Raw genomic sequence first — 225,561 nt, forward strand, 5'->3', positions numbered from 1 at the left:
CGTTCCGCGAGTCGCTTCGTCAGGCGAGTCCTCACCCTGACCGGTACATCGCCGCTGTTCCGGCTCCCGGGCGGCGGCACCGACGCGGTGGTCTGAGCCGCCGGGTCCCGGGGCCGGCCGGTCACGCCTCCTTCTCGCTCCCGCTCCCGTTCTCGCTCTCGTTCTTGCTCTCGTTCTTGCTCTCGTTCTCGATGGCCGCGGCGATCCGGGCCAGCACCTGGGCGATGTTCTCCGCGGCGGCGGCCTTGTCGATGCCGAGGCCGCTCAGCAGGCCCGAGCCGCCCTCGTGTTCGAGGAGGGCGAGGAGGATGTGCTCGGTGCCGATGTAGTTGTGGCCCAGCCGCAGGGCCTCGCGGAAGGTGAGTTCCAGCACCTTGCGGGCGCCCGCGTCGTACGGAATGAGCTCCGGCACCTCCTCGGCGGCCGGGGGCAGCGCCTCGGTGGCCGCCTGGCGGACGGTGTCCAGCGTGACACCCTGGGCGAGGATCGCCTTCGCGGCGAGGCCGTCCGGCTCGTGGAGGAGGCCCAGGACCAGGTGCTCGGGGCGGACCTCGCCGTTGACGGCGGCGCGGGCCTCGTTCGTCGCCGCCATCACGACGTTCTTGGCCCGCGGGGTGTAGCGGCTGAAGCCCTGGCCGGGGTCGAGGTCCGACGACTCGCCGGGCGCCTTGGGGACGAAGCGCTTCTGGGCCGCCTGCCGCGTCACCCCCATGCTCTTGCCGATGTCGGTCCAGGAGGCGCCGGAGCGGCGGGCCTGGTCCACGAAGTGGCCGATGAGGTGGTCGGCCACCTCGCCGAGGTGCTCGGCGGCGATCACGGCGTCGGAGAGCTGCTCGAGGGCGTCGGTGTGGACCTTCTTGATGGCCTCGATCAGATCGTCGAGGCGCACGGAATGGGTGAGTCCGACTGGATTCGTCATGTGTCAACCATAGGTTGACACCCGCGGAGCGTCAACCCCGGGTTGACACCAGACCGTTCCATGCGGCTGTGACAGGGTGCGGGGTATGAACTCTGATGCGCCGACGGTCCGTTGCGACCGTTACCTGGAGGACTACCGGCCCGGGGAAAGCCACGACTGCGGCTCGGTCACGGTCACGGAGGAGGAGATCGTCGAGTTCGCGACGCGGTTCGATCCGCAGTTCTTCCACGTCGACCCCGAGGCGGCGGCCGACGGCCCGTTCGGCGGCCTCATCGCGAGCGGTTGGCACACCACGGCGCTGATGATGCGGCTGTACGCCGACCACTACCTCTCCCCCGTCGCGAGCCTGGGCGGTCCGGGCGTGGACGAGCTGCGCTGGACCGCCCCGGTCCGGCCGGGGGACACGCTCCGGCTGCGCGTGACCGTCCTGGAGGCCCGGCCGTCGCGGTCCAAGCCCGACCGCGGGATTCTGCGCAGCCGGGTCGAGATGACCAATCAGCGCCAGGAGACGGTGCTCCGGCTCACCGTGCTCAACATGCTGCGCGTCCGGCCGGCGGACAGCGGCTGAGCCCGCGGCCGTGGCTTCACCGCGCCGAACGGCGCCGCGGCCAGAACGTGGTCCAGGTGAACTTGTCGCCGCCCACCCACCGGACCACGTCCGGGTCGTCCAGGTCCACGTCGTCCAGGCCGACCTCGCGGGCGATCTCGATGACGTCCAGCACCGAGTGCGCCTTGCCCGCCAGCTCACCGGCGATCTCGACCAGCCGGAACGGGGGGTCGTTCGGCTGGACGCCGAGCACCACGATCGGAGGCCGGTGGATGCGCGGGGCCTGGGATTCGGTCATATGTCCCAGGTTGCGCCCCACGTCCCCGCGCCGCACCTCAGACCCGCCGGGCGGGCGGCTCGGGCGGGCACGCGTGGCTCGGAGGGGCACCGGACGGGCGGCCCGGACGCCCCGGACGCCCCGGACGGCCGGGGACACTCCGTCGGACCACCCGGCTCGCCCGCCTCCACGGTGCGGCCCACGATGGCACGGTGGACGGAGAAGATGGCCGCATAGCCGGCGGGCTGGGCCGCCGGGGCTTCCTCGGAGCCGCCGCCGCGGCGGGTGCCGGGGCCGCCGGGATGGCCGCGACGGGCTGCGACTCCTCGGCCGAACGGAACGGCGGCCACCGCGCCCGCCCGTCCCGTCGCGGCGACGCCGCGCGCCGCGCGGAGGAGGCGGAGCGGGCCCGGCCGGGCGATGCCGACTGGCGCATCCGCTCGACGGGGCCGCCCGATGCCATCGAGGGCTACGCCGACCGGGTGAGCGTCCTGCCCGGTGAGGAGTTCGGGCTGTACGTGTCGACCACGGCCCCCGCCTTCCGCGTATCGGCCTACCGGATCGGCTGGTACGACGGGGCGCAGGCACGGCTGGTGTGGCGGTCGGGCCGGGTGGCCGGCCGGAAGCAGGGCGTGCCGCTGTTCCTCGACGCCACCCGCACGGTGCGGGCCGACTGGGACCGCTCGCTCCGCGTCCGCACCCGGAACTGGCCGGAGGGCGCGTATCTGCTGCGGCTGGACGCCTCGAACCGCCATCAGCGCTATGTGCCGCTGATCGTGCGCTCACGGCAGGCGCGGGGCCGGACGGTGCTGATGCACGCACCGGCCACCTGGCAGGCGTACAACACCTGGGGCGGCTTCAGCCTCTACCAGGGCCAGGACGGTGCCTACGGGACGCGTTCGCTGGCCGTCAGCTTCGACCGGCCGTACGCGGGCAGCGGGGCGGAGAAGTTCCTGGTCTACGAGCGGGCCCTGGTCGTCCTCGCCGAACGGCTGGGCCTGCCGCTCGCGTACACCACGGGGATGGACGTCCATCTGGACCCGGCCGTGCTGCGGGGCGCCTCGGCCGTCATATCGCTCGGCCACGACGAGTACTGGACCCCTCAGCAGCGGCAGTACGTGACCCGGGCCCGGGACGACGGGACCAACCTGGCCTTCCTCGGCGCCAACACCTGCTTCCGCCGCATCCGGCTGGCCCCCGGCCCCGGGGGTGCGCCCGCGCGCACCGTGATCTGCTACAAGACCGCCTACCGTGACGATCCGTATCTGGTGTCCCACCGCGACCTGGTGACCACCGACTTCCGCCAGGCCCCCGCGCCCGATCCCGAGTCCTCGCTGACCGGCGTCCTCTACGAGGGCTATCCGACGGACGCCCCGTACGTGGTCCTGGACAGCGGCCACTGGCTGTTCGCCGGGACCGGGGTGGACGAGGGCGACTCCTTCGACCACCTGGTGGGCGTGGAGTACGACCGGGTCACCCCGGGCGACCCCACCCCGGCGCCGCTGCGGATCATCGCCCACTCCCCCGTGGTCTGCCGGGGGCGGCACAGCCACTCCGACTCCGCGTACTACACCGTGCCGAGCGGGGCGGGGGTCTTCGCCTCGGGCACGATGCGCTGGGTGGAGGCCCTGATGGCCGGGACCCGGGAGAACGGGCGCAACCACGGGATGGACGCGCGCACCGGGGCCTTCGTCACCCGCACCACGGAGAACCTGCTGCGCGCCTTCGCGGCGGGGCCCTGCGGCCGGACCAGGCCCAAGCCGAAGGACAACGTGCGCGCGGTGTACGAGGCCGGGACACGGCTGTCCTGGCCCGAGGCCGACACGGGGACGACGGAACGGACCTAGCGCAGAGCGAGAGCGGCGGGGCTCCCGGTCCGGGAGCCCCGCCGTGGTGCGGTGGTGGCCGGCTGACGACCTGCCCAGCTGATCCGACTATTCGAAGAGGTCCGCGTACGACCCCATCGCCAGCGCGATGTCCGCCTGGGCCCAGAACCGGTGGTACGTGAAGCTCGGGACCGCGCCGCCCTTCAGATACGCCTCGACCTTCGACCAGGCCGGGTCGTCCTCGTAGAAGGAGCGGATCGACGCGAAGGTCGAGCCGGCGTTGATCGTGTCACCGTTCGGCATGGTCCCGGTCCAGCCGCTGGGCACGTAGACCGGGTCGTCGAAGCGGTTGTAGTCGGCGCGGGTCTCCGGGACCGCGATGCCCAGGGCGTCCTGGTAGTTGTTCCACATGCCGTCCAGGAGCGCCTTCGCGGTGTCCCTGGCCTTGGTGTCGCCGGACTTGGCGGCGTAGTAGGACAGGGTCTTGGCGTACGCGGCCGCCACGCCGACGTCGTTGGTGTAGTCGGCGACGGTGACGTGCAGGCTCGCGTTGGCGCCGGGGCTGGCGGCGTTCCAGGTGTCGGGCTGGCCGGACCACTGGAGGGTGGACGGGAAGCGGTAGCTGCCGTCGGCGTTGACGGTGGTCTCGGACAGCGCCCACTTGACCCACTTGTCCAGGACCGTCTTGGCGGAGGCGTCACCGGTGCGGTTGTAGTACTCCGCGACGCGCTCCATGGACCACGCCTGGAAGCCGAACCACTGGTTGGACGGCGGGTCGTGGTAGACCGGCTTCTCGTCGTAGTACATCCCGTAGAAGGTGGACGTGCCCGACGGCGGCGTGGCGTAGCGGCCCTGCCAGCTGTTGGTGGCGCCGCCCGCGATGGCGCCCTCGCTGGACTGGAGCCAGCGGTAGAACTCCAGCTGGCGCTTGAGGCTGGTGGACCAGTCGCTCGCGCCCGTCGCGGACTTGGGCTTGAGGTCGGCGTACGAGCTGAGGGCCCAGGCCGCCATCGGGTTCTGGTAGCCGCCGTGGGCGTGGCTGGAGCCGATGCGCCAGGACCAGCCCGCGGAGGTGTCGGTGGCGCCGCCCCAGGCGTAGTACCAGGACAGCAGGTAGTGGGAGCTGTTCTTGCCGCTGCCGGCCGCGCAGGTGGTCTCCCCGACGCAGTTGCCGACCTTCTTGAAGTACTTGTCGTACATCGCGTAGCGCAGGTAGTCGCCCATCTTGGCGGCCTTGGCGATGTTGCCGGAGATCTGGCCGCCCTTGCCCTGCGCCTTGGCCCACTCCGAGGCCCAGTAGGCGGCCTGGACGACGCGGGCATCGGCGTCGGGGGCGTTGGTGAACTTCCACTGCTTGGAGTACGCGGCGTCGCCGGTGAACAGGTCCAGATAGCCGTTCTTGCCGCCGTACTTGAAGCTGTCGCAGGTGGGCTGGGTCACGGTCTCCCAGACCGACTCCTGCGGGCCGCGCTGGAAGGTGTTGACATAGCTCGGACCGGTGTCGCTCGGCCCCGCCTCGCACTTGCCGGGGGCGTTGCCGTAGCCGTAGACGTTGTCGACGTCCTGGATCCAGTGCATGCCGTAGATGTCATCGGTGCCGTACGCGCTCTTCAGCTCGGCGGCGATGGGGTCGTTCCCGACCGCCACATTGCCGTTGAGCTGCGAGGGGTACTGGGAGGGCTGATCCCACTCGGGCGCGTAGGTGGCCGGTTTGGACGCGTTGTAGAAGCTGTTGGTGGACTGGTCGGCGTGGGTGGGGATCATGTACTTCTCCATGATGTCCCACGCGTTGTTGAACTTGGACCAGTCGCCGCTGACCTTGCCGTACATCGCCTGGAGCCAGATCAGGTAGCTGTACGCCTCGGAGGTCGTCTCATGGCCGTGGTCGGGGGCCTCGACGATCAGGGTCTCCACCGAGTGGTACGGAACGCCCTCGGGCGAGAAGTAGCCCGCCGAGGGTGCGGTGATCTTGTTGTAGAGGTCCAGGAAGCGGGCGTCGTACACCTTGGCGGCGGCCAGCTGGGTGACGGTGACCTCGGCCTTGGTGTGGCCGGCGGCGGTCGCGGTGAAGGTGGCGGCGCCGGTGCCGCTGTCCGCGGCGGCGATGGTCACCTGCTGGGCGGTGTCCCAGTTGGCGGGGGTGAAGGTGAGGGTGGCGCCCGAGGAGATCGTCAGCCCGGTGTTGCCGGAGGTACGGGCGACGGAGACGGTGACGTTCCCGGACGGCTGGGTGGACAGCTTGACCCCGAACGTCCCGGTCTTGCCCTGCTGCACCCCGAGCTGACCGGGGCTGGCCACCAGCGCGGGCCCGGCCGCCACATGGATGCCGACGGGGGTGGACTCGGCGGAGGCGCCCTGGCTGTCGTACGCCTTGGCATAGAGCGAGTAGTCGCCGGCCGGGACGTCGGTGTAGTCGAAGGCGTACGGGGAGGTGGTGTCGGTGCCGAGGAGCTTGGTGTCGCTGTAGAACTCGACCTTGGTGATCGTGGCACCGTCGGCCGCCGCGGCCGTGGCCGTCATCGGGACGGTGCCGCCGGAGGTGAAGACGGCGCCGGGGGACGGGCTGCTCAGCACCGCGATGGGCGGCTGGTGGGCGCCCCGGCAGGCCACGCCGTTGACGGCGAAGGAGGTGGGGGCGGTGTTGGTGCCGCTGTAGCTGAACTGGGCGCCGGTGGTGACATTGCCCCCGGCCGCGATCTTGGTGTTGTGCGCGGCGTTGGTGACGGTGACGGTCTTGCCGGACTGTGACCAGTTGCCGTTCCAGCCGTTGCTCAGCTTCTGGTTGCCGGCGTAGGCGTAGGTCAGGGTCCAGCCGTCGATGGCGTCGGCGCCGGGGTTGCTGATGGTCAGCTCGGCGGTGAAGCCGGAGCCCCAGTCATTGGTCTTGTAGTCGACCCCGCACTGGACCGCGGCGGCGTGCGCCGGGGCGCCTCCGGCGGCGGTCATGGCCACGGGGAGCGAGAGGGCGGCGACCAGGGCGGTCATCAGCCGTCTCATCCGTAATCGCGTCCCTGACAAGGGCGAGCCACGCTGTGCGCGCATCGGGGGACCTCCTCGCGGTTCGTGCGGGTGGTGGGGAAGGAACCGGGTGTGCGAACCAGTGGGAGCGCTCCCAAGGTTCGTGCGCGCCTGAAAGGGTGTCAAGTCTTTGAACAACACCGGGTCGTCGAACGTCTTCGACCGATAATTCGTGAACGGGATCTGTTGACATGCGCCCGCCGAGCGCTACCTTCACTTCAACCAGTGGGAGCGGTTCCAGCAGTCTGCGCCGCATCGAGCGGCGCGTGGACCTCAAGGAGTCGCTCCATGCGAGCACCACCGCGCCTTTACGCCTTGGCGGCCGCCGCGGCCCTGGCCTTGGCGGGCACCGCCCTGGTGCCGGCCGCCGCCGCCACGGCGGCGAGCGCCCCGGCGACGACGACCGCGCCGGCGGCGGCCGGTCCGGCCGGCGCACCGTCGAAGCGACTCGCCCCCGAGGCCGCACCGCCGAAGCTGCGCGCCTCGGGCAACAAGCTCGTCGACGAGACGGGAGCCACCCGGCGGCTGCTGGGTGTCAACCGCTCCGGCGGTGAGTTCATGTGCGTCCAGGGGCGCGGCATCTTCGACGGCCCGGTGGACGACGCGTCCGTCAAGGCCATCGCGGACTGGAAGGTCAACACGGTCCGGATCCCGCTCAACGAGGAGTGCTGGCTGGGCCTTTCCCACATCAACCCGGCCTATGGAGGGGCCAACTACATCGCGGCGGTCAAGGCGCTCGTCGCCCGGCTGGAGGCCCATGGCATCACGCCCGTCGTCGAGCTCCACTGGACCCACGGCAGGTACACCGGAGGGGACAGCCACTGCCCCGACACCGAGTACGCCACCTGCCAGAAGCCGATGCCGGACGCCCAGTACACCCCGGCCTTCTGGACCTCGGTCGCCCGGACCTTCGGGAACGACCAGGCCGTGGTCTTCGACCTGTTCAACGAGCCGTTCCCGGACCGCGCCACCTCCGACCTCACGGCGGCGTGGAAGTGCTGGCGCGACGGCGGGAGCTGCCCCGGAATCGACTTCCCGGTCGCCGGGATGCAGACCCTGCTGAACGCGGTACGGGCCACCGGTGCCAAGAACCTGGTCCTGATCCCGGGGGTGGCCTACTCCAACGATCTGCGCCAGTGGCTGACGTACAAGCCGAACGACCCGGCGGGCAACCTGGCCGCCGCCTGGCACGGCTACAACTTCAACACCTGCGCCAGTGAGAGCTGTTTCGACCAGCAGCTGGCCCCGGTCATCGCCCAGGTCCCGTTCGTGGCGGGCGAGATCGGCGAGAACACCTGCTCCCACGGCTATATCGACCGGGTCATGGCCTGGCTGGACGCCAAGGGCGCCTCGTATCTGGGGTGGACCTGGAACACCTGGGACTGTTCCTCGGGCCCGTCTCTGATCAGCGATTACAACGGCACGCCGACCAACTTCGGCGTGGGACTCCGTGATCACCTGAAGGGAATGCAATGAGCCGCAGAATCCGAATGGCGGGCACCCTGCTCGCCGCCTCCGCGCTGACCATGGGGGCGCTGACCGGCGTGGCGTCCGCCCAGGGGGACAGCGGCAGGGCGGCCGCCGCGAAGGTCGACAACCCGTACTCGGGCGCCAAGGTGTACGTGAACCCCGACTGGTCGGCGAAGGCCGCCGCCGAGCCCGGCGGCAGTAAGATCTCCAACCAGCCGACCGGCATCTGGCTGGACCGGATCGCCGCGATCAACGGTGTCAACGGCGCGATGGGGCTGCGCGCCCACCTCGACGAGGCGCTGAAGCAGTCGGGTGGCAGTCCGACCGTGGTCCAGCTGGTGGTCTACGACCTGCCCGGCCGTGACTGCTCCGCGCTGGCGTCCAACGGCGAGCTCGGCCCGACCGAGATCGACAAGTACAAGACGCAGTTCATCGACCCGATCGCGGCGATCCTCTCCGAGTCCAAGTACGCCAACTCAAGTCTGCGGATCGTCAACACGATCGAGGTCGACTCGCTGCCCAACCTGGTCACCAACACCGGCGGCAAGGCCACCGCGACCCCCGAGTGCGACACGATGAAGGCGAACGGCAACTATGTGAAGGGCGTCGGCTACGCCCTGAACAAGCTGGGTGCCATCGGCAACGTCTACAACTACATCGACGCCGGGCACCACGGCTGGATCGGCTGGGACGACAACTTCAACCCCACCGCACAGGTGATCAAGCAGGCGGCGACGGCCGAGGGCAGCACGGTCGACAAGGTGGCCGGCATCATCACCAACACGGCCAACTTCAGCGCGCTGAAGGAGAACAACTTCACCATCAACGACTCGGTCAACGGCACCACCGTGCGCCAGTCGAAGTGGGTGGACTGGAACCGGTACGTCGACGAGCTGTCCTACGCCCAGGCGTTCCGCCAGGAGCTGGTCAACGTCGGCTTCCCGAGCAACATCGGCGCGCTGATCGACACCTCCCGCAACGGCTGGGGCGGCTCGGCCCGGCCCACCGGCCCCGGCGCGAAGACCAGCGTGGACACCTACGTCGACGGCGGGCGCTACGACCGCCGGATCCACATCGGCAACTGGTGCAACCAGTCCGGCGCCGGGCTCGGTGAGCGGCCCAAGGCGGCACCCGCGTCCGGGATCGACGCGTACGTCTGGATGAAGCCCCCGGGCGAGTCGGACGGCGCGAGCTCCGAGATCCCGAACGACGAGGGCAAGGGCTTCGACCGGATGTGCGACCCGACGTACACCGGCAACGCGCGCAACGGCTACAACATGTCGGGGGCGCTGGCGAACGCTCCGCTGTCGGGCCACTGGTTCTCGGCCCAGTTCCAGGAGCTGCTGAAGAACGCCTACCCGGCGCTGTAATCGTACGACCCGTCCCCTGAGGCAGGGCCGGTGGACGCACTGCGTCCACCGGCCCTGCTGCCTTTTGCACGTCAGGACGACTGAACTTCAGGACGACCGCAGGTCAGAACGGCTGGATGTCAGGACGACTGCCGGCGCACCAGCTGGGTGGGCAGGACCAGTTGGGGCCGTTTGGAGGTACGGTCCGACGGTTCCCCGATCTCCTCCAGCAGCACCCGCACCATCGCCCGGCCCATCTCCTCGGTGGCCTGCCGGACGCTGGTGAGCGGAGGGTCCATATGGCGGGCGACGGCCGAGTCCTCGAAGCCGACCAGCGCCACGTCGTCCGGGACGCGGCGCCCGTTCTCGCGCAGCACCTGACGGGCGCCCGCGGCCATCACGTCCGAGGCGGCGAAGACCCCGTCCAGGTCAGGTCGCTGGTCGAGCAGTTGGCGCATCGCCCGGCGGCCGCCCTCCTCGGTGAAGTCCGCGGTCGCCACGAGTTCGGCTTCCACTTCGCGGCCCGCCGCCCGGACCGCGGCGCTGTAGCCTTCCAGCCGGCACCGGGCGACGTACATGTCCAGCGGGCCGGTGATGGTGGCGACCTTCGAACGGCCGCGGCCGATGAGATGCTCCACGGCGGACTGGGCACCGCCGGTGTTGTCCGAGTCGACGTACGGGACCGATTCATGCGCCGAACGACGGCCGCTGAGCACCGCCGGCATCTCGATCTGCTCCAGCAGATCCGGAAGCGGATCGTCCGCGTGGACGGAGACCAGCAGCACCCCGTCGACCCGGTGTGCGGAGAGGTAGTCCGCGAGCCGCTGCCGTTCCTTGGGGGTGCGGATGAGGGTCAGCAGCAGTTGCAGGTCGGTGTCGGCGAGTTCGGCGCCGACCCCGCGGATGATGTCGGAGAAGTACGGTTCGGCGAACAGCCGGGTCTCGGGCTCGGGGATGACCAGGGCGACGGCGTCGGCACGGTTGGCGGCGAGCGCGCGGGCCACCCGGTTCGGCACATAGCCGAGCTCGGCGACGGCCTGCTCCACGGCCGTACGGGTGCGGTCGCTGACCCGGGGCGAACCGTTGATCACCCGGGAGACGGTGCCGCGGCCGACTCCGGCGCGGGCCGCGACCTCCTCCAGGGTCGGCCTTCCCCGTCCCGCGCCCCGCCCCGCGCCATGCCGCCGCGTTCCTGCCATATCGCGCCTCCAGCCGTCCGTACCCGCAGTTCCAACCCCCCGATGGGCGGCCTGCGGGGACATTCAACAGCAGTGTGGTTTCGGGAAGTTGTTTCGCGCGCTCCCTTGACACCCCAGCGGGGAGCGGCGACCCTTCAACACATCACAGCTGGGAGCGCTCCCACAGTACCTGAGCCATACACAACCCGCACGATGCCCGCCCGGCTCGATGCATCGCAAAGAACCACGTATCACTGTTTTTCGGCCGGAAGCCGTTGGGCGGGGCGCTAGGAGGACGGAATGCGCAGGAGCACTGGTAGTTACCGCAGCAGAGCGGTGGTCCTCGCGGCCGTCGCCGCCTTAGGAGCCGGGCTGCTCAGCGGCTGCGCCGACGACGGCGACGACAGCAAGAGCGGAAAGTCCGGGGGCGGGGGCGGTGGCGGGACCACCATCACCATGGGCCTCTTCGGCACCTTCGGCTTCGAGGAAGCCGGCCTTTACGACGAGTACATGAAGCTCCACCCGGACATCAAGATCGAGCAGACGGTCATCGAGCGCAATGAGAACTACTACCCGCAGCTGCTGAACCACCTCAGCACGGGCAGTGGTCTGGCCGATGTCCAGGGCATCGAGATCGCCAATATCACCGAGGTCGGCCAGACCCAGGCGGCCAAGTTCGTTGATCTTTCGAAGACAGAGGGCGTCAAGAAAGAGAACTGGCTCGACTGGAAATGGCAGCAGGGAACCACGAAGGACGGCAAGACGATCGGCCTCGGGACCGACATCGGCCCCATGGCGATCTGTTACCGCAAGGACCTGTTCCAGAAGGCGGGGCTGCCCACCGACCGTGAGAAGGTCGGCCAGCTGTGGTCCGGCGACTGGAACAAGTACCTGGAGGCCGGCGAGAAGTACATGAAGAAGGCGCCCGGCGACACCACCTTCGTCGACGCGGCCTCCGGTGTGTACAACGCGGTGATCTCCAGCAGCGCCGAGCGCTACTACGACAAGAGCGGCAAGGTCGTCTACAAGGACAGCCCGGCCGTGAAGGACGCCTGGGACATCGCCACCAAGGCGGCCACCGGGCATCTGACCGCCAAGCTCCAGCAGTTCCAGAAGACCTGGGACCAGGCGTTCGCCAACGGGAAGTTCGCCACCGTCGCGTGCCCGCCGTGGATGCTCGGCTACATCCAGGAGAAGGCCGGGGACAAGGCGAAGAACCAGTGGGACGTCGCCGCCGCCCCCAAGCCCGGCAACTGGGGCGGATCCTTCCTCGGCGTACCGGAGGCGGGCAAGCACAAGGAGGAGGCGGCCAAGCTCGTCGCCTGGCTGACCGCGCCGGAGCAGCAGGCCAAGCTGTTCGCCAAGCGGGGCAGCTGGCCGAGCGCCGTGGCCTCGTACTCCCTGCCCAAGGTGTCCACCGCCAAGCACCCCTACTTCGACAACGCGCCGATCGGCCAGATCTTCACCCAGGCCGCCAAGGGCATTCCGGTCCAGGTACTCGGCCCGAAGGACCAGATCATCGCCTCGAACATCGCGGACATCGGCCTGCTCCAGGTCGACCAGCAGGGCAAGTCCCCTGAGGAGGGCTGGAAGGCCGCGACCAAATCGATCGACAACGCGCTGGACCAGTGACCCGGATGCCGACCACTTCCGGTACCGCCGCGCCCCCCGCAGGGCAGGGGGGCGCGGCCCCGCGCCGCGCCGCCGAGACGTCGCCCCTCGATCCCCGGGAACAGCGGCGGCGCGAACGGCTCAGCCGCCGCTACCGCCGGGACATCCGGTGGAGCCCGTACGCCTTCATCGCCCCGTTCTTCCTCTTCTTCGCCGCCTTCGGGCTCTTCCCGCTGCTCTACACGGGATGGGCCGCGCTGCACCGGGTGGAGCTGACCGACCCCACCCATATGGAGTGGGCCGGGATGCACAACTTCTCCCGGCTGTGGGACGACGAGTTCTTCTGGAACGCCCTCCAGAACACCTTCACCATCGGGGTCATCTCGACCGTGCCGCAGCTGGTCATGGCGCTGGGGCTGGCCCATCTGCTCAACTACAAGCTGCGCGGCTCGATGTTCTTCCGGGTCGCCATCCTCACCCCGTACGCCACCTCGGTGGCGGCCGCGACGCTGGTGTTCGTGCTGCTCTTCGGCCGTGACTACGGAATGGTCAACTGGGCGCTGGACGCGATCGGCATCGATCCGATCGACTGGCAGAACGGCACCTGGACCTCGCAGCTCGCGGTCTCCACGATCGTGATCTGGCGCTGGACCGGCTACAACGCGCTGATCTACCTGGCCGCGATGCAGGCCGTGCCGGGCGATCTGTACGAGTCGGCGGCGCTGGACGGGGCGTCCCGCTGGCAGCAGTTCGTGCATGTCACGATCCCCTCGCTGCGCCCCACCATCCTGTTCACCGTCGTGGTGTCCACGATCGGGGCGACCCAGCTCTTCGGTGAGCCGCTGCTGTTCAACGGCAGCGCGGGCGCCACCGGCGGGGCCGACCACCAGTTCCAGACGCTCGGGCTCTACATGTACGAACAGGGCTGGGTGAATCTGCACCTGGGCCGGGCCTCGGCCATCGCCTGGACCATGTTCCTGATCCTGCTGCTGATCGCCGCCGTCAACTGGCTGGTGTCGCGACGGCTGCGGAAGAGCCAGTGAGGGAGACGAGGACCACCATGACCACCACTGTGTCTGCCACGTCTCCCCCGGCGGCCCCCGCGCCCGCCGCGCCGCCCCCGGCCCGCAAGGGCCGCAACCGGGCCGGTAAGCAGCTGCACGGCGGCTGGATCACCTATACGGTGCTCATCGTCTTCACCGTGGGTTCGCTGTTCCCGCTGGTGTGGACCGCCATCGCGGCGTCCCGCACCAACACCCGGCTGGCCGAGACGCCACCGCCCTTCTGGTTCGGCGGCAACCTCTTCAGCAACCTGGACACGGCGTGGAACGACGCCAACATGGGCGCCGCGCTGCTCAATACGGCCGTGGTGGCCGGCACCATCGCGGCCGGGACCGTGCTGTTCTCGACCATCGCGGGCTTCGCCTTCGCCAAGCTGCGCTTCCGCTTCAAGAACCTGCTGCTGATGCTCACCATCGGAACGATGATGGTGCCGCCCCAGCTGAGCGTCGTACCGCTGTACATGGTGGTCGCCAAGCTGGAGTGGACCGACCAGTTGCAGGCCGTCATCCTGCCGACGCTGGTGACCGCCTTCGGGGTGTTCTTCATGCGGCAGTACCTCAGCCAGGCGCTGCCGACGGAGCTGATCGAGGCGGCGCGGATGGACGGTGCGAGCAGTCTGCGGATCATCTGGCACGTGGTCTTCCCGGCGGCCCGCCCGGCCATGGCCGTGCTGGGGATGCTCACCTTCGTCCAGGCGTGGAACGACTTCTTCTGGCCGATCATCGCGCTCACCCAGACCGGCAACCCGACGGTCCAGGTCGCCCTGAACGGGCTGGGCCGCGGGTACATCCCGGACCAGTCGGTGATCATGGCGGGTGCGCTGCTGGGCACGTTGCCGCTGCTGATCGCCTTCGTCCTGTTCGGCAAGCAGATCGTGGGGGGCATCATGCAGGGGGCGGTCAAGGGCTAGCGGCTCGCGCCCGGCCCACCGCCCCTCCCCCCACACCCGCGACCGTCCGTCCCCCCTTCCCGTCCTTCCCGTCCTTCCCGTCCGCCGTCTCTCCCCTCCCCTCACGCCCCACCACGACCTCGAATGGGAGCGCTTCCATGACTCTTTCCTTCCCGCCCGGATTCCTGTGGGGCGCGGCCTCGGCCGCCTACCAGGTCGAGGGCGCCGCACAGGAGGACGGCCGCACCCCGTCCATCTGGGACACCTTCAGCCATACCCCGGGCAAGGTGCTCGCGGGTGACACCGGCGATGTGGCCGTCGACCACTACCACCGCTTCCGCGACGACGTCCGGCTGATGTCGGAGCTGAACCTGGGGGCGTACCGCTTCTCGGTGTCCTGGTCGCGGGTGCAGCCCACCGGCCGGGGACCGGCCGTGCAGCGCGGGCTCGACTTCTACCGCGCGCTGGTGGACGAGCTGCTGGGCGCGGGCATCCAGCCGGTGCTCACCCTCTACCACTGGGACCTCCCCCAGGAGCTGGAGAACGCGGGCGGCTGGCCGGAGCGCGAGACGGCCGAGCGGTTCGCCGAGTACGCGGGCATCGTGGCCGGGGCGCTCGGCGACCGCGTCGAGTTCTGGACCACCCTCAACGAGCCGTGGTGCAGCGCCTTCCTGGGCTACGGCTCGGGGGTGCACGCCCCGGGCCGCACCGAGCGGCTGGCCCCGCTGCGCGCCGCCCACCACCTGAACCTCGCCCATGGCCTCGGCGCCCAGGCGCTGCGCGCCGCGCTGCCCGCCCGCGCCCAGGTCGCCATCAGCCTCAACCCGGCGGTGGTCCGGCCGCTCACCGACAAGCCGGAGGACCTGGACGCCCAGCGGCGTATCGACGCGCTGGCCAACCGCGTCTTCAGCGGTCCGCTGCTGCGCGGTGCGTACCCCAGCGATCTGATCCGGGACACCGCCTCGATCACCGACTGGTCGTTCGTCCGCGACGGCGACCTGGCCGTCATCAAGCACCCCCTGGACGCGCTGGGCATCAACTACTACACCCCGTCCCTGGTATCAGCCGCCGACGACGAGGAATCGGCCGCCCGCAACGACGGCCACGGCGACAGCTCCCACTCCCCCTGGCCGGGCTCGGAGCGGGTCTCCTTCCACCAGACCCCGGGCGAGCGCACCGAGATGGGCTGGACGATCGACCCGAGCGGACTGCACGACCTGCTGATGCGCTACAGCCGTGAGGCGCCGGGCGTACCGCTGTACATCACCGAGAACGGCGCGGCGTTCGACGACAAGCCGGACGCGGAGGGCGCGGTCCACGACCCGCAGCGGATCGACTACCTCCAGGCCCATCTGGCCGCCGCCCACCAGGCCATCGCGGACGGCGCCGATCTGCGCGGCTACTTCCTGTGGTCGCTGATGGACAACTTCGAATGGGCGTACGGCTACAGCAAGCGCTTCGGCGCGGTCTACATCGACTATCCGACCCAGGCCCGGGTGCCCAAGTCCAGTGCCCACTGGTACGCCCGGGTGGCCCGCACCGGGGAGCTTCCGGCGGCGTAGCGGGCCCTCGTCCGCGGCGCCGCCCGCCGGGGGGCGGGCGGCGCCGCGGTGGCCGGACGGGGCGCGCGCACCCGGGCGCAACCGGGCCGGTGCCTTCTTCCATCAATGGGATGACGCCCTGATCCACCCGGCCGAAGAGGGCCGTCACCGGGTGGGAACGCCTGGTAAATCCATTGAGACATGAGAGCATTTCCGGAGCGTCGGCAAAGGTTCCGCGATGAGGGATCCGGACGGCGCGCGCCCGCCGGAAAAGGCGAGACCCTCGCCGGCTGGTTCGACGGCCGGGTGGGTCTCTTCACGATGGCCAAGGCCAATCTGCGCAAGGTCTTCCCCGACCACTGGTCCTTCCTGATCGGTGAGATCGCCCTCTACACATTCATCATCATCATTCTCACCGGCGTCTATCTGACCCTGTTCTTCAAACCGGCGATGAACGAGGTCGTCTACAACGGCCGGTGGACGCCGCTGAACGGCGTCCGCATGTCGCAGGCGTACGCGTCCACGCTGGACATCAGCTTCGACGTACGCGGCGGACTGCTGATGCGGCAGGTCCACCACTGGGCGGCGGTCGTCTTCATCGCCAGCATGATCGTCCATATGATGCGGACGTTCTTCAACGGCGTCTTCCGCAAACCCCGCGAGATCAACTGGCTCTCCGGCGCCGGGCTGCTGATTCTCGGGATGTTCGACGGCTTCATGGGCTATTCGCTGCCCGACGACCTGCTGTCGGGCACCGGTCTGCGCTTCATGGAGGGCGCGATCCTGTCGATCCCGGTCATCGGCACCTATCTGTCGTTCTTCCTCTTCGGCGGGCAATTCCCGGGGATGTCGATCGTGCCCCGGCTGTTCACGGTCCATGTGCTGCTGATTCCGGGCATCATGCTCGGGCTGCTGGCGCTCCATATGATTCTGCTCGTCTACCACAAGCACACACATCATCCGGGACCCGGCCGCAGGAACATGAATATCGTGGGGCCGCCCCTGTGGCCGGTCTATGTGGCCAAGTCCGGCGGTTTCTTCTTCCTGGTCTTCGCCGTCACCACCTTGATGTCGGCCATCGCCCAGATCAACCCGATCTGGGCCTATGGCCCCTACCGGCCCGACAAGGTGTCCACCGACGCCCAGCCCGACTGGTACATGGGCTATTCGGAGGGGCTGATCCGGCTGATGCCGGGCTGGGAGATCAATCTGTGGGGCCACACCCTGGTGCTCGGGGTGCTGATCCCGTTCCTGATCTTCCCCACGGTGCTGCTGGTGATCTGGCTCTATCCGTTCCTGGAGGCGTGGATCACCGGGGACAGACGCGAGCACCATTTCAACGAGCGCCCGCGCAACGCCCCGACCCGCACCGCCTTCGGCGCCGCCTGGATCGCCCTGTACGCGGTTCTGCTGGCGGGCGGTGGCAATGACCTGCTCGCCACCCACTTCCATCTGTCGATCAACGCGATCACCTGGGCCTGCCGGATCGGCTTCTTCGTGGCGCCGGTCGTGGTCTTCGTCATCACCAAGCGGATCTGCCTCGGGCTCCAGCACAAGGACCGGCAGAAGCTGCTGCACGGCCGGGAGACCGGCATGATCCAGCGGCTGCCGCACGGCGAGTTCATCGATGTGCACGAGCCGCTGTCGCCGGCCGAGAAGTACACGCTGACCTCGTTCGAGCAGTACCAGCCGCTGGCGCTGCCGCCCTCGGTCGACGAGGCCGGGGTCACCCGCAGGCTGCCCTTCAAGGACCGGCTGCGCGTCCGGCTGTCCCGGAGCTACTTCGGCACCGACGGCCAGATCGCCAAGCCCACGCGGGAGCAGGTCGAGGAGCACGAGCGGCACGAGGAGGAGGTGCGGGCCGAGGAGCCCCAGCGCCCGTAGGGCGGACGGAAACGGCGGGGCGCGGCGGGGTGGGAGTCCGTCCGCGCCCCGCCGTGTGGGGGGTGCCGTGGGGGGTGTGTTCGTGGGGCTTGTGTGGTTCAGGCGGCTGACGGGCGGTGTGGGGCCGCGCCGGGGTCAGCCGCTACGGGCGTGTCAGCCGTTGTACGCGCCGAGCGCCTTGGTGAACGCGAACTCTTCCTGGTCGATCGAGCTGCAGGTCGGCGACGCGGTGTCCTGGGGAGCGGGGCACGGCTTGTCACGGGTGGCGGACCACATGGACAGCCAGGCCAGCCCCTTGGACTTGGCGAACTCCACCAGCTGGGAGGCGTCGTCGACCTTGAATATCTCGGTCGACACGTCGTTGACGCCGATCATCGGGGTGACCGCGACGGCCTTCCACGCCTCGTCGTCGCTCAGCCCCAGGGCGTCCTTGATCTGGCCCTGGGTCGCCGTGGCGGCGTCGATCGCGTACTGGCCCATGTCGCCGTCGAAGGAGGCGCCGTAGTCCATCGCCATGATGTTGACGGCGGAGACCTTCACGCCGTTCTCCTTGGCGTTGGCGACGAGGTCGACACCGTCCTGGGTGAGACCGGTGGGGAGCACCGGCAGGGTGAAGGAGACGTCCAGGTCGGGGTTGCTCTGCTGGAGCTTGGCGATCGCCTGGGCGCGGCGGGTGTTGGCCTCCTTGTTCGGGAGCGCGCTGCCCTCGATGTCGAAGTCGACCTTGGTGAGCTTGAGGGCGTCCACGACCTTGCCGTAGGCCGCGGCCAGCTCGTCCGCCGAGGAGCAGGCCAGGCCCAGTTCGGAGCCGGAGGCGCCGCCGAAGGAGACCCGGACGTCGCCGCCGGCCGCCCGCAGCTGCTCGGTCTGCTTGGCCACCGCGTCGTCGCCGACCTCGGTGACGCCGCCCCACTTGGGGGTGCAGCCGCCGCCGGAGGTGATGAAGGCGAGGTTGAACTCCTTGACGCCGGTCTTCTCTGCGGTGCCCACCATGTCGTAGGCGGGGTAGAGCGAGGTGTCGATGTACGGGGCGAAGCCGCCGGTGGCCGCCGCGGTGGGCTTCGCCGAGACGGTGTCGGCGCTCGCCGCCCCGCTGAGCGCGAACGCCGCGCCACCGGCCACGACGGCGGCGGCGGTCGCGCCGATCACCTTGGTGGTCCGGCTCGCCTTGCGACGGTGCGTGCTGCTCATCACGTGCCTGCCTTCGCTGTGCGGATGTGGGGGGTGGTGGTGCGGGCGCCACGCTAGCGAGGGGAAGTCGGACAAACGGCAGGATCCGTGCACTGGCCATGGATCTTATGGCTGCCTTAAGGAACTCATCGGCGCCGATTAATGCTCCGCGGGCTTGGCCGGCTTCACGGGCTTGGCCTGCTTCACGGACGTGGCCGCCCTCTCGGGCCCCACCGCCCCCGCCCGGCCACGGGCCTTCTTCTTGCGCCCGCGCCGCCGCTGCCCCCGGCCCGCGGAGGCGCCGCCGGTCAGCGAGAGCCACACCCGTACCTCGGTGCCGCCCAGCACCGACCGTCCGATGCGCAGATCGCCGCCCGTGGACTCGGCGACCCGGCGCACGATGTCCAGGCCGAGGCCGGTCGAGCCGGGGCCGCCGTCGCCGTGGCCCCGGCGGAGCGCCGCGTCCGGGTCCTCGATGCCGGGTCCCGCGTCGGAGACCAGGATGATCACGCTGTCCTCGCCGGTGTGCACGTCGACCGCCAGCGCGGTCCCCTCGGGCGTGTGCCGGAAGACATTGCCGAGCAGGGCGTCCAGGGCGGCGGCGAGTTCGGCGCGGGCGACCGGCACCCGTACGGTCCGGTCGACCCCGGCCAGCCGCACCGTGCGGTCCTCGTCCTCGGCGAGGGCGGACCAGAACTCCATCCGCTCCCGGATGACCGCACAGGCGTCACAGCCGGAGCGGGTGTGCGTCTTGTGCTGGCGCGCGGTGCGGATGATCTGGTCGACCTCGCGCTCCAGCTGGGCGACGGCGGCGCGGGTCTGGTCGGCCGCCGGTCCCTCGCCCAGCGAGGCGGCGTTGAGGCGCAGCACGGTGAGCGGGGTGCGGAGCCGGTGGGAGAGGTCGGCGGCCAGTTCGCGCTCGCTGGCGAGGAGCTGGACCACCTGGTCGGCCATGGAGTTGAACGCGGCGGCGGCCGCCCTCAGTTCGGCCGGGCCGTCCTCCGGAACGCGCACCCCGAGCTCGCCCCGGCCCAGGTCGTGGGCGGCCCCGGCGAGCCGCCCGGCGGGGCGCACCAGCCGGGTGCCGAGCCGGTCGGCGATGGCGACGGCGCCGACGATCAGCGCGAGGCCGACGCCCGTGAGCACCAGCCAGGACGTGGTGACCCCGCTGGTGACCACGCCACGCGGGACGTACACCTCCACCACCGCGACCTGACCGGTGCTCAGCGCGGTCGGCTGGAGCAGCGCGTAGCCGCCGGGGGCGTCGGACACCGAGGCGCGGCCCAGCCGCCGCGCGGTGGTCAGCTCGCCCTGGGCGGCGCGGCTCTCCCCGATGTCGTAGCCGCTCCCCGGCCGGCCCGGCTCATCCGGGACGTGCACCGCCATCCGGCCGTCGCCGCCCGCCTGGGTGCTGGCGACCGCGCGTTGCAGCCGCGCCCGCTCGGTGGTGATGGCGAGCGCCGGGCCGATCGTGGCCGCCTGCCGCTCGGCGTCGGCGAACGCCCGGTCCCGGGCCAGCTCCTTGACGACGAGGCCGAGCGGTACGGCGAAGGCGACCACGACCATCGCGGTGACGGCCAGACAGACCTTGACCAGGGCCCATCTCACGCGTGCTCCGCCGGGGGCTCCAGTTTGACGCCGACCCCGCGCAGCGTGTGGAGATAGCGCGGCCGGGCGGCCGTCTCGCCGAGCTTGCGACGCAGCCAGGACAGGTGCACGTCAATCGTCTGGTCGTCTCCGTACGCCTGACGCCACACCTCGGTAAGCAGTTCCCTGCGCGGTACGACGACACCGGGCCGCCCGGCGAGATACGCCAGCAGATCGAACTCCCGGCGGGTCAGATCGAGCGCCACCCCGTCCAACTCGGCCTGCCGGCGCAGCGGATCGACGGCCAGCCCGCCGACCCGGAGCACCGCCGGGGGCGCCGCCGCACCGCCCGGTTCGCCCGCCGCGCCGCCGCGTGAGCGGCGCAGGACGGCGGTCATCCGGGCGGAGAGATGCGCCACGGAGAACGGCTTGACCAGGTAGTCGTCGGCGCCGTCGTTGAGCATCCGGACGATCTCGGCCTCGTCGTCCCGGGCGGTCGCCACGATGACCGGCACATCGGTGATGCCGCGGAGCATCTTGAGCGCCTCCGCCCCGTCCAGATCGGGCAGACCGAGGTCCAGGATGACGACGTCGAATCCGATGTGCGCGACCTCGCGTAACGCCTCCAGGGCGGTGCCGACGCTCCGCACGGCATGGCTCGCCTCGGTCAACTGCCGGATGAGGGCTGAGCGCACGAACTGGTCGTCCTCGACCACAAGCACACTTGCCATGAGCGGCACCGTACGCCATTCGGGTGAGGCAAGATGAGGAAGATGCGAAGAGGTCTGGTCCAATGCCTGGCATGGGTGCTGGCGACCGGCGCCGCGGTCACGCTGTCGTGGTACGGCGTGCGCACGGTGCTGACCGGGACGGCCTACGAGCCGCCGCGCGCCCTGCCGATCGCCGACGGCCCCCAGTCGGCCACCGGGACCTGGTCCTCCTCCACGCACCGGGCCAAACCCCCGTCCCCCTCGGCGACTTCCACATCCCCCTCGTCCTCGCCCTCGCGTCCGGCGGCGGACACGGGGGCCGAGGGGGACGCGGCCACCGGGTCGGGGCCGGCCACCCGCGGTCCGCGGCCGACCCCGACACCGTCCCGGCCGGACGCGGCGCGGCCGGAGGAGAGCGGGGAGGTGCGCGGCTATCCGGTCAAGGGCGGCCGGGCGGTCTTCGAGATGCACGCGGCATCGGCGGACCTGGTCTCGGCGACACCGGACAGCGGATGGCAGATGCGGGTGTGGAAGCAGAGCGAGTGGATCCGGGTGGACTTCGTCTCCGGGGCCGACACCACCACGATCTTCTGCACCTGGCACGACGGCCCGCCCCAGGTCCGTATCGACGGGCACTAGACGGGCACTGGAAGGCGTGCTGCCCGGTCAGGCGAAGACGGCGGGCGGCGGGGCCGGGGAGGGGGCGGCGGTCGCGTCGGTGACCGGGGTCGCGCCCCCGGTGAAGTCCGCGAGCGCGCGCCCGTGTTCGACCCGCGCGGGGTGCGGATCGCTCGCGGCCCGGCGGGTGAGCTCGGCCAGCGGCAGCGCACGGTCGGCGGCCAGCAGCACGGCGTTGCCGAAGCGGCGGCCGCGCAGCACGGCGGGGTCGGCGGTCAGACACACCTCGGCGAACGCGGCGCGGGCGGTGGCGATCTGGGCCCTCAGATGGGCCAGCGGCGGACCGTCGGCGAGATTGGCGGCGTAGTACCCGTCCGGGCGCAGGGCCCGCCGCACCTCGGCGAGGAACTCCGCACTGGTGAGATGGGCGGGGGTACGGGCCCCGCTGAAGACGTCCGCGATGATCAGGTCCGCCCAGCCGTCGGGCACCTTGGCCAGCCCCGCCCGTGCGTCGGCGCCGCGCACCCGTATCCGGTCCCCGGGGTCCAGCGGCAGCTCACGCCGGACGAACTGGACGAGCGGGGCGTCGATCTCGATGATCTGCTGGGTGGAGCGGGGCCGGGTCGCCGCGATGTAGCGGGCCAGCGTGAAGGCGCCGCCGCCCAGGTGGACCGCGTGCAGCGGACGGCCGGGAGGAGCGGCGAGGTCGGCGATATGACCGAAGCGCCGCTGGTACTCGAAGTCGAGATACGCGGGGTCGTCGAGGTCCACGTGCGACTGCGGCTTGCCGTCGAGCAGCAGCGTCCAGCCGCGCGGCCGGTCCCGGTCCGGCACGAGCTCGGCGAGCCCCCCGTCGACGGATGCGGTGACCGGCTCGGGACCGCGCCCCCGGGCCGCTCCGCGCCCGCGCGCGGCTCGCTTCTTCGTGCCTTTCGCCATGTGTCCCAGTATGCGGCGGACGACCAGGTGCCCCGGACGGTCGGGGTCGCGGACGGTCGCGGGTCGCGGACGACCGGGCGTCACAGGCGACCGGGCGTCACTGACAGCGGTCGACGGCCTCGATCGTGCGGGCCGCCTCGCCGAGCGCCGCCCGGAGCTCGGCGGGATCGGTGGCGACCGTGTACGCGGCGTCGGGCGGCACCAGCCAGCCGGTGCCGACGCCGGGCGGCGCCTCGTCCCCGGCCGCTTCCGCTTCGGCACCACCGGCGTCTCCGGCCGCACCGGCGTCACCGGGGGCGCCGGAGTCGATGTTTATCCGGATCCCGCGCCCGGACGTCTGGGTGCACGCGGAGCCCGGCAGGTCCCAGCCGTCCGCCGTGCCCGGCGGCACCAGGAAGCCGAGGGTGTCGCAGGTGTGGTCGTGCAGGACGGGACCGAGGCCGTCGCACGCGCGGCGCAGGATGTCCACCGCCTCCAGCCCCTGGCGGGCGGGCACGGTGACGAGATCGCAGTCCTGGCGCTGGGGGTGCTGTGCAGTCGTCCGTGAGCGGCTGATGTCCACTCCGGCCTCCCTCTTCATCGGGTCGCACCCCATTCAACGCGCGGGCCGTGTCAACGGCTACGGCCGAATGCCGCCGTAAAGGATGGCAGTTCATGGCAGATCGTGGGCGAGATGCCATGTTTGCCGGAATTCTCCGAGTGTCGTCGATCTCACAGCCGGTACGGTTCTCCCCCCGCCCACCTGGCATCACCAAGGGAGAGGCTCAGAATGACGCCGCTTCCAGAGCCCCCGCCGCCCCAGCCGAACACCGCGTTCCGCCGGCTGCGCGGACAGCTCTCCCCCTCCGAGTTCGCGGCGTCCGTGCGCCGCGCCGCCCGTGAGATCGGCGAGCAGGTCGCCTGCGACGCCCGCTATATCGGCCGCGTCGAGTCGGGCGCGATCCGCTGTCCCAACTACGCCTACGAACGGGTCTTCCGCCATATGTTCCCCGGCCGCACCCTTACGGATCTCGGCTTCGCCCCCCGCGAGTCGGTGCGCGGCCACGGAGCCCGCGGCCCCTCCCCCGCCCGCGCCCAGGTCCCCGGGCCGCGCCCCGGCCCCGGACTCCCCGAACTCCAGGACAAAGGCATCGGTAAGGGGATCGGCAAGGGGATCGTCGACATCTTCGAGGAGTGCGAGCTGCTGCGGCGCGCGTTCATGGCCGGCGGGGCGGCGGCCGCCGCCGTGGCCGTGGCTCCCCGGGGCGGGACGCCGCCCCGGCGGGCGGGGCGGGTGGGGGAGGCCGAGGCCGTCGCCGTGGAGGAGGCCGTGCGGCGGATCCGGGTGCTGGACGACCGGCACGGCGCCAACTCCCTCTACGCGCACACCGCCAAACCGCTGAGCGCCGCCTACGCCCTGCTCGACGCGGGCCGCTACAGCCGCTCGATCGCCGAGCGGCTCTTCGCGGGCGCCGGTGAACTGGCCATCTCGGTGGGCTGGCTGGCCCATGACTCCGGGCGGCTGTCCGACGCGCGGTCCCACTACGCCGAGGCCCTGGCCACCGCGCGCGTCTCCGGCGACGCCGCCCTGGAGGCGCACGCGTTCTGCAACACCGCCTTCCTCGCCCGCGACGCCGGCCGCCCCCGCGAGGCCGTACGGGCGGCCCAGGCGGCGCAGCGGGTCGCCGAGCGGCTCGCCTCGCCGCGGCTGCTGTCGCTGCTCGCGCTGCGCGAGGCCGGGGGGCTCGCCGGGCTGACCGACCGGGGCGGCTGCGAGCGGGCGCTGCTGCGCGCCCGGACGCTGTTCGGGCGGGGGCCCCATGACTCCGACCCCGAGTGGATGAGCTTCTTCGGGGAGGCCGAACTGGAAGGGCTGGAGGCGCAGTGCTGGTCGGCGCTCGGCGAGTGGAAGCGCGCCGTGGAGCACGCGCGCCGCGCCGTCTCCCTCCAGAACCCCCACTTCACCCGCAACATCGCGCTGTTCACCACGGAGTTGGCGAGCGATCTGGTGGCCGGTGGCGCGCCCGACGCGGCCGCCGTCACGGCCGGCCGGGCCCTGGTCCTGCTGGATCAGGTGAAGTCGTCGCGGATTCACCGGATGCTCGACGACACGGCCCGGATACTGCGTCCTTACGGTCGCGATGAGATGGTGGCCGACTTCCTCGCCCGCCATGAGTCGCATGAGACGGCCGTCGCCCGCTCCGCGGCGACCGGCCGTACCGGCCCGGCCTGACGCCCGTAGCCCGGCTCAGCCGAGATGGCCCGTGTCGTTCCAGCGCTCGATGGCGGGTTCGCCGTACGCCCAGCCGAGCACCGACAGGGACGTCGGGTCGAGCCGGATACGGGCGCCGAAGGAGGCGTCGTAACCGAGCCAACGGGCGCCCAGCGTCCGCAGGATGTGGCCGTGCGCGAAGACCAGCACATCGCGGTCGGCCGAGCGCGCCCACTCCACGACCTCATCCGCCCGCGCCGCGATCGAGGCGATGGACTCGCCCTCGGGCACCCCGTCCCGCCAGATGACCCACCCGGGCCGGGCGGCCTTGATCTCGGCGGGGGTCATCCCCTCGTACGCGCCGTAGTCCCACTCCAGGAGCGCGTCCCACTCCCGCGCCCGGTCGCCGAAGCCCGCCAGTTCACAGGTCTCCCTCGCCCGCGACAGCGGGCTGGTGCGCACCTCGGCGTCCTGGAGGGCCGCCCAGGGGCCGTGGTGCAGCCGCTCGCCGAGCAGTTTGGCGCCCCGCCGTCCCTCGTCGAGCAGCGGGATGTCCGTACGGCCGGTGTGTTTCCCGGAGAGCGACCACTGCGTCTGTCCGTGCCGGGCCAGGAGGATGCGTGGTGCCATGGGGTACTGCCTTCCTTCACCGGTTTCGCACCGCCGCGCCGCCGTGCGCCATTACACGCCGCTGCCTGCGGTTTCATGCACTCTTCGGAACCGGCACTCGACCGGCCGCCGTCCGTCCATCATCGCTCACCTGATCGGAAGGCAACCTCCGGGGCGCCCGTGGCGTCTTCCAATCCGCGCGCGGGTCGCCGGGGGATTCCGACAGGGGGCGCCGCTCGCGGATGGGGGCGGTGCGTGGATCGCCGCGCCTACACCGTACGGTTGTCCGCGCGCCTTGTTGTGGCCGCCTGAACTTTGGAGAGCGTCCGAATGCCCCACACCGTGCCCCGTGCCGGAGCAGCACAGGGCAGTCGGCCACGTTGGTGGACCGAACTGCCGCTGATAGCGGTGGTGTACGCCGCGTACTCGGCCGGTCGGCTGCTGGCCCGCGGCGATGTGTCCACCGCCGTCGATCACGGTCTGGCGATCCTCCACTTCGAACAGCGCCTGCACATCGACTTCGAGTCGCCGCTGAACGACATCTTCACGGACAACGCGGCGATCGGCATACCGGCGGACTTCGCCTACGCCTCCCTGCACTACGTGCTCACCCCGGCGATCCTGGTGTGGCTGTGGAAGCGCCACAAGGCGTCGGACTACCGCTTCCTGCGCACCTGGCTGCTGGTCTCCACGCTCATCGGGCTCATCGGCTTCACCCTGATGCCGACGTGCCCGCCGCGGCTCCTGGAGGCCGGCCACGGCTTCGTCGACACCATGGCGCAGTACGGCTCCTACGGCTGGTGGGGCGGCGAGGCCAGCGCGCCGCGCGGACTCGGCGGGCTGACCAACCAGTACGCGGCGATGCCCAGCCTCCATGTCGGATGGGCGCTGTGGTGCGGGGTCGCCCTGTGGCGGCACGGGCGCTCGGTGTGGGCCAGGATCGGCGCGGTCGCCTACCCGCTGGCGATCACGCTCGTGGTGATGGGCACCGCCAACCACTACTTCCTGGACGCGGCGGCCGGCATCGCCACCATGGGGATCGGGGCGCTGCTGGCGGGTCCCGCGCTGCGGCTCACGCACACCCTCCGCACCCGCTTCGGCCCGGCCCGCGAAACCGCTCCGGCCTCCCGACACGCCGGTGCGCCCGCGGATGTCGGTGACAAGTGCGAGACTTCGGCGCGTGAACGGGAACGGATCCCCCGACAGCAGGGCAGGGGCGCGGACAGGCAACGTACCGACGGTGCCGCGGGTGAGGGCGGCCGGGGAGCCGGTGCCGACACCGGCGACCGGGGAGCCACCGCTGCGGGCGGTGCGGCCCCCGCGACAGGCGACGGGGCTACGGCAGCGGCTCGCTGAGCTGCGCGGCCCGGCCACCGTCCCGCATCCGATGGACGCCCGTGCGCTGGCGGCGCTGGCCGCCAACCCCGGCTGCCGCCGCCGCGCGCTGCTGGACGGGGCCGGGGTCGACAAGGGCGCGCTGGCGCGGGCGCTGGGAGCGCCGGCGAACTTCGGGCAGTCGCAGTTCGCCCATCAGCGCGGCAACTCCTTCGAGGCCCGGGTCAAGGCGGACGGCGGCGCGGATCTGGTGCGGCTGCTGCACGAGCGGCTGCGCGACGGCTCGGAGCCGCCCGGCCCCGGCGAGGTCGCGACCCCGGACCTGTCCGCGCCCGGCCCGCAGGGCCGCACGGCCCGCACCGCGCTCGCGCTGCGCGAGGCCACGGAGGCGGGACGCTGGGCGCTGCTGGACCATCCGATGGTGAGCCTGGACGTCGCGGGCTCCCCCGCCTTCCTGGAGCCGGACGCGGTCGTGGTCCACCCCGACGGGTCGTGGACGATCGTCGAGATCAAGTCCTTCCCGATGGTGGACGGCTCCGCCGACCCGGCCAAGGTGGGCGCGGCGGCCCGGCAGTCGGCGGTCTACACGCTGGCGCTGGAGCGCGTGGCATCCATGATCGGCGAACCGCCGGAAGGCGGCGCCGGCACGGCGGACTCGGAAGCACCGGCGGATTCGGCGGCTCCGGCTGCTCCGACAGACCCGACGGCTCCGGCAGACCCGACAGCTCCGACACCTCCGGCAGCTTCGGCAGACCCGGAAGCTTCGGCGGGCCCGGCAACCCTGGCAGACCCGGCGGCTCCGGCAGACCCAGAAGCTCCGGCGGACCCGGCAGCTTCAATGGCTCCGGCAGCCCTGGCAGCTCCGACGCCTCTGGCGGGCCCGGCAGCCTCGACGGAATCCGCGGACTCGACGGACCCGGCCGCCTCGACCGATTCCGCGGACTCGGCGCGGAGCGCGCGCGCACCGGTGCGCGCGCGGGTGCGGCATCAGGTGTTGCTCGTCTGTCCCAAGGACTTCTCCAACCTGCCGACCGCCGAAATGGTCGACGTACGCAAGCAGCTGGCGGTCACCCGGCGGCAGCTGGACCGGCTGACCCGGATCGAGGAGATCGCCGCCGCCCTCCCCGAGGGCACCACCTTCGACCTCCGGCTCACCGACGACGGCCGGACCCCGACCCGGCCCGTCGAGGAGCTGACCGCCGCCGTCGACGCGGTGCGGGCGGCGTACGCCCCGGAGTGCCTATCCACCTGTGAGCTGGCCGCCCACTGCCGGGCGCAGGCCCGCGCGGCCGGCCGGGTCGAGGCGCTGGGCCGTGGCGTCCGGGGTGAGCTGGGCGGGCTCACCACCGTCGATGCCGTCCTCAGGGCCGCCCTGGGCGGCCCCGCCGGGGAGGCGGCCCCCACCGGCGATCCCGCCGTCGACGCCCTGCGCCGCGCGGCGGCCCTGCGCGCCGAGGCGCTCGCCTCCCGCCCCGGGGCGGTGGCATGTCGCTGATCACCACCCTGGCCCGGATGGAGGCGGTCCGGGAGGGGCGGGCCCAGCCCCTGACCACCGTGCGCCACCGCCATCTGTCGGAGCGTCCGCTGGCGTTCGTGCCGCTCACCACGGCCGGTGAGGCGGGGGCGCCGCTCGGCGCGCTGGTGGGCACCGACCGGGACGCGCCGCGGCTGCTGATCGTGGCGCAGCCGCGCGACCGCGATCTGCGGTTCGCGTTCCTCGCCGAGCTCGCCGAGGAGATCCAGCCGTATCTGGACTCGTTCGGGGACGAGGTGGAGCTGGAGGAGCGCAAGGAGACCGATCCGGAGACCGGTAAGAAGGTGCCGGTCCAGGTCGAGCTCTGTGCGGACGCGCCACAACTGCTGGTGCCGAGCAGCGCGGGCGTGGCGTTCATCCGGCTGCTGGGCCGGTCGATGCGGTTCCGGCGGACCGCGGAGCAGGACCCGGAGACGCCCTTCCCCGCGCCCGCGCGGGTACCGCTGCTCGGCCGCTGGCTGACCCACTACGGGGAGCGGTCGCGGGTGCCCGGATCGTGTCTGCTGCTGTCGCTCACCGAGCTGCTGAGCCGTCACTGGGCGACCGGGCAGAGCCATCTGGAGGACCAGCACCTGGGCTCGCTGCTGGCCTGGATCGACCCCCCGGACGGCGTGCCGGGGGCGGAGGCGGCGCTGCGGGCGGAGTCCGAGCGGGACGAGAACGGCCTGCTGCTGTGCCCGCCGGCCGGCCCGGCCACCGACCCCGCCTTCGACAACAAGCTGCTGGCCCCGGCGATGTCCCGCTACGACGCGGCGCGGACCGAGGCGGCCCAGGGCGTGGCCGGGGCCGAGGCGCGGCTGCGGCTCGCCGAGGCGGAGCTGCGCGGGCTGCTCGAGTCCCAGCTGCGGCCCACCTGGGACGCGCTGTGGCGCGGGGTGGACCTGCTGCGCGCCCTCCCGGAGGGCGCGCGGGTGGCCGAGCGCTGGAAGCGGGACCGCTGGTCCTACACCGGCCACCGGGACCGGGTCCGGGCCGGGGAGCCGCCGCAGCCCAAGCGGGACGACGCGGTGACGGCGGCGCAGAAACTGGCCGCCCGAGAGACCGCGCAGGCGCAGCTGGACGCCCATGAGGCGCTGGACGACCCGCTGGTCATGGCGGAGCGGCGGCTGGCCGGGGAGGCGTTCGCGGGCGAGGTGATCGATGTGGAGATGGCCTGGTCGGAGGCGAAGGTGCCGCGCCCGCGCCCGCTGGTCACGGTCCGCACCGAGGACCGTCCGCATCTGGCCGAGCGGGTCAAGCTGCACCGGCTCACGGCCGACGGCAGGACGCAGAGCGGGGAGTTCGCCGGTTTCGCGAATGCCGATGGGACTGCCGGGGCTGAGGGGACTTGCGGGACGGATGAGGCCGGCGCGAGCGATGGCGACGGCCCGGTCCGCGCCCTGGTGGTGCGGCTGACCGGCGGTATGGGCCGGGGCAAGCAGCCGGAGCCGGGCTCGGTGCCCGAGAAGGGCGACCTGGTGTGCTGGACGCTGTTCGAGCACGCCCCGCGCGGCGGCCCGGAGCTGCCCGATCCGGAGAGCACCCCGTGGACCCACGGCGGCCCGCCGGACGCCGCCGCGCCGGCCCAGGGCCCCGAGCCCGACCCGATGACCGAGGAGGACTATCTGTGATCGGCGCGGACCCGGCCGCCGGTGCGGCCCGCGCGGCCCGTGCCCGAGGGGGCGAGCCGTTCGACCCGTCGGCCGCGGCGGCGCGGGCGACCGAGGCGATCCTGCGGGACACGCTGCACGGCGCGGACCGCGGCGTCGTCGTGGACTCCCCGCCCGGTGCGGGCAAGTCGACGCTGGTGGTGCGGGCGGCGCGGGAGCTGGCCGCCGCCGGGCGCCCGCTGATGGTGGTCGCGCAGACCAACGCGCAGGTGGACGATCTGGTGGACCGGCTGGCCACCGCGGACCCCGAGCTTCCGGTGGGGCGGCTGCACAGCAGCGATCCGCATCCGTACGACCCGGTGCTCAACGGCCATGCGGCGGTCCGCACCTCCGCGAAGATCGCCGATCTGGCCGGGCTCGACATCGTCGTCTCCACGGCCGCCAAGTGGGCGCACATCAAACACGTCGAGCCGTGGCGGCACGCGATCGTGGACGAGGCGTACCAGATGCGCTCGGACGCGCTACTGGCGGTCGCGGGGCTGTTCGAGCGGGCGCTGTTCGTGGGCGACCCGGGGCAGCTGGACCCGTTCAGCGTGGTGGGCGCCGACCAGTGGGCGGGGCTCTCGTACGACCCGTCGGCGAGCGCGGTCACCACGCTGCTCGCCCACAACCCACGGCTGCCGCAGCACCGGCTGCCAGTGTCCTGGCGGCTGCCGGCCTCGGCCGCGCCGCTGGTCTCGGACGCGTTCTATCCGTACACGCCGTTCCGCAGCGGCACCGGCCACGGCGAGCGGCGGCTGAGCTTCGGGGTGGCCTCGGACGGCTCCGGGCCGGACCGGGTGCTGGACGAGGCGGCCGCCTCCGGCTGGGGACTGCTGGAGCTGCCCGCCCGGCGCACCCCGCGCACCGACCCGGAGGCGGTGGCGGCCGTGGCCCAGGTGGTGCGGCGGCTGCTGGACCGGGGCGCGGCGGCGGTCAGCGAGCGGTCGGACGAGCCGGTGCCGGTCACGGCGGACCGGATCGCGGTGGGCACGGCGCACCGGGACCAGGCGGCGGCGGTCCGGGCGGCGCTGACGGGGCTCGGGGTGTCCGGCGTCACCGTCGACACCGCCAACCGACTCCAGGGGCGTGAGTTCGACGTCACGGTCGTGCTGCACCCGCTGTCCGGGCGGCCGGACGCCACGGCCTTCCATCTGGAGACGGGGCGGCTGTGCGTGCTGACGTCGCGGCACCGGCAGGCGTGTGTGGTGGTGTGCCGGGCGGGGGTGGCCGAGCTGCTGGACGAGCACCCGTCCACGGAGCCGGTGCAGCTGGGGGTCACGGTGAAGTTCCCGGACGGCTGGGAGGCCAACCACGCGGTGCTGGCGCACCTGGCCGAGCACCGGGTGGCATGGCGGCCGTAAGGGCGCGACCTTGGGCGGCCGCGGGGGCGGCGGCAAGGGGGTGTCGGTCCGGCCATGGTTCAGGGGGCGGCGGGGTGGGGAGAGACCCCAGGTCGGCGGCGTGCGGCGGGGGCGCCCTTGCCGTACGCGCGACAATGGAGACCAGAAGACCACCGCGAACCGTAGGTGTCTGACGACCCAGGAGGAGAGATCACATGCCCGAGCCGGATGCGGCTCAAGGCCGGCACGGCTCCGCGCCCAGGCGGCTGAAACCGGCGCCCCTGCTCTTCGAACCGGCCGCCGCCGCCTCGGACGAGGCGCATTTCTTCGATCTGGAGTCGATCGAGGACCCGCGTGAGCTGCTGTCCCGCTCGACGGAGCTGGTGCTGGCGTTCCGCGCGGCCACGGACCGGGCCATGGAGTTCCAGGCGATGGCGGCCGCGCAGCTCGCCGACCCGAGGCGGTTCGACCGGCTGACCCCGGCCGTGATCGCCGAGCGTGCGGAGTGGACCGAGGACTACGCCAAGAAGATGATCGAGTTCGGGCGTGAGCTGATGCGGGGCGGCGAGGTGCCGGACTGAACGGCGGTCGTGAGCCCGGGGCATATGCGCGCGGAAGGTACCCGACTCCGCCCCACGATGTCCCGGTTTTGCCTCATCTCTCTACACCGTCGTCGCCGCCGGTAAAGGTGGAAAACATGAGCAGACCGCCCCAGGACTCCCTGCACACCGCCGCCTATGTCACCCCGGCCGGTGCGGACTGGCTCGCCTCGGCCAGCGCGTCCCCGCGCGGTGTGCACGCCGTGTGGGCCGGGGCCCCGACCGCGGCGGTGACGCTGCCGTGCGGCACGGCGTTCGACGTGATCAGCATGGACGCGCTCTTCGGCCGCCGGGTGGTGAGCAGGTTATGGACCGATGGCCCCGGCACCGGGCCGGTCGCGGCCCAGGGCGGCCGCGTCATGCTCTTCGCCACCCCGGGTACCGCCCAGCGGCTGCCCGCGCTGCTCGACTGGGAGGAGTGGGGCGCGGCCGCTCCCCCGCTGCTCTGCTACGGCAGGGGCGACGCGGTGACCGTACCGCCGCTGTTCCCACCGGACCCCGATCCACCGGCGCTCCCGCCCGCGCCCGGCGAACGCGGTGCCCAGCAGCCCGGCGCCCAGGCGTCCGGCGCACCGGAGTGCACCCCGGTGCCGTCGCCGCGCTGGCTCGTCGCCCCCGATGTCCGCGCCCCCTGGCTGCCCGGCCCCGAGGTGCTGCTGTGGGCCTGTGTGAGGGCGGCCCGCACGGCCGGCGCCGATCCTGACAGCACGGCCGTGACCAGCGCACCCGCCGTATTTCCGGGCTGAAAACCATCGATTTTCACTACGTGGCGTCCGGGTGCTAAGGTCTCCTACGTCAGCAGGCGCCGCTAGCTCAGTTGGTTAGAGCAGCTGACTCTTAATCAGCGGGTCCGGGGTTCGAGTCCCTGGCGGCGCACAGACAGTGAAAGGCCCCTCACTTCGGTGAGGGGCCTTTCGCGTGGTGCGCGCCGTTTCGCGCGCGAGGGCCGTCAGCCGTCACGGCCTGGGTCCGTGAGCCGGGTCACGGCCATGACCGCCTCGTCCGGGCCGGGCATCCCGAGCGTCTCCCGGCGCAGGGCGTGCGCCGCCGCGGCGTACGAGGGCTGCTCCAGCAGCGCGAAGAGATCCAGGGCCAGCCGGGCGCCCGCCGCCCGCGCCCCGCGCTGGGTACCGTCGAGGGCGTCCGCGGGCAGATACATCCCGGCGCCCACCCTGGCCAGCCGCGCCCCGTTGAGCTGGTGCTCGAGGCGGGGCGCGACGACCAACTGCGGCACCCCGGCGATGGCGGCGGCCAGCACCGCCGCACCCCCGCCCTGGTGGAGCAGGGCCCGGCAGCCCGGCAGCACCCGGTGCAGCGGCCCGGCGGGCGGCTGCCCATCGGCGGCGCTACCGACCCGGACGACCTCCACGCCCCGCGCCTCGGCGACCCGCAGCGCGGCCCGTACGGCGTCCGGCGGACCACCGGTGTCCTCCCAAGCGGCACATACCCGCACCGGCCCGGAGCGCCTGGGACCGCCCCGCGCGACGACGCGGCGCGCGGGGTGCGGCAGGGCACGGCGGCCCCCGTACGGCGACGGCGTCTCGGGCGATGACGGCGAACCGTCGTACGGCGTCGAACCGCCCCGCGACGGCGAACCGCCCCGCGACGCCGGACCGCCCCGCGACGCCGGGCCATCCTGCGGCGACGAACCGTCGTGCCAGACGAAACGCACCGGCAGCCGCCGTGCCCGCGAGGGCAGGGCGAGGCTCGGCGGGCAGGGGTCGAGCCACAGATCGGGCTCACGCTCCGGGTCGGCACCGTAGCGCCGCATCAGACGGGCGTAGCCGGGCAGCGGCGGGCCCTCCAGCCGCTGCCGGTCCAGCCGCAGGACGGCCGCGCTCCCCCACAGCTGGCCGACCGCGGGCACCCCCAGCGCCCCCGCGGCCACCGTGCCCGCGTACGCGCTCGCGTCATGCACCACCAGCTCCGGCTGCCAGCAGCGGGCGAAGGCCACCAGGCCCTGGGCCATCGCCTCGGCGATCCGCACCTGCCGATCGCCGAACGCGCGCAGCACACCGTGTTGCTCCGGGGTGAGGGCGGCGGGCCGCACCGGCCAGTCCGCCGGCCAGATGCCGCGCGGCCGCCGTGCCGCGTCCGGCGCCCTGACCACCGCGGCGGGCAGGGCGCAGATCTGCACCGGCACCAGCCCGGCCCGTGCGACGGCCGCCGCGCATTCGGACGGCACCGCGACCCGCACCTGGTGCCCCGCCCCGACCAGGGCACGCGCCAGCGGCACCATGGGGACGAGATGGGCGCCCGAGGCCCAGGTCGTGAACAGGACGCGCACGGTCACCTCCCGCAGAGGTCGAACCGGCCGGACCGACACGTCCGGCCGATGAAGCCGATGAAGCCGATGGAGCCGTTGAAGCCGATGGACAGGACGCCGAGCCGACCCACCGCGTCCCTCGGCGGGTTCAGCGGCGTCCCACGAGCGTCAGCGCTTCGCCGGTGATCGTGGCGTTGGCCGCCGAGCACAGGAAGAGCAGGGTGCGGGCGATGTCCTCGGGCGTGGCGGGCGGTCGGCCGGGCGGCGGGGGCGCCGGGCATACGGCGTTGACCAGCACTCCGTCGCCGCCTACCTCCGCCACCAGACCGCGGGCCAGACCGTGCAGCCCGGCCCTGGCCACCGCGTGGAACTCGGCCCCGCGGTCGCCGCCCGCCGCCCGCGGCGAGGCCACCAGCGCGATCCGGCCCCAGCCGCGCTTGCGCATCCCGGCGACGGCCCACTGGACGGTGCGGATCGCGGGCGCGAAGCCGTCGGCCACGAGCGGCAGCCAGTGCTCCTCCCGTACGTCCTCGAACCGGGCGTGCGGTTCGAGCCGGGGGTCCTCCCGCCGGGCGTTCGCCACCAGCACGTCCAGTCCGCCCCAGCGGTCCTCGACGGCGGCCACGACCCAGCGCGGCGACGCGGAGTCCTCCAAGGCGTACGGCACGGCGAAGGCCCGGCTCCGGTCCGGGCCGGACAGCTCGGCGGCAAGTGCCTCGGCGGCCTCGCGGCGGTGCCGGAAGGCGAGCGCGACCCGGGCGCCCTGCGCCGCGAAGGCGCGTGCGGCGGCCCGGCCGATGGCCCCGGTGGCCCCGGTGACCAGGACCGTGCGCCCCTCCAGACCGAGCTCCATCATGGGCGCTCCTCGCGGTCGTTCCCACTGAGAAGGCCATGGTCGCCGCCGTGACTCGAGCCCGCCTCGACCCGCGCCCGAGCCTGTCCGGGAGACCGCTCGGCCGCTATCCGCCGTTCCGCTGGAAGGCGGCGCGGTAGCTGTGCGGGCTGGTGCCGACGACGCGCTTGAAGCGGTCCCGGAAGGAGGTGGGCGAGCCGAATCCGACCTGGCCGGCGATGCGCTCGACCGGATGGTCGGTGACCTCCAGCAGATACTGCGCCTGACGGATCCGGGCGCGGTGCAGCCACTGGAGCGGGGTGGTTCCGGTGTGCTCCCGGAAGCGGCGGTTGAGGGTGCGGGTGCTCATGCCGACGTGGGCGGCGATCTCGGCGAGGGTGAGGTCCCGTCCGGCGTTGTCCTCCAGCCACCGCAGCAAAGGTTCGAAAAGCGACCCGCGCGGTACGGGCGGCTGGTCGTGGACGATGAACTGGGCCTGTCCGCCCTCCCGTTCCAGGGGCATCACGGACAGCCGTGCGGCGTCGGCGGCCACGGCGGAGCCGTGGTCGCGCCGGATCAGGTGCAGACACAGGTCGAGCCCGGCCGCGGCGCCCGCCGAGGTGAGGATCTGGCCGTTGTCCACATAGAGCACGTCCGGGTCGACCTCGATCTTCGGATGGAGCTCGGCGAGCAGCGGGGCGGCGGCCCAGTGCGTGGTGGCGCGGAGTCCGTCGAGCAGTCCGGTGGCGGCGAGCACGAAGGCCCCGGAGCAGATCGAGGCGATCCGGGTGCCCCGCTCGGCCGCGTCCCGCAGCGCGTCGGCCGCCTCGGCGGGGAGCGGGAGCAGGGGGTCGGCGCGGCCGGGCACGAAGACGGTGTCGGCCTCGGCGAGCGCCTCCAGCCCGTACGGCGCCTGGAGGGTGAACGCCCCCGCGTCGACGGTGGGGGTGGGGGCGCAGACCCGGATCCGGTACGGCGCCCGGCCGTCGGGCAGCCGGGTGCGGGTGAACACCTCGATCGGGGTGGCCAGATCAGGGGCGATGACCTGGTCCAGCGCCAGGATCACGATGGTGTGCATGGCCACAATCTAGGCCGCACGGCGAAAGGCGCCGCAGCCGGGTGGCGAAAAGCATGTGGACGCTCCATTCCAGCCATCCCGGTGTCAGGTCCGGCCGCACATCCCCGCGTCGGCGATGCGGATCGACGGATTGCCGTAGGCCATGCGCTGGAGAACCTTGCGATAGAGCGGCGTACGGCGCAGCGCCCGCGCGAGGCGGGGGCGCACCCGGGTGGTGAACGTGCCGCGCGAGAGGATCGCCCGGCTCTGGAGGGTCTGCATCCGCATCACCGCCGCGATGTCCGGGCCGCGCCGCCGCTCGAACTCCGCCAGCCGCTCGGCGCAGGTGTCGCCCTCGGCCAGCGCACGGACCAGCAGGGGGTGCAGCACCACCGCGTCCTGCACCGCGAGGTTGATGCCCTGGGCGCCGATCGGGCTGTGAGTGTGGGCGGCGTCGCCGATCAGCACCAGCCCGTCGGCGGCCCAGCGCTCGGCGCGTGCGGAGAAGACGTCGAGCACGCCGAGGTCGGCGGGGCCCCGGATCTGATCGCGGATCAGCGTGGCGTACTGCGGCACGGCACGCGCCAGCCGCTCCTTGACGTGGTCGGGGCCGAGGGCGGCGAGATGGCGGTAGCGCCGGTGCGGCAGCGTCCAGCCGATCTGGATGCGGTCCGGCCAGGAGCCGTAGACCAGCACCGGGCCGCCGCCGGTACGGAACACCCGCACATCGCGGACCGGCGGCTCCCCCCGGCGCGCGATGAGCGTGCACCACAGCACATCCTGGGCGAACGGCTCGGCGCGGCCCGCTCCGATGCCCGCCAGCCGCCGGATGCGCGAGCACCGGCCGTCCGCGCCGACGACGACCCGGGCCCGTACGACACAGCGGCCCTGCGGTCCTTCGGCGATCACCCCGACGACCGTCCCGTCCCGCCGCAGCAGCCCGTCGGCCCGCCGGCCGGGCAGATAGCGGAAGCCGGGCGAGCGGCGGCAGCGGGTGAGGAGCTCGTCCAGCAGATGCGGGCGCGGAACGCTCAACAGGTGGTCGTGGGGAGCCGGAAGCAGCCGGTAGTCGGCCTCCAGCAGCACCCGATCGCCTTCGATCACCAGGAACCGGTCGTGCTGATGGGCGCCGCGGGCACGTGCCCCGTCGAGCACATCGAGCGCGTCCAACAGCGCCATCGCGCCGGGCTGGAGGATTTCACCGCGGAACGCGCGCTGATGCGCGCGGGCGCGCTCCACCACGGTCACCCGAGCCCCCGAGCGCAGCATCAGCAGCGCCAGCACCAGACCTGCCGGGCCGCCCCCGACCACGCACACATCGGTGTCGATCTCGCGCATCATCGCGCCTCCTGCGGGTCGGGCTCCAGGGCATGGACATCGGGCGCTGCGACACCCCTGGAGGCGTTACGAACACGCCACGGCTCCGCTTGCCCGCGCGGGGGGATCGGGCAGCGGAGCCGTGACAAGCCCGGCTGAAGGGCGGCGCCGGGCGTTCAGGGGAGGGATTTCGCCGGACGGGGACGGCTGGTACGGGACTCCCGGCGAGGACGGTATCGGGGGGATCGGGGCTTCCGGAGATTCGGGGGATCGGGAGGATCGGGACTTTGGGGTCGGGGCTTCGGGGCTCTGCGGTATCGATGCCGGCCTGCGGGCCACCGGCTGCGGGTCGTGGGCTACCGGGCGGTGGATCTATGCGGCGAACAGGTCGAGCACCGGGCGGCGCCAGTGACCGTCCACGTCCAGGTCGAGGGCCGGGTCGGAGGCGAGCACCGCCTGCTGGAGCTTCTGGAGCCGCGGCGACGGCTCGAGGCCGAGGTCCTCGACCAGTCTGGCGCGCAGCCCCTGGTAGACCTCCAACGCCTGCCAGGGGCGGCCCGCGCGGTAGAGGGCGGCCATGCACTGGGCGTGCAGCCCCTCGTGCAGCGGATGACGGGCGGTCAGCTCGGTCAGCTCGGTGAGCAGCTCGGCATGGCGGCCCAGCCGCAGATCGGCCTCGATACGGCGCTCCAGGACCCCGAGCCGGCTCTCCTCCAGCCGGGCCAGCTCGATTTCCAGGACCGGTCCGACCTTCACGTCCACCAGCGCCGGACCGCGCCAGACGGCCAGCGCCTCGCGCAGCAGCAGGGACGCCTGGACATCGTCCCCGGCGTCCAGGGCCTCCCGCCCCGCCGCCACCAGCCGGTCGTACTCATGGATGTCCACCGCGCCCGGCTGGGCCTCCAGCACATATCCGCCGTAACGCGTGGCCAGCACGTCCTTGGAAGCCTGCGGGGCCTGCGGGCCATAGGCGGCGGCCAGCCTGCGGCGCAACTGGAGGATGTAGGTCTGCAAAGTGGTGAGCGCGCTGCGCGGCATCTGCGTGCCCCAGATTTCCTCCATAAGAGTGGGCACCGGCAGCATCTGGTTGGCGTAGACGGAAAGCAGTGCAAGGATCTGGCGCGGCTTGCCCGCGCTGGGCACGATCGACTGACCGCACGCCTCGACGCTCAGCGGCCCCAACACCTTGATGTCCATGGTCGTGTACCTCCGTCAACGGTCCGTCAAGTGCCTCCTGGCCGCGCGGCCCTGCCACCGAGGCATCTAAGAGCCTCGCTTGTGGACGACCTGTGCGGCCAGTGCCGGAATAACGAACTCGATATGAGTTCCAGAGCGCCGATCCATGACAAATTCACACCCCTGGCGATGAGAGAGTCCGCGATGATCGATACGCCCGTCCCCCATGAGCCCACGAGCCCCGCCGGTCCTGCTCGTTCCGCCGCGATCACCGGGATCACCGACATCACCGGGATCACCGGGACCGCCGAGGCCGTTCCTCCGCCCGCCGAGTACGACGACCTGGTCATCGAGGACCTCTCCGACGCCGCCTGGCCCATCGGCGCGCCCGGCATCTGCATCTGCACCGTCGGCGCCGAATGACCGGCCGATGACCGGCGAACTGGGCTTCACACCACATCTGCGGGTCGAGCCGGTGCCGGGCGAGGCCGTCTATCTCGTCTCCGAGCACGGGGTCACGGCGCTGCACGGGCGGGCGATCGCCGCGCTCGCGCCGCTGCTCGACGGGTCGAGGGATCTCGCCCACATCCTCACCGAGGCCGCCGCGCCCGCCCGCGCGGCCGACGGCCCGCCCGGCGCGGTCCCGGCCGGGCAGGCCGAGCGCGTCATCGCCCGCCTCCGCGCGGCCGGGCTGGTCTCCGAGCGGGTGCGCTCCGCCACCCCCGAGGAGGCGTACTGGGAGCTGGCCGGGCTGGGCACCGTCGGCGGCTCCGCCCCGGCCCCCGTGCCTCCGGCGTCCCGTCCCGCCGTGGCCGCCGTGGTCCTCGGCTCGGCCGACCCGGGCGAGGTGGTCCGGGCGCTGCGCGCCGCGGGGCTGAGGACCGCGGAGGCGAGGACCGCGGCGGCGGAGGGGGAGGCGGCGGACGGCGATCCGGCAACCCCGGGGGTCCCTACCCCTAGACGAGAGATATGTCAAATCGCCTCCCGTCAACATGACGCCGCAGAACTCACCCTTGTGGTGTGCGATGACTACCTCGATCCCCGGCTCGCCGCCGTGGACGCCGCGCACCGCGCCGCCGGACGTCGCTGGCTGCCCGTCAAACCGGTGGGCACCCAGGCGTGGCTGGGTCCGTTCCTCGGCGCCCCCGACGACCCGTGCTGGGCCTGTCTGGCCGACCGGCTGTGGCGCGGGCGGCAGGCCGAGGCGTATCTCCAGCGCCGGCTCGGCCGGCCCGGCCCGGTGCCGCGCCCGCCCGCCTCACTGCCCGCGAGCCGCGCCGCCGCGCTCCAGCTGGCCGCGCTGGAGGCCGCCAAGTGGCTGGCCGGGCACCGGCATCCGGGCCAGCGGGCGCTGCGCACCCTGGACAGCCTCACCGCCACCGTGGACCGCCATCCGCTGTCCCGCCGTCCGCAGTGCCCCGGCTGTGGCGACCCCGCGCTGGTCGCGGCCCGGATACGGGCGCCCCTGGCGCTGCCGTCGCGGCAGGAGCCGCTGCCCGAGACCGACACCGACATCTCGCCGCGCGAGATCATGGAGCGCTACGGACATCTGGTGGACCCCCTCACCGGGCTGATCACCGAGATCCGCCGCGATCCGCGCGGCCCCGCCGTCCTCAACTGCTTCCACGCGCGCCACCCGTCGTACGCCGCAGCGGGCCCTGTGCGCGGCCTGGACGCCGTAAGGGCCGGGCTGCGGGCGGCCGCCCATGGTAAGGGCCGCACCGCCGAACAGGCGCGGGCGAGCGCGCTGTGCGAGGCCCTGGAGCACTACAGCGGCCATTTCCAGGGGGACGAGCCGCGGCAGCGCGCCCGTTACCGCGATCTGTGCCCGGACGACGCGGTGCACCCGGACACCGTCCAGCTCTTCGACCCGCGCCAGTTCCGGGACCGGGCCCTCCCCGCGCGCCACCGGATCCACGATCCGTTCGACGAGGACGCGGAGCTCGACTGGACCCCGGTGTGGTCGCTCACCGCCGAGCGCCACCGGCTGCTGCCCACCGCGCTGCTGTATTACGGCGCTCCGCAGCCCCCCGGCCGCCGGTGCTGCCGGGCGGACTCCAATGGCGCGGCGGCCGGCGGCACGCTGGCCGCCGCCGTGGTACGCGGCTTCCTGGAGCTGGTGGAACGGGACGCGGTCGCCCTGTGGTGGTACAACCGCACCCGTCAGCCCGCCGTGGCCCTCGACGCCTTCGACGACCCGTGGCTCGCCGAAGTGCGCGCCGCCCACCGGGGCGTGCGGCGCGAGGTGTGGGCCCTTGACCTCACTACGGACTTCGGCATCCCGGTGGTCGCCGCGCTCTCCCGGCGCGTCGACAAGCCCGCCGAGGACATCACCCTCGGTTTCGGCGCCCACTTCGACCGGCACACCGCGCTGTGCCACGCCTTCGCCGAGCTCAACCAGATGCTTCCGGCGGTGGTCGAGGCCCGTGCCGACGGCGGGGGTTACGGCGCCGCCGAGCCCGAGGCGCTGCGCTGGTTCCGTACCGCGACCCTCGCCGGCCAGCCCTATCTGGCGCCCGATCCGGCCGCCTTACCGCCACCACGGATATCCGGCCCCCCTCAGGGCGGCGCACTGGCCGCCGTGAGGGAGTCGGTGCGCCGGCGCGGGATGGAGTTGCTGGTGCTGGACCAGACCCGGCCGGATGTGGGCCTGCCGGTGGTCAAGGTGCTGGTGCCCGGGATGCGCCCGCACTGGGCCCGGTTCGCGCCCGGCCGGCTCTTCGACGTCCCGGTGGCGCTCGGCCGGCTGCCGGGGCCCACGCTCTATGCGGACCTCAACCCGATTCCGTTTTTCCTGTGATCGCCCGTGATAACCGGTAACTCTGCGTACGGCATGAGCCTTTCACGCGGCCTCTCCACCCCTGCTGAAGATCGGATACTCTCGGGCAAGCCACCCAATCCGTCCCGACCATCCGGAGGACGAGTGCAGGGAAGCCTCTTGCCCGATGATGCCGGGAACCACCCACCGCGCCACCACGACGATCTGGCGCCGCGTCTGGCCGTGGTCATCACGGCCCTGGTGCTCGTGGGCTACTTCTCCGTGGCCGTCACCTATGTGGTCGACGGCAATCGTTCGGGCAAGACGGTGGACGCGGCGATGCTCGGGCTGGCGCTGCTGCCGATGACCATGCTGCTCGGTCTCCAGCTTCTGCACTCCTTCCCCGGCCTCGCGCCCCGGCTCAGCGGCGCGCGGCGCTGGACGCTGGCCCTCCAGGCGCTGCTGACCTTCGCCCCCTTCGCGGTCTTCAAGCACGCCTGGCTGGGCATGCCGGGGTTCCTGGCGGGTTCCTCGCTGCTGGTGCTGGCGCCGGCGCTGGCGTGGCCGGCGTTCGCGGCCATCCTGCTGTGCACGGATGTGCTGCTGTTCCAGGTCGGGTTCGGCTGGGGCCAGGTGGCGTACACCTCGGTCTCCACCGCGCTGACCGGACTGGTGGTCTTCGGGCTCTCGCGGCTGTCCGGGCTGGTCGCCGAGGTGTCCCGGTCCCGGGCCGAACTGGCGCGGCTGGCGGTCGCGCAGGAACGGCTGCGGTTCTCCCGGGACGTGCACGATCTGCTCGGCTACAGCCTGTCCACGATCACCCTCAAATGCGAACTGGTGCACCGGCTGGTGCCACGGCAGAACTCCCGGGCCCAGCAGGAACTTTCGGAAATCCTCCAGACGTCCCGTCAGGCCCTGGCCGACGTACGCGCGGTGGCCAGCGGCTATCGCAAGATGTCGCTGTCGGCGGAGGCGGCGACGGCCCGCTCGATGCTGGCCGCGGCGGGTATCAGCGCCACGGCCGAGATCGACTGCGGACCGCTGCCGGAGCTGGTGGACACGGTGCTGGCGAGCGTGTTGCGCGAGGGGCTGACCAATGTGCTGCGCCACAGCAAGGCCGACCACTGCGCGGTCGAGGCGCGGCGAAGCGGGCGCCGGGTGTGGCTCACCCTCGCCAACGACGGGGTCGGCCGGCCGTCCACGATCCTGCGCGCCGACAGCACGGACGGCGGCAGCGGCATCGGCAACCTCCGGGTCCGGGTGGAGAACCTCGGCGGGCGGCTGCGCGCGGGGGTGCGGACGGACGGCTGGTTCGAGTTGCGGGCGGAGCTGGAGGTGTCCGTGGACACGCCGCCGAGGAGCGGCCGGGAGCGCGGCCCGGAGGAGGAGTACGGCCCCGGGGCCGACCGTGACGGCGTGACGGCGTGAGGGCCTGATTCCTTTACAGCCGGACCTTTTAAAGCCAGCCCGCCTCGCGGGCGATCCGGATGGCGTCGACCCGGTTGCGGGCGTCCAGCTTGGTCACGGCGGAGGTCAGATAGTTGCGCACCGTCCCCACGGACAGACACAGTTTGGCCGCGATCTGCGGGGAGTCCTCCCCCTGCGCGGCGAACCGCAGCACCTCCAGCTCACGCGGGGTCAGCGGCTGCGGACCGTCGTCCAGGGCGGCCAGCGCGAGCTGTGGATCGATCACCCGCTCTCCCCTGGCGACGGCGCGGATGGCATCGCTCAGCTTGTCCGGGCTGCTGTCCTTCAGCAGGAAGCCGGAGACCTGGGCGGCCAGCGCCCGGCGCAGGTTTCCGGGGCGGCCGAGGCTGGTGAGCATCATGGTGCGGCATTCGGGGACGGCCGTGCGCAGCTCGGCCGCGGCGGTCAGCCCGTCCACGCCCGGCAGATCGATGTCGAGCACCGCGACATCGGGGCGGAGTTCACGGGCGCGCGGCAGGATGTCGGAGCCGTTGGAGAATTCGGCCACCACTTCGATATCCGGTTCGAATTCCAGCAGGGCGACCAATGCCTTGCGCAGCATAAGCATGTCTTCCGCGATCAGCACCCTGACCATCCCGCCCCCTGATGTCCGCGCCCCCGCCATCACCCCGCATGACGATTATTCCCCTGCTCTCTCGGGCATTCCATCGATTCGCGGGCAAATACGCCCGTCGCACACCTGTCCCATGGCGCGGATGCGTCAGGCGCGCGCCCGGCGGTTGACCCGGACGGTCCAGCCCCCGTCGGCGGCGCGGCCGGTCACCGTGATCCGTACGGAGTCCTCCTCGACCCACATGCTGTCGCCGACGCCGAGTGGGGCGTCGGCGAGTTCGGGGTAGACCGACTCGTTCCAGCAGGCGGAGGTGGCGGGGTGGCCGTCCAGGACCTGGACGGGGCCGTCGCCCGACGCCTTGTCGTTGTGCACGCGGTAGACCAGCACGCCCTGGGTGCAGGTGCCGGAGTCGTTGCCACGGGCGCCGCGCGCCTCGATGGCCAGCGCGGTGGTGGGTCCGGTGCGGACCACGACCAGCCGGGTGCGGGTGTCGGCACCGGACCCGCCCCGCGCCATGGGGGCGCCGATGGGCTGGAGGGTGTATCCGTGCGGGCCGGTGGCGCGGTCGCAGGCCACCTGGCGTGTGCCGAGCCAGCCGAGCTTCCACTTGTGCCAGCCGAACGGTTCGGGGGCCATGCCGAACTGGCTGCCCATCAGGTCCCAGTCGCCGACGTGGGTGTCCCATTCGGCGTTGCCGTCGGTGTCCTTCGGCCGGTGATAGAGGTCGGGCAGGTCGAAGACATGGCCGGTCTCATGGGCCAGGACATTGCGGTCCGGCGGGTGGTGTTCAAAAACAGTCACCAGGCGGCGCAGAGCGACACCGTCCGCGCGCAGTGGCTTTTCGAAGTTGACCACTTTGGTCGCGTCGGCGTCCACACCGGGGGCATCGGGGTCGGCGACCAGATAGACGAGGTCATAGCGGCCGAAGTCGAGGTGCGGATCGGCGGCCTCGATGGCGTCGCGCAGATACGCGGCGCGGCGCTTGGCGTTCCAGTCGCGCTGTATGGCGTACGCGGTGGACCGCTGGGGCATGGTGATCCAGCGCCGCAGCGGATGCACCCGCAGGCGGAACCTCCCGTAGGAGGCCCGTGCGAAGAAGTCGGGGGTCGCGGGGATGTGGTCGGCGGCCAGCCGGGCGGGGGTCACCCCGGGCCTGGCGTCCGGGAAGGACAGGAAGACCATCGCCGCGTCCAGCCCGCGCACCGGGCGCGGATAGCGGGAGTTCCAGGTGTCCAGGCCCTCCGAGTGGTGGGCTTCGGTGCGTTCCAGGTCACAGGGGCCGCCGGGGCCGGCCGCGACGGCGGGGCCCGCCACCACGGTGGTCGCGATCAACGCGCTCAACGAGGTGAGCAGGGCCCCGGTCCGACGCAGCCGAGGCTGACGGTGCACCCCCTCGGGTACCTGAGGACGCACCATGTCGACCTCCCGGGCGTAGTCGGAACACCCACTCCACCCTGAGGTGGATGGGCGGGGTACGCCCTGTTGAGATGGGCTGGTCGAGTGAAGAGGCCGCTATCCGGGTACGTAACAGACGGTCACAATCGGTCAGAGCGGCTTTTTGCCCGCGCAGAGTCGAACAGATACGACCAAACACCTTGTCAAGGCGGCGGTGAGCGCGATGACGTCGATGGAACGCCCGGAGTACGAGCCCCTATGATCGGCACATTTCCCACGGGGAATCCCCCTTCAGGCAGGCGGTTACGGTCTGCCCGGCACCCGGTGTGAGACATGCCCAAGACGTGTACGAAAGACCTGGACACAACCAACGCCACGCGGGAGCGAGCGGTGAGCGGAACCCCCGACGGGCAGGGCCGCGCGCCCGGCGCGACGCTGCCGACGATCACAGAGCGTGATGCCTTCCCCAGCGTCCCTCCCGTAGCGGAGGACGCCGGCGTACTTCCGGCCCCGGGGGCGCCCCCGGCTCCGGGCACGCCCCCCAGCGCCGGCCCCGCCCCGGGGCCCGCGCCCGGCGACTACCGCGCCGCCTTCACCGTGGCGCGCCTCGCCATGGCCGTCGTCGACCGCGCGGGCAGGGTGCTGGACGCCAATCCCGCGCTGGGCGCCCTGCTCGGCACCGACCCGGACCTGCTGACCAGCCGGGACGCGGCGGACCTGGCCGATCTGCGCGAGGACCCGCGTACCTGGGGCGAGTACCAGGACGTCCTGAGCGGCCGTCGCGAGCGGCTGCGCCGCACCCGCCGGCTGCTGCGCGCCGACGGCCACGCCCTGTGGGCCGAGATCAACCTCGAGCCCGCACCGGACAGCTGCAGCCTGCTGCTGTCCATGGCCGACATCAGCGACCAGCGGGACCTCCAGGGGCGGCTGCGCCATCTGCAGATGCACGATCCGGTGACCCGGCTGCCCAACCGCAGCCTGTTCTTCGAGCGGATGGCCTCGGCGCTGGAGGCGGCCACCTACGACCACGAGGGCACCGGCCGGATCGGGCTCTGCTATCTCGACCTGGACGGCTTCAAGGCGGTCAACGACACCCTCGGCCACCGGGTCGGCGACCGGCTGCTCGGCGCCGTCGCCCAGCGGCTCACCGACTGCGCGGCGGCCGGCGGCCATCTGGTGGCGCGGCTCGGCGGTGACGAGTTCGCCCTGCTGGTCCGCAACTCCACCGGCACCGAGCAGCTGTGCGACCTCGCCCGGTCGGTGCTGGCCGCCCTCCAGGAGCCGTTCGACGTGGGCGGACAGCGGCTGTCGGTGTCGGCGAGCATCGGTGTGGTGGAACGGCCCGCGGCCGGCACCCACACCACCTGGCTGATGCAGGCCGCGGACACCACGCTGTACTGGGCCAAGGAGGACGGCAAGGCGCGCTGGACCCTCTTCGACCCGGAGCGCAACGCGCATCGGATGACCCGGCAGGCGCTGTCCAGCACCCTACGCCCAGCGGTCGAGCGGGATGAGTTCGTGCTCGACTACCAGCCGCTGGTGGGGCTGGGCGACGGGGTGGTTCGGGGGGTGGAGGCGCTGGTGCGCTGGGACCATCCGCAGTTCGGCCGGCTGTCGCCGAACCGGTTCATCCCCCTGGCCGAGGAGAACGGCGCGATCGTGCCGCTGGGCCGGTGGGTGCTGCGCACCGCCTGTCGCCAGGCCCGCGTCTGGCAGCTGGCCCATCCGGCGCATCCGCTGGTCGTCAGCGTCAATGTGGCGGTCCGCCAGGTGTGGGACTCCGATCTGGTGGCCGATGTCGGGGCGATCCTGGCGGAGACCGGGCTGCCGCCGCGGCTGCTCCAGCTGGAGCTGACCGAGTCGGCGGTGATGGGGTCGGCGGGGCGGCCGTTGCAGGCGTTGCAGCGGCTCAGCGACATGGGGGTGGCCATCGCGATCGACGACTTCGGGACGGGCTACTCCAACCTCGCCTATCTCAGCCGGCTGCCGGTCTCCACGCTCAAGCTGGACGGTTCGTTCGTCCAGGGGTTCCGGGCGGAGGAGCATCCGAACCCGGCCGACGAGACCATCGTCGAGGCGCTGGTGCAGCTCGCGCACCGGCTGGGTCTCACGGTGACGGCCGAGTGCGTGGAGAGCGCCGAGCAGGCGGAGCGGCTGGGGCGGATCGGCTGCGATACGGGACAGGGGTGGTTCTACTCCCGTCCGGTGCCGCCGGACCGCATCCAGGCGATGATCACCGCCCGCCCGGCGTCCGGCTAGCGCTGTGCCCCGGTCCGCGCGGTGTCCTCCGTCGGGTCCGTCTGCCGCGTCCGGTCCGTCGTCGCCGTCGGGAGGTCGTAGGCGTCCGCGATCAGCTCGTACGAGTGCAGGCGGGCCGCGCGGCCGTGGGCATTGGCCGTGATCTTGATTTCGTCCACACCGGTGCGCTTGATCAGCCCGTCGAGCCCCTCGCGGACCTGGTCCGGGGTGCCGTACTCGACATTGGCGAGCCAGCTGTTAACGAAGTCGCGCTCGATCTCGCTGAACTCGTACGCCTCGGCCTCCTCGGGCGTCGGGACTAGGCCGGGGCGTCCGGTGCGCAGCCGGACCATGGACAGGGCGCCGGTGAGCACCTGGCGGTGGGCCTCCTTCTCGTCCTCGGCGGCGAAGGCCGAGACGCCGATCGAGGCGTACGGCCGGTCCAGCACGGCGGACGGCCGGAACGTCTCGCGGTAGAGGTCGAGCGCGGGGATGGTGTTGGCCGCGGAGAAGTGGTGGGCGAAGGAGAACGGCAGACCGAGCATTCCGGCCAGCCGGGCGCTGAACCCGCTCGAGCCCAGCAGCCAGATCGAGGGCCGGCCGACGGACGGCACCCCGCCGGGCACGGTGCTCTGCACCGGCCCCGGCACCGCGTGGATACGGGCGTACCGGTGGCCGTCGGGGAAGTCGTCGTCGAGGAAGCGGGTCAGCTCGGCGAGCTGCTGGGGGAAGTCGTCGGCGCCCTCGCGCAGCCGGTCGGTGCGGCGCAGCGCGGCGGCCGTGGCCCCGTCGGTGCCGGGCGCGCGGCCCAGGCCGAGGTCCACCCGGCCGGGGGCGAGCGCCTCCAGGGTGCCGAACTGCTCGGCGATGACCAGCGGGGCGTGGTTGGGGAGCATCACCCCGCCGGAACCCAGCCGGATCCGCTCGGTGTGCGCGGCGAGGTGGGCGAGGACCACTGCCGGGGAGGAGCTGGCGATCCCGGGCATGGAGTGGTGCTCGGCGACCCAGAAGCGGTGGAAGCCCCGGCGCTCGGTGAGCCGGGCGAGCTCGGTGGTGGTCCGCAGCGCCTCGGCGGCGGACACCCCGCTGCCAACGGTCGCCAGGTCCAGCACCGACAGCGGCACCGGTGCGCTGCCGAGGGGCCGGGCCCGGATGGGGTCGCGCTGGTCGTCTCGCCGGTCCTGCTCATCGGCCACGGTGGCCCGCCTCCCTGGTCGCACTGCGGTGCGCGTACGTCGGTCCGTCTGAAGTCCACGTGGCACGTCCACGTGTACCGGCGACATTCAACCGGAGAATGGCTCCGCTTATTCCCCACGTCCATTCCCCCTGCGCACCGGGGCTCCCCCTGCGCACCGGGGCGGTGTTCCGGCGGTCGTACGGCCGGGTCCGCCGTCACCCGGGGAGGAGGTGTGGCGGCGGACCCGACGGCGGTGTGCCGTGGCCCTCGGGCGGGCCAGGCCACCGGGCCTACCGGGCCTGGCCGGCGGTCCGCGCGGTGCGGCGGCGGTGGACGGCCAGCGCCGCACCGGCGCCACCGAGCACCAGCACGCCCGTGGTGAGGCCGATGGGCAGGGCCACGGAGCTGTCCTGGTCGTCGGCCAGGGCCGGGACGGGGGCGGCGTTCACGATCGGGGCATCGGCAGCCAGGGGCGAGGTCGTGTAGTGACCGGCCTTGTGCACCGACGCGACCGAACCGTCCGGCTTGAGCAGCACCTGGGTGTTGTTGGGGTGGCGGAAGTCGAACAGTCCGGAGAGGGTGTTCGCCCGGCTGTCGAAGGAGGCGTCACCGATCCGGCCGGTGTGCCAGTTGTCCTCGATGAAGCGGGTGATCGACGTCTGCTCGGTCTGGGTGTGGTCGACCTTGTTGGCCTTGCTGAACGGGGAGATCACCAGCAGCGGCTGCCGGGGGCCGGGGCCGCAGCGGTCCTGGTACCCGCCCGCGGGCTTCGGGCCGGACTGGCAGGCGGGGCTGTCGGTGGCCTTGCCGTTCGAGCCGGTGGTCCGGTCGGTCGACCCGTTGGCGGGCTTGACGTAGGCGTGGTCGTACCAGCCGTCGCTGTCGTCGTACGCGACGACGACAGCGGTGTCCTTCCACTGCGGCGACTTCTGGATCGCGTTGATCTGCTTGACCAGGAAGTGCTGCTCGTCGATCGGGTCGGAGTAGGCCGCGTGGCCGTCCTGGTACTCGGCGGCCTTCAGGAAGCTGACGGCGGGCAGATGGCCGGTCCTGAGCGCCGCGTCGAAGTCGGTGAGGTCGTAGTTGTGGTTGGCCTGACCGCTCCGGCCGATCTCCTGGACGTTCTTCGGCGGGAGGTGGTGGGGGTTGGCCGTGGACTCGTAGTACTGGAACGGGTTGTGGTGCGGGCTGTAGTCCACCGACGCGGCACCGCCGACGTTCTTGTGGGTGGTGCCCGAGCACTTGGCGTAGTGGTCCTGTGTGCCGTCCCAGGCGGTGCTGGGACGGAAGCCGCCCTGGAACCAGCCCCAGGTCACGCCTTTGGCGTTGAGCAGGTCGCCGATGTTCCTGCCCAGCATCCGGGCCAGGGCGTTGCTGCTGGTGTGGTCCTTGTTGGAGCAGTCGTCGAAGGCCGGGTCCGGGTCGTTGATCATCGTGCCGACACCCTTGGCGTCCGGTGAGGCCACCGTGTACGCGTCCGGCTTGTCGGTCTGCTCAGGGTGCTCGGTGGAGGACGTGGGGTCGGTGGAGATCACACCGTGGGTCTGTCCGGAGATCAGCTCCAGCGCTCCGGGGCTGGAGGGGCCGTAGGCCGAGCTGAAGGAGCGGTCGCTCATCGCGTAGTGCTGGGCGTAGTTCCACAGCCCGGTGACGGTGTTGCCGTCGTAGTAGTCCATCACCAGACCGGGCTCGCCGAACAGTCCGCTGCACTTGCTGACCTCGGTGTTCTCCACGAACTGATCGGCCTTGCCGCCATTGGCCGCGTACTGCTCGGGGCCGTAGGAGTGGTTCTGGTCGCAGGTCATGGCCTGGTCGCTGGTCAGCCGCTTGGGCCGGTAGAGATTGGGGTTCTTCTCCAGCAGACCCGCGTGCGCCAGGGTGTCGATGTCCTTGGGGGTGTCCTTGGCGGGCGTGAACGTCGTGCCGTCCGTGTTCGCCGCCTTCGGGTAGGTGCCGAAGTAGTGGTCGAACGAGATGTTCTCGTCGAAGATCACCACCACATGCTTCACCGGGGTCGCGGTTGAGCCGTCCTTCGTGGGCGCGGCCCATGCCGGGGCCACCCCGCCCACGGTCGCCAGGGCCGCCGCCCCGGCCAGGGCACCCCAGCGCGTGGCCCGGCCCCGCCGCCGGCCGCCTTCGGATCCTGCCGTGCCGCCCATGCCATGCCTCCACCTGAATCGCTTTGAGCCTGCGCCTGATCCTCTGCCGCGAGCGGACTCTCCGATGGAATCCATGGAGGCCACCGCGTGAATAGAGGGTCAGGAGAATCCAAGGAACTCTTGGGGCGTTCTTGACCGGATGGTGGGGCGACACTCGCCGCTGATCAGGACAGAAGGGTCCGGCCCAGCCAGTCGGTGCGGTCCTTCACCCCGGGAAGGGCGAAGAAATAGCCGCCGCCGAACGGAGAGATGTAGTCCACCAGCGGCTCGCCCGCCAGACGCTTCTGCACGGTCTCGAACTGACGCACGAGATCCTGCTGATAGCAGCAGAACAGCAGCCCCATGTCCAAGTTGCCGTTGCCGTCCACGCCCCGGTCGTAGTTGTAGGCACGGCGGAGTATGCGCTGGTCCTCGGTCCGGGCGGTCCGCGGATTGGCCAGCCGTATATGGCTGTCCAGGGGGATGACATCGCCCTTGGGATCCTGGGCGTAGCGCGGGGTGTCGAACTCGTGCTGACCGTCCAGCGGGGCGCCCGAGTCCCGGCTGCGGCCGACGATGCGCTCCTGCTCACTGATCGACACCCGGTCCCAGAACTCCACCAGCATCCGGATCAGCCGGATCACCTGATAGCTGCCGCCGGTCGTCCAGGCCGGTTCACCGGCGTGGACGCCGGTCCACACCAGGCGGTCCATCACCCGGGCGTCCTCGGTGTCCGGGTTGGCGGTGCCGTCCTTGAACCCCAGGTGGTTGCGCGGGGTGCCGGACGGGCGCGGCGGGCTGACGAAGCCGTCGACGCGCCAGCGGATCTGTAGCGCGCCCCTGGTGTGCCGGGCGATGTCGCGCAGGGCGTGCAGCACCGTGTCCGTGTTGTCGGCGCACAGTTGGAGGCTCAGGTCGCCATGGCACCAGTCGGGGTCGAGGTCGTCGTCGGGGAAGGACGGCATCGCGCGCAGCCGGCGGGGCTTGCGGTCCCGCAGTCCGTAGCGCTCGTCGAAGAGCGCGGCGCCCACGCCGACCGTGACGGTCAGCCGGTCGGCGGCCACCTGCGGGCCCAGGGTGCCGGAGTCGGCGGGCGGCGCGGTGATGCCGACCGGGTCGGGGGTGCCTCCGGCGGTGAGAAAACGGCACCGCTCGGTGAGCGTACGGAAGGCGTCGGCCAGCTCCTCGCGCCCCTCGGCCACGGCGTCGAAGGCGATGAACGCGGTGGACCGCTGGGGCGGGGTGAGGATGCCGGCCTGATGGGGGCCGTGGAAGGAGACGCGGGCGGGCCGCTTCTCCCGCTCGCCTCCCTTCGCGGCCGCCGGGCTCGCGGCCGCGCCCGCCACCGCGCCGACCGTGCCCGCGGCCGCGCCCAGCAGAAAGCCCCTGCGCAGCACCTCGCTCACCGGGTCCTCCGCACATCCATCAGCGCCGCCACCCGCGCCAGCCGCTCCACCAGCGCGCCCGCGTCCGCGTTGAGCCGCTGGCGCCCGGTGCGGCCGAGCCGGTCCAGCGGGGTCCAGCGGTCCCCATAGTGCGAGCGCTCCAGGGTCCGCTGGGTGCGGTCCAGTTCGCTCTTGAGCTCGGGCAGCCACGGGGCACGCGGCTTCAGCAGCGGCTCCAGCCGGCGCAGCACGGCCCGGGTGCCGTCGAGGTTGGCCCGCGCGGTGGCCAGATTGGTGCCGCTGCCGTAGTCGGTGCGGCCGGTCAGCTCGAACTGCACGGTGTTCTCCATGATCTCGTGCGCCCGCAGGCCCAGGTCGGCCGGGTCCACCCGCGCCTGCGGCCAGTCGTCCCGCAGCCGCCGGACGTCCTTGACGAGCCGGTCGGCGACCGGGCGCAGGGCACGCGCGGACTCGCCGTGCCACAGGCCGTACTCAAGGCGGTGGAACCCGGTGAAGTCCGCGTCGTGGACCCCGCCGGACAGCCCCGCCGTGGTGCCGTTGATCGCCGCGTCGGCATCGCCGAAGGCGCCATAGGCGGCGCCCATCCGCTCGTACACCAGGTGGGCGGGCAGCCAGTCCGCACGCGCCGCTGTCAGATCACCGCAGTGGACGGCCGAGCGCAGCGCGTCCGTGCGCCGCACCAGCTCGTCCATCCGGCCCGCCACCCACTTCTGGTAGGCGATGGTGGGCGGGATCAGATCCTGCTGGCTGACCGGAAGCGCGGCGGGTCCGCCGCCCCGCGCCGGTCCGGGGACGGTGACGGTGGGCCCGGTCACCGCGTCCGCGTCCTCGGGCAGGCAGACGAAGGCGTAGGAGCCCCCGCCGAGCGTGACGCTCAGCGGTCTGCTGGTGCCGGGGCCCAGGCCCTCCATCTCTCCGTAGACGGCGCCGCTCGACGGATCGGTGAGGTAGACCTCGGCCGGTCTGCTGGAGGTGTTCCGCAGATCGAAGACCTGTTTGCCACCGGCGGCATGGGACCAGCCGCGGCCGCAGCCGCCCTCGGACACCTCGACGGAGGTGTGCCGCAGCCCGTCCGATGCCGTCGCGCTCCGGCTCGCGGAGGGTTTCGGACGAGGACCGGAGGAGGAGTCTCCGCCGACCGCCAGCGCGCCGATCCCGACGGCCGCCGCCACCGTCACCGCACCGGCGGCCAGCAGATGACGTGCCGGTGGGACAGGAGAGAGCTGTTGGCGACGCACGGCTGCATGCTAGGCGCACTCCGGTAAGCGGAATGCACCGGTGGGGAAGGTGCACCATGCAATTCCGCCGGGGTTCAGCTCCCCTTCACCGACTCCTCGACCACTCCGCCCGCGCCCGCCCGCACCCGCACCACCGCGGCCGTCCACGGCTGCCCGCGGCCGTCCACAGCTGTCGACGGCCGTCCGCCGCTATCCGCCGCTTCGGGCGAAGAGCGTGCCCAGCCGGTCATGGACCGGATCGCGGCCCAGCAGCCGCAGCCCCTCCCAGACCGTGACCTGGTTGGCGGTGAGCACCGGCTTGCCCAGCTCCGCCTCCAGATCCGGAATCCAGGCGGCGGTGTGCAGGGCGGTGTCCGGCAGGAGCACCGCCTGGGCCTCGGGATGGTCCCCGGCGCGGGCCAGCCGCAGCACCTCCTCCCGGCCCCAGGTGCCGACCTCCGCTGCCGTGATGATCCCGCTGCCGCACATCGAGACCACCTCCGCGCCCGCCGCCTTCAAAAATGCCCTGAAGTAATCGGCGACATCCTCCGGGTAGGTGGCGGCGATGGCCACCCGCTCGGCGCCGAGCGCCTGCACCGCGTGGGCGAAGGCGAAGGAGGTGCTGGAGGCGGGCATACCGGCCGTCTCGCTCAGCTCGCGCACCTGCTCCTCGGCGCCCTCCCAGCCGAAGACGAAGCTGGCACTGGTGCAGGCCCAGACCACAGCCTGGGCACCGCGCTCGGCGAGCTCGGCGACCCCGGCCGCGAGGCGGGCCGCCGACCCCATCTCCAGCAGGGCGTCCACCCGGTGGGCGTCCTCACCGATGTCGGTATGGACCAGGGGAAGCCGGACGTCGCCGCCCAGGATGCCTTCCAGGCGCGGATATTCGTCCTCGGCGGAGTATCCGGGGTAGAGAAAGCCCACCGTGTTCGGGGTCGGCCGGGTCGAGTCCACCATGGCTGCCTCCTTAACTGGCGGCCCCCGCGAGCGCCGCCCCCTGCACTGCTGTCACTTCTCCTACACCGCGGACGCCCGGCGGGTTCCCACCCGCCGGGCGGTTCCCCTCACACCGGCGACGGACCTCCCGAATCGTCGAGGTAGGGCCCCTCACCGACGCCGGACCCGAAGCCCGGGTCGAGCCCGTCGGCCGGATCGCCGTCCGACCCCGGCGGCGCGGCCCCGGCCAGCGCCGCCTCCGGCTCCTCCACCACGGACTCCACCGCCTCCACGGCCCCGAGCACCGACCCGACGACCTGGTCCGTCACCGGGAGCGGGCCGCCCATCGGCGGCACCGACATCCCCGCCGGACCGGACCGGGCGAGCGGGTCCAGCAGCGCCTGGTACGGGCCCACGGCCTGGGCGCCGATCGCCCGCAGCGCCGCCCACATCGTGACCTGGTTCGCGGACAGCACGGGCATCCGCAACTCCGCCTCCAGCTGCGGAATCACGTCGTAGGTCGGCAGGTTGGTGCAGCTGATGAAGAGCGCGTCGGTCGCTCCGACCACCGCCTGCCGGGCCATGTCGACCACATCGCGGTACGGCACCTTCCAGATGTGCCGGGTCAGTCCGAGGTACGCCCGTCCGGTGACGGTCATCCCGGCCTCGCCGAGATACTCCTCCAGTGAGTCGGTGACCGACCGGGTGTACGGCGTCACCACCGCGATCCGCCGGGCGCCGATCTCCCGCAGCGCCTCCAGCAGCGCGCCCGAGGTGGTCAGCGACGGAACCTCACCCGCCTGGGTCATCGCCGCGCACATCGCCCGCTCACCGGCCACACCGCCGACGAAGCTGCCCGAGGTGCAGGCGTACGACACCACTTCCGGTGCGACGGCGCTCAGCGCCCGCACCGCTTCCTGCAAGGTCTCGTGCTCGCTCACGAGCCGGGCCAGGTCGAGGCTCACCTCGACGGGTACGAACGGGGTACGGGTCAGGTGCAGGGAAACCTCGTCCGGTACCCAGCGCCACAGCTCACGGTCGAGTGCGAAGTCGAATGGTGCCACCACACCCACGCCGCGCTGCGGCCGTGGGCCACCCAGAAAAGAGACGTCCAAAGCGAGCCCCAATACAGAACGGAGGGACTGGACCATTGGCCAGAGATTTCGACGGAGAGATACCGGCCTGATGCCGGGACGCCGGGACAGATGCCGTTGTTGACGACGGTAGTTTCCGCTGCCTAGCGTGGTCAATCCTCAAACTGAGGCGCCTGCCCGCTCCTTCTTCAGGCAAACCCATCCACGTTTCGAAATGGTTTCCCGCCTATGTCCGAAAGCACAGTTGTCGTCTTCGGCGACCAGCCGCCCGTCCGTCTGGACCGGGTGGCCGACCGGGCCAAGATCGTCGTCTGCGACGAGGCTTCGCTGCCCGAGGCGCTTCCTGCCGCGGATGTGCTCCTGGTCTGGGATTTCACCTCCGACGCGGTGCGCGACGCCTGGCCCGGCAAGGGCCATAGGCCCGCCTGGGTGCACACCGCGAGCGCGGGGGTGGACCGGCTGCTCTGCCCCGAACTCATCGCCTCCGACACGGTCCTGACGAACGCCCGCGGGGTGTTCGAACAGCCGATCGCCGAGTACGTTGCCGGTCTGGTGATCGCCATGGCCAAGGATTTCCACGGGAGTTGGGAGCTACAGCGGCAACGCCGATGGCAGCACCGGGAGACCATGCGGCTGGCCGGGACGCGCGCCGTGGTCGTGGGCGCGGGCCCCATCGGCCGGGCGATCGGCTCCACCCTGGCCGCACTCGGCGTGGTGGTCGACCTGGTGGGCCGCACCGCGCGGCAGGGCGTGCGCGGCGGTGACGAGCTGCCCGAGCTGCTGCCGCGGGCCGACTGGGTGGTGTGCGCGGCGCCGCTCACCGACACCACCCGCGGCATGTTCGACCGGTCCGCCTTCGACCGGATGAAGCCCACCGCCCGGTTCATCAACGTCGGCCGCGGCCCCCTGGTCGTCGAGAAGGACCTTACGGCGGCCCTGGTCGCCCGGCGGATCGGCGGCGCGGCGCTGGACGTCTTCGAACATGAGCCGCTGACCGCCGACGACCCCCTGTGGGACGTGCCGGGGCTGTTCGTCTCGCCCCATATGAGCGGCGACACGATCGGGTGGCGCGACCATCTGGCCGAGCAGTTCCAGGACAACTACGACCGCTGGTGCGCCGGCGAACCCCTGCTCAACATCGTCGACAAGCGCCTCGGGTACGTACCGGTGGACTGATCGCACGACCTGAACGGAGAGACGGATGACCGACCTTCACGACCTGACAGCCGTTCAACTCGTCGAGCGCTACGCCTCCGGCGAGCTCTCCCCGGTCGAGGCGACCCGTGCCGTCCTCCACCGGATCGAACAGGTACAGCCGGAGGTGAACGCCTTCAGCCGGGTGGACGCCGAGGGCGCGCTGCGGCAGGCGGAGGAGTCCGCCGAGCGGTGGCGGCGCGGGGCCCCGGCGGGCCTGGTGGACGGCGTACCGGTGACGGTGAAGGACATCCTGCTGCTGCGCGGCGCCCCCACGCTGCGCGGTTCGCGGACCGTACGGCCCGAGGGCCAGGCGTGGGACGAGGACGCGCCCTCGGTGGCCCGGCTGCGCGAGCACGGCGCGGTGTTCGTGGGCAAGACCACGACCCCGGAGTTCGGCTGGAAGGGCGTCACCGACAGTCCGGTCTACGGGGTCACCGGCAATCCTTACGATCCTCAGCGGACCGCGGGCGGCTCCAGCGGCGGCAGCGCGGCAGCGGTCGCGCTGGGCGCGGGCCCGCTGAGCCTGGGGACGGACGGCGGGGGTTCGGTCCGTATCCCTGCGGCCTTCTGCGGCATCTTCGCGTTGAAACCCACCTATGGGAGGGTTCCGCTCTACCCGGCGAGCGCGTTCGGCACGCTGGCCCATGTGGGGCCGATGACCCGGGACGCGGCGGACGCGGCGCTGCTGATGGATGTGATCTCCGGCCCGGACTGGCGCGACTGGTCGCAGCTGGCGCCGGCCGAGGGAAGCTTCCGGGAGGCGCTCGCCTCCGGCGGCGGGGTGGACGGGCTGCGGGTGGCCTACAGCCCCGCGCTCGGCGGGACGGCCGCGGTCGACCCGGAGGTGGCCGCGGCGGTGCGGCGGGCGGTGGATCTGCTGGCCGAGCTGGGCGCGGTGGTCGAGGAGATCGACCCGGGGTTCCAGGACCCGGTGGAGGCGTTCCACACGCTGTGGTTCAGCGGTGCGGCCCGGGTGGTGCAGCCGCTGGGGCAGGAGGAGTGGGAGCTGCTGGACCCGGGACTGCGCGAGATCTGCGCCCAGGGTGCGGCGTACAGCGCGCTGGACTATCTGGCGGCCGTGGACGTGCGGATGGCCCTCGGCCATGCCATGGGGCGTTTCCACTCCGCGTACGACCTGCTGGTCACCCCGACGTTGCCGATCACCGCGTTCGAGGCCGGGGTCGAGGTGCCCAAGGGGTCGGAGCACACCCGGTGGACCGGGTGGACGCCGTTCACCTATCCGTTCAACCTGACCCAGCAGCCCGCGGCCTCGGTGCCGTGCGGACTCAGCGGTGCCGGGCTCCCGATCGGAGTGCAGCTGGTGGGCGCGCGCCACGCGGACGCGCTGGTGCTACGGGCGGCGCACACGCTGTTCGAGGCGGGCCTGGCGGACGGGGTGCGCCCACGGACGGCCTGAGGAGTCCGGCAGCCCAGGGATTCCGGCAACCCGGGGATTCCGGCAACCCGGGGATTCCGGCAGCCCGGGGGTTCCGGCAACCCGGGGGCCCGTGGGCCGTACGTCGCGGCGCGCGGGCCATAGGCTGCGGCGCGGGCCATATGCCGCGGCGGGCCCCGACGGCCTGAAGCCCGCAGCGTTCCGCGGACCTGAGCGACCCAGGATTCGCGGCGCCCCCAGACCCGACAGCCCAGGGCCGCGACGGCCCAGGGCCGCGACGCCCCGGAACTCGCGGCTGGGCGCAGCGCGGCCCGAAGCCGACGGCCCGAAGCCCCGGCAGCCGAAGACCCCGGCGAGCGAGCCACGCTCCCCGAAGCGCCCGAACGGCCCGGAAGGCCCGGACCCCAAAGCGCCCAGCGAACCGGGGGGCCGGCCCCGCGCCAGGGCCCCGGCGGCCCGAGAGCTCCGAGGCCCCGAAGCGCCCGGAGCCCGCCGCCGGGCCGACCCCTGGGCGGAGCCGCCTACGGAGCCGCCTACGGAGCCACCTGCCGAGCCGCCCCGGGACCCGGGGCCCCGCAGCTCGGGTCCCCGCAGCCCAGGGACCGGCCCGAGTCCAGGACCCGGCCGGCTCCGGGAGCTGGCATGCCCCGGGACGGCGTGCCCAGGGGACAGCACGCCCACGGGACGGGGTGCCCCCGGGGCGGCGTACCCACGGGACAGCGCGCCCACGGGACGACGTGCCCAAGAGACAGCGTGCCCACGGGACAGCGCGCCCAGGAGCCGACGTACCCACAGGACGACATGCCCCGGGAGCCGGCGTGCCCACGGGACGCCGTACCCAGGGGAGGCGTGCCCACGGGACGGGGGTGCCCCGGGGCGACGCGCCCACGGGACGCCGTACCCAGGGACGACGTACCCCCGGGCTCCGGCCTGGTCCGGGTGCTAGGCCCGGCGGAAGTTGAGGGACTCCCCCAGCGCTCCGGCGCGCCATAGGTCCTGACAGGCTTCGGCCATGCGGTCGAGGCCGTCGACGACGGTGCCCCAGACGATCCCGGGCACCCAGCCCGCGTCGCCGTTGATCAGCAGGTTGTTCCGTTCGTAGAAGAGCGCGAGGTCGACGACCTGCCTCCGCCCCTGGTGCTTGGCGTCGGTCTCGTATCCGTAGGACCTCGTCCCGAGCTGGGTGTCCGTGAAGGTGAAGTAGCACAGGTCCCCGGGGATCGGGGTGATCGTCGGGTTCTCCAGGGGCGGCTCCTCGGGCGCGAAGGGGGGCACCAGCGCGTAGATCTCATTCCGGGCGTACTTCGCGTGATATACATCACCTCCCAGCGGCAGCGCGTTCCACACCGCCTCGCAGGTGATCGGGGCGAGATCGTCAAGGAGTTTGGCCGTGCAGCTCACTCCGCGCTTGTCGAGCGAGACCTCGATGAACCGGTCGGCTCGGTCAACCATCGACTTTCCTCCAGGTCGCTTCGGAACCAGTCCTGCCGTAGGGGCCTACCCAGGCATCACCCTCATCAAGGGCCGGAAACAGCCCGCATATCTTTCATGAAGTCGGGTAGCCGCGCGCCCATGGCTCCACCACGTGGGAAATACACCGATAGCAGAGAAATAACAAAAATGGGACCAAGTCGTCGCTCGCTTCTCGCCGGCGGAGCGGCTCTGGGTCTGCTGGGCGCGGTCGGCTGTAGCCGGGTGACCGGCTCCGACGTCAAGGACGGGGGCAACCTGCTGGAGCGCCTGCGGTCGCAGGGCACGGTCCGACTGGGAATTGCGGGGGAGATCCCATTCGGCTACATCGACAAGAACGGCGACTTCACCGGTGAGGCGCCGGAGATCGCGAAGGTCATCTTCAAGCGGCTGGGCGTGCCCAAGGTCCAGCCGGTGCCGACCGAGTTCGGCTCGCTCATTCCGGGCCTTCGCTCGCAGCAGTTCGACGTGGTCTCGGCGGGGATGTACATCAACCCCGAGCGCTGTGCTCAGGTGATCTTCTCGGACCCCGACTACCGCATGCGTGACGCGTTCATCGTGCGCAAGGGGAATCCGAAGAACCTCCACAACTACCAGGACATCGTGAAGAAGAAGGCCAAGATGGCCACCGGCACCGCGTATGCCGAGATCGGCTACGCGGAGGACGCCGGGATCAAGCAGAGCGACATGCTGATCCTCCCGGACCAGCTGGCCGGGCTGCTGGCGGTGGAGCAGGGCCGGGCCGATGTCTTCGCGGGCACGACCGTGACCGTCCACAACGTGGTGAAGCAGCGGAACAGCCGGCTGGCCGAGGCCACCGAGCCGTTCCAGCCGATGGTCGACGGCAAACCGGACATCGGCGCCGGCGGCTTCGCCTTCCGCCCGGAGGAGACCAAGCTCCGGGACGCCTTCAATGTCGAGCTGCACAAGATGAAGAAGAGCGGCGAGCTGCTGCGCATCGTGCGGCCCTTCGGTTTCACCAAGGAAGAGATGACCGATCTGACCGCCGAGGAGCTGTGCTCATGACGGCCGGACTGTGGACGAACTGGCTCCTTCCCGGTGTCTGGATCACCATTCAGCTGACCCTGTACAGCGCGGTCTTCGCGGCCGTCGTCGCGTTCGGCATCGGGATGGCCCGCACCTCCCGGCTGTGGATCGTCCGCTTCCTGACGGGCTTCTACGTGGAGGTCTTCCGCGGCACCTCGGCCCTGGTGCTGATGTTCTGGCTGTTCTTCGTGATGCCGCTGGCCTTCCACTACCAGCTGGTGCCGATGTGGGCGGCGGTGCTCGCCCTGGGCCTCACCTACGGGGCGTACGGTTCGGAGATCGTGCGGGGCGCGATCGCCGCGGTGGCCCCGGCACAGCGTGAGGCGGCCATCGCGCTGAGTTTCACCCCCGCGCAGCGGATGCGCCGGGTGATCCTGCCGCAGGCGATACCGGAGATGATTCCGCCCTTCAACAACCTCCTGATCGAGCTGTTGAAGGCGACCGCCCTGGTCTCCGCGGTGAGCGTCGCCGACATCACCTTCGCCGCCCAGCTCTCCCGGCTGGCGACCGGTGACAGCCTGCAGATCTACGCGATCATCCTGGTCCTCTACTTCGTGCTGGCCTTCGTCCTCACCCGGCTGATGCGGCTGCTGGAGCGGCGCGCCAAGGCGGGCATCGGCCAGGCTCCGGTGACGTCCGGCAAGGGCCCGCTGCTCACCCGGAAGCTGTCCGCCCGCCAGGAGACCGAGCAGTCGTCCAACACCATCACGGCGGGAGGTGCCCAGTGAACTGGAACTGGGACGTGGCCAAGGACTTCCTCCCCGAACTGGGCAAGGGGCTGCTGATCACCCTGGAGGCGACCGCGCTGGGCTCGGTCCTGGCGTTCGCGCTCGGCCTGGTGTGGGCGATGGCCTTCCGCTCGCCGACCCGCTTCGTCCGCTGGCCGGTGGCGGCGGTCGTGGAGTTCATCCGCAACACTCCGCTGCTGGTGCAGCTGTTCTTCTTCTACTACGTGCTGCCGACCTGGGACATCAAGTTCTCGGCGCTCACCACCGGTGTGATCGCGCTCGGTCTGCACTACTCGACGTACACCGCCGAGGTCTACCGGGCCGGTATCGACGGTGTGCCCAAGGGGCAGTGGGAGGCGGCGACCGCGCTCAGCCTCTCCCGCCGCCGTACCTGGACCGCGGTGATCCTGCCGCAGGCGATCCGCCGAGTGGTGCCCGCTCTGGGCAACTACGTCATCGCGATGCTGAAGGACTCCCCGATGCTCGCGCTGATCGGCGTCGTCGACATGCTGCAGAAGGCGCGCGCGGAGGGCGCGTCGTCCTTCCAGTACATCGAGCCCTACACGATGGTCGGCATCGCCTTCATCGTCATCGCCTATCCGGCTTCCCTTCTGATGCGAGCCCTGGAGCGTCGTCTTGGCCACTGAAACCGACCACACGAATCCTGCCGTGGACGGCAGTGAACTGATCCGCTTCGACCAGGTGACCAAGCGCTTCGGCAGCAATACGGTCCTGGACAACCTCGACTTCTCGGTGTCCTCCGGCAAGCACGTCACCCTGATCGGCCCCTCGGGATCGGGCAAGACCACGATCCTGCGGCTGCTGATGACGCTGATCAAGCCGGACGAGGGCACGATCAAGGTCGACGGCGACTACCTCACCCACGAGGACAAGGGCGGCGCGCTGGTCCCGGCGGGCGAGAAGCACACCCGTGAGGTGCGCAAGAAGATCGGAATGGTCTTCCAGCAGTTCAACCTGTTCCCCAATATGCGGGTGCTGCGGAACATCACCGAGGCCCCGGTGCACGTACTGGGCCTGAACAAGGACGAGGCCGAGACCCGCGCCCGGGAGTTGCTCGACCTGGTCGGGCTCGGCGACAAATGCGACGCGTACCCGACGCAGCTGTCCGGCGGACAGCAGCAGCGGGTGGCGATCGCCCGCGCGCTGGCGATGCGGCCGCAGGTGATGCTGCTGGACGAGGTGACCTCGGCGCTGGACCCGGAGCTGGTGGCCGGGGTGCTGGATGTGCTGCGTGACATCGCTCACACGACGGACATCACCATGCTCTGCGTCACCCATGAGATGAACTTCGCCCGGGACATCTCCGACGACGTGCTGATGTTCGACGCGGGCCGGGTGATCGAGTCCGGACCGCCGGAGAAGATCTTCACCGAGCCGGAGCACGAGCGGACGAGGGAGTTCCTGAGCGCCGTTCTCTAGATCGCGGTTCTCGGGATCACCCGGCCCCTGCCGGGTGCCGGCCGGCACGCCCCCGCGAGCCCCTCGCGGGGGCGTGCTCACGTCATATGCCAGGCAAATACGCCCCTGTTGAACGGGGTCGCGGCGCCTCGGCAATATCCGCAACACCCGGCCCCGGCACGGCGCTTGGCGGTTATCGTGATACAAAGCCAGGCCAACCTGCGAGGGGGAAACCGTGGCGCTCAGACCCGAGCCGACCACGCCGTTCCACTCGGTGCAGCATGCCCTCCGGATCCTGGAGGTCGTCGCCAAACGCTCGTCCGGCGTCAGCGACACCACGATCGCCCGGGAGACCCGGCTGCCGGCCCACCAGCTCGCCGATCTGCTGCGGATGCTGCGCCGCGAAGGCTATGTGGAACAGATCGCCGACGGCGCCTATGTCGGCGGCAGGTCGCTGACCCTGCTGGGCTCCGCAGGCGCCGGCCGCGGCCACGCCGTCCAGGACAAGCTCCAGCAGTCGCTCTTCGCCCTGCGCGACTCGGTGGGCGCGGCGGTCTATCTCAGCCGCTATGTGGACGGCGAGATCAGGATCACCCAGTACGCTGACGGACCCCGGACGCCCAAGGTCCACGAATGGGTGGACTTCCGCTCCGCCGCCCATGCGATGGCGCTCGGCAAATGCCTGCTCACCCAGCTCGACCACGACAGCCGCCGCGATCACCTCTCCCGCCACAAGACGGTGCGGCTCACCTCCCGGACCACCACCAACGAGAAGGTGCTGTTCCGCAAGCTGGACAGCCAGCCCGCCACCGTCCCCGTCCTCGACCTCCAGGAATACGCGGTCGGCACGGTCTGCGCGGCGGTCCCGATCAGCGCCGGCCGCTCGGTGGGCTCGCTGGCCCTCTCGCTCCCCCTGGCCCACGCCCACCGGCTGCGCCAGGCCGCCGACACCCTCAACCGGGAGGCGGCCCCGATGCTGCTCTCCCTCTCCATCTGAGCCCCGCCCCGGCCGACCGGAGGGGCCCCGGCCCTGCCCCGGAGAGCGATGGTCAAAACCACCCTCTCGGACCAGGTAGTATTTCTTGTGTCAGCAGGCGCCGCTAGCTCAGTTGGTTAGAGCAGCTGACTCTTAATCAGCGGGTCCGGGGTTCGAGTCCCTGGCGGCGCACCATGGCAGTCATCTGGGGCTTCTCGGTCTTCCGAGAAGCCCCAGATGCGTTGTGCGCTCCACCGCCAGGATCTTCACACCATGGAGTGATCAGACCACAGAACGTGCCCCCGTCGCGTCGGTGCCCGGAACACTGGCTTCATCCAGGAAAGGGGTGCAACATGACGGTTATGACCGAGCGCACGCACATGCTGGTGGAGGAGTTCGAGGAGATCGCCTCCACGGTGCCCGAAACCGTCACGTTGGAGTTCATCAACGGGCGGATCGAGGAGAAGTACGTGCCGGACGGAGATCACGACGAGATCATCAGGTGGCTGCAGAAGCGATGCATGCAGCACCGTCCCGATCTCTGGCTCTACGCGAGCGAGCGCGGCCTGAAAGCGGAGGCATACCGGAAAGGACGCGTACGCCCGGACGGCGTGCTGGCGCCTGATGGGCACTTCTCGGGCCATGGTGAGTGGTCGGACCCCGAGGGCGTCCTGATGACCGTCGAGGTCACCTCGCACGACGGAGACACCGGCCGCCGCGACCGCATCGAAAAGCCCGCCGCCTACGCGGCCGTGGGCATCCCGGTCTACCTCCTCGTGGACCGCGACGCCTGCGCGGTCATCGTGCACACCAACCCCGATCCCAAGAGCAGCTGCTACCTCGACATCCACCGGGCGCCCTTCGGGGAGCAGGTGGTGCTTCCCGAGCCGGTGGGCATCACCCTCGACACGGACACCCTGAAGAACTACGTGCGCTGACGCGCCCCGCCCCGCACCTCCAGTGCGTCCAGCAGCTCGTCCGTGGCGGCGGCGATCGCGTCGACGGCCTTGTCGAACGCCTCCGCGTTGTGCGCGGCCGGGCGGCGGAAGCCGGAGACCTTGCGGACGTATTGCAGCGCCGCGGCCCGCGTGTCGTCCTCGGTGACCGACTCGGTGTACGGCGGGCGGAGTGTCTTGATGGATCTGCACATACCGCCGACGGTACGCCGGGGGACCGACACCGCCCATGGCCTCCGGCCCGCGGACATCGGCACCACCGCTGGGGCCCAGCCACTCGGGCTCAGCCTCTCGGGCCGGCGAAACCCGTGCGCTCAGCCCAGCCGCAGACCCGCCAGGGTCACCGCCGGTCGCGCCGGGTCACCGGGCGCGGACTCGTCCCGTACGGCGACCGCCGCGTAGTAGCCGGACGGTGCGTCGAGGTCGGCGAAGGCCCAGCCGCTGGGGCCGGGCGGTGCGTCGGCGGGGGCCAGGCCGTCCGCGAGGCCGACGTGGTGGGCGGCGAGCCCGCCCGGCAGCCCGGTGCCGATGCCCTTCAGATACGCCTCCTTACGGACCCAGCAGCCGAGGAACGCCTCCTCCCGCAGCGCCTCCGGAAGCGCGCCGATCGCCGCCCGCTCCCCGGGGTGCAGCTGATCGATCAGACCCGCCAGCCGGGCCCCGGCGCGCCTGGGGTCCCGCTCCTCGATGTCCGCGCCGACGGGCACCCCGGCGACGGCGCACAGGGCGGCGTCCCCGGAGTGGGAGAGGGAGAAGTGCAGCGTGTCCTCGCCCGCCAGGGCCGGGCGGCCATGCGGTTTGTCGCAGTCCGGCATTCCGCAGGTCTCCCGGGTGAACTCGACCTCGGCCGGGTCTGTGCCGAGATAGCCGCCGAGCAGCGTCCGCAGCCCCACGTGCGAGGTCACATAGCGCTCCCGCGCCACCTCCGACCGCAGCCGGGCCGCGCGCTCGCGCTCCCGCTCGTCCAGCATGCCCTCCGCGACGGCGGTGGCAGCGGCGGCGGCGGACGGCGGGATGCGCAGCAGCCATACGGCCACCTCGCCGGGGCCGGGGCGGTCCTCGGGGCGGGGCAGGGCGTGGGCCGGAGCCCATTCTCCGGGCTCGCGTGCGGGCTCCTGACCGGGCTCGCGTCCGGATTCCGGTCCGGGCTTCCGTCCGGATTCCGGTCCGGGCTCGCGTCCGGATTCCGGTCCGGGCTCCCGTGCGGGCTGAACCGGGCTGGTGAACGACACTGTTCCGCTTCCCCCGTGCTATCGGCCGATGATGCGCTCGCTGTGGATGTACCGACGGTACAGCGGCGCGCCCGGCGCGCCGTGCGCGCCCCGCCGTCGCGGCGTGCCGTCACGACCGGTTCGCGCGCCCCCAACACCCTTTCCACGACGCGGCGTTGCCGATCGCGGACACCCGGTGACTTAGGACACGTTCGGCTCCGGGCCGACGCGGCCGCTTGCCCCTTCGCATTACGATCGCGCACGTTCGGGCACGATCGGTGATGGGGGTTTTGCGACCATGGCGACGGGATTCCTGGCGAAGGCGGCCTCGGCGGCGACCCTCCCGGTGGCGCCGCTGTACGGCGCCTTCCTCTCGTACATGATCTACCACCCGCCCCGCAGACCGCATCACAAGAAGCCCGCCGACATGGGGCTGACCAGCACCGATGTCAATGTTCCGCTGGACGGGCAGCGGGGCCGCGGACTGCACGTCTGGCTCATCCCCGGCGACACCGGGCGGGTCGTGGTCCTCGGACACGGGCTGGGGCTGAGCAAGTCCGCGAGTCTGGCGCAGGCTCGGCTGCTCAGCCAGGCGGGCTATACGGTCGCCCTGTTCGACCACCGCAACCACGGTAAGAGCGTCACGGACCGGGCGGGCTGGGGCATGAGCGACCGGCACACCGACGATGTGGTCGCCGTGGTGCGGCATATGCGGTCGATGGACGAGTACGCCACGGCGCGCATCGCCATCTACGGCTTCTCCATCTCGACCTTCCCCTCCTTCTACATGCTGGGGAGGGAGGACTGCCCGGTCGACGCGGTGGTCTGCGACAGCGGCCCGGCGCTGGAGCTTGCCCCGCTGTTCCGCAACTTCGTCGCGGCCGGTGGGGTGCCCATCCCCGGCCCGCTGGGCACCGGCCCCTCCCGCCCGGTCGTGGAGACGGTCGCCTCGTCGGCGGCGGTGGCGATGCTGCGGGTGCAGTGGCCGCCGCCGGCCGGGGGTGCGTACGAGCGCACCCCGATGCTCTTCCTGGCCGGTGAGCGCGACACCATGATCCCCGCCGCCGGGGTACGGGCACTGGCCGAGCGCTATCCGCTGGCCGAGGTGCACACCCTGCCGGACACCGAGCACCTCCAGGGGATCAAGACCCAGCCGGATGTCTACACGGACACCGTCCTGGGCTTCCTGGAGCGGACCCTGAAGGACTGACCCGGCGGCGGGCCCCCGGCCGGGGGCCCGCCGCCGTGGTGCGTTCGGACGGGTGCGGCCGGGTGGCTCAGTCCTTGAGCTCGCAGATCACCGCGCCCGCGCTGACCGAGGCGCCGACGTTCGCGTTCAGGTTCTTGACGATGCCCGCGCGGTGGGCGTTGAGGGGCTGTTCCATCTTCATGGCCTCCAGGACCACGATGAGGTCGCCCTCGGCCACGGTGTCGCCCTCCGCGACGGCGACCTTGACGATGGTGCCCTGCATCGGGGAGGCCAGGGCGTCACCGGAGGCGGCGGAGCCCGACTTCTTGGCCGCCTTGCGCTTCGGCTTCTTGGCCCCCGCGGTCTCCCCCGGCGACACCGCCAGACCGAGGACCGCCGGGAGGGAGATCTCCAGGCGTTTGCCGCCGACCTCGACCACGACGGTCTCGCGGGCGGTGGGCTCCTCCGCCTCGTCGGTCCCGGTCGGGGTGAACGGGGCGATCGTGTTGTGGAACTCGGTCTCGATCCAGCGGGTGTGGACCGTGAACGGCTCGCTGGTGAACGCCGGGTCCTTCACCACCGCCCGGTGGAACGGAATGGCGGTGGCCATGCCCTCGACCTGGAACTCCGCCAGCGCCCGAGCCGCCCGCTGAAGCGCCTGCGCACGGGTGGCACCGGTGACGATCAGCTTGGCCAGCAGCGAGTCCCACGCCGGACCGATCACACTGCCCGACTCCACCCCCGCGTCCAGCCGCACCCCCGGCCCGGCCGGCGGCACGAAGGAGGTCACGGTGCCGGGGGCGGGCAGGAAGTTGCGGCCCGGGTCCTCACCGTTGATCCGGAACTCGAACGAGTGGCCCCGCATCGGCGGGTCGTCGTAGCCGATGGCCTCGCCGTCGGCGATGCGGAACATCTCCCGCACCAGGTCGATCCCGGTGACCTCCTCGGTGACCGGATGCTCCACCTGAAGCCGGGTGTTGACCTCCAGGAAGGAGATCGTGCCGTCATTGCCGACCAGGAACTCCACCGTCCCGGCGCCCACGTAGCCGGCTTCCTTGAGGATGGCCTTCGACGCCTGGCGCAGCTGGGCGTTCTGGTCCTCGGTCAGGAAGGGGGCCGGGGCTTCCTCGACGAGCTTTTGGTGGCGGCGCTGGAGGGAGCAGTCACGGGTGGAGACCACGACCACGTTGCCGTGGGTGTCGGCCAGGCACTGGGTCTCCACGTGGCGGGGCTTGTCCAGGTAGCGCTCGACGAAGCACTCGCCGCGGCCGAAGGCGGCGACGGCCTCGCGGACGGCGGAGTCGTAGAGTTCGGGGACTTCTTCCATGGTGCGGGCGACCTTCAGGCCGCGTCCGCCGCCGCCGAAGGCGGCCTTGATGGCGATGGGCAGGCCGTGCTGCTCGGCGAAGGCCACGACCTCGTCGGCGCCGCTGACCGGGTCGGGGGTGCCGGCGACCAGGGGGGCGCCGGCGCGCTGGGCGATGTGGCGGGCGGCGACCTTGTCGCCCAGGTGGCGGATGGCCTGGGGCGGGGGGCCGATCCAGGTCAGGCCGGCGTCGAGGACGGCCTGGGCGAAGTCGGCGTTCTCGGAGAGGAATCCATAGCCGGGGTGGACGGCGTCGGCGCCGGACTCGGCGGCCGCGGCCAGGACCTTGGCCTGGTCGAGATAGCTGGCCGCCGGGGTGTCACCGCCCAGCGCGTAGGCTTCGTCGGCCGCGCGCACATGACATGCGTCCCGGTCCGGATCGGCGTAGACGGCAACGCTCGCGATCCCGGCATCCCGGCAGGCACGGGCAACACGGACAGCGATCTCGCCGCGATTGGCGATGAGCACCTTTTGCATGCTCTCTCTTCCCTCTTCTGAAAGGTTCCGTCCCGGCTGAGGACGGTCAAGGTTGCTACCCCAGGGCCCGCTCGAGGAAGTCCAGCACCACGCTCGCGTAGCCTTCAGGATCGGTCTCCAGCCCGAGCAGATGCTCGGCGCCCGGCAGGACGTGCGTCTCGGCCTGGGCATAGCGCTCGGCCAGCGCGTCCACCGAGGAGGGCGGCACGATCGCATCGTGCTCACCGGACATGAACAACAGGGGGATCTTGGCGAACTTGCCCGTCGCGGGCGGCGGCCACTCGGCCCGGAGCATGGCCGGTCCCACCGCGCACAGCGCGTGCGTCACCACCGAACGGGCCGGCTCGCCCTTCAGCGGGGCGGGCAGCGGCAGCGCCTCCGCCTCCAGGAACTTGCGCAGCAGCGGCGGGACATCGTGCCCCGGCCCGCTGTCGCACACCAGTGCGTCCAGGTCGAACCCGTCGTGCGTCAGCGCCCACATGGACGAGAAGCACGAGAACGAGAAGCCGTAGAAGGCTATCCGCGCCGAGCCGTACCCCCGCCGTTCGCGCAGATGGGACACCACGGCGGTGACGTCGTCGGCGAACCGGTCGCTGAGCCCGAACAGCGCCCGGTCGTTGCTGCTCGCCCCGTGGTTGCGATGGTCGAACAGGCAGACGGTGTACCCGGCGTCGTGCAGGAACTTCGCATGGCGCAGGCTGTGGTCCTTCGCCGTCGCCATGCTGTGCCCGAGCACCACCACCTTCTCCGGGGACCCCGGGCACAGCCAGGTGTCGAGGTACTTGCGCGCCGCGAAGGCGACCTTCAGCTCCGTGCAGGGCAGCCCGTGGTCCCGCGGGTGCTCCCGCTGCTCCCGGCGCCGCGGATGGAAGGCCAGATACGCCAGCGAGGCCCCGTACAGCGGGGCGATCGGCAGGGCCGCGACCGAGAGGACGCGGGCTCCCAAGGAGGGAGGCCGCGCCGACGTCTGGCGTGGCTCGGGCATTCGCGTCCTCCAGGAGGGGGAGTGTCCATCGGCGGTCAGGGCGGTCTCGTCCCGGTCAGGACGGGTGAGTGGAGGGGCGGAGGGACGGGCGGGTGGACGGGCGACAACGTGTGAACGAGCGGGCGGACGAAGAGTCAGCCACAGCCTCCGGCATGGCCCGGATCGGCCGAGCGGGCCGCGGCGAAGTCCGTGTCCGACGGCTCGGCAGGGGGCGTGTCCCGGGAGCGTGCGCCGGAGCCCGCGCCTGGCCGTGAGCCGGAGCGTATCGAGTCGACGAAGGCCGGGAGCCGGTCCACGCCCCAGAACTTGTCATAGCCGTGGGTGAAGAACGGCACGCCGAACGCGCCGGCCTCGCTGAGCGTGAGCAGCGCCTGGAGCCCTCGCCCAGCGCGCAGCTCCTCGTCTTCGGCCGCCGCGGCCGCCCGGTCGGCCGGCAGCCCGAGCTCTTCGGCGATGGCCGCGATGGTCGTACGGTCGCAGATGTCGCGGCCCTCCAGCCAGCGCGCACGGTAGACGCGCTCGATGTAGGCGGGGCCGAGCCCCGCGTCCAGCGCGAGGAAGTACGGCAGATGCGGCACCTCCCAGACCGGGTCGAGATCCACCGGCCAGCTGACCGAGAGCCCTCGTTCGGCCGTCAGCCGGCGCACGTCCTGGAGAATATAGAGATGTTTCTCCCGGGACATCGCCGCGTACGGAAAGTGACGGCGGTGTTCGGCCATACGGCGCTCACCGTCCGCGTCCGGCTCCCACCACGGGTGCCATTCCACCGCCTGTGCGACATCCGGATAGCGGTCCATCAGGTCACGGTAGGCGATCCAGCTGTACGGGCTGCGGAAATTGAAATAGAAGCGCGGTACTTTGCTGCGCTTGGCTGCCACGTCCGGTACCCCCCTCGCTTCCCTCAGATGACGATGCCGCCGTCGACCTGGAACACCGCGCCGGTCACGTACTCCGCGCCGACCAGGTACGCGACCATGTCGGCGACCTCCTCCGGACGGCCGAACCGGCGGAGCGGGATGCTCTCCTCCGCCGCCTTCCGGGCCCGGTCGGACAGCTCCGCCGTCATATCGGTCTCCACGAAGCCGGGCGCCACCACATTGGCCCGGATGCCGTACCGCCCGACCTCCTTGGCGAGCGACTTGGTGAAGCCGATGATCCCCGCTTTGGACGCGGCGTAATTGGTCTGGGTCGCATTGCCGTGGACCCCGGCGACCGACGAGATGTTGATGACGCATCCGGACTTGCGTTTCATCATTCCGAACACCACGGAACGGCACAGATGGTAAGTGCCGTCCAGGTTGACCTCCAGGACGCTCCGCCACTCCTCGTCCTTCATCAGCAGCAGCGGATTGTCCCGGGTGATCCCGGCGGAGGTGACCGCGACCTCGACCGGGCCGAGCGACTCCTCGGTGAAGGCGACGAGTTCGCGCACCGCGCCCGCGTCGCGCACATCCGCCTGGTGGCCGATCACCCGCCCGCCGCCGAGCCGCGCCGCCTCCTCCTCCAGCGCGCGGGCGGCGTCAGGGCCGGCGCGATGGCAGAACGCCACGTCGAAACCGTCCCGGGCCAGCCGCAGCACGGTGGCCCGGCCTATGCCGCGGGAACCGCCGGAGACCAGCGCGACGCGCGGCGCCGCCCGCTCCCTGTCACCGGATGTGCGGCCCGTGTCGTCGTCGGATATTCGGTCGGACATACGGTGAGGTCCTTCTCCCGTGGGTATCGGTCAGCGGGGTGCGGTCACAGGGGGATCGGCCGCGGACGGGTCGGTCGCAGGGCGATCGGCCGCGGGCGGGTCGGTCGCCGGCGGATCGGTCGCGGGTGTGCCGGTCAGGTCGGAGGCCGGACGCATGGTCATCGTCAGCCGGCCGATGGTGAGGGCGGTCTCGTCCCCGACCAGGCTCTCGCCCTCGAAGACGAAGGTCTCGCCGACCCGGCGGGCCAGCCGCACATGGTGCTCCACCACATCGCCGGGGATCACCGGGCGGTGGAACTCGGCATCGGTGATGCCGCCGAGCAGCATCGCCTCGCCCGTGCGCACATCGGGGTTGGGCCGGTCCCAGGTGACCAGCACCCCGGCCACATGGCACCAGGACTCGATGAGCACCGTCCACGGGTAGTGGTAGTCCTCCGCGGACGCGGTGTCCGGCAGTCCCTCGTACCAGGGCTCGTTGCAGGTGACCGCCTTCAGGCCGCGCGCCCGCTCGCCCGGCACCAGTTCGGTGACCCGGTCCACCAGCAGCATGGGGTAGCGATGCGGCAGCATCCGCCTGATCTGGTCGACGGTGATCATCCGGCGTCCGTCCTCCGGTCCTCGAAGCGCAGCCTTATCTGCGCGGCGGTCCCGCGCCCGGTGGCCGCCGAGGCCCGGCAGCGCACCGCCCCGTCCTTGCGTGACCAGACGTATTCGCTGGTCAGCTCGTCTCCGGGGTAGACCGGGCTGAGGAAGCGGGCGGACTCGACGGTCGCGAGGACCCAAGTCCCGCCCGGTTCCCGCTCCGGCAGCGTGGCGAGGGCGCCGCGCTGGACGTACTCGACGACACACACCCCGGGGAAGATGGGGAACCCGGGGAAGTGCCCGGCGAACACCTTCTCCGAGGCGCCGATCACGGTGACGCACCGGGCGGGCCGCTCACCGGGCACTCCGGGGTCCACGACCTGCACGGTGCCGTCGACCGGCCCGCACGCGGTCACCGTCATCTCATTTCTCCAGCTTCGAGGCGAGCAGGTCGTGGACCTTCCGGAGCGTGGTGATGTCCTTCATCTCCCGCTCCTCCAGCTTCACCGAGTACTTCTTCTCCAGGACGACCATCACCTCGAGGGCCATCAGGGAGTCCACGCCGAGCGTCTTGACGAAGTCGGCGTCATCGGTGACGTCCTCCTCGTCCACATCGAGCACATCCGCGACGAAGGTGCGCAGCTCGTCCATGTCCAGGGCGGTGGTGGCGTCGGCCATGCGGGGTCTCCTTCCGCTCTCAGGGGGGGTTGGGGCTCAGGGGGGGTGGGGCTCAGCGGGGTTGGGGTGGTTCAGCGGGGTTCGGGGGTGGTCAGCTTGGCGAGGGCGGCGGCCGACTCGACCGGGACGGTCCGCGCGCCGTCCACGATCCGGCGGATCATGCCGGTCAGCTGGCGTCCGGGGCCCAGCTCCACGAACCGGGCGCAGCCCAGTTCGCCGGCGAGCGTCCGTACGCACTCCTCCCAGCGCACCGGGCTGGTGAGCTGGTTCAGTTCGAGGTCCCGCCAGTGCTCGCCGGTCGCGTACGGGCGGGCGTCCGTGTTGGCGACGACCGGGGTGTGCTCGGGGGCGAACTGCACGGCGGCCAGGGCCTCGCGCAGCTCATCGGCGGCCGCGGCCATCAGCGGGCTGTGGAAGGCGCCGCCGACGGCGAGCCGGATGACCTTGCCCTCACTCTCGACGGCCCGTTCGGCGAGCCGGTCCACGGCCTCCGCAGTGCCCGAGACCACGATGGCGCCGGGTGCGTTGACGTTGGCGATCCAGACCTGGCCGCCCTCCTCCTGGCCGCCATCCCCCTGAACCTGGGCGACCAGCGTCGCCACCGTCTCGGGGTCGAGCCGCACCACGGCGGCCATGGTGCCGGGCGACCGCTCGGCGCACGCGCGCATGGCCCGGCCGCGGGCGGCGACGAGGCGGGCGGTGTCGGCGAGCGACGCGGCCCCGGCGGCGTACAGCGCGGTGTACTCGCCCAGGCTGTGTCCGGCACAGGCCACCACCTCGCCCAGCAGCCCGGCGGCCCGCGCCTCGCGGTGGGCCATGACCTCGGTGGTGAAGACGGCGATCTGGGCGAGATCGGTGCGGCGCAGCGTCTCGTCGTCGGCTTTCAGCAGGAGTTCCTCGACGTCGATCCCGGTGTGCTCGGAGATCTCGGCCACCACCGCCCACGACGCGGTGTCCTGCCACGCCTGGCCCATACCGGCCTTCTGGGCGCCCTGCCCGGGGAAGACCAGCGCGGTACGGGGCGTCTGGTCCCCGGCCGGTCCGCCCGCCGCCCCCGCGTCCGTTGTGTCTCTGTCCGCCGTATTCGCCATGTCTCTGTTCGTCATCTCAACCAGCTCCTTCAGCTCATGGGCCGGCCGGCCCGTCACCGGATCCGCAGCAGGGCCGCGCCGACCACGCCGTCCCGGTCCACGGTGGTGACCAGGGCGGTTCCGCCAGAGGCGATGTCCTGGCGCTCGGCGAGCGCCAGGACGGTGGCGATCTGGAACGCCGCCGCGGCGGCGCAGGTGTCCCCGATGATGTCGGCGGCCGTGATCCGCGGCGGCTCCTGCTCGCCGAAGACGTCGGTGAGGGCGGCGCGCTCGGCGTCCCCCTCGGCGCCGGGGGCGCCGGAGTCGGCGATGACGCTCAGCTCGCCGGGGGCCACCCCGGTGCGGTCCAGCAGCCGGCCGATCACCTTGGCGAGCACCGTACGGGCGGCCGCCGCGTCCGCGGCGCAGCCGAACTCCAAGCCCGCGACCTCGGCGAGCCCGGCCCGGCCGTGCTCGCGCGCCGAGGCGTCGGGCTCCAGCAGCCATACGGCCGCGCCCTCCCCGAGTACGGCGGCGCTGTCGGCGCTGTCCCCGTCCGCGCGGGCGTGCCACTCCAGCCAGGCGCGGGCGGAGGAGAACTCCTCGACCGCCCCGCACAGCACGGCGTCCGCCCGTCCGGCCCGCTGGAGCCGCAGCGCGTACTGGAGGGCGAGCAGTCCGGTGGCGCGGCCGCCCGCGATGGTGGTGTTGGGGCCCTTGAGCCCGTGCCAGATGGCGGACTGGCCGGCCGCGCAGTTCATCACGGTGTTGGGGAACCGGGCCGGGTCCACGTAGAAGGGCTTCTCCCCCACCAGCGAGTCCCGGGTGAAGTCCATGATGCTCTGGGCGGATCCGGTGCTGGTGCCCAGCGCGAGACCGGCCCGTTCGTCCACCCCCGGCAGCCGCTCGGCCTCGTCCTGCTCCCGCTCCCGCTCCCCGGTCAGCAGGTGGCGGATCGCGGTGACGGCCAGCCCGGTGGCCCGGTCCATGGAGCGGGTGCCCTTGCGGCCGAGGATCTGCCGGATGTGGAAGTCGGGCACCAGGCCGGCCTCGCGGAACGGCACCGACCACTCCTCGGGGTCCAGCGGCCGGCCGGCCGGGCGGCCGGACCCCAGGGCCGCGGTGAAGTCGGCCCCGCGCAGGCCCAGGGGCGATACGGCGGTCCAGGCCGAGATGACCGGGGCGGCCCCGACGGCGGCGTTGACCATGGGTTCGGGTACTCCTTCGGTTGAGGCCCGGGGGCCGTGGGAGGGGCGGATCACAGGAACCACACCTGTTCGTAGGCGGGCCACAGCGCCGCGAGGCCGTCGCCCTCGATGACGCGGACGCCGGGCAGCAGCCGTTCGGGCGCGGTGCGGCCGTACGCGGCCAGGCCGTCCTCCTCGACCAGCACGGTCACCCCGGCGGCCAGCAGCTTCGCCACGGAGGCGGACGGGTCGGGCAGGGTGTCCAGGGTGCGGGTGCCCAGGCGCAGCGAGGGCCGGAAGCCGCTGTCGAGGGCGTAGCCGGCGGCGGGGCCGCGCAGCGCCAGATCGCAGCCGCCGCTCTGCCGGTGCAGATCGGCCACCGGGTACAGGGCGTCCGCGTACTGGGTCTCGACCGAGCCCCGGTACGCCTTCTCCACGATCACCAGCCAGCGCGCCTGGTCGCCCATGGGTCAGCACACCCCCATCAGCAGGGCCTTGTCCGCCGCGTTCACATGCTCGGCGAAGACGAACGGCGCCCGCGTGCGGACCTGCGGGATCTGGTCGGCGGCGCCCCGCTCCTCGGCGCAGAAGCGGCACACGTACCAGTACAGCCGGTCGGGGTGGTCGGCGATCAGCTCGCGCACCACGCGGGCGGTGGAGGGGTGCTCGCGTCCCAGGTCGGTGTAGTCGCGGGGTTTGGTGTCGCCGAGGGCCGCGCCGGTCAGCCGGGTGGCGTCGCCGCAGGTCCAGATCTGCACCCGGGCGCCCTGGTCGAGCAGCGCGGTCGCCAGCCGCAGCGCCGAGGTGACCAGGTCGGTCTGATGGGGTGCGCCGAAGAGGTTGAGCAGCACATCGGTACGGGGAACGGGCCTGGCCATCAGTGCCACACCGGCCTGACCCGCGGTTCCAGCAGCTTGGCGGCCACGTCGGCCATCTCCACCAGCCGTGCCCGGGGCGTCAGATCGGCGGCGGGGAGGGCGCGCTGGGCGGCGGAGAAGGAGTCCACCCACAGCTCGCCGCCGTCGCCCAGAAAGGTCTCGATGCCCGGCGAGTTGCCGGGCACGGCGGCGGTCACGCCGTTCTCGACCAGGCACAGCACCACCTGGTGGCCGTCCCTGACCAGCCGCGCGGCGTCGCCGAGGAACCGCTCGCAGGCGGGTCCGGTCTGCGGCCCGCCCGTCTCGATCAGCAGATGGGCCGTCATGTCAGCAGCTCACCGCCGTCCACGCCGATCACATTGCCGGTGATCCAGGAGGAGTCGGTGCGCGAGAGCAGGGACACCGCCTCGGCGACGTCCTCGGGCCGGGTCAGCCGGTGGTGCGGGTTGAGGTCCCTGGCATGGGCGGCGAGCCGGTCGCTGCCGGGGATGCGCTCCATGGACGGCGTCGGGGTCACCCCGGCGCGCAGCGCGTTGACGGCGATGCCGGAGGGGGCGAGCTCCAGGGCGAGCTGGCGCACATGGGACTCCAGGGCGGCCTTGGCGGCGGAGACGGCGCCGTAGTTGGGCATCACCCGGGCGCCCCCGGCGCTGGTCATCGCGTACACCTTGGCGCCCTCGCGCAGCAGCCCCGCGGTGAACAGGTCCTGGGTCCAGTAGACGAGGGAGTGCGCCATCACGTCGAGCGTCATGTTCATCTGGCGGGCGGTCACGCTGTCCTCGCCGTCCGCGCCGACGTACGGCAGCAGGGTGCCGAAGGCGAGGGAGTGCACCACGATCCGGATGCCCGTGCCGCTGGTCAGCTCCTCGAACCGGGGCAGCAGCTCCTCGCGGGTGCGGGCGGAGGCGGCGTTGGCGTTGAAGAAGTGGGCCTCGACGCCGTGGCCACGCATCTCCTCCCGGGCGACGGCGGCTTTCTCCTGGCCGTCGGTGGTGTCGAAGTGGACCCCCAGGATGTGGACGCCCTCGCGGGCCAGTTCATGGGCGACGGCCAGGCCCATACCGCTGGACGCGCCCAGGACCAGGCACCAGGAACCTTCGAGTGAGGTGATCATCGGTCGCTCGCCCTCCGTGGTCGGCTCATCGGCTACCCGCTCCCGCCCCGCCGCCCCCACGGAGGCTGCCGCCGGCGACGCATGCGGTGGCGTCGGCCCCGGCCGGGGTGGCGTCGGCCCTGCCCGGGGTGGCGCTTGCCCCGCCGGGGGTGGCACCCGTCCCGCCCGGAGTGGCAGTCCCGCCGGGGGCGGTGTCGGCCCCGGCTGCGGTGGCACCCGCCGCGCTCGGGGTGGCATTGGCCCCGGTCGCGGTGGCACCCGCCACGCCCGGGGTGGCATTGGCCCCGGTCGCGGTGGCACCCACCACGCCCGGAGTGGCATTGGCCCCGGTCGCGGTGACGACCGGCACGCCCGGGGTGGCACCCGCCCCGGGCGTGGCGGTGTCGGTGACGCCCAGGGCGGCGCTTGCCCCGCCCGGGGTGGCACCCGTCCCGCCGGGCACGGTGTCGGCCCCGGCCGCGGTGGCACCCGCCCCGCCGGGGGCGGTCCCGGCCCCGGCCGCGGTGGCACCCGCCCCGCCGGGGGCGGTCCCGGCCCCGCCCAGGGAGACGCCCACCCCGCCGGGGGCGGTCTCGGCCAAGCCCAGGGTGGCGCCCGCCGCGCTGGGGGCAGCGTCAGCCTCGCCGGGGGAAACGCCCACCCCGCTGGGGGCAGCATCGGCACCGCCTGCGGTGGTACCCGCCCCGCCAGGAGTGGCATCGGCGCCGCCGAGGGCAGCGTCAGCCCCGCCCGGGGAGACGCCCGCCCCGCCCGGGGAGACGCCCGCCCCGCCCGGGGAGACGCCCGCCCCGCCGGGGGCGGCGCTTGCCCCGCCCAGGGTGGCGCCCGCCGCGCTGGGGGCAGCGTCAGCCCCGCCGGGGGAAACGCCCACCCCGCCGGGGGCAGCATCGGCGTCGCCTGCGGTGGCACCCACCCCGCCCGGAGTGGCATCGGCCCCGCCGAGGGCAGCGTCAGCCCCGCCAGGGGAGACGCCCGCCCCGCCGGGGGCAGCATCGGCGCCACCTGCGGTAGCACCCGCCGCGCCCCGGGTGGCGCTTGCCGCGCCCCGAGTGGCATCGGCCTCGTCTGCCGGAACGGCGGCCACGGCCGGGGTGGTGCCTGTTCCGGTCGGGGTGATCAGGCACACGGCGGTATTTCCCTCGGCCGCCGCGGTGACGACGGCGTGGGTGTGGCCGGCCGGTGCGGTGAGGGCGGCGGCTACTCTCGCCACCGGCTCCAGGGCGCCCGCGCCCGCCGGGATCCGCTCGGGCTTCCCGGCCGCCGGTTGCCCGCCCAGGGCCTGCCCGCCCAGGGCCTGCCCGCCCAGGGCCTGATCGTTGAGCGCCGCTGCCACGGCCTCGCCGACCGGGGAGCCGTCGAGGACGGCGGTGACGGTCAGGGGCCGGTCCGGCCGGTGGCCGAGGGCGTCCAGTGCGTACCGCAGCAGCGCCGCGGCCTGCCCGGCCCCCTCGGCGGAGGCGGCCACCCGGGGCGGCAGGAAGAACGAGCGGACGCCCACCCGGCCCAGCACCGCCGCTCCCCGGCTCCGGGCGGCCGTCTCGGGCTCCAGCACCAGAGCGACGGCTCCGGCCTCCGAGTCCCCGGCGCCCGGCTCGCCCTCGGGCAGCGCCTCCTCGGTGGCCCCGGCCAGCAGCCGCCGGGCGCGGCCGGTGAGGAGGGCGCGCTGGCCGGTCTGGAGCGCTTCCAGGCCCGCGACCCGGGGGCTGGTGAAGGTGAGGTTGAAGCCCTTGAGGTCGTGTTCGGTGGCCAGCCGGCTGCCGAAGAGGTTGATGGAGAAGTAGGGCGCGGTGGCCGGGGACAGATCACCGGCACTGGTGGCGGTGACCGTACGGTCCATCGTGTGGTGGAGGGCGACGGCCGCGCTGTTGGTGCCCACCGCCGCGCCCCGCTCCTCCGGCCCGACCGCTTCCAGGGCGTCCGGGCCCGCCTGCGCCAGCGCGCGCTTGGCGGCGGCGAGGAAGTACTGGGAGGCGGCGGGCAGGTACTTGTAGCCGCGCCGGCCGAGCGCCGTACGGAAGTCGAAGCCGTCCGCGCTCACGGTGCCGACACCCGTCACCACCAGGCCGACGGCCGGATCGTCGCTCACGCAGTCGCTCACGCGGCGGCCTCCCCGAAGACGAGCGAGATGTTGTTGCCGCCGAAGGCGTAGGCGTTGACCAGCCCGTACCCCGCGGTCATGGGCGCGGAGCCGTACGGCAGCTCCACCGCGCACTCGGGGTCCTGCTCGCCGACGGGCACGTTCGGCGGCAGCGTCTTGTGGTGCAGCACCAACATGGCGGCCAGCGCCGCGAACGCGCCCGCCGCGCCGCCGGTGTGCCCGATGAGCGCCTTGACGCTGTAGAGAGGCGTCCCGGGAGCCACGGCGCCCAGCACCTGGCTCTCCACCACGTCGTTCAGCTCGGTGCCGGTGCCGTGCGGCATCACGAACCCCAGCCCGCCGGGGCCGGTCCCGGACTCGGCTCCCGCCTCGCGCAGCGCCTCGCGCATCGCGCGCTCGATCTGCGCGCCGGAGGGCTCGGGGGCGGTCGCGTGGTGGGCGTCGCAGCTCCAGCCGGCGCCCGCCAGACGGCCGTAGACGGTGCGCGCGCCGCGCGCGCGGGCGTGCGCGGCGGATTCCAGGACGAGTACGGCGGCGCCCTCCCCGAAGACGGTGCCGCGCCGCTCGGCGGAGAAGGGGCGGCAGCGCTCGGGGTCGATGGCGCCCAGTCGGTTGAAGCAGCCGAGCGCGACCCGGGAGTACGCCTCGGCGCCGCCCGCGATGACCACGTCGGCCTCGCCGGAGCGGATCAGGTCGGCGGCCACCGAGAGGGCGTAGCCGCTGGCGGCACACGCGTTGCTGACGCAGGTGTTGACGCCCTGTGCGCCGAACCAGCCGCCGACCACCGAGGCCACCGGGAAGGCGGGTGCCCAGCGGTCGGACGCGGGGGCCTTGCCGGTCCACCAGCCCTCGTGCAGATCGGTGTCGCCCATCCCGCTGCTGAGGGCGACGGCCACCCGGCGCGGATCGACCCCGGCCGCACCGGCGCCCGTAATGCCCGTGGCGTCCGGCCCCGGCGGTCCGGCGAGCCCCGCGTCGGCGACCGCCTCGCGCGCCGCCGCGAGCGCGAACCGCGAGCCGCGCCCCAGCGGCAGCCCGTCCTGCTCCTCGGGCCCGTCCGGGATATCGGCCTCCGGCACCAGGTACATCAGCGGATGGTCCATGTGCGCGAGCGGATCGGGGACCCGCAGCGGCGCGGTGTCCGCCGCGTGCATCCCCCGCCAGAAGGCGTCGACGCCCGTACCCAGCGGGGACAGTGCGCCGAGGCCGGTGACCAGTACGTCGTCCATCAGGTGCCGCTCGGCTTCCCGCCGAGCGCGTCCAGCACCCGCCGGTCGAAGGGGACCAGCCGCCAGTCGCGGCGGTTCTCGATCTCCGCGTAGCCGTGGGTGATCCGGCCGGTGGCGGTGAGCGCGAGCGCGCCGTCGCGGATGACGTAACAGTCCATCCGCGCGGTGTAGGTGAGGTCCTTGAAGATCTCCTCGACCGTGTAGACGGTGTAGAGGTCCTCCTCCATCAGCGCCTCGTCGACGACGCGTATCGAGGACTGCGGGACGACCGGTATCCACCTGCGGTCGTCCAACAGGGTCTTGATGGAGATGCCGCGGTCGAGGACGAAGCGGTCCTTGGCCTCCTCCATCAGGCGTAGATAGCCGGACATCTGGAGCCGCTCGGTGAAGTGGCAGTACGGGTACGGGATGGTCCACTTCCAGGCGTAGGCGTTGCGGCCCTCGGTCAGCGCGGCCAGGACGGCCCGTTCATCACCGCGGCCGCCGTCCGGCAGCGGCACCCGGAGCGCCGCGGCCTCGGCCGCGCGTGCCTCGGTCCCCAGCCGGTCCACCACGAAGGGGGCCAATTCGGCGGGGGGCCCGCCGGGCTCCGGCAGATACGTGTCGGCGCGCAGCGAGACCCGTACCTTGGCGGTGACGGCCTTCAGCACCGAGCCGTCGCGGTCGACGCGGAGGGTCACCCGGAAGCCGAGGGTGGAGTCGCCGTCGGCGGTGTCCGGCACCACCTCGGCCTCGGCCACGTCGTCCATGTGGAAGGCGTGCAGGATGCGGGTCTCCAGGGAGACGATGTCCAGCCCGAGGCCGTGCTCCTCGTACAGCCGGCGGGCGGGCACCCCGGAGTCCGCGAAGTGCACCAGCACGGCTTCCTCGACGAGGTAGTTGACGTGTTTGAAGCCGATCCAGGTGCAGATGTTCGAGCCCTCGTAGCGCGGGCGCAGCCGGACGGTGGTGGCGTCCGTCAGCAGGGCTTTGGTCGACATCGGCGGGGCGGCGGCGGTCATCGGGAACACTCCATGGCTGAAAGGGGGGCACGTGCGGCGGGGGGCCGGTGGCACCGGGCGGGCGTGGGGCGCAGCAGCAGTCCGGCCACGGCGTCCGCGGTGTCGTCACCGCTGGTGATCAGCGCCTGGCGGGACGCGGGCGCGGGCGCTGACCCGGACGCCGGGTCGGAAGCCGCCACCCACGCGGGCGCTGACGCGGCCACCGGGTCCGGCGCGGCTCGGGACCCCGCGCCGAAGGCGGCTCGGTTCCCGGCGCCGGACGCGGACGCGGCCCGGCCCCCGGCCCCGGACGCGGCACCGATCCCAGCCCGGCCCTCGACACCGTCCCCGACCCCGGACGCGGCACCGTCCCCGGTCCCTGGACCGCCCCCGGCTCGCGTGCCAGTCCCGGCTCCCGGCGCGGCCACCGCTCCCGGCCCGGACACCCCTCCCATCCCATCCCCCGCCTGGGCCAGCCAGCCGACGGCTGCCGCGCACTGGAGTACGCCGAGGGCCCCGGAGGCCCGGCCCACCGCGCGGGTGACGTCGTAGCGCGGCACGCTCCGTGGCACCGGTGCGGGCTCGGCGGGTCCCTCGGCGGGTCCCTCGGCGGGTTCCTCGGTGTAGCGCTCGGGGGTGAACCAGGCGCCGGGGGCGGCGCCGCCGGGCAGCAGGGCCGCGATACAGCCGGTGAGTCCCGCCCGTCGTTCGTACGGGCCGAGGGCGGCGGCGGCGCGGGCCCCGCGGGCCTCGGCCCACCGGGCGCCCTCGACGACGAGGGCGGCCGCGCCGTCCAGCAGTTCGTCGGCGGGCCGGCCGAGCAGGTCCTCGACGACGGCGTTGTGCGTCTCCACGCCGATCACCACCGCGCGCCGGACCCGGCCCGCCGTGACCAGGGTGGCGCCCCAGTGGACGGCGTCCAGGCCGGAGGTCGCCCCGTTGCACAGCATCAGGTTGGGGCCGCGCAGCCCGTGGCGGATGGCCACCCAGGAGGCGATCACGTTGCTGGAGGCGTTGGGCAGGCTCATGGGGCTGAGGTCCATGGCCGAGCGCTCGGCGATGGCGGCGGCGGTGAGACAGGCGGTGTCGAGGTTGCCCAGGTTGGAGCTGGCGACCACGCCGACGGTGTCGCCGGGCACCGTCACCTCTTCGCCGTCGGGGGGGATCAGTCCGGCGTTGCGCAGCGCGTCGAGCGCGGCGCACAGCGCCAGCCGGGTCGCCCGGTCCTTGTAGCGGTGGCCCCGGCGGCCGATCCGGGCGGCGGGGTCGAACGGTTCCGGGGCGGGCCCGGTGGCGGGGTCGGCGGTGCGGCGCAGCAGCGCGGCGGGGGTCTCGGCGCCGGGGAGGGCCAGGCCCACGCCGGTGACGACGATGTCGCCGGGGCCATGCGCCATCGGTCGGCCCTCTCCACGTTCGCCGGGGCCATGCGCCATCCGTCGGCCCTCTCCACGTTCGCCGGGGCCATGCGCCATCCGTCGGCCCTCTCCACGTTCGCCGGGCCCATGCGTCATCGGTCGGCCCTCTCCACGATGGCGACCGCGTTGACCCCGCCGAAGCCGAACGCGTCGATCTGCGCGACCCGCAGGTCACCGCATTCGCGCGCCTCTTCCCGGACGAACCGGAACGCCTCGGCCCCGGGCAGCGGTGCGGCCAGGCCCAGGGTGGGCGGCACCCGGCCGGAGGCCAGGGACTCCAGGGCGACGATCAGGCTGAGCAGTCCGGAGCCGCCGGAGGTGTGGCCGGTCATGGACTTGATGGCGGTCATCAGGGGTCCGCGCACCTCGGTGCCGAAGACCTCGGCGATGGCGGCGGCCTCGGCCGCGTCGTTCAGCTGGGTGCCGGTGCCGTGCAGCAGCACCAGGTCGATCTCGCCCGGTTTGACGCCCGCCCGCCACTGCGCCTCGTGCACCGCCCGCGCGATGCCCTCGGGGTCGGGGGCGGTCACATGGCGGGCGTCGCAGTTCATGCTGACGGCGCGCAACCGGCCGAGCGCGCCGTCCCCCGCGCCGGGCTCCTCCCGGCGCAGCACCACGGCCGCCGCGCCGTCGCCCATCAGCACGCCGCGCCGGTCCCGGTCGAACGGCCTTACGCGGTCGGGGGGTTCGCCGTTGACCCGGTCCAGCAGCCCGTACATGGACTCGGTCACGGTGTCGACGCCGGCCACCACCACGGTGTCCTCGGCGCCCGTGGCCAGCAGGTCGGCGGCGAGGGCGAGGGCGTAGAGCGAGGCCGAGCAGGCGCCGGAGAAGGTGTGGGTGCGGACCGCGCTGAAACGTTCGCGCAGTGCGGGGCCGAAGTGCAGCCGGCCGATGTCGAAGGGCGCGTCGTCGCGCCAGGCGAGTTCGGCGGAGCGCAGTTCGCGCAGCCCGGTGCCGACGAGGACGGGCACCTGGCTCAGGTCCTCGCCGAGCCCCGCCTGGGCGGCGGCCTCGCCGACCGCGCGCAGCAGCCAGGCGGTGGCGCGGCCGGGGAGGTCGGCGCCGGGCGCGGGGCGGTCGTCGATCTCGTACGCGTGCCGGGCCCGGTACCGCTCCGGGTCGAAGCCGCGCAGTTCGCCGAGTCCGCTGGTGCCCGCGCACAGCGCCCGGAAGACCTCGTCGACGCCCTCGCCCACGCTCGCCACGGCACCGGCGCCGGTCACCAGCTGACTCATGACCCGTCCGTCTGACACTTGCCGAAGATGACGACGGCGTTGTTGCCGCCGAAGGCCAGCCCGTTGTTCTGGACGACCTTCAGGTCGGCCGGCACGGCCTGGTTGGGCACGACGTCCAGACCGCATTCGGGGTCGGTCTCGACGTGGTTGATGGTCGGCGGGATGAAGCCCTCGGTGAGCGCGAGGGCGCAGGCGATCGAGGCCAGTGCCCCGGCGGCGCCCATGGAGTGGCCGATCATCGACTTGATGGAGACCGTGCGCGGCGGGGCGGCGTCCCCGAAGACCTGGCGGATGGCGCGGGCCTCGGTGATGTCGTTGGCCTTGGTGCCGGTGCCGTGCGCGGAGATGAAGTCGACCTCGTCCGGTTTGACGCGGGCGTTCTCCAGGGCGAGCCGCATGCAGCGGACCACGCTGTCCTGGTTGGGGGCGACCGGGTGGTCCGCGTCGCAGTTGAGTCCGTAGCCGAGGACCTCGGCGTAGATACGGGCGCCCCGGGCCAGCGCCGACTCCAGGCTCTCCAGCACCAGGACGCCCGCGCCCTCGCCGGTGAGGATGCCCTTGCGGTCCTTGTCGAACGGCTGGCAGCGCTCGGGGGCGATGGTGCCCAGTCGGTAGAAGCCGGTGAAGGTCTTGCGGCACAGGGCGTCGGCCCCGCCGCACAGCGCGATGTCCACGTCCCCGCCGCGGATGGCGTCGAAGCCGTAGCCGATCGCGTAGTTCCCGGCGGCGCACGCGGTGGGGAGGGTGACCGCCTCGGCGTGGGTGAGGCCGAACTCCTGGGCGATCGCGCTCGACAGCCGTCCGGCGGGCACCCGCCGGGCGACGGTGGGGTCCATCCGCTCGGGCCCCAGGTCCACTTCCTCCTCGACGAGCCGGTCCAGGTCCCTGGACTCGCCGTCGGTCGTGCCGATGGAGATCAGACAGGGGATGTCGCGCAGCCCCTGCTCCGGTTCGGGGAATCCGGCGTCGGCCACCGCCATACGGGCCGCCGCGACCGAGAACCGGCTCGCCCGGCCCAGCGTCCGTATATCGAGATTCCGAATCCACCGGGTCGGTTCGAAATCCTTGACCTCACACGCCGTAGAACGGTCGAAGCCCTCCGTGTCGAACGCGGTGACGGGCCCCGCCGCGCTCCTCCCGGCGCGCAGTCCGGCGAGGAATTCCGCCGCGCCGATGCCGATCCCGGAGACCGCCCCGAGGCCGGTGATGACGACCCTGCGCCCCGGTTCACCACGCATTTCGCCCTGCCTTCCGCGGAGTACGCCGAACGTCGGCGGTCACCAGCCCGCCGCGTCGGAAACAACCTCGTAGACGCCCTGGAGGTTCACCATCCGGCCGAGTTCGGACTGGTCAATGACGACATTGAAGGTCTTCTCCAAGGCCGCGAGTATTTCAATGGCCCGCAGTGAATCCGCGTCGTGCTCTTCTTTGAAGAGACTGGTATCGGTGACCTCGTCGGGGTCGATCTCAAGGATATCGGTGACGATTTCCTTGATGGTTTCACGACGCTCTTCGACGATGGCGGTCATTACCGCGCACCTCCATTTTCGGGCATGGGCAAAGCGACGAAGCTTCCGCTGACGCTAGGCGCCGGTCCGGGAGGGGACAACCCCAGAGTCCACTAGCTGTCACGCGCACGGTGAACACCAGCGTTCGACTAGTTCGGGTGTCATAAAGCTGCACAGGGCAGCCGGTTACCTCGAAGTCAGAATCTTGAATCTGCAGGAAGTTGCCAGGTCGGCGGCGGACGGAAGCGTTCAGAACCCGTTCAAAACACCGGAAACCCGGCCGCCCGGCGCTCGGCTCACCCCTCCTCGGGGTCGGCCTCCATCAGTCCGGCGCGCACGGCGCGCACTCCGGCCTGGAACCGCGATTCGACCTTCAGGTCCCGCATGATGTCAGCCACATAGCGACGGTAGGTACGCACCGAAAGGCCCAGTTTGCGGGCCGCGGCGTCGTCCTTGTAGCCCTCGGCCATCAGCGTCAGCACCTCGCGCAGCACCCGGCCGCGCGCACCGCCCTCGAACGACAGGGGCCGCATCGGCCGCTGGGCCGTGTCCCACATGCCGCACAACAGCTGGTGCAGCATATCGGCCACGGTCGAGTTCTGGATCATCGAGGCGCGGGAGCCACCGGGGTCGCCCGGCGAGGTCTCGGGCGCGATGACCGCCGCGCCGTCCACGACCACCAGCTCCTGCCGCACCCCCTCGCAGACGCGCACCTCCAGCTCCGCCACCGTCCCCACCGAGCGCTGCCACGCGGCTCCCCGGATGACGCCCGGCGGGCACAGCATCCGGGTCCTGACCCCCTTGCCCGTGAGCTGGGCGAGCGTCTGCGCGACCAGCCGGGCGTGCTCGTCGCCGGCCACCTCGGGCAGGGTCCAGATCACGTCCCGCTCGGCGCGCAGCACCAGCCGCGCCACCCAGCCGGCCACGGCCTCCCCGGCCACCGGCAGTTCGGCGGATGCCGAGGCCAGCGCGGAGCGGCGGTGGTGGTGCACGGCGGACTCCAGGAGGCGTAACGCCCGGCCCAGGGTCTCCTCCAGGTTGTCCGATCCCGTGTCCGGATCCACGCGAACCGCTCCCCCCGCGCCCGCCTCTCCGTCAAATCCGTCAATAGCCACTCGCCCGTTTGGTTGAATGCCGAAATGGCTCAAAGGACACCCCCGTTCCCTTTCCGGGAACAGTAACGAGCCACCTGGCACACGGCAAGGAAGATCGTTCCTTATGGGACACTTCCCGCCGGGAAATACCCTCACGTTCCGGCCGGGACACCTCCGCGTGTCGGCAAGGGGCTGCGCCTGTGCTCGGCGGATTGGTAACTTCCTCTAAAGCCAGCACGCCATCCCCTGCCGTACGACGCGGACCCCCCACCATGCTCCGGGTCCCGAAAGGCGCCGCCCACATGGCTGCACAGAACACCGCGACCACCGACACCCCACAGGCCGGCTCCGCGCACTCCCCCACCGGCCGCCAATGGCTCGCACTTTCGGTGCTCGTCCTGTCCCAACTCGCGGTGTGGCTCGACAACACCGTGCTCAACGTCGCGCTCAAGACCCTCGCCGATCCCACCGAGGGACTCGGTGCCAGCCCCAACCAGCTCCAGTGGAGCATCAGCTCCTACACCCTGGTCTTCGCGGTCCTGCTGTTCACCGGGGGTGTGCTCGCCGACCGTTACGGCCACCGCCGGTTACTCCTGACCGGCATGGTCCTCTTCGGCGCCACCTCCGTCTGGGCCGCGTACGCCGGCTCGGCCACCGAACTCATCGTCGCCCGCGGCGCGATGGGCATCGGCAGCGCCCTGATCATGCCGGCGACCCTGGCCCTGATCGCCCAGGTCTTCGACGAACGGCACCGGGCCACCGCCATCGCCATCTGGTCGGGTTCCAGCGCCATCGCGATCGCCACCGGGCCGATGCTCAGCGGAGCGCTGCTCGACCACTTCTGGTGGGGTTCGGTCTTCCTGGTCAACGTGCCCATCGTGGTGCTGTGCGTGGCCGGCTCGTTCGCCTTCCTGCCCGGTGTCGTCACCCGCGTCCGGCAGAGGTTCGACCCGCTGGGCGTGGTGCTCTCCACCGCCGGGCTCTTCGCCATCGTCTGGGGCATCATCGAGGGCGGCCACCGCAACGACTGGACCGATCCGGCCATCGTCGCCGCCCTGGCCGGGGGCGTGCTGCTGGTCGTGGTCTTCGTCCTCGTCGAACTGCGCGTCGCCAACCCCAGCTTCGACGTCCGGCTGTTCCGCGACATCCGCTTCACCGGCGCCAGCGTCGCCATCATGTGCACGTTCTTCGGGCTCAACGGCTCGATGTACTACACCAGCTTCTACCTCCAGGGCGTCCACGGCCAGACACCGCTGGAGTGCGGTCTTTCCATCGCCCCGGTCGCCCTCGGCGTACTGCTGGGCGCCCCGCTCTCGGCCAGGCTGGTACGGGCCTACGGGGTGCGGCCGGTCGTCACCGCCGCCATGCTGATCGCCACCATCGGGTTCTTCGCCTACGTCCTCCTCGACGAGCACAGCGGCCTCCCGCTGTTCTGGGTCTTCCTCATCCTCCAGGGCCTGGGCATGGGCGCCGCCGTCGCCCCCACCACCGAGGCCATCATGGCCGTCCTCCCCGCCGACCGGACCGGCGCGGGCTCCGCCGTCAACAACTCGCTGCGCCAGATCGGCGGTGTCCTCGGGGTCGCCGTCCTCGGCTCCGTCCTGGTCAGCGTCTACCGCGACCGCGTCACGCCCCAGCTGGACGGGCTGCCGCCGGGTGCCGCCGACGCCGCCGGGGAATCGCCCGAGGCCACCCGGCTGCTCGGCGCGCGACTGCGGCTGCCCCGGCTGTCGGACATCGCCGACGAGGGGTTCGTGCACGCCATGCACGTGGCCTCCGTCGTCGGCGCGCTCGCCGCCGCGGCCGGAGCCGCGATCATCTGGTGGGCGTTCCGCCGTTCGTCCGCCGCGGCCCGATCCACCATGTGATCCTTCTTCCTTGCCACCCCTATCGCCCCCGCATAGCCGCCCGGCACAACTCCCTTGAACCGGAAGGCAGTTCCGATGCGTACAGCTGTCATCACGGCGGCAGGCCAGGTGGAGACCAGAGAGATACCGGTCCCCGACATCGGCGACTCCGAGGTGCTCGTACGCATCGCGGCCTGCGGTATCTGCACCATGGAGGCCAATCTCTACGCGGGCCGGATGACGGTCTACCCGGCCGCCGCCGGACATGAGATCTCCGGCTGGGTCGAGCGGATCGGCGCCAAGGCCGCCACGCTGGAGGACATGCCCGCCGTCGGCTCCCTCGTCGCCCTCGACGGACTGCCCCGGTGCGGGGCCTGCCGCAGCTGCCGGCGCGGCCAGACCGCCATCTGCGTCGCGCTCCAGGGGCACACCCGCGAGGACGGCGCCATCACCATGGGCGCGGGGCTCGCCGAATACATCGCCCTGCCCGCCTCCCGGGTGTGGTCGGTCGGCGACACCGACCCCGCCGTCGCCGCCATGGGCGAACCGCTGGCCTGTGTGATCCACTCGCTGCGCCGCGGCGGCTTCCGCGCCGGGGACCGGGTCACCGTCATCGGCGCCGGCTACATGGGCCATCTCCACCTCGCCGTCGCCGCCCACCTCCAGGCCCGCGGCGTCGCGGTGGTCGAACGGGACGAGCACCGGCTGGCCGCCGTCGCGGCGGCCGGCGCGGACGCGGCCGTCACACCCGATGACGTCGGCCACCTGCCCCCGGCGGACGTGGTCGTCGTGACCATCGCCTCCAAGGAGGCCATCGCCACCGCGCTCGCCGCGGTCGCCGACGGCGGCACCGTGGTCCTCTACGGCGGCGGCCCCTGCGGCCCGCCCGCCGAGCTCCCCGGCTACGAGGTGCACCGCCGCCAGCTGACCGTCACCGGCTCCTTCAGCCATGAGCCGGACGACTGGCGCGCCGCCGCCGAACTGCTGCGCGGCGGGGCGCTGTCCGGGCGGCTGGAGACACTGATCACGGCGCGCTACGGCCTGGACGAAGTCGAGCAGGCGCTCCAGCAGGCCGCCGAAACCCCCGTCTACCGCGTGGTCGTCACCCCCTGATCCGCCTCCCGGCTCATGCCCCGGCCCATGTCCCGGTTGCAATCCGGCCGGGCGCTCATGACTTGGGCAGATACGAGGTGTCGTAGGCGTCCTCAGGGGTGACGGCCTTCTCCAGAAGCCCCTGGTCGTACATGAAGTCGGCCATCCGGGTCCAGGTCTGCGGGTCGATGGCGCCCAGCTCGCCCTGGTCGTTCTTCATCAGCGGCTCGGTGGCCTTGAGCACCGCGCGGGCGTTCTTCTGCTGTTTCTCGCCGCGCAGCCCCGGTACGTACTTCTCGCTGAGCTTGATGGCCTCGTCCTGGTGGTCGATCGCATAGCGCAGACCGCGCAAAGAGGCGTCGACGAACTTCCTGATGTCGTCACCGCGCTTGTCGAGCGTCTTTTTCTTGGCGCCCAGACCCACACCCACCAGCGGGTCCCCGGCCGTGCCCGAGTCGAGGGTAATCGCCCGGACGTCCTTACCGGCCTCCTTGAACGAGACGGCGTCATTGTTCAGATAGCCCATGACGCCCTCGACCTTGTTTCCGGTCAGGGCCGCCTGCTGGGTGAATCCGATGTTCTGCACCTTGGCGTCCTTGACGGAAAGTCCGCCTTCCTTGAGGAGCGCCAGCAAACCGAAATAGGTCTCACCGAAGGGACCGGGTGTGCCGATCTTCCGGCCCTTGAGATCGGCGGGCTTCTTGATCTTGGAATCCTCGGGCACGATCAGCCCTACCGGGTATTTCTGATAGAAGGTGGCGATGTCCACCACGGGCACATTCTGGGCGCGGGCCTGGAGCATCTCGTCGCCGCCCGCGTAGATCACGTCCTCCTTGCCCGAGGAGAGGGCCCCGAAGAGATCCTCGGCCGCGCCATGATGGCGCAGCGTCACATTCAGCCCGGCGTCCTTGTAGTAGCCCTTTTCGGCCGCCACATAGAACGGGGAGAACTGGATGTTGGGGGTGTAGGTCAGCCCCACCGTGATGCTCGCACCGCTCTTGTCCCCCGCCGCCTTCGGCTCCTCGGCGCATGAGGCCAGGGTGGTCAGCGCCACCACCGACGCGAGGACCGCCCCCGTGACCCGGTGTCTGCGGGCGCTCCTCATGGACGTCTGCACGAAACGCACGTACTTCTCCTCCTGGATGAAAGTTGTCAGTCGCGCTGAACGAGCCGCTCGACCAGGCGGACCACTCCGTACAGGACGGCGGCGAGCAGGCAGAGCATGACGAGCGTCGAGAACAGTCCGATGGTGTCGGCCTCCTGGCGCTGCACGGACAGCAGTTGTCCCAGTCCGTCGCCGCCCATCACGAACTCACCGACGACCGCGCCGGTGATCGAGAGCGTGAGGCCGTTGCGCACGCCCGCGAGGATGCTGGGCAGGGCGAGCGGAAGCTCGATGTACCAGAGCATCCCCCACCATCCGACCCCGTCCACCCGCGCGGCCCCCATCACATCGGGGTCCAGCGAACGCAGTCCGAGCACGGTGTTGACGAGGATGGGGAAGAAGACCAGCAGCGCGCACAGGACCGCGATGGGCAGCAGTCCGTAGCCGATCCACAGGGCGAGCAGGGGGGCCAGCGCCACCGCGGGCATGGCCTGCGAGGCGGCCACATACGGCTGGAGGGCCGCGGCGGCGATCTCACTGCGGGCGATCAGATAGCCGAGCGGCAGCGCCACCCCGATGCCGATGCCGCTGCCCGCCATCGCCTCCCACACCGTCTCCTTGGTGTAGTCGACGAGATCGCCGTGGAACACGTCGTCGAGGAATTGCCGGGCGAGGTCGAGCGGGGCCGGAAGATAGAACTCCGCAACGGCGCCGGTCCGGGTCACAAGGTCCCAGACGACCAGCAGCAGCAGTCCGAATACGAGCGGCGGCAGCACGCTCCGGGACAGCGTTCCGCGCCGGCCGGCGGAGGGCCGTCCGGCTCTCCCTCCGGTCAATTCGCGGTTGCCATCGGCCCGCGATTTTTCACCATTTCCGCTGCCGTCGCCGGTTTTTCGCGCACCTACCGGTCGGGGGGAATCCGGCTCCGCCGCACCCGGCGCACCGTCCGCGCCCGCCGTGGCGGTCGCGCCCCTTCCGTGCCCTTCGGTCATCTCCAAATCCCCTTGCGCTACCGGCTGTTGGCAGATCGCGGGACGCCCTCAGGCAACCTATCGCCAGCACGCTCCGGATCACAATGTCGACGGGGGGAACGAAATTATCACGTGGATGTATTTCCCAGGATGCCGAGCTCGGTGGCGCGCACCCCCGCCTGGAAACGCGAGTTGGCCTCCAGCAGCTCCAGGATGCCGGTGACATAACGGCGGTATGTACGCACCGAGATCGCCAGGTCGCGGGCGGCGGCCTCGTCGGTGACCCCGTCGCGCAGCCGGGCCAGCACCCGGCGCACCATCTCGGTACGGGCGCGGTTGCCGAAGTCGAGCGGGCGGGCGGCGGGCACCGCACCGCCCCAGATGGAGTCGAACATGCCGTCCAGAGTGGCGACCACCACCTGGTCCTCGACGACCGAGGTCTGCCGCCCCTCCTCGTCCTCCACGCACACCAGCGCCGCCCGGCCGTCGGCGATCAGCGCGGTGGGCAGCGGTACGGCCGCGATCCGCACCTGCGCGGGGCACGGGGCCGGAGCGGACCCGGGCGCCTCGGCGGACGGCGCGGCCCCGGGGATGGGCCGCGGCACAAGCCCCGGCGGCGCGACGGGAGCGGACCCGGAGGCGGAACCGGGCGCGGGGCCGGAACCGGGTCCGGCGGCGGGGCCGGGCACGAGCCCGGAACCAGGTCCGGCCCCGGAGGCGGACCCCGAAGATGCTCTGCCGCGCAGCACCCGCACCCGGACCGGGTCGCCGAGGTCCTCCAGCAGCGCGCCGAGCGCGGCGTGCACCGGCGCCATCCGGGCCGAGCACTCGGGGAACACCGCGTCCACGCTCCGCCCCGCCTGGCCGATCACCTCCTCGGCGGCGGCCAGGAACGCGGCGTCCGCCACCCCCACCTCGGTGAACCGGGTGTCCCGGGCCCGCCGGGCGCGGTGCTGGACCACCGTGGCCTCGATGAGGTCCCGCACCTCCCGTAAGGTGCACTCCAGCGCGTCCCCCGCGAGCGCGGCCTCCGGTCCAGGAGCGCCTTCGCGGTCCTTCATGTCGTCATTCCCGCATTTCCCGCCTCGTGACGTGGTCAAGGTCTCGAGCGCCGTCAGCGACGGCCGGGCAGCAGCCCCATTTCCACCGCCCGCACCCCCGCCTGGAACCGGGAGCCCGCCCCCAGTTCCCGCATGACCTCCGCGACGTACCGGCGGTAGGTGCGCAGGGAGACCTGCATGGCGCGGGCCGCCACCTCGTCGGTGTGGCCGGTGCGCAGACATTCCAGGATGCGCCGTACGGACTCCGGGCACAGCCGCCCGCCCAGCCGCGGATAGTCCGCGAGCGCCACGGCGTTCCCCCAGGCCCCGGCGAACATCATCTCCAGGGCCCGCACCGTGACCGGGTCCTCGACGAGCGACGCCTGCCCCGGGCCCCGCCCCGGCTCCGACGGTCCCCTTCTGAGGTAGACCACTTCGGCGTCGATCAGCAGCGCCTCGGGTAACGCCGGCAGTCCGCCGTCACAGACCCGGACCTCGCAGCGCGGGTCGGTGCGCGCCAGCGCCCGCACCGCGCCCGAGGCCAGCGCCGGCTCCTCGCACAGCAGCCGCACCACGACGGCGCGCCGGCCACCCCTGACCGGACGGGCGAGCGCGGCGCAGACGGCCCGCACCTGCTCCTCGTTCCCCGACAGCACGACGCCGACGGTCCGCTCGGCGCAGTCGACCAATGTGTCGACGACCTCGTCCAGCGGCACCTTCCCCAGAGCCGTCCCCGCCCAGGAGTCCTGGGCCAGCTCCCGCCGGTGACGGCTGACCGTCGACTCGATCAGATCACGAGCGGCCAGCAGCGCGTGTTCGACGTAGTCGATGGCGCCTGACGAGGGAGCCTCCATGCTCATGGGAGAAGGCTCGGACATCCTCACAAGACCAACCATGACTTCCCCTGCCGGGCGACAGTGACCTGGTTATGCGAATACCGGCCTGATTTCTCGTCACTTTCCTTGCCCCGAAATGCGGAGGCAGCATGGTGCGAAAGACACGGCGACAGTAATTCGCACACAGCGACCGCGTCAACGCGGGGCGTGAGGTAAAGAGTTGACAAAAAAGCGTGCGGGGGTCCGTGGCGTCCGGTTGCGCCGTCGATGCGCCGGGCGTGCATGTCCACAAGTTACCGGTGAGTGCGCCGCCCGGACGTGGCGGGATTACGGACCGCAGTGGTTCGGCTCCGTTCGACCACGCGGAGTGGGGAGTGATGTCCGGTTGCTGCCAGCTTGTGCGTTACCCCCATTCGGGGGTGACCGCCGGTAACGGACGCAAACCGACCAGTGCGAGCCGGTTACTGCGGTCCGAAGCTGATCGGCCCGTGGAAGTCCCGGCCCTGGATGACCGGGCCGGTGATGCGGGCGTCGCCCGTGATGGAGTTGTGCACGGCGCCCTGCTCCTCGGCCGCCGCGCCGTGCGCACGCATCCAGGCGGCCAGGTCGCGGCCGAACTCCGGGTCCTGCCTGGCCCGTTCGACCAGCAGATCGGCCAACTGGCGCAGCCGGGGCCCGTCGTCGTACGGAATCGCCACCGGCTCCGGCTCACCGGCCGGTTCGCCCTCGCCCCGCCGCAGCACCCGGCGGACCAGCGTGCCGAAGGACTCCAGGGCCCGCCGCCCGGCCTCTCCGCCGGCCCCCGACGCCGCCGCGTTGACCGCCGCGACCAGCGCTCCCGTGGTCACCGGATCCATGGTCCGCCCCCTGCCCTCGATCGGGCCACCACGCTACCGGCGCCCCCGGTCACGGTTCCACCGCTTCCGCGCGGAGGGTGAACCAGACGGTCTTGCCCGTCGGGGTGAGATCCGTGCCCCATGCGTCGGCGGTCTTGCTGAGCAGGAACATCCCCCGGCCGCTCTCGGAGAGGAAATCCGGCTCCTTGACGACCGGCAGCGCGGACTCGGTGTCGCTGACCGCCGCCTGGATGCCGTCCGGAAGGTTCTCGAGGATGAGGACGCATTCGGGAGAGGACGCGTGCTTGTGGACGTTGGACAGCAGCTCGGTCACGCACATACCCGCCGCGCTGATCAGCTCCTCACGCCCCCACAGCCGAAGTCGCGCCGCCACGGCGCGGCGTACGTCGGCGAGTGTCTGCGGATGGGCGCGAAGGCGCAGTTCGTATCGCTGCGAGATGTTCTCAGCCATGTGGTCCGGGGCCCCTCCAAAGCACGGCGCGCTGCCGTGTCCCCTAGCGATCCTGGCCTATGGGGCGTCCCACTCGCAATGTTTCGACCCAGTCACCCAAGACTGGCATATGCCTGGCTGGTAGGCGTAGTTGGCAATACGACAGACTGGCGACATGTCCTACTACCCAGTGCCCACCGTTCGACGCAGGCGCCTGGGCTCCACGCTGCGGAAGCTGCGCACGGACGCGGGGATGACACTGGACGCGGCGGCCGCGGCGCTCAACGCGGCCACGAACGGGTCGGCCGACGCCCGCCACTGGACCGCGCCGAAGCTCTCCCGGATCGAGAACGCCAACGCCACGATCCGGGCCACCGAAGTCGAAACCCTGCTGAGGGCCTACGCCGTCACCGACCCCACCACCCGTATCGCCCTGGAGGGGCTGGCCAAGGACGCGGGAAAACGCGGCTGGTGGCAGACCTACCGTGGGGTTGTCGCACCCGCCTACGCCGACTACATCTCGCTGGAGAGCGACGCGGAGAGCGTCCGCGACTACGCCCCGCTGATCGTCCCCGGTCTGCTCCAGACGCCGGACTACGCCCGCGAGACCATCGCGGCGAACGCCATGGCCCGCACCGCCGCCGAGGTCGACGCCCTCGCCGAGGTCCGCCTGGCCCGCCAGGCCGTCCTCACCCGCCCGGCCCGGCCGCTGCGACTGTGGGCCGTCATCCACGAGGCGGCACTGCGCCGCCGGTTCACCGGCCGGCCCGGCATCATGACCGCCCAGCTGCGGCGGCTGCTGGACGTGGCCGAGTGGCCCACGGTCACGCTTCAGGTGATGCCGATCGACGCGGCGCCCAACCCCGGGGACTCAGGCGCGTTCACACTCGTGGCCTTCCCGGGTCCGATGCCGGATGTGGTCACCCAGGAGAACCTGCGCGGCCCCTCGTACGTCGAAGGAGTGGATGACGTCAACGTCTTCGCCGACGCCTTCGGCCATATCGTGAACTGCGCGCTGTCCACGGATGCGACGAAGGCCCTCATCGCTGATCTGGTATGAGAAAGAGGGCCCCCACATATGAACACCTCTGACATGAACGCGTTAACAATGACCGCCCACCGCCGCCCCCACTGGCGCAAGTCCTCGTACTCCGCGGGCGAGGGCCAGTGCGTCGAGGTCGCCGCCGTCGGCGGCCGGGTCCGGCTACGGGAGAGCGACGACCCCGGCACCGTCCTGACCACCGTGCCGGCGGTTCTGGCCGCCTTCGTCAGCGGCGCGAAGGCGGGCGCGTTCGACGTCTGATCGGGCGACGAGGGTGTGGTGCCGCCCTGGGGCGGCACCACACCAGCGCTGTCGGTGACCGTCAGAACTGGACGTCCGAGCAGGCGTAGAAGGCGTTCGAGGTGTCCGCGACGGTCCACACGGCGAGGATGACGTGTCTGCCGGTCTTACCGCTCGGGAGGGTGCCCGAGTGGGAGAACGTGAGCGGCGGACGCTGGCCGTTGTACGGGACGGTCAGGAAGGGCTGCGACTCCAGGTTGGCCCGGGTGATCTTGGAGCTGGGGTTCCAGCCGTTCTTGGTGATGTAGTACTTGAAGTCCGTGGTCGCGTGGGAGACCGTGAACTTCCAGTTGAAGGTGTAGTTCGCCCCGGCGGTCAGCTTGGTCGCGGGCCAGCTGCCGCCCCGCGGGTCGTCCAGCTGGGCGAACCGGCTGTTGCCGCCCGCGCAGATGGTGCCGTCCGCGGGACCGCCCGAGGGGAAGCCCTTCGGCCCCTCGACGCTCTGGGGCTCGTACTGGACCTCGCCGCAGCCCGTCACCGTGCCGTTGGCGCACAGCTTCTGGCGGCTGATGGGTGTGTCGGTGTAGCCGTGTCCGGACGCGCTGCCGCCCGTGGCGAGGACGGAGATGGCCGCGAGACCGATGCCGATGACGGCGGCGCTGATCTTCTTGCGCATGCTTCGCTCCTGAAGACGTGGGGAGTGCTTCGACGAGCCGTGCACGGCGGTCTAGACCAGCTTTGAGAGTAGCCAGGACAGAATGGTCATGTCCATACCAATGTCGCGCGGCTTGTATCCGGTCCGGGGCACCCTTCGGGGTCGGGTAGGATTTCCACGTCAGCAGGCGCCGCTAGCTCAGTTGGTTAGAGCAGCTGACTCTTAATCAGCGGGTCCGGGGTTCGAGTCCCTGGCGGCGCACTTGGTTCACGCCACTGACCGGGCTTCCCGGTTTCCGAGAAGCCCCAGTCGCTTTTCCGCGCACTTTCCCGGCCGCCCCAACGGCGGCCCGGAACGGCCGGGAGCCCCGGCGCGTCGAACGCGCCGGGGCTCCTCTTATCTCTCCGTGCTCAGTCGCAGGAGGGGCAGGGCGTGCAGGCGCGGACCGTAACGTCGTCGATGACTGGTCCGTAGGCGGTGTTCTGCGTGCTGGCGAACGCCAGCGTCGTGGAGGTGCCACGGGCCACGAAGACCACCTCCCGGGTCACATAGCCCATGTTCGTCACGGTCTTGCCCGTGACGTCGAAGCTGAAGTCCTGGAAGTTCTGCCCGTCCACCAGCACCTTCCCGGTCCGCACGGCCGGGCCGCCCCCCGGGTTGCCGGCCAGGGAGTACGTCACCACGTACCGCTTCCCCGGCACCGTCGTGAAGGTCTGCGCCACGGTGCCGGCGGTGCCGCCGTTGAGGTCCACGGACTGGTCCCCCTCGGCCGCCTGCCAGTAGCCGGCCCCGATGTGGTCCACGTTTCCGGCCGTGACCTTCCACGGCCCGATGGTCCCCCCGGTCCCCACGTTCGTGAACGTGTTGGCCGCCACCCTGGGCGTTTCGAAGCTGCCGTCGTCGAAACGGCTGAGGCTGACGGCGGCGGCCGAGGCGGCGCCGATCCCCGTACCGGCCAGCACGCCCGCGACGGCGACCGATGCGACAAAGATGCGAATAGGCGACAAGTTCCCCTCCAGTACGACACAAGCGGCAATCAACCGATGTGACTGCGCAGCCGAATCTTCCGCACCGGGAGGGCACACGCCAGAGCCCGGCCCCCGGCGTACCGGGGTGCGGATGGGGGCGGGCGCCCGCGATGCGCTGGTGGCTCGCACCGGCCGCCCCTCCCTCCCTGGTGGGGTGCGGAGGTGCGGGGTGCGGGGGTGCTCGGCTCGGTCGGGTGCGGCTTTCGTCTCGCGCCTTCGGCGCAATTGAGCAGCGGCGGCGGGGGTGGGGGGCGCGGCACCGCCGCCGGGCGCCGGGCCCGTGGATGTGGGCGCCGGTGACGGCATCCGTGCTCGGGGGCCGGGGCCGTCGCCGGGCCGCCGGGCCCGTTTCCGGGGGGGGTGGGGTACCCCTCTGGAAGACGTTTGACAAATTAGTTGCGTTAGATCAAGCGTTTTGAAGGGGGGTACCCCGAGGGGTCGCACTCCGGAGCGGTCCGGGCCCCTCACACCGCCGAGCCGCCACGACCCCGGCACCCGGCGGCCCGGCGGCCGGCGACGCGACCCGCGCCCCCCACCCCCGACCCATGCTCAAAGTCACCTCGCCTCGGTGATCCGTGCCCATACGGTCTTGCCGGGGCCCCGTCGCTCCCGGATGCCCCAGCGGTCCGCCAGCGCCTCGACCAGCAGCAGGCCCCGCCCCTCCTCGTCCTCCGACGTGGGCGCCTTCGGCACCGGGCACTTCTCGTGGGTGTCGCTCACCTCGATCTCCAGGACGCCGCGCCGCTCGTCGTACGTCAGCCGCACCGCGAAGTCCCGCCCCGGTACGCGGCCGTGCAGCACGGCGTTGGCCGCCAGCTCGGCGACGACCAGGACCGCCGCGTCATGGCCGTCGCCCCCTGGCGACAGCCCCCACGCGGTGAGCTGGTGCACGGACAGCAGCCGGGCGAGCCGGGCACCGCGCCGGGTGGCGGAGAATCGCTGCGCGAACGTACGTACGGTGACAGGCACTTGGCCCTGTGGTGCGCTCATGGCGGAAGCGTCCCGGCCACGCGGCGGCCACTGCCAGGCACGACACCCACCCAGTTTCGCTTGTACCAGTTCACGGGGTGGACTGGCCCGGTCACCGCCCGTGACGATAAGGGGATGACAAAGGACAGCGAACCGGAAACGTCGGAGAGCCTCAAGACCTTTGGCGCGGTACTGAAAGCACTACGGGACGAGGCGGGGCTGACCCAGGAGCAGTTCGCGCCACGCGTCCGGTACTCGGCGACGTACGTCGCGAAGATGGAACAGGGCAGGCGCTTCCCACCGAAGGAGTTGATCCCGCGCACGGAGGAGGTCCTGGGCGCCCCGGCCGCGAGGGTTCTGGGCGCGGCGTACCGCACGTTGACGCGGAAGGTGGGGCTCGCCTCGTGGTTCTTACGGTGGGCGGGGATCGAGGAGGAGGCGGTCACGCTCCTGACGTATGAGTGCGCGGTCATCCCGGGCCTGCTCCAGCCCGAGCCCTACATCCGCGCGGTTTTCGACCGCTACCTCCCGCACATCTCGGAGGAGCAGTACGAGCAACAGGTGGTCGCGCGCCTGGCAAGACAGCGGCTGCTCAAGGATCGACCGAACACCGCATTCTGCTTCATCGTCGAACAGGCTCTGCTGGAGCGGTACTTCGGCGGACGAGAGGTCACCGCTGCCCTGCTCGACCACCTGCTTGAGCAGCAGTGCCGCCGGAACGTGGAGATCCAGATCATGCCGCTGCGGCAGGAGGACCACTCCGGCTTCGAAGGGCCCATGTGCCTTGCGGAAACGGCTGATCACCGGTGGGTCGGCTATATCGAAGCACACGACAGCAGCGTCCTGATCACCGAGCCAAAAGCCGTCAGTGCGATGTGTCAGCGCTATGGCAAACTGCGCTCACAGGCTCTGAGCCCTCAGGACACCACGAGCCTGCTGGAGCAGATGCGAGGAGCGCTATGAGCAGCAGCACCACCGGCTTGAAGTGGTTCAAGAGCAGCTACAGCGGCGGCGGGGGCGGCAACTGCGTCGAGGTCGCGTTCACCCAGCTCGACTGGTCCAAGAGCAGCTACAGCGGCGGCGGGGGAGACAACTGCGTCGAGGTCGCATTCACCGAGCCCGGCTGGTCCAAAAGCAGCTACAGCGGAAGCGGGGGCGGCAACTGCGTCGAGGTCGCCATACGCACCACCGCCGTCCACATCCGCGACTCCAAAACTCCCCAGGGCGGTCGGCTGACCGTCACCCCCGCCGCCTGGGCCGCCTTCCTCGCGCACCTCTGATCGTCGCGCGCCGCCGCCGCTAAGCTGTTCGGATCGGAGGTGGCGGTGGCGGCGGCGCACATTCAGGAACGCATCAAGCGGCTGATCATCGACCAGCGGCTCCCCTCGGGCGCTCCGCTGCCCACCGAGACCGAGCTGATGGAGCTGCTCGGCGTCAGCCGTAACTCCGTGCGCGAGGCGCTCAAGGCGTTGCAGGCGATGGGGATCGTGGAGATCCGGCACGGCTTCGGGACGTACGTCGGGGCCATGTCGATGGCGCCGATGATCGAGGGGCTGACCTTCCGTACCGTCGCCGGGCACTACCGGGGCGAGGACAGCCTGCTCCAGCTCCTGGAGTTGCGCGAGGCCGTCGAGACGGGGCTGATCGCGCGGCTGGCCGGGCGGATACCGGAGGCGGATCTCGCCGAGCTGGAGGCGGTGGTCCGGCGGATGGAGGCGGAGGCGGCGAAGGGGGCCGTACGGGCCGAGACCGACCGGGCGTTTCACGCCGCGCTCTACGGGAGCCTGGACAACACGCTGCTGAGCGAGGTGCTGGAGGCGTTCTGGGACGCCTTCCACCGGGTGCGTACCGACCTCGTGGACGTGCCCACCGATCCGAGGGTCACCTGCGAGCAGCACCGGGAGATCCTGGAGGCGGTGCGTTCGGGGGACGCGCTGCGGGCCGAGGAGGCCGTCCGGGACCACTTCGGGAACATCCGCGAACGACTGCGTTCGGCGCATCGCGAATAGCCCGAGCCCACGCCTCGTCCCGGCCTTCTTCGGCGGGTCGCTCGCCTCTTTCTCCTGGTTCGTCCACAGTCGTCCATGGATGACCGATTCCGCAGCCGGCCCTGGGGGACGATAAGAAGTGAAGTACCGACCGAGTCGCCGCACCCGCCGCTTCGGGTTCGGTGCGGCGGCTGTCATCGTGCTGGCCGGGATGAACGGCCCGGCCGTCTACCGTTTCAGTTCGCACAAGTACCGCGCGTACAAAATCAACCAGCCGGAGTACAAGGCGAAGAACGGCCACTGGGATGTGGTGAACGTTCCCGAGGAATACCGGATCAATACGATCCATGCCGCCCTGCTGCACACCGGAAAGGTGCTGCTGCTGGCGGGGTCCGGGAACAACGCCAAGAACTTCGCGGCCAAATCCTTCCGCAGCGTCCTGTGGGACCCGGCGCGGAACACCTATACGAACATTCCCACCCCACAGGACCTCTTCTGTTCCGGGCACTCCCAGCTCCCGGACGGAAAGCTGCTGGTGGCGGGGGGTACCCAGCGTTATGAGAAGCTCAAGGGGGATGTCGAGAAGGCGGGCGGACTGATGTTCGTCCACAACGAGGACCCCGACAAGCCGAAGACGCTCCCCGCCGGGACCCGCTTCACGGGGAAGAAGAACGGCAAGACCTTCGTGTCCAAGGACCCGATCCTGGTTCCCCGCGCCAAGAAGACCACGCACCGCAAGGGGAAGGTCACCGTCACCGCGAGCACGGCGCGGGTTTATGTGGAGGCGCTGCGCAAGGGACCGAAGTACCAGACCGGGACCGAGGACTATTACCGGATCGCCGGGCTGAAGGGCAAGGACCGGCAGAACTTCTACGGCATCGCGCAGAAGCTGTCGTTCGACAAGAAGGACTTCCAGGGCATCAAGCAGGCGTATGAATTCGACCCGGTGGCCGAACGCTACATCCCGATCGACCCGATGAACGAGGCTCGCTGGTACCCGACCCTGACCGCCCTCCAGGACGGCAAGGTGCTCGCGGTCTCGGGGCTGGACGAGATCGGCCAGGTGGTGCCGGGGAAGAACGAGGTCTACGACCCCAGGACCGGCACGTGGAAGTACCTGCCCAAGCAGCGCTTCTTCCCGACGTATCCCGCGCTGTTCCTGACCGACAAGGGCCGGATCTTCTACACCGGTTCGAACGCCGGATACGGCCCGGCCGACAAGGGCCGCACCCCGGGCGTCTGGGACCTGAAGAGCAACACGTTCCGCGAGGTCCCGGGCATGAGCGACGCGGACGCCCTGGAGACGTCGATGTCCGTGCTGCTGCCGCCCGCACAGGACCAGCGGTACATGGTGCTGGGCGGGGGCGGGGTCGGCGAGGACCCCAAGTCCACGGCGAAGACCCGGATCGTCGATCTGCACGATGACGAGCCACGGTTCCGAAACGGTCCGGATCTGTATGCGAAGGTGCGCTATCCGAGCAGTGTGATCCTGCCCGATGACACCGTTCTGACCACGAACGGTTCGGGCGACTACCGGGGCCGCAGTGACACCAACGTGCTCAAGGCCGAGCTCTACGACCCGAAGACCAACACCGCGCGCAGGGTGGCCGACCCGCTGGTGGGCCGCAACTACCACTCCGGAGCGCTGCTGCTGCCGGACGGCCGGGTCATGACCTTCGGCTCGGACTCGCTCTTCGGGGACAAGGCCAACACCACCCCGGGCACGTTCCAGCAGCAGATCGACCTCTACTCCCCGCCGTACCTCTTCCACGGCTCCCGGCCGGAACTCGATGGGACCGGGCCCAAGGTCGTCAAGCTCGGCGCGAAGGCGACGTACCGGACCGCGGACGCGTCGGAGATCGTCAAGATGCGGCTGATCCGGCCCGGCTCCTTCACCCATGTGACCAATGTCGAGCAGCGGTCGATCGCGCTCGACTTCAGGCGGACGAAGGACGGGGTGACGGTGAGACTGCCGAAGGAGTCGTCGCTGGTGCCGCCGGGGTGGTACATGCTGAGCGCGGTGGACGACCGGGGCACACCGTCGAAGGCGGTGTGGGTGAAGGTGCGCGCGAAGAAGTGAGCGCGCCCGACGTCGGCCAGAAGGCTCATTGGGCGTTGCGGGCGAGATCGAGCGCGTACCGGGGCCACCACCGACCCGCGGTGGGACCGCCCTTGCAGGTGCCGTCCGACTCGCCCGGACGCTTGATCCACAGATAGGCGTCGACGCGCTTGTCCCCGGTGTCGGTGGTCGGCCTCTCGCCCAGCGCCCGGCCCTTCGGATTGCACCACGCCTGTGGGTCGTTCTTGCCGGGGGCCGGGCCATTGCCGTTACGGCTGGTGTCGATCACGAAGGGCTTGCCGCCGATCAGCGCGGACAGCCTCTTGCCGTACGCCCTGTTCGCCTGGGTCGTCTGGTAGTTGGAGGTGTTCAGCGCGAAGCCGTCGGCCTTACGGATACCGGCCCGCTTCAGCGGCTCGACCATCCGGCGCGGGTCCTTGATCCAGTGGGGGTTCCCGGCGTCCAGATAGACCGTGGTGTGCGGCAGCCCCTTGAGCTTGTCCACAGCGCTGGTCAGTAAGTCGTACCGCTCCTGGTGGAACCGCTTGGGCGTACAGCCGTCCACCACATGCGGCAGCGCGTCGGGCTCCAGGACGACGGTCGCCCGCCGGTCGCCGATCCCCCGGACCGCCTTGTCCAGCCATGCGCGATAGGCGCTGCCGTCGGCCGCGCCGCCCTTGGAGTACTGTCCGCAGTCGCGGTGCGGGATGTTGTAGAAGACCAGCAGCGCCTCCCGGTTCACCTGGTCCGCGGCCTCGGTGAAGCCCCGCGCCCGCCGCTCCGGATCGGCCGCCCCGAGCCACTCCGCCACGGGCTGCTCCGCGATCTTCTGTACCAGCCTGGCCGCGCCCTTCGCCCCCTTCTTCCGATACGCCGCCACCTGCCGCGCCGCGCTGCCGCTCGGGTTCACCCAATAGGGGATCGTCGCCTTGGGCCGCTGCTTCGCCTGCCCGGCGAGGGAGACGTGGCCGCCGTCGCGTTTCGAGGGCCCGAAGCATCCGGAGACCGCCGCGAGCGACAGCACCACCCCGGCGGCGGCGAGCGCGCGGGGGCGGGGGTGGCGGCGGAGGCACACGGTGTCGTCCTAGTGCGCGTTACGGCTGCCGGCCGACACGCGGCGAGGGGAGCCCGTGGTGCCGGTCAGGTAGGCCGAGACGACGACGTTCGCCGAGTACGTCTTGGTCGAGCGGTTGAACTTCCCGCCGCAGGTGATCAGCCGCAGCTCCGCACGGTCATGGGAGCGCGACCCGTACACCCGTCGCGCGTCGAACCGCTTCGCCGGCACGACCTCGACGTCCTCGACCGTGAACTCCGCCGTCGTACCGTCCGACCGCGCGACCCGCACCCGCTCCCCCCGCTTGAGGTCGCCCAGCCCGTGGAACACCGCCGGCTTGGACTTGGTGTCCACGTGGCCGACCAGCAGCGCCGTGCCCGGGGAGCCCGGCTCGGGACCGGCGCGGTACCAGCCGACCGCGCCGGGGCGGCTGTACGGCGGCGGCTTCACCGCCCCGTCGCGGTCGAGGCCGCTGGCGACGATCGGGGCGCGGACCCCCGCCGCCTCGATCACCACCCGCTTGGGCCGGGCGGCCGCCAGCGGCGTATGCGCCGGGGGCAGCGGATGGGAGGGCGGCCGTCCGACCGCGGCCACGTCCCCCGTCGTCGGCGCCGGAACGCCCGCGCCCTCCGTGGTGTCCCGGCCCCACATCCACAGGCCGAGCAGCAGCACCGCCCAGGCCGTCCCCATGGCCAGCCGGCCGAGGCCGGCGAAGCGCCTTCCGTTCCCGTCCATGCCGGTCAGCCCGCGGTCCCGGAGGAGGGACGGCGACGGCGGTGCACCGCGAGCCCGCCGACGGCCACGGCCGTACCGCCCGAGAGCGCCAGGCCGTACGCCTCCGCACCGCCGATGTCGTCACGCGCCCGCTCCTCCGCACCGGGCGCGGTGCCGCCCCCGCCCGCGCGGACGGGCGCGACGGGCGAGGGCGGGCGTTCCACGGCGAGGGCCCGGCCGCAGTCCACGGTGACCCGGTGCGCCCCCTTGGCCGCCGTCGAGCGGATCGTCGCCTCGCTGAAGAGCGCGTCCCCCTCGGGGGTCAGCTCCGCGTCGTCCACGAACACCGGTGACGAGGCCGTGGCCACCCGGTCCGGACAGCCGAAGGCCCAGACCTCGACCTCGGCGCCGGGGGCGAGGGCGCGCGGACTGACCCGGATCGTGGTGGTGGCGGAGTACCGGGCGTCGGCGAGGGCCGGAGCGGCGGCGGCCGTCACCGCCACGACGGCGGCGCACACTGCTGCGGTGCGGAGAGTGAGGGCGACGATGCGCATGGTGAGAACCTCCTGATACCACGAGGCTCACGCGCCCGGCAGGGGCCCGCATCCGCTGCGGGCCCCTGCTACGCCATACGGGGAGAACCCGTCGAGGTCACGCGATGCGTTCCACGAGGTCCGCGATGGAGTCGACGACCGTGGACGGGCGGTACGGGTACCGGTCCACGTCGTCCGCCTTGGTCACCCCGGTGAGCACCAGGAAGGTCGCCATACCGGCTTCGAGCCCCGCCCGCACGTCCGTGTCCATCCGGTCGCCGATCATCGCGCTGGTCTCGGAGTGGGCGCCGATGGCGTTCAGCCCTGAGCGCATCATCAGCGGATTGGGCTTGCCGACGAAGTAGGGCTCCTGGCCGGTCGCCTTGGTGATCAGCGCGGCCACGGAGCCGGTGGCGGGCAGCGCGCCTTCCATGGAGGGGCCGATCTCATCGGGGTTGGTGGCGATGAACCGCGCACCGTTGTTGATCAGCCGGATGGCCTTGGTGAGCGCCTCGAAGCTGTACGTACGGGTCTCGCCGAGCACCACATAGTCGGGCTCGACATCCGTAAGGACGTAGCCGATGTCGTGCAGCGCGGTGGTCAGCCCGGCCTCCCCGATGACGTACGCGGTGCCGCCGGGGCGCTGCTCGGCCAGGAACTGGGCGCTCGCCAGCGCCGACGTCCAGATGTTGGCCACCGGGACGTCGAGCCCGATCCGGGCCAGCCGGGCGTGGAGGTCGCGCGGGGTGTAGATGGAGTTGTTGGTGAGCACGAGGAAGGGCAGGCCGGCTTCGCGCAGCCGCTTGATGAAGGCATCGGCACCGGGCACCGGTATGCCCTCATGCATCAGCACACCGTCCATGTCGGTGAGCCATGACTCGATCGGCTTGCGCTCTGTCACTGGTTGCTCTCCGCTCGGAATCGGCCTCTGACGACCACCTCAGCCTAACCGGGGAAGGGCCGGCGAGACCGGCCGCGTCCGGGAGCGCGGATACGTTCGCGAGCCGTTCGCCGGCCGTTCCAGGGGGGCCAGCGGTTCCAGCGGTCGTGGTCGTTCCAGCGGTTCCCTCCGTTCCAGCGGTTGCGGCCGTTCCATCCGTTCCAGCGCGACAGATCCGCACAGGTGTCTGATCCTGAGGGAGGGGCGGATTCCGCCCTCCCTGGGATACCTGGCACGAGCCGGACCGTAAGGAGGCCGCGATGGGCATGATGGACAAGATCAAGGGCGCGATCAGCAAGAACCCGGACAAGACCCGGCGGGGCGCTCGTAAGGGAGCCGAGACCGCGGACAAGAGGACGGGCGGCAAGTACTCGGAGCAGATCCAAGGCGGCTCGGACAAGATCGACGACGAGCTGCGCCGCCGGGGCGAGGGGCCCCGGGGCCAGTAGCTCGGCGCTTCAGGCCCCCGAGCGCCGGGACTTCACGACGAGGACGGTGCCGCAGGTCACGAGCGCGGCGCTGATGACGCCGAGCCCCGCGAACAGGGCGGTGTGACGGCCCGTCGCGGCGAGCTCGGGCATCCGCTCCCGTTCGCGCTCGTGACCTCCGTCCTCCTCTGCTTCTTCGTCCACTCCCTCCTCCTGACGGCCGTCGGTGCCGGTGCCGGTCTCCGGGACGGTGCTGGACTCGTCGGCTTGGGGCTCCTGTCCGGGGTCGGTCTCGGTGCCGAGGTCGGTCTCGGTGCCCGGGTCCAGGTCGGATTCGGCGTTGGGGTCGGTCTCCGTGCCCAGTTCCTCGCCTAGCTCCTCGGTGTCGGTGTCGAGGCCCTCTTCGTCGAGGTCAAGGTCGAGGTCGGTACCGGCATCGGCCTCGGTTTCGGTACCGGGGTCGGTTTGGGCATCGACGTCCGCACTGGCGTCCGCGTCGGTGTCGGCCTCCACCTCCGCGTCCGTCTCCGTCTCCGTGTCGGCGTTCACGTCCGTGTCGGCGTCCGCGTCGACCTCGGTGTCCGTCTCGGGCTCGGTCCCGGTGTCCGTCTTGGCGCTGGGCTCGGCGTCGATGTCGGCCTCCGTACCGACGTCCGCGCCCGCCTCCGTGTCGGCGCCCGCCTCCGTCTCGGCGTCGGCATCGCTGTCGGCACGGGGCGGCACTGCGGCCGGACGGCTCTCCTTATGGCTTGGGCTTGGGCTGGGGCTGGGGCTCTCCGTGCCGGTGCTGGTGCCAGTGCTGGTACTCGCGCTCGGCGTCCGGCTCGGCGAAATGGACCGGGTCTTGCCGGGAGCCCGCGTCGGAGCGGCCGTAGGGGTCCTGGAAGGGGTGGCCGACCGCACGTCGGGCTGCGTTCCGGCATCCGCATCGGTGCCGGAGGCGGTAGCGGCCCCGGCGGCGACACCGGTGTCCGCCTCCGTATCGCCACCGGCATCCGTACGCGCACCCGTCGTACTCGCACCCGCGCCCGCACCCGCACCCGTGCCCACATCCGCACCCGTCGTCGCCCCGGCGATACGGAAGTCGTAGTCGTTCGACTGCCCCACCCAGTCGCCGTCGTCCGCGCGCCGCTGTACGGCGATGGCGTTGGCCGTCACCGGCCCCTCGGGCGCGTCCGCGGTGAAACGCGTGCGCACCCGGACGTCGACGGTCTTGTGCGCGGGCACGGTGAAACCCTTGAAGTGGTCGTCGAAGACCCCGATGTTCTCGTCCTCGTCCGTCGTCTGGAACGACACCGGCCGCCAGGTGGCGCCGCCGTCCGCGGACGGGTCGAGGAACTCGAAGTCGATATGGCGGGGCCGCAGTTCGCGGCCCTGGTCGATCAGGACCGCGATGGGGTGGATCGCGCGGCAGCCGGTGTCCGTGGCGTTGCGCAGTTCGAGGTGCCAGCCGTGCCAGCCGCCGCCGCGTGCGTACTGGTCCGGTCCGTCGCGCAGGCGGGCTTCGATCGGGAAGTCGGTGGCGTTCCGGTCCCCGCAGGTGGCGGGGAGGGGCGCGGCGGCGTACGCCGGAACCCCGTACAGGGCGGGGGCGCACGCGAGCGCGGCCGCCGGAAGGACGGCTCGTAGGGACAGTGCGGTGGGCAAGCGCATGAGTGACCTCTGCTGTGCTGCGGTTCATCCCCGAGCACTCCGCTACATTCCGCGTCCGCACTCCGACACACCGCACCAGGGCCGGATTGCCCCCGACTGGCCGTCCGGATCCCCCTCGATCAGCCCAGTGCGAACAGCGGTGCGAGCACCAGCCGGGCGGCGCCCTCGACAACGGCCCGCCCGCCCCGCTCCACGACGCCGACGGGCACCGTGGGGCGGCTGGTGCGCGCGGAGTCCTCGGCGAGCATCGCGGCCACGCCGCGTACGTAGGGGCCGGGGTCGGCCAGCACCACCCGGCCGCCCAGGAGCACCCGGTCGATGTCGAGCAGCCGTACCAGGTTGGCCGCGCCGACGCCGAGCAGCCGCGCGGCGCCCGTACGGTCGCCGCGTGCCACGGCGGCGAGGCACAGCGCCTCCAGACAGCCCCGGTTGCCACAGCCGCAGGGCGGCCCGTCGAGCTGGATCACCTGGTGCCCGAACTCCCCCGCGTCGGTGCGCGCCCCCCGGTACACGCCGCCGCCGAGCACCAGCCCGGCGCCCAGGCCGGTGCCCAGATGGAGATACGCGGCCGACTCGGCGGTCTCGGCGGTCGTGAGCCCGAGCGCGGCGGCGTTGGTGTCCTTGTCGAGGACGACGGGCAGGGCGAGCCGCTCGGCGAGCGCGTCGCGCAGCGGGAAGCCGTCCCACTGGGGAAAGCCGGTGACGCGGTGCAGCACGCCTGAGCCGTGGTCGAGCGGGCCGGGTGCGGCGACACCGACGCCGAGCGGTCCGCCGTCCGCCCCATCCCCGCCTCGAGCCGGCGCGGCGTCCGCGTCCGCGAGGAGCGCCCTGACCTCGGCCGTGGCCGCCCCGACCGCCTGCTCCGCCCCCGCGCCGAAGTCGAAGGGCGCGGTGCGGGCGGCGACCGGTGTGCCCGCGAGGTCGACGAGGACCGCCGTCAGCTCGTCGCGGTCGAGGTGCAGCCCGATCGCATGGCGGGCGCCGGGGACCAGGCGGAGCGCGGTGGGCGGTTTGCCGCCGGTCGAGGCGCGCTGCCCGGCCTCCGCCGCCAGGCCCTCCGCCCGCAGCCGCGCCGTGATCTTGCTGACGGCCTGGGGGGTGAGGCCGGTGCGGGCGGCCAGCTCCAGCCGGCTGACGCCGTCCTCGCCCGCGTCGCGCAGCAGGCGCAGGACGAGCGCGGCGTTATGGCTGCGCAGGGCGGACAGATTGGCTCCGGGCCCGGCCACCCCCGACATCGTGCTGTTCACCCACCCATTGTGGGCCTCGCTTGCGCTTCCGCAACACTGTTGTCAAAGTGGCCGCATGGATGCCAATGCCCTGGATGACAGCAGCACCTTCCGAGTGGGACTGATCGGCTACGGCCTGGCCGGATCCGTCTTCCACGCCCCCTTGATCGCGGCCACCGAGGGACTGGTCCTGGACACCGTCGTCACCTCCAGCCCGGAGCGGCAGCGGCAGGCCCGCGGCGAGTTCCCCGACGTCCGTCTCGCGGACTCCGCCGATGAGCTGTGGGGCCGGGCCGATGAGCTGGATCTGATCGTCATCGCGTCCCCGAACCGCACCCATGTCCCACTCGCCCGCGCCGCCCTCGAGGCGGGGCTGCCGACCGTGGTGGACAAGCCGCTGGCCGCGACGGCCGCCGAGGCCGAGGAGCTGACCGCGCTCGCCGAGGCCCGCGGGCTGCTGCTGAGCGTCTTCCAGAACCGCCGCTGGGACAACGACTTCCGCACCCTGGAGAAACTGCTCGCCGAGGGGGCGCTCGGCGAGGTGTGGCGCTTCGAGTCCCGCTTCGAGCGGTGGCGGCCGCGGCTCAAGGGCGGCTGGCGGGAGTCCGGCGACCCGGCCGAGGTCGGCGGGCTGCTGTACGACCTGGGCAGCCATCTGGTCGACCAGGCGCTCACCCTCTTCGGCCCCGCCGAATCCGTCTACGCCGAGGTCGATGTGCGCCGCCCCGGGGCACAGACCGACGACGACACCTTCATCGCCCTCACCCACGCCGGCGGGGTCCGCTCCCACCTGTGGATGAGCGCGACCACCGCCCAGCTCGGCCCGCGCTTCCGGGTGCTGGGCAGCCGGGCGGGCTATGTGAAGTACGGCCTCGACCCGCAGGAGGCCGCCCTGCGCGAGGGGCTGCGCCCCACCGCGCGCCCCGCCGCCCCGGCCGCCGAATGGGGCACCGAGCCGGAGAGCGCCTGGGGCCGGCTGGGAGCGGGCGAGTCCCCGCTGACCAGCGGCGGGACCCCGGTGCCCACCCTCCGGGGCGACTACCCCGCGTACTACGCCGCCGTCGCCGCCGCCCTCCGCGACGGCACCCCGCCGCCGGTCACCGCCGCCGAGGCCGCGGCCGCCCTGCACGTACTGGAGGCGGCCCAGGTGTCGGCCGCGGAGCGCCGTACGGTCCGGATCGAGGTCCCGGCATGAGCGAGCACACCGAGCACACCGAGCTGATCGCCCGCCTGGAGGAGCAGGAGCGCCGGCTGCGCCTGCCCCACTTCGACAACGACGACGCCTGGCGTCTGGGCTGCCTCGTCGCCGACCTGGCCCAGGAGCGCGGCGCCGCCGTCACGATCGGCATCCACCGCGCCGGTCAGCGCCTCTTCCACCGCGCCCTGCCGGGCACCTCCCCCGACAACGACGCCTGGCTGGAACGCAAGTTCCGGGTCGTGGAGCGCTACGGGGCCGCCTCCTACCTCGTCGGCACCCGCTTCCGCGCCAAGGGCACCACTTTCGAGGAGTCCTCCCGTCTCGACCCCGACCGCTACGCCGCGCACGGCGGCGCCTTCCCCCTCCATGTGACGGGCACGGGCGTCATCGGCGCGGTCGGGGTCTCGGGACTGCCACAGGCCGAGGACCACGCGCTGGTGGTGGAGGCGCTGGAGCGCTATCTGACGACGGCCTGACCCCGAGTCGGTCGAGGGCGGCCCCGGCGGGACGGCCCTCGACCGCTCACCAGTCCACTGGTCAGGCGCCCCGTCAGGCGTCCTTGAACTCCTGCCGCTGGCGGCCCAGGCCGTCGATCTCGAGCTCGACGACATCGCCGGCCCGGAGGTACGGCTTGGGCTCGGGGCGGCCCATGGCCACGCCCGCCGGGGTGCCGGTGTTGATGACATCGCCGGGGTAGAGGGTCATGAACTGGCTGAGGTAGCGCACCACCCGGGCCACCCCGAAGATCTGGTCCGCGGTGCTGCCGTCCTGCTTCAGCTCGCCGTTGACCCACAGGCGCAGCCCCAGGGCCTGCGGGTCGGGAACCTCGTCGGCGGTGACCAGCCAGGGGCCCAGGGGGTTGAACGTCTCGCAGTTCTTGCCCTTGTCCCACTGGCCGCCGCGCTCGATCTGGAAGGCGCGCTCGGAGACGTCGTGGGCGACCGCGTAGCCCGCGACCGCGTCGAGGGCGGCCTCGTCGGAGTCGAGGTAGCGGGCGGTGCGGCCGATGACGACGGCGAGTTCGACCTCCCAGTCGGTCTTCACGCTGCCGCGCGGGACGAGGACCGTGTCATCGGGGCCGACGACCGTGTCCGGGGCCTTCATGAAGATGATGGGCTCTTCGGGAACGTCGGCGCCGGTTTCGGTGGCGTGGTCGTGGTAGTTCAGCCCGATGCACACGATCTTGCCGATACGGCCGAGCGGCGGACCGATCCGCACCCCGCCGTCCTCGATCGCCGGCAACGCGTCGCCGCCCTCGGCGGCCGCCGCCTCGCGCAGCCGCGCGAGAGCGGCCTCATCGGCGAGGAGGGCGCCGTCGATGTCCGTGACCAGGGCGGACAGATCGCGCAGGATGCCGTTCTGATCGAGCAGCGCGGGGCGTTCCGCGCCCACCGGTCCGACACGCAGCAGTTTCATCCCAAGACTCCCGAGGTCGCAGGCCGGTGCGAGACGCCTACCGGCTGCTCGATCCTCCCGTCAGGGATGTCCAGCCCGCAAGACCTCGTTCACCCACTGGGACGTCGAGGAGGAGGCGGTTTCGGGCGATGCCCTAACCCCGGTGCAGCAGGGCCCGTTCCACCGCCGTCCAGGTCGTACTGGTCGCCAGGTACAGCGCCGCCGCCAGCGGAACCACGGCGGCGGTGACGAGGGTGCCGAACGACAGCAGCGGCAGCGCCCGAGCCACTCCGGGCGCCCCGGCGTGCACAGGACCCGGGAAATGGCGAGGCGGCGGGAGTTATCCGGCCCCGGCGGCGGTCCGGGGCTCGGCCGTTTTCAGGCGGGCCCAGACCACCAGGCGGTAGCGGGAGGTGAATTCGGGCGTGCAGGTCGTCAGCGTGAGGTAGTAGCCCGGTTCGGTGTAGCGGTAGCGCGGGTGGGCGGAGCTGTAGGGCACCGGGGCGATCACCGTGCCGTCGGCGGGTGAGGTGCGCGGCAGGGTGCGCTCGACGGCGTAGGTGTACCGGGCGTCGGCGGTGTCGACGCGTACCGTGTCGCCCGGACGCATCTCGTCCAGCCGGCGGAAGGGTTCGCCGTGCGTATTGCGGTGACCCGCCAGAGCGACGTTGCCCGCCTGGCCCGGCTGGGCGGTGTGCGGATAGTGGCCCACGTAGCCCTTGTTGAGCACCGCCGCCCGGCTGGTGCCCTCGGCGATGGGCACCGTAAGGCCGATGCGCGGAATCCGGAGCACGGCGTATGCCTGGTCCCGGCGCGGGCTCTGGCTCCCGTCCCCGTCCCCGCCCCCGGGCGTCCGGTCGCCGTCTCCCTGGGTGCCGTCGGAGGAGTCGGACGTACGGGAGGGCGTCGCCCCCGGCGTCGGGGCGGACTCGGCGGGCTCGTTCTCCCACTGCCGCTCCAGCACCGCCACCTCGTGCCGTGCGTCCGCCCTCGCCTGCCGGTTGGTCCACCACAGCTGGTGAACGCAGAAGAGCAGGACCACGACCCCGAGGGTGACGGCGAGCTCACCGGCCGTCCACAGCCCCCGGGCGAGCACGGCACGCCCTCGACGACGTCGCACGCGGGCACGATAGGCCAGGCCGCGCGCACCTGCCAGAGCCACGCCACGAGGACCTTCCGGAGCCGCGCCACGAGGACCCGCCAGAGGCCACACCGCGCACACCCGCCATGAGGCCGCAACGGCGCCGCACCTCCATAGCCGCACCGCTCACACCCACCAGCGGCCGCCCCTCGGCCATCCGCTATCCGCTATCCGCTATGCGCCCAGCGCCCGCGAGACCGTATAGATCGCCAGCCCGGCCAGGGCGCCCACCACCGTGCCGTTGATCCGGATGAACTGGAGGTCCCGGCCGATATGCGCCTCGATCTTCCGCGACGTGTGCTCCGCGTCCCAGCCCGCCACCGTCTCGGTGATCAGGGAGGTGATCTCGTCCCGATACGTCGTCACCACATAGACGGCGGCGTCCTCGAGCCAGCCGTCGACCTTCCCCCGCAGCCGCCGGTCCGTCACCATCCGCCCGCCCAGCGACAGAATCGCCGCCCGCGCCCGCAGCCGCAGCTCGCTGCGCTCGTCCTCGGCCGCCGCGACGATCATCGACCGGACCGAGGCCCAGGTGGAGGCGATGAGGTCCTGGACGTCGCCGCGCCCCAGCACCTCGCTCTTGAGCCGCTCCACCCGCGCCCGGGTGTCGGTGTCGGACTGGAGGTCCCCGGCGAAGTCGGTGAGGAAGCGGTCCAGGGCGCCGCGCGCCGGATGGGCGGGCATATCGCGCATCTCGGTCACGAACCGCAGCAGTTCCTTGTAGACGCGCTCGCCGACCTTGCGGTCCACGAACCGGGGCGTCCAGCCGGGGGCGCCACCGGCCACCGCCTGCATCACCGAGTCGTTGTGCTCCACCAGCCAGTCGTGGGCGCGCAGGCACACCAGGTCCACGGCGCGGTGGTGGCCGCCCTCCGCGACCACCCGCTCCAGCAGCTTGCCCAGGCCCGGTGCGATCTCCTGGGTGTCCGCCCGGCGGGTGATGGCCTCGCCCACCACCGCCTGCACATCGGAGTCGCGCAGCACCGTGAGCGCCCCGCGCAGCGCGGTGGCCAGTTCGGCCGTCACCCGGTCGGCATGCTCGGGCTCGGCCAGCCAGGCGCCGAGCCGGCTGCCGATGCCCACCGAGCGCAGTCGCATCCGTACGACGTCGCCGGACAGGAAGTTCTCCCCGACGAACTCCCCGAGGCTGATCCCGAGCTGGTCCTTCTTGGTCGGGATGATCGCCGTATGCGGAATGGGCAGCCCCATGGGCCGCCGGAACAGCGCGGTGACCGCGAACCAGTCGGCCAGGGCGCCCACCATGCCCGCCTCGGCGGCCGCGGCGACATACCCGGCCCAGCCGCCGGCACCGGCGGACCGCGCCCAGGTGGCGAGCACGTACACCAGTGCGACACCGAGCAGCATCCCGGTGGCGAGCGTCTTCATCCGGCGCACCCCGCGCCGCCGCTCCGCGTCGAGGGGGTCGTCCGCGGCGAACGGCACGGCCCCGCCGCCCCGGGGCGGCGGGGCCGCCGTCTCACCAGTCGTTCTCCGCTCCATACGCTCCACCCGGTCGAGCCGTTCCCCCATGCATTGTCTCTTTCCGGTCTCAGTCGCCCATGTGTGGAACGAACGGTGAGTTCCCGTCGTCTGTCTGGGGTAGCGACCCAGCACACTGGGGGCAGGCCGACAGGCGGAGCCGGGTCCCGCCATGGGATCATGAGAGACCGACCGGACCGCATCGGCACCGCCGGATGAACTCGCCGTTACCGTCCACTTCCGGAGCCTCGGGCTCCGTCTGCCCGAGGAGACAGACCGCCCATGAGCGTGCCCCCTATGCCCAGACGCACGGGGTATGCCGTGCTCGCTGCGCTGGCGGCAGTTGTGGTCCTCGTCTCCACCGCGATATTCATCGGGCTCCGTGGTGACCAGGGCGGTACGGACTCCCACGCGCAGGGGGCCCGCGGCTCGGCCGCCCCGGCCTCGGCCGGCTCCTGGGTGGGCTCCTGGTCCACCTCGGCCGCGGCCGCCGAGCCGAGGACGCTGCGCGGTCTGTCGGGCCTGTCGATACGGAACGTGGTGCACACCAGCATCGGCGGCAGCAGCGCCCGCATCCAGCTCTCCAACTTCTACAGCAGCCGTCCGCTGACGATCACGCATGCCTCGCTGGCGCTGGCCGCCGCCCCCAGCAACCCCACCGCGGCGGCCGGCACCATGCGCCGCCTCACGTTCGACAACCGCACCTGGGTGACCATCCCGCCGGGGAAGGCCGTCACCAGCGACCCGGCGCGGCTCAACGTCCCGGAGGCGGCCGATCTGCTGGTCACCACCTACAGCCCGCAGGCGTCCGGCTCCGTCACCTACCACCCGCACGCCCGCCAGACGTCGTACCTGGCGCACGGCGACCGTACGGAGGACACGGCGGGCGCCGCCTACACCGAGCAGAGCCCGTACTGGCGCTATCTGACCGGTGTGGACGTGTGGTCGAAGGAGGCCGAGGGCGCGGTCGCGGTGCTGGGCGACTCGATCACCGACGGCATCACCTCCACCGCCGGGGCCAACCACCGGTGGACCGACTTCCTCGCCGAGCGGCTGCGCAGCGAGCCCGGAGCGCCCCGCTTCGGCGTGCTCAACCAGGGCATCAGCGGCAACCGCGTGCTGAGCGACGGCACCCAGTTCCCGCCCAACAACCCCAGCGGACTGTCCCGTTTCGACCGCGACGTCCTGACCCGTACGGGCGTCAAGGCCGTGATCATCGAGCTGGGCGTCAACGACATACTCCGCATCCCCCACCAGACCGACCCCGACCGGATCGTCTGGGGCCTGAAGCGGCTGACCGAGCAGGCGCACGCCCGGGGCCTGCGGGTCATCGGAGCCACCCTGACGCCCTTCTACGGGCACCGCGGCTACACGCCCCAGCTGGACGCCGTGCGCGCGCAGGTCAACGCGCAGATCCGGGCCGGGAGGGTCTTCGACGAGGTCGTGGACTTCGACAAGGCGCTGCGCGACCCGATCAGCCCGCTGCGGCTGCGCCCGACGTACGACTCCGGCGACCATCTGCACCCGAGCGACAAGGGCTACCGGGCGATGGCGCGGGCGCTGGACCTGGACGACCTGCGGGGCCGTACGGCGGCCGAGCTCTGAGGCGGCCCCGGCCGGCCCCTGGGCCCCCGGCCACCTGGGCACCCCTGGTCGTCCCCGGTCTCACCCCTGGTCGTCCCTGACCTCACCTCTGGGCGTCCCCGGTCTCACCCCTGGGCACCCCTGGTCGTCCCGGATGTCCTTCTCCAGGGACAGCCGGCGCGCCTCACGGTCTTCGCGGCGCGTCTCGCGCTCCTCGCGCCGTGTGCCCCGCAGCTCCCGGCGCTCGGCGCGCAGCAGCTCCCGGCGCTCGGCCTTGAGCCGGCGCCGCTCCTGCTTGAGCCGCTTGTGCTCCTCCTTGCGCAGCTTCCGCTCGACGCTGACCCCGCCGAAGACCGCCAGGCCGGTGACGGTCACCCGCGGGCCGGTGGGGTCCCCGTCGGCCGACCCGGTGTGGTCGAAACCACCCATGAGGCCGATACCGCCGACATGCGTGTCCAGGTCCGGCGGGACGATGATCTGCACCCCGCCCATGAGGGCGAAGCAGCGGATCACCACATCGCGGTCCTCGAACCGGGCCTCGCGCAGATCGATCTCGCCGCCGCCCATGAGGGCGATGGCGGTGAAGGCGCGCGGGGCGGTCCAGGTGCCCTTGCGCTGGAAGCCGCCCATGATCGCCACGGCCCACTTGGAGGTCGGGGCGCCGCCGATCCGCCCGGCCCAGCCGCCGCGGGCGGCGGGGCCCGCGGCATCCGCGGACAGCGGGGCGGGGACGGCGGTGCCGGGCACCGGGAGGTCCCGCACCAGCGGCTCCAGCTGGCCATGGGTGCGCGCCGCGTAGGCCGCGCCCAGCCGCTCCTCGAACTCCTCCATGTCCAGGCGGCCTTCGGCGACGGCTTCCCGGAGGATCTCGGCGATCCGCTCGCGCTCGGCGTCGGAGGCCCGCATTCCGGCCGGGTCCGGGAGGTCGGGGCTCGTCCCCTGGGAAGAACCAGCGCTCGTCATACGGACAGACTAATGGCGGGCCCCGGCCCTGGCCCGCCTTACGCCCCGTGCAGCATCCGCGCGATGACGTCCTCGATCTCGGGCTCGCGCACCGAGAGGTCGACCAGCGGATAGCCGTCGGCAACCGCGGCGACGATGGGCGCCGCGCTGCTGCTCGCCGGGAACGCCAGCCACTGCCGGGGCCCTTCGACCCGCACCGTGCGGGAGCCGGGGATCTCGATGGGCGGCAGTTCCCGCTCCAGGTCGACCACGAGCGTGCGTTCGCTCTCCCCCACCGCGTGCAGCCCGTCGAGCCCGCCGTCGTAGACCAGCCGGCCGTGGTCGATGACCATCACCCGCTTGCACAGCAGTTCGATATCGGTCAGATCGTGAGTGGTGAGCAGCACGGTGGTGCCCTGCTCGGCGTTCACATCCCGCAGGAACTCCCGCACCTTCGCCTTGCTGACCACATCGAGCCCGATGGTCGGCTCATCGAGGTAGAGCACCTCCGGGTCGTGCAGCAGGGCGGCCGCGATATCGCCGCGCATCCGCTGGCCCAGGGAGAGCTGACGCACCGGCACGTCCAACAACGAGCCCAGGTTGAGCAGTTCCACACAGCGGTCCAGGTTCTCGCGGTAGCGGTGGTCCGGAATCCGGTACATCCGCCGCACCAGCGCGTACGAATCGCGCAGCGGCAGGTCCCACCACAGGGTGGTCCGCTGCCCGAAGACCACCCCGATCCGGCGGGCGAGCCTCGTCCGGTCCCTGGAGGGGTCGATTCCGGCGACCCGCAGCCGCCCGCCGCTGGGCACCAGGATGCCGGTCAGCATCTTGATGGTGGTGGACTTCCCGGCGCCGTTGGGACCGATGTAGCCCACCATCTCGCCGCGCGGCACCCGGAAGCTGATGCCGTCCACGGCGCGCACCTCACGGCGCTCCCGGCGCAGCAGTCCGGCTCTGCGCCGCACCTGGAACACCTTCTCGACGCCGTCGAGCTCGATCAGGTCGTCCATCAGACCGTCCCTCGGGTCATCCATCGGGCCGTCCACGGCACTCTCTCCACGGCGCTTACTTCCCCTCAGCTTCCCGTGCTCTGATACGCCCGCAGCCCCGCCCGCCAGGCCAGCCCCGCCACCGCACAGCAGCCGCACGCGACCAGCGGTGCCGCGAAGCCGATCCAGCCCGGCAGCCCCAGCGGGTTGGGCCGGCCCAGGATGTGCAGCGCCGGCAGCCAGTTGACGAAGGCCAGCGGGACGACGAAGGTGACGCCGCGCAGCAGCTCCTTGCCGAAGACCGTCGGCGGGTACTCCAGCAGCGTGGTCCCGCCGAAGGTGAACGCGTTCTGCACCTCGGAGGCGTCCTTGGCCCAGAACTGGAAGGCGCCGCCGAGCACGAACAGCGCCCCGAAGATGACGCCCCCGCTCAGCAGCGCCACCGGCATCAGCAGCGCCCGGTCCACCGTCCAGTCGATGTCCAGCCGGCTCAGCGACCAGCCGAGCACCAGCACCCCCTGGGTGATCCGGCCCAGCCGGCGCAGCGCGAAGCGGTCGGCGGCCACCTGGGCGAGTATCGGCACCGGCCGCACCAGCAGGGTGTCCATCGTGCCGTCGCGCACCCGGCTGCCCAGCCGGCCCATGGTGCCCAGCGTGAGATCGGCGAGGCCGAAGGCGACGCTGGTAGTCCCGTAGAGGAAGGCGACCTCGTCAAGGGTGAAGCCGCCCAGCTCACCGATGTGGGTGAACATCAGCGCGATCGCGACGAAGTCCAGCCCGGTCGCGAGGAGGTTCCCCAGCGTCATGATCAGGAACGAGGTGCGGTACGCCATCGTGGAGCGCACCCACATCCCGACGATCAGGGTGTAGGCCCGCAGCCCCTGGTACACGGCGGACTCAGCCACCCTGGACCACCACCTTCCGGGTCGCCGCCGACTGGAGCGCCCGTCCGGCCGCCAGCAGCGCCACCGCCCACCCCGCCTGGAAGACGAACGCCCGCAGCAGCCCCGGCCCCCGGTGCTCCTCCAGGAAGACGTCCGCGGGCACCTGGAGCATCGCCGCCCAGGGCAGCGCGCGGGCGATCTCGCCCAGCTGTCCGGGGAAGACGTTGAGCGGCAGGATCATCCCGGAGAAGAACAGGCACAGCAGCCCGCTCAGCATGGCCAGCCCCGTCCCGTCGAGCAGCCAGAAGGCGGCGAGCGACACCAGATAGCGCACCGCGAAGCCGACGCACACCGCGAGCACCACGGAAAGCAGGAACCACAGCCAGGTCAGGGGCGAGGCGGGCAGGCGCAGTTCGAAGACCAGCGCGCCGACGGCCATCGGCACCACGCCCCGCCCCAGCAGCTGGAACAGCGCCCGGCCGAGCTCGGTGGCCAGCCACCACAGTTGGAGGTCGACCGGACGGTAGAGGTCCACGGCGATGTCACCGGACCGGATGCGCTCCTGGAGCTCCTCCTGGAAGCCGCCGCCCATCAGCGCGACGGCCGCCAGCAGCGCCTGGCCGAGCCAGACGAAGGTCAGGGCCTGGGCAAGGTCGTAGCCGCCCAGGTGCGGCCGCTCGTCCCACAGCGCGGTGTAGGTGTAGGCGAGAATGAAGCCGAAAACGGTGTTGGTGAAGACCCCGGCCACCGTGGCGACCCGATACGTCGCGTAGCGTTTGAAGCCGCTGACCGCGACGGCCGCGTACAGCCGCATCCGCCCGTCCCTCCCTCCCCGACCGCACCGGCCGACCGGCGCCAAAAGCCGGAGCCTAGTGGGGTGGCGGGAGAGACGGCCAGCCATTATTCACCGGATGGTGTGAGCGGAATCATCTGTCCGGCCGGTCACAGACCAGTCACGGGTGCGCGCCACGTCCCCGGCCCGGAACGGATGATGCGACAGTGTTTTATCGGGCGTACGACGCGAATCGCCCGACCGTGCACGATCCTGCCGCCGCGCAACCCTCGACGGCGGCCGAGGAGTCTCAGGAGACATGAGCGACGAGCCACAGCTGATCGACGGTGGCGCGGCCGGAACGGGCGACCGACCCGGCGCCGGCGACGGCAACCACGACACGCCGCACCGCGCGGACGGCCTCCCGGCCGGCAAACCGGCCAAGGGCAGAAAGAACCGTCCCCAGCGCACCGGCTGGCGCCGTCTGCTGCCCACCTGGCGCATGGTCCTGGGGGGCCTCACCCTGATCATCCTGCTGGTCGCGGGCGGACTCGTCACCGGCTACCTGCTCGTCGAAATCCCCGCGGCCAACAAGGCCGCCATCGCCCAGAGCAACGTCTTCCTGTACTCCGACGGCTCCCAGCTGGCCCGCGAGGGCAAGGTCAACCGGGAGAAGGTCCAGCTCAGCCAGGTGCCCAAGCGGACCCAGCACGCGGTGCTGGCAGCCGAGGACCGGGACTTCTACTCGGAGTCGGCCATCAACCCCGAGGCCATGCTCCGGGCCGCCTGGAACACCGTCACCGGCAAGGGCAAGCAGTCCGGCTCCACCATCACCCAGCAGTACGTGAAGAACTACTACCTGGACCAGGAACAGACGGTCACCCGCAAGGTCAAGGAGTTCTTCATCGCGATCAAGCTGGACCGCGAGGTGAGCAAGGACGAGATCCTCGAGGGCTACCTCAACACCAGCTACTTCGGACGCAACGCCTACGGCATCCAGGCCGCCGCCCAGGCGTACTACGGCAAGGACATCGGCGAGCTCGACACCGCCCAGAGCGCCTATCTCGCGACCCTGCTGAACGCCCCCAGCGCCTACGACGTCGTCGCCCACCCGCAGAACAAGGGACGGGCCGTGGCCCGCTGGAACTACGTCCTGGACGGCATGGTCAAGAAGGGCTGGCTGAGCCGGGCCGAGCGGCAGAAGATGACCTTCCCGACGCCGTCGGAGGCCAAGGTCGCCTCGGGCATGTCCGGCCAGCGCGGCTATCTCGTCGAGGCCGTCGAGGACTACCTCACCAGCAACGGGATCATCGACGAGCAGACCCTGGCGCGCGGCGGCTACCGCATCACCACCACGATCGACAAGAAGCGGCAGGACGCCTTCGTGGCGGCCGTGCGCGACCGGCTGATGAGCAAGCTCAGCTCGGGCCGCGAGGTCGACCAGTACGTCCGCGCGGGCGGCGCCTCGATCGACCCGAAGACCGGGAAGGTGGTCGCCCTCTACGGCGGGATCGACTACACCAAGCAGTTCGTCAACAACGCGACCCGCCGTGACTACCAGGTGGGATCCACGTTCAAGCCATTCGTCTTCACCTCGGCGGTGCGCTACGGATCCACCACCCAGGACGGCCAGACGATCACCGCGGACACGCTCTACAACGGCGACAACAAACGCGAGGTCATCGGCTCGGGCGGGCCCACCGGCTACGCCCCCGCCAACGAGGACGACGTCGACTACGGCGACATCGACGTCACCACGGCCACCGACAACTCGGTGAACTCGGTGTACGCGCAGATGGCCGAGGACGTCGGCGCGGACAAGGTCAAGCAGACCGCCATCGACCTGGGCGTCCCCAAGGACACCCCCGATCTGCACGCCTCCCCCTCCATCGCGCTGGGCCCCGCCACCGCGAGCGTGCTGGACATGACCGAGGCGTATGCGACCCTCGCCAACCACGGCAAGCACGGCAACTACAGCCTGGTCTCGAAGATCACCAAGGACGGTGCGCGGATAGCGCTCCCGGAGCGGGAGGAACGACAGGCCGTCCCGCGCGCCGCCGCCGACGCCACCACCGCGATACTGCAGAGCGTGGTCGACGGCGGCACCGGCACCGCCGCCCAGGGCGCCGAGCGCCCGGCGGCGGGCAAGACCGGCACCGCGGAGGAGGACAAGGCCGCCTGGTTCGCGGGCTACACCCCGGACCTGGCGACCGTGGTCGCGGTGATGGGCCAGGACTCCAACACGGGCGTCCAGAAGTCCCTGTACGGGGCCACGGGCCTGGAGCGGATCAACGGCGGCGGCTACCCCGCCGAGATCTGGGCGCAGTACACGGCGGGCGCGCTGGACGGCCAGCCGCCGACCGACTTCGACCTGCGGCTGGAGGACGGCTCGGACTCCGCCGGCGGCCCCGAGAACACCCCGCAGTCCCCGGGCGCGCCGCCCCCGGTGGTCACCACGCCCCCGCCCGGCGTCCCGACGGACCCCACGCCCCCCACGACGCCGACCTACGAACCACCGGACCTGCCGACGTCGGATCCGACGATCGACCCGCCGACGGACTTCCCCACCGACGGGCCGTCGACCGAACCAGGACCGGGCGATCCCGGCGGGCCCGGTGACCCGGGCGGCGATCCGGGCGGGCCGGGGGACCCGGTGGACGGCTGAGACAGCGGCAGAGGGTGGTGACGGAGCCCGTCACCACCCTCTGTCACACCCGCGGCCTTCGCTCCTCAGAGATAGAGCCTCAGAGGGAAAAGCCTCGCTCCTCAGAGATAGAGCCCCGTGGAGTCCTCGGCCCCTTCCAGCCGCTCGGCGGCCACCGCGTGCAGATCGCGCTCCCGCATCAGGACGTAGGCGACCCCGCGGACCTCGACCTCGGCCCGGTCCTCCGGGTCGTAGAGCACCCGGTCGCCGGGCTCCACGGTCCGTACGTTCTGCCCGACCGCGACCACCTCGGCCCAGGCCAGCCGCCTGCCGACCGCCGCGGTGGCGGGGATAACGATGCCGCCGGACGACCGGCGCTCGCCCTCCGGAATATCGGTGCGGACCAGCACACGGTCGTGCAGCATCCGGATGGGCAGCTTGTCATGGGTCGTGTTCGCACTCACGCCATGACCGTACCTGGCCGGACGGCGCGATGACGCCTCAGGGCGCCACCCCGGCCGCCTCGCGCGGCACGCGGGCCCCACCGCTCCCCCACGACCGGCCCGCCGTACGACCGCCCCGTCCCAGGAGGACCGGCCCGTCCTTACGAGCGGCACCGCTTGCACCGCGAGGACCGGGAGGCCCTGGACGACCGGGAGGACCGCGCCGAGAGCGCGACCAGCCCCACCAGCCCCGCCACGACGAGCGCGACCGGCACGATCCGCTCCATCCGGGGCTCGCCCTCCTCCGACACCAACTGGCCCCGCACGCTCGTGACCACTCGGTTCGCGGACACGTACGCCCGCCCGGCGGTCCGGTCCACGGCCGACGCCGCCTTCGCCTTCGCGTCCCCGATGATCGTCTTCGGGTGCACCCGCACCCCGATCTCGTCGAGCGTCACGGCGAGCTGCTGCCGCCTGCGGGCGATGTCCGCCTCAATCTGCGCAGGGGTCCTGGCATCCGACACCGCGCTGCCTCCGTCAGTCTCGATGATTCGTGATGGACAGTCTGTCAGCTCCCCCTCTTCCCCGCCCCACGGCACCCCCGGACGGGAAGCTGGCTAATGTCGGGGACGTACCGCCCGATGCCACGAGGAGCACCAGACCATGAGCGAGCGACTGCAGCCCGGCGACACCGCCCCCGCCTTCACCCTCCCCGACGCGGACGGCAAGCAGGTCTCGCTCGCCGACCACGCCGGCCGCAAGGTGATCGTCTACTTCTACCCCGCCGCCCTCACCCCCGGCTGCACCAAGCAGGCGTGCGACTTCACCGACAACCTCGAACTCCTCTCCGGTCACGGCTACGACGTCATCGGCATCTCCCCCGACAAGCCGGAGAAGCTCGCCAAGTTCCGCGACCAGGAGGACCTGAAGGTCACCCTGCTCGCCGACCCCGCCAAGGAGACCCTCGAGGCATACGGCGCCTTCGGCGAGAAGAAGCTCTACGGCAAGACGGTCACGGGCGTGATCCGCTCCACCGTGATCGTCGACGAGCAGGGCAAGGTCGAGCGCGCCCTGTACAACGTGAAGGCCACCGGCCACGTAGCCAAGATCATCAAGGACCTGGGCCTCTGACCCCGGCGTTCCCCCGAGGGTCCCGCACCACGCCGGTGCGGGACCCTCGCGGATGAGACCTTGAGGAGGCGCGGAGCCGGCCCGGCCGCGCGCGAACGCGCACCTGTACTTCCGCCGTCGCCGGACCGGTAGCATGACTGTCCATTGCGGCCGTGATGGAATTGGCAGACATGCTGGGTTTAGGTCCCAGTGGGGTAACACCCGTGAGGGTTCGAATCCCTCCGGCCGCACTCATGCCAGGGGCGCCACACCGAAGCGGTGTGGCGCCCCTGGCGTTCGCTCATCCCAGAAGTTCGCGCACGATCGGGGCGATGGCGCGGAACGCCTTGCCGCGGTGGCTGATGGCGTTCTTCTCATCGGGGGTCAGTTCGGCGCAGGTGCGGGTCTCGCCGTGGGGCTGGAGGACGGGGTCGTAGCCGAAGCCGCCGCCGCCCACGGGCTCACGGCGGAGGGTGCCGGTGAGCCGACCGGAGACCACGCGTTCGGTGCCGTCGGGGAGGGCGAGGGCGGCGGCGCATTCGAAGTGGGCGCCGCGGTGTTCGTCGGGGACGTCGGCGAGCTGGGCGAGCAGCAGGTCGAGGTTGGCGCGGTCGTTGCCGTGGCCGCCCGACCAGCGGGCCGAGAAGATGCCGGGGGCGCCGCCGAGGACGTCCACGCAGAGGCCGGAGTCGTCGGCGATCGCGGGGTGGCCGGTGGCCCGCGCCAGGGCGTGGGCCTTGAGGAGGGCGTTCTCCGCGAAGGTCACGCCGGTCTCCTTGACGTCCGGGACCTCCGGATAGGCGTCGGCGCCGACGAGTTCGACGTCGAGGCCGGACTCGCCCAGGATGGCGCGCAGTTCGGTGATCTTGTAGACGTTGCGGGTCGCGAGGACCAGGCGGCGGGGGTGCGGGGGATGTCCCTCAGTGTGTTGCTGCATAGCTCTCGATTATCGAGGGGAGGCCGGGGCAGGCGGACGCCGGCGGTCAGGGCGAGCAGACGTCGGTCAGCTCGCCCGCCGCGTCCCTGACCGGGGTCAGATCGGGCTGCTCACCGCTGTCGATGGACTTCTGGACGTTGTCCACGGCCTTCTGGAGGCTGTCGACGGCCTTGCCGACGTCGGCGTTGTCGGTGCGGTCACCGGCCTTGTCGATGTCCTTGTCGAGGGCGTCCAGGACCTTGTCGGCGTCCTCCGGGTTGTCGGCGGCGCCGCTCAGGGCGTCCTGGAGGTCGTCCACGTCGTTGGATATCTCGACCGCGAGCTGGGCGCAGTCGAGGGCCTTCTCCACGGCGCCGCAGCCGGCGGTGACCGGCACCGCGAGCGCGACGGCGGCGAAAGCGGTGACGGCGGTGGTGCGGCGGTGACGGTTGCGCGGCGCCATGGCGTGGGTCCTCCCCGTGAACAGCCGGAACGATGCTGGTACCTGACTAAACGCCAGGCGCCGGGCGACGGTTGCCCGGCGCCGCCGTTCTCACGCGTCGCCGGCCAGCGCCGCGCGCTGGATACCGGCCAGGGCGTCGCAGCCCGCCACGGCGAGGTCCAGCAGGCCGTTCAGCTCGTCGCGGGCGAAGGGCTCGCCCTCCGCGGTGCCCTGCACCTCCACGAAGCGCCCGTCGCCGGTGCAGACGACGTTCATGTCGGTCTCGGCGCGCACGTCCTCCTCGTAGCAGAGGTCGAGCAGGGGGACACCGCCGACGATGCCGACGCTGACGGCGGAGACGGTGCCGGTCAGCGGCTGCCGGGTGGCCTTGATGAGCTTCTTCTCGCGGGCCCAGCCGATGGCGTCGGCCAGGGCCACATAGGCGCCGGTGATGGCGGCGGTGCGGGTGCCGCCGTCGGCCTGGAGGACATCGCAGTCGAGGACGATGGTGTTCTCGCCGAGCGCCTTGTAGTCGATCACGGCGCGCAGCGAGCGGCCGATGAGGCGGGAGATCTCATGCGTACGGCCGCCGATCTTGCCGCGGACGGACTCGCGGTCGCCTCGGGTGTTGGTGGAGCGCGGCAGCATCGCGTACTCCGCGGTGACCCAGCCCTCGCCGCTGCCCTTGCGCCAGCGCGGCACACCCTCGGTGACGCTCGCGGTGCACAGGACCCGCGTATCGCCGAAGGAGACGAGGACGGAGCCCTCGGCGTGCTTGCTCCATCCACGCTCGATGGTCACGGGGCGGAGCTGGTCAGGGGTGCGGCCGTCGATACGAGACATGGGACGAGCCTATCGGCATCGCCGAGGGCCCCGGTCCGCGTCCGGTTCGGGTACGGCACGAGTACGGCACGGCCGCGGACCGCGTCCGGCGCGCGGTACGGTCCGCGGCGGGGCGGGCTCGGACGTCAGAACCGGAAGGTCACATCAGGTCTTCGATCTCGGCGGCGATGGGGTCCGCGTCGGTGCCGATGACCACCTGGATCGCGCTGCCCATCTTCACCACTCCGTGGGCGCCCGCGGCCTTCAGGAGGGCCTCGTCGACCAGGGCGACATCCTTGACCTCGGTGCGGAGGCGGGTGATGCAGCCCTCGACCTCGACGATGTTGTCGATACCGCCGAGCCCCGCGACGATCTTCTCAGCCTTGCTGGCCATGTTCGCTCCTGTCGTCCTACTGTCCGCGTTGCGATCCACCGATCCACCGGAGTGGTCTACACCATTATGCGGGTGAGGAGGCCGACCGTCACATGGAAGGATAGATTCCTTTATCGGATCCCTACGTGTACGGGATCCCTCCGTGCTACAACAGGTCTACACCACATGTGGTGTAGACCATAACGCGGGCCGCCCCCATCCCCCGAGAGCCCGCCTCACCAGGAGGAACCGATGAGTACGGCCACCGCCCAGGCGGCGCCCGCCCAGAAGCGGGGTGCCGGTCTGTTCCAAGGGCTGCAGAAGGTCGGCCGCAGCCTTCAGCTGCCGATCGCCGTCCTGCCCGCCGCCGGAATCATGGTCCGGCTCGGGCAGCCCGATGTGTTCGGCGCCGACGGACTGGGCTGGGACAAGGTCGCCGCCGTGTTCAACAACGCCGGCGGCGCGCTCACCGGCGCCCTTCCGCTGCTCTTCTGCGTCGGCGTGGCCATCGGGTTCGCCAAGAAGTCGGACGGGTCCACCGCACTGGCCGCCGTGGTCGGCTTCCTCGTCTACAGCAAGGTGCTGGAGGCCTTCCCGGTCGCCGACGCGGTGGTCCAGAAGGGCGAGGACATACCGGCCAAGTTCAACGATCCCGGTGTGCTCGGCGGCATCGTCATGGGTCTGCTCACCGCCGTGCTGTGGCAGCGCTTCCACCGCACCCGGCTGGTGGACTGGCTCGGCTTCTTCAACGGCCGCCGGCTGGTGCCGATCATCATGGCCTTCACCGGCATCGTGGTGGGCGTCTTCTTCGGCCTGGTCTGGGAGCCCATCGGCGACGGCATCAGCAACTTCGGCGAGTGGATGACCGGACTCGGCTCCGCGGGATCGGCCCTCTTCGGCGCCGTCAACCGCGCCCTGATCCCGATCGGCATGCACCAGTTCGTGAACACGGTGGCCTGGTTCCAGCTCGGCGACTTCACCAACGCGGCCGGCGAGACGGTGCACGGCGACCTCAGCCGCTTCCTGGCGGGCGACCCGAGCGCGGGAATGTTCATGTCCGGCTTCTTCCCGATCATGATGTTCGGCCTTCCGGCCGCCGCCCTGGCCATGGCCCACGCCGCCCGCCCCGAGCGCCGCAAGGCCGTGCTGGGCATGATGCTCTCGCTGGCGCTCACCTCGTTCGTCACGGGCGTGACCGAGCCGATCGAGTTCTCGTTCATGTTCATCGCCCCGCTGCTCTACGTGATCCACGCGGTGCTCACCGCCGTGGCGATGGCGATCACCTGGGCCCTGGGCGTGCACGCGGGCTTCAACTTCTCCGCGGGCTTCATCGACTACGCCCTGAACTGGAGCCATGCCACCAAGCCATGGCTGATCATTCCGATCGGACTCGTCTTCGCGGTGATCTACTACGTGGTCTTCCGCTTCGCGATCACCAAGTTCAACCTCGCCACCCCGGGCCGTGAACCCGAGGAGGAGGTCGAGGACCTCACCAAGGCGTAGCCCGCCGTCGGCGCCGACGCGTGACGAGGCCCCGGAACCGGATCGGTTCCGGGGCCTCGTGCCGCTGCCTAGACCTCGTAGACCGCGCCCGCCTTGGCCAGCTCCACCGGGCCGCCGAAGACCTGCTGGGCGTCGCGCTGGTTGATCTGGGGGTCCGTCCACGGCGGGATGTGGGTGAGCACCAGGGTCCCGACCCCCGCCCGCAGCGCGTGCTCACCCGCCTGGCGGCCGTTGAGATGCAGCTCCGGGATGTCCTCCTTGCCGTGCGTGAAGGCCGCCTCGCACAGGAAGAGGTCCCCGCCCCGGGCCAGGTCCACCAGGGCCGCACAGGGGCCCGTGTCACCCGAGTAGACCAGCGAGCGGCCGCCGTGCTCGATCCGGAAGCCGAACGCCTCCACCGGATGGCAGACCCGCTCGGTGCGGATCGTGAAGGGGCCGAGCTCGAAGCTGCCGGGCGTCAGCGTGCGGAAGTCGAAGACCTCGCGCATCGACTTCTCATCGGGCACGTCGTCATACGCCTGGACCAGCCGCCGCTCGGTGTCCTCCGGGCCGTAGACCGGGATCGCCTCCGCGCGGCCCCCGTCGTGCCGGTAGTAGCGCGCGACGAAGTACGCGCACATGTCGATGCAGTGATCGGGGTGGAGGTGGGACAGTATGACGGCGTCGAGGTCGTAGAGACCGCAGTGGCGCTGCAACTCGCCAAGGGCGCCATTGCCCATGTCGAGGAGCAGCCGGAAGCCGTCGGCCTCTACGAGGTAGCTCGAGCAGGCCGATTCCGCGGACGGGAACGACCCTGAGCATCCGACGACGGTGAGCTTCATGAAGCAGGAACCTCCTTGAGGGGTCCCCATGCCGAGGGCCATGGGCGGGTGCGGGGGGTCATGCGGTGCCCACGAGCGTAAGGCGCGAAAGCCCAGGCAGCTCCTCCATGCGTCCGCGTTGTGGGCGGAATCACCAGGACGGAGCCGGGCGGCGCCCGGTCACGCCCCCCGCCGGCCGATCGGCCCGAGGGCTAGGCCCAGAGCTGGCCGTGCAGCGTCTCGATCGCCTCCTCGGTGGTGGCCGCCGTGTAGACGCCGGTGGAGAGGTACTTCCAGCCGCCGTCGGCGACGATGAAGACCACATCGGCGCTCTGCCCGGCCTTGACCGCCTTACGGGCGACACCGAGGGCGGCGTGCAGCGCGGCACCGGTCGAGACGCCGGCGAAGATGCCCTCCTGGGCGAGGAGTTCACGGGTGCGGGTCACCGCGTCCTCGGAGCCGACGGAGAAGCGGGTGGTGAGGACGGACTCGTCGTACAGCTCGGGGACGAAGCCCTCGTCCAGGTTGCGCAGCCCGTAGACGACGTCGTCATAGCGCGGCTCGGCGGCGACGATCTGGACGTCCGGCTTGTTCTCGCGCAGGTAGCGGCCGACGCCCATGAGGGTGCCGGTGGTGCCCAGACCGGCGACGAAGTGAGTGATGGAGGGCAGGTCGGCGAGGATCTCGGGGCCGGTGGTGGCGTAGTGGGCGCCGGCGTTGTCCGGGTTGCCGTACTGGTACAGCATCACCCAGTCCGGGTGCTCTCCGGCCAGCTCCTTGGCCACCCGGACGGCCGTGTTGGAGCCGCCGGCGGCCGGCGAGGAGATGATCTCCGCGCCCCACATGGCGAGCAGCTGGCGCCGCTCCTCGCTGGTGTTCTCCGGCATCACGCAGACGATGCGGTAGCCCTTGAGCTTGGCCGCCATCGCAAGCGAGATGCCGGTGTTGCCCGAGGTGGGCTCGAGGATGGTGCAGCCGGGGCTCAACCGGCCGTCCTTCTCGGCCTGTTCGATCATATGGAGCGCGGGGCGGTCCTTGACCGAGCCGGTCGGGTTGCGGTCCTCCAGCTTCGCCCAGATCCGTACGTCGGAGGAGGGCGAGAGCCGCGGCAGCCGGACGAGCGGCGTGTTGCCGACCGCGGCCAGCGGGCTGTCGTACCGCATCAGACCATGCCACCGGCGACGGCGGGGAGGATGGTCACGTTGTCGCCGTCCGAGAGCTTGGTGGAGATGCCGTCGAGGAAGCGGACGTCCTCGTCGTTCAGGTAGACGTTGACGAAGCGGCGCAGCTCACCGCCGTCGACCAGGCGCTCCTGGATGCCGGCGTGCCGGGTCTCCAGGTCGGCGAAGAGCTCGCCGAGCGTGGCCCCGCTGCCCTCGACCGCCTTCTGGCCGTCGGTGTAGGTGCGGAGGATGGTCGGGATGCGGACCTCGATGGCCATGTCTGGGCTCCTGTCGGAGGGCGGGGTGGATCCCGGACCGGAGGGGCCGGGAGGGCGTCGCCGAAAGGGCGTCGGGCGTCGCGAGGGCGCGCTCAGGCGGCCACGGCGGGGCGCGGACACATCGCGCTGGCGAGCCGGCACAGGTCGACGTGAAGCCGCGCCACGAGCAGCATGCCCGGCGTCTTCTCGCTCACGTCATCGAAAACCATGGACACATCGTATCGATTCCCGATCCGGACTCCGGAAGGTTGTCCCGCTATACGGACTGGTAAAGACCGCGATGCGAGATCGCTGTACGAGACGAAGGAGCTCAGTAGCTCTCGACGACCGTGACGTCCTCCTCGGTGACCTCGCCGTCCACGATCCGGAAGGACCGGAACTGCACGGGTCCCTCGTCATTGCCGCACTCGGCCGTGGAGACCAGGACGTAGTGCGCACCGGGCTCATTGGCGTAGGAGATGTCGGTGCGGGAGGGGTATGCCTCGGTGGCGGTGTGTGAGTGGTAGATGACCACCGGTTCCTCGTCCCGGTCGTCCATCTCGCGGTAGAGCTTGAGCAGGTCACCCGAGTCGAACTCGTAGAAGGTGGGCGAGCGGGCGGCGTTCAGCATCGGGATGAACCGCTCGGGGCGGCCGCTTCCGGCCGGGCCGGCGATCACGCCGCATGCCTCGTCGGGGTGGTCGGCGCGGGCGTGCGCGACGATCTGGTCGTGGAGCGCCTGGGTGATGGTCAGCATGCCAGAAGAATAGGAGGCGGGCTCCGGACCGATGTCCGGAGCCCGCCTGATGAGACGCGCCGCCCGAAAGGCGATACGGATTACTTGCCCGCGTACTCCGGCTCCGCGTCGCGGCCGGCGTCCGGCCGGCCACCGCCGCTCGACTTCAGGACGAACCAGCCGATCACCAGGACGACGGCCCAGACGGCGCCGACGTACAGACAGACCCGGGCGTCCTTGTCGGACGCGATCAGGCAGGTCACGAAGATCAGGAAGATCAGCGCCACCCAGCTGAAGACGGCCCCGCCCGGGGCGGGGAAGGACGAGGCCGGCAGGCGGCCGGAGGTCACCGCCTTGCGGTACTTGATGTGGCTGACGAGGATCATCGCCCAGGCCCAGATGCCCGCGGCCGTGGCCACCGAGGTGACGTACTCGAACGCCTTCTCCGGGACGACGTAGTTGAGGATCACGCCGATGCCCATGAGCAGCACGGAGACGGTGATGCCGACGGCCGGGGTCTTACGGGCGTTGAGCATCCCGAAGATCTTCGGGGCCTCGCTGTTGGCGGCCAGGTCGCGCAGCATCCGGCCGGTGGAGTACATCCCGGAGTTACAGGAGGACAGGGCCGCGGTGAGCACGACGAAGTTGACGATACCGGCCGCGAACGGGATGCCGATCTTGGAGAAGGCGTGCACGAAGGGGCTCTCGCCGGCCGAGAACTCGGTCCACTTGACGACCGCGAGCAGCACCAGCAGGGCACCGACGTAGAAGATGAGGATGCGCCAGGGCAGCGTGTTGATCGCCTTGGGGAGCGTCTTCTCGGGGTTCTCGGACTCGCCCGCGGTGACGCCGACCAGCTCCACGGCGAGGTAGGCGAACATCACACCCTGGAGGGTCATCAGGCTGTCGCCGATGCCGTTGGGGAAGAACCCGCCGTGGGACCAGAGGTTGGAGGCGGCGGCGGTGTCACCGGCGTCGGAGAAGCCGAGGGTGAGCACGCCCAGACCGATCACGATCATGCCGATGATCGCGGTGACCTTGACCATCGAGAACCAGAACTCGACCTCACCGAAGATCTTCACCGAGATCAGGTTGACGGCGAACAGCACCACCAGGAAGACCAGGGCGCTGACCCACTGCGGGATCGAGGGGAACCAGTAGTTGATGTAGATGGCGGCGGCCGTGAGCTCGGCCATGCCGGTCACCACCCACATCAACCAGTACGTCCACCCGGTGACGAACCCGAAGAACGGGCCGAGGAACTCACGGGCGTACTCCGCGAAGGACCCGGAGACCGGGCGATAGAGGAGCAGCTCACCGAGCGCCCGCATGATGAAGAAGATGACCACGCCCGCGAGGGCGTACATGAGGACGATGCTCGGGCCCGCCTTGGCGATATTCGCCCCGGCACCCATGAACAGGCCGACGCCGATGGCGCCGCCGATGGCGATCATCTGGACCTGGCGACTGCCCAGGCCGCGCTCATAGCCCTCTTCAGGAGCCGCTGAGGTCATATTTGCTGCGCCTTTCTCCCTGTGGCGGCTGGCGATCGTGAAGATTTATCACGTCCACACAACTGATCCAGCCGACGCGGAGTGGCGCACACCACAGGGATAAGCGGACAAAAGTTATACGGCGCAACAAAGACAACAACCGCGGTGATGCGATCGTTATCCGGAGTTGAGCATCCTCTAAACGAACACTCAGTAATCGAGGCCGGTGGCTATTCCGGCATGAGCGTTTCGACCAGGGTCTCCTGCAGCCCGCCGAGCCAGAAATACGCCATCACCATCGGCTTGCGCGGGTCGGAGTCCGGCAGCCGCAGCAGCGCGCCCCCGTCGTCCTCGTCGGTGACCTCCAGCCGGGTCCCGATGGCCAGCCGCAGATCGTTGAGAGCGCCCAGCCACTGCCGGGACTTGTCCGGCACCAGCTCCAGTACGGCCGGGGCCGGGGCGGGCGATCCGGTGGTCAGCGCGTCCAGATCGCGCACCATCGCCAGGGCGTCGTCGCGCTTGCGCGCCCGCAGGTCGTTCTCGGTGAAGCGGCGGAACTCCGCGGACGCCTCCCGCGCCTCCCGCTCCTCACGCGGCCCGAGCTCCTGGTCCGGGGGCCGGTAGGCGTCCGGGAACAACCGGGCCAGCGCCGGGTCGGCCGGCGGTTCGCTGGGGCCCTCGGCGAACAGCTCGGCCAGCGGGTCGCCGCCCTCGGCGGGCTGGTCGCCCGGCCCGATCAGCTCGGCGAGCTGCAGGGCCAGGCTGCGCAGGATGGAGACCTCGACCTCGTCCAGGGCGATGGCGGCGCCGCCGTCGGGCAGCGGCTCGAAGCGTCCCGACATCAGCGCTCCTGCTGGAGGGTCGCCCACAGGCCGTAGCCGTGCATCGCCTGCACATCGCGCTCCATCTCCTCGCGGGTGCCACTGGAGACGATCGCGCGGCCCTTGTGATGAACGTCGAGCATCAAGCGGTGCGCCTTGTCCTTGGGGTAGCCGAAGTAGCTCTGGAACACATAGGTCACATAGCTCATGAGATTGACGGGGTCGTTGTGCACCACCGTCACCCAGGGAACGTCGGGCTCCGGCACCGACATCGGTGCTTCACGGGCTTCGGGACGTTCGATCTCCACGGGTGTGACACTCACACCTCCCATGCTGCCACCCGGCACTGGTCGGCGCATAAACCGGCACCCAGATCTCGTCAGTCTGACGAGTAAGGGAGGTAGCATCGTCCACCATGGACACTGCGGACTTGGGACTGCCGGTGGACGTGCCGTCGACCGCGCTCTTCACCGACCGGTACGAACTCACCATGCTTCAGGCCGCGCTGCGGGCGGGCACCGCCGACCGCCGCTCGGTCTTCGAGGTCTTCACCAGGCGCCTCCCCGAAGGCCGCCGCTACGGCGTCGTGGCGGGCACCGGGCGGGTGCTGGACGCCGTCGAGAACTTCCGCTTCGACGGCGGCGTCCTGGACTTCCTCGCACAGCAGCGGATCGTGGACGAGGCGACGCTGTCCTGGCTCGCCGACTACCGCTTCCGCGGCGACATCTGGGGCTACCCCGAGGGCGAGGTCTACTTCCCCGGCTCGCCGATCATGCGGGTGGAGGGCACCTTCGCCGAGGCGGTGCTGCTGGAGACGGTGATCCTGTCCATCCTCAACCACGACTCGGCGGTGGCCGCCGCCGCGTCCCGGATGTCCACCGCCGCCGGCGGCCGGCCGCTGATCGAGATGGGCGCCCGCCGCACCCATGAGCTGGCCGCCGTCGCCGCCGCCCGCGCCGCCTATGTCGGCGGCTTCGCCACCACCTCCGACCTCGCGGCCGGATTCCGCTACAACATCCCCACCGTGGGCACCAGCGCCCACGCCTTCACCCTGCTGCACGACAGCGAGCGGGACGCCTTCATCGCCCAGGTCGAGTCGCACGGCAGCGACACCACCCTGCTGGTGGACACCTACGACGTCGCCGAGGCGGTGCGCACCGCCGTGGAGGTGGCCGGCAAGGACCTGGGCGCCGTACGGATCGACTCCGGGGACCTGCTGCTGCTCGCCCACCGGGTGCGCCAGCAGCTCGACGAGCTGGGCGCCAAGAACACCAGGATCGTGGTGACGAGCGATCTGGACGAGTACGCGATCGCCTCGCTGGCGGCGGCCCCCGTGGACGCGTACGGGGTCGGCACCCAGCTGGTCACCGGCAGCGGCCACCCCACCTGCTCGATGGTCTACAAGCTGGTGGCGCGGGCCGGTTCGGACGCGTCGGACGCGCCGCTGCTGCCGGTGGCCAAGAAGTCCATGGGTGCGAAGTCCTCGGTGGGCGGCCGCAAATGGGCGGCGCGCCGGGTGGACGAGCACGGTGTGGCCGAGGCCGAGGTGATCGGCACCGGTGCGGTCCCCGAGGAGCTGGCCGGCCATCAGCTGCTGGTGCGGCTGGTGCGCGGCGGCGAGATCGTGGCCCGGGAGCCGCTGGACGCGGCGCGGGACCGGCACATGGCGGCGCGCGCCGGGCTGCCGCTGTCGGCGACCCAGCTCTCGCGCGGGGAGCCGGTCATCCCCACCGAGTACCTGTCGGCCTGAGGCGGGCGGAGACAGGCGGAGACAGAAGGGGCGGACCGGGGCGTCGGCGTGCGGCGGGCCCGAGGAGATGAGGCGTACGTGGAGGAAACGCGGCCGACGCCCACTGCCGCGAGCGGCGCGGAGTGTCTACCCTCGGTGACATGCACCGGGCTCTGATCGTCGTCGACATCCAGAACGACTTCTGCGAGGGCGGAAGCCTCGCGGTGACGGGCGGCGCGGACGTCGCCGCCGCGATCACCGATCTCATCGGGGAGGCGACGCCCGGTTACCGCCATATCGTCGCCACCCGTGATCGCCACATCGATCCGGGCGATCACTTCTCGGACCGCCCGGACTACCGGCACAGCTGGCCTGCGCACTGTGTGGCGGGCACCGAGGGCGTCGGGTTCCACCCGAACTTCGCGCCCGCCGTCGCCTCCGGCGCGATCGACGCGGTCTTCGACAAGGGCGCCTACGCGGCGGCGTACAGCGGTTTCGAGGGCGTCGACGAGCACGGCGTACCGCTCGCCCAGTGGCTGCGCGCGCGCGAGGTGACCGAGGTGGACGTGGTGGGCATCGCCACCGACCACTGTGTGCGGGCCACGGCGCTGGACGCGCGCCGCGAGGGGTTCGCGGCACATGTCCTGCTGGACCTGACCGCGGGCGTCTCCGCGGGCACGACCGAGCGCGCCCTGGAGGAGCTGCGGGCGGCCGGGGTGGAGCTCAGCGGGAAGCCGGTCGTCTGACGGCGTGGGAGGCGCTCTGAGCGCCTCCCACCGCCTTCGGGGCCCCGGACCTAGGAGGCCGGGGCCGCCGGCCTGAGAAGGGCGGCGATCGGGTGCCAGAGCTCCCCTCCGCGGTCCGGCGCGGTGCGCCAGACCAGCCCGTCGGGGTGGTGCAGCACCGCCGTCACCTCGTCGGGTGTCGGCGGCGCGATGTTGCCGCGCAGGTAGACGGCGCGGAGCCCGAGATTGCGCAGCCTGGTCAGGGCGCGCTGGCGGTTCGCGGCATGTACCAGGACGCGGACGCCGCCCTCGCCCAGCGGGCGCGGCAGCGTCAGCGCCACCACGACGCTGCCGCCGGGCAGCTTGGTGAATCCTCCATCGGCCATTGCGGGTCATGTCCCCCGTGAGACGTCGTGTCAACAAGAAGGTCGTAGGGGCATCTAAACGCGAACCGGCCGCCGCCCGCTAGTGGGCGACGGCCGTTACCGCTCTGACCTGCGAAAACGCAGATTTTTGTGGATCTAGGAGGCGGACGGTCCGACCTGGACGGTCATCGTCGAGCCGGCCGGGAGCTCCTTGAGGATCTTGATCCGGGTGTTGGTGTCAGCAACCTGCACACTGCCGGTCGGGTTGCTCTCGTCCCAGTACGTCCCCTTGTGGTCATCGAAGACCGAAATGCCCGGCTTCGGCTTCACCTTGGCGGTCTTGCCGTCCTTGTGCAGCGTGAAGCCGTCCGTCGGGAGCCGGCTGAAGGGCGAGTCGTACGCCTGGATCCGGTTGCGCATCAGCGTGCCGTCCGCCCACTTCTCGGGGGTGGCGTGCGCGTCGATCGGCAGGATCTGGCCGCTGCCCGGGTGGACGCCGACGTTGTTGTCCGGCTGCGAGGTGTCCCACTGCCAGATCAGCAGACCGTTCTGGTACGGGTAGTGCTCGACCCAGTCGGGCCGGCTGGACGCCCAGCCGAAGTTGTACGGCCCGGTCTTCAGGGTCGTGTCGTACGACACGTACTGGCGGTTCTCGGCGATGTAGTACTGCGGGTAGTCCTTGCTGAAGGACGCGCCGATGCGCGAGAAGCCGTTCGCCGTCCAGCCGTTGTCGTCGCCCTCGGCACCGTCGCTGAACACCGGGGCGCCGTCCGCGGTCAGGGTGATGGCGTCGGCCGCGAAGCCCTTCTGCGCCACCCCGCCGTCGGTCTGGTAGCGGAAGCGCAGCTCGATCTTCTGGCCCGCGTAGTCGTCCAGCGGGAAGGAGAGCTTCTGGTAGGCGCCCGAGGTGCCGGTCAGCGCGGGCTTGTCACCGGCGTCGCGCGGGATGGCCTTGCCGTCCGCCGTGCCGTCCACGGGCGTCCAGTTGGCGCCGCCGTCCGTGGAGACCTCGGTGTAGAGGTAGTCGTAGTTCTCCTCGATGTCCCACCAGCCCTGGAGGTCCAGGCTCGCCTTGGACGCGCCGGTGAGGTCCACGGACCGGGTCAGGGTGTTCTTCAGGTCGTCACCCATCCCGCTCCACCACTGCTTGGCGCCCTCGGCGGGGGTGGCCACCTCGGTGGTGACGGCCTTGGCGGGCAGCTCGACCACCAGCGCCTGCTTGTTCTTGGTGTTGTACTCGGCGACCCCGAGGGTGTGGGTGGACTTGGTAGCGGCCTTGGCCGTGTCGTAGTTCAGCCACCCCAGCTGGAGCTTGTCCCAGGCGTTCATGTCGCCCGGCAGATCGCCGATGGCGTCCTTACCGGTGCCGAGCCAGGACCCCGAGGACATCAGCGACCAGAACGCGACGGACGACTCCCCCTGGCCGGTGGTGTCGTACTCGTCCGGCAGGCCCAGGTCGTGGCCGTACTCATGGGCGAAGACACCGAGGCCGCCGTTCTCCGGCTGCATCGTGTAGTCGCCGACCCAGATGCCGGTGTCGCCGATCTGGGTACCGCCCGACTTGTTCTCCGCCGGGCCGGTCTTACCCGCGTCGGTGCCGTACGCGTACCAGCGGTGCGCCCAGATGGCGTCCTCGCCCTGCACACCGCCGCCCGCGGACTCGTCCTCACCGGCGTGCACGATCTGGAAGTGGTCGATGTAGCCGTCGGGCTCGTTGAAGTTGCCGTCGCCGTCGTAGTCGTAGCGGTCCCACTGGTCGTACTGGGCCAGGTCCGCCTTGATCTGCGCGTCGGTGCGGCCGGCCGCCTTCTGGTCCTTCGCCCACTGGTTGACGCCGTCGCGGATCAGGTCCCAGGCGTTGGCGCAGTTGGTGTCGCCGCAGTAGTTGGAACCGTAGCGGGCCTCGTTCCAGTCGACCTTGACCCAGTCGGAGACCTCGCCGTCCACGGAGTAGCGGCCCGAGGACTGCTTCTCGTAGTACTTCTTCAGGGACTGCTTCTTCTTGTCCGTGGAGAAGTAGAGGTCCTGGAAGTGCTCGCGGTTGTAGTCCGCCTGCCAGGCGGTGCTGTTGTCGTCGGCGCGGTCCGGCTCGGAGATGGTGTTGTGCGCCGGGCCCGGGTCGCCGCCGTACTTCTTCACCGGCGGTTCGGGACCGTCCCCGTCCGGGTCGTACATGGTGGTGTCGTCCACCTTGTCGCCGAACTCGACCAGGATGGTGAAGATCTTGTCGGTCTTCTCCCGGGCCAGCTCGACGTACTTGCCCTTGCCGAGCTTCACCACCTTGGACGCGCCGCGCGTGGTCGCCTTGGTGTCCCCGGCGATGACCTGACGCAGCGCCTCCTGGCGCTGCGCTTCCTGCTGTTTGCTGTACGGGCCCTCGAGATCGTGCTCGACATGCGTCTTCGCGGGCGCCGGATCATGGCGCTCAACACGCGTAGACGGTGCATCTGCCTGAGCCATGCCCGTTGAGAGTGCCGCCGCGCCGAGCGCGGCCACCACCGTGGCTATGGCGGCCGATCTGGCCGTCCTCCGTTGGCTGTTCACTCGTTCAGTCCTCCCCTTTCCACACCGGGTGCCGGACATTTGACCGGAGTGGCAGGAGAAAAGACAGACCTTGACTTGGACTGGCGGGCCAAGTACGTTCTGCGGTCCCGGTGTTCCGGTAACCGGACGTCAAGGACCGTTCCGTTCCGCACTGGTGGGACCCCGCCGTGATGCGGGCCACGCGGTGATTCCGTGCGCCCCCCGTGCAACGGCACCGTGGGTGAGGTCACGCTTACTTCCGTTCCCCTCGGGCATTCAGCACCGTAGAGTCACGTCTGACGGTGCACATCAGCCTGACTCATGCCCCTCGCATATCCCCCGCATATCGCCCGTGAGGACGGATCCCGCCATGCCGCGTCCGACTCCCGCACAGCTCGCCTATGGTTCGGCCACCGTCGTTCTCTCGACCTTCGCCATGCTGCTGCTGTCCCAGACCCGGTCCGGGATCGGCATGGCGGTGGTCACCGTGGCCGGGCTGACCCTGGGGCTCCTCGTCGCCGTCACCGTGCCGGTGGCCCGGACCTCCCGCCCCAGCCGCACCGTCCGCACCAACCGCCCCCTGGCGGGGTCCGGGACGGCCGACCCGGCGCGGGCCCACGCCCCCGCCCACGCCGACTCAGTGCAGGGCTGACACCACGACGGTCCGCGCGGCCTTGTCGTGCACACAGCGCTGGAACGGCTTGTCCCACAGCAGTGAGGCCGAGTTGACCAGCCAGAAGACCGTACCGACGAGCAGCGGGACCAGCATCCCGGGCAGGACGTAGACCGCGGCGCGCACCCAGCCCTGACCGGCCGGCACATTGCCGTCGGACAGCATCGCCACCCGGATGTTCAGCGCCTTCTTGCCGAGCGTCTGTCCGCTGCGGGCCAGCATGACGCCCTCGTAGCCGAAGTAGACCGCCATCGTGATGATGAGCGCGAGGAGCACCTTCCCCATGTCCTGCTCGCCCGGGTGATCCATCGTGTACTGGAGCGCGCCGGTCGCCGTGAGCGCCACCGTCCAGATCACGCCGAGGACGACGGTGTCGATGAGCCGGGCGGCGAACCGCTGACCGGGGGTGGCCAGCGGCGCCATCCCGGCGGGGAACGCAGGCGGGGGCGAGGACAGCGGGTCGGGGGTCATGCCCCCGATTACATCAGCGCTCCCGGCGGGCCGGAAGCGCAGGGGCACCTCCGGGGCGGCAGGGGCTCGGGGGCCGGGCGCAGGGCACGGGCTCAAGGCGCGGGCCCGGGGGACGGGCGCGCGGGCTCAGGGGACGGCCGCGACCACGACGGTCTTGGCCGCCTTGTCGTGCAGACACTGCCGGTACGGCCGGTCCCAGGTGCACCACAACACATTGATCAGCCAGAAGAGGAAACCGCAGCAGGGCACGATCTCGGGGAGGGCGTACACCCCGGCGCGCACCCAGCCGGTCTGGCCGACCGGCGGCTGACCGTGCTCCAGCACCGCGACCCGGATCCTCATCGCCTTCTTGCCGACGGTCTGGCCGTCCCGGGTCAGCATCAGCCCCTCGTACAGGAAGTAGACCAGGACGTAGACCAGCGTCACGGTGGTCGACCGGGCGCTGCCGTCGACCGGGTCGTAGCCGCCGATGAGCGCGGTCATGACGAGCCCGACCGGGATGCCGATGAGCAGCGCGTCGATGATCCGGGCGATCAGACGGCGGCCGAGGTGCGCGAGCGGGGGCATCCCGGCGTACGGATCGGTTCCGGCGGTGTGGTCCCCGTACGGGGAGCCGTTCGCGCGCGGATGCCCCGCGAACGGGTCGCTGCTGTCCCGGTCCCGGTCCCGGGGCGCGTCGGACCCGGGGGGCGGCTGGTCGGTGCTCATGGCCCGAGTCGACCCCGGAGCCGGGGCCGCCGCATCCGGCGGGCACCGTTCGGGCGACCAAGATCGTCCATCCGCCTCAGCCGGGGTCAGCGGGACGGCTGAGGCGGATGGGGTGGCGGGTCAGCCGACCGTCGCGACGAAGGTGCGCGCCACCTTGTCGTGCCAGCACTGCCGCCACGGGCGGTCGAACAGGCACCACAGCACGTTCAGCACACCGATGACGAGCACCCCCAGCACCGAGTAGACCAGCCAGCGGCGCAGCGCGGCGCCGAAGGACGGGCTGTCGTGCTCCTCGATGTCCAGCACCCGCACCCCGCACAGCTTCTTGCCCAGGGTGATGCCCCACTTGGCGGTCGGCAGCGCCTCCAGGACGACGCCGAGGACGAGCAGCAGACCGAGGACGATGCCGAGATAGCCGCCGGTCGTGCCGTCCAGGAGGTAGACGGTGACGGTCTCACCGCTCTGCTTGGCCGCCTCGACCTTCCCGTCGATGTGGTCGCTCGCCTTGCCCCACAGCGGGAACGCGGCGGCGCCGACGAGGCCGAGCAGGACGACCGTGTCGATCAGCCGGGCGGCGAGGCGGCGGCCGAGCGAGGCGGGCCGGCCCAGGGCCTGGGCGGCCTGGAGGAACGGGTTGTCGACGGGCGGCTTCCAGGGGATGACGCTCTCGGGCGCGCCCGGCCCCGCGTGCGGAGCGCCCTGCGGGCTGCCCTGCGGACCGGGCTGCGGGCCGGGCTGGTGCACCTGCTGCTGCCAGACCGGGCCGCCGCCCTGGGCGGGGATACCGCCGAAGGGCTGCGGGGGCTGGGGCGGCTGCGGGGGCTGAGGCGTCGGCGGGGCCTGCGGAGGCCGCTGGGGCTGAGGCGGCTGTTGGGGCTGCTGCGGGGGCTGGGCCGGGGGTGCCGCTTCGGCGCCCTTGCGCCGGCCGCCACGGCCGATCGCCCGGATCGCCATCGTGCCGTCGTCCCGGCTGTCCCGGCTGTCCCGGCTGTCCCGGCCGGACGCCTGATCCGGCCCCTGCCCCTGCCCCTGGCCCGTCGTGGGCGCCGCACCGCCGCCGCGCCCCACCGCGCGGATCGTCATCGTCCCCTCGCCCGCCGGAGCGGACGTCTCCCCGCCGTCCGCCGGGGGCAGCTCCGGGGCCCGGCGGACGGGCGGCAGGGCCTGCGTCGAGCGGTCCGTCGTCCCTCCGCTCCCGCTCGGGCGCATGGTCAACGTGCCCTCGTCACGACCGCCGTCCTCACCCGGGCCCGCGCGCCGCGGATCGGGCACCCCGGGCCACGGCCCGGCATCGGTCTGGGCGCCGCCGGGGGCGTCCGACTCCGCGCCCCACGAGACCCGGCGGTCCTGCTCACCGCCGAACCCGCGCTGCCGGGACGCGTCCGCCTGCCATGCCGACCCGGCGTCGGGACGGGTGCCGTGCAGCCGCCGGGGGTCGTTCCAGTCGACCGAGGATGCCGTGACCCCGCCGGGCGGCACCGGCTGGGGGCCCGTGCCCCCGGCCGCCGGCTCCGGTGGCCCGCCCGCGCCCCGGACGTCCATCTCGGCGCTCCGGCGCAGCTCGGGCAGTGCGCTGCCGGTCTCCTCTGCGGCCGGCCGCGCCGGCTCCTCGTCCAGGAACATCGGGCCGGTCTCGTCCGGCGCCGGGCTGATCACCTGGGTGTGGGTGACGCCGGGCGGCGGCGCGGGCATGGCCTCCCCCTCGGCCGGGGCGGGACGGCTGGTGCCGGGCACCCAGGCCGCGCCGTTCCAGTACCGGATGTACCCAGGGATGGACGGATCGGGGTAGTACCCGACCCCGGGCATTTCTGCCGGACCCCCGCTACTAGGAGGCGTCGCCATGTCCCCTACTCCCTTCACGGCCAACACGCTTGACCTGTCCGCCGTATCCGGCATCGACGATCCAGTGATCACGCAGCTACGCGAGCGAGGCCGCACCACCACCCTCGACCTCTCTGCGGGTTACGGGCAGTACGTACCACAGCGACCGGGCGGATACCTACGTCTCTCCATGCATGACATTAACGAAGACCGACGGGCCCGGAAGGAGGCGTCCAAGAGGAAGACCGCCATCGAACAGCAGACCGAGGACATCGAGGCCATGCACGAGGCCCTCGGGTGGGGCGAGTTCGCCAGGCTGTACATAGCTGACGACACCAGCGCCTACGAGGCGAAGGGGGATCACCCGCCCTGACGGCAGCGTGGCTGGTCCTGCCGTGCTCGTCCCGGATCGGGGCGCGCCGACCACCGGCCAGTGCGGTACCTGTCGCAGGTCGGGAGACTGGACAACCCCACCCGAGCCGTAACGTCACGGCCTTGGACCTAGGGCGTGTTTCGAAAGTCCCGCCTGCCCCGCGACGCCTGGCACGCGCGCTCGCCGCGTTGTCGGGATCGTCCGAGTAGGCCCACTACGAGGACGACCCTCCGCCTTGCGATCACACGCACCAGACGCCGCGGGGCCCGCCCTCCGGGCGGACGGCGCTACTTTCGCAACACGCCCTGGACATCGTCGCGGAGTACCGGTCGCAGCGCCTCGATCACCGCGGGGTCGTCGATGGTGGAGGGCAGTTCGGGGTCCCGCCCGTCGGCGATGTCGCGCATGGTGCGACGCAGGATCTTGCCCGAACGCGTCTTGGGCAGCGCCGCGACCACGTCGACCCGGCGCAGCGCCGCCACGGGGCCGATCCTCTCCCGGACGGCGGCGACGAGTTCCGTGGCGATGTCCCGCGGATCGCGGTCGAGGCCCGCCTTGAGCACGACGAGACCGCGCGGCACCTGTCCCTTGAGCGGGTCGGTGACGCCGATGACGGCGCACTCGGCGACATCCGGGTGGGCGGCGAGCACCTCCTCCATCGCGCCGGTGGACAGCCGGTGCCCGGCCACGTTGATGACGTCGTCGATGCGGCCCATGACGTAGACGTATCCGTCCTCGTCCTTGCGTCCGCCGTCGCCGGTGAGGTAGTAGCCGCTGTGGGCGGACAAGTACGAGCGCACATATCGTGCGTCGTCCTGCCACACGGTGAGCAGCGTGCCGGGCGGCAGCGGCAGCCGGATCGCCACCGCGCCGTCGGCGCCCGGCGGCGCCTCGCGGCCCGTCGCGTCGAGGATGCGCACGTCGTAGCCAGGCATGGGCACGGTGGGCGAACCGGCCTTGAGCGGGTGCGGCTCCAGGCCCATGGGGTTGGCGACGATCGGCCAGCCGGTCTCGGTCTGCCACCAGTTGTCGACCACCGGAACGCCGAGGAGGTCGGTGGCCCAGCGATAGGTCTCCGTATCCAGGCGCTCGCCGGCCAGGAACAGGTGGCGCAGCGATCCGATGTCGTGGGCGTGCAGGAGCGCTCCGCGCGGGTCCTCCTTCTTCACCGCGCGGATCGCCGTCGGTGCGGTGAACAGCGCCGTCACACGGTGCTCGGCAATCACCCGCCACAGCGCACCGGCGTCCGGAGTGCCGACGGGCTTCCCCTCGTAGAGCACGGTGGTGCAGCCGGTGAGCAGCGGAGCGTAGACGATGTAGGAGTGGCCGACGACCCAGCCGACGTCCGAGGCCGCCCAGAAGACCTCACCGGGATGGGTGTCGTACACGTTCTCCAGGGACCAGCGCAGCGCGACCGCGTGGCCGCCGTTGTCGCGCACCACGCCCTTGGGCCGGCCGGTGGTGCCGGAGGTGTAGAGGATGTACAGCGGGTCGGTGGCGGCCACTGGGCGGCAGCCGACCGGCGCGGCGGTCGCCATGGCCTGGTCCCAGTCGAGGTCACGGCCGCTCATATCCGCCACGCACTGCGGCCGCTGGCGGATGACACAGTGCTCCGGCTGGTGTTCGGCCAGGGCGAGGGCATCGTCCAGGAGCGGCTTGTACGGCACGACGCGCGTCGGCTCGATACCGCACGAGGCGGCGATGACGACCTTGGGGCGGGCGTCGTCGACGCGCACGGCCAGCTCATGCGCGGCGAATCCCCCGAAGACGACCGAGTGGACGGCGCCGATGCGGGCGCAGGCCAGCATGGCGACGACCGCCTCGGGAATCATCGGCATGTAGATCACGACACGGTCGCCCTCGGTCACGCCGAGTCCGGCCAGCACTCCGGCGAACAGCGCGACCTCGTCCCGCAACTCCCGGTAGGTGAAAGCCGACGTGCGGCCGGTGACCGGACTGTCGTACACCAGCGCGAGTTGCTCGCCGCGCCCCGCGTCGACGTGGCGGTCCAGAGCGTTGTGGCAGGTGTTCAACCGCCCGTCCGGGAACCACCGGTACAGCGGGGCCCGCGAGTCGTCGAGGGCCCGGGCCGGCGCGACGGCCCAGTCGATGGCACGGGCGGCGTCCAGCCAGAAGCCTTCCGGGTCCTCCAGGCTGCGCCGGTACTCAGCCGCGTAGCCGTCCTGCTTCGGCGCCTGCGTCATGTCGATGCCCCTTCCCTCGTTCCGTCCGCGCCGTGCCGGGAGGTGCCTTCCGCTCGCACCCCGTCCCGTGCTCGTCCCGCGCCCGAGCGGGCGGGCGGGCGTACCTGCGTACGTGCGTGCCTGCGTGCCTGCGTGCCTGCGTGTCTACGTACCTGCGTGTCTGTGTGTGTCTGCGTGCATCACGGTCAGCCCAGCGGATGTGTCCGCCGGGCGCCAGGGTTATTTCATCAGCCATTCCGCGATGGCTTGGGCGCATGCGTCCAAGATGGCTTCGCCCTTCTCCGCGGACGCCCTCCGTGCGTCACCCGCCACCCCTGACGACGTGACCGTGTGGAACGGCCGTGGTACGTGGATCGCTTCGCTCGGATCGGACTGCAACGCGATCTCCGGGCCGACCGCCTCGGCGAGCCGTCCCTCGTCGACCAGGTCCGGCGCGATCGCCATCGCCATGGACGTCTCGCCCTCGCAGGCGTGCATCAGTGTGTCCTGGTCCTCGAGGATCTCCGCGATCCGCGCCTGCCCGGCCATGAAGTAGCTGGTGACGGCGATGGGAGCGGACAGTTCCCGGGAGATTTCACCGCTGATGGCGTTCAAGGCCGTGATATTGCCCCCATGGCCATTGACGATCAGGATCTTGCTGAAACCGGCCATGAGGATGGAGCGGCACACATCACGCAACACCGCGTGGTACGTCGCCAGGGTGAGGGTGAAGGTGCCGCCGAACGCGACGTGATGGTCCGCCAGCCCGCACCAGAGGGACGGGGCGACGACCACGGGCCTGCCCTGGGTGACCATGATCCCGGCTGCCCGTCGGCAGGCATCCGCGCTGAGGAAATCATCGATACCGGTGGGCAGGTGCGGACCGTGCTGCTCGGTGGAGCCCACGGGGAGCAGCACCGGTGCGTCCTGGGCTGCCAGCTCCTTGAGAGCGCGGGCTGTCATGCGGTTCCAGAGGATCTCTGGCATCTGAGGTGTCCCTTTCCTGGTGGTGTCCTGGCGGACCGGTGGGGGTCAGTGCGTGTTTTCGGGAATGACGGGGGCGGTGTACCCGGCGGCGGATGCGGACTCCGCGGAGGCGTCCGGCTCGGCGCCGGCGGCGTGGACCGGAGCCGAGATGGATTCCAGCCCCAGCCCCGTGGTCCGCACACCGAAGACGACCGAGACGCCCGCCAGCAGCATCGCCGCGGCGACGACGGTGAAGGCGACCGCCGCTCCGCAGGCGTCCAGGAGGGGGACCAGGTAGAAGGGGGCCGCCGCTGTCGAGAGCCGGCTCAGTGAGTACAGCCAGCCGGTGGCGGTGGTGCGCACACTCGTGGGGAACTGTTCCAGCTGGTAGATATGGCCGGAATTCGACATGACGTTGGCCACCACGGTGAAGCAGAAACCCGAAGCGATGATCGCGGCCCCCGAGCGGGCGTTCCCGTACAGGAGCCCGAACACCGCCATGCCCACCAGCGACGCGGACAGGATCCATTTCCGCTCCGCCCTCTCCATGATGAGCATGGACAGATAGGAGCCGAGCGGATAGCCGATGAACGAGAACGTCAGATACGTCAGCGACGTCCCGAGGTCGAATCCCTTGTCGGCGAGGACGAGCGTGGCGAGGTTGCCGAAACCGTAGAAGCCGACGGGCGCGAGGAGCCACAGGAGCGCCATGATCACCGTGCGACGGGCGAGGGGGCGGCGGAAGATGGCACGGATGGGCACCGGCTCCACCGCGACGTCCCGCCGCTCGGGCTCGTCGGAGACCGCGGGAGGTGTCCACCCTTCGGCCTCGGCGGCCTTCTCGAAGCGGCTGGTGACGGCGTCGGCCTCCGCCGTGCGTCCGACCGACTCCAGCCAGCGGGGTGACTCGGGCAGACCTCTGCGCACCAGGAAGGTCAGCAGGGCTCCGAGCGACCCGATGGCGAACATCCAGCGCCATCCCGCGACACCGAGCGGAGCGTCGTCCACCAGCACCAGGCCCAGGAAGCCCACGGCGGGGACGGCGAGATAGGCACCCGTGAAGGCCCATGCCACGTAGTAGCCGCGCCGGGCCGGCGGGAGGATGTCCCCCAGGAACGAGTCCGTCACCGGCAACTCCCCGCCCAGGCCGACGCCGGCCACGAAGCGGAAGATCACGAGCGTCCACAGGTCCGGGGCCAGGGCGCAGGCGAGCGTGGCCGCGGAGTACAGGGTCAGCGTGACCATGTAGGCGGTCCGCCGTCCGGCACGGTCCGCGAGCCGCCCGATCACCACGGCTCCGACGAAGGCTCCGACGAACGCCGAGGCCAGAACGAGCGACAGCTCGAAGCCGCCCAGGGCGAAGGTCGTCTTCAGCGTGGTCGCCAGGACCCCGGCGAGGAACAGCTCGTAGATCTCGAAGAAGTTGCCCAGCGCCATGACGCCGGCGAAGCGCTTGTGGAGCCTGGTGATCGGCAGCCGGTCGAGCCGTGCCGCGATGGAGGGGCCAGTCACCCCTGAAAAAGATCGCATTCTTCTCCTTCTAGGACGAACCGCATATTCACCCCGCCAAGTTAGACTGGACAGTAGAGTCCAGGTTGGGGTGTTGGCAAGAGTCCCAGCAGGTCCCGAGCAACGCGTCGCCGTACTAGACTGGCGCGTCCAGTACAGAAAGAGGTGCTTGACGGTGGTCCCCGCGCCCTCCCAGCCCATCCGGCAAGGCAAGGGCCGCTCCCGCAACCGGCTGAAGATCCTCGCGGCGGCGAAGGCACTCTTCCTGCGGGACGGCTACGACGGCGTGAACCTCGAACGGGTCGCCACACAGGCCGAGGTCGCCCGGCAGACGGTCTACAACCAGTTCGGGAGCAAGGAGGCGGTCTTCCGTGCCGTGATGGAGCACCACTGGTCCGGCCTGCCGCTCGGAGATCTGTCGACGCGCCTCGAACAGAGCCTGGGGAGCGACGGCGACCCGGCCGGATTCCTGCGCCAGTTCTCCGAGATCCTCCTGACCTTCATCGAGGACACGGACCAGGTCGCCTTCACGCGGCTGGTGATCGCCGAGTCCCGCCGGAGTCCCTGGATCGCCGAGGAGTTCTACCGGGTCGGCAAGGAGCCGTTGACCAAGGCACTCACCGACTGCCTGCGGCGGCTGCACGAGACAGGGAAGATCAACTGCCCGTCCCCGGGCCTGGCTGCACATCAATTCCTGGGACTCCTGCAGGAATTCATCATCTGGCCGCAGGTCATGGCGATCGGGCCGGACGTCATGAACATCCCGCCGTTCGACGTGGTCGTCGAAGAGGGAATCGCCATGTTCCTCGATCGCTACGGCATCCGCGACTAGTGGCTCGTCTCACATCGTTGACCGGACAATCGACGTGCCTTCCGCCGGTCAGCAGACTGGCTTCAGGACCTGATCTTGGAGGTGGTCGTGGGACGTCGAGCGAGTGTGTTCGTCCGGCCGGTGAGTATGGAGGAAGGCCGCAAGCTGCAGCGGATCAATAAGCCTCTGAGGTGATCAACCGCTTAGGCAGTCACGGCCGACATGCGGAACGCCGCCACCAGTCGGCTGCTGTCCGCGGCCCGGGTTGCCACGACGATGTGGCTCGGTTCGACGCCGTGTAGCGGGATGGTGGTGAGGTCGGGTCGGGTGCCGCCGGTGTGCAGGGCGGCCGGGATGATGGCCACGGCCTGCCCGGCGGCTATGTATTCCAGCTTGTCCTCGATGGTCTCGACCGAGGGTCCGTCGGGTGCGGGGCGGCCTCCCGGCCGCGGGTCGATGCGCCAGTACGCGTCCCATTCCGGATCCGGGAAGCGGGGGATCGGCTCGCCCTCGATGTCGTCGAGCGTGACCGACTCCTTGCCCGCCAGCCGGTGCCCGACCGGTACGAGCAGCATCTTCGGCTCGTCGTAGAGGACCGTCACGTCCAGGCCGTCGGTCTGCAGCGGCAGCCGGGTGATCGCCGCGTCGACCCGCCGGTCGAGCAGGGCCTGGCGCGGCTCGTTCCACTTCAGGTGCAGCGTGCGTACATCGGCGTCGGGGTGTTTGTGCCGCAGATTCCGCACCACCGGGGTGACGATCAGGCCCGCGGTGTAGCCGACGGTGATCCGGGTAGGCCGCGCGGCGGCCCGGGCGGCGGCCGTGGCCTGCCGGGCCGAGCGCACCAGGGCGCGTGCGTGAGGGAGGAAGGCCTCTCCCGCTTCGGTGAGCCGCGTGCCTTGTCGCGTCCGGTCGAAAAGCCGCGCACCCACCTGGGCCTCGAGCTGGCTGATCTGCCGGCTCAGCGACGGCTGCGCGATGTGCAGCTCGGCCGCGGCTCGGCCGTAGTGCAGATGTGACGCGACGGTGGTGAAGTAGCGCACCAGCCGAATGTCGAGATCTGTCATGCCTGAATGGTATGACGTGTTCCGGAACAGGTCTTTGATGACCGAGAGTCTGCGTCCCTACCGTGAGATCCATGGCAAACGACAATGAAATCGCGGTCCGGCGTTTCTACGAGGCACTCTCCACCGGTGACAGCGCGCTGGTCGATGAGGCCCTCGCCGCCGGCTGGGATGCCGACCCGGCCCTGCGCGCCGGGGGCGGCCCAGAGGGATGGAAGGCGAGCATTGCTCACCTTCGTGGTGTGTTCAGTGACCTGACCGTCGAGATCGAGCACGTCGTCGTGAACCGGGACATGGTCGCAGTGCGGGCGGTCAGCCGCGGGAAGCACACCGGCGAGCTGCTCGGCGTCGAGGGCACCGGCCGCGAGGTCGAGTTCCGGGCGGCCGACTTCCACCAGGTGGTCGACGGCCGCATCGTGCGGACCTGGCACCTGGAGGACTACTTTTCGATCGCCACCCAGATCGGACTGGAGTTCACCCGTGGCGCTTGACGGAAAGACGGCGGTGGTGACTGGGGCGGCCCGGGGCATCGGATACGCATACTGCCGGCGGCTCGCCGCGGACGGCGCGCACGTGGTCGCCGTCGACATCGACGACCCGGTGGACGCCGTGAGCGAGCTGACGGGCGGCGGCGACAAGCTGGGACTGGTGTGCGATATCAGTGAGCCGTCGCAAGTCGACGCCGTGACCCGCACGGTCCTCGACCGGTACGGGCGCTGCGACATCCTCGTCAACAATGCCGGCATCTTCCCCTTCACCGACCTGGAGCACCTGTCGATCGAGCTGTGGCGCAAGGTGCAGGCGGTCAACGTCGAGTCGATCCTGCTCTTCGCTCGGGCGTTCGCGCCGGGGATGCGGGCCGCAGGGTGGGGGCGCATCGTCAATACCGGCTCGGGCATCACCCTGACCCAGAACCGCGACCTCGCGTACATGACCAGCAAGGGCACCGTGCACGTGCTGACCCGGGCGCTCGCCAACGAACTCGGTGACAGCGGCATCACGGTGAACGCGATCGCACCCGGCCTGGTGGCGACCCAGGGCTTCCTGGGCCGGGCCCGGCCCAACGGCCCGACAACCGACGAGGTGTTCGCCCGTGTGACGGCCCTGCAGACCATCAAGCGCCAGTCGGTCGCGGCGGACCTCGGTAACGCCCTGGGCTTCCTGGTATCCGACGACGCCGACTTCATCACCGGCCAGATCCTGCACGTCGACGGCGGCATGACACGTACGGGAGCCTGACATGCTCGAAGCCATCGCCGACCGTTTCAGCACCTCGCCACGCTCGCCCGTGCTGCACTCCCCCGCCGAGCACGGGCTGGACTTCGAGGACGTCACGTTCCCCTCCGAGGACGGGGTTCCCCTCGAAGGCTGGTTCGTGCCGGCCCCCGGCTCCGACCGAATCGTGATCGTCAACCATCCGCGCTTCTTCAGCCGTTCGGGGCTGCCGTCCCATCTGGAGCCCTGGCGGTCGGTCCACGGCGAGACCGGCAATGACATCGAGGTCGACTTCGTGCCGGACATCGCGCTCCTGCACGCCGCCGGCTACCACGTCCTCGCCTACGACCTGCGCAACTTCGGCCTCAGCGGCGCCGCCAACGGTGGCGTGACCACCAGCGGCAGATTCGAGTCGCGCGACGTCGTTGGGTCCCTGCGGTATGCGCGGTCGCGTCCTGACCTGCGCGGGGCGCGGATCGCGCTGTTCAGCCGCTGCCTGGGCGCCGACGCCACGCTGTTCGCGATGCAGCGGGCCCCGCAGGAGTTCACGGACGTCTGCTGCCTGGTCGCGTGCCAGCCGCTGTCGCCGCGCGCGGTTCTGGAGCGAACGCTCGAGCGGCGCTGCATCCCGGCCGAGCGGATGGAGGAGCTGGACCGGCTGATCAGACTCCGCACCGGCTTCGGCCTCGACGAGATGTCCCCGGTCGAGACCGGCGCGGCCGGCAGCGTCCGGGTGCCGACGCTCGTCTACCAGGTCCACGACGACCTCATGACGCGGCCGGCCGATGTCCAGTCCATGTTCGACGCCATCCCCTCGGACGTGCCGAAGGAGCTGTTCTGGATCTACGGCACCACGCGCCGCTGGGACGGATACCTGCACTTCCAGAAAGACCCGGACCGCATTCTGGAGTGGCTTGCCGGCCACATAGGCTAGTGGCTTGTCACGCAGCCTTGGCCGGGTAATGGGTCCAGGTGCGGATGGGTGAGTCGGGGGCGAAGTTGGTCTTCGGTTCGGCGCGTGCGTTTCGCCAGCGGATGTAGGCGTTGATGGCGGCGTTCTGTTCGTCGTGGCTGCGGTGGTCGGTGCCGTTGAGTGCGAAGTAGCGCAGGGCCGCGAACTCGGACTCGATCCAGTTCAGCCACCTGCCTTTCCGGCCTCGGCAACGGCGAGGCACACGCCGCCCGCCTCACGCGAAGTAATTGCTCGACCACAGCCCAGCACCGACATCACGGAAATCGCCGCGTCGCGTCGCGTTGCGTGCGGGCGCCACGAAGCCGTCCGAGCGGCGACGGTCCGCCTGGTCCCGCCCGGCCTAGGTCCAGCAGACCTACTTTGGCACGCTCGGGTGCCGTTTCCGTTGCCAATACTGGAAGCCATGGACCGCAACACCGAGCTCAGTGAGTTCCTGCGGACTCGCAGGGCGCGGCTGAGCCCCGAGGACGCGGGCGTCAGCGCGAGCAGCGACAGCCCACGTCGGGTGCCGGGGCTGCGCCGCGAGGAGCTGGCGCAGCTGGCCGGGGTCAGCACGGACTACTACACGCGTCTGGAACAGGGCCGCCACCTCAATGTGTCGGAGGCGGTGCTGGACGCGGTGGCCCGTGCGCTGCGGCTGGACGAGACCGAACGCGCGTACCTCTTCGAGCTGGCCCGGCCGCGCCCCCGTCGTACGGTGCGCCGCCGGCCGCCCCGCCCCCAGCGGGTGCGGCAGGGGGTGCATGCGCTGCTGCGGACACTGGAGGGGGTCTCACCGGCCTTCGTCCTCGGACGCAGGGGCGATGTGCTCGCCTCCAACCGGCTGGCCCGCGCGCTGATCATCGACTTCGAGGCGCTCCCGTACCACGAGCGGAACATGGCCCGTTTCATGTTCCTCGACGAGGCGGCCCGCGAGCTGTGGCCGGAGTGGGAGACGGTGGCGGCGGAGATGGTGGCCTCCCTCCGGCTGGAGGCGGGGCGCCATCCCGACGACCCCCGGCTGACCGAGCTGGTGGGCGAGCTCACCATCAAGAGCCCGGAGTTCCGCAAGTGGTGGGCGGACCACAACGTGCGGGAGAAGACCCACGGCGTCAAGCTCTACCACCATCCGGTGGTCGGGGACATGACGCTGGCGTACGAGAACGTGACCGTTCCCGGCGATCCCGACCAGGCGCTGTGCATCTACACGGTCGAGCCCGGCTCTCCCTCCGAGGCGGCCCTGCGGCTGCTGGCGAGCTGGACCGCGACTCCCCCCACGAGCGCCTCCGCGCCTCCCGCCGCGCCACCCCCTTCGCAAGCGCGTCCATCGGGGGGATCGTCCCGCGACGCTTCCCCCTCCTCGCACCCTTCGTCCCCTTCATCCCGTTCCCCTCGTTCCCCCCATGGAGACAACTGATATGACCACCAGCGTCACCGCCTACGCAGCCCCCGCTCCGAAGGCCCCGCTGGAGAAGACCACCATCGAGCGCCGCGCGCTGCGCGAGCACGATGTGCTGATCGAGATCGCCTACGCCGGTATCTGTCACTCCGACATCCACCAGGCCCGCGAGGAGTGGGGCTCCGCCCTCTTCCCGATGGTGCCCGGCCACGAGATCGCCGGTGTGGTCACCGAGGTCGGCCCGGGTGTGACCAAGTACGCCGTGGGCGACCGGGTCGGCGTGGGCTGCTTCGTCGACTCCTGCCGCGAGTGCGAGAACTGCCTCGCGGGCGAGGAGCAGTACTGCCTCAAGGGGGAGGTGCAGACGTACAACGGCCAGGAGTACGACGGCTCCCCCACCTACGGCGGCTACAGCACCCACGTCGTGGTCGACGAGAACTACGTGCTGCGCATCCCCGAGGGGATCTCGCTGGACGTCGCGGCCCCGCTGCTGTGCGCCGGGATCACCCTGTACTCCCCGCTGGCCCACTGGAACGCCGGCCCCGGCAAGAAGGTCGCCATCGTCGGCCTCGGCGGTCTCGGCCACATGGGCGTGAAGATCGCCCACGCGATGGGTGCCGAGGTGACCGTGCTGAGCCAGTCGCTCCGCAAGAAGGACGACGGGCTGCGGCTGGGCGCCGACCACTTCTACGCCACCAGCGACGAGGCGACCTTCACCGAGCTGGCCGGCACGTTCGACCTGATCGTCAACACCACCTCGGCGAACCTCCCGCTGGACAACTACCTGTCGCTGCTGAAGCTGGACGGCACCCTGGTGCACGTGGGCGCGCCGGAGAACGCCAGCGCCTTCAACCAGTTCTCGCTGATCATGGGCCGCAAGTCGATGGCGGGCTCGAAGATCGGCGGCATCCGGCAGACCCAGGAGATGCTGGACTTCTGCGCCCAGCACGGTCTGGGCGCGGAGATCGAGCTGATCAACGGCGACCAGATCAACGAGGCCTACGACCGTGTCGTGGGCAGCGATGTGCGGTACCGCTTCGTGATCGACATCGCCTCGCTGAAGGCGTGATCGGCCGCTGAAGGCGACTCGGCCGCAAAGGCCGACCCCCAAGCCGAGGCCGTCCGGACCACCCCCGGGTCCGGGCGGCCTCGCCGTATCCTCACCGTCCCAGGGCGTTGTGTTGTGCGCAGAGTCCCGGTCAGCGTGAGGCACCCTCCGGCCACAGCACCCGGACGGGGACGCCGGTCCGCTCGGCGTACGCCACGACGTCCGCCGTGCCGCCGTGTCCCCATGCCGGTTTCCCGTCCCATACGGCAACCACCTCGTCAGCGAGCCCGACGAGGATTTCAGAGCCCGTCATATGCGCCTCGGCGTCGGAGGCGGTCATGCCGGTCTCGTGCACGTCGCTCGCGCGGGACATCAGCGCGTCGTACGTGGAGTGATGCCACTCCGGCAGGCTGTCGCGGTACTCGGTGGCCGGGACGACGATCTCAAGGCGCCCGCCGGCGGACAGCACGGCTTCGGCAAACCATGCGTCGGGGCCGTCCGCGATGCACGAGACCGCCACCAGCTCCGCCGCGTCGTACCCGCTCACCGCATCGGCCAGGAGCGCCCGCACGCGCTCCTCCACCTCTGTGCTCAGTCCGCGGTGACCGGTGATCCCCACCCGCATGTCCGTCCTCCTACAGATGGACCCCGTGCGACCGCTCGTCGAACTCGCGCACCACCTTGGGCGGTGAGCTGGTGGTCAGCGACCGGCGCATGGCGCGCGTCCGTTCGGTGACGCTGCGCACAACCGGCAACGACGCATACGGCTTGAGGCCGGTGCGCAGGTTCCGCAGGTGCTCATCCCCCCGCGCAGAGCTGATCATCTGGTACTCGTCGAGGAACTCGTTCCAGGTGGCACAGGCTGCCTCGACGTGCCGCATGGCCATCTGCCGTTGAGCGATCACCCCAAGGCAGTGCACTCGCCCCTGACGTTCTTGGAGGCTGCGGGCGGCGTTGGAGCGGCGCAGGGCCTTGATGCTGCCCGGCCCGTCCTTGAGTGACCACCTGACGTGCGCCTCATGGAAGTGGAAGGCGGCTTCGTCGTACCCGCCCACGGCATCCCGCCGGTTGTCCGCCTGAGCCAGCGCGGCCTCCGTCTCACGCAAGCGCGTCACAGCGGTGTTCCGGTCGCCGGTCATCGCCGCCGCGGCGGCCTGCTGTCCGCGCAGGAACGCCACCAGACGCGGCCCAGATGCGGGCGCGGCCTCCGCTGCCGCGTCCGCAAGCTCCAACGCCTTCGGCCCGTAGCCGAGGTGGGACGCCTGCAAGGACATGCCTCGCAGGGTCCGGCAGTAGGTGACGTGGTCCTCGCCACTCGCCGCGAGATCGAGCGCGCGCAGGTAGTACTTCTGCCCAAGCCCTTGCTTCATCTCGTACATCGCCATCCAGCCCGTGAGGTACACGAAGTCCGAGACGGCCGCGAGCATGGCCTTGCGCACCTTCTCCGAGGCGTCAGCGCGCAGATAGGCGCCGATGGTGTTCGTGATGAACGCCGCCGCCATCGGCCGAGCGTGACCAGCGCCGATCTCGTCCAGGATCTCGGCGACCTTGTCCGTCATCTTGGTCACGGTCTCAACGTCGCTCATACCGATACGAAGAAGGCCCCCCGCGCCGGCGTGCTTCACACGCTGGTCCGGCTCCCCGGCCAGCTCGTCGTATGTGGGGACCACCAGCGTGGCCCCGTACATAGCCGCGGTCAGCACGCTGCGGCGGGACGGGTCCATATCTGCTCGGCTCAGCGCCATCACTCCCGAAACAGCATCGCGCTCTTCGGCCGGATCGTCCCCCCAGCCGACTTCGGCGGACGTTACCGACCGCCCGGCGAGTCGGGAGAGCGCTTCGAGGATCGCGGGCCGTGCCTGCGGCTTCGGCGTACTGCCGGCGAGCCACTGCGACACGCTCGACTTGTCGTAATGCAGCGTGACCCCGAGTTCTTTTCCGACGGCGTTGGTGCGCCGCGCCAGCTGCGCGTTTCCGATCCCCTCCGTCTGCATCAGGCCCGCGAGAGCCCTGTTCGGCGTGCGTAGTCGTCGTGCCATTCCCACCCCCGAGCTGTGTTCAACCAGTTCAACCGTGCCTCCACTCTGCTCCCTTACCCCGATGCACGCACTGGAGTTGAGTGATTACCGGCCGTTCGGTGATCGAGATCGGGCGGCCGGTTGACGGTCGTACCGGTTTCTTCACCCCAATCCCCAAGAAGGACCGGCGCGGCTTTTCCCCGCCCCCTGACCAAGGCGTGATCGATGACGATGACGGCAAGCAGAGTCCGCGCGACGGGATACCAGGGCTACAGCGAGACCCACCCGCGCACGAAAGAGACGGTGTCCGTGGCGCGCGGCCTGGTCCGCGCGGCGTGCGCCGCGTGGGGTCTCGGCGACGAGACGGCGGAAACCGCCGCGCTGGCGATGTCCGAACTCGTCACCAACGCCGTGAACCACGCCCGGGGGCACAGCCTGCGCGTGATCGTGGACCGCCCGGCGGATGACCGGCTGTACCTGGCGGTCGTGGACATGGCCCCGTCCCGAGTGCCGACGCTGCGCACCCCCGGCGGTGACGACACCGACGGGCGGGGCCTGGTCCTGGTCGACGTTCTTGCCGACCGGTGGGGCTACGACCTGTTGGGCCCCGCACGGCGGCCGAACCGTAAGCGCTGCTGGGCCGAGATGAAGGCGGCCCCCCTCCACATGAACGCCCCTGCCCTGGACCGGGCCCGCCCCTACATGGCGGCCCTCTGCGACGAACTCACTCGGGCCGGCGCCATCCGCACCCGCCCATGGGCCGAAGCGTTCGCCAATGTCCCCCGTCACATGTTCGTCCCCCAGTGGTTCGAGCAGGAGACCGGCGACAAGGGCATCACCGTCTGGCGCGAGCACCGCGCCACCACCGCCGAGGACACCCTCGCCGCCGTCTACCGCGACCAGACGCTCGTGACCGCCCTCGACCCGGCCACCGCCGAGCAGGTCGACGAGACGGCATGGACCGGCGTCCCGACCTCGTCCAGCACTCTGCCAAGCCTCATGGCCGGCATGCTCGAAGATCTCAACGTCGAAGATGGACACCGGATTCTCGAAATCGGCACCGGCACCGGCTACAACGCCGCCCTGTTATGCGCACGCCTCGGGGAACACCTCGTGCACTCCGTCGACGTCGACCCCGCCCTCGTCGAGCCGCACGGCAGCGCCTCACCGACGTCGGACGCACCCCCCAGCTCATCCCGGGCGACGGAACGCAGGGCTACCCCACCGGGGACACGTTCGACCGGATCATCGCCACCTGTTCCGTGCCCGCCATCCCCCAAGCGTGGATCGACCAGAGCAAGCCCGGAACCATCCTGGTCGCCGACGTCGCCCTCGGTATCGAGGGCGGCCTCGTCCGCCTCGCCGTCGACGAGCAACAGCGCGCCCTCGGCCACTTCACCACCACCGCCGGCCGGTTCATGGCGGCCCGCACCGGCGCACGCACCTACGCCCCACCCCCGCGACCTGAGCGGGCGCCGGAAACGGAAACCCGACCCACGGTGGTCACTGCCGAGAACATTCGCGGTAACTACCCCTTCCGCCTGTTGCTCGCCTTCCACCTGCCCGAGGCGGAATTCGTCTACCACGTCGACGACACCACAGGCACCATCGCCATCCAGATTCAGCAGCCCGATGGCTCATGGGCCCGCACACCCCTGACCGGCGCCAACACCGGCACCGTCACCTACGGCGGCGACGCCGGACTCTGGCAGCAGGCCGAGACGGCTTGGCGTTGGTGGAACGACGTCGGCCGCCCGTCGCAGGACCGGTTCGGGTACGCCCGTGAAGCGGACGGAAGCGCTTACGTCTGGCACATCCCCGACGGAACCCGATGGAGTCTCCCCCGCTCAGGAGCCGGGCGAGCATGAAAGGCACCCCATGGGACACCGTCGCGCAGAGGGCTTGCCCTGAGGCGGGGACCTCCCAGGGCCGCCGTCAGAACAGCTTGCCGGGGTTGAGCAGGCCCAGTGGATCGAAGACCTGCTTGATACCGCGCTGCAACTCCACCCCCACCGGGCCCAGTTCGCGTGCCAGCCACTCCCGTTTGAGGACGCCCACGCCGTGCTCACCGGTGATGGTGCCGCCCAGCTCCAGGCCCAGCGCCATGATCTCGTCGAAGGACTCCCGGGCGCGGCGGGACTCGTCGGGGTCGCTCGCGTCGAAGCACACCGTGGGATGGGTGTTGCCGTCCCCGGCGTGGGCGACGACGCCGACGGTGAGGCCGTACTTCGCGGCGATGGCGGCCGTACCGTCGATCATCTCGGCGAGCCGGGAGCGGGGCACACAGACGTCGTCGATCATGGTGACGCCCTTGACCGCCTCCAGCGCCGGAAGCGTCATCCGGCGGGCCTGGAGCAGCATGTCGGACTCGGCGGCGTCCTCGGCCGGGACCACCTCCGTGGCGCCGGCCGCCGTGCACAGCTCGGCGACGGCGGCGAGGTCGGCGGCCGGGTCCGGGGTGTCGAAGGCCGCCATCAGCAGGGCCTCGGTGGACTCCGGGAGGCCCATGTTCCCCATCGTGTTGACCGCGCGGACGCTGGTGCGGTCCATCAGCTCCAGCAGTGCGGGGGTGTGGCCACGTTCCATGATCCGGCAGATGGCGTCGCAGGCGGACGTGGTGGAGGGGAACTCGGCGGCGAGGACCAGCTGTTCGGGCGGGGCGGGCTTGAGGGCGAGGACCGCGCCGACCACGATGCCGAGGCTGCCCTCGGAGCCGACGAAGAGCCGGGTCAGGTCGTAGCCCGCGACGCCCTTGGCGGTGCGGCGGCCGGTCCTCAGCAGCCGGCCGTCGGCGAGGACCACATCGAGCCCGAGGACGTACTCGGCGGTGACGCCGTACTTCACGCAGCACAGCCCGCCGGACGCGGTGCCGATGTTGCCCCCGATGGTGCACTGCTCCCAGCTGGAGGGGTCCGGCGGGTAGTACAGCCCCTTCTCCAGCACCGCACGGGAGAGGTCGGCGTTGATCACGCCCGGTTCGACCACCGCGATCCGGTCGACCGGGTTGATCTCCAGAATCCGGTCCATCTTGACCAGGGACAGCACGATGCAGCCGTCGGACGCGTTGGCCGCGCCCGACAGACCGGTGCGCGCGCCCTGGGGCACGACCGGGACGCGCAGCGCGGTGGCGGTGCGACAGACGTGCCGCACCTGCTCGACGGTGCGCGGGAGGACGACCACGGCGGGCGCGCCCGCCTCGCAGAAGCTCGCCATGTCGTGGGCGTAGGCCCCGGTCACATCGGGGTCGGTCAGCACCGCCTCCGCGGGGAGGCCCTCCCGCAGCAGCTCGATGAGGTCCGTCATGCCTCCAGATTCGCACCCGGGCAGCGCCCGGGGAAGATCGCTGCACCGGACGGATGACGGCGGGGATGCGCGGACCGCACGTGGCGGGCGGCACCGCGCGTGGCGGCTCGCCCGCCGACGGTGAACCTGCGCCTTGGTCACTGCGCCTTGTAGTAGACGCTGACCTTACGGTCGCCGGCGGCGCCCGAGGCGAAGCCCATGCACAGCCGGCGGGGGCTGGACAGCTGGACCGCCATGCCCTCGGGCTCGCGGTAGCCGAGCGAGTAGGCGGCCTCGGTGCGGGAGCGCTGGACGAGTTCGCCGGTGCGCAGGTCGACGCAGGAGACGTAGGTGTTGCCGTGGCCGGAGGGCGGGTTGGCGCCGTCCTCGTCGGTGTAGGCGGTGCCGGTCAGCTGGTACGCGTAGTCGCCGAGGAGCGTGAAGCCCTGGAAGACCTCGCCGTCCTCGATACCCACCTGGGGTATGTCGTACAGGGCGGTGTAGTCGCCCGCGCTGACCCCGGACAGGCTCATCAGCCGGTAGCGGACCTCGCCGTCGAGGCGGTAGCGCAGCAGCAGGCGGCGGTTGAGCATGTCGACGGCGGGCTGGTTGCTGGTGGAGCCCGCCACGGGGCGGTGTTCGACCAGCGAGGACGAACCGGACGACAGCACCGTGCCGTCGGCGAACTTGAACCGGCTGATGGCGCGGCCGTAGCCGGAGTCGGGGTTGGCGTCCGACTCGGTCCACAGATAGGCCGTGGCGCCGACCGGCTCACAGCCCATGGCGACGCCGTGCCCGAACCCCTTGAGGTACATGGAGCCGAGCTCCGCGCCGGCGAGGGACAGTTTGGTGACGCACAGATCGCCGCGGGCGGCGCGGTCGGCGCCGGAGACGGGGGCGGATTCCCCGCTGAGCCGGATACCGCCCTGCATCAGCTGGACGGTGTAGAGGTGCCCGTTGACGTCGTCGAACGCGAAGGACTGGAGCACGGTGGAGTTGTGCGGGGTCGTCTCGCGGATCAGCTGGGTGGAGGGCACCGACAGATCGAACCGGCCCCCCGCCACGGTGACGGCCCCCGCGCGGGCGGCGAAGGCCACGCCGAGTGCCCCGGCCGCGGCGGCTCCCCCGCCGATGGTGAACTTACGCCTGGTCAAACGGCCCGCGGCGTACTTGTCCATCTTGTCCGTGTGCATTGATACTCAACAACTCCCATGCGAACACGCCGTGTTGGAGTGAACGGATCGCCGAGAGTGTAGACGGTGAGAGAGCGCTCCCATTCAGGGGTTCGCCTTCTGGCACCGGTGGACGCATGCGCGGCACGGGCGGACAGGGGTACGAGCGGGTGGGCGGACCCCCACGGCCCGCCCACCCGTCGTGTTCAGAGGTTGCCGCGCGTACTCAGAGGTTGCCGCGCTTGGCCTGCTCGCGCTCGATCGCCTCGAACAGCGCCTTGAAGTTGCCCTTGCCGAAGCCCATGGAGCCGTGCCGCTCGATGAGCTCGAAGAAGACGGTCGGCCGGTCCTGGACCGGCTTGGTGAAGATCTGGAGCAGATAGCCGTCCTCGTCCCGGTCGGCGAGGATCTTCAGCTCGCGGAGGGTCTCCACCGGGACGCGGGTGTCGCCGACCCACTCCCCCAGGGTGTCGTAGTACGAGTCCGGGGTGTCCAGGAACCGCACTCCGGCCGCGCGCATCGCCCGCACCGTGGCGACGATGTCGTTGGTGGCGAGCGCGATGTGCTGGACGCCGGGCCCGCCGTAGAACTCCAGGTACTCGTCGATCTGCGACTTCTTCTTGCCGGCCGCGGGCTCGTTGAGCGGGAACTTCACCTTGCGGGTGCCGTCCGCCACGACCTTCGACATCAGCGCGGAGTACTCGGTGGCGATGTCGTCGCCCACGAACTCCTTCATGTTGGTGAAGCCCATGACGTCGTTGTAGAAGCCCACCCACTCGTCCATCCGGCCGAGCTCCACATTGCCCACGCAGTGGTCGATCGCCTGGAAGTTCCGCCGCGCCGGCGGGGCCACGATCGGCTCGGCCTCGGCGAAGCCGGGCAGGTACGGGCCGTCGTAGCCGGTGCGCTCGACGAGGGTGTGGCGGGTGTCGCCGTAGGTACGGATCGAGGCCAGCACCACCGTGCCGTGCTCGTCCTTGACCTCGTGCGGCTCCTCGATACCGGTGGCGCCGTGCTCGACGGCGTACGCGTACGCGGCCCGCGCGTCCGGCACCTCCACCGCCAGGTCGATCACCCCGTCGCCGTGCTCGGCGACATGCTCGGCCAGGAAGCGGCCCCAGGCGCTCACCGGTTTGATGACGGAGGTGAACACGAAGCGGGCGCCGCCCGAGACGAGGACGTAACTGGCCGTCTCCCGGCTGCCGTTCTCCGGTCCTGAGTAGGCGACCAGCGTCATGCCGAAGGCGGTGGAGTAGTAGTGCGCGGCCTGCTTGGCGTTGCCGACGGCGAAGACGACCGCGTCCATCCCCTTCACAGGGAACGGGTCCGCGTGCCGTGCGTCCCCCTGCTGCAGCATTTCTGTCGTCTCAGTCATACTCCGAAGCGTCCCGCCATCACTCAAGGTGCGCAACACTTCTCGAAAACGCTGGTCAGCCTGTATAGCCGGATCGCCCTTCGGCAGCGCATTCTGTGCAGAGTGACCAGCATCACAGCGATCAGGGAGACCTCATGGCGATCGACGGGCTCGACGCCCGCCTCATCGAACTGCTCGCCGAGGAGCCGCGCATCGGCGTCCTGGAGGCATCACGCCGCCTCGGCGTCGCCCGCGGCACGGCCCAGGCCCGGCTGGACCGGCTCAGGGCCCAGGGGATGATCCGCGGCTTCGGCCCCGACGTGGACCCGGCGGCGCTCGGCTATCCGGTCACCGCGTTCGCCACGCTGGAGATCAAACAGGGGCAGGGACAGGACGTACGGGCACATCTGACGACCGTCCCGGAGGTCCTGGAACTCCACACCACCACGGGCCACGGCGACATGCTCTGCCGACTGGTCGCCCGCTCCAACGCCGATCTGCAACGGGTGATCGACCTGGTCGTGGGGTTCGAGGGGATCGTCCGGGCCTCGACGACGATCGTGATGGAGAACGCGGTCCCGCTGCGGATCATCCCGCTGGTGCGACAGGCGGCGCGGGACTGAACCGGATGCAAAGATTCCGTTGCAAAGAAAGCCTTGCAACGGAATCTTTGCACGCTTACGCTGCCGCACATGGAAAAGGACGAGCAGCCCGCACCCGACGACCTCCGGGTGCTCGACCCCCGCTCCCTGCGCGGGCTCGCGCATCCGCTGCGGATGCGCCTGCTCGGCGCGCTGCGCGAGTACGGACCGGCCACCGCGTCCCAACTGGCCGACCGATTGGGCGAGTCCAGCGGCGCCACCAGCTACCATCTGCGGCAGCTGGCCACCCATGGCTTCGTCAAGGACGACCCGGAGCGGGGCAAGGGGCGGGAGCGGTGGTGGAAGGCGGTGCACAGGGGCACGCGGGTGCGCGCTGACGAGTACCTGGCCCATCCCGACCCGGCGGTACGGGGGGCGGTGAACACCCTGCTGCACGAGTGGGCCACCACCCACACGCAGGAGGTGTCCACCTTTCTGGGCACCCTGCACGGCTGGTCCGAGGAGTGGCGGGCTGCCTCGGACATCAGCGACTTCCACATGCGTCTCACCCCTGAACTCGCCCGCGAGATGCGCGACAAGCTGCACGAAGTGATCGAGAGCTACCGCGAGAAGGAAGTGGGCCGGGACACCGAGGGCTCCGCCCCGTACCGCGTCCACCTGCACGCCTTCCCGCGCGACGAGGACTGACCGATCCCTGGGGGGACCGCACATGTACGGCGACGACATATATCTGTGGCTCCACCGCATACGCGCCGAGCGCCTCCGCGACGAAGTACGCGCGGCGGGCCGGGCGCCCCGCCCCCGCAGCCGCCCCGCCCGCGCCCGGGTGCTGCGCACCCGGCTCGGCTGGACGCTGGTGGAGGTCGGGCTGCGGCTGGCCACGCCGCGGCTGCCGCGGTCCGGTCTGGCCGCCCGGTTCGACCACTGACATGGGCTCCGACGGCAGAGGTGACGTAGGCGACAGAGGCGATATAGGGGGCGGAGGCGGCGGCCGAAGACCGCTGCTCCTCGTCCTCGCCGCGAACACCGTCTCCATCGCGGGCAATTCGCTCACCCTGATCGCCGTGCCGTGGTTCGTGCTGGAGACCACGGGCAGCGCGGCCAAGGCCGGGTTCGTGTCGTTCTGCGCGACGCTGCCGGTGGTCGTCTCGGCCGTCGTCGGCGGGCCGGTCATCGACCGGATCGGCCGGCGGCGGGTCTCCGTCGCGTCCGACTCGCTGTGCGGGGTGGCCGTCGCCGCGATTCCGGTGCTGCACTTCGCCGGGCTGCTGCGGTTCTGGCAGCTGTGCGCGCTGATGGCGTTCTCCGGGCTGCTGCACGCGCCGGGCGAGACCGCCCGCCAGGTGCTGGTGCCCTCGCTCGCCGAGCGGGCGGGTACCACCCTCAGCCGCGCGGCCAGCTTCTACGACGGGGCCTCGCGCGGGGCGCGGATGCTGGGCGCGGCGCTCGGCGGGCTGCTGATCGCGCTGCTCGGCCCGCCCTCCGTACTGCTGCTGGACGCGGCGACGTTCGCGGCGTCCGCGCTGCTGATCATGGCGGGGCTGCGCGGACTGCCCGCCGCCGCGCCGCGCAGGCCCGTCGTACCGGTGTCCGCCCGCGCCTACCGCGCGGAGCTGCGCGAGGGGTACCGCTTTCTGCTGCGCCACCGGCTGCTCCTGGCCATCGTGCTGATGGTCATGGTCACCAACGGCCTCGACCAGGGCCTGTCCTCCGTACTGCTGCCCGTCCACGCCGAGCGCCACCTGGGCGGTTCGGTGCAGCTGGGGCTGCTCACGGCGCTGTTCGGCGGCGGTGCGCTGGCGGGGGCGCTGCTGTACGGGGCGGTGGGCGACCGCTTTCCGCGCCGGACGGTCTTCGCGGTGAGCTTCCTGCTGTGCGGGCTGCCGCGCTTCCTGGTCGCCGCGTGCGTCCCCGGCGTGTCCCCGCTCGCCGTGACGATGGCGGTCAGCGGGCTCGCGGCGGGGGTGCTCAACCCGATCCTGACCACGGTGACCTACGAGGCGGTCCCCGATGAGCTGCGCAGCCGGGTCTCGGGGGCGCTCACCGCGGGGGTGTGGGTGGTGATGCCGCTGGGCGGGCTCGCGGCCGGCGGGCTGGTGGAGGGGGTGGGGCTGACCGCCGCCTTCCTGGTGACCGGCGGGGCCTACTTCCTCACCACGCTCAGCCCGCTGGTCTTCCCCGCCTGGCGCGGTATGGACGAGGGGGCGGCGGTGCCGCTCAGCAGTGCGGAACCGATCCGCCCGACCGCAGCGCCCGCAGAGCCGTCACCGCACCCTTGAGGGTGGTGACGGGGATCAGCCGCAGCCCCTTGGGCAGTTCGGCCGTGGCGTCCGCGCATTCGTCCTTGGGCACCAGGAAGACCGTGGCGCCGTCTCGCCTGGCGGCCTGTGTCTTGAGCGGGACCCCGCCCACGGCCCCGACCTTGCCCTGGGCGTCGATGGTGCCGGTGCCCGCGATCGTCCGGCCGCCGGTGAGATCGCCGCCGCGGCCGTCGCCGTCCAGCTTGTCGATGATGCCGAGGGAGAAGAGCAGCCCGGCGCTCGGGCCGCCGACGTCGGCGAGGCGCAGGGTGACCTTGACATCGCGCGGCGAGCGGTGGAGGTAGCCGAGCGCGGCGCTGGTGGCCGAGGACTGGGACTCCCGCATCTCCTTCGCGTTGTGCCGCTCGATCTCCTCGGTGGTGCCGCCGACGTAGACCGCGTCCCGCGGCATGACCGCCCGGTCGGTGTCGAACCAGCCGCTGACCACGTCCTTCAGCCGCACGGTGGCGTCCGGGCCGGTCGCCAGGATCGTCACCATCCGCAGCTGCCCGGTGGTCTTGCGGGTGTCGGTCCCGGCGACGCTGATCACCTGCTTGCCCCGGTCGGCGCCGAGGACGTTCACGGTCGAACCGGGCTGGGCCACGGTGAACGGCAGCGGGGCGAACACGGCCGCCGCGAGCAGGGCGAGCACGGGTGCGGAGCAGAGCGCGAGGAGGCGGGCGCGGGGGGAGACGGCAGGCATGGTGCGAATCTAGTTGACCGCCGGGGTGGATGCGGCGCCACCCCGGCCCGTGGGCCCCTCGCGGGCGGCGGGGCCGGCTCTGCTCATGGCGCCCGGCCACCCGGTGCGGCGGCCCGACCGATCACGCGGGCACGCGGGCAGTGGGCGGGCACTCGGGCAGCGGGCGGGCATGCTCCCCCGTACGGCCCGCGCCGACCGCCGGCGCGAGGCCCCGGTGACCGCCCGCGCCGACCGCCGACGGGGGCTCCGGTGACCGCCGGCGCGGCGTCACCGCAGGGCGTCCGCGACCTCCCGGGCCGCGTCCACCACCCGCGGCCCGATCCGCTCCGGCACCGAGTCGCAGAGCATCACGACGCCGACGCTGCCCTCTATCCCCGTCACCCCGACGAGCGGGGCGGCCGCGCCGCTCGCGCCCGCCTCCAGTTCGCCGTGGGTGAGGGCGTACCCGGGGTCGTCGTGGCGGCCGGCGCGGGCGGCGAGGATCGCGTGCCCGGCGGCGCCCCGGTCGAGCGGATGCCGGAATCCGGCCCGGTAGGCGACGTGGTAGTCGGTCCAGGTCGGCTCGACGACCGCGACGGCGAGGGCCTCGTTTCCGTCGACCAGGGTGAGGTGGGCGGTCGCGCCGACGTCCTCGGCGAGGGAGCGCAGCGCGGGCAGCGCCGCCTCCCGTACGAGGGGATGCACCTGGCGGCCGAGTTGCAGTACCCCGAGCCCGACGCGGGCCCGCCCGCCGATGTCGCGGCGGACGAGGGAGTGCTGTTCGAGGGTGGCCAGCAGGCGGTAGACCACGGTGCGGTTGACGCCGAGCTTGTTGGACAGCTCGGTCACGGTCAGCCCGTGGTCGGTGTCGGCGAGTAGTTTCAGGACGCGCAGTCCCCGGTCGAGCGTCTGAGAGGTCTCCGCGGTCACGACGCCCCCTCCTCGGTGATGAGTGGCGGCTCTCCGTGAGGTGCCCCGCCGGTCCCGACGACGGCGCGCGAGGTGGCCGCCGGTCACGGTGGTTACGCACCGGCTGCGCTCCGCGGCAGCGCTGCCACGGGGCGTGTGCGTGCCCGAACGCTAGCGAGCCGGTCCGTTTAGCGGAAGGGTCCGTCCAGAATCCGAGCAGTTCTGGCAAAGGGAACGACACATGGGCAGGCCGGATCGCCCCGTTCCGTCCCGGTGTGGAATGCGAACGTGTGACCGGCTCATGAAATTTTTAGAAAGGGGGTTGCACGGGGCCGACCGCCCCGCGCCCGCTTCCCGCCTCCGGCGCGCCCGCTTCAGCGCATCCGCGTCGCCCACTCCTGGACCTTTTTGATCCGCTCGCGGATCTGCCCGGCCGTCGCCTCCGCGCTCGGCGGGCCGCCGCAGACCCGGCGCAGCTCGGTGTGGATCACGCCGTGCGGTTTACCGCTCTGGTGGACGTACGCGCCGACCAGCGAGTTGAGCTGTTTGCGCAGCTCCAGCAGCTCCTTGTGGGTGACCACCGGCCGCCGCTCCGCCGGGAGCTCCAGCAGATCCGCCTCCGTGTCCGGCTTCTTCCGGCTGTGCGCGATCTGCTTGGCCTGCCGCCGCTGGAGCAGCATCTGCACCTGATCGGGTTCCAGGAGCCCCGGGATGCCGAGGTAGTCCTGCTCCTCCTCGCTGCCCGGATGCGCCTGCATCCCGAACTCGGCACCGTCGTACAGCACCCGGTCGAAGACCGCGTCCGACTCCAGCGCCTCGAAGGGCAGCTGGTCCTGTTCTCCGGTGTCCTCGTCCTGCTGCTTCTCGGCCTCCTCGAGGAGCTTTTCCTCCTCCGCGTACGGGTTCTCCTCCTCGCCGTCCTTCTTCGGCTTGTCCAGGACGTGGTCGCGCTCGACCTCCATCTCATTGGCGAAGCCGAGCAGCATCGGGATGGTGGGCAGGAAGACGGACGCGGTCTCGCCGCGCCGCCGTGACCGTACGAAACGGCCGACGGCCTGGGCGAAGAAGAGCGGCGTGGAGATGGTGGTGGCGTACACCCCGACCGCCAGCCGGGGCACGTCCACGCCCTCCGACACCATGCGGACCGCGACCATCCAGCGGTCGTCGGACTGGCTGAAGTCCTCGATCCGCTGCGAGGCCGCGCTCTCGTCGGAGAGCACCAGGGTGGCCTTGGTGCCGGTGATCTCCCGGATCAGCTTGGCGTACGCACGGGCCGAGTCCTGGTCGGAGGCGATGACCAGGGCGCCCGCGTCCGGGATGCCCTTGCGGACCTCGGTCAGCCGCTGGTCCGCGGCGCGCAGCACGTTCGGCATCCAGTCGCCGCGCGGATCGAGCGCGGTGCGCCACGCCTGGGAGACGGCGTCCTTGGTCATCGGCTCGCCCAGCCGGGCCGCGATCTCATCGCCCGCCTTGGTACGCCAGCGCATGTTGCCGCTGTAGGAGAGGAAGATGACGGGGCGCACCACACCGTCGGCGAGCGCGTTGCCGTAGCCGTAGGTGTAGTCGGCGGAGGAGCGCCGGATGCCGTCGTTGCCCTCTTCGTAGGTGACGAAGGGGATGGGGTTGGTGTCGGACCGGAACGGGGTGCCGGTGAGCGCGAGCCGCCGGGTGGCCGGCTCGAACGCCTCCAGACACGCCTCGCCCCAGGAGCGGGAGTCACCGGCGTGGTGGATCTCGTCGAGGATGACGAGCGTCTTGCGCTGCTCGATCCGGTTGCGGTGCAGCATGGGCCGCACGCCGACACCCGCGTAGGTCACGGCCACCCCGTGGTACTCCCGGCCCAGCGGCCCCGCGCTGTACTCCGGGTCCAGCTTGATGCCGATCCGGGCGGCGGCCTCCGCCCACTGCTTCTTCAGGTGCTCGGTCGGCGCGACGACCGTCACCTGCTGGACGACGTGGTGGTGCAGCAGCCAGGAGGCGAGGGTCAGCGCGAAGGTGGTCTTTCCGGCGCCGGGGGTCGCGACCGCGAGGAAGTCGCGCGGCTGCTCCTGGATGTACTTGTCCAGTGCGCCCTGCTGCCAGGCGCGCAGCTTGCTCGCGGTACCCCAGGGGGCCCGGCCGGGGAAGGCGGGCGAGAGGTGATGGCTGGTGGAGGCGGCAGTAGTACTCACGGTCTCCGTCGGGCTGGCTCGGCGAGGTCGGTCGGGAACCGCGTCAGCCTATCGGTGCGCTCGCTGCACCTCCGGGGGACGGCCTGGTCCCACCCAAGGGTGGGACCAGGGTCACATCGCCTCGTGCAGCCTCCGCAATCCGGCCGCGATCTCCCCGACGTCCTCGATCGCGCCCGAGGCCACGCCGACCACCAGCTTGTAGGCCTCGTCCTGGTCGACGTCGAGCATCTCGGTGCCGTTGAGGTCGAGGAAGACCACCGTGCACATCCACGCCATCCGTTTGTTGCCGTCCACCAGTGGGTGGTTGACGGCGAGCGACTGGAGCAGCGCGGCGGCCTTCTCGAAGAGCTCGGCGTACGCCTCTATGCCGAACATCTGCGACTGCGGGCGATGCACCGCCGAACTCAGCAACCCCAGATCACGTACCGCGATCTGCTGCCCCCCACAGGCGATTTCCGCCAGGTCCAGCACTTCCTGGACCGTCAGGTACTTCACTTACTCCCCCAGCCTCCGCAGAAGGTCCGCGTGGCGTGCCGCGTACTTCGCCCCCAGGCGCCGGACCGACTCCCGGTCCGCCTCCTGCTCCAGATACCGGTCGATCGCCTGAAGCACTATGGCGTGCATACTGCGGCCCTCCTCCTCGGCCCGCTGCTTGAGCGCCTCTTGCTGGTCGTCGCGCAGACGGAGATTCATAGCCATACCAGAACGGTACCACTATTGGGGCCACAATGGTACTACTCGGTTACGGGTCGCAACCGCGTCGTCACCCAAGCCCCCACCACCGCCACCGCCGCCATCGCCGCGTAGACCGCGCCGAAGGCGGCCGGGTGGTGGGAGGTCGTGGGGCCGGTGGCGGTGATCGAGCCGCCGCCGAAGGACACGAAGAGCACACCGCTGAGGCCGACCAGGGCGATGTTGCCGAGCGCGTCGGAGACCTGGAGGGAGGCGGAGTTGCTGCCCGCGTCCTCCGGACGGGAGAGCTTCAGCAGCAGCACGCTCCCGCTGGAGATGACCAGCCCCATCCCGTAGCCGCCGAACACCCAGGCCACGGCCACCGCCCAGGCCGGCACGGAGTCGGCGAGGGCCAGGGGCACCGCCGCGATGGACGCGGCGATGAGGAGCATGCCGAGCCCCATCATCCGTTCCCGGTACGGCTCCAGGCGGGGGCGGCTCTGGGTCCAGGAGCCCAGGGCCCAGGTGAGCCCGCCGCCGGTGAGGGAGAGACCGGCGACGGTCGCGGACAGGCCACGCTGGGTCACCAGCATCAGCGGCACGAAGCTCTCCGCGCCCACGAAGGCCCCCGCCGCCACCCCGCGCAGCAGGATCACCGACGGCAGCCCGCGGGCGGCGCGGAAGGTGCCCGCCGGGAGCAGCCGCAGGACGCACGGGACGAGCAGGGCGAGACCGGCGGCGGCCGGGACGAGGGAGAGCCAGGAGAGGTCCTGGCCCGCGTACTGGAGCAGCCCGGCGCCGGTCGCGACGGCGAGCGCGAGGAGGATGCGGCGGCGGTTCATGCCCGGGGAACGCTCGCCCGGGGGCAGGGCGCGCAGCGCGGGCAGCATCACCGCGAGCGGCGGCAGCACCAGCACCGGGATGGCGAGGAACACCCAGCGCCAGCCGGCCTGTTCGGTGACCGTCCCGGCGGCGAGCGGGCCGACGATGACCGGCAGCACCCAGGCGGCGGAGAAGGACGCCAGCACGGCGGGCTGGAGCCGCCGCGGATAGGCCCGGCCGACCACCACGTACAGCGCGACGATCACCAGCCCGCCGCCGATACCCTGCACCGCGCGCCCGCCCACGAACATCCACATCCGCTGCGCCGAACCGGACAGCAGCAGCCCGGCGCCCAACGCCGCGATCCCGGTGAACAGCGGCGCCGACGGCCCGTTGCGGTCGCACCACTCCCCCGACAGCGTCATCGCGAACAGGCTCGCGGTGAAGTACGCGGTGAAGGCGTACGCGTAGAGCTCGACCCCGTCCAGCGCACGGGCCGCGACCGGCATCGCGGTGTTCACCGCGCTCGCCTCGAAGGCGATGAGGGAGACGACGGTGACGATGCCCAGGGTCAGGGCGCGATAGCGCCGCCCCAGGATGGTGTCGCCACCGGCCGCCGGGGGCAGGGCGGCGTCCGTGACGACGGGGTCGGCGACGACAGCGTCGGCGTCATGGGAGTCGCGAGGGGTCATGGCGTCAGGGTAAGTGGCGTTCGGGCAGGTCACACCTGTCGCGGGACGGAACCGCGCTCGGCCGTTGGCCCTAGGCACCCTGGACCCTCGGGCGGCGGGCACGGCGTCGCGGCGGGCACGGCGTCGCGGCGGGCGTGGGGCACGGCTTACCCGGTAGGCACGGCTTGCGCGGCAGGCGCGGGGCACGGCGTACGCGGCGGGCATGGGGCACGGCTTACCCGGTAGGCACGGCGTACGCCGTAGGCACCGCTTACGCGGTGAGCAGGACGCCCCCGTACGAGGCCCCCGCGATCACCACCCACGCGCACAGCCCCAGCGCCGCGACACGAGCGCCGGTGCGGGAGAGCGAGGGAAGGTGGACGGCGCTGCCCAGGCCGAAGAGGGCGGCGGCGAGGAGGAGTTCCTGGGCCGTGGCGGCGGTGTCGAGCGCCGCGGTGGGCACCAGGCCCGTACTGCGCAGGGCGGTCATCGCGAGAAAGCCGAGGACGAACAGCGGCACCAGCGGGGGCCGCCGCCGCTCCGTCTCCGGCGCCGGCGCGCCCTCGGCGCGCGCCCGCGCCCTTACGGTGGTCGCGAGCGCCGCGACCAGCGGGGCGAGCAGGGCCACCCGCACCAGCTTGACCAGCACCGCGTCGCCCAGCGCGGCCGGCCCGGCGGTCTGCGCGGCCGCCACGACCTGGCCCACGTCGTGCACGCTCGCCCCCACCCACCGGCCGAACGCCGCGTCGCCGAGCCCCAAGGGGTGCTGGAGCAGCGGCAGGACGGCGATGGCGAGCGTGCCGCACAGCGTCACCAGCGCCACGGACGTGGCCACGTCCCGTTCCTCGCTGTCCGACACCTCGCTCACCGCACCGATCGCGGACGCCCCGCAGATGGCGTACCCCGTGGCGATCAGCAGCGGCTGATCGCCGCGCAGCCCCATCCGGCGGCCGAGCCACCAGGTGCCGCAGAAGGTGGCCGCGACCACGCCCAGGACCATCGCCACGGTGGCCCAGCCGAGGCCCAGCACATCGTCCAGGCTGAGCTTGAGCCCGAGCAGCACGATGCCCAGGCGCATCAGCCGCTTCCCGGCGAGGGAGAGCCCGGCGCGGCAGACGCCCCGGACGAGTCCGCGCGTCCCCGGCAGATGCGCGGCGACGATGCCCAGCACCACGGCGGCGGTCAGCAGGGGGACGGCGGGCAGCAGCCGGTGGACGCCCCAGGCGGCCGCGACCCCGGCCACCGCGAACCCGAGTCCGTACGCCGTGGCGGGCGGCCGCCATCCGGCCGCCTGGCGTGCCCGGCCGGGCGCGGCGGTCAGCGTCACCGGCCGTCCGCCGTCGGAAGCTCGTAGACCCGCCGGACGCTGCTGCCGAGGCGGGCGATGTCCGCCCCGTAGACATGGATCGAGATCGCCTTCGTCCCACAGGCGTTCCACACCCTGTGGATATCTCCGGGCGGCGCGAACCCGCACACCGCGCCGCGCGGGTTGACCACGTCCTCCACCGCGATCAGCCGCGAGCCCGGCCCGTCGGGGACGAGGCGGTAGCGGCGTTCGTGCTCCTCGCCCTCGTGGACGCCGGTCACACACCAGGACACATGGTCATGGATCGCCGTGCGCTGGCCGGGCAGCCACACCAGCGCGACGATCGAGAAGCTGCCGTCGGGCTCGGCGTGCAGGACGTGCTGGCGGTAGCGGTCGGGGTCGCCCTCGCACTGCCCGGGGGTGAGCAGATCGGCCGCGCCCAGGTGGGGCGCGAGCCGCTCGCCCACCAGATAGGCGGTCACATCGGGCGCCAGGCCCCGTCCGACGGCCTCGCGGACATCGCCGACGAACGCGCCGAGGCGTGCGGTGAGGAGACGGGCGGGCGGATACGCGGTCGGGGTGGTCATGGCGGCAGCGTCCTGCCGCCCGCGCCATCACGTCCAACGACAGGTTGTTGACCGATCCCCAAGCTCCGCTTATGGATGGGGCGTTCGGCCCGGCGACGCGTCGCCGGCGTGCCGCGCTCAGCATCCGATCCGGTTCCCGGCCACCGTCCTCAGCTCCTCCAGCACCCGCGCTGTGGCGGGGATCTCCAGATGTTCGCGCAGTACGTACGCCGAGACCCGGCGGCGCGAGGCGGGGTCCAGGGCGCGCCCGGTGACCTTCTGGTGGCACAGGAACGAGAGCACCAGCCCCGGCATCATCGCTACGCCGAGCCCCGCCGCGACCATGCTCTGCACCACCAGGTTGTCGTCGGTGGTGAAGGCGATGTCCGGGGCGAAGCCCTGCTCCGCGCATTCGTGCAGGAAGTTGGCGCGGCACCGCAGACACCCCGCGATCCAGCGCTCCCCGCTCAGCTCGGCGAGCTTGACCGCCCGCCGTCTGGCCAGCGGATGCCCGGTCGGCAGCAGCACCGTCAGCTGGTCCTCCAGCAGCGGGATCTCCACCAGCTCGGCGGGGGTTTCCTCACGCAGCCCGGGATAGGTGAAGGCGAGGGTGATGTCGCACTCCCCGCGCACCACCCGCCCCAGCGACTCCGGCGGCTCGCCCTCCAGCAGCTCCACCCGCACCCCCGGATGGGCGGTGGCGAGCCGGGCCATGGCCTCGGGGATGAGGGTCGCGTTGGCGCTGGGGAAGGCGCAGACGCGCACCCGCCCCGAACGCAGCCGGGTGATGGCGCTCATCTGCTGCTGGGCGGTGGAGATGCTGGTCAGGATGGTGTCGGCGTGCCGGGCGAGGGTCTCCCCCGCCTCGGTGAGCCGCATCCCCCGGCCGACCCGGATGAACAGCGGGCTGCCGACGGCCCGTTCGAGCGCCTTCATCTGCTGGGTGATGGCCGGCTGGGTGTAGCCGAGGGCGCGGGCGGCCCCGGAGTAGGAGCCGGAGCGGACCACCTCATGGAACGTCTTGATGTGCCGGGAATCGAACACACTCGCATCATAGGACGATATCCATAAGCGGGATTTGGAGCGGCACAAGATCACCCCAAGCTGTGCTTTGACAGCGTGGGCACCGCCCGCACCACCGTGCCATCGCCCCCGCCCCACCCGGTGCACGACGCCACACGGTCAAGCACGGTCAGGTCGGCGATGCTGGGGCAAGCTGGCCCCATGCCGCACTACACCTCATATGACGGAACCCAGCTGGCCTACCGCGTCCTGGCGGCCCGGGACGGCTCCGCGGGGCCGCCGCTGATCTGCCTGGCGGGCGGGCCGGGGCGGAACGCCGCGTATCTGGGCGACCTCGGCGGGCTGGACGCCCATCACACCCTCGTCGTCCCCGACAGCCGCGGCACCGGGGACTCCCCGCCGGCCGCCGACCCCGGCGGCTACGCCTTCCCCGGGCTGGCCGAGGACCTCGAGGCGCTCCGCCGCCATCTGGACCTCGGCCGCTTCGCGCTGCTCGCCCATGACGCGGCCGCCGCGACCGCCCAGGCGTACGCGGCCGCCCACCCCGAGCGGCTCAGCCGGCTGATCCTGGTGAGTCCGGGCGCCCGGCTCCAGGGCCAACTCCCCGAGGACGCCCGGGAGATCTTCGAATCCCGCGCCGACGAGCCCTGGTGGCAGGAGGCGTACCGGGCGGTGCAGCTGCTGCCCGACACCACCGACCTCGCCGAGGTGCGCAGACTGCTGCTCCAGGCCGCCCCCATGGCGTACGGCCGCTGGGACGAGCCCCAGCGGGCCCACGCCCGGAGCGAGGGCGAGCAGCTGGGACCGGTGGCGAGGGCCGGCTTCTGGCAGGGCGTCGACGAAGCGGGGCGGCGCGCGGTGCTGGCCCGGCTGCGCGAGGTGCCGTGCCCGGTGCTGGTGATCACCGGCGACCGGGACGCGGTGACCGGCACGCGGGCCGGGGAGGTGGTCGCCGAGTCCTTCCCGGACGGGCGGGCGCGGGCGCTGCACGGGGTGGGCCACTATCCGTGGGTCGACGATCCGGATCTCTTCCGTCAGGCGGTCGAGGACTTCCTGGCGGACCGCCCGGCGCGACCGTGAACCGCGAACCGGGACCCGCGCACCGGGAACCGGGACCCGGACGGGAGCGCCGCGTGGCGCGCCGGACGGCGGGCGCGTCCCGGCCGACCATGAACGCGGTGTGTCAGTCGTATGGCGGCACCCGCCGATCCGTTGTGCCCGCCCCGCCCCCGCCCTATCGTCGAGAGCACAGCACGACAACGGCCGTGTGCCCGAGTGGTTTAGGGGCTCGCCTGCAAAGCGAGTTACGTGGGTTCGATTCCCGCCACGGCCTCCACACCCACCGCGCGGGCGCCTCCTTCGGCGCCCGCGCGGTCGTTTGCGTCTCGGTCAACTCCCGCACACCCCTGGACACGCGGAAACGGGAGGCGCATGCTCGGACCACGGAAATCACTACTGAAAAAGCGACAGAGTTCGTCTTTCGGGCGCCTCTGAAATGGGCTTTCACGCGGTCGCCACCGAACGCTTCCGAGTCCTCCGCAACTTGTGAAGATTTTCGGGCAATCGGTTAAGATCGCGCCAACTGCCCTGGCACGCCCGCCGCCTCGCATGGTTCCTCTCCTAAAGTCGAACAGGTGCCTGCAACCACCCCCCGTGGCCGCCAGGCATTTTTGTTTCGACCACGTTTCATGTCCCATATGGGGGAATCTTGCAGTCCGATGCCAGGGGTGCCCGCCTTCCGCTGTCGACCAGCCAGAGTGAGATCTGGCTCGGCCAGCAACTGACACCGGAGAGCACCCGCTTCCGGGTGGGCGAGTATCTGGAAATTCATGGCCCGATCGACCGAACGCTGTTCGAATCCGCACTCCGCCGGGCGGTCGCCGAAACCGAGCCGTACAACACGCGTTTCGGCGAGGACGGCGGGGTGCCGTGGCAGGTTGTTGAACCGGTAACCGAATGGGAGTTGCCGTTTTTCGATGTCAGCGGCGAGGCGAATCCCCGGGAGGCGGCCGAACGGTGGATGCGGGAGGAGATGACCCGGCCGACCGATCTCACCCGCGCTCCGCTGTTCGCCTTCGCCCTGTTCCAATTGGGGCCCGAGCGGTTCGCCTGGTACCAGGCGCCGCACCACATCGTGACGGACGCCGCCGGGGCGGCCCTCACCGCCCGTCGGGTGGCCGAACTCTACACGGCCTACGCGGCGGGGGCCGGAACCCGGACCGAGGCCGGTCAGACCCGGCACGAGGCGGCTCCGGCGACCGGCCGCGGCTCGCTGCGGGAGATGCTCGAATGGGATGAGAAATACCGCGCGTCGGAGGATTTCACCAGGGACAGAGAGTATTGGATGGAACGGTTCGGGGATTGCCCCGAACCGGCCCGGCTTTCCGGACGACCAGGCAAGAACCTGCGTGACTTCCGGCGCGAGACGGCGTATCTGTCGGAGGCGGAAGCAGCCGGACTGCGCGGTGCCGCACGAAAGGCGGGAACCCACTGGTCCGCCCTGATGATCGCGGCGACCGCGGCTTATCTGCACCGGCTGACCGGCAAGCAGGACATCGTCCTCACCCTGCCGGTATCGGCTCGTACCGACGCCGCGACGCGCGCCCACCCCGGCATGTTCGCCAACGTCGCGCCGCTGCGTCTCGACGTCACCCCGCATATGCGGGTACGGGATCTCATCCGGCAGGCGTCGAAGGAGATGCGGAAAGCGTTGCGGCATCAGCGCTACCGCCGTATCGACATGGTGCGGGATCTGCATCTTCCCGACGGGGGCAACAGTTTCCTGGGCCCCCACGTCAACATCATGTCGTTTGAATACGACTTTGACTTCGCGGGACATCGCGTCACCGCCCACAACATTTCGAACGGGCTGGTCGAGGACCTGTCGATCATGGCCTACGACCGGTCCGACGGCACCGGCATCCGTATCGACCTCAACGCCAACGCCGACCTCTACAGCGACGAGGACCTGGCCGCCCACCGGGCCCGCTTCCTGACGCTGGTGCACGCGTTCGCCGACGTCTCGGACCCCGAGCGCACCGTCGGCGGTATCGAGCTGCTGACCGCCGAGGAGCGGGCGCGGGTGCTGGCCTGGAGCGGTTACGGGGGCGGGGACCGGGGCGAGAGCCGGGGCGGGGCCCCGCGGACGCCCCTGATCCCGGACATACCTCCCGCCACACTCCCCGACCTGTTCGCCGCGCAGGCCGCCCGCACCCCCTCGGCGGTGGCGGTGAGCGACGGCGCGACCTCCCTCACCTACGCCGAGCTGAACCGCTCCGCGAACCGCCTCGCCCATCTGCTGATAACCCGGGGCGCGGGCCCGGAACGGCTCGTCGCTCTCGCCCTTCCCCGCTCGGCCGACCTGATCGTCGCCGTACTCGCCGTACTCAAGTCCGGCGCCGCCTACCTTCCGCTGGACCCCGGCTATCCGCGTGAGCGCCTGGAGCTGATGCTCCGGCAGGCCGCCCCCGCGGTCGTCGTCACCACCCGCGACCTCGCCGGAACGCTGACCGGAACGGCCTCCGACCAGCTGGCGCTGGACGATCCGGACATCCTCACCGCCCTCGCCGGACAGCCCGCGGACGACCCCACCGACGAGCAGCGCACCGCGCCGCTGTCCCCCGAGCACCCCGCCTACACCATCTTCACCTCCGGCTCCACCGGCACCCCCAAGGGCGTCGTCGTACCGCACCACAACGTGGTCCGGCTCTTCGGCGCCACCGACGGCTGGTTCCACTTCGGCGCCGACGACGTGTGGACCATGTTCCACAGCTACGCCTTCGACTTCTCGGTCTGGGAGATCTGGGGCCCGCTGCTGCACGGCGGCCGGCTCGTGGTCGTCCCGCAGGCCATCAGCCGCTCCCCCGACGCGTTCCTGCGCCTGCTGGCGGACGAGCGGGTCACCGTGCTCAGCCAGACCCCCTCCGCCTTCCAGCAGCTGATCCACGCGGACCAGGAGGACCCCGGCACCGGCGCGCGGCTCACCGCCCTGCGCGCCGTCGTCTTCGGCGGCGAGGCGCTGGACCTGCGGCGGCTGGCGGACTGGTACGAGCGGCACCCCGACACCGCCCCCGTCCTGGTGAACATGTACGGGATCACCGAGACCACCGTGCACGTCACCTACCGCGCCCTGGACCGCGAGGCCGCCGCGACCCTGCCCGGGAGCGTCGTCGGCACCGGCATCCCCGACCTGCGGGTCCATGTGCTGGACGGGGCGCTGCGCCCGGCCGTGCCGGGGACGACCGGTGAGATGTACGTGTCGGGGCCCGGCCTGGCCCGCGGCTATCTGAACCGTCCGGGCCTGACGGCGGAGCGATTTGTCGCCAATCCGTTCGGGGCCCCCGGCGAGCGGATGTACCGCACCGGCGACCTGGCCCGGTGGACCGCCGACGGGGAGCTGGAGTACCTCGGCCGCGCCGACGACCAGGTCAAGATCCGGGGCTTCCGGATCGAGCTGGGCGAGGTCGAGGAGGCGGTGCGGTCGCTGCCCGGAGTGGAACGGGCGGTGGTCGTCGCCCGCGAGACACGCCCCGGGGACAAGCAGCTCGTCGCCTACGTCGTCCCGGCCAAGGCCGAGGCAAAGGGCGATGTCCAGGCCGACGCCAAGGCCGACGCAGAGTGCGAGGCCCAGGGCGCCTCCAAGGCCGTCGCAGAGGCCGACGCCCAGGCCGAGCCCCACGGCACCGCCGGCGCCGAAGCCATGGACCCCGCCGCGGTCCGCCGCTCGGTGGCCCGACGGCTGCCCGACCACATGGTCCCGGCCGCCGTCGTCGTCCTGGACGACCTGCCGCTGACCGAGACCGGCAAGGTCGACCGCCGCGCCCTGCCCGCCCCCGACCTCACCGGCGCGGCGGCCTCGCGCGAGCCGCGCACCGCGCGCGAGCGGGTCCTGTGCCAACTGTTCGCCGAGGTGCTCGGCCTGCCCACCGTCGGCATCGACGACGGCTTCTTCGAACTCGGCGGCCACTCGATGCTCGCAGCCCAGCTCGCCGCCAAGGTCCGTACCGCGCTCGACGTGCCCATGGAGGTCCGTACCCTCTTCGAGGCATCGACCGTCGCCCAGCTCGCCGAGCGCCTCGACGAGGACCGGACGGCCAGGGACGGTGCGGTGGAGCACGGTCTGGACCCGCTGCTCCCGCTGCGTGCCCAGGGCCGGCTCGCCCCGCTGTTCTGCGTCCACCCCGGCGGCGGCCTGGGCTGGCTCTACACCGGCCTGCTGCGCCATCTCGACGAGCGGCCGGTCTACGCCCTCCAGTCGCACGGGCTCCAGGAGGACGGCATCCTGCCCTCCAGCGTGGACGAGATGGCCGCCGACTACGTGGAGCAGATCCGCGCGGTCCAGCCCAAGGGCCCGTACCACCTGCTCGGCTGGTCCTTCGGCGGTCTGGTGGCGTACGCGATGGCGACGCGGCTGCAGAGCGCGGGCGAGCGGGTCGGGGTGCTGTCGATCCTCGACGCCTACCCCGACAACCAGTGGGAGTTCGGACTGCCCGACTACAGCAAGCGCGAGTGGCTGGGCATGCTCCTGGAGAGCCTGCGGGGCGGCGACATCATCATCCCGTGGGCCGGGGAGACCCAGCCGTCCGGGGAGACCCAGCCGTCCGGCGAGATCGCCGACGCGCCGGAACGCGACGCCGACGAGCTGGCCGCGGCCCTCGTCCGGGAGTCCGGTCTGCCCGCGCGGCTGCTGGCGGGCGAGGCCACCTTCCCGCTGCTGGACATCATGCGCAGCGACATAGAGCTGACGAAGAAGTTCTCGCCGGACCCGTACACCGGCGATCTGCTGCTGTTCGCGGCGGAGTACGAGACCCCCGGCTTCCCGCGCCCGGCGCACACCCCGGAGTCCTGGCAGCCGTATGTGGACGGCACGGTGCGGGTCCATCAGGTGCCCGCGCAGCACCACCACATGATGCGCCAGGAGCATGTGGCGCTCATCGGCCCGGTCGTGGCGGCGGCGCTCGACGCGGCCGACGCCTGACGGCGCGGTGTGGCCGGGCGGAGCGTCCCGCCCGGCCGCACCACCCCTCCTGGCCGGAGGGGCGCTACATACGGTTGACGACCGCCGACTGCGGGCGGATCGGCAGGCGGTTGACCGGCCTGCCGGTGGCCGCGCGGACCGCCGCCGCGACCGCCGCCGGGGAGGTGACCACCGGCACCGCGCTGGCCGCCTTGGCGCCGAAGGGGGCCACCACGTCCCGCTCCTCGACCAGCTTGACGATGCGGATGTCGGGCACGTCCAGGGCGGTCGGCAGGGCGTAGCCGGTCAGGTCGGGGTGCCGGACCACACCGCGTGAGGTGCGCAGGTTCTCGGTGAGGGCCGCGCCGATGCCCTGGGCGACGCCCGCCTCGATACGGGCCTTGAGCTGACGCGGGTTGAGCACCCGGCCCACGTCCTGGGCCACCGTCATGTCCACGACCCGGACCGCGCCGATCTCGATGTCGACGTCCACCACGGCGCGTACCGCGCAGTAGGCGAGCCCGACGAAGGCGTCACCCTGGCCGGTCTCGTCCAGCGGCTCGGTGGGGTGCGGACGGCACTGGGCGGTGGCCCACAGCTCCTTGCCCTCCAGGGCCTCCTCGACGGTGGTGCTGAGCACCCCGTCATACGAGGTGATCTTGCCGTCGGCGATGGTGAGCAGCTCGGTCGACATGCCGAAGGTGTGCGCGAGGGGCTGTAGCAGCTGGGTGCGGACCATCTTCGCGGCGCGCTCGACCGCACCGCCCGAGACCCAGGTGTGGCGGCCGCGCGAGGCGGGCCCGGCCGGGGGCTGATCGGTGTCGATGGGCGCGACATGGACCTCCTCGATGCCGAGGACGTCCTGGACGATCTGGCGGGCCAGCGTGGTGAAGCCCTGGCCGGTCTCCACGGCCGCGCAGATCACGGTGGCCACCGGGCCGGTCACCTTGACGGTCGCGGTGGAGACCTCGTCGGCCCCCTCGGCGCCGAGCATATGGACCATGCCCAGGGCGTAGCCGACCCCGCGCCGCACCGCGGCCGGGTCGCCCGCGCCCTCGGGGCCGCCCGGCAGCAGCCACTCCTCCTCGGGGTCGTCCTCGGGGAGGGCGGGCAGCGGTGCGTCCCTTACGGCTTGAAGCAGTTCGGCGACCGGGGCCGGGCAGGTGACGGTCTGCCCGGTGGGCAGCAGATCGCCGGTCGCCATCACGTTGCGCATCCGGATCTCGGCGGGGTCGAGCCCGAGCTTGGCCGCCAGCTTGTCCATCTGGCCCTCGTACGCGGCGCACACCTGCAGCGCGCCCTCACCGCGGACATGGCCGGAGGGCGGGTTGTTGGTGCGCACGGCCCAGCCCTCGATGAAGGCGTGCGGGACGACGTACGGGCCGCAGGCGAAGGAGACGGCGGCGGCCAGCGTGTCCGCCGAGGAGTCGGCGTAGGCGCCGGCGTCCATCAGGATCTGCGCCTCGACCTTGACCAGCTTGCCCTGGGCGTCCGCGTGGTGGCGGTAACGCAGCAGGGTGGGGTGGCGGTGGGCGTGGCCGAGGAAGGACTCCTCACGGGTCGCGGCGAGCTTCACCGGATGGCCGGTGCGCAGCGCCAGCAGCCCGAGCGGCAGCTGCATCCCCGGGTCCTCGCGCTCGCCCATGGCGCCGGGCACGCCGGTGACGACGACCTTCACCCGGTCCGGCTCCAGGCCGAAGCAGGCGGCGGCCAGATCGCGGTCGGCGTGCGGATCGGTGGAGGCGGTGTAGATCTCCACCCCGCCGTCGGGGCGCGGCACGGCCAGGCCGGCCTCGGCGCCGATGGGCGCCGGGTCCTGGCGGCCGATGCGGTACAGCCCCTCGACGATGACCTCGCCGACCACCTCGGGGTCGCCGAAGGACAGCGGGATGTGGCGGACCAGATTGCCGTCCGGGTGCAGCGGCTCGGCGTGGAACGCCTGCTCGGGGTCGGTGACCGGCTCCAGCACCTCGTACTCGACGGCGATGGCGGCGGCCGCCAGCCGGGCCGTGTCGGGGTGGTCGGCGGCGACCGCGGCGATCGGCTCGCCGTGGTGCCGGACCAGGTCCTTGGCGAAGACCGGGCGGTCGGCGACCCGGCGGCCGTGGGAGGCGTCGCCGGGCACGTCGGCGTGGGTCACCACGGCCCGTACGCCCGGCATTTCGGCCGCCTGGGTGGTGTCGATGGAGACGATGCGGGCGTGCGGATGCGGGGAGCGCAGCACGGCGGCCCACAGCAGCCCCTCGGCCCACAGGTCGGCCGCGTACGGGAAGGTGCCCGAGGTCTTGGCCGCCGAGTCGGCGGGCGGCAGGGACACGCCGAGGCCCATGCGGGCCGGGGGCTGGACGGGCGTTCCGGCGGCGGGGGTGGCGGTGACGGCGCCCGCGCCGTCCGCGATTCCGGTCATGCCGATGCCCTTCCGCTGCCGCTTCCGTTGACGCTCCCGTTGCCGGTGATGCCGTGCGGTCCCGCCTGGTGCGGGATGCGGGCCGGGTCCTGGTGGGCGTCGGGTCCGCCGTCCGCGTCGGCCTCCGCCGCGGCGGCCTCGCGGCTCGCGACGACCTCGCGGACGGCGTCGAGCACCCCGCGGTAGCCGGAGCAGCGGCAGAGGTTGCCGGAGATCGCCTGCCGGGTCTGCTGGTCGGTCGGGGCGTGGTTGCCCTCGAGGAGGTCGTGCACGGTCATCGCGAGGCCGGGCACGCAGAAGCCGCACTGCACCGCCCCGCACTCGGCGAGCGCCCGCTGGACGTCGGAGGGCTGTCCGCCTGCGGCGAGGCCCTCCACGGTGCGGACCTCGCTGCCCGCGGCGGTGGCGGCGGGCACCAGGCAGGAGGCGACGAGCCGCCCGTCGACCTGGACCGAGCAGGCCCCGCACTCGCCTTGCGAGCAGCCGTCCTTGGCCCCGGCGAGACCGAGCCGCTCCCGCAGGACGTAGAGCAGCGACTCGCCGATCCAGACGTCGGTGACGGGGCGGTCGGCGCCGTTGACGTGCAGCACGTAGGAGGTGAGTGGATGCTCGCTGTGACTCGGGAACTCGTCGATGGGCGAGGCGACCGGGCCGGCCGGGGCCGCCTCGGCGGGGGCGGGGCCGGGAACGGGCTCAGCGGGGGCGTCAGCGGCCTCGGGAATCTCCGCCGGGGTCTCGGGCCGGGGCTCGGCCGGAGCGGGCCCCTCGGCGGCGTCAGCGGCCGCGGTGAACTCGCCCTCGGCCGCGGCCGGTTCGGGCCCGCCCGCGGGCTCGGCGGCCTCGGGCCCGGCGCCGTCCGGCACCGCCTCGGCGGAGGGCTCGGCGGGGGCCTCGGCGGCGTCCCGGCCGTCGGCGGGCGCGTCGGTGTGGCCCGCGCCGGCCTCGGGGCCGGGGTGCGGGGCGTGCCCATGGGCGTCACCCGCGAACCGGTCGCCGTCGAGCTGCTCACCTTCGAACGGCTCGCCGTCGAACCGCTCGCCCTCGAACCGTTCACCCTCGAACCGCTCGCCCGTGAACTCGCCCTGCCAGGCCGCGTCCTGGGGCAGTCCGGGCGCCGGGCTGCCGTGCGGCGGGGTGTGGAGCCCGGCGTGCTGACCGTCGACCGGGAACTCGCCGGAGTCCCCGGCGGCCGGACCGCCGTGCCCCCAGGCGGGGTCGTCGGCGGCGGACTGCCGCTCACCGGGCACGGGGCCGCCGTGCTGCGGGGTGTGCAGCCCCTGGTGCCCCTCGACCGCGAACTGGCCCGAGTCCCCGGCGGAGGGGCCCGGCCACGCCGGGTCCGCGGCCGGGACCGGCTCGTCGCGGTCGGGCATGCCCAGCGGACGGCGGGCCGGCGGCGGTGTGGCCGCGGCCGGCGGGGCGGCCGGGCCCGGGTGGCCCTCGACCGCGTACTCCCCGGAGTCCTCCACCCCCTCCTCGGCGGCCGGAACCGACCACTGGCCGGTGTGCCCCTGCTGCTGCCCGGGATGCGGCTGGTGGGCCTCGTGCGGCTGGCCGGGCTGGTGGGACTGATGCGGCTGGTGGGCCTCGTGCGGCTGCTGCTGGGGCGTCGCCCCGGCGATGAACGGCATCCGCAACTGGGCCGTCGTCTGCGGGTCCTGGGGGCCGTCCGGGTGATCGCCGTACGGAGGGGCGGCCGGGCCGGGGTGGTCGTCGACCCGGTACTCACCGGTCTCGTCCACCCCGTCGTCGCCCGCCACGGGGATGGTCCACTGGCTGGTGTGCACGGGCCCGTCGGCGCCGTCGGACGGGGTGGGCACCGGCCAGTCGTCCACCGGCTCCTCGGCCGCCGGGGCCGGCCAGTGGCCGGTGTGCTGCGGGTGGTGGCCCTGCTGGTCCTCGGCGGGCATCGCCCACTGGCCGGAGCCGTGCGGATCGTGGAGGCCGCCGTAGAGGTAGGCGCCGGCGGCGTCGGCCGTGGTCCAGTGCCCGGTCATGCCCTGGTCGTGGGCCGCGCCCTGGTCGTGTCCGGCCGGCTGCCACTGGCCGCCCTGGGACGGGTCGCCGTGCCCCGCGTCCATCGGCGGGGGCGCGTAGCCCGTGCCGGGCGCGGCGAGCGGGTCCCAATGGCCCGACGGATCGGCCGGGTTCGGATGCGCGTAGTCGGGCGGCAGTTGGACGAAGGCCGTCGACTCGGCGTCGTACTCCGGACCGTGCGGCATCGGCTGCCATCCGCTCACCGGCTCCTGCCGGTGCGGCTGCTGTTCGTCACTCACGCGAGTGCCCTCCCCAGTGCTCGGCGGGCCAGGGCTGCCACGGTACGCCTCAGATGGATCGCGGCGGGCGGCAGGGGGATCGGCTCGCCGCCGTCCTGCGAGGGCAGCGGATCGGGGATGCACGCGGCGGCGACGTACTCGCCGAAAGCGGTGATGACCTGCGGGTCGAGATGACCGCGGTCGCCGTCCCAGTCGATGAGCGAGGCGACCCAGCGCTCGGCCTCCAGGGGGCGCAGCGGCATCGGCGCGACCGCGCCGACCGCACAGCGCACCCCGCGCCGCGCCGGGTCGAGGACGAGGGCGACCGAGGCGGTGGCCCGGCCGGGCCCGGTGCGCCCGGTGGCCTTGAGGAAGGTCTGCGGGGCGTGCAGCAGCGGCACCCGGACGAATCCGACGAGTTCACCGGGGCGCAGCATGTCGACCCCGGCGAGCAGATGGCTGACCGGGGTCTCGCGGCGGGAGCCCTCGGGCCCGGCGATGACCACCGTGGCCTCCAGCGCGGCGAGCACCGGCAGCGCGTCGCCGGTGGGGGCGGCGGTGACGATGTTGCCGCCGAGGGTGCCGGCGTTGCGGATCTGCGGCGGTCCGGCGGCCCGCGCGGCCGCGGCCAGCGCCGGGATCAGCGCGGCGAAGTCGGGGCGGCCCATCCGGGCGTGGGTGAGTCCGGCGCCGAGGAGGGCGTGCCCGTCCAGATAGCGCCAGCCGCGGATTTCGCTGATCCGGCCGAGGCCGACGAGCGCGGCGGGCCGCAGCAGGCCGGAGTTGACCGCGGCCATCAGATCGGTACCGCCCGCCACGGGCACGGCGGCGGGCATGGCGGCCAGCGCCGCTACGGCCTCGTCGAGCGTGCCCGGCAACGTCACCGTGTGCGCCGCCTGCGGTGCGTGCGTGGTCAACCCAGCTGCCCCTTCCCCGGTATCCCGGCTGTTGCGCCGTACGGTACGTGCTGACAGCCCGGACGTGGCAACTCTGGCACATCTTCCGACCCCGCCGTCGTGTGGGTCCGCGATCCGTGGATCCGTCCCTGACCTGCGGGATGGTACGGGTTTCTGGCGACGTCTCCGCCAGGAGTGGATTGCCACGTTTCAGGGACCCTTGTGCGATTTGGGCGTGCGCCGGTGGGACTACGCTCCCAGGGGCGGCGGGCAGCGGTGCGCACCTTACGGGGTGGCTCACACGATCGGGGGCGCCCCCTCGCGCGGGCGTCCGAGAATCCCGGGGCGCCGCTGCCAGGGCAGCGGCCCGGCGGGCGGGCGGTAGCTCACGCCGAGCGCGTCCAGGCGCGCGTAGTGTGCCTCCATGCGCTCCTCGAACGCCCCGAAGTCCCGTGCGGGGGACGGTGGCAGGGCCGACCAGACGACCTCGGCGAAGGCGGCGAGCCGGGGGAAGGTCTGGTAGTCGACGCGCCGGCGGTCCTCCATCACCTCGGTCCAGACATTGGCCTGGGCGCCCAGCACCCGGTCCGCGCCCGAGCCGGTGAGCTGCGGTGGAACGGGTTCGAAACGGTAGATGTCCTCCAGGGTGCGCACATAGCCGATCGGGACCGGCTCGTCCTCGCCCGGGGCCTGCCGGTGGTCCAGGTACACCTGCTGCTCGGGGCACATGACGACGTCGTGGCCGGCCCGCGCGGCGGCGATCCCGCCCGCGTAGCCGCGCCAGGAGGAGACGGCGGCGCCCTCGGGCAGCGGGGCGCCGGGCGCGCCGCCCTCGAGGATCTCGTCCCAGCCGATCAGCCGGCGGCCGCGCTCGGCGAGCCAGCGGCCGAAGTGGCGGATGAACCAGCTCTGGAGCGCGTCCTCGTCGGCCAGGCCCAGTGCGCGGATGCGCTCCTGGGCGGCCGGGGACGCCTTCCACTGGTCCTTGGGGCACTCGTCGCCGCCGATGTGGACGAAGCTGCCGGGGAACAGCTCCAGGACCTCGGCCAGCACGTTCTCGTAGAAGCGGAGCGTGTTGTCGGTGGGGGAGAGTACGTTCGGGTTGATGCCCCAGGTGGTCCAGACTCCGAGGGAGGCGGTGTCGATGACGTCCGTGTTGCCCAGCTCCGGGTACGCGGCGATGGCGGCCTGCGAGTGTCCGGGGATGTCGATCTCCGGGACGACGGTGATATGCCGCTCGGCGGCGTAGGCGACGATCTCGCGGATGTCGTCCTGGGTGTAGTAGCCGCCGTGCGGCCGCTCGTCCCACAGCGGGGAGGCCCGGTGGCCGAGCTTGGTGCGCTCGCGCCAGGCGCCGGTTTCGGTGAGCTTCGGATAGCGGCGGATCTCGACGCGCCAGCCCTGGTCGTCGGTGAGGTGGAAGTGGAGCACGTTGAGCTTGTGGGCGGCGAGCAGGTCGATATAGGCGAAGACGCCGTCCTTGGGCATGAAGTGACGGGCCACGTCCAGCATCAGCCCGCGCCAGGCGAACCGCGGCGCGTCCTCGACCGTCCGCTCCGCAAGGTCCCAGGCGGCCCCCGCGCCCCTCAGCGGAGCGCGGCGGAAGGCGTCGGGGCCCAGCAGCTGACGGAGGGTCTGGGTGCCCCAGTGGACGCCCGCGGCCGCGCCGCCCGCGATCTCCACGCGCCCGTCGGCCACGGTGAGCCGGTAGCCCTCGGGCTCCAGCGCGGTGTCGATCCGCAGCGTGACGGTGTCCCGGCCGCCGGGTTCGCCGTCCGGCAGGGCCAGTCCGAGCGCCTGGCCGAGGCTCGCGCGCAGCAGGCGCGCCACCCCTTCGGTGCCGGGGCCGGCGGCCAGGGCGGTGCGGAGCGGGTCGATCCGCGCGCCCGCGCGGTCCGGCCGGCTCTCGTCGTGGCGGGGTGCGGGGATCAGCCCCGCGGGGTCGTGTGTCATCCGCGTCAGTCCTTCACCGCGCCGCCGAGGCCGGAGACCAGTCGGCGCTGTACGAGTACGAAGAAGATCAGCACCGGGATGGTCATCACGGTGGACGCCGCCATGATGCCGCCCCAGTCGTTGCCCTCGGCCTTGAAGAAGACCAGCAGTGCCATCGGGAGGGTGGAGTTCTCGGTCGCGCTGATGATGAAGGACTTGGCGAAGAGGAAGTCGTTCCAGGCGGAGATGAACGAGAAGACGCTCGTCGCGACGAGTCCCGGGAAGACGAGGGGGAAGAGGATCTGCCACAGGAAGCGGGAGCGGCTGGCGCCGTCGAGGTAGGCCGCCTCCTCCAGCGCCTCGGGCACGGCCTTGACGAAGCCGCGCAGCATCCAGATGGCGAACGGCAGCGAGAAGGCGATGTGCGGCAGGATCAGCGAGCCCAGGGTGTTGAGGCCGACCCCCGGCACCGACTCCCCCAGATCGCGCATCAGGAAGAACATGGGGATGGTCAGCGCCTCGACCGGCACCATCTGGGCGACGAGGAACATGACCAGCAGCGTGGTGCGGAAGCGGAACCGGAAGCGGGCGACCGCCGTCGCCGCGAGGAAGGCGATCAGCGCGGACGCGACCACCACCACCCCGGCCACGAAGAGGCTGTTGAGGAAGTAGCGCCCGAAGTCCTCCTGCTGGAAGACGCGCCGGAAGGAGTCCAGCGAGGGGGAGGTGGTCCAGGGCCGGGGCTCGGTGGACTGGATCTCCCCCGCGGGCTTGAAGGCCGAGAGCACCATCCAGTACAGCGGGAAGGCGACCACGGCCGCCACGATCAGGGCGGTGACCTCGGCGGCGAGACGCCAGGGGCGGCGGATGCGCGGCGCGACGCGCGAGTGGCTCACAGTTCTTCTCCCTGACGTCGCAGCAGCCGCAGATAGACCAGCGTGACGGCCAGCAGGATCAGCAGCATCACTACGCCGATCGCCGAGCCCAGGCTGTACTGGGAGGACGCGAACGCCTTCTGGTACGCGTACACGTTGAGCACCATGTTCTGGCGGGCGATCCCGCCGCCGTCGGTCATCACGTAGATCTGGGTGAAGACCTTGAAGTCCCAGATGATCGACTGGATGGTCACCACGACGAGGATCGGCCGCAGCATGGGCGCCATGACGGTGCGCCAGATCCGCCAGGTGGAGGCGCCGTCGAGGGCGGCGGCCTCCAGCACCTCGGTGGGGATGGCCCGGATACCCGCGTAGACCGTGACCATCACGAACGGGAACGAACACCACACGACCTCGAACAGCACCAGGGCGAAGGCGCTGTAGCGGTCGTACGTCCAGGAGTAGTCCTCGAACCCGGAGAGCCCGAACCACACCAGGACCTTGTTCACCGGTCCGAAGTCGGCGTCGAAGAGGAAGACCCAGACCGTCGAGCCGGTGATCGCAGGGGTGGCCCAGGCCCCGAGCGCGGCCAGCATCAGCGCCAGCCGCGGAATAGCCCGTACGCGCGTCAGCAGCACCGCGAGCGCACAGCCGACCGCGAGGGTGGACACCACGCACACGGCGGCGAAGAGCAGGGTGGCCACGACGACGTTCCAGAACTCGCCGTCGCCGAACAGCTCGGCGTAGTTGGCGAACCCCTGGAAGGTGGTCGGCTCACCGCCGCTGACCTGCGCCTGGGTGTACTCCAGGAAGGAGATCAGGCCGAGCTGGTAGATGGGGTAGACGAGCAGCCCGCCCAGGACCACGAGCGCCGGGGCGAGATAGAGCCAGGGAGTCCAGCTCCCCCGCCCGCGGCCCTTCGTGGCGCGGCCGCCGGCCGGGGCGGCGGGCCCCGGCCGGGACCGGCCGGCCGCGGCCGGCGCTCGCCGCGCGTGCTGTGTGGTGCCGGGGGTCACTGCTGGAACGCCTCGTCCATCTGCCGCGCGGCGTCCTTGGTGGCGGTCGCCACGCTCTTACGGCCGCTGACGATCTCCTGGAACATCGTGGGGAGGACCAGCTGCGAGTCGATGGCCGCCCAGCCGGGGGACGTGGGCACGAACTTGGCGCTGTCGTTGAGGGTCTCCACGAAGGGCTTGACGAAGGGGTCCTTGCCGGCGACGTCGCCGCGCACATCGGTGAAGGTGGGCAGGAAGCCCATGGCGTCGAAGAGGCCGCGCTGGGTCTGCTTCCCGGCGAGCGTCTTCAGCAGGTCCACGGCGAGGGTGCGGTGCGAGGTGCTCTTGAGCACCCCGATGTTGTTCCCGCCCGCGAAGGCCGGCGCTATCTCGCCCTCCTTCACGCCCGGCAGCGGCACGACCTTGTACTTGCCCTTGACCTTGCCCGCCTCGATGGCCTGGTGGTTGAAGTCGCCACCGATCGCCATGCCCGCCTTGCCCGAGGCGAACGCCTCGATGGTGTCGTTGCCGCCCCACTGGGCGCACTTGGCGGCCGGGCAGTTGTCGTCGCCGAAGAGCGAGGTGTACGCCTTGACGCCCTTCTGGGCGTCGGCGCTGTCGATGGCCGCCTCGTACTCGTTGGAGCCGAACTTGCCCTTCTCGTTGGCGAGGTCGCCGCCGTTGGCCCAGATGAACGGCATCGCGCCGTAGGTGTAGGCGCCGCCGACCGCGAGGCCGTACAGATCCGGCCGCTCCGCGCGGATCTTCTTCGCGGTCGCAATCAACTCGTCCATGGTGGCCGGCGGCTCCAGGCCGAGGTCCTTGAAGACGTCCGTCCGGTAGTACAGCGCCCGCACGCCGACGAAGAGCGGAGCGCCGTAGACCTTGCCGCCGATGGTCAGCGAGTACTTGGCGGTGGGGTCGATGTTGGTGGAGTCGTCCCAGGCGCCGAACTCCTTGCTGATGTCCAGCAGTCCGCCGTCCTTGACGTAGCCGGCGGTGTCGGTGTTGCCGAACTCCATCACGTCCGGAGCGCTCTTGGGGTCGTTGAAGGCCGCCTTGATCTTCTGCGCCCGGGTGTCGATCGGGATGTAGGTCACCTCGACCTCGGTGCCGTCGTGCTGCTTCTCGAAGCCGGCGACCGCCTCGTCGATCACCTTCTTCTTGGGCGCGTTGTTGACCTCCTGGAAGAGCCAGACACGCAGCTTGCCGCTCTTCTCGTCCTCCGTGGAGCTGTTGTCGGAGGTGGAAGGGGCACATCCGGTGGCGGTCAGCCCCGCCAGGACCAGCGCCACCACCGGTACGGTGACGCGGGACGACAACCGGGTGAACGCGGAGAGATGGGACGGCTTCATAGGGACCCTTAACCAGTTGGCGTTGCAAGGCATGCAACGCATGTTTCGCCCAGCACAACATGGGCGAGGCTAGGGAACCTTGAGCACCCCCACAAGAGGTCTCAACCACTCCGTGACAAAGGGGCTTTGGGGCTAGCGGCGCGGCAACGCCTCGCCCGGGTAGGCGGGTTCGCCATACGGCACGGCCTCGACCCGCGCCCCCGCCTCGTCCAGCCGGTCGACCACCCGGTCCCAGTCCGGCCAGGTCTTCCGGATCCGCTCCAGGACGCGGTCGCTGGCCACCAGCACCACATCACAGCCCGGGTCCGCCGCCCACTCCAGGAGTCTGGGCAGGGTCGGCTGCGCGACCGACATCACACAGCTGCCGGCGGGCCGGTAGCCCCGCTCGGCGGCCAGCCGCCCGCACTGTTCCAGCTGGGCGTCCCAGTCCTTCTCGAACTGGCAGTAGGTGCTGGCGCCTTCCGCCTCGGGCTCGTCGACCTCACGTGCCCCGAACACCAGATAGGCGGCCCGCGCCGCCCCACTCTCCGTACGCCCGCTCATGGGCCGACCCTACTGGGGTCGCCCGGCGCGCGGCAGGGCGCGCACGCACCGCAGGCACCGCACGCCCGGCCCGCGACCCCGCTCGGGGGCCGCGGGCCGGGCGTACCGTCTCCGCGCGAGGCTATCCGGTGGGGGCCGGCCGGCTACTTCTTGCCGTCGCCGTCCTTGCCCTTGTCCCCGCCGGCGCCCATGCCCTCGAAGATCTCCTTGCACATGGGGCACACCGGGTACTTCTTCGGGTCACGGCCCGGGACCCAGACCTTGCCGCAGAGTGCTACCACCGGAGATCCGGAGAGGGCGCTCTCCATGATCTTGTCTTTCTGAACGTAATGGGCATAGCGCTCGTGGTCGCCGTCACCGTGCGACACCTGAGGTGTCGGTTCAACGAGGGTCCCCGTGCCTGCCCCGCGCTCGGGCTCAAGAGTGCTCATACAGCCCTAGGGTACTCATGCCTAGTTGAGAGAAGGGTCGTCCGGATACGTGGCGACCATGGCCAGCTCACTGCGCTGGCGGCGCAGCACCGCGCGCCACAGCCGCTCGGGGGCGGGCGAGGACACATCGCCCGGTTCGGACTCCACCACGTACCACGCGCCCTCGGCGAGCTCGTCCTCCAGCTGACCGGGCCCCCAGCCCGCGTAACCGGCGAAGATGCGCAGCGACCCCACGGCCGCGGCCAGCAGCTCCGGCGGCGCCTCCAGGTCGACCAGCCCGATCGCCCCGTGCACTCTGCGCCAACCGAGTGGCCCGTCCTCGCCGCGCGCCGCGGACCGGCCCGATTCGCCGGGCACCACGGCCACGCCCAGCGCGGAGTCCAGCGAGACCGGACCGCCCTGGAAGACCACCCCCGGCTCCCCGGCGAGCGCGGCCCAGGACTCCAGGATGTCGCCCACTCCCACCGGGGTCGGACGGTTCAGGACCACGCCGAGCGAGCCCTCCTCGTCGTGGTCGAGGAGGAGCACCACCGCGCGGTCGAAGTTCGGGTCAGCAAGCGCCGGTGTCGCGACAAGCAGCCGTCCTGTGAGCGAGGACACCTCGGTCATGGCCACATGATCCCCCATATCCGGGCCGGAGGGGGAGTGGAAGACGAGTCCCGTATGAGAGCAGGTCGGGGCGTACGACAGCAGATGCGGCGCACGTGACGGTGAGCTTTCCGACCGGAACGGAACGTGTTGTGACGTGTTCCGGATGACGCAAAGGGTGCAAGAGCCTTACGGAGGCGGTCTCCGGGGCCATTACTCTTGCCCTTTGGCCCTTGTGCCCTTTGGCCCTTGCCCGTCTCAGGAACGCGAGACCCGATGACCCGCTCGAACGATGTCCTGCTCGTCCATGGCGGCACCCCGCTCGAAGGCGAGATCCGTGTCCGTGGCGCGAAGAACCTCGTGCCGAAGGCCATGGTGGCCGCCCTGCTCGGCAGTGCGCCCAGCAGGCTGCGCAACGTCCCCGACATCCGCGATGTGCGGGTGGTGCGCGGGCTGCTCCAGCTGCACGGCGTGACGGTGCGCCCCGGTGACGAGTCCGGTGAGCTGGTGCTCGACCCCACACACGTGGAGAGCGCCAATGTCGCCGACATCGACGCGCACGCCGGTTCCTCGCGGATTCCGATCCTCTTCTGCGGTCCGCTGCTGCACCGCCTCGGCCACGCCTTCATCCCCGGCCTGGGCGGCTGCGACATCGGCGGCCGGCCGATCGACTTCCACTTCGACGTCCTGCGCCAGTTCGGCGCGACGATCGAGAAGCGCGCGGACGGCCAGTACCTGGAGGCCCCGCACCGGCTGCGCGGCACCAAGATCCGGCTGCCGTACCCGTCGGTCGGCTCCACCGAGCAGGTGCTGCTGACGGCGGTGCTCGCCGAGGGTGTGACGGAACTCTCCAACGCGGCCGTCGAGCCGGAGATCGAGGACCTCATCTGCGTGCTGCAGAAGATGGGCGCCATCATCTCCATGGACACCGACCGCACGATCCGGATCACCGGTGTCGACAAGCTCGGCGGCTACAACCACCGCGCCCTCCCGGACCGCCTGGAGGCCGCCTCCTGGGCCAGCGCGGCGCTGGCGACCGAGGGCAGCATCTTCGTCCGCGGCGCCCGGCAGCGCGAGATGATGACCTTCCTGAACACCTACCGCAAGGTCGGCGGCGCCTTCGACATCGGCGACGACGGCATACGGTTCTGGCACCCGGGCGGCAAGCTCGACGCGATCGCCCTGGAGACCGATGTCCACCCCGGCTTCCAGACCGACTGGCAGCAGCCCCTGGTGGTGGCCCTGACCCAGGCGTCGGGCCTGTCCATCGTCCACGAGACGGTCTACGAGTCGCGGCTGGGCTTCACCTCCGCGCTGAACCAGATGGGCGCGCACATCCAGCTCTACCGCGAATGCCTGGGCGGCTCCGCGTGCCGCTTCGGCCAGCGCAACTTCCTGCACTCCGCCGTCGTCTCCGGCCCCACCAAGCTCCAGGGCGCCGACCTGGTCATCCCCGACCTCCGCGGCGGCTTCTCCTACCTGATCGCGGCCCTGGCGGCCCAGGGCACCTCGCGGGTCCACGGCATCGACCTGATCAACCGCGGCTACGAGAACTTCATGGAGAAGCTGGTGGAACTGGGCGCGAAGGTGGAGCTGCCCACCGGCGCCGGCCCCGCCTGACCCCCCGGGACGAGCTGTTTCTCACACCGATGCCGTCTGAGGGCGCAACCGTCCCGTAGCGGCTCGTAGCCGCTCGTAGTGGCTCGTAGCGGCGGCTTGTGCGCCGTAAAAGGCCTCGTGGACGGGTCTCAGGGGCCGTAGGAGCGCCAAAAGGGGCGGCCACCCTCCCGGGTGGCCGCCCCTCTCGTTCGCGGGGCTTACTTGCCCTTGGCGGCTTCCTTGAGCTTGGAGCCCGCGGAGACCTTCACGCTGTAGCCGGCCGGGATCTCGATCGGCTCACCGGTCTGCGGGTTGCGCGCGGTGCGAGCGGCACGGTGGGTGCGCTCGAAGGTCAGGAAGCCGGGGATGGTGACCTTCTCGTCGCCCTTCGCGACGACCTCCCCGACCACCTCGGCGAGGGCGGCCAGAACGGCGTCGGCGTCCTTTCGGGTCACCTCGGCGCGCTCGGACAGAGCGGCCACCAGCTCACTGCGGTTCATGTTGTACTCCCGTGTTCATCTTGCCAATGAGGCGTGAGATCGAAGCCGATGCTGCCAGGGCCCTCGGACAGTCCCCGGACCCGGGTCTGCTGTTCAGACCCTCGCGCCCGGAACGCATCCTGCCCGCACCTGTGGCGGGAAAGCCAATCCGAGGCCCTGGAGAGTCACACGAAAAGCGCCGTGGCGGTCGTTTTCCTGTCCGCCACCCTATGGCCGCCTCCGGGACCCCCGAGCATGCGACGCGCCGTGCCCGGCCTAGACCGCAGTGGTCCCGGTCACAGGGCGTGCCGCCTCACGTACGGCCCCGGCGACCGCCCCTGCGACCTTGTCGTTGAAGACGCTCGGAATGATGTAGTTGGCGTTGAGCTCGTCGTCGTGGACGACGTCCGCGAGTGCACCGGCAGCCGCCAGCATCATCTCGGTGTTCACCGTACGCGACTGTGCGTCCAACAGACCACGGAAAACGCCCGGGAACACCAGCACGTTGTTGATCTGGTTCGGGAAGTCCGAGCGGCCGGTGGCGACCACCGCGGCGGTCTGCCGGGCGATCGCCGGGTCCACCTCGGGGTCCGGGTTGGCCAGCGCGAAGACGATCGCGCCGTCCGCCATGGCGGCCACGTCGTCGCCGGAGAGCACGTTCGGGGCCGAGACACCGATGAAGACGTCCGCGCCCCGCACGGCGTCGCGCAGGGTGCCCGTGACGCCCTCCGGGTTGGTGTTGTCGGCGATCCAGCGCAGCGGGGACTCCGGGTCGGCGGAGACCAGGTCCTCGCGGCCGGCGTGCACCACACCGTGGATGTCGGCGACCACCGCGTGGCGCACGCCCGCGGCGATCAGCAGCCGCAGGATGGCCGTGCCGGCGGCGCCCGCGCCGGACATGACGACCCTCACGTCCTCGATCTTCTTGTCGACCACCCGCAGCGCGTTGGTGAGGGCGGCGAGCACCACGATCGCGGTGCCGTGCTGGTCGTCGTGGAAGACCGGGATGTCCACGGCCTCGCGCAGCCGCGCCTCGATCTCGAAGCAGCGGGGCGCGGAGATGTCCTCCAGGTTGATCCCCGCGAAGCCGGGGGCGATCGCCTTCACGATCGCGACGATCTCATCGGTGTCCTGGGTGTCCAGGCAGAGCGGCCAGGCGTCGATGCCCGCGAACCGCTTGAACAGAGCCGCCTTGCCCTCCATGACCGGCAGGGCGGCCTTGGGGCCGATGTTGCCGAGGCCGAGGACCGCGGAACCGTCCGTGACGACGGCCACGCTGTTGCGCTTGATGGTGAGCCGGCGGGCGTCCTCGGGGTTGTCCGCGATGGCCTGGCAGACCCGGGCGACACCCGGCGTGTAGACCATGGACAGGTCGTCACGGTTGCGGATGGGGTGCTTCGCCGACATCTCGATCTTGCCGCCGAGGTGCATCAGGAACGTACGGTCCGACACCTTGCCGAGCGAGACGCCCTCGATGCCCCGCAGCTTCTCGACGATCTCCTGGGCGTGCGCGGTCGAGGTCGCGGCGATGGTGACGTCGATCCGGAGCTTCTCGTGGCCGGAAGCGGTCACGTCAAGGCCCGTCACCGAGCCACCGGAGGACTCCACGGCCGTGGTCAGCTGGCTGACCGCGGTACCGCTCGCGGGCACCTCCAGCCGGACCGTCATCGAATACGAGACGCTGGGCGCCGTTGCCATGGCCTGCTTCCCTGCTTTCCCTTGTTCATACTGTCCGGGCCACGCGATGCCCGGCCACATCCTCAGATGGTTACACCTACCTCTCGGTATGAGGTAACCCGGCCCGACTTTCGGACATATTGTTCTGACATAGCAGAGTGGGGTCACCCGAGTGGAAAGCCCCACTCCTTCGCGGGAACGCCTGGCGAGGCGGACCGTCCGCCGCATCCGCCGCCCTAGGCTCTGGCGCGCTACAGCGTCAGCTACAGCGTCAGAGGACAGCGAAACGAGGAGCGCGGGCATGGCTCAGGGCACCGTGAAGTGGTTCAACGCCGAGAAGGGCTACGGGTTCATCGCCCAGGAGGACGGCGGACCGGACGTCTTCGTCCACTACAGCTCGATCGACGGCAGCGGCTACCGAAGCCTGGTCGACGAGCAGCGGGTCGAATTCCAGATCGTGCAGGGCCGCAAGGGCCCGCAAGCGGAAGAGGTCCGCGTCCTCGGCGGCTGACACCGCCCGGCGCGGACCTCTCACGGAAGAAAAGTGGCACCGACCCGCCATGCTCGCCTCGCGGCAAGTGGTCGCTCGAAGCGACGAAGGTTGGGCCCGGGGGCTTGGATCGGGCCGGTGCCACATCAAGGCTAACAAACAGGTCCGGGGAAGCAATTCCCTCCCGGGGGGTTGATTTCGAGGCCCCTTTCCGGCCCCCCGCTCCCGCCCGGGACTCCCTCCGATACCCCGGCGCGGCCGCCGCCGGGAACTCGCTCCGACGGCCCGGTGCCTCCGCCGGGGACTCCCTCCGATGGCCCGTCGGCGGCCGGGGCTCCCTCCTGCGGTGGGCGGGGCGCCCTCCGGCCGTGGTCGGGGGCTGCGGCGAGCCGCCGGGCACTACGAAGTGTCCGGGCGCGGACACTCGCCCTTCCTGCGGTAGCCGAGTACCCGGGGCGCCCTCCGACGGCCCCGGCGGTGGCCGGGGCTCCCTCCGGCAGTGGGCGGGGCTGCGGCGAGCCGCCGGGCGCCATGACGTGTCCGGGCGCGGGCGCTCGGGCTTCCGGTCAGGGGCACACCTCGGAGCGGAGGCCGGAGGCTCCTGCCGGTGCAGTGGCCAGGGAACCCCGGTGGAGGCCAAGCGCGCCGCCGGGCGGTGGCCGGGGCTCGTCCCGGCGCGGTGGGCGGGGGCGTCAGTCCCGTAGGAGGTCGGGGATGCCGTGGGGGTCCGGGTCGTCGCGGTCGCCCGCTACTACCGTCAGCCGCTGGGTCGCCCGGGTGAGCGCCACGTACAGCACCCGCAGGCCCGCCGGGGACTCGTCGGCGATCTCGGCGGGCGAGACCACGACGGTCGCGTCGTACTCCAGGCCCTTCGCCTCCAGGCTGCCCAGCGCCACGACCCGGTCGCTGAGGCCCGTCAGCCACTGACGGGCCTGTTCGCGCCGGTTCATCGCGACGACGACGCCGACCGTGCCGTCCACCTCGTCCAGCAGCCGGAGCGCCTCCCGGCGTGCGGCCGCGCCGAGGTCGCCGTCCGCGCCCGGGGCGAAGCGCGGTGCCACGCCCGTGGAGCGGACCGCCTCGGGCGCGGGGGTGCCGGGCATCGCGAGGGCGAGGACCTTCGTGGCCAGCTCGGCGATCTCCGCCGGGTTGCGGTAGTTGACGGTGAGGGTGAAGCGGCGGCGGGGGCGGGTGCCGAGCGCCTCGTCCCGGGCCTGCGCCGCCTCGTCCGGGTCGGACCAGGAGCTCTGGGCCGGGTCGCCGACGACCGTCCAGGTGGCGTGGCGGCCGCGCCGTCCGATCATGCGCCACTGCATGGGCGTGAGGTCCTGCGCCTCGTCGACGATGACGTGGGCGTAGTCGGTGCGCTCCTGCTCGGCCCGGTCGGCGCGGGTGCGGCGGGGGCCGGCCCGGTCGGCGTACGTGGTCAGCTCCTCCAGGCCGGTCAGCTGGTCCAGCGGGTCCGCCTCACGGGGGGCGGCGGGGCGGGCGGGGGCGCCCAGCAGAGTGTTCAGCTCGTCCAGCAGCGCCACGTCGTGGACCGACAGCGGGCCCTGCCCGTCCGGGCCGAGGCGGGCCAGCGACCGGGCCACCTGACGGACCTCGCGGGGGTTGAGCACCCGCCGGGACCAGCGGCCCAGCCGCTTCTCATCGGCCATGGCGGCGAGGACGGAACGGGGCGTGAGCTCGGGCCACCAGGCGTCGAGGAACTCCTGGAAGGCGTCCTCGGAGGAGATGTCCTCGTCGAAGCCCTCCCGTGCCTCGGCGGCCAGTTCGGGGTCGGTGTAGCGCTTGGGGGCGCCGGAGCGGGTCCACAGCGCGTCCAGGAGCAGCCGGCGGGCGCGGGGGCGCAGCAGGTTGACGGGTGCGGTGCCGCCCAGCACGTTCTGGCGGATGCGGCGCAGCTCATCGGCCTCCAGCTCGATCCGGGCGCCGAAGGCGACCACGCGCAGCCGGTCGGGCGGGCCGCCTGGTCTGGTGCCGGAGCCCGCGCCGGGCCTGCCGTCGCTGCCGTCCTGGCCCGAGGGGGCCGCGGCGGCCGGGGTCGGGGGCGAGGGCGGGGGCGGGGGCAGGGTCGGGGCGTCGAGCGCCGCGTCCAGTGTCAGTTGGCCGTTGTCGGGCGTCGGCCGGCCGTCGTCCGGTGTCGGCCCGGCGGGCGCGGCGGCGGCTCCCCGTGGTAGTTCCAGCGCGCCGCGGGCGGCCTTGCGGAGCACCTTCACCATCCGGGACGAGCCCTTGACGCGGGCCACGGCCGGGGTGTCGTACGTAGTGGCCTCGGCGCCCTCCACCAGGGAGCCCACCGCGCGGATGGCGACCTGACCCTCCTCGCCCAGCGAGGGCAGGACGCCCTCGGTGTAGGCGACCAGCAGCGGGGTGGGGCTGACCACGAGGATGCCGCCCGCGTAACGCCGCCGGTCCTGGTAGAGGAGGTACGCCGCGCGGTGCAGCGCGACCGCCGTCTTCCCGGTGCCGGGGCCGCCCTCGACCTCGGTGATGGAGGCGGCGGGGGCCCGGATCACCTGGTCCTGCTCGGCCTGGATGGAGGCGACGATGTCCCGCATGGTGTGGCCGCGGGCATGGCCGAGCGCGGCCATCAGCGCGCCGTCGCCGACCACCGGCAGCGCCCCGCCGTCGAGGGTCGCGTTGAGCTCCGGGCGCAGCAGGTCGTCCTCGACGCCGAGCACCCGGCGGCCCTTGCTGCGGATCACCCGGCGGCGGACGACCCGGCCGGGGGCGACCGGGGTGGAGCGGTAGAAGGGCGCGGCGGCGGGCGCCCGCCAGTCGATGACCAGCGGGGCGTAGTCGGCGTCGAGGACGCCGATGCGGCCGATGTGCAGGGTTTCGGCGATCTCCGCGCGGTCGCCGTCCGGGCCGGTGCGGATGGCGTCGTCGGCGGGCTCGACGGAGGTGTAGGCGCCGTCGGGGCCGCGTTCGCCGTCCTTGCCCAGCAGCAGATCGATGCGGCCGAAGAGGAAGTCCTCGAACTCGCTGTTCAGCCGGTTGAGGTGGACTCCGGCCCGGAAGACCTGGGCGTCCCGTTCGGCGAGCGCGCCGGGCGTGCCGACCTGACCGCGCTTGGCAGCGTCGTCCATGAGGAACTCCGCCTCGTGGATCTTCTCCTCGAGGCGGTCGTACACCCGGTCCAGATGCGCCTGCTCGATCCGGATCTCGCGGTCCCGGATCCCGTCCCCGCCATTGCCTTGCGGTGCCGTCCGGTTGTCATGCGTGGCGTTCTGCGCGGCCACCCAGGCCCCCTTCTGTGTTCTTAGGGCAGCCGTCAACCGTACACCTCCGTGGCGGGGCGGACTCAGAGCCTGACCTCGGCCAGCCGCCGGCCGTCCAGGGTGCGGACCTCGAAACGCGCGATCTCGTCGGTGTTCATGGCGGCGCCGCCCTGGGCGTAGAGGGGCTCCTTGCTCCAGCGGGAGCCGTCACCGTCCTTGACGCCGTAGCCGGAGGAGGGCACGGCCCAGGTGGTGACGGTCTCCTCGTGGCCGTCCTTGCCGATGGCGACCAGGTCGCAGCTCCGCGGCCCCTTGAGGTTGCCCAGCTTGAGAGCGACGGAGGTGCCCCAGCCCTTCTGCTGGAGCGAGACGGACGCGTCCACCTTGGTGACGGGGTCCACCGCGCTGTACTTGCGGCCCTGGTCGTACACCTGCTGGGAGGTGGAGACCGCGGCCTGGTCCTTGCCGCCGTCGTCGTCGGAGCTGGCGGTGAGCGCGGCGCCCGCGAGCGGGCCGCCGACGATGAGGACGGCGGCCGCGGCGACGAGGTAGAGACGCCGTCTGCCGGATGCCTTGCGGTCGGCCGCGACGTCGTCCAGGAGCCGGTCGAGCAGCTCGGGACCGGGGCGGGCGGTGAGCACGGCGGGGTCGGGGAGCGCGGTGGCGGGGGTGGGGGTGGCGGCGGTGGCTGTGGTTGGGGTTGTGGTTGCGGTTGTGGCGTCGGCGGCGTACTCGGCCAGCAGTGGCGGGATGCCCATCAGCTCGTCGAGCTCGGCGGCGCACCGCTCGCACCCGATGAGGTGGTCCTCGAAGCGCGCCGCGTCGGCGGGGTCCAGCACGCCGAGCGCGTAGGCGCCGACCGCGGTGTGCTGCTGGTCGTCCGCTGCCGGCATCATGCCGAAACCCCCCGTTCCTCGAGCGAGAGCTTCAGGGAGCGCAGCGCGTAGAAGACCCGGGACCGTACCGTCCCGGGGGGAACGCCCAGCACTTCGGCCGCCTCACTCACCGTCCGTCCCTTGAAGTATGTCTCCACGAGCGCCGCTCTATGTGCGTCGGTGAGGTCATTCAACGCGTCCGAAATGGTCATCTGGCGCAACGCGCGGTCGATGTCGTCCGCGGCGGCCATCACTTGGAGCGGTGCCGCGTCCACTTCGTGGGGACGTGCGCGGCGTTGCCGGTGTCCGTCGATGACGATGCGGCGGGCCACGGTCACCAGCCAGGGGCGTATCGACCCTCCGGAGCGCCGCAGTTGGTCGGCGTTGCGCCAGGCGCGGAGCAGGGTCTCCTGGACCACGTCCTCGGCGCGGTGCCGGTCGCCCGCGACCAGGCGCAGGACGAAGGCGAGAAGCGGGGCCGCGTGCTCCGCGTAGAGCGCGCGCATGAGCGCGTCGTCCGGTGTCGTCCTCTCGGTCACGAGGGCATCTTTGCGTACGCAAGCCATCGGGTCGAGGGGCGTACGGACCGGAAACGCCCGGCGTTCAATGGCCGTCCTGTGACGTACATCTCCTTCGCGGGCTGAACGGATGTGGGGGTGCGGTGCGTACTGGAGCGCGAGAAGGCCGACGCCGGGCGGGTGTTGGCCACCAGGAAGGGCTCCCCCCTCAATCCGCCCCGCAGGCCCCGGTCCCCCCAGCCGGGGCCTGCGTCATGGTTGAGGGTTGTTCAGGTTTGCTGGTGCTTGGATTTACTCATTCGCTCGGCGGGGGTTGAGTTCGCGCGGGGGGTTGGGTTCGCTCGGCGGGGGTTGGGTTCGCTCGGTGGGGGTTGGGTTCGCTCGGTGGGGGTGGGGTTCGCTCGGCGGCGGTGGCGGGCCACTCGTTCGCGGTTTCCGCACACCTCGCTGGAGCACCAGCGCCGCCGGCGGCCGCGCGAGGTGTCGAGGTAGACCAGCGAGCAGGTCTCCCCCTCGCACCGCCGCAACTGCCCGCGCGCCACCGGGTCGGTGAGCAGCTGCACCGCGTCCCGGGCGATCTGGGAGAGCAGCGCACCGCAGTCGGGTTTCCCGGCGAGGGTGCGGACGAGGGTGCCGTCGGGGGTCCGTACGGCCCGCGGGGCGGGCGGGGCGGTGGAGGCCAGCGCGTTCATCCGCTCCAGGTCGGCGCCTGCGGCATGGCCCTCGACCTCGGTGTGGACGATGCGGTGCAGCAGATCGCGGGCGGCCCGGAAGCGGATGAGCCAGCGGTGGTCGACGACCTCGAGCGGGGTGCCGCCGGGCACCAGGCCGGACCCCAGCAGCCAGGCCCTGAGTGCGTCTACGCCGCCGAGCCGCTCGACGGGCGCCTCGCTGAGCCGGCCGCCGACCGTGGCCACCAGGTCCAGGCAGATCCGCCCCGAGTCGAACCGCAGGTCGTAGGCCGACGCCGCCATGTTCCCGTCACCCCTTGTGAGGCCCGATCCGGTCACCCTTCAGAGTGCCCGCCCCGCCTGCCGCCCGGAACCCCCTCGGGGGCGGGGTTGCCCTGGGAGCGCGGTCGGTTGTGTGGGTGGGTGCGGGTGCGGGGCCTCCGGGGCGGGGTCCTGGACCGTATATTTACGGCGCCGACGACAGTTGAACGTGGAGTGGGCCGGAGATTGGCGCCACAAATACACGTAAGCGTCCAGGACCCCGCCCCTCCGACCCCGCCCCCTCCCGCCGTCTCGCGGCCACCCGCCGGTGACCCCGGACGCCGTCCGGCCCTGGGTACGCCCGGCGGCACGGTGCGGCCCCGTTCCCTCTTGCCTCGCCGGCAGCCGCGCCCGGTGGCACCTGACGCCTACCCGGCCCCGGGTACGCCCGGCGGCACGGGTGCTAGACCGGGGGGTGGGTGCGCCCCCGCACCCTCCCGCCCCGTCGGCGACTCCCCGCCAGTGGCCCCAGACGCCGTCCGGCCCCGGGTACGCCCGGCGGCACGTGTGCCGGGCCGGGGGTGGGTGCGCCCCCGCCCCTCCCGCCTCCTCGGCGACTCCCCGCCGGTGACCCCGGACACCTGCCCGGCCCCGGGTACGCCCGGCAGCACAGGCACCAGGCCGGGAGTGGGTGCGCCCCCGCCCCTCCCGCCCCGTCGGCGACTCCCCGCCGGTGACCCCGGACACCTACCCGGCCCCGGGTACGCCCGGCGGCACGGGTGCGGCCCCGTTCCCTCTTGCCTCGCCGGCAGCCGCGCCCGGTGGCACCTGACGCCTACCCGGCCCCGGGTACGCCCGGCGGCACGAGCGCCGGGCCGGGGGTGGGTGCGCCCCCGCCCCACCCGCCTCGTCGGCGACCGCACGGGGGCGGCGGTCCCGGGCCGAGGGCGGGCGGGATACGGCGCGCCCGGAGCCGGGGTGCCCCAGGGGCTAGGTGTCGGCGTATTTCGTTTCGGCTGAGGGGTCGAGGGCCAGTCGGTAGCCGCGTTTGACCACGGTCTGGATGAGCTTGGGCGAGCCGAGTGCCGTGCGGAGCCGGGCCATCGCCGTTTCCACCGCGTGTTCGTCGCGTCCCGCGCCCGGCAGCGCGCGCAGGAGGTCGGAGCGGGCCACGACCCAGCCGGGGCGGCGGGCCAGCGCGCGCAGGAGTGCCATGCCGGCGGGTGGCACGGTGCGCAGCTCTCCGTCGACGACGACCGCGTGGCCGCGGATCTCCAGCCGTCGTCCGGCCACCGGCAACGGCCTGACCCGGCCGGGGAGTTCGGCGGTGAGCAGCTGGACGAGCGGGCCGAGGCGGAACCGTTCGGGCTGGGCGGTGGGCACGTCGTGGGCCTCCAGCGGGAGGGCGGTGACCGGGCCGACGCAGGCGGGCAGCACGTCGTGGCGGAGCGCGTCCAGGAGTTCGGCGCGCATTCCGCGCCGTTCGGCCCGGTCCAGCAGGCTCGCGGCGGCGGGCGCGCTGGTGAAGGTGACGGCGTCCAGGGCGCGGGCGACCGTGGCGTCCAGGAGGCGGTCGACGGGCCCGATGTCCTCCGGTGGCATCCAGCGGTAGACCGGCACCCCGACCACCTCCGCTCCCCCGGCGCGCAGCGACTCGACGAAGCCGGGCAGCGGTTCGCCGTGCAGCTGGACGGCGATGCGGCGGCCCTCGACGCCCTCCTCCAGCAGCCGGTCGAGCACTTCGGCCATCGATTCGGAGGCCGGGAACCACTCCTCGGTGAGCCCGGCGGCCCGGACCGCCCCGCGCACCTTGGGCCCGCGGGCCAGCAGTCGTACCCCGCGCAGCCGGTCGAGCAGCGCGTCGCCCAGGCCCCAGCCGTCGGCGGCCTCGATCCAGCCGCGGAAGCCGATGGCGGTGGTGGCGACCACGACCTCCGGCGCGTCGTCGATCAACTGCTTGGTGGCCGCGAGGAGTTCGGAGTCGTCGGCCAGCGGCACGATCCGCAGCGCGGGAGCGTGCATCACCTCCGCGCCGCGGCGCCGCAGCAGGGCGCCGAGCTCATCGGCGCGCCGTGCCGCGGTGACGCCCACGGTGAACCCGGCGAGAGGGCCGACGGACGCCTCGTCACCCGCGGCTCCGGTCTGTTCTCGGTGCATGGCTCTGGTCCCGATCTCCCGATTCCCTCGCGTATGGGCGCCTCCGTTCCCCGCATCCTGTCGCCGTCCCGTGACGGTGGCGGTTCGCGGAGGTTTCCCAGGTGTAACGGGGGGTACGGCCGGGGGCTTCCCCGGCCGACCGTACGCCCCCGGCCGCTCAGACGTCCGCGTAGGCGGGTTGCCGCTCCGAGTGCGGATCATGCGTGTCGGGCCCGGCGGCGGACGCCGGGGCCGGGCGGGCGCCGCGGAGGTATACGGCCCAGGTGATCGCGGAGCACACGGCGTAGAAGCCGAGGAAGGAGACGAAGGCGGGGGTGCCGGAGTGGGCGTTCAGGAACGACTCCCGGAAGGCGAGGTTGATGCCGAGCCCGCCGAGTGCGCCGACCGCCCCGATCAGCCCCATCGAGGCGCCCGACAGCCGCCGCCCGTACGACGCGGCCTCCTCGCCCGTCAGGCCGCGGGCGACGGCCTTCGCCTGGAAGATGCCGGGGATCATCTTGAACGTGGAGCCGTTGCCGAGCCCGCTGAGGACGAAGAGGGCGATGAAGCCGACGAGGAAGACGGACAGCGACTTCTGGGCGGAGGCGTAGACGACCACGAGGGTCGCGGCGGCCATGGCGGCGAAGTTCCACAGGGTGATCTTCGCGCCTCCGTGGGTGTCGGCGAGCCGGCCGCCGACGGGGCGGATGAGCGAGCCGAGCAGCGGGCCGATGAAGGTGAGCGAGGCGGCCTGGAGCGGGGTGCGGTCGAACTGGTTCTGGAGCACCAGTCCGAAGGCGAAGCTGTAGCCGATGAAGGAGCCGAAGGTGCCGATGTAGAGCACCGACATGATCCAGGTGTGGGCGTCCCGCGCCGCCTCCTTGGCCGCCCCGCCGTCGTTCCGCACCGGCGCCAGGTTGTCCATGAACAGCGCGGAGAGCGCCGCCGCGACCACGATCAGCGGGATGTAGACGGCGAGCACGAGCCGCGGCTGGGCCGCCCCGGCGGTGCCGATGACCAGCAGCCCGATCAGCTGGATCACGGGCACGCCGACGTTGCCGCCGCCCGCGTTGAGCCCGAGTGCCCAGCCCTTCTTGCGCAGCGGGTAGAAGGAGTTGATGTTGGTCATGGAGGAGGCGAAGTTGCCGCCGCCGACGCCGGTGAGCGCCGCGGCCACCATGAAGGTGGTGTAGGAGGTGCCGGGCTCCATCACCACGGCGGCGACGATGGCGGGTACCAGCAGCATCCCCGCGCTGATGATCGTCCAGTTGCGCCCGCCGAACTTGGCGACGGCGAAGGTGTACGGCACCCGCAGGATGCCGCCCACCAGGGTGGGCATCGCGACCAGGAAGAACTTCCCGGCCGGATCGACGCCGTACTCCGGTCCCATGAACAGGACCATCACCGACCACAGACTCCAGATGGAGAACCCGATGTGTTCGGAGAGGATGGAGAAGGCCAGGTTCCGGGTGGCGATCCGCTCCCCCTTCTCCCTCCAGAAGGTCTCGTCCTCCGGGTCCCACTGCTCGATCCAGCGGCCCCCCTTGCGTGCGGCGGTGGTGGTCGGGGCAGTCATCACGCCTCCACAGTTCTCGGTGTCGCTGCCCGACGGTAGGGACCGGGCGTTACCGGGCTGTGGCGGCAGGTGACACGGACGAAACCTTGGTCTCACCCGGCGGAGCCGGGGGCGGTGAGGGGTGAACCCCATGCGGTGGGGGGAGGCTGATGCGCCCACTGTGTTGCGCGGTTCCCGGTACCGTACGCGGTGCACCACCCGTCCGCCCCGCCGGAGGATCGCATGAGCACCCAGCCGGATCAGCCACACGTGCCCGTCATCCCTCAGCCGCCGATGACGCGGGACGCCTTGCGGGAAGCGGTCAAACGGCTCGACCTGGCGCGCATCGCCGAGTTCGACCGCGAGCTGGGCGAGGCGTTCGACCGCGCCGTCCAGACCACATCGACCACGCCGATGCGGCTGTTCCTGGAGAAGTGGGCGACGGTCGTCGCGATCGAACGCCACCCCGGCAGATTCCACGCCCTGCGCGAGGCGGAACGCGTCACCGGCGACCCGCATGCCACGGATCAGGAGTTCCGGGCGGCGCAGCAGACCATCGCCCGCATCCTCCACGAGGCTTCCGCGGAAGCCGGGGCCGATCGGTGAACACACGTGGCGAAGGTGTCGAGGACGCCCTCGGCTGGGCCTGGGAGTACAACCCCGACGCCGAGTGGGTCGTCGGCGGCATGAAGGACGCGGATCGGTCCGCGGTCGAGGTGATCGGCAGCGCTCTGGCCGATCTCGCGGCCCAGGGGCTCGGCCCTGAGGGTCTCCTTGATGACGATCCCGAACCCCATCGCCTGCGCACGTACAGCGTCGAGACGATGCTCGTCTGGTACCAGGTGATCCCGCACCGCAAGCGCGTCTACGTCAACCGCGTCAATCTCTGAGCACCATGTCCGCCTCCGGACGCGGCAGCCAGCAGCCCGGTGGGCGGGTGAGCCAGTCGGCGGCGGCGAGCGTACGGGCCGCCGTGTGGAGGGCCTCCAGGCCGGGGTGGGTGAGTCCCTTGCGCCACAGGATGGAGACCGGTGAGAGCGGGACCGGCTCGGCGAGGGGGCGCAGCACCGTGCCGGGGAGGTGCGTGAACACCTCGCTGGCCAGCACCGACCAGCGGCGTTTGGTGACCACCCGGATGAACTCCGCGTCCCCCTCGATCTCCGGGAACGGCTCCGCCATCGCGATCCCCCGCCCCGCGAAGAGCTGGGCGGCCAGGTCCGTCCACTCGGTGGTGGCCTCGTTGCCCGCCGCCGCGTACAGGGTCTCGCCCGCGAGCGCGGACAGCGGGATGCGCGCGCACCGGGCCAGCGCGTGGTCCTCGCGCAGGACCACGGCGATGCGCTCGTAGCGGATCAGCCGGTGTTCCAGCCGGGCGAGCACGGCGGGGTCGAGGCCGTGGGCCCGGCCGAAGGAGACGTCGAGGCGGCCGGCGAGGAGTTCGACGGCGGCCCCGGCCAGTCCGCTGTGGAAGCGGGCCACCAGTTCGGTCTCCGGGCCCAGGCGGCGCCGCGCCTCCGCCAGCACCTGGCTTCCGGTGCTCACCGGGGCGCCGACGTCCACCAGCAGCGGGCGGCGCTCGGTTCCGCTGAAGGCCGCCGCCAGGTCGTCCTGGGCCGCCAGGACCCGCCGGGCGTACGGGAGCAGCCGCTCGCCCGCGGCCGTGAGGGCGACCTGGCGGGTGGTGCGGACGAAGAGCTCCGCGCCCAGTTCCCGCTCCAGGCGGCGGATGTCGCGGCTGAGGGCCTGCTGGGCGACGTAGAGGCGGGCGGCGGCACGGGTGAAGTGCAGTTCGTCGGCGACGGCGGTGAAGGCGCGCAGCAGGCGCGGTTCGAGGTCCCGGTTCACGTGGTCCATGGTCCACGGCGCCGACGCATTGACAACACGAGTGCGTGAATGGGTCCGGATCAGGTGTTGGACCGGTCCTGGGCGGGCCCGGGACCGTGGTGTGGTGATCCTCTTCCTCGCCTCCCGGCCCGTCGTCCCCCGCCGCTCCGGCCCCCGCTCCGGGGCCGCGCCCGGCCCGCCGCGCCGCCGGTCACGCCGCCGGTCGCCGTTCGCCCCGTACCGCCGGCTCTTCGCGGCGCCCGGTGCGCTCGCCTTCACGCTCGCGGCCTTCGTCGGCCGGTTGCCGGGCTCGATGCTCGGCGTCTCCACGGTGCTCATGGTCGCCACGGTGCGCGACTCGTACGCGCTCGCGGGCGCCGTCTCGGCGGCCGGGGTCGCGGTGACGGCGGTCGCGGGCCCGCTGCTGGGGCGGCTGGTCGACCGGTACGGGCAGGCCAGGGTGGCGGTCCCCGCCGCCGTCGTCTTCGTGGCCGGGTCGGCCGCCATGGTGCTGTGCGTGCGCCTGGGCGCCCCGGCCTGGACGCTGTTCTGCTGCGCGGCGGGCTCGTCCGGCGTGCCCAGCCTGGGTTCGATGACCCGCGCCCGGTGGGCCGCGCTGTACCGCGACGACCCGGCCGCCCGGCACACCGCCAACTCCTTCGAGCAGGTCGTCGACGAGGTCTGCTTCATGGCCGGGCCCGCGCTGGCCATGGTGCTGTGCACAACGGTCCGCCCCGAGGCCGGGCTGAGCACGGCGGCGGTGCTGCTGCTCGCCGGCACCCTGCTGTTCGCCGCCCAGCGCCGCACCGAACCGCCGCCGGAACCGCGTCCCGCCCGGGGCCGCGTCCTGCTCACCCCCGGTCTGCGGGTCATCCTGGTGACCTTCCTCGCGACCGGCGCCGTCTTCGGCTCGATGGAGGTGGCGACGGTCGCCGCCGTCGGCTCGTACGGGGGCTCCGCGGCGAGCAGCGCCGTCCTCGCCCTCCAGGCGGCCGGCTCCTGCGTGGCCGGGCTGGTCTTCGGCGCGCTGCCGCCGCGCGGTACGGCCGCGGGGCGCCTGGTGACGGGCGTGGCGGCGATGGCCGTGGCCGTCCTCCCCCTGCTGACCGCGCACAGCCTGGCCACCCTGGCCCCGCTGCTCTTCGTGGCGGGCATGGCCACGGCCCCCACGATGATCACCGGTATGACCCTGGTCCACCGGCTGATCCCGGCCGCCCGCCTCAACGAGGGGATGACCACCGTCTACACCGGTCTGCTCATCGGCATCTCCACGGGCGCCGCGGCGGGCGGCTGGACCGTGGACCACCTGGGCCCCGCCTCCGGCTACCTCGCTCCGGCGATCGCGGCCGCCCTCGCCTTCGCGGTGGCCTGGACGGGACGGGGCCGGCTGGGGGCCCAGCCGCCGTCGGCCTGAAGCGTCATCGCGGTACGGAGGCGTCGGCCTCCGCCAGGAAGGGCCGGAGCAGCTTGAGGAGGGGGCCCGGTTGTTCCTCGGGGAGGAAGTGGCCGCTGTCCTCGATCACGACGCCATGGGTGTGCGGGGCGGCCTGGCGGAGGCTGTCGAGGGGGGCCGGGCCACCGGCCCGGCCGCAGCCGACGGCCAGGGCGGGCATCGGCAGCGGGGTGCGGGCCAGGTCGGCGATGGCGGCGGTGTCGGCGGGCACGTTCCGGTAGTACGCGAAGCCGCCTGCCAGCCGCCCCGGCCGGGCGTAGCTGCACAGGTAGGTGTCGACGTCGGCGGGGCCGATGGCCCCGCTCTCCATGGCGTGCCCGTAGAAGTGCTCCAGGAGGATCCGCTCCCGGCCCTCCGCCAACTCCTCCGCGAGACCGGGCGCCGAGAAGAAGCCGAAGTGCCACAGCCCGGCGCGGGCGATCAGTTCGCTCAGCCCGAAGCCGTGCAGCGGCACGGCGAGCAGGGTGAAGCTGCGGACCTGGGCCGGGTGGGCGGCGGCCCATCCGTAGCCGATGGGACCGCCCAGGTCGTGCCCGACCACATGGACCCGGCCCAGGCCCAGCTCGGCGCGCCAGGCGTCGAGGAGATCGGCCGCGATCCGGACACCGGAGCCGCGCGGGGAGGGGTCCGACTCGCCCAGGCCCGGCAGGTCCACCGCGAACACCTCGTGGTGGCGGGCGAGTTCGGGGATCACCTTGCGCCAGGCGTACCAGGTCTGCGGCCAGCCGTGGAGCAGTACGACAGGGGTGCCCGACCCGGCCCGCACCCAGTGCAGCCGTACGCCGTCGATCGTCGTCCGGTGGTGCTCATACGTTTCGTCCATGCCCGTAGTGGAGTACCGGGGCGGTGGCATTTTCCTGCTCGATATATGAGAGATAAACGGGTTATTCGCGATCACGTATAGGCTGGACTCATGGAGCTGCGCCACCTCCGCTATGCGCTCACCCTCTCCGAGCACGCCCACTTCGGCCGCGCCGCCGCCGCGCTGGGCATCCGGCAGCCCCCGCTGTCCCAGCAGATCAAGGCGCTGGAGACCGAGCTGGGCGTGCGGCTCTTCGACCGCACCGGGCACGGGGTGCGGCCCACCGCCGCGGGCGAGGCGTTCCTGGCGCGGGCCCGGCAGGTGCTGGACCATCTCGATCTCGCCGTACGGGACGCGGCCGACGCCGGCCGGGGCGAGACCGGTTCGCTCGCCATCGGCTTCCTCGGCACCGCGCTGGCCGCCGTGCTGCCCGAGGTGCTCACCGCGTTCCGGGCCCGCCGCCCGCAGGTCCGGCTGGAGCTGCGGGAACTCCCCAGCGCCCGGCAGATCGAGGCGCTGCTGGACGGCAGCCTGGACGCCGGCGTCATCTGCGGCCCGCCGCCCGCGTCCGCCCGCCGGCGGCTGAGCAGCCTTCCGCTGGGCCGGGAGAGCCTGGTGGCGGCGGTGCCGTCGGGGCATCCGCTGACCGGGGCCACGTCCGTGCCCGTACGGGCACTGGACAGCGAGCCGCTGATCCTCTCCTCCCGGCAGGCCGAGCCGGCCGCCGCCGATGTGGCGCTCGCCGTGTGCCGGGCCGCCGGGGTCGAGCCGAGGATCGCCCATGAGGCGCACAATCTGCACACCCTGCTGGGGCTGGTCGCCTGCGGGCTGGGGATCGGGATCGGACCGGCGGGGATGCGCCGCTTCCGGCATGTGGGGGTGACCCTGCTGCCGCTGGAGCCGGCCGCCGCCGGGCTGGAGTTCCACCTGGCCCACCGGTTCGGCCCGGTGCCGAGCGTTCTGGGCGCCTTCCTCCGCACGGTGCGCCAGGTCCACAAGGGCTGAGCCGGGAGCCCGGCTCCGGCCCCGCGACCGGTCGCCCGTGCCCGTTCCCGCCCGTTTTGTCAACGCCATTGACATATCTCGACCACCCCTCGTATACCTCTCCCCATCGAAGCGCTTCGACGAACGTTGCACGTGCGCCATTCCTTCCAACCCTCCCGGAGGCAGCGGATGTTGACGGCACGGAAACGAACGAAACGAACGGTGGCCGTCATCGCGGCCGCACTCGCGAGTGCCCTGGTCATGACGGGTTGCGGGAGCGGCGGGGACGAGGCCGGGGACGGCAGGACGCTCAAGCTGTGGCATTACGAGGCGCCCAACAGCGCCATGGGCGTCGCCTGGAAGCAGGCGATCGAGGAGTTCAAGAAGAGCCATCCGGGCGTCACGGTGAAGGTCGAGGAGAAGGGCTTCGAACAGATCCAGAAGACCGCCTCGATGGTCCTCAACTCCGGTGACGCACCCGATCTGATGGAGTACAACAAGGGCAACGCCACCGCCGGACTGCTCTCCAAACAGGGCCTGCTCACCGACCTCACCCCCGAGGTCACCAAGCGCGGCTGGGACAAGCCGCTCAGCGAAGGGGTGCGCACCACCAGCCGCTACGACGCCCAGGGTGTGATGGGCTCCGGCAACTGGTACGGGATCCCCAACTACGCCGAGTACACGATGGTCTTCTACAACAAGGCCCTCTTCGACAAGCACAAGGTGAAGGTCCCGACCACCTTCGACGAGTTCACCGCCGCCCTGAAGGCGTTCCGGGCCAAGGGCGTCACCCCGCTCGCCAGCGCGGGCGCCGAGTACCCCGCCCACCAGTACGTCTACCAGCTCGCGCTGTCCAAGGCCGACCGCTCCTGGGTGGACGCCTACGAGCGGTACAAGAGCGACCCCGACTTCCACGACGCCGCCTGGACCTACGGCGCCACCACCTTCGCCGACTGGGTGAAGAAGGGCTATATCGCCAAGAGTTCGAGCGGCGCCAAGGCCGAGGACGCGGGCGCGTCCTTCATCGCGGGCAAATACCCGATGTTCTTCTCCGGCAGCTGGTGGTTCGGCCGCTTCAAGTCCGAGATGAAGGACGAGTGGGGCACCTTCCGCTGGCCCGGCTCCCAGCTGACGCTCGGCTCCGGCGGCAACCTCTGGGTCGTCCCCAAAGGCGCCAAGAACAAGGAGCTCGCCTACGACTTCATCGACATCACGATGAAGAAGGGCATCCAGAACACCCTCGGCAACAACGGCGGAGTGCCCGTGGCCGCCGACGCGTCCGCGATCACCGACCCGAAGTCCAAGGCCCTGATCCAGGACTTCACCGCCTACTCCGAGGGCGACGGCCTGGCCTTCTACCCCGACTGGCCGGTCCCCGGCTTCTACGACACCCTCGTCTCCGAGACCCAGAAGCTGATCAGCGGCAGCGCGAAGCCCGACGCCTATCTGGACGCGCTGGAGAAGGCGTACGACGAGGGCGCGCCGAAGGGATGAGTTCCCACGGCCACGGCGTGCGACGGCGCCGCGAGTATCCGTACGCCCTGTTCCTGATCCCCGGCGCGCTGGCCTTCCTCGCCGTCATCGTCGTCCCGTTCCTGATGAACACGGGGATCAGCCTCACCCACTGGCAGGGGGTGGGCAGCCCGCAGTGGGCCGGACTGGACAACTACCGCGACCTGCTGGACGACTCCGCCTTCTGGGAGTCCTTCCGGCACAGCCTGGCGATGGTGGTGGCGATGGCGGTCATCCCCACCGCCCTCGGCCTGGTGCTGGCCGCCGCGCTCTTCGACTACATCGCCCAGCACATCGGCACCCGTACCGCGAGCGTGCTGCGCGCCTGCTTCTACCTGCCGCAGGTGCTGCCGATCGCGGTGGCCGGGATCGTCTGGAGCTGGATCCTCGCCCCGGAGAACGGCGCGCTCAACGAGGCGCTGGACGCGGTCGGCCTCGGCTCGCTGCGCCACGACTGGCTGGGCGATCCGGACTTCGCGCTCTACAGCGTGATGGCCGTGATGGTGTGGGTGCAGCTCGGCTTTCCGCTGGTGATCTTCATGGCGGGGCTCCAGCGCGCGGACCCGTCCCTGCACGAGGCGGCCGAGCTGGACGGGGCCTCGTGGTGGCGGCGGTTCTGGCATGTGACGCTGCCGCAGATCCGCCCGGAGATCACCGTGGTGCTGCTGTGGTGCACCATCGCGGCGCTCAAGGTCTTCGGCGCGGTGTACGTGCTCACCAAGGGCGGGCCCGGCGGGGCGACCAATGTCCCCTCGTACTTCTCCTTCCAGTCCTTCTTCGAGAAGACGCAGGTCGGCTACGGCTCCGCGGTCTCCACCGCGCTCACCGTGATCATCCTGGCGCTGGCCCTGGTGGCCCTGCGCCTCCAGACCCGGGCGGAGGACCAGCAGTGAACGCCCTCAAACGACACCACGCCCCGGCCCGCTACCCGGTGCTGGCCGCGCTGATCGTGGCAGCCGTGCTGATGGTGCTGCCGTTTCTCGTGGTGGTCCTCAACGCGGTCAAATCGCCCGCCGAGTACTCCGCGAACGGCCCGCTGAGCCTGCCCGAAGGGATGCATCTGGACGGGCTGCGGGACTTCTGGGAGCGGGTCGACTTCGGCCGGAAGCTGGTCAACTCCGTGCTGATCTCGGGCTCGGTCGCGGTGCTCGCCGCGGTGCTGTCCGTGCTCAACGCGTATGCGATCGGCATCGGGCGGATCAAGGGCCGCCCCTGGGTGCTGGCCTTCTTCGTCCTGGCCAACATGCTGCCGCAGGAGGCCCTGGTCTATCCCGTCTACTACCTGTCCAAGCAGGCGGGGCTGTACGACACCCGGCTCAGCGTGATCATCGTCTTCACCGTGATCCAGTCCGCCTTCGGCACCTATCTGCTCTCCTCCGTGCTCGGCGCCTTCCCCAAAGAGGTCATCGAGGCGGCCCGGATCGACGGCGCCAACAAGTGGCAGGTGCTGTGGCGGGTCGTGGTGCCGGTCAGCCGGCCCACCATCGGGGTGCTGCTGGTCTTCTTCTTCATCTGGACCTGGAACGAGTTCCTGCTGCCCCTGGTGATGCTGATCTCCAACGACAACCAGACCGTCTCGGTGGCGCTCGGTGTCCTCCAGGGCCAGCGGCTGATGGACGCCACCATGACCAACGCGGCCGCCCTGCTGGGGGTGCTCCCCGCGTTCTGCTTCTTCCTGATCTTCCAGCGGACCCTGACCCGTGGCATCGCCATGGGCGCGGTCAAATGACGAGGAGGGCCGCATGAAGTTCAGCGACGGCTACTGGATGCTGCGCGAGGGCGTGCGCGCCGCGTACCCCTCCGGGGTGCTCGATGTGGAGACCGGCCCCGGCACCCTCACCGTGCACGCCCCCACCCATCCCGTCCGCCACCGCGGGGATCTGCTCAAGGGCCCCGCCCTCACCCTGACCTGCACCGCCCCCATGCCCGAGGTGATCGCCATCCGGATCACCCACTTCGCGGGCGGGGTGGAGCGCGGCCCGTCGTTCGAGATCGCCCGCCAGGAGTACACCGCCGAGGTGAGCTGCGACGCCGAGGAGGCCCGGCTCACCTCGGGCGATCTGTCGGTGCGGTTCGCCCGCACCGGGCCCTGGCGGATGGACCTGGAGGCCGCCGGGCGCCCGCTCACCAGCAGCGGCGTCAAGGACATGGGCATCATGGAGACCGCCGACGGCCACCACTACCTGCGCGAACGGCTCACCCTGCGGGTCGGCACCTCCACTTACGGACTCGGCGAGCGCTTCGGCCCGCTGGTGAAGAACGGCCAGGCCGTCGACATCTGGAACGCCGACGGCGGCACCGCCACCGAGCAGGCGTACAAGAACGTCCCGTTCCTCCTCACCGACGCGGGCTACGGCGTCTTCGTCGACCACCCCGGCCGGGTCTCCTTCGAGGTCGGCTCGGAGGCGGTCTCCCGGCTCCAGTTCAGCGCCGAGGACCAGGAGCTCACGTACTACGTCATCCACGGGCCCAGCCCCAAGGAGATCCTGCGCCGCTACACCGCGCTCACCGGCCGCCCCGCGCTGCCGCCCGCGTGGTCCTTCGGACTGTGGCTGTCCACCTCCTTCACCACCTCCTACGACGAGGAGACGGTCACCGGCTTCGTCGACGGCATGGCGCAGCGCCACCTGCCGCTGTCCGTCTTCCACTTCGACTGCTTCTGGATGCGCGAGTACCAGTGGTGCGACTTCACCTGGGACCCGCGCGTCTTCCCCGACCCGGAGGGCATGCTGCGCCGGCTGCGCGAACGGGGCCTGAAGATCTGCGTCTGGATCAACCCGTACATCGGCCAGCGCTCCCCGCTCTTCGCCGAGGGCAAGGCGGCCGGCCATCTGCTGAAACGCCCGGACGGCTCGGTGTGGCAGTGGGACCTGTGGCAGCCGGGCATGGCGCTGGTGGACTTCACCAGCCCCGCCGCCCGCGCCTGGTACGCGGCCAAGCTGACCGCGCTGCTGGACATGGGCGTGGACTGCTTCAAGACCGACTTCGGCGAGCGGGTGCCCACCGATGTGGTGTACGCGGACGGCTCCGACCCCGAGCGGATGCACAACTACTACGCCCACCTCTACAACCGCACCGTCCACGAGGCGCTGAGCGAACGGCGCGGCGAGCGCGAGGCGGTGGTCTTCGCGCGCTCGGCCACGGCGGGGAGCCAGCGGTTCCCGGTGCACTGGGGCGGCGACTGCGAGTCCACCTACGAGGCGATGGCCGAATCGCTGCGCGGCGGGCTGTCGCTGGGTCTGTCCGGCTTCGGCTTCTGGAGCCATGACATCGGCGGTTTCGAGGGCACCCCGGACCCGGCCCTGTTCAAACGGTGGCTCGCCTTCGGGCTGCTGTCCTCGCACAGCCGGCTGCACGGCTCGTCCTCCTACCGGGTGCCCTGGCTCTTCGACGAGGAGTCGGTCGAGGTGCTGCGCCGGTTCACCCGGCTGAAGCTGCGGCTGATGCCGTACCTGTACGAGGCGGCCCGGCAGGCGCACACCGAGGGCATCCCGGTGATGCGCGCCATGGTCCTGGAGTTCCCCGGCGACCCGGGGTGCGCGGGCCTGGAGCGGCAGTACATGCTCGGCGGGGACCTGCTCGTCGCGCCGGTCTTCGACGACGAGGGCGACGTGCGGTACTACGTGCCCGAAGGGGTCTGGACGCAGGTGCTCAGCGGGCGGACGGTGCGCGGCCCGGCTTGGGTGCACGAGACCCACGACTTCCTCAGCGTCCCGCTGCTGGCCCGGCCCGGCGCGGTGATCCCGTTCGGGGCGGCCGACGACCGCCCCGACACCGACTGGGCGGACGGGATCACCCTGCGGGTGTACGAACCCTCGGCGGAACCGGTCACGGTGCGGGTGCCGCACCCGGACGGCACGACGGCCGCCACCTTCACCGTCGTCCGGGACGGAACGACACTGCGCGCCGAGGCCACCGGCACCTCGGCACCCTGGCGGGTGGAGGTGGCCGGCGGCCCATCGGCGGACGCGGCGGCGGGGACGGCCACGTTGACGCTGCCGCTGACGCTCAGCGACGACGGGGGCTGACCCGGCGCTGACGCCGCCGCTCAGCAGCGACGTGGGCTGACCCCGGCGCTGACGCCGCCGCTCAGCAGCTCCGGGGCTCTTGGCCCAGCACTGATCCTGCGGCTCAGCCGCCCCGGAGCCCGACCCGACACAAACCCCGCCACCCAGCAGCGACGTGGGCTGGCCCCGCGCTGACCCCGCCACCCAGCCACCCCGGGACCGGACCCAGCACCGACCCCGCCACCCAGCCACCCCGGAGCCCGACCCGACACAAACCCCGCCACCCAGCAGCGACGTGGGCTGGCCCCGCGCTGACCCCGCCACCCAGCCACCCCGGGACCGGACCCAGCACCGACCCCGCCACCCAGCCACCCCGGGACCGGACCCAGCACCGACCCCGCCACCCAGCCACCCCCGGACCGGACCCAGCGCCGACCCAGCCGCCCCGGAGCCCGACCCGACACGAACCCCGCCACCCAGCAGCCGCGGGGGCCGGCCCGGCACGGCCCCCGCCGCTCAGCAGCGGCGGGGCTTGGCCCAGGCGCATTCGCGTCCGGCGTCGGCCGCGCCGGCGGTGGCGTCCCGTACCGTACGTGGCGCCACCGCCTCCGCATGGCCCTCGCCGGACTTCGCGAGCGTCACCACGATCGCGTCCTCCAGGCTCTTCACCGACTCCGCGAGGTAGTTGTTGAGGACCACGCTGTAGACCAGCTCCCTGCCGTCCGCGTCGGTGACATAGCCGGACAGCGCGGAGGCGCCGGTCAGGGAGCCGGTCTTGCCGCGGGCGTTGCCCGCCGCCGGGGTGTCGCACATCCGCGAGCGCAGGGTGCCGCCCACGAACCGGTCCGGGGCGCAGGCCACCGGCAGCGAGGCGTACCAGTCGGCGTACCAGGGTTCGTCACGCACCGACAGCAGCAGCTCGCTGAGGCGCCCGGCCGCGATGTTGTCCATCCGGGACAGCCCCGAGCCGTCGACCTGGCGCACCGCGCCGGCGTCCACCCCTTGCTTCTTCAGCCAGTCGGCGATCGCGTCCAGGCCCGCGTCCCAGGTGCCGCGCCCGGCCGCCTCATAGCCGATGGCCTTGGTGAGGGCTTCGGCGTGGATGTTGTTCGACAGCTTCATGAAGGGGATCAGCAGCTCCTTGAGCGGCATGGAGCGGTGTGCGGCGAGCGCGCGGGCGTCCGCCGGGGTGGCCCTGCCCAGGCGGGTGGGCCCGGCCACGCGTACGCCGTGCCGGTGGAGCGCGTCGGCGAAGACCGAGGCGGCATAGCCGGTCGGCTCCCAGACGCTGACCCATTCCTTGACGGTCGCCGCCCCGGCGGGAAGGGCGCCGCTGACGGTGATGGTGTTGGTGCCGTGCCGCCGTTCGACCGTGAGGCCGCCGCTTCCGGTGGTGGCGCGGTTGTCGATCCGTACGTAGGCGTTCGGCGGGGTGACGGTGGTCTTCGGCCGGTCGCCGGGGGCCGCGCCCGGGGTGACCTCCACGATGACGCTGCCCGCGTCGTAGTCGGTGTCGGGGGCGAGGGTCAGGGCGGAGATCTGCGCCGCGTAGTACGAGGACTCGTCGTCGGCCGCCCAGGAGCGGCCCACCCGCTGTGCGTCGAACCGGGTGTCGTCGGCGATCAGCCGCCCGGTGACCTCGGTGATGCCCGCGTCGGCGACGCTCTTGGCCAGGCGGTCGTAGTCCGCGGCGAGCATCGTGGGGTCGCCGGTGCCCCGCAGATACAGATCACCCCGGAGCGTATGGCCGCGGCGGGAGCCGTCGGTCAGGACATCGGTGCGGAAGCGGTGGCCGGGGCCGAGCAGCCCCATGGCGGCGGCCGAGGTGAACAGCTTGGTGTTGGAGGCGGGCATCAGCCGGTCGTCCGGCCGGTGCCGGTAGAGCACCGCGCCGGAGTCGGCGTCGGCGACCACCACCCCGGCCGCACCGCCCTTCAGCAGGGGGTCGGCGAGCACGGTGTCGAGGGCGTCGCCGAGCCCGGCGCGGGCGGCGTCGGCACCGGCCGGTGAGCTCCAGGTGAGCGTGCAGGCGAGTCCGATGACGAGGGGCCAGATCCAGCCGCTCGTACGACGGTTCATGGGTCTGCTCATGTCACGGGAGCATCCCGCACCCGGTCATTTCGCGACAGGGCGCGCGGCGCGGCAACCAAAGCTCCGGATCAGCGCGTCTCCTGTGGCGGGCGGGGGATTCGAACACGACGAGAGGTGACGCATCGATGGGCACTCCCGCGGCCGAGGCGCTGTGCATCACGATCGGGCTATTCCTCTACGCCTGCGCCGTGCGCGATGCCCGCCTGGTGCGACGGCTGCGTCGCGAGGGGGTCCGTACGGAGGGGCTGGTCGTCGCCAACGTCGTGGACCGCCGGAGCGGGAACTCGCCCCAGACGCCGGTCGTCCGGTTCCACGACCACCAGGGCTACGAGGTGGAGTTCACGACCGCGATCCAGGGCGTCGGGATGGGGCTGGCGACCGGCCGGAGAGTGGGCGTGGTGTACCTCCCGGACAACTCGCGGAAGGCCCGGGTGTGGATGCGGCGCCAGCTGGTGGGCCCGGCGGTGGGCATGACCCTGATCGGCACGCTCTTCCTCGGCTTCGGCCTGCTGATCGCTTTCAGCTGACGGCCGGCCATCGGCGCGGCACGGCGCGGCGGTCAGCCGTCAGGCGGACGTGGTCGTGAGCGCGAGGCTTTCGGGGAGGGCGGCTATCGCCTCGCGGAGGCGGGCGGCCAGGTCGTGGCGGGGTGGGGGCTCATCCCGCGTACGGCTCGCGCCCTCCGTCCCGTCGGCCTTTTCGGCTTGGGCCACCCAGCCCGCCACCGCACCGCGGAACGCGGCGATCAGCATGTCCACCGCCAGCCGCGGCCGGAGGTCGCCCGGCGCCCCGAGGCCGAACCGGCGGTGCAGGATCTCCAGCGCCTGCTGCGTGGTGGCCTCGCAGAACTGCAAACCGTGCGCGCCCATCGAGGGCGTCCGCTCGGCCAGCCGCCGGCTGAGCAGCAGCCGCCGGGTCCACCCCTCGTCGTCCATCCGCTCCAGCGCGGCCAGCAGCGCGTCCCGCCCCAGCTCCACCACCGGCAGCCCGTCCGGCTCCGCGGTCTCCAACTCCCCCAGGAAGGCCCGCCACAGGTCCTGGTCGGGGGCCATCGCGACGTCTTCCTTGCTGGTGAAGGTGCGGAAGAAGGTGCGCTTGGAGACCTCCACCTCCTCGCACAGCTCATCCAGCGTCACCCCGCCGAAGCCGCGCTGGGTGAACAGTTCCAGCGCGGTGTCGATCAGCGCCTGGCGGGTGCGCCGCTTCTTGCGTTCGCGCAGTGATTCGCGCAGTGCGGAGGGGGCAGCGGCAGTCACGGCGACGAGTGTAACCGCCATGGACGATGCCACCTGGCGATGCCACTTGCACGCATGTGCCACTCAGTGGCATAACTGAGTCCGTCATCCCGCGTCGAAAGGCGAACCACCATGCGCGCCCTGCTCGTTGACCACTCCGCCCCCTCCGGCCTGCGCCTCGGCGAAACCGCCGACCCCCAACCCGCCCCGCATCAGGCCCTGGTCCGGGTGACCGCCACCTCCCTCAACTACGGCGAGGTGGCCCACCGGACCGAGGCCCCCGACGGCACGGTGCTGGGCTGGGACGCCGCCGGGGTAATCGAGCGCGCGGCCGCCGACGGCTCCGGCCCAGCCGCCGGAACCCCGGTCGTCACCCTGGGCGCGGACGGCGGCTGGGCGGAGCTGCGCGCGGTGGACACCACCATGCTCGGCGTCCAGCCCGCCGCCGCCGACCCCGGCGCGATCAGCACCATCCCGGTCGCGGGCGGCAGCGCCCTGCGCGCCCTGCGCCGCATCGGCGACACCCTCGGCCGGCGCATCCTCGTCACCGGCGCCACCGGCGGGGTCGGCCGCTACGCCGTCCAGCTCGCCCGGCTCGGCGGCGCCCACGTCATCGCCACCACCGGCGACCCGGACGCCCACGGCGACGACCTGCGGGCGCTGGGCGCGCACGAGGTGATCGCGGGACCGGAGGAGCTCGGCGAGCCGGTGCACGGAGTAGTGGACATGGTCGGCGGACCGCAGCTGGTAGCGGCGTACGACCATCTCGCGGCCCACGGCACCCTGGTCTCCGTCGGCCATGTGGCGGGCCGGCCCGAGGTCTTCCCGTTCGGCGCCCTCTACGGCAACGAAGGCCGCCACAACCGCTCGATCGTCACCTTCTACCTGCTGGACCGCCCCGACATCGGCCCGGATCTCGGCTGGCTCGCGCAACGCGTCGCGGCGGGCGACCTCGACCCCCAGATCGCCTGGCGCGGCGGCTGGAACCGCGCCGAGGAGGCCGTCGCCGCCCTGCTGGAGCGCCGCCTGCACGGCAAGGCGGTCCTGGACATCGCCTGACCCACCGGCCGGCCGACAGCCCTACACCCGGGTGGGACGCACCATCACCGTCAGGACCGGCGCCTCCGGCGAAGACTGCGCGGTGCCCACCACCACGTACCCCCACGAGACGTACAGGGCCTGCACCCTCCCGTCCTGGTTCAAAGGGTTCACCATCAACGAGACCTGCGTCTCGGGGCGCCCGGCCAGGAGCACGTCATGGAGCTTGCGGGCCGTCCCCTGCCTGCGTCACCGCTGGCGGACCATCATCTCTTTCACCGCGACCGTGGAAGCCCCCGCCATGGTGGGCTTGGGCTCTGGCCGGATGCGGCGCCACCAGCGGTCATCCCCTCCGGTGAGCCGGTTGGCGTAGATGTAGCCGATGGGCTCACCGGAGTCGTACGCCACCACGGCCTCCCAACCCGGTTCGACAGCGTGCCGGTGCAGCCGCTCCCCGAATGTCTCCGGGGCGTAGTGCGGCAGGTGGAGCTTGTGCGCCCAGCACTCCTTGTAGATCCCCACCAGGTCATCCCATACGGACTCCACATCACCGATCCGGACGAAGCTCACGTTGCCTTCCGCCGCTGCCCCGGCCATGAGGAGACCGTCAGCTGGGCAGGGCCCCGGTGCGGGCCGCGAATTCCCGCACGCCCGGCACGCGGGCGGGCAGGTACAGCAGGTCCGCCGTCAGGGCACGCAGTGCTGGCCGCCGCACTTCCTGTGGCGCCTCCTGCTCCACCTTGCGGAGCGCCGCGAAGGTCTGCGGATGGTCGCCGAGGGCATGCCACATGCGGGCCGTATCCGTCCAGGCGCGGGCACGGCGCTCCGCCGTCGGCATGCGGTCGATGTTCAGCCGTGCGGCGACCTTCACGCCCTCGTCAGGCGTGCCGAGTGCGTTGAGCACGCCGATCCGGTACACGTCCACCTGTGTCTGGCCGGCGTCCACGGTGAACAGTCCCGGTACCGCCTGGCGCCGCTCCGTCTCCTCCTGGGCCTCGTCCAGCAGGCCCAGCGCCGTGGCGCGGTCCCTGCTGGTGGCCGCTGTGTACGCGGCTGTCAGCAGCAGCGTCGTACGCACCGCCCCGGTCGAGGACCGGTCCACATCCAAATCGGCCGCCTCCTGGGTGAGCAGCCGCACCGCGGCCGGGCACCGTCCCGAGCGCCGCATGGTGATCGCGAGCACCCGAGAGGACTCACCGATCGGAACCGGGTGGCCGCTGTCCCGGGCCGCGGTCAGCGCACGGTCGGCAGCCACCCAGGCCGCGTCGTTGTGCTGTTTGAGCGCCAACTCGGCAGCCAGCACATATGCCCGCGCGAGCACCATGCTCACCTGCTCGCGCGCCCGCCCGCTCGACGCGTCCCGCGTCGCCGAGGCCGCGGCGAGCAGGCCCGGGAGCGCGCGACCGAGAGAGGTGTAGCGAGCGGCGCAGAAGTCCGATCGTGCGGCCGCTGCCTGCTGGACGAGGCGGGCCGGCGGAACCGGGGCAGCAGAGGGGAGCCGGAAGAGAGCGTCCTCGAGGCCGGCCGCCGGGTCGAAGGGGCCGGACGCGGCACCGGCTGGTGCGGTGCCTACAACGGCCGTTGCCCCGGCCGCCAACGCACCGGTGAGCAGTTCCCTACGACGCACCGCATCCTCCTCGCCCGATGGACACTCCACGGTATCGACCATGGGTCCGCCCGGCACAGGAGTCGCGATCAGCCGGTCGAGTGGGAGGTGCAAGAACGCCGCGAACCGCACCAGCACGGCGTGGTCGAGCCGCATGCGACCGGACTCGATCCGGGAGACGGCCGACGCGGAGTAGCCACACGCTTGGCCGACTTGCGCCTGGGTGAGGCGGGCGGCGCAGCGGGCGCCACGAAGGATCGACCCGATGTCAACTCTCGCCGAACCAACGTCCATAGGTACCTCCTACGGAACAACGGGAGACACGACATCAGGGATACCGCGGGCGGGTGAGGAGGGCGTACGGAAGCACGCCATGTGCGGGTTCGGCACACGACGTGCGGAATGCCACCTCACGCTCCCGCACGAGGCGGTGGGCCGCGATGGTGATGACACGCCCGGCGGCAGACCGGGCATTCCCAACGGCATGCGGCGAGCCCCATTCCCCGGGGTCTCCACGGTGCCTGGCCCACCCACCGGAAAGCCGACGAGATGACCACGATGATGATCAGCAAGCCCTCACCGCTCCCCCCCCCGGAACCGGGCATCCGGCCTACACTCAGTCGCTCCCCTGCACCGAGGAGTCCGTGCGCATCGCGCGGCTGTCCGTCGCCGCCACCCTGCGCGCCTGGGGGCTGGACGCCTTGGTGGACGACGCCCGCTTGATCGCCTCGGAACTGGCCACCAACGCGATCGTGCACACCGTCCGCTCGATCCCCGACCCCGAGCAGCGCGGCTGCTTCCGCGTCAAGGTCGAACGCCCCGGCGATCACCTCCTGCGCATTTCCACGTTCGACCGGTCCCGCGCCGTCCCGCGCGTCGTCCATGCGAGCGAAACCGCTGAGTCCGGGCGCGGCATGGCCGTGGTGGAGGCCGTCGCCTCCCGGTGGGGCATCGATCCCAAGCCGTGGGGCAAAGGCGTATGGGCGGAGTGCACCATCCCGGAGCGGCCCACCCCGGTCCGCCCTTGGGGCCTGCGCCGACTCGGTCCGTACCCCGCGGCGGCAGAGATGCCGTTCACCACCGTCACCATCGATCCGGACTCCCAGACCGGCGTGTTCCGCGACCGTGACGGCTTGGTGGTCGAGATGGGCAAGCACGGCACCAGCTCCGCCACCTCGACATCGACCGTGACAAACCTGGACTCGCGCAACGACGCGGGCTCCGACCAGGACTCCCAGCAGGACTGACAGCCCCGATGGCCGACACGAAACCGGTCCTGGTGGTCACGGAACCGCTCGACATCACCGCCGACATGGTGATCACCCATCTCAACGAGCGCGATGTTCCCGTGGTCCGCTTCAATCCTGCGGATCTCCCAACCGGGGCGCTGACGGTCTCGGCGCGATTCGGTGGCCGCCCGGCCTCCACCTCAGTGGCCGGGCAGCTCCGTACCCCGTCGAGGACCGCCGACCTGGAACATGTACGGGCGGTGTACTGGCGCCGCCCCGCCTGGCCCGCCTTCGATCACCTGGACGCGGACGACGCACGCTACGCCGCAGCGCAGGTCCGCCACGGAATCGCCGGCGTCCTCCACGCCCTCGACGGCCCGCTATGGGTCAACCACCCTGTCCGCAACGCGGCGGCCGACCACAAACCCACCCAACTCGCCACAGCCGCACGCCTCGGCTTCACCGTGCCCGCGACGCTGGTGACCAACGACCCTGGCGAGGCGCGCAGGTTCATCGCCGCGCACGGTCAGGTGATCACTTGCGATGGACCCCGTACGAGCGAGACGGCATCAGCCTGACCAGCTGGGCCGAGCCCGTGACCGCCGACGAGGTGGACGACGCCGTGGCCGTGGCTCCGCACCTGTTCCAAGCCCGTGTGGACAAGATCGCCGACCTGCGGGTGCTGATCGTCGGCCGACGGCCGTTCGCCGTCCGCATCGACTCCGGCCTGCTGGACTGGCGCAAGGACTACTCCGCCCTCTCGTACCGCGTGGTAGACCTGCCGGATCGGCTGGAGAAGGCGCTCCTCGCCTGTCTCGACCACTTCGGCCTCCCCTCCGGGAGCTTCGACCTCGCCCTCGACCGCGACCACGAACCCCACTGGCTGGAGCTGAACCCGAACGGCCAATGGGGGTGGCTGGAGGAGAAAACCGGCCTGCCGATGGCCGCCGCCTTCGCCGACCTGCTCGCTCAAGGAGACAACCCCGATGATGCCCGACACCGCGACTGAACGGCGCGCCCTCGCCGACCGGCTCCAGGAGGCCGGAGTCCTCACCCATCCGACGTGGCGCGCAGCGGTCGAGGCCGTACCCCGTGAACTGTTCCTCCAGCCCGGCGTGTTCCTGCCCACCGACGGCGAACACTGGCGGCCCGTCACCGCGCTCGGCACCGACCCGAAGGAATGGTCCAAGATCGCCTATCGCGACGAGTCCCTGGTGACGCAATTGGACGGGCACCTCACCGCCGACCAGGCCGCCGAACCTGTCCCTGGCGTGCCTACGTCATCCTCCACCACGCCTGTGACGGTCATCGACATGATCGAAGCCCTGGACATCGAGGACGGTCACACCGTGCTGGAGATCGGCACCGGTACCGGCTACTCCACCGCCCTGATGTGCCACCGGCTCGGCGAGGACAACGTCACCACGATCGAAGTGGACCCGGGCGTGTCGGCCCGTGCGGATGCCGCCTTGGAGGCCGCCGGATACTCCACATGGACCGTGACCGGTGACGGGCTCCTCGGCCACCCCCGCCGCGCCCCCTACGACCATGTCATCGCCACGTGCGCGGTACGCCGTATCCCCCACACCTGGGTACGCCAGACCAAGCCGGGCGGCACCATTCTCACCACGCTAGCCCCCGGCTCATGGGCGTACGGCACCGGCCTCGCCAAGGTCGCCGTGAACGACGACGGTACGGCCGAGGGGCGGATCATCGGGGAGTCGTCGTTCATGCAGGCGCGCTCGCAGGCCGCCGTACCGCTCGCCGGGGACCTGTCGGCGCGGATCGCCTACGCCGACAGCGAGCGCGAGGCGAAGGTGGCGCCGACGCTGCTGGAGGAGTGGATGCCCGCCTTCCTCGCCCAGCTCGCCACGCCCGGCGCCCAGCTCGTGCGCGCCGCCAGGGGCGATGGCACTCGGCAACTCTACGTGTTCGACACCGGCCGCGAATCGTTCGCCGAGTTCACTGAGAACGGCTCGGGCTGGGCAGTCCGGCAGGGCGGTCCGCTGGCGCTGTGGGACGACATCGAGCACGCGCTCACCGCCTGGCAGGCCGCCGGACGCCCCGACATCAGCACCGTGCGGCTCCGCGTCACCCCCAGCTCTCACACCTACTGGATCGACGACCGGCCCGCACTGCGCTGGGAACACCGGCTCGTCTGCGGGAGGCGCCGATAGGCTCGCCCGCCATGAGCGAGATTCCCGGTGACGGTGCGGCCCGCGATGCCTCGGTAGTGGTGGCCCGTGACGAGAACGGCCTGGTCGCGCTGTTGAGCGCCCCGTTCCCCCGGCACGGCGGCGAGTATCTGTTCCTCCCCGGCGGGCGGGAGGAGAGGGGCGAGACCCCGGACGAATGCGCTCGCCGGGAGCTGAAGGAGGAAGCGGGCATCACAGCCGCGCGATGGCGTCCGCTGGGCACATACGCCATCACCCTGGGAACGGCCGCCAGGGTCCACCTCTACGAAGCACGCGATCTGTCCGTCGGTCCACAGCGGCTCACCCCCACCGAACAGGACTTCAAGCTGTCCTGGTGGCCTATGGCCGACGCGATCGTGGCCGCCGTCGAGGGCCGCTTCCTGCTCCCCGCCGGGCCGCTCGCCCTGCTCCTGGCCGATCGGAGCGGCTGAAGCGGGTCACCGCGAACACGACGAAGGCCCCGCCGGGTGGCGGGGCCTTCGTCGTACATGGGATGAGTGGAGATGGCGGGAATCGAACCCGCGTCCACCGGTGTGGGAACAGGGCTTCTCCGAGCGCAGTTCGCTGTGCTTTTCTCGGCCCCGGAGATCACGCGAACAAGTCTCCGACGGGCTCAGTCACTGTTTGATTTCCCACTACACCCCGTGACCGGGTCTAGTGGTTTAGTTCCCTAGCTGATGCCAGGATCCGGGTCGGGAACAGCCCCGGGCTGACACTTCGCAAGTCGCTACTTAGGCAGCGAGGGCGAAGGAATCGCGCTTGGTGTTGGCGATTATTGGTTTCGGCATATGGTTTACGAGATCATTGCCGCTTCCTCGGCTCGCTTCCCCTGCTTCGACAGCCGGTGTCGAAACCGATCATCCCCATGTTGTTTTTTCAAAGGTGCCGCGCCCTCGTGTGGGGCACAGAGCCATCATAGGTGAACAACGCGCGACGGGGCCACATCATTCCCGCCGCCCCGGTCGTGCCTTGCGGCCGGTCAGGCCCGCTGCCGCCGCCGGGCCGCCGAGATCGCCCGCTCGGCCTCCCGGCGGTCCTGCCGCTCCCGGAGCGTCTGCCGCTTGTCGTACTCCTTCTTGCCCTTGGCCAGGGCGACCTCGACCTT

212 protein-coding genes, 5 tRNA genes, 1 other RNA gene and 2 pseudogenes (2 of these 220 running past the window's edge) are annotated in these 225,561 nt (G+C 71.7%); 85 read left to right on the top strand and 135 right to left on the bottom strand.

Annotated elements, in window-relative coordinates; all coding sequences use genetic code 11:
- Positions 1–96, top strand: the 3' portion of a protein-coding gene (locus PS467_RS16000; RefSeq protein WP_311035854.1) for an STAS domain-containing protein. It extends 345 nt beyond the left edge of the window; only the last 96 of its 441 coding nucleotides appear in the window; its start codon lies beyond the left edge, outside the window; it ends in the stop codon at positions 94–96.
- Positions 97–121: 25 nt separating this feature from the next.
- Here PS467_RS16000 and PS467_RS42325 read toward each other — a convergent pair whose 3' ends face one another.
- Positions 122–919: a Clp protease N-terminal domain-containing protein gene (locus PS467_RS42325; RefSeq protein WP_311035855.1), complete on the bottom strand. Its 798-nt coding sequence runs from the start codon at positions 917–919 to the stop codon at positions 122–124.
- A gap of 85 nt (positions 920–1,004) precedes the next feature.
- On the opposite strand from PS467_RS42325, the gene PS467_RS16010 reads away from it, so the two are divergent.
- On the top strand, positions 1,005–1,487 hold the full coding sequence (locus tag PS467_RS16010; protein WP_311035856.1) for a MaoC family dehydratase: 483 nt from the start codon (positions 1,005–1,007) through the stop codon (positions 1,485–1,487).
- 16 nt (positions 1,488–1,503) lie between these two features.
- Here PS467_RS16010 and PS467_RS16015 read toward each other — a convergent pair whose 3' ends face one another.
- Entirely contained in the window at positions 1,504–1,764 is a 261-nt protein-coding gene (locus tag PS467_RS16015) for a hypothetical protein (protein ID WP_268972194.1), read from the bottom strand.
- Between the two features lie 281 nt (positions 1,765–2,045).
- Between PS467_RS16015 and PS467_RS16020 the strand changes: the two genes are divergently transcribed.
- On the top strand, positions 2,046–3,590 hold the full coding sequence (locus PS467_RS16020) for a N,N-dimethylformamidase beta subunit family domain-containing protein (protein WP_311039874.1): 1,545 nt from the start codon (positions 2,046–2,048) through the stop codon (positions 3,588–3,590).
- An 87-nt stretch (positions 3,591–3,677) separates the two neighbouring features.
- On the opposite strand, the gene PS467_RS16025 is transcribed toward PS467_RS16020, so the two are convergent.
- Positions 3,678–6,566: a glycoside hydrolase family 48 protein gene (locus PS467_RS16025; protein WP_432280591.1), complete on the bottom strand. Its 2,889-nt coding sequence runs from the start codon at positions 6,564–6,566 to the stop codon at positions 3,678–3,680.
- Between the two features lie 309 nt (positions 6,567–6,875).
- On the opposite strand from PS467_RS16025, the gene PS467_RS16030 reads away from it, so the two are divergent.
- A complete protein-coding gene (locus PS467_RS16030; protein WP_311035858.1) occupies positions 6,876–8,063 on the top strand; it encodes a glycoside hydrolase family 5 protein in 1,188 nt (395 codons plus the stop codon).
- The gene (locus tag PS467_RS16035; RefSeq protein ID WP_432280592.1) at positions 8,060–9,427 is read left to right on the top strand and encodes a glycoside hydrolase family 6 protein; all 1,368 of its coding nucleotides are present in this window, start codon (positions 8,060–8,062) and stop codon (positions 9,425–9,427) included. Before PS467_RS16030 ends, PS467_RS16035 begins: the two co-directional genes overlap by 4 nt.
- A 119-nt stretch (positions 9,428–9,546) precedes the next feature.
- Here the strand turns inward: PS467_RS16035 and PS467_RS16040 are convergent, their stop codons facing one another.
- Positions 9,547–10,605, bottom strand: coding sequence for a LacI family DNA-binding transcriptional regulator (locus PS467_RS16040; protein ID WP_311035859.1), 1,059 nt, complete (start codon positions 10,603–10,605; stop codon positions 9,547–9,549).
- 279 nt (positions 10,606–10,884) lie between these two features.
- Between PS467_RS16040 and PS467_RS16045 the strand changes: the two genes are divergently transcribed.
- The 5 genes from PS467_RS16045 (at position 10,885) to qcrB (ending at position 17,571) form a co-directional block, all read left to right on the top strand.
- On the top strand, positions 10,885–12,216 hold the full coding sequence (locus PS467_RS16045; protein WP_311035860.1) for an ABC transporter substrate-binding protein: 1,332 nt from the start codon (positions 10,885–10,887) through the stop codon (positions 12,214–12,216).
- A 5-nt stretch (positions 12,217–12,221) separates the two neighbouring features.
- On the top strand, positions 12,222–13,238 hold the full coding sequence (locus tag PS467_RS16050) for a carbohydrate ABC transporter permease (RefSeq protein ID WP_311035861.1): 1,017 nt from the start codon (positions 12,222–12,224) through the stop codon (positions 13,236–13,238).
- 17 nt (positions 13,239–13,255) lie between these two features.
- Positions 13,256–14,167, top strand: coding sequence for a carbohydrate ABC transporter permease (locus tag PS467_RS16055; protein WP_268972200.1), 912 nt, complete (start codon positions 13,256–13,258; stop codon positions 14,165–14,167).
- Between the two features lie 137 nt (positions 14,168–14,304).
- Positions 14,305–15,708 carry a GH1 family beta-glucosidase gene (locus PS467_RS16060; RefSeq protein ID WP_311035862.1) on the top strand — a complete coding sequence of 468 codons (1,404 nt, stop codon included), beginning with the start codon at positions 14,305–14,307 and terminating at the stop codon, positions 15,706–15,708.
- A 180-nt stretch (positions 15,709–15,888) separates the two neighbouring features.
- The gene (qcrB, locus tag PS467_RS16065) at positions 15,889–17,571 is read left to right on the top strand and encodes a cytochrome bc1 complex cytochrome b subunit (RefSeq protein ID WP_311035863.1); all 1,683 of its coding nucleotides are present in this window, start codon (positions 15,889–15,891) and stop codon (positions 17,569–17,571) included.
- 153 nt (positions 17,572–17,724) lie between these two features.
- Here qcrB and PS467_RS16070 read toward each other — a convergent pair whose 3' ends face one another.
- From PS467_RS16070 to PS467_RS16080, 3 genes are all read right to left on the bottom strand, one after another.
- Positions 17,725–18,762: a chitinase gene (locus PS467_RS16070; RefSeq protein ID WP_311035864.1), complete on the bottom strand. Its 1,038-nt coding sequence runs from the start codon at positions 18,760–18,762 to the stop codon at positions 17,725–17,727.
- A gap of 138 nt (positions 18,763–18,900) precedes the next feature.
- Positions 18,901–20,349, bottom strand: coding sequence for a sensor histidine kinase (locus PS467_RS16075; RefSeq protein WP_311035865.1), 1,449 nt, complete (start codon positions 20,347–20,349; stop codon positions 18,901–18,903).
- Positions 20,346–21,059, bottom strand: coding sequence for a response regulator transcription factor (locus tag PS467_RS16080; RefSeq protein WP_268972204.1), 714 nt, complete (start codon positions 21,057–21,059; stop codon positions 20,346–20,348). Before PS467_RS16080 ends, PS467_RS16075 begins: the two co-directional genes overlap by 4 nt.
- A 42-nt stretch (positions 21,060–21,101) precedes the next feature.
- Between PS467_RS16080 and PS467_RS16085 the strand changes: the two genes are divergently transcribed.
- Positions 21,102–21,677 (top strand): hypothetical protein, encoded by a 576-nt coding sequence (locus tag PS467_RS16085; protein ID WP_311035866.1) that lies wholly within the window; start codon positions 21,102–21,104, stop codon positions 21,675–21,677.
- A gap of 27 nt (positions 21,678–21,704) precedes the next feature.
- Here PS467_RS16085 and PS467_RS16090 read toward each other — a convergent pair whose 3' ends face one another.
- On the bottom strand, positions 21,705–22,595 hold the full coding sequence (locus PS467_RS16090; protein WP_311035867.1) for a spermidine synthase: 891 nt from the start codon (positions 22,593–22,595) through the stop codon (positions 21,705–21,707).
- 97 nt (positions 22,596–22,692) lie between these two features.
- Positions 22,693–23,175: a hypothetical protein gene (locus tag PS467_RS16095; protein ID WP_311035868.1), complete on the bottom strand. Its 483-nt coding sequence runs from the start codon at positions 23,173–23,175 to the stop codon at positions 22,693–22,695.
- Positions 23,176–23,364: 189 nt separating this feature from the next.
- Between PS467_RS16095 and PS467_RS16100 the strand changes: the two genes are divergently transcribed.
- Positions 23,365–24,807, top strand: a complete 1,443-nt coding sequence (locus PS467_RS16100; protein WP_311035869.1) for an NsdA family TPR-like regulatory protein — start codon at positions 23,365–23,367, stop codon at positions 24,805–24,807.
- A 15-nt stretch (positions 24,808–24,822) separates the two neighbouring features.
- Here PS467_RS16100 and PS467_RS16105 read toward each other — a convergent pair whose 3' ends face one another.
- Positions 24,823–25,416 carry a histidine phosphatase family protein gene (locus PS467_RS16105; RefSeq protein WP_311035870.1) on the bottom strand — a complete coding sequence of 198 codons (594 nt, stop codon included), beginning with the start codon at positions 25,414–25,416 and terminating at the stop codon, positions 24,823–24,825.
- A 309-nt stretch (positions 25,417–25,725) separates the two neighbouring features.
- Between PS467_RS16105 and PS467_RS16110 the strand changes: the two genes are divergently transcribed.
- The 7 genes from PS467_RS16110 (at position 25,726) to PS467_RS16140 (ending at position 32,710) form a co-directional block, all read left to right on the top strand.
- The gene (locus PS467_RS16110; RefSeq protein WP_311035871.1) at positions 25,726–26,751 is read left to right on the top strand and encodes a phosphatase PAP2 family protein; all 1,026 of its coding nucleotides are present in this window, start codon (positions 25,726–25,728) and stop codon (positions 26,749–26,751) included.
- Positions 26,666–28,225 carry a hypothetical protein gene (locus PS467_RS16115; protein WP_432280593.1) on the top strand — a complete coding sequence of 520 codons (1,560 nt, stop codon included), beginning with the start codon at positions 26,666–26,668 and terminating at the stop codon, positions 28,223–28,225. The genes PS467_RS16110 and PS467_RS16115 overlap by 86 nt, the downstream gene beginning before the upstream one ends.
- Entirely contained in the window at positions 28,216–29,874 is a 1,659-nt protein-coding gene (locus PS467_RS16120) for a hypothetical protein (RefSeq protein ID WP_311035872.1), read from the top strand. The genes PS467_RS16115 and PS467_RS16120 overlap by 10 nt, the downstream gene beginning before the upstream one ends.
- Positions 29,874–31,256, top strand: a complete 1,383-nt coding sequence (locus tag PS467_RS16125) for an AAA domain-containing protein (RefSeq protein ID WP_311039877.1) — start codon at positions 29,874–29,876, stop codon at positions 31,254–31,256. The genes PS467_RS16120 and PS467_RS16125 overlap by 1 nt, the downstream gene beginning before the upstream one ends.
- A gap of 194 nt (positions 31,257–31,450) precedes the next feature.
- Positions 31,451–31,816, top strand: coding sequence for a DUF8844 domain-containing protein (locus PS467_RS16130; protein ID WP_268972212.1), 366 nt, complete (start codon positions 31,451–31,453; stop codon positions 31,814–31,816).
- 116 nt (positions 31,817–31,932) lie between these two features.
- A complete protein-coding gene (locus PS467_RS16135; RefSeq protein WP_311035873.1) occupies positions 31,933–32,580 on the top strand; it encodes a bifunctional DNA primase/polymerase in 648 nt (215 codons plus the stop codon).
- A 56-nt stretch (positions 32,581–32,636) separates the two neighbouring features.
- Positions 32,637–32,710 (top strand) — tRNA-Lys (locus tag PS467_RS16140).
- Positions 32,711–32,783: 73 nt separating this feature from the next.
- On the opposite strand, the gene PS467_RS16145 is transcribed toward PS467_RS16140, so the two are convergent.
- The 5 genes from PS467_RS16145 to PS467_RS16165 all read right to left on the bottom strand — a co-directional run bounded on the left by PS467_RS16145 (position 32,784) and on the right by PS467_RS16165 (position 38,503).
- Positions 32,784–34,121, bottom strand: coding sequence for a nucleotide disphospho-sugar-binding domain-containing protein (locus tag PS467_RS16145; protein WP_311035874.1), 1,338 nt, complete (start codon positions 34,119–34,121; stop codon positions 32,784–32,786).
- Positions 34,122–34,248: 127 nt separating this feature from the next.
- Positions 34,249–34,956 carry an SDR family NAD(P)-dependent oxidoreductase gene (locus tag PS467_RS16150; RefSeq protein WP_311035875.1) on the bottom strand — a complete coding sequence of 236 codons (708 nt, stop codon included), beginning with the start codon at positions 34,954–34,956 and terminating at the stop codon, positions 34,249–34,251.
- Between the two features lie 103 nt (positions 34,957–35,059).
- Positions 35,060–36,010, bottom strand: a complete 951-nt coding sequence (locus tag PS467_RS16155; RefSeq protein WP_311035876.1) for a GlxA family transcriptional regulator — start codon at positions 36,008–36,010, stop codon at positions 35,060–35,062.
- 84 nt (positions 36,011–36,094) lie between these two features.
- Positions 36,095–37,327: an FAD-dependent monooxygenase gene (locus tag PS467_RS16160; protein ID WP_311035877.1), complete on the bottom strand. Its 1,233-nt coding sequence runs from the start codon at positions 37,325–37,327 to the stop codon at positions 36,095–36,097.
- Positions 37,328–37,678: 351 nt separating this feature from the next.
- Positions 37,679–38,503, bottom strand: a complete 825-nt coding sequence (locus PS467_RS16165) for an AfsR/SARP family transcriptional regulator (RefSeq protein ID WP_268972218.1) — start codon at positions 38,501–38,503, stop codon at positions 37,679–37,681.
- 183 nt (positions 38,504–38,686) lie between these two features.
- Between PS467_RS16165 and PS467_RS16170 the strand changes: the two genes are divergently transcribed.
- From PS467_RS16170 to PS467_RS16180, 3 genes are all read left to right on the top strand, one after another.
- Positions 38,687–38,905 (top strand): hypothetical protein, encoded by a 219-nt coding sequence (locus PS467_RS16170; protein ID WP_311035878.1) that lies wholly within the window; start codon positions 38,687–38,689, stop codon positions 38,903–38,905.
- 7 nt (positions 38,906–38,912) lie between these two features.
- Entirely contained in the window at positions 38,913–41,282 is a 2,370-nt protein-coding gene (locus PS467_RS16175) for a TOMM precursor leader peptide-binding protein (RefSeq protein WP_311035879.1), read from the top strand.
- Positions 41,283–41,420: 138 nt separating this feature from the next.
- Positions 41,421–42,668 (top strand): sensor histidine kinase, encoded by a 1,248-nt coding sequence (locus PS467_RS16180; protein WP_311035880.1) that lies wholly within the window; start codon positions 41,421–41,423, stop codon positions 42,666–42,668.
- Between the two features lie 28 nt (positions 42,669–42,696).
- On the opposite strand, the gene PS467_RS16185 is transcribed toward PS467_RS16180, so the two are convergent.
- Together PS467_RS16185 and PS467_RS16190 are read right to left on the bottom strand one after the other, a co-directional pair.
- Positions 42,697–43,302 carry a response regulator transcription factor gene (locus PS467_RS16185; RefSeq protein ID WP_311035881.1) on the bottom strand — a complete coding sequence of 202 codons (606 nt, stop codon included), beginning with the start codon at positions 43,300–43,302 and terminating at the stop codon, positions 42,697–42,699.
- Positions 43,303–43,428: 126 nt separating this feature from the next.
- Entirely contained in the window at positions 43,429–44,697 is a 1,269-nt protein-coding gene (locus PS467_RS16190) for a M6 family metalloprotease domain-containing protein (RefSeq protein ID WP_311035882.1), read from the bottom strand.
- Positions 44,698–45,009: 312 nt separating this feature from the next.
- Here PS467_RS16190 and PS467_RS16195 point away from each other — a divergent pair, with 312 nt between their 5' ends.
- Entirely contained in the window at positions 45,010–46,935 is a 1,926-nt protein-coding gene (locus tag PS467_RS16195) for a putative bifunctional diguanylate cyclase/phosphodiesterase (RefSeq protein ID WP_311035883.1), read from the top strand.
- Here PS467_RS16195 and PS467_RS16200 read toward each other — a convergent pair.
- The 6 genes from PS467_RS16200 to PS467_RS16225 form a co-directional block, all read right to left on the bottom strand.
- Positions 46,932–48,110, bottom strand: coding sequence for an LLM class flavin-dependent oxidoreductase (locus PS467_RS16200; protein WP_311035884.1), 1,179 nt, complete (start codon positions 48,108–48,110; stop codon positions 46,932–46,934). The two genes, PS467_RS16195 and PS467_RS16200, sit on opposite strands and share 4 nt — an antisense overlap.
- Positions 48,111–48,381: 271 nt before the next feature.
- Positions 48,382–50,250: a phospholipase C gene (locus tag PS467_RS16205; RefSeq protein ID WP_311035885.1), complete on the bottom strand. Its 1,869-nt coding sequence runs from the start codon at positions 50,248–50,250 to the stop codon at positions 48,382–48,384.
- Between the two features lie 164 nt (positions 50,251–50,414).
- Positions 50,415–51,635 carry an iron uptake transporter deferrochelatase/peroxidase subunit gene (efeB, locus tag PS467_RS16210; protein ID WP_311035886.1) on the bottom strand — a complete coding sequence of 407 codons (1,221 nt, stop codon included), beginning with the start codon at positions 51,633–51,635 and terminating at the stop codon, positions 50,415–50,417.
- Positions 51,632–52,873: an EfeM/EfeO family lipoprotein gene (locus PS467_RS16215; RefSeq protein WP_311035887.1), complete on the bottom strand. Its 1,242-nt coding sequence runs from the start codon at positions 52,871–52,873 to the stop codon at positions 51,632–51,634. Before PS467_RS16215 ends, efeB begins: the two co-directional genes overlap by 4 nt.
- Positions 52,874–53,062: 189 nt before the next feature.
- Positions 53,063–53,809 carry a maleate cis-trans isomerase family protein gene (locus PS467_RS16220; protein WP_311035888.1) on the bottom strand — a complete coding sequence of 249 codons (747 nt, stop codon included), beginning with the start codon at positions 53,807–53,809 and terminating at the stop codon, positions 53,063–53,065.
- Positions 53,810–53,916: 107 nt separating this feature from the next.
- Positions 53,917–54,903 (bottom strand): maleate cis-trans isomerase family protein, encoded by a 987-nt coding sequence (locus PS467_RS16225; protein ID WP_268972229.1) that lies wholly within the window; start codon positions 54,901–54,903, stop codon positions 53,917–53,919.
- A 207-nt stretch (positions 54,904–55,110) separates the two neighbouring features.
- Here PS467_RS16225 and PS467_RS16230 point away from each other — a divergent pair, with 207 nt between their 5' ends.
- Together PS467_RS16230 and PS467_RS16235 are read left to right on the top strand one after the other, a co-directional pair.
- Positions 55,111–56,058 (top strand): D-2-hydroxyacid dehydrogenase, encoded by a 948-nt coding sequence (locus tag PS467_RS16230; RefSeq protein WP_311035889.1) that lies wholly within the window; start codon positions 55,111–55,113, stop codon positions 56,056–56,058.
- A 25-nt stretch (positions 56,059–56,083) separates the two neighbouring features.
- Positions 56,084–57,496 (top strand): amidase, encoded by a 1,413-nt coding sequence (locus PS467_RS16235; RefSeq protein WP_311035890.1) that lies wholly within the window; start codon positions 56,084–56,086, stop codon positions 57,494–57,496.
- 921 nt (positions 57,497–58,417) lie between these two features.
- Here PS467_RS16235 and PS467_RS16240 read toward each other — a convergent pair.
- Complete coding sequence (locus PS467_RS16240) at positions 58,418–58,927, bottom strand: DUF3830 family protein (RefSeq protein ID WP_311035891.1); 510 nt, start codon at positions 58,925–58,927, stop codon at positions 58,418–58,420.
- 120 nt (positions 58,928–59,047) lie between these two features.
- Between PS467_RS16240 and ehuB the strand changes: the two genes are divergently transcribed.
- The 7 genes from ehuB (at position 59,048) to PS467_RS16275 (ending at position 64,053) form a co-directional block, all read left to right on the top strand.
- A complete protein-coding gene (gene ehuB / locus PS467_RS16245; RefSeq protein ID WP_311035892.1) occupies positions 59,048–59,971 on the top strand; it encodes an ectoine/hydroxyectoine ABC transporter substrate-binding protein EhuB in 924 nt (307 codons plus the stop codon).
- Positions 59,968–60,720 (top strand): ectoine/hydroxyectoine ABC transporter permease subunit EhuC, encoded by a 753-nt coding sequence (gene ehuC / locus PS467_RS16250; protein ID WP_311035893.1) that lies wholly within the window; start codon positions 59,968–59,970, stop codon positions 60,718–60,720. Before ehuB ends, ehuC begins: the two co-directional genes overlap by 4 nt.
- The gene (gene ehuD / locus PS467_RS16255; RefSeq protein WP_311035894.1) at positions 60,717–61,367 is read left to right on the top strand and encodes an ectoine/hydroxyectoine ABC transporter permease subunit EhuD; all 651 of its coding nucleotides are present in this window, start codon (positions 60,717–60,719) and stop codon (positions 61,365–61,367) included. The genes ehuC and ehuD overlap by 4 nt, the downstream gene beginning before the upstream one ends.
- A gap of 22 nt (positions 61,368–61,389) precedes the next feature.
- Complete coding sequence (ehuA, locus tag PS467_RS16260; protein ID WP_311039878.1) at positions 61,390–62,160, top strand: ectoine/hydroxyectoine ABC transporter ATP-binding protein EhuA; 771 nt, start codon at positions 61,390–61,392, stop codon at positions 62,158–62,160.
- Between the two features lie 214 nt (positions 62,161–62,374).
- Positions 62,375–63,136 (top strand): IclR family transcriptional regulator, encoded by a 762-nt coding sequence (locus PS467_RS16265; RefSeq protein ID WP_311035895.1) that lies wholly within the window; start codon positions 62,375–62,377, stop codon positions 63,134–63,136.
- 97 nt (positions 63,137–63,233) lie between these two features.
- Positions 63,234–63,310: transfer RNA gene (locus PS467_RS16270), tRNA-Lys, on the top strand.
- 158 nt (positions 63,311–63,468) lie between these two features.
- Positions 63,469–64,053 (top strand): Uma2 family endonuclease, encoded by a 585-nt coding sequence (locus PS467_RS16275; RefSeq protein ID WP_311035896.1) that lies wholly within the window; start codon positions 63,469–63,471, stop codon positions 64,051–64,053.
- Here the strand turns inward: PS467_RS16275 and PS467_RS16280 are convergent.
- Positions 64,041–64,265, bottom strand: coding sequence for a DUF2277 domain-containing protein (locus PS467_RS16280; protein WP_311035897.1), 225 nt, complete (start codon positions 64,263–64,265; stop codon positions 64,041–64,043). The genes PS467_RS16275 and PS467_RS16280 overlap by 13 nt on opposite strands.
- Positions 64,266–64,385: 120 nt before the next feature.
- Positions 64,386–65,303, bottom strand: coding sequence for a 4'-phosphopantetheinyl transferase superfamily protein (locus PS467_RS16285; RefSeq protein WP_311035898.1), 918 nt, complete (start codon positions 65,301–65,303; stop codon positions 64,386–64,388).
- Positions 65,304–65,580: 277 nt separating this feature from the next.
- On the opposite strand from PS467_RS16285, the gene PS467_RS16290 reads away from it, so the two are divergent.
- Positions 65,581–66,492, top strand: a complete 912-nt coding sequence (locus PS467_RS16290; RefSeq protein WP_311035899.1) for an alpha/beta hydrolase — start codon at positions 65,581–65,583, stop codon at positions 66,490–66,492.
- A 67-nt stretch (positions 66,493–66,559) separates the two neighbouring features.
- Here PS467_RS16290 and PS467_RS16295 read toward each other — a convergent pair whose 3' ends face one another.
- The 21 genes from PS467_RS16295 to PS467_RS16395 form a co-directional block, all read right to left on the bottom strand.
- On the bottom strand, positions 66,560–68,314 hold the full coding sequence (locus PS467_RS16295; RefSeq protein ID WP_311035900.1) for an acetyl/propionyl/methylcrotonyl-CoA carboxylase subunit alpha: 1,755 nt from the start codon (positions 68,312–68,314) through the stop codon (positions 66,560–66,562).
- A gap of 55 nt (positions 68,315–68,369) precedes the next feature.
- Positions 68,370–69,299: an alpha/beta hydrolase gene (locus tag PS467_RS16300; protein ID WP_311035901.1), complete on the bottom strand. Its 930-nt coding sequence runs from the start codon at positions 69,297–69,299 to the stop codon at positions 68,370–68,372.
- A gap of 134 nt (positions 69,300–69,433) precedes the next feature.
- Positions 69,434–70,177, bottom strand: coding sequence for a DsbA family protein (locus tag PS467_RS16305; RefSeq protein ID WP_311035902.1), 744 nt, complete (start codon positions 70,175–70,177; stop codon positions 69,434–69,436).
- A gap of 23 nt (positions 70,178–70,200) precedes the next feature.
- On the bottom strand, positions 70,201–70,992 hold the full coding sequence (fabG, locus tag PS467_RS16310) for a 3-oxoacyl-ACP reductase FabG (protein ID WP_311035903.1): 792 nt from the start codon (positions 70,990–70,992) through the stop codon (positions 70,201–70,203).
- Positions 70,993–71,022: 30 nt separating this feature from the next.
- Positions 71,023–71,589 (bottom strand): 3-hydroxyacyl-ACP dehydratase FabZ family protein, encoded by a 567-nt coding sequence (locus PS467_RS16315; RefSeq protein ID WP_311035904.1) that lies wholly within the window; start codon positions 71,587–71,589, stop codon positions 71,023–71,025.
- Positions 71,586–71,996 (bottom strand): ApeI family dehydratase, encoded by a 411-nt coding sequence (locus PS467_RS16320; RefSeq protein WP_311035905.1) that lies wholly within the window; start codon positions 71,994–71,996, stop codon positions 71,586–71,588. Before PS467_RS16320 ends, PS467_RS16315 begins: the two co-directional genes overlap by 4 nt.
- A 1-nt stretch (position 71,997) precedes the next feature.
- A complete protein-coding gene (locus PS467_RS16325; protein ID WP_311035906.1) occupies positions 71,998–72,252 on the bottom strand; it encodes an acyl carrier protein in 255 nt (84 codons plus the stop codon).
- Between the two features lie 71 nt (positions 72,253–72,323).
- Positions 72,324–73,358 carry an ACP S-malonyltransferase gene (locus PS467_RS16330; RefSeq protein ID WP_311035907.1) on the bottom strand — a complete coding sequence of 345 codons (1,035 nt, stop codon included), beginning with the start codon at positions 73,356–73,358 and terminating at the stop codon, positions 72,324–72,326.
- A 38-nt stretch (positions 73,359–73,396) separates the two neighbouring features.
- Positions 73,397–74,530, bottom strand: coding sequence for a beta-ketoacyl synthase N-terminal-like domain-containing protein (locus PS467_RS16335; RefSeq protein ID WP_311035908.1), 1,134 nt, complete (start codon positions 74,528–74,530; stop codon positions 73,397–73,399).
- A gap of 50 nt (positions 74,531–74,580) precedes the next feature.
- A complete protein-coding gene (locus PS467_RS16340) occupies positions 74,581–74,976 on the bottom strand; it encodes a hypothetical protein (RefSeq protein WP_268972254.1) in 396 nt (131 codons plus the stop codon).
- A gap of 3 nt (positions 74,977–74,979) precedes the next feature.
- Positions 74,980–75,387: a DsrE family protein gene (locus PS467_RS16345; RefSeq protein WP_311035909.1), complete on the bottom strand. Its 408-nt coding sequence runs from the start codon at positions 75,385–75,387 to the stop codon at positions 74,980–74,982.
- Positions 75,387–75,713 carry a hypothetical protein gene (locus PS467_RS16350; protein WP_311035910.1) on the bottom strand — a complete coding sequence of 109 codons (327 nt, stop codon included), beginning with the start codon at positions 75,711–75,713 and terminating at the stop codon, positions 75,387–75,389. The genes PS467_RS16345 and PS467_RS16350 overlap by 1 nt, the downstream gene beginning before the upstream one ends.
- Positions 75,710–76,501 (bottom strand): SDR family oxidoreductase, encoded by a 792-nt coding sequence (locus PS467_RS16355; protein ID WP_311035911.1) that lies wholly within the window; start codon positions 76,499–76,501, stop codon positions 75,710–75,712. The genes PS467_RS16350 and PS467_RS16355 overlap by 4 nt, the downstream gene beginning before the upstream one ends.
- 25 nt (positions 76,502–76,526) lie before the next feature.
- Entirely contained in the window at positions 76,527–78,599 is a 2,073-nt protein-coding gene (locus PS467_RS16360; RefSeq protein ID WP_311035912.1) for a hypothetical protein, read from the bottom strand.
- Positions 78,596–79,828 (bottom strand): beta-ketoacyl synthase N-terminal-like domain-containing protein, encoded by a 1,233-nt coding sequence (locus PS467_RS16365; protein WP_311035913.1) that lies wholly within the window; start codon positions 79,826–79,828, stop codon positions 78,596–78,598. The genes PS467_RS16360 and PS467_RS16365 overlap by 4 nt, the downstream gene beginning before the upstream one ends.
- The gene (locus tag PS467_RS16370) at positions 79,828–80,829 is read right to left on the bottom strand and encodes a thioesterase family protein (RefSeq protein WP_311035914.1); all 1,002 of its coding nucleotides are present in this window, start codon (positions 80,827–80,829) and stop codon (positions 79,828–79,830) included. The genes PS467_RS16365 and PS467_RS16370 overlap by 1 nt, the downstream gene beginning before the upstream one ends.
- Positions 80,826–82,202 (bottom strand): beta-ketoacyl synthase N-terminal-like domain-containing protein, encoded by a 1,377-nt coding sequence (locus tag PS467_RS16375; RefSeq protein WP_311035915.1) that lies wholly within the window; start codon positions 82,200–82,202, stop codon positions 80,826–80,828. The genes PS467_RS16370 and PS467_RS16375 overlap by 4 nt, the downstream gene beginning before the upstream one ends.
- A gap of 113 nt (positions 82,203–82,315) precedes the next feature.
- A complete protein-coding gene (locus PS467_RS16380) occupies positions 82,316–83,461 on the bottom strand; it encodes a beta-ketoacyl synthase N-terminal-like domain-containing protein (protein ID WP_311035916.1) in 1,146 nt (381 codons plus the stop codon).
- The gene (locus tag PS467_RS16385; RefSeq protein WP_311035917.1) at positions 83,458–84,699 is read right to left on the bottom strand and encodes a beta-ketoacyl-[acyl-carrier-protein] synthase family protein; all 1,242 of its coding nucleotides are present in this window, start codon (positions 84,697–84,699) and stop codon (positions 83,458–83,460) included. The genes PS467_RS16380 and PS467_RS16385 overlap by 4 nt, the downstream gene beginning before the upstream one ends.
- Before the next feature lie 39 nt (positions 84,700–84,738).
- Positions 84,739–84,990: an acyl carrier protein gene (locus PS467_RS16390; protein ID WP_268972264.1), complete on the bottom strand. Its 252-nt coding sequence runs from the start codon at positions 84,988–84,990 to the stop codon at positions 84,739–84,741.
- A gap of 275 nt (positions 84,991–85,265) precedes the next feature.
- Positions 85,266–86,033, bottom strand: coding sequence for a helix-turn-helix transcriptional regulator (locus PS467_RS16395; RefSeq protein ID WP_311035918.1), 768 nt, complete (start codon positions 86,031–86,033; stop codon positions 85,266–85,268).
- 332 nt (positions 86,034–86,365) lie between these two features.
- Here PS467_RS16395 and PS467_RS16400 point away from each other — a divergent pair, with 332 nt between their 5' ends.
- The gene (locus tag PS467_RS16400; protein ID WP_311035919.1) at positions 86,366–87,931 is read left to right on the top strand and encodes an MFS transporter; all 1,566 of its coding nucleotides are present in this window, start codon (positions 86,366–86,368) and stop codon (positions 87,929–87,931) included.
- A gap of 75 nt (positions 87,932–88,006) precedes the next feature.
- The gene (locus tag PS467_RS16405) at positions 88,007–89,023 is read left to right on the top strand and encodes a zinc-dependent alcohol dehydrogenase (RefSeq protein WP_311035920.1); all 1,017 of its coding nucleotides are present in this window, start codon (positions 88,007–88,009) and stop codon (positions 89,021–89,023) included.
- A 55-nt stretch (positions 89,024–89,078) separates the two neighbouring features.
- Here PS467_RS16405 and PS467_RS16410 read toward each other — a convergent pair whose 3' ends face one another.
- The 6 genes from PS467_RS16410 to PS467_RS16435 all read right to left on the bottom strand — a co-directional run bounded on the left by PS467_RS16410 (position 89,079) and on the right by PS467_RS16435 (position 94,262).
- Complete coding sequence (locus tag PS467_RS16410; protein WP_311035921.1) at positions 89,079–90,128, bottom strand: ABC transporter substrate-binding protein; 1,050 nt, start codon at positions 90,126–90,128, stop codon at positions 89,079–89,081.
- Between the two features lie 26 nt (positions 90,129–90,154).
- Complete coding sequence (locus PS467_RS16415; RefSeq protein WP_432280746.1) at positions 90,155–90,706, bottom strand: ABC transporter permease; 552 nt, start codon at positions 90,704–90,706, stop codon at positions 90,155–90,157.
- 500 nt (positions 90,707–91,206) lie between these two features.
- Positions 91,207–92,139, bottom strand: a complete 933-nt coding sequence (locus tag PS467_RS16420) for a helix-turn-helix transcriptional regulator (RefSeq protein WP_311035922.1) — start codon at positions 92,137–92,139, stop codon at positions 91,207–91,209.
- A gap of 53 nt (positions 92,140–92,192) precedes the next feature.
- Complete coding sequence (locus PS467_RS16425) at positions 92,193–92,978, bottom strand: helix-turn-helix transcriptional regulator (protein WP_311035923.1); 786 nt, start codon at positions 92,976–92,978, stop codon at positions 92,193–92,195.
- Between the two features lie 437 nt (positions 92,979–93,415).
- Entirely contained in the window at positions 93,416–93,811 is a 396-nt protein-coding gene (locus PS467_RS16430) for a hypothetical protein (protein WP_311035924.1), read from the bottom strand.
- Positions 93,812–93,860: 49 nt separating this feature from the next.
- Positions 93,861–94,262 (bottom strand): ATP-binding protein, encoded by a 402-nt coding sequence (locus PS467_RS16435; protein WP_268972272.1) that lies wholly within the window; start codon positions 94,260–94,262, stop codon positions 93,861–93,863.
- A gap of 154 nt (positions 94,263–94,416) precedes the next feature.
- Here PS467_RS16435 and PS467_RS16440 point away from each other — a divergent pair, with 154 nt between their 5' ends.
- Entirely contained in the window at positions 94,417–95,301 is an 885-nt protein-coding gene (locus tag PS467_RS16440) for a DUF5753 domain-containing protein (RefSeq protein WP_311035925.1), read from the top strand.
- Between the two features lie 33 nt (positions 95,302–95,334).
- Complete coding sequence (locus PS467_RS16445) at positions 95,335–95,544, top strand: DUF397 domain-containing protein (RefSeq protein WP_268972274.1); 210 nt, start codon at positions 95,335–95,337, stop codon at positions 95,542–95,544.
- 61 nt (positions 95,545–95,605) lie between these two features.
- Here PS467_RS16445 and PS467_RS16450 read toward each other — a convergent pair whose 3' ends face one another.
- The gene (locus PS467_RS16450) at positions 95,606–96,199 is read right to left on the bottom strand and encodes a lytic polysaccharide monooxygenase auxiliary activity family 9 protein (RefSeq protein WP_311035926.1); all 594 of its coding nucleotides are present in this window, start codon (positions 96,197–96,199) and stop codon (positions 95,606–95,608) included.
- A 166-nt stretch (positions 96,200–96,365) separates the two neighbouring features.
- On the opposite strand from PS467_RS16450, the gene PS467_RS16455 reads away from it, so the two are divergent.
- A tRNA-Lys gene (locus PS467_RS16455) sits at positions 96,366–96,439 on the top strand.
- 149 nt (positions 96,440–96,588) lie between these two features.
- Here PS467_RS16455 and PS467_RS16460 read toward each other — a convergent pair.
- Positions 96,589–97,185, bottom strand: a complete 597-nt coding sequence (locus tag PS467_RS16460) for a choice-of-anchor C family protein (protein ID WP_311035927.1) — start codon at positions 97,183–97,185, stop codon at positions 96,589–96,591.
- Positions 97,186–97,761: 576 nt separating this feature from the next.
- Entirely contained in the window at positions 97,762–98,196 is a 435-nt protein-coding gene (locus PS467_RS16465) for an ATP-binding protein (RefSeq protein ID WP_311035928.1), read from the bottom strand.
- 114 nt (positions 98,197–98,310) lie between these two features.
- On the opposite strand from PS467_RS16465, the gene PS467_RS16470 reads away from it, so the two are divergent.
- The 4 genes from PS467_RS16470 (at position 98,311) to glxA (ending at position 102,243) form a co-directional block, all read left to right on the top strand.
- Positions 98,311–99,138: a helix-turn-helix domain-containing protein gene (locus PS467_RS16470; protein ID WP_311035929.1), complete on the top strand. Its 828-nt coding sequence runs from the start codon at positions 98,311–98,313 to the stop codon at positions 99,136–99,138.
- Positions 99,135–99,455 (top strand): DUF397 domain-containing protein, encoded by a 321-nt coding sequence (locus PS467_RS16475; protein WP_311035930.1) that lies wholly within the window; start codon positions 99,135–99,137, stop codon positions 99,453–99,455. The genes PS467_RS16470 and PS467_RS16475 overlap by 4 nt, the downstream gene beginning before the upstream one ends.
- A gap of 45 nt (positions 99,456–99,500) precedes the next feature.
- Positions 99,501–100,184, top strand: a complete 684-nt coding sequence (locus tag PS467_RS16480) for a FadR/GntR family transcriptional regulator (RefSeq protein ID WP_311039879.1) — start codon at positions 99,501–99,503, stop codon at positions 100,182–100,184.
- A 118-nt stretch (positions 100,185–100,302) separates the two neighbouring features.
- Positions 100,303–102,243 carry a radical copper oxidase GlxA gene (glxA, locus tag PS467_RS16485; RefSeq protein WP_311035931.1) on the top strand — a complete coding sequence of 647 codons (1,941 nt, stop codon included), beginning with the start codon at positions 100,303–100,305 and terminating at the stop codon, positions 102,241–102,243.
- A 25-nt stretch (positions 102,244–102,268) separates the two neighbouring features.
- On the opposite strand, the gene PS467_RS16490 is transcribed toward glxA, so the two are convergent.
- The 4 genes from PS467_RS16490 to PS467_RS16505 form a co-directional block, all read right to left on the bottom strand.
- Complete coding sequence (locus PS467_RS16490) at positions 102,269–103,297, bottom strand: glycoside hydrolase family 6 protein (RefSeq protein WP_311035932.1); 1,029 nt, start codon at positions 103,295–103,297, stop codon at positions 102,269–102,271.
- Between the two features lie 9 nt (positions 103,298–103,306).
- Positions 103,307–104,011 carry a class F sortase gene (locus PS467_RS16495; protein WP_311035933.1) on the bottom strand — a complete coding sequence of 235 codons (705 nt, stop codon included), beginning with the start codon at positions 104,009–104,011 and terminating at the stop codon, positions 103,307–103,309.
- 5 nt (positions 104,012–104,016) lie between these two features.
- Entirely contained in the window at positions 104,017–104,544 is a 528-nt protein-coding gene (locus tag PS467_RS16500) for a hypothetical protein (protein ID WP_311035934.1), read from the bottom strand.
- A gap of 97 nt (positions 104,545–104,641) precedes the next feature.
- Complete coding sequence (locus PS467_RS16505) at positions 104,642–105,424, bottom strand: HAD-IIA family hydrolase (protein ID WP_311035935.1); 783 nt, start codon at positions 105,422–105,424, stop codon at positions 104,642–104,644.
- A 299-nt stretch (positions 105,425–105,723) separates the two neighbouring features.
- On the opposite strand from PS467_RS16505, the gene PS467_RS16510 reads away from it, so the two are divergent.
- Complete coding sequence (locus PS467_RS16510; protein ID WP_268972286.1) at positions 105,724–105,912, top strand: antitoxin; 189 nt, start codon at positions 105,724–105,726, stop codon at positions 105,910–105,912.
- Positions 105,913–105,921: 9 nt separating this feature from the next.
- On the opposite strand, the gene PS467_RS16515 is transcribed toward PS467_RS16510, so the two are convergent.
- Both PS467_RS16515 and PS467_RS16520 read right to left on the bottom strand, forming a co-directional pair.
- Entirely contained in the window at positions 105,922–107,544 is a 1,623-nt protein-coding gene (locus PS467_RS16515; RefSeq protein WP_311035936.1) for a hypothetical protein, read from the bottom strand.
- Positions 107,545–107,663: 119 nt separating this feature from the next.
- Positions 107,664–108,779, bottom strand: coding sequence for an ROK family transcriptional regulator (locus PS467_RS16520; protein WP_311039880.1), 1,116 nt, complete (start codon positions 108,777–108,779; stop codon positions 107,664–107,666).
- A gap of 67 nt (positions 108,780–108,846) precedes the next feature.
- Between PS467_RS16520 and PS467_RS16525 the strand changes: the two genes are divergently transcribed.
- Together PS467_RS16525 and PS467_RS16530 are read left to right on the top strand one after the other, a co-directional pair.
- A complete protein-coding gene (locus PS467_RS16525) occupies positions 108,847–109,965 on the top strand; it encodes a Gfo/Idh/MocA family protein (RefSeq protein WP_311035937.1) in 1,119 nt (372 codons plus the stop codon).
- The gene (locus PS467_RS16530) at positions 109,962–110,444 is read left to right on the top strand and encodes a heme-degrading domain-containing protein (protein ID WP_311035938.1); all 483 of its coding nucleotides are present in this window, start codon (positions 109,962–109,964) and stop codon (positions 110,442–110,444) included. The genes PS467_RS16525 and PS467_RS16530 overlap by 4 nt, the downstream gene beginning before the upstream one ends.
- A 73-nt stretch (positions 110,445–110,517) precedes the next feature.
- On the opposite strand, the gene PS467_RS16535 is transcribed toward PS467_RS16530, so the two are convergent.
- The 4 genes from PS467_RS16535 to PS467_RS16550 all read right to left on the bottom strand — a co-directional run bounded on the left by PS467_RS16535 (position 110,518) and on the right by PS467_RS16550 (position 114,034).
- The gene (locus PS467_RS16535; RefSeq protein WP_311035939.1) at positions 110,518–111,384 is read right to left on the bottom strand and encodes a fumarylacetoacetate hydrolase family protein; all 867 of its coding nucleotides are present in this window, start codon (positions 111,382–111,384) and stop codon (positions 110,518–110,520) included.
- A 133-nt stretch (positions 111,385–111,517) separates the two neighbouring features.
- Positions 111,518–111,652, bottom strand: coding sequence for a hypothetical protein (locus PS467_RS16540; RefSeq protein ID WP_311040113.1), 135 nt, complete (start codon positions 111,650–111,652; stop codon positions 111,518–111,520).
- A gap of 51 nt (positions 111,653–111,703) precedes the next feature.
- Positions 111,704–112,483: a class E sortase gene (locus tag PS467_RS16545; protein ID WP_311035940.1), complete on the bottom strand. Its 780-nt coding sequence runs from the start codon at positions 112,481–112,483 to the stop codon at positions 111,704–111,706.
- A gap of 195 nt (positions 112,484–112,678) precedes the next feature.
- Entirely contained in the window at positions 112,679–114,034 is a 1,356-nt protein-coding gene (locus PS467_RS16550; protein WP_311035941.1) for a DUF445 domain-containing protein, read from the bottom strand.
- Positions 114,035–114,265: 231 nt separating this feature from the next.
- On the opposite strand from PS467_RS16550, the gene PS467_RS16555 reads away from it, so the two are divergent.
- Positions 114,266–115,588 (top strand): SGNH/GDSL hydrolase family protein, encoded by a 1,323-nt coding sequence (locus PS467_RS16555; RefSeq protein WP_268972298.1) that lies wholly within the window; start codon positions 114,266–114,268, stop codon positions 115,586–115,588.
- A gap of 60 nt (positions 115,589–115,648) precedes the next feature.
- Here the strand turns inward: PS467_RS16555 and PS467_RS16560 are convergent, their stop codons facing one another.
- The 4 genes from PS467_RS16560 to PS467_RS16575 all read right to left on the bottom strand — a co-directional run bounded on the left by PS467_RS16560 (position 115,649) and on the right by PS467_RS16575 (position 119,199).
- Entirely contained in the window at positions 115,649–116,530 is an 882-nt protein-coding gene (locus PS467_RS16560) for a DUF1707 SHOCT-like domain-containing protein (protein ID WP_311035942.1), read from the bottom strand.
- 38 nt (positions 116,531–116,568) lie between these two features.
- Positions 116,569–117,522 (bottom strand): ABC transporter ATP-binding protein, encoded by a 954-nt coding sequence (locus PS467_RS16565; RefSeq protein WP_311039881.1) that lies wholly within the window; start codon positions 117,520–117,522, stop codon positions 116,569–116,571.
- 65 nt (positions 117,523–117,587) lie between these two features.
- Complete coding sequence (locus tag PS467_RS16570; protein WP_311039882.1) at positions 117,588–118,352, bottom strand: ABC transporter permease; 765 nt, start codon at positions 118,350–118,352, stop codon at positions 117,588–117,590.
- 46 nt (positions 118,353–118,398) lie between these two features.
- Complete coding sequence (locus PS467_RS16575; protein ID WP_311035943.1) at positions 118,399–119,199, bottom strand: ABC transporter permease; 801 nt, start codon at positions 119,197–119,199, stop codon at positions 118,399–118,401.
- 277 nt (positions 119,200–119,476) lie between these two features.
- Here PS467_RS16575 and PS467_RS16580 point away from each other — a divergent pair, with 277 nt between their 5' ends.
- Positions 119,477–121,822, top strand: a complete 2,346-nt coding sequence (locus PS467_RS16580) for a transglycosylase domain-containing protein (RefSeq protein ID WP_311035944.1) — start codon at positions 119,477–119,479, stop codon at positions 121,820–121,822.
- A 101-nt stretch (positions 121,823–121,923) separates the two neighbouring features.
- Here PS467_RS16580 and PS467_RS16585 read toward each other — a convergent pair whose 3' ends face one another.
- Positions 121,924–122,226 carry a GroES family chaperonin gene (locus tag PS467_RS16585; protein WP_051886695.1) on the bottom strand — a complete coding sequence of 101 codons (303 nt, stop codon included), beginning with the start codon at positions 122,224–122,226 and terminating at the stop codon, positions 121,924–121,926.
- Positions 122,227–122,405: 179 nt separating this feature from the next.
- Positions 122,406–122,768 carry a DUF3618 domain-containing protein gene (locus tag PS467_RS16590; RefSeq protein WP_311035945.1) on the bottom strand — a complete coding sequence of 121 codons (363 nt, stop codon included), beginning with the start codon at positions 122,766–122,768 and terminating at the stop codon, positions 122,406–122,408.
- Positions 122,769–122,907: 139 nt separating this feature from the next.
- Here PS467_RS16590 and bcp point away from each other — a divergent pair, with 139 nt between their 5' ends.
- Positions 122,908–123,375 carry a thioredoxin-dependent thiol peroxidase gene (gene bcp / locus PS467_RS16595; RefSeq protein WP_311035946.1) on the top strand — a complete coding sequence of 156 codons (468 nt, stop codon included), beginning with the start codon at positions 122,908–122,910 and terminating at the stop codon, positions 123,373–123,375.
- A 146-nt stretch (positions 123,376–123,521) separates the two neighbouring features.
- Positions 123,522–123,605: transfer RNA gene (locus PS467_RS16600), tRNA-Leu, on the top strand.
- A 50-nt stretch (positions 123,606–123,655) separates the two neighbouring features.
- Here the strand turns inward: PS467_RS16600 and rdgB are convergent.
- The 4 genes from rdgB to PS467_RS16620 form a co-directional block, all read right to left on the bottom strand.
- Positions 123,656–124,291, bottom strand: a complete 636-nt coding sequence (gene rdgB, locus PS467_RS16605) for an RdgB/HAM1 family non-canonical purine NTP pyrophosphatase (RefSeq protein ID WP_268972306.1) — start codon at positions 124,289–124,291, stop codon at positions 123,656–123,658.
- A 46-nt stretch (positions 124,292–124,337) separates the two neighbouring features.
- Positions 124,338–124,733, bottom strand: coding sequence for a hypothetical protein (locus tag PS467_RS16610; RefSeq protein WP_268972307.1), 396 nt, complete (start codon positions 124,731–124,733; stop codon positions 124,338–124,340).
- A gap of 90 nt (positions 124,734–124,823) precedes the next feature.
- Positions 124,824–125,555 (bottom strand): ribonuclease PH, encoded by a 732-nt coding sequence (rph, locus tag PS467_RS16615; protein ID WP_268972308.1) that lies wholly within the window; start codon positions 125,553–125,555, stop codon positions 124,824–124,826.
- Positions 125,556–125,694: 139 nt separating this feature from the next.
- Positions 125,695–125,967 carry a PTS sugar transporter subunit IIB gene (locus PS467_RS16620; RefSeq protein ID WP_311035947.1) on the bottom strand — a complete coding sequence of 91 codons (273 nt, stop codon included), beginning with the start codon at positions 125,965–125,967 and terminating at the stop codon, positions 125,695–125,697.
- A gap of 192 nt (positions 125,968–126,159) precedes the next feature.
- Between PS467_RS16620 and PS467_RS16625 the strand changes: the two genes are divergently transcribed.
- Positions 126,160–127,410, top strand: a complete 1,251-nt coding sequence (locus PS467_RS16625; RefSeq protein WP_311035948.1) for a PTS transporter subunit EIIC — start codon at positions 126,160–126,162, stop codon at positions 127,408–127,410.
- Between the two features lie 68 nt (positions 127,411–127,478).
- On the opposite strand, the gene PS467_RS16630 is transcribed toward PS467_RS16625, so the two are convergent.
- The 8 genes from PS467_RS16630 to clpS form a co-directional block, all read right to left on the bottom strand.
- Positions 127,479–128,231 (bottom strand): MBL fold metallo-hydrolase, encoded by a 753-nt coding sequence (locus PS467_RS16630; protein WP_311035949.1) that lies wholly within the window; start codon positions 128,229–128,231, stop codon positions 127,479–127,481.
- A 191-nt stretch (positions 128,232–128,422) separates the two neighbouring features.
- The gene (locus tag PS467_RS16635) at positions 128,423–129,373 is read right to left on the bottom strand and encodes a PLP-dependent cysteine synthase family protein (protein ID WP_268972312.1); all 951 of its coding nucleotides are present in this window, start codon (positions 129,371–129,373) and stop codon (positions 128,423–128,425) included.
- Positions 129,373–129,651 carry a MoaD/ThiS family protein gene (locus PS467_RS16640; RefSeq protein ID WP_268972313.1) on the bottom strand — a complete coding sequence of 93 codons (279 nt, stop codon included), beginning with the start codon at positions 129,649–129,651 and terminating at the stop codon, positions 129,373–129,375. The genes PS467_RS16635 and PS467_RS16640 overlap by 1 nt, the downstream gene beginning before the upstream one ends.
- 92 nt (positions 129,652–129,743) lie before the next feature.
- Positions 129,744–129,860, bottom strand: coding sequence for a putative leader peptide (locus PS467_RS16645; protein WP_311035950.1), 117 nt, complete (start codon positions 129,858–129,860; stop codon positions 129,744–129,746).
- Positions 129,861–129,961: 101 nt separating this feature from the next.
- Complete coding sequence (locus PS467_RS16650) at positions 129,962–130,387, bottom strand: M67 family metallopeptidase (protein ID WP_268972314.1); 426 nt, start codon at positions 130,385–130,387, stop codon at positions 129,962–129,964.
- An 80-nt stretch (positions 130,388–130,467) separates the two neighbouring features.
- Positions 130,468–131,880 (bottom strand): amino acid permease, encoded by a 1,413-nt coding sequence (locus PS467_RS16655; protein ID WP_311035951.1) that lies wholly within the window; start codon positions 131,878–131,880, stop codon positions 130,468–130,470.
- Between the two features lie 209 nt (positions 131,881–132,089).
- Entirely contained in the window at positions 132,090–132,701 is a 612-nt protein-coding gene (locus PS467_RS16660) for a DUF2017 domain-containing protein (protein ID WP_311035952.1), read from the bottom strand.
- Positions 132,701–133,012 carry an ATP-dependent Clp protease adapter ClpS gene (gene clpS, locus PS467_RS16665; RefSeq protein ID WP_268972317.1) on the bottom strand — a complete coding sequence of 104 codons (312 nt, stop codon included), beginning with the start codon at positions 133,010–133,012 and terminating at the stop codon, positions 132,701–132,703. Before clpS ends, PS467_RS16660 begins: the two co-directional genes overlap by 1 nt.
- An 83-nt stretch (positions 133,013–133,095) precedes the next feature.
- Here clpS and PS467_RS16670 point away from each other — a divergent pair, with 83 nt between their 5' ends.
- Positions 133,096–134,430, top strand: a complete 1,335-nt coding sequence (locus PS467_RS16670) for a nicotinate phosphoribosyltransferase (protein ID WP_311035953.1) — start codon at positions 133,096–133,098, stop codon at positions 134,428–134,430.
- A gap of 140 nt (positions 134,431–134,570) precedes the next feature.
- Positions 134,571–135,155, top strand: a complete 585-nt coding sequence (locus PS467_RS16675; protein ID WP_268972319.1) for an isochorismatase family protein — start codon at positions 134,571–134,573, stop codon at positions 135,153–135,155.
- A gap of 50 nt (positions 135,156–135,205) precedes the next feature.
- Here the strand turns inward: PS467_RS16675 and PS467_RS16680 are convergent, their stop codons facing one another.
- Both PS467_RS16680 and PS467_RS16685 read right to left on the bottom strand, forming a co-directional pair.
- Positions 135,206–135,520, bottom strand: a complete 315-nt coding sequence (locus tag PS467_RS16680) for a hypothetical protein (protein WP_268972320.1) — start codon at positions 135,518–135,520, stop codon at positions 135,206–135,208.
- A 135-nt stretch (positions 135,521–135,655) separates the two neighbouring features.
- Positions 135,656–138,043: an immune inhibitor A domain-containing protein gene (locus tag PS467_RS16685; RefSeq protein ID WP_311035954.1), complete on the bottom strand. Its 2,388-nt coding sequence runs from the start codon at positions 138,041–138,043 to the stop codon at positions 135,656–135,658.
- 349 nt (positions 138,044–138,392) lie between these two features.
- Between PS467_RS16685 and PS467_RS16690 the strand changes: the two genes are divergently transcribed.
- Positions 138,393–138,674 carry a hypothetical protein gene (locus tag PS467_RS16690; RefSeq protein ID WP_311035955.1) on the top strand — a complete coding sequence of 94 codons (282 nt, stop codon included), beginning with the start codon at positions 138,393–138,395 and terminating at the stop codon, positions 138,672–138,674.
- On the opposite strand, the gene PS467_RS16695 is transcribed toward PS467_RS16690, so the two are convergent.
- The 3 genes from PS467_RS16695 to PS467_RS16705 all read right to left on the bottom strand — a co-directional run bounded on the left by PS467_RS16695 (position 138,660) and on the right by PS467_RS16705 (position 141,680).
- Positions 138,660–139,166 carry an RDD family protein gene (locus tag PS467_RS16695; protein WP_268972323.1) on the bottom strand — a complete coding sequence of 169 codons (507 nt, stop codon included), beginning with the start codon at positions 139,164–139,166 and terminating at the stop codon, positions 138,660–138,662. The two genes, PS467_RS16690 and PS467_RS16695, sit on opposite strands and share 15 nt — an antisense overlap.
- A gap of 126 nt (positions 139,167–139,292) precedes the next feature.
- Complete coding sequence (locus PS467_RS16700) at positions 139,293–139,874, bottom strand: RDD family protein (RefSeq protein ID WP_311035956.1); 582 nt, start codon at positions 139,872–139,874, stop codon at positions 139,293–139,295.
- A gap of 120 nt (positions 139,875–139,994) precedes the next feature.
- Positions 139,995–141,680, bottom strand: coding sequence for an RDD family protein (locus tag PS467_RS16705; protein WP_311035957.1), 1,686 nt, complete (start codon positions 141,678–141,680; stop codon positions 139,995–139,997).
- 34 nt (positions 141,681–141,714) lie between these two features.
- On the opposite strand from PS467_RS16705, the gene PS467_RS16710 reads away from it, so the two are divergent.
- Positions 141,715–142,068, top strand: a complete 354-nt coding sequence (locus PS467_RS16710) for a hypothetical protein (protein ID WP_311035958.1) — start codon at positions 141,715–141,717, stop codon at positions 142,066–142,068.
- 287 nt (positions 142,069–142,355) lie between these two features.
- On the opposite strand, the gene PS467_RS16715 is transcribed toward PS467_RS16710, so the two are convergent.
- The 3 genes from PS467_RS16715 to PS467_RS16725 form a co-directional block, all read right to left on the bottom strand.
- Entirely contained in the window at positions 142,356–144,272 is a 1,917-nt protein-coding gene (locus PS467_RS16715; protein WP_311035959.1) for a propionyl-CoA synthetase, read from the bottom strand.
- Positions 144,273–144,491: 219 nt separating this feature from the next.
- Complete coding sequence (locus tag PS467_RS16720) at positions 144,492–145,214, bottom strand: creatininase family protein (RefSeq protein ID WP_311035960.1); 723 nt, start codon at positions 145,212–145,214, stop codon at positions 144,492–144,494.
- A 69-nt stretch (positions 145,215–145,283) separates the two neighbouring features.
- A complete protein-coding gene (locus tag PS467_RS16725) occupies positions 145,284–146,747 on the bottom strand; it encodes an MFS transporter (RefSeq protein WP_311035961.1) in 1,464 nt (487 codons plus the stop codon).
- Positions 146,748–146,901: 154 nt separating this feature from the next.
- Between PS467_RS16725 and PS467_RS16730 the strand changes: the two genes are divergently transcribed.
- Positions 146,902–147,558 carry a TetR/AcrR family transcriptional regulator gene (locus PS467_RS16730; RefSeq protein ID WP_311035962.1) on the top strand — a complete coding sequence of 219 codons (657 nt, stop codon included), beginning with the start codon at positions 146,902–146,904 and terminating at the stop codon, positions 147,556–147,558.
- 182 nt (positions 147,559–147,740) lie between these two features.
- Here PS467_RS16730 and PS467_RS16735 read toward each other — a convergent pair whose 3' ends face one another.
- Positions 147,741–148,601, bottom strand: coding sequence for a LysR family transcriptional regulator (locus tag PS467_RS16735; RefSeq protein ID WP_311035963.1), 861 nt, complete (start codon positions 148,599–148,601; stop codon positions 147,741–147,743).
- Positions 148,602–148,672: 71 nt separating this feature from the next.
- Between PS467_RS16735 and PS467_RS16740 the strand changes: the two genes are divergently transcribed.
- Genes PS467_RS16740 through PS467_RS16750 form a run of 3 tightly spaced genes read left to right on the top strand, consistent with a single transcriptional unit; the run spans position 148,673 to position 150,747 of the window.
- A complete protein-coding gene (locus PS467_RS16740; RefSeq protein WP_311035964.1) occupies positions 148,673–149,089 on the top strand; it encodes an ester cyclase in 417 nt (138 codons plus the stop codon).
- On the top strand, positions 149,079–149,837 hold the full coding sequence (locus PS467_RS16745) for an SDR family NAD(P)-dependent oxidoreductase (protein WP_311035965.1): 759 nt from the start codon (positions 149,079–149,081) through the stop codon (positions 149,835–149,837). The genes PS467_RS16740 and PS467_RS16745 overlap by 11 nt, the downstream gene beginning before the upstream one ends.
- 1 nt (position 149,838) lies before the next feature.
- Positions 149,839–150,747: an alpha/beta hydrolase family protein gene (locus PS467_RS16750; RefSeq protein ID WP_311035966.1), complete on the top strand. Its 909-nt coding sequence runs from the start codon at positions 149,839–149,841 to the stop codon at positions 150,745–150,747.
- A gap of 7 nt (positions 150,748–150,754) precedes the next feature.
- Here the strand turns inward: PS467_RS16750 and PS467_RS16755 are convergent, their stop codons facing one another.
- Entirely contained in the window at positions 150,755–150,988 is a 234-nt protein-coding gene (locus PS467_RS16755; protein ID WP_311035967.1) for a hypothetical protein, read from the bottom strand.
- Between the two features lie 201 nt (positions 150,989–151,189).
- On the opposite strand from PS467_RS16755, the gene PS467_RS16760 reads away from it, so the two are divergent.
- Both PS467_RS16760 and PS467_RS16765 read left to right on the top strand, forming a co-directional pair.
- Positions 151,190–152,182: a helix-turn-helix transcriptional regulator gene (locus PS467_RS16760; protein ID WP_311035968.1), complete on the top strand. Its 993-nt coding sequence runs from the start codon at positions 151,190–151,192 to the stop codon at positions 152,180–152,182.
- Between the two features lies 1 nt (position 152,183).
- On the top strand, positions 152,184–153,233 hold the full coding sequence (locus tag PS467_RS16765) for an NAD(P)-dependent alcohol dehydrogenase (RefSeq protein WP_311035969.1): 1,050 nt from the start codon (positions 152,184–152,186) through the stop codon (positions 153,231–153,233).
- A 130-nt stretch (positions 153,234–153,363) separates the two neighbouring features.
- Here the strand turns inward: PS467_RS16765 and PS467_RS16770 are convergent, their stop codons facing one another.
- Both PS467_RS16770 and PS467_RS16775 read right to left on the bottom strand, forming a co-directional pair.
- Positions 153,364–153,837, bottom strand: coding sequence for a hypothetical protein (locus PS467_RS16770; RefSeq protein WP_311035970.1), 474 nt, complete (start codon positions 153,835–153,837; stop codon positions 153,364–153,366).
- 10 nt (positions 153,838–153,847) lie between these two features.
- Positions 153,848–155,251, bottom strand: coding sequence for an NsdA family TPR-like regulatory protein (locus PS467_RS16775; RefSeq protein WP_311035971.1), 1,404 nt, complete (start codon positions 155,249–155,251; stop codon positions 153,848–153,850).
- Positions 155,252–155,461: 210 nt separating this feature from the next.
- Here PS467_RS16775 and PS467_RS16780 point away from each other — a divergent pair.
- Positions 155,462–156,319, top strand: a pseudogene (locus PS467_RS16780) (ATP-binding protein); the annotation flags it as partial.
- Positions 156,319–157,098 (top strand): hypothetical protein, encoded by a 780-nt coding sequence (locus PS467_RS16785; protein WP_311035972.1) that lies wholly within the window; start codon positions 156,319–156,321, stop codon positions 157,096–157,098. The pseudogene PS467_RS16780 and the gene PS467_RS16785, both read left to right, overlap by 1 nt.
- A 67-nt stretch (positions 157,099–157,165) precedes the next feature.
- Here PS467_RS16785 and PS467_RS16790 read toward each other — a convergent pair whose 3' ends face one another.
- The 3 genes from PS467_RS16790 to hppD all read right to left on the bottom strand — a co-directional run bounded on the left by PS467_RS16790 (position 157,166) and on the right by hppD (position 161,059).
- Complete coding sequence (locus PS467_RS16790; protein WP_311035973.1) at positions 157,166–158,533, bottom strand: FAD-binding oxidoreductase; 1,368 nt, start codon at positions 158,531–158,533, stop codon at positions 157,166–157,168.
- A 137-nt stretch (positions 158,534–158,670) separates the two neighbouring features.
- Positions 158,671–159,705 carry a phage baseplate protein gene (locus PS467_RS16795; RefSeq protein ID WP_311035974.1) on the bottom strand — a complete coding sequence of 345 codons (1,035 nt, stop codon included), beginning with the start codon at positions 159,703–159,705 and terminating at the stop codon, positions 158,671–158,673.
- A gap of 205 nt (positions 159,706–159,910) precedes the next feature.
- Positions 159,911–161,059 carry a 4-hydroxyphenylpyruvate dioxygenase gene (hppD, locus tag PS467_RS16800; protein WP_311035975.1) on the bottom strand — a complete coding sequence of 383 codons (1,149 nt, stop codon included), beginning with the start codon at positions 161,057–161,059 and terminating at the stop codon, positions 159,911–159,913.
- Between the two features lie 134 nt (positions 161,060–161,193).
- On the opposite strand from hppD, the gene PS467_RS16805 reads away from it, so the two are divergent.
- The 4 genes from PS467_RS16805 to PS467_RS16820 all read left to right on the top strand — a co-directional run bounded on the left by PS467_RS16805 (position 161,194) and on the right by PS467_RS16820 (position 163,919).
- Positions 161,194–161,661 carry an Lrp/AsnC family transcriptional regulator gene (locus tag PS467_RS16805; RefSeq protein WP_311035976.1) on the top strand — a complete coding sequence of 156 codons (468 nt, stop codon included), beginning with the start codon at positions 161,194–161,196 and terminating at the stop codon, positions 161,659–161,661.
- 69 nt (positions 161,662–161,730) lie between these two features.
- Positions 161,731–162,327 carry an ArsR/SmtB family transcription factor gene (locus PS467_RS16810; protein ID WP_311035977.1) on the top strand — a complete coding sequence of 199 codons (597 nt, stop codon included), beginning with the start codon at positions 161,731–161,733 and terminating at the stop codon, positions 162,325–162,327.
- Between the two features lie 22 nt (positions 162,328–162,349).
- Entirely contained in the window at positions 162,350–162,568 is a 219-nt protein-coding gene (locus PS467_RS16815; protein WP_311035978.1) for a hypothetical protein, read from the top strand.
- Position 162,569: 1 nt separating this feature from the next.
- Entirely contained in the window at positions 162,570–163,919 is a 1,350-nt protein-coding gene (locus PS467_RS16820; protein ID WP_311035979.1) for an MFS transporter, read from the top strand.
- Here PS467_RS16820 and PS467_RS16825 read toward each other — a convergent pair.
- The 9 genes from PS467_RS16825 to PS467_RS16865 all read right to left on the bottom strand — a co-directional run bounded on the left by PS467_RS16825 (position 163,858) and on the right by PS467_RS16865 (position 172,783).
- Positions 163,858–164,643 carry a S16 family serine protease gene (locus PS467_RS16825; RefSeq protein WP_311035980.1) on the bottom strand — a complete coding sequence of 262 codons (786 nt, stop codon included), beginning with the start codon at positions 164,641–164,643 and terminating at the stop codon, positions 163,858–163,860. The two genes, PS467_RS16820 and PS467_RS16825, sit on opposite strands and share 62 nt — an antisense overlap.
- A 267-nt stretch (positions 164,644–164,910) precedes the next feature.
- Positions 164,911–165,552, bottom strand: coding sequence for an IclR family transcriptional regulator (locus PS467_RS16830; RefSeq protein WP_311035981.1), 642 nt, complete (start codon positions 165,550–165,552; stop codon positions 164,911–164,913).
- A 353-nt stretch (positions 165,553–165,905) separates the two neighbouring features.
- Positions 165,906–167,702, bottom strand: a complete 1,797-nt coding sequence (locus PS467_RS16835) for a DEAD/DEAH box helicase (RefSeq protein WP_311035982.1) — start codon at positions 167,700–167,702, stop codon at positions 165,906–165,908.
- Positions 167,703–167,813: 111 nt separating this feature from the next.
- Entirely contained in the window at positions 167,814–168,197 is a 384-nt protein-coding gene (locus PS467_RS16840; protein WP_311035983.1) for a type II toxin-antitoxin system death-on-curing family toxin, read from the bottom strand.
- Positions 168,198–168,395 carry an Arc family DNA-binding protein gene (locus tag PS467_RS16845; protein WP_311039883.1) on the bottom strand — a complete coding sequence of 66 codons (198 nt, stop codon included), beginning with the start codon at positions 168,393–168,395 and terminating at the stop codon, positions 168,198–168,200. It abuts the gene before it with no gap.
- Between the two features lie 41 nt (positions 168,396–168,436).
- A complete protein-coding gene (locus tag PS467_RS16850) occupies positions 168,437–169,888 on the bottom strand; it encodes an MFS transporter (protein ID WP_311035984.1) in 1,452 nt (483 codons plus the stop codon).
- A gap of 250 nt (positions 169,889–170,138) precedes the next feature.
- Complete coding sequence (locus tag PS467_RS16855; protein WP_311035985.1) at positions 170,139–171,194, bottom strand: YeiH family protein; 1,056 nt, start codon at positions 171,192–171,194, stop codon at positions 170,139–170,141.
- On the bottom strand, positions 171,191–171,760 hold the full coding sequence (locus PS467_RS16860; RefSeq protein ID WP_311035986.1) for a cysteine dioxygenase family protein: 570 nt from the start codon (positions 171,758–171,760) through the stop codon (positions 171,191–171,193). The genes PS467_RS16855 and PS467_RS16860 overlap by 4 nt, the downstream gene beginning before the upstream one ends.
- Positions 171,761–171,877: 117 nt before the next feature.
- The gene (locus tag PS467_RS16865) at positions 171,878–172,783 is read right to left on the bottom strand and encodes a LysR family transcriptional regulator (RefSeq protein WP_311035987.1); all 906 of its coding nucleotides are present in this window, start codon (positions 172,781–172,783) and stop codon (positions 171,878–171,880) included.
- A gap of 180 nt (positions 172,784–172,963) precedes the next feature.
- Between PS467_RS16865 and PS467_RS16870 the strand changes: the two genes are divergently transcribed.
- The 3 genes from PS467_RS16870 (at position 172,964) to PS467_RS16880 (ending at position 178,739) form a co-directional block, all read left to right on the top strand.
- On the top strand, positions 172,964–173,842 hold the full coding sequence (locus PS467_RS16870) for an alpha/beta fold hydrolase (RefSeq protein ID WP_311035988.1): 879 nt from the start codon (positions 172,964–172,966) through the stop codon (positions 173,840–173,842).
- Positions 173,843–174,023: 181 nt separating this feature from the next.
- Positions 174,024–174,098, top strand: a tRNA-Cys gene (locus tag PS467_RS16875).
- A 372-nt stretch (positions 174,099–174,470) separates the two neighbouring features.
- On the top strand, positions 174,471–178,739 hold the full coding sequence (locus PS467_RS16880) for a non-ribosomal peptide synthetase (RefSeq protein ID WP_311035989.1): 4,269 nt from the start codon (positions 174,471–174,473) through the stop codon (positions 178,737–178,739).
- A 64-nt stretch (positions 178,740–178,803) separates the two neighbouring features.
- On the opposite strand, the gene PS467_RS16885 is transcribed toward PS467_RS16880, so the two are convergent.
- From PS467_RS16885 to PS467_RS16930, 10 genes are all read right to left on the bottom strand, one after another.
- Complete coding sequence (locus PS467_RS16885; protein WP_311035990.1) at positions 178,804–181,125, bottom strand: xanthine dehydrogenase family protein molybdopterin-binding subunit; 2,322 nt, start codon at positions 181,123–181,125, stop codon at positions 178,804–178,806.
- The gene (locus tag PS467_RS16890; RefSeq protein ID WP_311035991.1) at positions 181,122–183,401 is read right to left on the bottom strand and encodes a 2Fe-2S iron-sulfur cluster-binding protein; all 2,280 of its coding nucleotides are present in this window, start codon (positions 183,399–183,401) and stop codon (positions 181,122–181,124) included. The genes PS467_RS16885 and PS467_RS16890 overlap by 4 nt, the downstream gene beginning before the upstream one ends.
- Positions 183,398–184,297 (bottom strand): FAD binding domain-containing protein, encoded by a 900-nt coding sequence (locus PS467_RS16895; protein WP_268972370.1) that lies wholly within the window; start codon positions 184,295–184,297, stop codon positions 183,398–183,400. Before PS467_RS16895 ends, PS467_RS16890 begins: the two co-directional genes overlap by 4 nt.
- A 276-nt stretch (positions 184,298–184,573) precedes the next feature.
- A complete protein-coding gene (locus tag PS467_RS16900) occupies positions 184,574–186,229 on the bottom strand; it encodes a beta-N-acetylhexosaminidase (RefSeq protein ID WP_311035992.1) in 1,656 nt (551 codons plus the stop codon).
- Positions 186,230–186,234: 5 nt separating this feature from the next.
- Complete coding sequence (locus tag PS467_RS16905; protein WP_268972373.1) at positions 186,235–187,104, bottom strand: carbohydrate ABC transporter permease; 870 nt, start codon at positions 187,102–187,104, stop codon at positions 186,235–186,237.
- The gene (locus PS467_RS16910) at positions 187,101–188,099 is read right to left on the bottom strand and encodes a carbohydrate ABC transporter permease (RefSeq protein ID WP_311035993.1); all 999 of its coding nucleotides are present in this window, start codon (positions 188,097–188,099) and stop codon (positions 187,101–187,103) included. The genes PS467_RS16905 and PS467_RS16910 overlap by 4 nt, the downstream gene beginning before the upstream one ends.
- Positions 188,096–189,433 (bottom strand): extracellular solute-binding protein, encoded by a 1,338-nt coding sequence (locus tag PS467_RS16915; protein WP_311035994.1) that lies wholly within the window; start codon positions 189,431–189,433, stop codon positions 188,096–188,098. Before PS467_RS16915 ends, PS467_RS16910 begins: the two co-directional genes overlap by 4 nt.
- Before the next feature lie 132 nt (positions 189,434–189,565).
- The gene (locus PS467_RS16920; protein WP_311035995.1) at positions 189,566–189,976 is read right to left on the bottom strand and encodes a recombinase family protein; all 411 of its coding nucleotides are present in this window, start codon (positions 189,974–189,976) and stop codon (positions 189,566–189,568) included.
- 143 nt (positions 189,977–190,119) lie between these two features.
- Positions 190,120–190,407, bottom strand: coding sequence for a DUF3039 domain-containing protein (locus PS467_RS16925; protein ID WP_075200572.1), 288 nt, complete (start codon positions 190,405–190,407; stop codon positions 190,120–190,122).
- A 21-nt stretch (positions 190,408–190,428) separates the two neighbouring features.
- Positions 190,429–191,016: a YqgE/AlgH family protein gene (locus tag PS467_RS16930; protein WP_268972379.1), complete on the bottom strand. Its 588-nt coding sequence runs from the start codon at positions 191,014–191,016 to the stop codon at positions 190,429–190,431.
- 255 nt (positions 191,017–191,271) lie between these two features.
- On the opposite strand from PS467_RS16930, the gene murA reads away from it, so the two are divergent.
- A complete protein-coding gene (gene murA / locus PS467_RS16935; RefSeq protein WP_311035996.1) occupies positions 191,272–192,615 on the top strand; it encodes a UDP-N-acetylglucosamine 1-carboxyvinyltransferase in 1,344 nt (447 codons plus the stop codon).
- A gap of 197 nt (positions 192,616–192,812) precedes the next feature.
- Here the strand turns inward: murA and PS467_RS16940 are convergent, their stop codons facing one another.
- Positions 192,813–193,094: an HU family DNA-binding protein gene (locus tag PS467_RS16940; RefSeq protein ID WP_030835861.1), complete on the bottom strand. Its 282-nt coding sequence runs from the start codon at positions 193,092–193,094 to the stop codon at positions 192,813–192,815.
- A 255-nt stretch (positions 193,095–193,349) separates the two neighbouring features.
- Positions 193,350–194,771, bottom strand: a complete 1,422-nt coding sequence (locus tag PS467_RS16945; RefSeq protein ID WP_311035997.1) for an NAD-dependent malic enzyme — start codon at positions 194,769–194,771, stop codon at positions 193,350–193,352.
- Positions 194,772–195,051: 280 nt separating this feature from the next.
- Between PS467_RS16945 and PS467_RS16950 the strand changes: the two genes are divergently transcribed.
- Positions 195,052–195,261: a cold-shock protein gene (locus PS467_RS16950; protein ID WP_020870916.1), complete on the top strand. Its 210-nt coding sequence runs from the start codon at positions 195,052–195,054 to the stop codon at positions 195,259–195,261.
- A gap of 671 nt (positions 195,262–195,932) precedes the next feature.
- Here PS467_RS16950 and PS467_RS16955 read toward each other — a convergent pair.
- From PS467_RS16955 to PS467_RS16980, 6 genes are all read right to left on the bottom strand, one after another.
- Positions 195,933–198,485, bottom strand: coding sequence for a HelD family protein (locus PS467_RS16955; RefSeq protein WP_311035998.1), 2,553 nt, complete (start codon positions 198,483–198,485; stop codon positions 195,933–195,935).
- Between the two features lie 62 nt (positions 198,486–198,547).
- The gene (locus tag PS467_RS16960; RefSeq protein WP_311035999.1) at positions 198,548–199,360 is read right to left on the bottom strand and encodes an anti-sigma factor family protein; all 813 of its coding nucleotides are present in this window, start codon (positions 199,358–199,360) and stop codon (positions 198,548–198,550) included.
- Complete coding sequence (locus PS467_RS16965; RefSeq protein WP_311036000.1) at positions 199,357–199,905, bottom strand: sigma-70 family RNA polymerase sigma factor; 549 nt, start codon at positions 199,903–199,905, stop codon at positions 199,357–199,359. Before PS467_RS16965 ends, PS467_RS16960 begins: the two co-directional genes overlap by 4 nt.
- A gap of 221 nt (positions 199,906–200,126) precedes the next feature.
- The gene (locus PS467_RS16970; protein ID WP_311036001.1) at positions 200,127–200,831 is read right to left on the bottom strand and encodes a CGNR zinc finger domain-containing protein; all 705 of its coding nucleotides are present in this window, start codon (positions 200,829–200,831) and stop codon (positions 200,127–200,129) included.
- A gap of 948 nt (positions 200,832–201,779) precedes the next feature.
- Positions 201,780–202,946 carry a uroporphyrinogen-III synthase gene (locus PS467_RS16975; RefSeq protein ID WP_311036002.1) on the bottom strand — a complete coding sequence of 389 codons (1,167 nt, stop codon included), beginning with the start codon at positions 202,944–202,946 and terminating at the stop codon, positions 201,780–201,782.
- A 157-nt stretch (positions 202,947–203,103) separates the two neighbouring features.
- Complete coding sequence (locus tag PS467_RS16980; protein WP_311036003.1) at positions 203,104–204,501, bottom strand: nitrate/nitrite transporter; 1,398 nt, start codon at positions 204,499–204,501, stop codon at positions 203,104–203,106.
- Positions 204,502–204,723: 222 nt separating this feature from the next.
- On the opposite strand from PS467_RS16980, the gene PS467_RS16985 reads away from it, so the two are divergent.
- Both PS467_RS16985 and PS467_RS16990 read left to right on the top strand, forming a co-directional pair.
- Positions 204,724–205,086, top strand: coding sequence for a DUF6247 family protein (locus tag PS467_RS16985; protein WP_311036004.1), 363 nt, complete (start codon positions 204,724–204,726; stop codon positions 205,084–205,086).
- Positions 205,083–205,370 (top strand): hypothetical protein, encoded by a 288-nt coding sequence (locus tag PS467_RS16990; RefSeq protein ID WP_311036005.1) that lies wholly within the window; start codon positions 205,083–205,085, stop codon positions 205,368–205,370. Before PS467_RS16985 ends, PS467_RS16990 begins: the two co-directional genes overlap by 4 nt.
- On the opposite strand, the gene PS467_RS16995 is transcribed toward PS467_RS16990, so the two are convergent.
- Positions 205,360–206,325 carry a LysR family transcriptional regulator gene (locus PS467_RS16995; protein ID WP_311036006.1) on the bottom strand — a complete coding sequence of 322 codons (966 nt, stop codon included), beginning with the start codon at positions 206,323–206,325 and terminating at the stop codon, positions 205,360–205,362. The genes PS467_RS16990 and PS467_RS16995 overlap by 11 nt on opposite strands.
- A 103-nt stretch (positions 206,326–206,428) precedes the next feature.
- On the opposite strand from PS467_RS16995, the gene PS467_RS17000 reads away from it, so the two are divergent.
- A complete protein-coding gene (locus tag PS467_RS17000) occupies positions 206,429–207,718 on the top strand; it encodes an MFS transporter (RefSeq protein WP_311036007.1) in 1,290 nt (429 codons plus the stop codon).
- Positions 207,719–207,722: 4 nt separating this feature from the next.
- Here PS467_RS17000 and PS467_RS17005 read toward each other — a convergent pair whose 3' ends face one another.
- Positions 207,723–208,580 (bottom strand): alpha/beta fold hydrolase, encoded by an 858-nt coding sequence (locus PS467_RS17005; protein ID WP_311036008.1) that lies wholly within the window; start codon positions 208,578–208,580, stop codon positions 207,723–207,725.
- Between the two features lie 90 nt (positions 208,581–208,670).
- On the opposite strand from PS467_RS17005, the gene PS467_RS17010 reads away from it, so the two are divergent.
- From PS467_RS17010 to yicI, 5 genes are all read left to right on the top strand, one after another.
- Positions 208,671–209,564 (top strand): LysR family transcriptional regulator, encoded by an 894-nt coding sequence (locus PS467_RS17010; protein WP_311036009.1) that lies wholly within the window; start codon positions 208,671–208,673, stop codon positions 209,562–209,564.
- 168 nt (positions 209,565–209,732) lie between these two features.
- Complete coding sequence (locus PS467_RS17015) at positions 209,733–211,037, top strand: ABC transporter substrate-binding protein (RefSeq protein ID WP_311036010.1); 1,305 nt, start codon at positions 209,733–209,735, stop codon at positions 211,035–211,037.
- Positions 211,034–211,948 carry a carbohydrate ABC transporter permease gene (locus PS467_RS17020; RefSeq protein WP_311036011.1) on the top strand — a complete coding sequence of 305 codons (915 nt, stop codon included), beginning with the start codon at positions 211,034–211,036 and terminating at the stop codon, positions 211,946–211,948. Before PS467_RS17015 ends, PS467_RS17020 begins: the two co-directional genes overlap by 4 nt.
- 71 nt (positions 211,949–212,019) lie before the next feature.
- Positions 212,020–212,784 carry a carbohydrate ABC transporter permease gene (locus PS467_RS17025; protein ID WP_311039884.1) on the top strand — a complete coding sequence of 255 codons (765 nt, stop codon included), beginning with the start codon at positions 212,020–212,022 and terminating at the stop codon, positions 212,782–212,784.
- A gap of 13 nt (positions 212,785–212,797) precedes the next feature.
- Positions 212,798–215,083: an alpha-xylosidase gene (yicI, locus tag PS467_RS17030; protein WP_311036012.1), complete on the top strand. Its 2,286-nt coding sequence runs from the start codon at positions 212,798–212,800 to the stop codon at positions 215,081–215,083.
- A 495-nt stretch (positions 215,084–215,578) separates the two neighbouring features.
- Here the strand turns inward: yicI and dacB are convergent, their stop codons facing one another.
- The gene (gene dacB / locus PS467_RS17035) at positions 215,579–217,153 is read right to left on the bottom strand and encodes a D-alanyl-D-alanine carboxypeptidase/D-alanyl-D-alanine endopeptidase (RefSeq protein ID WP_311036013.1); all 1,575 of its coding nucleotides are present in this window, start codon (positions 217,151–217,153) and stop codon (positions 215,579–215,581) included.
- Positions 217,154–217,278: 125 nt separating this feature from the next.
- Between dacB and PS467_RS17040 the strand changes: the two genes are divergently transcribed.
- Complete coding sequence (locus PS467_RS17040) at positions 217,279–217,680, top strand: DUF3592 domain-containing protein (protein ID WP_268972400.1); 402 nt, start codon at positions 217,279–217,281, stop codon at positions 217,678–217,680.
- A gap of 39 nt (positions 217,681–217,719) precedes the next feature.
- Here PS467_RS17040 and PS467_RS17045 read toward each other — a convergent pair whose 3' ends face one another.
- Entirely contained in the window at positions 217,720–218,409 is a 690-nt protein-coding gene (locus tag PS467_RS17045; RefSeq protein WP_311036014.1) for a TetR/AcrR family transcriptional regulator, read from the bottom strand.
- 111 nt (positions 218,410–218,520) lie between these two features.
- Here PS467_RS17045 and PS467_RS17050 point away from each other — a divergent pair, with 111 nt between their 5' ends.
- Positions 218,521–219,447, top strand: a complete 927-nt coding sequence (locus PS467_RS17050; RefSeq protein ID WP_311036015.1) for a zinc-binding dehydrogenase — start codon at positions 218,521–218,523, stop codon at positions 219,445–219,447.
- A gap of 21 nt (positions 219,448–219,468) precedes the next feature.
- Here PS467_RS17050 and PS467_RS17055 read toward each other — a convergent pair whose 3' ends face one another.
- From PS467_RS17055 to PS467_RS17065, 3 genes are all read right to left on the bottom strand, one after another.
- On the bottom strand, positions 219,469–219,603 hold the full coding sequence (locus PS467_RS17055) for a hypothetical protein (protein ID WP_311036016.1): 135 nt from the start codon (positions 219,601–219,603) through the stop codon (positions 219,469–219,471).
- A 72-nt stretch (positions 219,604–219,675) separates the two neighbouring features.
- The gene (locus PS467_RS17060; protein WP_311036017.1) at positions 219,676–220,023 is read right to left on the bottom strand and encodes a hypothetical protein; all 348 of its coding nucleotides are present in this window, start codon (positions 220,021–220,023) and stop codon (positions 219,676–219,678) included.
- 10 nt (positions 220,024–220,033) lie between these two features.
- Complete coding sequence (locus PS467_RS17065; protein WP_311036018.1) at positions 220,034–221,326, bottom strand: helix-turn-helix domain-containing protein; 1,293 nt, start codon at positions 221,324–221,326, stop codon at positions 220,034–220,036.
- 152 nt (positions 221,327–221,478) lie between these two features.
- Between PS467_RS17065 and tgmA the strand changes: the two genes are divergently transcribed.
- The 4 genes and pseudogenes from tgmA to PS467_RS17085 all read left to right on the top strand — a co-directional run bounded on the left by tgmA (position 221,479) and on the right by PS467_RS17085 (position 224,887).
- Positions 221,479–222,279, top strand: coding sequence for a putative ATP-grasp-modified RiPP (gene tgmA, locus PS467_RS17070; protein ID WP_349256486.1), 801 nt, complete (start codon positions 221,479–221,481; stop codon positions 222,277–222,279).
- Between the two features lie 8 nt (positions 222,280–222,287).
- Positions 222,288–223,270: pseudogene (gene tgmB, locus PS467_RS17075) on the top strand (ATP-grasp ribosomal peptide maturase).
- Positions 223,248–224,438 carry an ATP-grasp peptide maturase system methyltransferase gene (gene tgmC / locus PS467_RS17080; RefSeq protein ID WP_311036020.1) on the top strand — a complete coding sequence of 397 codons (1,191 nt, stop codon included), beginning with the start codon at positions 223,248–223,250 and terminating at the stop codon, positions 224,436–224,438. The pseudogene tgmB and the gene tgmC overlap by 23 nt, the downstream one beginning before the upstream one ends.
- An 11-nt stretch (positions 224,439–224,449) precedes the next feature.
- Positions 224,450–224,887 carry an NUDIX hydrolase gene (locus PS467_RS17085; RefSeq protein WP_311036021.1) on the top strand — a complete coding sequence of 146 codons (438 nt, stop codon included), beginning with the start codon at positions 224,450–224,452 and terminating at the stop codon, positions 224,885–224,887.
- 64 nt (positions 224,888–224,951) lie between these two features.
- Here PS467_RS17085 and ssrA read toward each other — a convergent pair.
- Positions 224,952–225,321: a transfer-messenger RNA gene (gene ssrA, locus PS467_RS17090) on the bottom strand.
- 114 nt (positions 225,322–225,435) lie between these two features.
- A protein-coding gene (gene smpB / locus PS467_RS17095) for an SsrA-binding protein SmpB (RefSeq protein WP_268972410.1) crosses the window boundary here: on the bottom strand, positions 225,436–225,561 show its 3' portion. Its footprint extends 354 nt past the window's final position; the window shows 126 of its 480 coding nt (coding positions 355–480); the start codon falls outside the window, past its right edge — the gene reads right to left on this strand; it ends in the stop codon at positions 225,436–225,438.

Source organism: Streptomyces luomodiensis, from assembly GCF_031679605.1.
In the GTDB taxonomy this organism is placed as follows: Bacteria; Actinomycetota; Actinomycetes; order Streptomycetales; family Streptomycetaceae; genus Streptomyces; species Streptomyces luomodiensis.

Coding starts and splice junctions, on each gene's coding strand:
- PS467_RS16885 (WP_311035990.1), bottom strand. CDS start 181,125: ATGACCGGAATCGCGGACGGCGCGGGCGCCGTCACCGCCACCCCCGCC.
- PS467_RS16570 (WP_311039882.1), bottom strand. CDS start 118,352: ATGTGGGTGCGCTCCACGATGGCGTACCGCACCTCGTTCCTGATCATG.
- PS467_RS16580 (WP_311035944.1), top strand. CDS start 119,477: ATGAGCGACGAGCCACAGCTGATCGACGGTGGCGCGGCCGGAACGGGC.
- ehuB (WP_311035892.1), top strand. CDS start 59,048: ATGGCTCCACCACGTGGGAAATACACCGATAGCAGAGAAATAACAAAA.
- PS467_RS16400 (WP_311035919.1), top strand. CDS start 86,366: ATGGCTGCACAGAACACCGCGACCACCGACACCCCACAGGCCGGCTCC.
- PS467_RS16470 (WP_311035929.1), top strand. CDS start 98,311: ATGACAAAGGACAGCGAACCGGAAACGTCGGAGAGCCTCAAGACCTTT.
- PS467_RS16640 (WP_268972313.1), bottom strand. CDS start 129,651: ATGGCCATCGAGGTCCGCATCCCGACCATCCTCCGCACCTACACCGAC.
- PS467_RS16705 (WP_311035957.1), bottom strand. CDS start 141,680: ATGCCCGGGGTCGGGTACTACCCCGATCCGTCCATCCCTGGGTACATC.
- PS467_RS16090 (WP_311035867.1), bottom strand. CDS start 22,595: ATGGCGAAAGGCACGAAGAAGCGAGCCGCGCGCGGGCGCGGAGCGGCC.
- murA (WP_311035996.1), top strand. CDS start 191,272: ATGACCCGCTCGAACGATGTCCTGCTCGTCCATGGCGGCACCCCGCTC.
- PS467_RS17005 (WP_311036008.1), bottom strand. CDS start 208,580: ATGGACGAAACGTATGAGCACCACCGGACGACGATCGACGGCGTACGG.
- PS467_RS16500 (WP_311035934.1), bottom strand. CDS start 104,544: ATGCGCATCGTCGCCCTCACTCTCCGCACCGCAGCAGTGTGCGCCGCC.
- PS467_RS16060 (WP_311035862.1), top strand. CDS start 14,305: ATGACTCTTTCCTTCCCGCCCGGATTCCTGTGGGGCGCGGCCTCGGCC.
- PS467_RS16655 (WP_311035951.1), bottom strand. CDS start 131,880: ATGACCTCAGCGGCTCCTGAAGAGGGCTATGAGCGCGGCCTGGGCAGT.
- PS467_RS16205 (WP_311035885.1), bottom strand. CDS start 50,250: ATGGGCGGCACGGCAGGATCCGAAGGCGGCCGGCGGCGGGGCCGGGCC.
- PS467_RS16940 (WP_030835861.1), bottom strand. CDS start 193,094: ATGAACCGCAGTGAGCTGGTGGCCGCTCTGTCCGAGCGCGCCGAGGTG.
- PS467_RS16100 (WP_311035869.1), top strand. CDS start 23,365: ATGACGCCGCTTCCAGAGCCCCCGCCGCCCCAGCCGAACACCGCGTTC.
- PS467_RS16160 (WP_311035877.1), bottom strand. CDS start 37,327: ATGCGCGAGATCGACACCGATGTGTGCGTGGTCGGGGGCGGCCCGGCA.
- PS467_RS16035 (WP_432280592.1), top strand. CDS start 8,060: ATGAGCCGCAGAATCCGAATGGCGGGCACCCTGCTCGCCGCCTCCGCG.
- PS467_RS16700 (WP_311035956.1), bottom strand. CDS start 139,874: ATGAGCACCGACCAGCCGCCCCCCGGGTCCGACGCGCCCCGGGACCGG.
- PS467_RS16675 (WP_268972319.1), top strand. CDS start 134,571: ATGCACCGGGCTCTGATCGTCGTCGACATCCAGAACGACTTCTGCGAG.
- PS467_RS16105 (WP_311035870.1), bottom strand. CDS start 25,416: ATGGCACCACGCATCCTCCTGGCCCGGCACGGACAGACGCAGTGGTCG.
- PS467_RS16130 (WP_268972212.1), top strand. CDS start 31,451: ATGCCCGAGCCGGATGCGGCTCAAGGCCGGCACGGCTCCGCGCCCAGG.
- PS467_RS17010 (WP_311036009.1), top strand. CDS start 208,671: ATGGAGCTGCGCCACCTCCGCTATGCGCTCACCCTCTCCGAGCACGCC.
- PS467_RS16610 (WP_268972307.1), bottom strand. CDS start 124,733: ATGGCGCCGCGCAACCGTCACCGCCGCACCACCGCCGTCACCGCTTTC.
- PS467_RS16725 (WP_311035961.1), bottom strand. CDS start 146,747: ATGCGATCTTTTTCAGGGGTGACTGGCCCCTCCATCGCGGCACGGCTC.
- PS467_RS16915 (WP_311035994.1), bottom strand. CDS start 189,433: ATGAAGCCGTCCCATCTCTCCGCGTTCACCCGGTTGTCGTCCCGCGTC.
- PS467_RS16710 (WP_311035958.1), top strand. CDS start 141,715: ATGTCCCCTACTCCCTTCACGGCCAACACGCTTGACCTGTCCGCCGTA.
- PS467_RS16365 (WP_311035913.1), bottom strand. CDS start 79,828: ATGGACGACGTACTGGTCACCGGCCTCGGCGCACTGTCCCCGCTGGGT.
- PS467_RS16650 (WP_268972314.1), bottom strand. CDS start 130,387: ATGCTGACCATCACCCAGGCGCTCCACGACCAGATCGTCGCGCACGCC.
- PS467_RS16020 (WP_311039874.1), top strand. CDS start 2,046: ATGGCCGCGACGGGCTGCGACTCCTCGGCCGAACGGAACGGCGGCCAC.
- PS467_RS16330 (WP_311035907.1), bottom strand. CDS start 73,358: ATGACGAACAGAGACATGGCGAATACGGCGGACAGAGACACAACGGAC.
- PS467_RS16295 (WP_311035900.1), bottom strand. CDS start 68,314: ATGCAAAAGGTGCTCATCGCCAATCGCGGCGAGATCGCTGTCCGTGTT.
- PS467_RS16775 (WP_311035971.1), bottom strand. CDS start 155,251: ATGGCACGACGACTACGCACGCCGAACAGGGCTCTCGCGGGCCTGATG.
- PS467_RS17040 (WP_268972400.1), top strand. CDS start 217,279: ATGGGCACTCCCGCGGCCGAGGCGCTGTGCATCACGATCGGGCTATTC.
- fabG (WP_311035903.1), bottom strand. CDS start 70,992: ATGTCCGACCGAATATCCGACGACGACACGGGCCGCACATCCGGTGAC.
- PS467_RS16690 (WP_311035955.1), top strand. CDS start 138,393: ATGCCGCGTCCGACTCCCGCACAGCTCGCCTATGGTTCGGCCACCGTC.
- PS467_RS16805 (WP_311035976.1), top strand. CDS start 161,194: ATGGCGATCGACGGGCTCGACGCCCGCCTCATCGAACTGCTCGCCGAG.
- PS467_RS17015 (WP_311036010.1), top strand. CDS start 209,733: ATGTTGACGGCACGGAAACGAACGAAACGAACGGTGGCCGTCATCGCG.
- PS467_RS16870 (WP_311035988.1), top strand. CDS start 172,964: ATGCCGCACTACACCTCATATGACGGAACCCAGCTGGCCTACCGCGTC.
- PS467_RS16150 (WP_311035875.1), bottom strand. CDS start 34,956: ATGATGGAGCTCGGTCTGGAGGGGCGCACGGTCCTGGTCACCGGGGCC.
- PS467_RS16945 (WP_311035997.1), bottom strand. CDS start 194,771: ATGGCAACGGCGCCCAGCGTCTCGTATTCGATGACGGTCCGGCTGGAG.
- PS467_RS16300 (WP_311035901.1), bottom strand. CDS start 69,299: ATGCCCGAGCCACGCCAGACGTCGGCGCGGCCTCCCTCCTTGGGAGCC.
- PS467_RS16850 (WP_311035984.1), bottom strand. CDS start 169,888: ATGACCCCTCGCGACTCCCATGACGCCGACGCTGTCGTCGCCGACCCC.
- PS467_RS16450 (WP_311035926.1), bottom strand. CDS start 96,199: ATGCGCAAGAAGATCAGCGCCGCCGTCATCGGCATCGGTCTCGCGGCC.
- PS467_RS16970 (WP_311036001.1), bottom strand. CDS start 200,831: ATGGCGGCGTCGGCCTACGACCTGCGGTTCGACTCGGGGCGGATCTGC.
- PS467_RS16930 (WP_268972379.1), bottom strand. CDS start 191,016: ATGACCGAGGTGTCCTCGCTCACAGGACGGCTGCTTGTCGCGACACCG.
- PS467_RS16320 (WP_311035905.1), bottom strand. CDS start 71,996: ATGACGGTGACCGCGTGCGGGCCGGTCGACGGCACCGTGCAGGTCGTG.
- PS467_RS16765 (WP_311035969.1), top strand. CDS start 152,184: ATGACCACCAGCGTCACCGCCTACGCAGCCCCCGCTCCGAAGGCCCCG.
- qcrB (WP_311035863.1), top strand. CDS start 15,889: ATGAGAGCATTTCCGGAGCGTCGGCAAAGGTTCCGCGATGAGGGATCC.
- PS467_RS16030 (WP_311035858.1), top strand. CDS start 6,876: ATGCGAGCACCACCGCGCCTTTACGCCTTGGCGGCCGCCGCGGCCCTG.
- PS467_RS16070 (WP_311035864.1), bottom strand. CDS start 18,762: ATGAGCAGCACGCACCGTCGCAAGGCGAGCCGGACCACCAAGGTGATC.
- PS467_RS16420 (WP_311035922.1), bottom strand. CDS start 92,139: ATGAAGGACCGCGAAGGCGCTCCTGGACCGGAGGCCGCGCTCGCGGGG.
- PS467_RS16795 (WP_311035974.1), bottom strand. CDS start 159,705: ATGCACACGGACAAGATGGACAAGTACGCCGCGGGCCGTTTGACCAGG.
- PS467_RS17060 (WP_311036017.1), bottom strand. CDS start 220,023: ATGGCCGGGGCAGCGGCGGAAGGCAACGTGAGCTTCGTCCGGATCGGT.
- PS467_RS16185 (WP_311035881.1), bottom strand. CDS start 43,302: ATGGTCAGGGTGCTGATCGCGGAAGACATGCTTATGCTGCGCAAGGCA.
- PS467_RS16670 (WP_311035953.1), top strand. CDS start 133,096: ATGGACACTGCGGACTTGGGACTGCCGGTGGACGTGCCGTCGACCGCG.
- PS467_RS16220 (WP_311035888.1), bottom strand. CDS start 53,809: ATGGTGGACTCGACCCGGCCGACCCCGAACACGGTGGGCTTTCTCTAC.
- PS467_RS16120 (WP_311035872.1), top strand. CDS start 28,216: ATGTCGCTGATCACCACCCTGGCCCGGATGGAGGCGGTCCGGGAGGGG.
- PS467_RS16980 (WP_311036003.1), bottom strand. CDS start 204,501: ATGACTGCCCCGACCACCACCGCCGCACGCAAGGGGGGCCGCTGGATC.
- PS467_RS16165 (WP_268972218.1), bottom strand. CDS start 38,503: ATGGACATCAAGGTGTTGGGGCCGCTGAGCGTCGAGGCGTGCGGTCAG.
- PS467_RS16820 (WP_311035979.1), top strand. CDS start 162,570: ATGGGCTCCGACGGCAGAGGTGACGTAGGCGACAGAGGCGATATAGGG.
- PS467_RS16370 (WP_311035914.1), bottom strand. CDS start 80,829: ATGACCGCCGCCGCCCCGCCGATGTCGACCAAAGCCCTGCTGACGGAC.
- PS467_RS16630 (WP_311035949.1), bottom strand. CDS start 128,231: ATGAAGCTCACCGTCGTCGGATGCTCAGGGTCGTTCCCGTCCGCGGAA.
- PS467_RS16155 (WP_311035876.1), bottom strand. CDS start 36,010: ATGCACACCATCGTGATCCTGGCGCTGGACCAGGTCATCGCCCCTGAT.
- PS467_RS17065 (WP_311036018.1), bottom strand. CDS start 221,326: ATGGACGTTGGTTCGGCGAGAGTTGACATCGGGTCGATCCTTCGTGGC.
- PS467_RS16025 (WP_432280591.1), bottom strand. CDS start 6,566: ATGAGACGGCTGATGACCGCCCTGGTCGCCGCCCTCTCGCTCCCCGTG.
- PS467_RS16045 (WP_311035860.1), top strand. CDS start 10,885: ATGCGCAGGAGCACTGGTAGTTACCGCAGCAGAGCGGTGGTCCTCGCG.
- PS467_RS16275 (WP_311035896.1), top strand. CDS start 63,469: ATGACGGTTATGACCGAGCGCACGCACATGCTGGTGGAGGAGTTCGAG.
- PS467_RS16085 (WP_311035866.1), top strand. CDS start 21,102: ATGCGAAGAGGTCTGGTCCAATGCCTGGCATGGGTGCTGGCGACCGGC.
- PS467_RS16920 (WP_311035995.1), bottom strand. CDS start 189,976: ATGAGCGGGCGTACGGAGAGTGGGGCGGCGCGGGCCGCCTATCTGGTG.
- PS467_RS16415 (WP_432280746.1), bottom strand. CDS start 90,706: ATGGCGGGCAGCGGCATCGGCATCGGGGTGGCGCTGCCGCTCGGCTAT.
- PS467_RS16900 (WP_311035992.1), bottom strand. CDS start 186,229: ATGACACACGACCCCGCGGGGCTGATCCCCGCACCCCGCCACGACGAG.
- PS467_RS16355 (WP_311035911.1), bottom strand. CDS start 76,501: ATGATCACCTCACTCGAAGGTTCCTGGTGCCTGGTCCTGGGCGCGTCC.
- tgmA (WP_349256486.1), top strand. CDS start 221,479: ATGACACGCCCGGCGGCAGACCGGGCATTCCCAACGGCATGCGGCGAG.
- rph (WP_268972308.1), bottom strand. CDS start 125,555: ATGTCTCGTATCGACGGCCGCACCCCTGACCAGCTCCGCCCCGTGACC.
- PS467_RS16440 (WP_311035925.1), top strand. CDS start 94,417: ATGTCCTACTACCCAGTGCCCACCGTTCGACGCAGGCGCCTGGGCTCC.
- PS467_RS16135 (WP_311035873.1), top strand. CDS start 31,933: ATGAGCAGACCGCCCCAGGACTCCCTGCACACCGCCGCCTATGTCACC.
- PS467_RS16195 (WP_311035883.1), top strand. CDS start 45,010: ATGCCCAAGACGTGTACGAAAGACCTGGACACAACCAACGCCACGCGG.
- PS467_RS16635 (WP_268972312.1), bottom strand. CDS start 129,373: ATGCGGTACGACAGCCCGCTGGCCGCGGTCGGCAACACGCCGCTCGTC.
- PS467_RS16735 (WP_311035963.1), bottom strand. CDS start 148,601: ATGACAGATCTCGACATTCGGCTGGTGCGCTACTTCACCACCGTCGCG.
- PS467_RS16680 (WP_268972320.1), bottom strand. CDS start 135,520: ATGGCCGATGGAGGATTCACCAAGCTGCCCGGCGGCAGCGTCGTGGTG.
- PS467_RS16280 (WP_311035897.1), bottom strand. CDS start 64,265: ATGTGCAGATCCATCAAGACACTCCGCCCGCCGTACACCGAGTCGGTC.
- PS467_RS16520 (WP_311039880.1), bottom strand. CDS start 108,779: ATGTCGGGGGTGGCCGGGCCCGGAGCCAATCTGTCCGCCCTGCGCAGC.
- PS467_RS16495 (WP_311035933.1), bottom strand. CDS start 104,011: ATGGACGGGAACGGAAGGCGCTTCGCCGGCCTCGGCCGGCTGGCCATG.
- PS467_RS16430 (WP_311035924.1), bottom strand. CDS start 93,811: ATGGATCCGGTGACCACGGGAGCGCTGGTCGCGGCGGTCAACGCGGCG.
- PS467_RS16380 (WP_311035916.1), bottom strand. CDS start 83,461: ATGAGTCAGCTGGTGACCGGCGCCGGTGCCGTGGCGAGCGTGGGCGAG.
- PS467_RS16770 (WP_311035970.1), bottom strand. CDS start 153,837: ATGCGGGTGGGGATCACCGGTCACCGCGGACTGAGCACAGAGGTGGAG.
- PS467_RS16565 (WP_311039881.1), bottom strand. CDS start 117,522: ATGGACGACCTGATCGAGCTCGACGGCGTCGAGAAGGTGTTCCAGGTG.
- PS467_RS17085 (WP_311036021.1), top strand. CDS start 224,450: ATGAGCGAGATTCCCGGTGACGGTGCGGCCCGCGATGCCTCGGTAGTG.
- PS467_RS16405 (WP_311035920.1), top strand. CDS start 88,007: ATGCGTACAGCTGTCATCACGGCGGCAGGCCAGGTGGAGACCAGAGAG.
- PS467_RS16170 (WP_311035878.1), top strand. CDS start 38,687: ATGATCGATACGCCCGTCCCCCATGAGCCCACGAGCCCCGCCGGTCCT.
- PS467_RS16055 (WP_268972200.1), top strand. CDS start 13,256: ATGACCACCACTGTGTCTGCCACGTCTCCCCCGGCGGCCCCCGCGCCC.
- PS467_RS16530 (WP_311035938.1), top strand. CDS start 109,962: ATGAGCGAGCACACCGAGCACACCGAGCTGATCGCCCGCCTGGAGGAG.
- PS467_RS16095 (WP_311035868.1), bottom strand. CDS start 23,175: ATGAAGAGGGAGGCCGGAGTGGACATCAGCCGCTCACGGACGACTGCA.
- PS467_RS16435 (WP_268972272.1), bottom strand. CDS start 94,262: ATGGCTGAGAACATCTCGCAGCGATACGAACTGCGCCTTCGCGCCCAT.
- PS467_RS16345 (WP_311035909.1), bottom strand. CDS start 75,387: ATGGCCAGGCCCGTTCCCCGTACCGATGTGCTGCTCAACCTCTTCGGC.
- PS467_RS16010 (WP_311035856.1), top strand. CDS start 1,005: ATGAACTCTGATGCGCCGACGGTCCGTTGCGACCGTTACCTGGAGGAC.
- PS467_RS16515 (WP_311035936.1), bottom strand. CDS start 107,544: ATGCGCTTGCCCACCGCACTGTCCCTACGAGCCGTCCTTCCGGCGGCC.
- PS467_RS16695 (WP_268972323.1), bottom strand. CDS start 139,166: ATGACCCCCGACCCGCTGTCCTCGCCCCCGCCTGCGTTCCCCGCCGGG.
- PS467_RS17050 (WP_311036015.1), top strand. CDS start 218,521: ATGCGCGCCCTGCTCGTTGACCACTCCGCCCCCTCCGGCCTGCGCCTC.
- PS467_RS16975 (WP_311036002.1), bottom strand. CDS start 202,946: ATGCACCGAGAACAGACCGGAGCCGCGGGTGACGAGGCGTCCGTCGGC.
- PS467_RS16235 (WP_311035890.1), top strand. CDS start 56,084: ATGACCGACCTTCACGACCTGACAGCCGTTCAACTCGTCGAGCGCTAC.
- PS467_RS16080 (WP_268972204.1), bottom strand. CDS start 21,059: ATGGCAAGTGTGCTTGTGGTCGAGGACGACCAGTTCGTGCGCTCAGCC.
- PS467_RS16050 (WP_311035861.1), top strand. CDS start 12,222: ATGCCGACCACTTCCGGTACCGCCGCGCCCCCCGCAGGGCAGGGGGGC.
- PS467_RS16750 (WP_311035966.1), top strand. CDS start 149,839: ATGCTCGAAGCCATCGCCGACCGTTTCAGCACCTCGCCACGCTCGCCC.
- PS467_RS16950 (WP_020870916.1), top strand. CDS start 195,052: ATGGCTCAGGGCACCGTGAAGTGGTTCAACGCCGAGAAGGGCTACGGG.
- PS467_RS16740 (WP_311035964.1), top strand. CDS start 148,673: ATGGCAAACGACAATGAAATCGCGGTCCGGCGTTTCTACGAGGCACTC.
- PS467_RS16015 (WP_268972194.1), bottom strand. CDS start 1,764: ATGACCGAATCCCAGGCCCCGCGCATCCACCGGCCTCCGATCGTGGTG.
- PS467_RS16535 (WP_311035939.1), bottom strand. CDS start 111,384: ATGAAACTGCTGCGTGTCGGACCGGTGGGCGCGGAACGCCCCGCGCTG.
- PS467_RS16560 (WP_311035942.1), bottom strand. CDS start 116,530: ATGACGAGCGCTGGTTCTTCCCAGGGGACGAGCCCCGACCTCCCGGAC.
- PS467_RS16555 (WP_268972298.1), top strand. CDS start 114,266: ATGAGCGTGCCCCCTATGCCCAGACGCACGGGGTATGCCGTGCTCGCT.
- PS467_RS16645 (WP_311035950.1), bottom strand. CDS start 129,860: ATGGTTTTCGATGACGTGAGCGAGAAGACGCCGGGCATGCTGCTCGTG.
- PS467_RS16510 (WP_268972286.1), top strand. CDS start 105,724: ATGGGCATGATGGACAAGATCAAGGGCGCGATCAGCAAGAACCCGGAC.
- PS467_RS16290 (WP_311035899.1), top strand. CDS start 65,581: ATGGCGACGGGATTCCTGGCGAAGGCGGCCTCGGCGGCGACCCTCCCG.
- PS467_RS16445 (WP_268972274.1), top strand. CDS start 95,335: ATGAACGCGTTAACAATGACCGCCCACCGCCGCCCCCACTGGCGCAAG.
- PS467_RS16720 (WP_311035960.1), bottom strand. CDS start 145,214: ATGACAGCCCGCGCTCTCAAGGAGCTGGCAGCCCAGGACGCACCGGTG.
- PS467_RS16040 (WP_311035859.1), bottom strand. CDS start 10,605: ATGGCAGGAACGCGGCGGCATGGCGCGGGGCGGGGCGCGGGACGGGGA.
- PS467_RS16385 (WP_311035917.1), bottom strand. CDS start 84,699: ATGCGTGGTGAACCGGGGCGCAGGGTCGTCATCACCGGCCTCGGGGCG.
- PS467_RS16960 (WP_311035999.1), bottom strand. CDS start 199,360: ATGATGCCGGCAGCGGACGACCAGCAGCACACCGCGGTCGGCGCCTAC.
- PS467_RS16525 (WP_311035937.1), top strand. CDS start 108,847: ATGGATGCCAATGCCCTGGATGACAGCAGCACCTTCCGAGTGGGACTG.
- PS467_RS42325 (WP_311035855.1), bottom strand. CDS start 919: ATGACGAATCCAGTCGGACTCACCCATTCCGTGCGCCTCGACGATCTG.
- PS467_RS16475 (WP_311035930.1), top strand. CDS start 99,135: ATGAGCAGCAGCACCACCGGCTTGAAGTGGTTCAAGAGCAGCTACAGC.
- PS467_RS16790 (WP_311035973.1), bottom strand. CDS start 158,533: ATGACGGACCTCATCGAGCTGCTGCGGGAGGGCCTCCCCGCGGAGGCG.
- yicI (WP_311036012.1), top strand. CDS start 212,798: ATGAAGTTCAGCGACGGCTACTGGATGCTGCGCGAGGGCGTGCGCGCC.
- PS467_RS16335 (WP_311035908.1), bottom strand. CDS start 74,530: ATGGTCAACGCCGCCGTCGGGGCCGCCCCGGTCATCTCGGCCTGGACC.
- PS467_RS17025 (WP_311039884.1), top strand. CDS start 212,020: ATGGTGCTGCCGTTTCTCGTGGTGGTCCTCAACGCGGTCAAATCGCCC.
- PS467_RS16810 (WP_311035977.1), top strand. CDS start 161,731: ATGGAAAAGGACGAGCAGCCCGCACCCGACGACCTCCGGGTGCTCGAC.
- PS467_RS16785 (WP_311035972.1), top strand. CDS start 156,319: ATGCGCACGCCTCGGGGAACACCTCGTGCACTCCGTCGACGTCGACCC.
- PS467_RS16315 (WP_311035904.1), bottom strand. CDS start 71,589: ATGATCACCGTCGACCAGATCAGGCGGATGCTGCCGCATCGCTACCCC.
- PS467_RS16425 (WP_311035923.1), bottom strand. CDS start 92,978: ATGAGCATGGAGGCTCCCTCGTCAGGCGCCATCGACTACGTCGAACAC.
- PS467_RS17055 (WP_311036016.1), bottom strand. CDS start 219,603: ATGGTGAACCCTTTGAACCAGGACGGGAGGGTGCAGGCCCTGTACGTC.
- PS467_RS16110 (WP_311035871.1), top strand. CDS start 25,726: ATGCCCCACACCGTGCCCCGTGCCGGAGCAGCACAGGGCAGTCGGCCA.
- PS467_RS16860 (WP_311035986.1), bottom strand. CDS start 171,760: ATGACCACCCCGACCGCGTATCCGCCCGCCCGTCTCCTCACCGCACGC.
- PS467_RS16465 (WP_311035928.1), bottom strand. CDS start 98,196: ATGAGCGCACCACAGGGCCAAGTGCCTGTCACCGTACGTACGTTCGCG.
- PS467_RS16625 (WP_311035948.1), top strand. CDS start 126,160: ATGAGTACGGCCACCGCCCAGGCGGCGCCCGCCCAGAAGCGGGGTGCC.
- PS467_RS16240 (WP_311035891.1), bottom strand. CDS start 58,927: ATGGTTGACCGAGCCGACCGGTTCATCGAGGTCTCGCTCGACAAGCGC.
- PS467_RS16575 (WP_311035943.1), bottom strand. CDS start 119,199: ATGCGGCTGTACGCGGCCGTCGCGGTCAGCGGCTTCAAACGCTACGCG.
- PS467_RS16825 (WP_311035980.1), bottom strand. CDS start 164,643: ATGCCTGCCGTCTCCCCCCGCGCCCGCCTCCTCGCGCTCTGCTCCGCA.
- PS467_RS16845 (WP_311039883.1), bottom strand. CDS start 168,395: ATGAATCTCCGTCTGCGCGACGACCAGCAAGAGGCGCTCAAGCAGCGG.
- PS467_RS16925 (WP_075200572.1), bottom strand. CDS start 190,407: ATGAGCACTCTTGAGCCCGAGCGCGGGGCAGGCACGGGGACCCTCGTT.
- PS467_RS16390 (WP_268972264.1), bottom strand. CDS start 84,990: ATGACCGCCATCGTCGAAGAGCGTCGTGAAACCATCAAGGAAATCGTC.
- PS467_RS16660 (WP_311035952.1), bottom strand. CDS start 132,701: ATGTCGGGACGCTTCGAGCCGCTGCCCGACGGCGGCGCCGCCATCGCC.
- PS467_RS16325 (WP_311035906.1), bottom strand. CDS start 72,252: ATGGCCGACGCCACCACCGCCCTGGACATGGACGAGCTGCGCACCTTC.
- PS467_RS16715 (WP_311035959.1), bottom strand. CDS start 144,272: ATGACGCAGGCGCCGAAGCAGGACGGCTACGCGGCTGAGTACCGGCGC.
- PS467_RS16350 (WP_311035910.1), bottom strand. CDS start 75,713: ATGACGGCCCATCTGCTGATCGAGACGGGCGGGCCGCAGACCGGACCC.
- PS467_RS16965 (WP_311036000.1), bottom strand. CDS start 199,905: ATGGCTTGCGTACGCAAAGATGCCCTCGTGACCGAGAGGACGACACCG.
- PS467_RS16190 (WP_311035882.1), bottom strand. CDS start 44,697: ATGGTGCGTCCTCAGGTACCCGAGGGGGTGCACCGTCAGCCTCGGCTG.
- clpS (WP_268972317.1), bottom strand. CDS start 133,012: ATGGGAGGTGTGAGTGTCACACCCGTGGAGATCGAACGTCCCGAAGCC.
- ehuC (WP_311035893.1), top strand. CDS start 59,968: ATGACGGCCGGACTGTGGACGAACTGGCTCCTTCCCGGTGTCTGGATC.
- PS467_RS16585 (WP_051886695.1), bottom strand. CDS start 122,226: ATGCTGCACGACCGTGTGCTGGTCCGCACCGATATTCCGGAGGGCGAG.
- PS467_RS16340 (WP_268972254.1), bottom strand. CDS start 74,976: ATGGGCGACCAGGCGCGCTGGCTGGTGATCGTGGAGAAGGCGTACCGG.
- PS467_RS16550 (WP_311035941.1), bottom strand. CDS start 114,034: ATGGGGGAACGGCTCGACCGGGTGGAGCGTATGGAGCGGAGAACGACT.
- PS467_RS16985 (WP_311036004.1), top strand. CDS start 204,724: ATGAGCACCCAGCCGGATCAGCCACACGTGCCCGTCATCCCTCAGCCG.
- PS467_RS16815 (WP_311035978.1), top strand. CDS start 162,350: ATGTACGGCGACGACATATATCTGTGGCTCCACCGCATACGCGCCGAG.
- PS467_RS16760 (WP_311035968.1), top strand. CDS start 151,190: ATGGACCGCAACACCGAGCTCAGTGAGTTCCTGCGGACTCGCAGGGCG.
- bcp (WP_311035946.1), top strand. CDS start 122,908: ATGAGCGAGCGACTGCAGCCCGGCGACACCGCCCCCGCCTTCACCCTC.
- rdgB (WP_268972306.1), bottom strand. CDS start 124,291: ATGCAGCAACACACTGAGGGACATCCCCCGCACCCCCGCCGCCTGGTC.
- PS467_RS16375 (WP_311035915.1), bottom strand. CDS start 82,202: ATGGCGCATGGCCCCGGCGACATCGTCGTCACCGGCGTGGGCCTGGCC.
- PS467_RS16230 (WP_311035889.1), top strand. CDS start 55,111: ATGTCCGAAAGCACAGTTGTCGTCTTCGGCGACCAGCCGCCCGTCCGT.
- PS467_RS17020 (WP_311036011.1), top strand. CDS start 211,034: ATGAGTTCCCACGGCCACGGCGTGCGACGGCGCCGCGAGTATCCGTAC.
- tgmC (WP_311036020.1), top strand. CDS start 223,248: ATGATGCCCGACACCGCGACTGAACGGCGCGCCCTCGCCGACCGGCTC.
- PS467_RS16175 (WP_311035879.1), top strand. CDS start 38,913: ATGACCGGCGAACTGGGCTTCACACCACATCTGCGGGTCGAGCCGGTG.
- dacB (WP_311036013.1), bottom strand. CDS start 217,153: ATGAGCAGACCCATGAACCGTCGTACGAGCGGCTGGATCTGGCCCCTC.
- hppD (WP_311035975.1), bottom strand. CDS start 161,059: ATGACTGAGACGACAGAAATGCTGCAGCAGGGGGACGCACGGCACGCG.